The organism is Salana multivorans, from assembly GCF_003751805.1.
Classification (GTDB): domain Bacteria; phylum Actinomycetota; class Actinomycetes; order Actinomycetales; family Beutenbergiaceae; genus Salana; species Salana multivorans.
The window spans coordinates 1,893,044-2,123,729 of sequence record NZ_RKHQ01000001.1 but is presented as its reverse complement, the minus strand read 5'-3'; the positions used below and the strand labels follow the sequence as shown (position 1 = coordinate 2,123,729).

Annotated in this window: 181 protein-coding genes and 4 tRNA genes (2 of these 185 cut by a window edge); 78 read left to right on the top strand and 107 right to left on the bottom strand. The window is 73.3% G+C overall.

Annotated elements, in window-relative coordinates:
- The 3 genes from EDD28_RS09045 to EDD28_RS09035 form a co-directional block, all read left to right on the top strand.
- Positions 1–2,026 carry the 3' portion of a beta-galactosidase gene (locus EDD28_RS09045; RefSeq protein ID WP_123739307.1) on the top strand. Its footprint begins 266 nt before the window's first position, so only the last 2,026 of its 2,292 coding nucleotides appear in the window; the start codon falls outside the window, past its left edge; its stop codon occupies positions 2,024–2,026.
- Positions 2,027–2,057: 31 nt separating this feature from the next.
- Positions 2,058–2,948 (top strand): AraC family transcriptional regulator, encoded by an 891-nt coding sequence (locus EDD28_RS09040; protein ID WP_123739306.1) that lies wholly within the window; start codon positions 2,058–2,060, stop codon positions 2,946–2,948.
- Positions 2,949–3,116: 168 nt separating this feature from the next.
- Complete coding sequence (locus EDD28_RS09035; protein WP_123739305.1) at positions 3,117–6,104, top strand: DUF5107 domain-containing protein; 2,988 nt, start codon at positions 3,117–3,119, stop codon at positions 6,102–6,104.
- Positions 6,105–6,198: 94 nt separating this feature from the next.
- On the opposite strand, the gene EDD28_RS09030 is transcribed toward EDD28_RS09035, so the two are convergent.
- From EDD28_RS09030 to EDD28_RS08985, 10 genes are all read right to left on the bottom strand, one after another.
- Positions 6,199–7,431 (bottom strand): ROK family protein, encoded by a 1,233-nt coding sequence (locus EDD28_RS09030; RefSeq protein ID WP_245967976.1) that lies wholly within the window; start codon positions 7,429–7,431, stop codon positions 6,199–6,201.
- 10 nt (positions 7,432–7,441) lie between these two features.
- Entirely contained in the window at positions 7,442–10,192 is a 2,751-nt protein-coding gene (locus EDD28_RS09025; protein ID WP_123739304.1) for a beta-galactosidase, read from the bottom strand.
- A gap of 54 nt (positions 10,193–10,246) precedes the next feature.
- Positions 10,247–10,966 (bottom strand): YesL family protein, encoded by a 720-nt coding sequence (locus tag EDD28_RS09020; RefSeq protein WP_123739303.1) that lies wholly within the window; start codon positions 10,964–10,966, stop codon positions 10,247–10,249.
- 83 nt (positions 10,967–11,049) lie between these two features.
- Positions 11,050–12,642: an ABC transporter substrate-binding protein gene (locus tag EDD28_RS09015; protein ID WP_123739302.1), complete on the bottom strand. Its 1,593-nt coding sequence runs from the start codon at positions 12,640–12,642 to the stop codon at positions 11,050–11,052.
- A gap of 117 nt (positions 12,643–12,759) precedes the next feature.
- Positions 12,760–13,713, bottom strand: coding sequence for a carbohydrate ABC transporter permease (locus EDD28_RS09010; protein ID WP_123739301.1), 954 nt, complete (start codon positions 13,711–13,713; stop codon positions 12,760–12,762).
- Positions 13,714–13,726: 13 nt separating this feature from the next.
- Positions 13,727–14,605: an ABC transporter permease gene (locus EDD28_RS09005; protein WP_211339153.1), complete on the bottom strand. Its 879-nt coding sequence runs from the start codon at positions 14,603–14,605 to the stop codon at positions 13,727–13,729.
- A 777-nt stretch (positions 14,606–15,382) separates the two neighbouring features.
- Positions 15,383–16,372: a family 43 glycosylhydrolase gene (locus EDD28_RS09000; RefSeq protein ID WP_123739299.1), complete on the bottom strand. Its 990-nt coding sequence runs from the start codon at positions 16,370–16,372 to the stop codon at positions 15,383–15,385.
- A 100-nt stretch (positions 16,373–16,472) separates the two neighbouring features.
- Entirely contained in the window at positions 16,473–18,002 is a 1,530-nt protein-coding gene (locus EDD28_RS08995; protein ID WP_123739298.1) for an alpha-N-arabinofuranosidase, read from the bottom strand.
- A gap of 64 nt (positions 18,003–18,066) precedes the next feature.
- Positions 18,067–19,053: a glycoside hydrolase family 43 protein gene (locus EDD28_RS08990; protein ID WP_123739297.1), complete on the bottom strand. Its 987-nt coding sequence runs from the start codon at positions 19,051–19,053 to the stop codon at positions 18,067–18,069.
- Entirely contained in the window at positions 19,050–20,144 is a 1,095-nt protein-coding gene (locus tag EDD28_RS08985) for a glycoside hydrolase family 43 protein (RefSeq protein WP_123739296.1), read from the bottom strand. Before EDD28_RS08985 ends, EDD28_RS08990 begins: the two co-directional genes overlap by 4 nt.
- Before the next feature lie 134 nt (positions 20,145–20,278).
- Here EDD28_RS08985 and EDD28_RS08980 point away from each other — a divergent pair, with 134 nt between their 5' ends.
- Positions 20,279–21,286, top strand: coding sequence for a LacI family DNA-binding transcriptional regulator (locus tag EDD28_RS08980; protein WP_245967975.1), 1,008 nt, complete (start codon positions 20,279–20,281; stop codon positions 21,284–21,286).
- A gap of 131 nt (positions 21,287–21,417) precedes the next feature.
- Here the strand turns inward: EDD28_RS08980 and EDD28_RS08975 are convergent, their stop codons facing one another.
- A complete protein-coding gene (locus EDD28_RS08975; protein ID WP_123739295.1) occupies positions 21,418–25,566 on the bottom strand; it encodes an Ig-like domain-containing protein in 4,149 nt (1,382 codons plus the stop codon).
- A gap of 48 nt (positions 25,567–25,614) precedes the next feature.
- Positions 25,615–26,688 carry a hypothetical protein gene (locus tag EDD28_RS08970; protein ID WP_148059583.1) on the bottom strand — a complete coding sequence of 358 codons (1,074 nt, stop codon included), beginning with the start codon at positions 26,686–26,688 and terminating at the stop codon, positions 25,615–25,617.
- 315 nt (positions 26,689–27,003) lie between these two features.
- Between EDD28_RS08970 and EDD28_RS08965 the strand changes: the two genes are divergently transcribed.
- Positions 27,004–27,076 (top strand) — tRNA-Lys (locus EDD28_RS08965).
- 38 nt (positions 27,077–27,114) lie between these two features.
- Here EDD28_RS08965 and EDD28_RS08960 read toward each other — a convergent pair.
- Positions 27,115–28,209 carry a phosphotransferase family protein gene (locus EDD28_RS08960; RefSeq protein WP_123739293.1) on the bottom strand — a complete coding sequence of 365 codons (1,095 nt, stop codon included), beginning with the start codon at positions 28,207–28,209 and terminating at the stop codon, positions 27,115–27,117.
- 326 nt (positions 28,210–28,535) lie between these two features.
- Between EDD28_RS08960 and mgtE the strand changes: the two genes are divergently transcribed.
- From mgtE to EDD28_RS08940, 4 genes are read left to right on the top strand one after another with little or no spacing between them, the layout of a single operon-like run.
- Positions 28,536–29,939 carry a magnesium transporter gene (gene mgtE / locus EDD28_RS08955; RefSeq protein WP_211339152.1) on the top strand — a complete coding sequence of 468 codons (1,404 nt, stop codon included), beginning with the start codon at positions 28,536–28,538 and terminating at the stop codon, positions 29,937–29,939.
- A gap of 12 nt (positions 29,940–29,951) precedes the next feature.
- Positions 29,952–30,293 carry a GNAT family N-acetyltransferase gene (locus EDD28_RS08950; protein ID WP_123739292.1) on the top strand — a complete coding sequence of 114 codons (342 nt, stop codon included), beginning with the start codon at positions 29,952–29,954 and terminating at the stop codon, positions 30,291–30,293.
- Positions 30,290–30,652: a GNAT family N-acetyltransferase gene (locus EDD28_RS17695; protein ID WP_211339151.1), complete on the top strand. Its 363-nt coding sequence runs from the start codon at positions 30,290–30,292 to the stop codon at positions 30,650–30,652. Before EDD28_RS08950 ends, EDD28_RS17695 begins: the two co-directional genes overlap by 4 nt.
- A gap of 60 nt (positions 30,653–30,712) precedes the next feature.
- Positions 30,713–30,973 carry a GlsB/YeaQ/YmgE family stress response membrane protein gene (locus tag EDD28_RS08940; protein ID WP_123739291.1) on the top strand — a complete coding sequence of 87 codons (261 nt, stop codon included), beginning with the start codon at positions 30,713–30,715 and terminating at the stop codon, positions 30,971–30,973.
- An 82-nt stretch (positions 30,974–31,055) separates the two neighbouring features.
- Here the strand turns inward: EDD28_RS08940 and EDD28_RS08935 are convergent, their stop codons facing one another.
- The 4 genes from EDD28_RS08935 to msrB form a co-directional block, all read right to left on the bottom strand.
- The gene (locus tag EDD28_RS08935; protein ID WP_148059582.1) at positions 31,056–32,120 is read right to left on the bottom strand and encodes an EamA family transporter; all 1,065 of its coding nucleotides are present in this window, start codon (positions 32,118–32,120) and stop codon (positions 31,056–31,058) included.
- On the bottom strand, positions 32,117–33,037 hold the full coding sequence (locus EDD28_RS08930; RefSeq protein WP_123739289.1) for an AEC family transporter: 921 nt from the start codon (positions 33,035–33,037) through the stop codon (positions 32,117–32,119). Before EDD28_RS08930 ends, EDD28_RS08935 begins: the two co-directional genes overlap by 4 nt.
- Positions 33,038–33,171: 134 nt before the next feature.
- Positions 33,172–34,899, bottom strand: a complete 1,728-nt coding sequence (locus tag EDD28_RS08925; RefSeq protein ID WP_425469968.1) for a DEAD/DEAH box helicase — start codon at positions 34,897–34,899, stop codon at positions 33,172–33,174.
- A 282-nt stretch (positions 34,900–35,181) separates the two neighbouring features.
- Positions 35,182–35,595 carry a peptide-methionine (R)-S-oxide reductase MsrB gene (msrB, locus tag EDD28_RS08920; protein WP_123739288.1) on the bottom strand — a complete coding sequence of 138 codons (414 nt, stop codon included), beginning with the start codon at positions 35,593–35,595 and terminating at the stop codon, positions 35,182–35,184.
- A gap of 87 nt (positions 35,596–35,682) precedes the next feature.
- On the opposite strand from msrB, the gene EDD28_RS08915 reads away from it, so the two are divergent.
- Entirely contained in the window at positions 35,683–36,624 is a 942-nt protein-coding gene (locus tag EDD28_RS08915; protein ID WP_123739287.1) for an NAD(P)-dependent oxidoreductase, read from the top strand.
- A gap of 45 nt (positions 36,625–36,669) precedes the next feature.
- Here EDD28_RS08915 and EDD28_RS08910 read toward each other — a convergent pair whose 3' ends face one another.
- Together EDD28_RS08910 and EDD28_RS08905 are read right to left on the bottom strand one after the other, a co-directional pair.
- Positions 36,670–39,447, bottom strand: coding sequence for a cation-translocating P-type ATPase (locus EDD28_RS08910; RefSeq protein WP_123739286.1), 2,778 nt, complete (start codon positions 39,445–39,447; stop codon positions 36,670–36,672).
- 55 nt (positions 39,448–39,502) lie between these two features.
- The gene (locus EDD28_RS08905; RefSeq protein WP_123739285.1) at positions 39,503–40,600 is read right to left on the bottom strand and encodes an App1 family protein phosphatidate phosphatase; all 1,098 of its coding nucleotides are present in this window, start codon (positions 40,598–40,600) and stop codon (positions 39,503–39,505) included.
- Between the two features lie 146 nt (positions 40,601–40,746).
- On the opposite strand from EDD28_RS08905, the gene galE reads away from it, so the two are divergent.
- On the top strand, positions 40,747–41,724 hold the full coding sequence (gene galE / locus EDD28_RS08900; protein WP_123739284.1) for a UDP-glucose 4-epimerase GalE: 978 nt from the start codon (positions 40,747–40,749) through the stop codon (positions 41,722–41,724).
- Positions 41,725–41,758: 34 nt separating this feature from the next.
- On the opposite strand, the gene EDD28_RS08895 is transcribed toward galE, so the two are convergent.
- The 3 genes from EDD28_RS08895 to EDD28_RS08885 are packed head-to-tail and all read right to left on the bottom strand — an operon-like array spanning position 41,759 to position 43,524.
- On the bottom strand, positions 41,759–42,703 hold the full coding sequence (locus EDD28_RS08895) for a cation diffusion facilitator family transporter (protein WP_123739283.1): 945 nt from the start codon (positions 42,701–42,703) through the stop codon (positions 41,759–41,761).
- On the bottom strand, positions 42,700–43,113 hold the full coding sequence (locus tag EDD28_RS08890; protein WP_211339150.1) for an ArsR/SmtB family transcription factor: 414 nt from the start codon (positions 43,111–43,113) through the stop codon (positions 42,700–42,702). Before EDD28_RS08890 ends, EDD28_RS08895 begins: the two co-directional genes overlap by 4 nt.
- A 51-nt stretch (positions 43,114–43,164) precedes the next feature.
- Positions 43,165–43,524 carry a metallopeptidase family protein gene (locus EDD28_RS08885; RefSeq protein WP_123739282.1) on the bottom strand — a complete coding sequence of 120 codons (360 nt, stop codon included), beginning with the start codon at positions 43,522–43,524 and terminating at the stop codon, positions 43,165–43,167.
- A 114-nt stretch (positions 43,525–43,638) separates the two neighbouring features.
- Between EDD28_RS08885 and EDD28_RS08880 the strand changes: the two genes are divergently transcribed.
- From EDD28_RS08880 to EDD28_RS08870, 3 genes are all read left to right on the top strand, one after another.
- Positions 43,639–43,711 (top strand) — tRNA-Glu (locus tag EDD28_RS08880).
- 51 nt (positions 43,712–43,762) lie between these two features.
- Positions 43,763–43,836, top strand: a tRNA-Asp gene (locus tag EDD28_RS08875).
- A gap of 55 nt (positions 43,837–43,891) precedes the next feature.
- Positions 43,892–43,967: transfer RNA gene (locus EDD28_RS08870), tRNA-Phe, on the top strand.
- A 506-nt stretch (positions 43,968–44,473) separates the two neighbouring features.
- Here EDD28_RS08870 and EDD28_RS08865 read toward each other — a convergent pair.
- Positions 44,474–48,124 carry a DUF5979 domain-containing protein gene (locus tag EDD28_RS08865; RefSeq protein ID WP_123739281.1) on the bottom strand — a complete coding sequence of 1,217 codons (3,651 nt, stop codon included), beginning with the start codon at positions 48,122–48,124 and terminating at the stop codon, positions 44,474–44,476.
- Between the two features lie 351 nt (positions 48,125–48,475).
- Between EDD28_RS08865 and EDD28_RS08860 the strand changes: the two genes are divergently transcribed.
- The 6 genes from EDD28_RS08860 (at position 48,476) to EDD28_RS08835 (ending at position 56,659) form a co-directional block, all read left to right on the top strand.
- A complete protein-coding gene (locus tag EDD28_RS08860) occupies positions 48,476–50,473 on the top strand; it encodes an RCC1 domain-containing protein (RefSeq protein ID WP_170169412.1) in 1,998 nt (665 codons plus the stop codon).
- 982 nt (positions 50,474–51,455) lie between these two features.
- Complete coding sequence (locus tag EDD28_RS08855; RefSeq protein ID WP_170169411.1) at positions 51,456–52,013, top strand: TasA family protein; 558 nt, start codon at positions 51,456–51,458, stop codon at positions 52,011–52,013.
- Positions 52,014–52,036: 23 nt separating this feature from the next.
- Positions 52,037–52,555: a hypothetical protein gene (locus tag EDD28_RS08850; RefSeq protein WP_123739278.1), complete on the top strand. Its 519-nt coding sequence runs from the start codon at positions 52,037–52,039 to the stop codon at positions 52,553–52,555.
- 83 nt (positions 52,556–52,638) lie between these two features.
- On the top strand, positions 52,639–53,781 hold the full coding sequence (locus tag EDD28_RS08845; protein WP_170169410.1) for an RCC1 domain-containing protein: 1,143 nt from the start codon (positions 52,639–52,641) through the stop codon (positions 53,779–53,781).
- Positions 53,775–54,428: a signal peptidase I gene (locus EDD28_RS08840; RefSeq protein WP_123739276.1), complete on the top strand. Its 654-nt coding sequence runs from the start codon at positions 53,775–53,777 to the stop codon at positions 54,426–54,428. Before EDD28_RS08845 ends, EDD28_RS08840 begins: the two co-directional genes overlap by 7 nt.
- Positions 54,429–55,072: 644 nt before the next feature.
- Complete coding sequence (locus EDD28_RS08835) at positions 55,073–56,659, top strand: hypothetical protein (protein ID WP_148059581.1); 1,587 nt, start codon at positions 55,073–55,075, stop codon at positions 56,657–56,659.
- 261 nt (positions 56,660–56,920) lie between these two features.
- On the opposite strand, the gene EDD28_RS08830 is transcribed toward EDD28_RS08835, so the two are convergent.
- Positions 56,921–57,904: an acetylxylan esterase gene (locus tag EDD28_RS08830; protein ID WP_123739274.1), complete on the bottom strand. Its 984-nt coding sequence runs from the start codon at positions 57,902–57,904 to the stop codon at positions 56,921–56,923.
- A gap of 166 nt (positions 57,905–58,070) precedes the next feature.
- Between EDD28_RS08830 and EDD28_RS08825 the strand changes: the two genes are divergently transcribed.
- Positions 58,071–58,958: a glycoside hydrolase family 43 protein gene (locus tag EDD28_RS08825; RefSeq protein ID WP_123739273.1), complete on the top strand. Its 888-nt coding sequence runs from the start codon at positions 58,071–58,073 to the stop codon at positions 58,956–58,958.
- An 87-nt stretch (positions 58,959–59,045) separates the two neighbouring features.
- Positions 59,046–61,202, top strand: a complete 2,157-nt coding sequence (locus EDD28_RS08820) for an alpha-galactosidase (protein ID WP_123739272.1) — start codon at positions 59,046–59,048, stop codon at positions 61,200–61,202.
- A gap of 34 nt (positions 61,203–61,236) precedes the next feature.
- Here EDD28_RS08820 and EDD28_RS08815 read toward each other — a convergent pair whose 3' ends face one another.
- The 5 genes from EDD28_RS08815 to EDD28_RS08795 all read right to left on the bottom strand — a co-directional run bounded on the left by EDD28_RS08815 (position 61,237) and on the right by EDD28_RS08795 (position 67,024).
- Positions 61,237–62,277: a LacI family DNA-binding transcriptional regulator gene (locus tag EDD28_RS08815; protein ID WP_123739271.1), complete on the bottom strand. Its 1,041-nt coding sequence runs from the start codon at positions 62,275–62,277 to the stop codon at positions 61,237–61,239.
- Complete coding sequence (locus tag EDD28_RS08810; protein WP_123740018.1) at positions 62,274–63,176, bottom strand: carbohydrate ABC transporter permease; 903 nt, start codon at positions 63,174–63,176, stop codon at positions 62,274–62,276. The genes EDD28_RS08815 and EDD28_RS08810 overlap by 4 nt, the downstream gene beginning before the upstream one ends.
- Positions 63,173–64,027 carry a carbohydrate ABC transporter permease gene (locus EDD28_RS08805; RefSeq protein ID WP_123739270.1) on the bottom strand — a complete coding sequence of 285 codons (855 nt, stop codon included), beginning with the start codon at positions 64,025–64,027 and terminating at the stop codon, positions 63,173–63,175. Before EDD28_RS08805 ends, EDD28_RS08810 begins: the two co-directional genes overlap by 4 nt.
- A 231-nt stretch (positions 64,028–64,258) precedes the next feature.
- A complete protein-coding gene (locus EDD28_RS08800; RefSeq protein ID WP_123739269.1) occupies positions 64,259–65,638 on the bottom strand; it encodes an extracellular solute-binding protein in 1,380 nt (459 codons plus the stop codon).
- A 351-nt stretch (positions 65,639–65,989) separates the two neighbouring features.
- Positions 65,990–67,024, bottom strand: coding sequence for a LacI family DNA-binding transcriptional regulator (locus tag EDD28_RS08795; RefSeq protein ID WP_148059580.1), 1,035 nt, complete (start codon positions 67,022–67,024; stop codon positions 65,990–65,992).
- A 230-nt stretch (positions 67,025–67,254) separates the two neighbouring features.
- Between EDD28_RS08795 and EDD28_RS08790 the strand changes: the two genes are divergently transcribed.
- The 5 genes from EDD28_RS08790 (at position 67,255) to EDD28_RS08770 (ending at position 77,326) form a co-directional block, all read left to right on the top strand.
- Entirely contained in the window at positions 67,255–69,588 is a 2,334-nt protein-coding gene (locus tag EDD28_RS08790) for a hypothetical protein (protein WP_123739267.1), read from the top strand.
- Positions 69,589–69,873: 285 nt separating this feature from the next.
- Positions 69,874–71,604: a lipase family protein gene (locus EDD28_RS08785; protein ID WP_123739266.1), complete on the top strand. Its 1,731-nt coding sequence runs from the start codon at positions 69,874–69,876 to the stop codon at positions 71,602–71,604.
- A 1,215-nt stretch (positions 71,605–72,819) separates the two neighbouring features.
- A complete protein-coding gene (locus EDD28_RS08780) occupies positions 72,820–73,497 on the top strand; it encodes a response regulator (RefSeq protein ID WP_245967974.1) in 678 nt (225 codons plus the stop codon).
- Complete coding sequence (locus EDD28_RS08775) at positions 73,494–74,672, top strand: sensor histidine kinase (RefSeq protein ID WP_123739264.1); 1,179 nt, start codon at positions 73,494–73,496, stop codon at positions 74,670–74,672. Before EDD28_RS08780 ends, EDD28_RS08775 begins: the two co-directional genes overlap by 4 nt.
- A gap of 455 nt (positions 74,673–75,127) precedes the next feature.
- The gene (locus EDD28_RS08770) at positions 75,128–77,326 is read left to right on the top strand and encodes an RCC1 domain-containing protein (protein WP_170169408.1); all 2,199 of its coding nucleotides are present in this window, start codon (positions 75,128–75,130) and stop codon (positions 77,324–77,326) included.
- A gap of 188 nt (positions 77,327–77,514) precedes the next feature.
- On the opposite strand, the gene EDD28_RS08765 is transcribed toward EDD28_RS08770, so the two are convergent.
- Complete coding sequence (locus EDD28_RS08765; protein ID WP_123739262.1) at positions 77,515–78,027, bottom strand: MarR family winged helix-turn-helix transcriptional regulator; 513 nt, start codon at positions 78,025–78,027, stop codon at positions 77,515–77,517.
- Between the two features lie 39 nt (positions 78,028–78,066).
- Between EDD28_RS08765 and EDD28_RS08760 the strand changes: the two genes are divergently transcribed.
- A complete protein-coding gene (locus EDD28_RS08760) occupies positions 78,067–79,005 on the top strand; it encodes a DMT family transporter (protein ID WP_123739261.1) in 939 nt (312 codons plus the stop codon).
- Here the strand turns inward: EDD28_RS08760 and EDD28_RS08755 are convergent.
- Positions 78,935–80,050: a GNAT family N-acetyltransferase gene (locus EDD28_RS08755; protein ID WP_170169407.1), complete on the bottom strand. Its 1,116-nt coding sequence runs from the start codon at positions 80,048–80,050 to the stop codon at positions 78,935–78,937. The genes EDD28_RS08760 and EDD28_RS08755 overlap by 71 nt on opposite strands.
- 129 nt (positions 80,051–80,179) lie before the next feature.
- Between EDD28_RS08755 and EDD28_RS08750 the strand changes: the two genes are divergently transcribed.
- Both EDD28_RS08750 and EDD28_RS08745 read left to right on the top strand, forming a co-directional pair.
- Complete coding sequence (locus EDD28_RS08750; protein WP_123739259.1) at positions 80,180–80,416, top strand: PLDc N-terminal domain-containing protein; 237 nt, start codon at positions 80,180–80,182, stop codon at positions 80,414–80,416.
- 36 nt (positions 80,417–80,452) lie between these two features.
- Complete coding sequence (locus EDD28_RS08745) at positions 80,453–81,649, top strand: SLC13 family permease (protein ID WP_123739258.1); 1,197 nt, start codon at positions 80,453–80,455, stop codon at positions 81,647–81,649.
- Between the two features lie 46 nt (positions 81,650–81,695).
- On the opposite strand, the gene EDD28_RS08740 is transcribed toward EDD28_RS08745, so the two are convergent.
- Positions 81,696–82,427, bottom strand: coding sequence for a TetR/AcrR family transcriptional regulator (locus EDD28_RS08740; protein WP_123739257.1), 732 nt, complete (start codon positions 82,425–82,427; stop codon positions 81,696–81,698).
- Between the two features lie 138 nt (positions 82,428–82,565).
- On the opposite strand from EDD28_RS08740, the gene EDD28_RS08735 reads away from it, so the two are divergent.
- The 6 genes from EDD28_RS08735 to EDD28_RS08710 all read left to right on the top strand — a co-directional run bounded on the left by EDD28_RS08735 (position 82,566) and on the right by EDD28_RS08710 (position 90,391).
- The gene (locus EDD28_RS08735; protein WP_123739256.1) at positions 82,566–84,278 is read left to right on the top strand and encodes an ABC transporter substrate-binding protein; all 1,713 of its coding nucleotides are present in this window, start codon (positions 82,566–82,568) and stop codon (positions 84,276–84,278) included.
- Between the two features lie 71 nt (positions 84,279–84,349).
- Positions 84,350–85,174 carry an ABC transporter ATP-binding protein gene (locus tag EDD28_RS08730; RefSeq protein WP_123739255.1) on the top strand — a complete coding sequence of 275 codons (825 nt, stop codon included), beginning with the start codon at positions 84,350–84,352 and terminating at the stop codon, positions 85,172–85,174.
- Positions 85,171–85,980, top strand: a complete 810-nt coding sequence (locus EDD28_RS08725) for an ABC transporter ATP-binding protein (RefSeq protein ID WP_123739254.1) — start codon at positions 85,171–85,173, stop codon at positions 85,978–85,980. Before EDD28_RS08730 ends, EDD28_RS08725 begins: the two co-directional genes overlap by 4 nt.
- Positions 85,977–87,053: an ABC transporter permease gene (locus EDD28_RS08720; protein ID WP_123739253.1), complete on the top strand. Its 1,077-nt coding sequence runs from the start codon at positions 85,977–85,979 to the stop codon at positions 87,051–87,053. Before EDD28_RS08725 ends, EDD28_RS08720 begins: the two co-directional genes overlap by 4 nt.
- A 3-nt stretch (positions 87,054–87,056) precedes the next feature.
- Entirely contained in the window at positions 87,057–88,154 is a 1,098-nt protein-coding gene (locus EDD28_RS08715; protein ID WP_123739252.1) for an ABC transporter permease, read from the top strand.
- On the top strand, positions 88,151–90,391 hold the full coding sequence (locus EDD28_RS08710) for an exo-beta-d-1,3/1,6-glucosidase (protein WP_123739251.1): 2,241 nt from the start codon (positions 88,151–88,153) through the stop codon (positions 90,389–90,391). Before EDD28_RS08715 ends, EDD28_RS08710 begins: the two co-directional genes overlap by 4 nt.
- Before the next feature lie 63 nt (positions 90,392–90,454).
- Here the strand turns inward: EDD28_RS08710 and EDD28_RS08705 are convergent, their stop codons facing one another.
- The 7 genes from EDD28_RS08705 to EDD28_RS08675 form a co-directional block, all read right to left on the bottom strand.
- The gene (locus EDD28_RS08705; RefSeq protein ID WP_123739250.1) at positions 90,455–91,852 is read right to left on the bottom strand and encodes a glycoside hydrolase family 30 protein; all 1,398 of its coding nucleotides are present in this window, start codon (positions 91,850–91,852) and stop codon (positions 90,455–90,457) included.
- Between the two features lie 87 nt (positions 91,853–91,939).
- Complete coding sequence (locus EDD28_RS08700) at positions 91,940–92,962, bottom strand: BadF/BadG/BcrA/BcrD ATPase family protein (protein WP_123739249.1); 1,023 nt, start codon at positions 92,960–92,962, stop codon at positions 91,940–91,942.
- Positions 92,959–94,260 (bottom strand): family 4 glycosyl hydrolase, encoded by a 1,302-nt coding sequence (locus EDD28_RS08695; RefSeq protein ID WP_123739248.1) that lies wholly within the window; start codon positions 94,258–94,260, stop codon positions 92,959–92,961. The genes EDD28_RS08700 and EDD28_RS08695 overlap by 4 nt, the downstream gene beginning before the upstream one ends.
- Before the next feature lie 36 nt (positions 94,261–94,296).
- Positions 94,297–95,100 carry a 6-phosphogluconolactonase gene (locus tag EDD28_RS08690; RefSeq protein WP_123739247.1) on the bottom strand — a complete coding sequence of 268 codons (804 nt, stop codon included), beginning with the start codon at positions 95,098–95,100 and terminating at the stop codon, positions 94,297–94,299.
- A gap of 41 nt (positions 95,101–95,141) precedes the next feature.
- Entirely contained in the window at positions 95,142–95,948 is an 807-nt protein-coding gene (locus tag EDD28_RS08685; protein ID WP_123739246.1) for a carbohydrate ABC transporter permease, read from the bottom strand.
- Positions 95,949–95,950: 2 nt separating this feature from the next.
- Entirely contained in the window at positions 95,951–96,895 is a 945-nt protein-coding gene (locus EDD28_RS08680; RefSeq protein ID WP_123739245.1) for a carbohydrate ABC transporter permease, read from the bottom strand.
- A 4-nt stretch (positions 96,896–96,899) separates the two neighbouring features.
- Positions 96,900–98,270: an ABC transporter substrate-binding protein gene (locus EDD28_RS08675; RefSeq protein WP_170169406.1), complete on the bottom strand. Its 1,371-nt coding sequence runs from the start codon at positions 98,268–98,270 to the stop codon at positions 96,900–96,902.
- Between the two features lie 157 nt (positions 98,271–98,427).
- Here EDD28_RS08675 and EDD28_RS08670 point away from each other — a divergent pair, with 157 nt between their 5' ends.
- Together EDD28_RS08670 and EDD28_RS08665 are read left to right on the top strand one after the other, a co-directional pair.
- Positions 98,428–99,147 (top strand): GntR family transcriptional regulator, encoded by a 720-nt coding sequence (locus EDD28_RS08670; protein WP_123739243.1) that lies wholly within the window; start codon positions 98,428–98,430, stop codon positions 99,145–99,147.
- A gap of 321 nt (positions 99,148–99,468) precedes the next feature.
- Positions 99,469–100,878, top strand: a complete 1,410-nt coding sequence (locus EDD28_RS08665; RefSeq protein ID WP_123739242.1) for a helix-turn-helix transcriptional regulator — start codon at positions 99,469–99,471, stop codon at positions 100,876–100,878.
- Here the strand turns inward: EDD28_RS08665 and EDD28_RS08660 are convergent.
- From EDD28_RS08660 to EDD28_RS08650, 3 genes are all read right to left on the bottom strand, one after another.
- Positions 100,872–101,804, bottom strand: coding sequence for a class C sortase (locus EDD28_RS08660; protein WP_123739241.1), 933 nt, complete (start codon positions 101,802–101,804; stop codon positions 100,872–100,874). The genes EDD28_RS08665 and EDD28_RS08660 overlap by 7 nt on opposite strands.
- 164 nt (positions 101,805–101,968) lie before the next feature.
- The gene (locus EDD28_RS08655; RefSeq protein ID WP_123739240.1) at positions 101,969–103,462 is read right to left on the bottom strand and encodes a SpaH/EbpB family LPXTG-anchored major pilin; all 1,494 of its coding nucleotides are present in this window, start codon (positions 103,460–103,462) and stop codon (positions 101,969–101,971) included.
- Between the two features lie 55 nt (positions 103,463–103,517).
- Positions 103,518–107,171, bottom strand: a complete 3,654-nt coding sequence (locus tag EDD28_RS08650) for an SdrD B-like domain-containing protein (RefSeq protein WP_148059579.1) — start codon at positions 107,169–107,171, stop codon at positions 103,518–103,520.
- 613 nt (positions 107,172–107,784) lie between these two features.
- On the opposite strand from EDD28_RS08650, the gene EDD28_RS08645 reads away from it, so the two are divergent.
- Genes EDD28_RS08645 through EDD28_RS08635 form a run of 3 tightly spaced genes read left to right on the top strand, consistent with a single transcriptional unit; the run spans position 107,785 to position 109,885 of the window.
- Positions 107,785–108,324, top strand: coding sequence for a thiamine pyrophosphate-binding protein (locus EDD28_RS08645; RefSeq protein ID WP_123739238.1), 540 nt, complete (start codon positions 107,785–107,787; stop codon positions 108,322–108,324).
- The gene (locus EDD28_RS08640) at positions 108,324–108,890 is read left to right on the top strand and encodes a thiamine pyrophosphate-dependent enzyme (RefSeq protein WP_148059578.1); all 567 of its coding nucleotides are present in this window, start codon (positions 108,324–108,326) and stop codon (positions 108,888–108,890) included. The genes EDD28_RS08645 and EDD28_RS08640 overlap by 1 nt, the downstream gene beginning before the upstream one ends.
- The gene (locus EDD28_RS08635) at positions 108,887–109,885 is read left to right on the top strand and encodes an asparaginase (protein WP_211339148.1); all 999 of its coding nucleotides are present in this window, start codon (positions 108,887–108,889) and stop codon (positions 109,883–109,885) included. The genes EDD28_RS08640 and EDD28_RS08635 overlap by 4 nt, the downstream gene beginning before the upstream one ends.
- A 143-nt stretch (positions 109,886–110,028) precedes the next feature.
- On the opposite strand, the gene EDD28_RS08630 is transcribed toward EDD28_RS08635, so the two are convergent.
- The 6 genes from EDD28_RS08630 to EDD28_RS08605 all read right to left on the bottom strand — a co-directional run bounded on the left by EDD28_RS08630 (position 110,029) and on the right by EDD28_RS08605 (position 116,377).
- On the bottom strand, positions 110,029–110,994 hold the full coding sequence (locus EDD28_RS08630; protein WP_148059577.1) for a hypothetical protein: 966 nt from the start codon (positions 110,992–110,994) through the stop codon (positions 110,029–110,031).
- 243 nt (positions 110,995–111,237) lie between these two features.
- Positions 111,238–112,326 (bottom strand): type 2 isopentenyl-diphosphate Delta-isomerase, encoded by a 1,089-nt coding sequence (gene fni, locus EDD28_RS08625; protein WP_123739234.1) that lies wholly within the window; start codon positions 112,324–112,326, stop codon positions 111,238–111,240.
- Entirely contained in the window at positions 112,323–113,420 is a 1,098-nt protein-coding gene (locus EDD28_RS08620; protein WP_123739233.1) for a phosphomevalonate kinase, read from the bottom strand. Before EDD28_RS08620 ends, fni begins: the two co-directional genes overlap by 4 nt.
- On the bottom strand, positions 113,417–114,430 hold the full coding sequence (gene mvaD, locus EDD28_RS08615) for a diphosphomevalonate decarboxylase (protein ID WP_211339147.1): 1,014 nt from the start codon (positions 114,428–114,430) through the stop codon (positions 113,417–113,419). The genes EDD28_RS08620 and mvaD overlap by 4 nt, the downstream gene beginning before the upstream one ends.
- Positions 114,427–115,425 (bottom strand): mevalonate kinase, encoded by a 999-nt coding sequence (gene mvk / locus EDD28_RS08610; RefSeq protein WP_123739231.1) that lies wholly within the window; start codon positions 115,423–115,425, stop codon positions 114,427–114,429. The genes mvaD and mvk overlap by 4 nt, the downstream gene beginning before the upstream one ends.
- Before the next feature lie 25 nt (positions 115,426–115,450).
- A complete protein-coding gene (locus EDD28_RS08605; protein WP_123739230.1) occupies positions 115,451–116,377 on the bottom strand; it encodes a 5'-3' exonuclease in 927 nt (308 codons plus the stop codon).
- Between the two features lie 60 nt (positions 116,378–116,437).
- Here EDD28_RS08605 and EDD28_RS08600 point away from each other — a divergent pair, with 60 nt between their 5' ends.
- The 3 genes from EDD28_RS08600 to EDD28_RS08590 all read left to right on the top strand — a co-directional run bounded on the left by EDD28_RS08600 (position 116,438) and on the right by EDD28_RS08590 (position 117,521).
- Complete coding sequence (locus tag EDD28_RS08600; protein WP_123739229.1) at positions 116,438–116,851, top strand: phage holin family protein; 414 nt, start codon at positions 116,438–116,440, stop codon at positions 116,849–116,851.
- Positions 116,829–117,206, top strand: a complete 378-nt coding sequence (locus EDD28_RS17690; protein WP_123739228.1) for a DUF3618 domain-containing protein — start codon at positions 116,829–116,831, stop codon at positions 117,204–117,206. Before EDD28_RS08600 ends, EDD28_RS17690 begins: the two co-directional genes overlap by 23 nt.
- Positions 117,207–117,326: 120 nt before the next feature.
- Positions 117,327–117,521, top strand: a complete 195-nt coding sequence (locus tag EDD28_RS08590) for a DUF3073 domain-containing protein (protein ID WP_123740017.1) — start codon at positions 117,327–117,329, stop codon at positions 117,519–117,521.
- Positions 117,522–117,578: 57 nt separating this feature from the next.
- Here EDD28_RS08590 and purM read toward each other — a convergent pair whose 3' ends face one another.
- Both purM and EDD28_RS08580 read right to left on the bottom strand, forming a co-directional pair.
- Positions 117,579–118,688 (bottom strand): phosphoribosylformylglycinamidine cyclo-ligase, encoded by a 1,110-nt coding sequence (gene purM / locus EDD28_RS08585; RefSeq protein WP_123739227.1) that lies wholly within the window; start codon positions 118,686–118,688, stop codon positions 117,579–117,581.
- A gap of 50 nt (positions 118,689–118,738) precedes the next feature.
- Entirely contained in the window at positions 118,739–119,215 is a 477-nt protein-coding gene (locus EDD28_RS08580; protein ID WP_123739226.1) for an SRPBCC family protein, read from the bottom strand.
- A gap of 135 nt (positions 119,216–119,350) precedes the next feature.
- Here EDD28_RS08580 and EDD28_RS08575 point away from each other — a divergent pair, with 135 nt between their 5' ends.
- A complete protein-coding gene (locus EDD28_RS08575; protein ID WP_123739225.1) occupies positions 119,351–119,554 on the top strand; it encodes a hypothetical protein in 204 nt (67 codons plus the stop codon).
- A gap of 11 nt (positions 119,555–119,565) precedes the next feature.
- Here EDD28_RS08575 and EDD28_RS08570 read toward each other — a convergent pair whose 3' ends face one another.
- Entirely contained in the window at positions 119,566–120,291 is a 726-nt protein-coding gene (locus EDD28_RS08570) for a DNA-binding response regulator (protein WP_123739224.1), read from the bottom strand.
- A gap of 132 nt (positions 120,292–120,423) precedes the next feature.
- The gene (locus EDD28_RS08565; RefSeq protein ID WP_170169405.1) at positions 120,424–123,090 is read right to left on the bottom strand and encodes an Ig-like domain-containing protein; all 2,667 of its coding nucleotides are present in this window, start codon (positions 123,088–123,090) and stop codon (positions 120,424–120,426) included.
- A gap of 272 nt (positions 123,091–123,362) precedes the next feature.
- On the opposite strand from EDD28_RS08565, the gene EDD28_RS08560 reads away from it, so the two are divergent.
- On the top strand, positions 123,363–125,756 hold the full coding sequence (locus tag EDD28_RS08560; protein WP_123739222.1) for a sensor histidine kinase: 2,394 nt from the start codon (positions 123,363–123,365) through the stop codon (positions 125,754–125,756).
- A gap of 5 nt (positions 125,757–125,761) precedes the next feature.
- Here the strand turns inward: EDD28_RS08560 and EDD28_RS08555 are convergent, their stop codons facing one another.
- Complete coding sequence (locus EDD28_RS08555; RefSeq protein ID WP_148059576.1) at positions 125,762–126,496, bottom strand: hypothetical protein; 735 nt, start codon at positions 126,494–126,496, stop codon at positions 125,762–125,764.
- Between the two features lie 149 nt (positions 126,497–126,645).
- Here EDD28_RS08555 and purF point away from each other — a divergent pair, with 149 nt between their 5' ends.
- The 10 genes from purF (at position 126,646) to EDD28_RS08505 (ending at position 139,800) form a co-directional block, all read left to right on the top strand.
- Complete coding sequence (purF, locus tag EDD28_RS08550; protein ID WP_123739220.1) at positions 126,646–128,106, top strand: amidophosphoribosyltransferase; 1,461 nt, start codon at positions 126,646–126,648, stop codon at positions 128,104–128,106.
- 45 nt (positions 128,107–128,151) lie between these two features.
- A complete protein-coding gene (locus EDD28_RS08545) occupies positions 128,152–129,243 on the top strand; it encodes a nucleoside hydrolase (RefSeq protein ID WP_123739219.1) in 1,092 nt (363 codons plus the stop codon).
- Between the two features lie 226 nt (positions 129,244–129,469).
- Positions 129,470–131,404: a cellulase family glycosylhydrolase gene (locus EDD28_RS08540; protein WP_211339146.1), complete on the top strand. Its 1,935-nt coding sequence runs from the start codon at positions 129,470–129,472 to the stop codon at positions 131,402–131,404.
- A gap of 94 nt (positions 131,405–131,498) precedes the next feature.
- A complete protein-coding gene (locus tag EDD28_RS08535; protein ID WP_123739217.1) occupies positions 131,499–132,824 on the top strand; it encodes an ABC transporter substrate-binding protein in 1,326 nt (441 codons plus the stop codon).
- Between the two features lie 79 nt (positions 132,825–132,903).
- On the top strand, positions 132,904–133,812 hold the full coding sequence (locus EDD28_RS08530) for a carbohydrate ABC transporter permease (protein WP_123739216.1): 909 nt from the start codon (positions 132,904–132,906) through the stop codon (positions 133,810–133,812).
- 29 nt (positions 133,813–133,841) lie between these two features.
- Positions 133,842–134,684: a carbohydrate ABC transporter permease gene (locus EDD28_RS08525; protein ID WP_123740016.1), complete on the top strand. Its 843-nt coding sequence runs from the start codon at positions 133,842–133,844 to the stop codon at positions 134,682–134,684.
- 2 nt (positions 134,685–134,686) lie between these two features.
- Positions 134,687–136,984, top strand: a complete 2,298-nt coding sequence (locus tag EDD28_RS08520; protein ID WP_211339145.1) for a glycoside hydrolase family 3 N-terminal domain-containing protein — start codon at positions 134,687–134,689, stop codon at positions 136,982–136,984.
- Entirely contained in the window at positions 136,971–138,068 is a 1,098-nt protein-coding gene (locus EDD28_RS08515; protein ID WP_211339144.1) for a LacI family DNA-binding transcriptional regulator, read from the top strand. The genes EDD28_RS08520 and EDD28_RS08515 overlap by 14 nt, the downstream gene beginning before the upstream one ends.
- Before the next feature lie 119 nt (positions 138,069–138,187).
- Complete coding sequence (locus EDD28_RS08510; RefSeq protein ID WP_170169404.1) at positions 138,188–138,679, top strand: RidA family protein; 492 nt, start codon at positions 138,188–138,190, stop codon at positions 138,677–138,679.
- The gene (locus EDD28_RS08505; protein WP_123739213.1) at positions 138,676–139,800 is read left to right on the top strand and encodes a hypothetical protein; all 1,125 of its coding nucleotides are present in this window, start codon (positions 138,676–138,678) and stop codon (positions 139,798–139,800) included. The genes EDD28_RS08510 and EDD28_RS08505 overlap by 4 nt, the downstream gene beginning before the upstream one ends.
- On the opposite strand, the gene EDD28_RS08500 is transcribed toward EDD28_RS08505, so the two are convergent.
- The 6 genes from EDD28_RS08500 to rsgA form a co-directional block, all read right to left on the bottom strand.
- Complete coding sequence (locus EDD28_RS08500) at positions 139,797–141,035, bottom strand: glycoside hydrolase 5 family protein (protein WP_123739212.1); 1,239 nt, start codon at positions 141,033–141,035, stop codon at positions 139,797–139,799. The genes EDD28_RS08505 and EDD28_RS08500 overlap by 4 nt on opposite strands.
- Before the next feature lie 14 nt (positions 141,036–141,049).
- On the bottom strand, positions 141,050–142,345 hold the full coding sequence (locus EDD28_RS08495; RefSeq protein WP_123739211.1) for a metal-dependent hydrolase family protein: 1,296 nt from the start codon (positions 142,343–142,345) through the stop codon (positions 141,050–141,052).
- 197 nt (positions 142,346–142,542) lie between these two features.
- Entirely contained in the window at positions 142,543–144,018 is a 1,476-nt protein-coding gene (locus EDD28_RS08490; protein ID WP_123739210.1) for an RNB domain-containing ribonuclease, read from the bottom strand.
- On the bottom strand, positions 144,015–144,620 hold the full coding sequence (locus tag EDD28_RS08485; protein ID WP_148059575.1) for a heme exporter protein CcmD: 606 nt from the start codon (positions 144,618–144,620) through the stop codon (positions 144,015–144,017). The genes EDD28_RS08490 and EDD28_RS08485 overlap by 4 nt, the downstream gene beginning before the upstream one ends.
- A gap of 81 nt (positions 144,621–144,701) precedes the next feature.
- Positions 144,702–145,091: a sterol carrier family protein gene (locus tag EDD28_RS08480; RefSeq protein WP_123739208.1), complete on the bottom strand. Its 390-nt coding sequence runs from the start codon at positions 145,089–145,091 to the stop codon at positions 144,702–144,704.
- Positions 145,092–145,168: 77 nt separating this feature from the next.
- The gene (gene rsgA / locus EDD28_RS08475) at positions 145,169–146,221 is read right to left on the bottom strand and encodes a ribosome small subunit-dependent GTPase A (RefSeq protein WP_123739207.1); all 1,053 of its coding nucleotides are present in this window, start codon (positions 146,219–146,221) and stop codon (positions 145,169–145,171) included.
- 245 nt (positions 146,222–146,466) lie between these two features.
- Here rsgA and EDD28_RS08470 point away from each other — a divergent pair, with 245 nt between their 5' ends.
- Positions 146,467–146,871: a hypothetical protein gene (locus EDD28_RS08470; RefSeq protein ID WP_123739206.1), complete on the top strand. Its 405-nt coding sequence runs from the start codon at positions 146,467–146,469 to the stop codon at positions 146,869–146,871.
- On the opposite strand, the gene EDD28_RS08465 is transcribed toward EDD28_RS08470, so the two are convergent.
- From EDD28_RS08465 to EDD28_RS08385, 17 genes are all read right to left on the bottom strand, one after another.
- Positions 146,868–148,304, bottom strand: coding sequence for an NAD-dependent malic enzyme (locus EDD28_RS08465; protein WP_123739205.1), 1,437 nt, complete (start codon positions 148,302–148,304; stop codon positions 146,868–146,870). The genes EDD28_RS08470 and EDD28_RS08465 overlap by 4 nt on opposite strands.
- A gap of 18 nt (positions 148,305–148,322) precedes the next feature.
- On the bottom strand, positions 148,323–149,423 hold the full coding sequence (locus tag EDD28_RS08460) for an FHA domain-containing protein (RefSeq protein ID WP_123739204.1): 1,101 nt from the start codon (positions 149,421–149,423) through the stop codon (positions 148,323–148,325).
- 2 nt (positions 149,424–149,425) lie between these two features.
- On the bottom strand, positions 149,426–150,712 hold the full coding sequence (locus EDD28_RS08455) for a VWA domain-containing protein (protein ID WP_123739203.1): 1,287 nt from the start codon (positions 150,710–150,712) through the stop codon (positions 149,426–149,428).
- A complete protein-coding gene (locus EDD28_RS08450) occupies positions 150,693–152,447 on the bottom strand; it encodes a protein phosphatase 2C domain-containing protein (RefSeq protein WP_123739202.1) in 1,755 nt (584 codons plus the stop codon). Before EDD28_RS08450 ends, EDD28_RS08455 begins: the two co-directional genes overlap by 20 nt.
- The gene (locus EDD28_RS08445) at positions 152,444–154,765 is read right to left on the bottom strand and encodes a serine/threonine-protein kinase (protein ID WP_123739201.1); all 2,322 of its coding nucleotides are present in this window, start codon (positions 154,763–154,765) and stop codon (positions 152,444–152,446) included. The genes EDD28_RS08450 and EDD28_RS08445 overlap by 4 nt, the downstream gene beginning before the upstream one ends.
- The gene (locus EDD28_RS08440) at positions 154,762–156,009 is read right to left on the bottom strand and encodes a hypothetical protein (RefSeq protein ID WP_245967973.1); all 1,248 of its coding nucleotides are present in this window, start codon (positions 156,007–156,009) and stop codon (positions 154,762–154,764) included. Before EDD28_RS08440 ends, EDD28_RS08445 begins: the two co-directional genes overlap by 4 nt.
- A complete protein-coding gene (locus EDD28_RS08435; RefSeq protein ID WP_245967972.1) occupies positions 156,006–157,010 on the bottom strand; it encodes a glutamate ABC transporter substrate-binding protein in 1,005 nt (334 codons plus the stop codon). The genes EDD28_RS08440 and EDD28_RS08435 overlap by 4 nt, the downstream gene beginning before the upstream one ends.
- Positions 157,007–158,326 carry a hypothetical protein gene (locus EDD28_RS08430; RefSeq protein ID WP_123739200.1) on the bottom strand — a complete coding sequence of 440 codons (1,320 nt, stop codon included), beginning with the start codon at positions 158,324–158,326 and terminating at the stop codon, positions 157,007–157,009. Before EDD28_RS08430 ends, EDD28_RS08435 begins: the two co-directional genes overlap by 4 nt.
- A complete protein-coding gene (locus EDD28_RS08425; RefSeq protein WP_211339143.1) occupies positions 158,323–160,242 on the bottom strand; it encodes an AAA family ATPase in 1,920 nt (639 codons plus the stop codon). The genes EDD28_RS08430 and EDD28_RS08425 overlap by 4 nt, the downstream gene beginning before the upstream one ends.
- Positions 160,239–160,733: a hypothetical protein gene (locus EDD28_RS08420; protein ID WP_123739199.1), complete on the bottom strand. Its 495-nt coding sequence runs from the start codon at positions 160,731–160,733 to the stop codon at positions 160,239–160,241. Before EDD28_RS08420 ends, EDD28_RS08425 begins: the two co-directional genes overlap by 4 nt.
- Before the next feature lie 34 nt (positions 160,734–160,767).
- Entirely contained in the window at positions 160,768–162,069 is a 1,302-nt protein-coding gene (locus EDD28_RS08415; RefSeq protein WP_123739198.1) for a toxic anion resistance protein, read from the bottom strand.
- A 319-nt stretch (positions 162,070–162,388) separates the two neighbouring features.
- The gene (locus EDD28_RS08410; protein WP_211339142.1) at positions 162,389–163,336 is read right to left on the bottom strand and encodes a siderophore-interacting protein; all 948 of its coding nucleotides are present in this window, start codon (positions 163,334–163,336) and stop codon (positions 162,389–162,391) included.
- Positions 163,333–164,199 carry an ABC transporter ATP-binding protein gene (locus EDD28_RS08405; protein ID WP_123739197.1) on the bottom strand — a complete coding sequence of 289 codons (867 nt, stop codon included), beginning with the start codon at positions 164,197–164,199 and terminating at the stop codon, positions 163,333–163,335. The genes EDD28_RS08410 and EDD28_RS08405 overlap by 4 nt, the downstream gene beginning before the upstream one ends.
- On the bottom strand, positions 164,196–165,221 hold the full coding sequence (locus EDD28_RS08400) for a FecCD family ABC transporter permease (protein WP_123739196.1): 1,026 nt from the start codon (positions 165,219–165,221) through the stop codon (positions 164,196–164,198). The genes EDD28_RS08405 and EDD28_RS08400 overlap by 4 nt, the downstream gene beginning before the upstream one ends.
- Positions 165,218–166,261 (bottom strand): FecCD family ABC transporter permease, encoded by a 1,044-nt coding sequence (locus EDD28_RS08395; RefSeq protein ID WP_123739195.1) that lies wholly within the window; start codon positions 166,259–166,261, stop codon positions 165,218–165,220. Before EDD28_RS08395 ends, EDD28_RS08400 begins: the two co-directional genes overlap by 4 nt.
- A gap of 7 nt (positions 166,262–166,268) precedes the next feature.
- Positions 166,269–167,342, bottom strand: a complete 1,074-nt coding sequence (locus tag EDD28_RS08390) for an ABC transporter substrate-binding protein (RefSeq protein ID WP_123739194.1) — start codon at positions 167,340–167,342, stop codon at positions 166,269–166,271.
- A 381-nt stretch (positions 167,343–167,723) separates the two neighbouring features.
- Positions 167,724–168,563 (bottom strand): helix-turn-helix domain-containing protein, encoded by an 840-nt coding sequence (locus EDD28_RS08385; protein WP_123739193.1) that lies wholly within the window; start codon positions 168,561–168,563, stop codon positions 167,724–167,726.
- A gap of 144 nt (positions 168,564–168,707) precedes the next feature.
- Between EDD28_RS08385 and EDD28_RS08380 the strand changes: the two genes are divergently transcribed.
- Entirely contained in the window at positions 168,708–170,204 is a 1,497-nt protein-coding gene (locus tag EDD28_RS08380; RefSeq protein ID WP_245967971.1) for an MFS transporter, read from the top strand.
- A gap of 42 nt (positions 170,205–170,246) precedes the next feature.
- Here EDD28_RS08380 and EDD28_RS08375 read toward each other — a convergent pair whose 3' ends face one another.
- The 3 genes from EDD28_RS08375 to purL form a co-directional block, all read right to left on the bottom strand.
- Complete coding sequence (locus tag EDD28_RS08375; RefSeq protein WP_123739192.1) at positions 170,247–171,047, bottom strand: sulfite exporter TauE/SafE family protein; 801 nt, start codon at positions 171,045–171,047, stop codon at positions 170,247–170,249.
- 16 nt (positions 171,048–171,063) lie between these two features.
- Positions 171,064–172,389, bottom strand: coding sequence for an NADP-specific glutamate dehydrogenase (gdhA, locus tag EDD28_RS08370; RefSeq protein ID WP_123739191.1), 1,326 nt, complete (start codon positions 172,387–172,389; stop codon positions 171,064–171,066).
- A gap of 133 nt (positions 172,390–172,522) precedes the next feature.
- Positions 172,523–174,829: a phosphoribosylformylglycinamidine synthase subunit PurL gene (purL, locus tag EDD28_RS08365; RefSeq protein WP_123740010.1), complete on the bottom strand. Its 2,307-nt coding sequence runs from the start codon at positions 174,827–174,829 to the stop codon at positions 172,523–172,525.
- Between the two features lie 226 nt (positions 174,830–175,055).
- On the opposite strand from purL, the gene EDD28_RS08360 reads away from it, so the two are divergent.
- Together EDD28_RS08360 and EDD28_RS08355 are read left to right on the top strand one after the other, a co-directional pair.
- Positions 175,056–175,727 carry a hypothetical protein gene (locus EDD28_RS08360; RefSeq protein ID WP_123739190.1) on the top strand — a complete coding sequence of 224 codons (672 nt, stop codon included), beginning with the start codon at positions 175,056–175,058 and terminating at the stop codon, positions 175,725–175,727.
- Positions 175,727–176,362 carry a hypothetical protein gene (locus EDD28_RS08355; RefSeq protein WP_123739189.1) on the top strand — a complete coding sequence of 212 codons (636 nt, stop codon included), beginning with the start codon at positions 175,727–175,729 and terminating at the stop codon, positions 176,360–176,362. Before EDD28_RS08360 ends, EDD28_RS08355 begins: the two co-directional genes overlap by 1 nt.
- A 39-nt stretch (positions 176,363–176,401) precedes the next feature.
- On the opposite strand, the gene EDD28_RS08350 is transcribed toward EDD28_RS08355, so the two are convergent.
- Positions 176,402–177,295: a siderophore-interacting protein gene (locus EDD28_RS08350; protein ID WP_123739188.1), complete on the bottom strand. Its 894-nt coding sequence runs from the start codon at positions 177,293–177,295 to the stop codon at positions 176,402–176,404.
- A gap of 180 nt (positions 177,296–177,475) precedes the next feature.
- Between EDD28_RS08350 and EDD28_RS08345 the strand changes: the two genes are divergently transcribed.
- Positions 177,476–179,581 carry a phosphatase PAP2 family protein gene (locus EDD28_RS08345; protein ID WP_123739187.1) on the top strand — a complete coding sequence of 702 codons (2,106 nt, stop codon included), beginning with the start codon at positions 177,476–177,478 and terminating at the stop codon, positions 179,579–179,581.
- Between the two features lie 116 nt (positions 179,582–179,697).
- Here EDD28_RS08345 and EDD28_RS08340 read toward each other — a convergent pair whose 3' ends face one another.
- Together EDD28_RS08340 and EDD28_RS08335 are read right to left on the bottom strand one after the other, a co-directional pair.
- Positions 179,698–181,800: an acyl-CoA dehydrogenase family protein gene (locus tag EDD28_RS08340; protein WP_123739186.1), complete on the bottom strand. Its 2,103-nt coding sequence runs from the start codon at positions 181,798–181,800 to the stop codon at positions 179,698–179,700.
- A gap of 19 nt (positions 181,801–181,819) precedes the next feature.
- Entirely contained in the window at positions 181,820–182,476 is a 657-nt protein-coding gene (locus tag EDD28_RS08335; protein WP_123739185.1) for a TetR/AcrR family transcriptional regulator, read from the bottom strand.
- A gap of 115 nt (positions 182,477–182,591) precedes the next feature.
- Here EDD28_RS08335 and EDD28_RS08330 point away from each other — a divergent pair, with 115 nt between their 5' ends.
- The 3 genes from EDD28_RS08330 (at position 182,592) to EDD28_RS08320 (ending at position 185,695) form a co-directional block, all read left to right on the top strand.
- Complete coding sequence (locus EDD28_RS08330) at positions 182,592–183,149, top strand: hypothetical protein (RefSeq protein WP_123739184.1); 558 nt, start codon at positions 182,592–182,594, stop codon at positions 183,147–183,149.
- Between the two features lie 62 nt (positions 183,150–183,211).
- Positions 183,212–184,303 (top strand): hydroxymethylglutaryl-CoA reductase, encoded by a 1,092-nt coding sequence (locus tag EDD28_RS08325; RefSeq protein ID WP_123739183.1) that lies wholly within the window; start codon positions 183,212–183,214, stop codon positions 184,301–184,303.
- Between the two features lie 195 nt (positions 184,304–184,498).
- On the top strand, positions 184,499–185,695 hold the full coding sequence (locus tag EDD28_RS08320) for a hydroxymethylglutaryl-CoA synthase (RefSeq protein ID WP_123739182.1): 1,197 nt from the start codon (positions 184,499–184,501) through the stop codon (positions 185,693–185,695).
- A 51-nt stretch (positions 185,696–185,746) separates the two neighbouring features.
- Here the strand turns inward: EDD28_RS08320 and EDD28_RS08315 are convergent, their stop codons facing one another.
- Entirely contained in the window at positions 185,747–187,858 is a 2,112-nt protein-coding gene (locus EDD28_RS08315) for an AAA family ATPase (protein WP_123739181.1), read from the bottom strand.
- 190 nt (positions 187,859–188,048) lie between these two features.
- Here EDD28_RS08315 and EDD28_RS08310 point away from each other — a divergent pair, with 190 nt between their 5' ends.
- Genes EDD28_RS08310 through EDD28_RS08300 form a run of 3 tightly spaced genes read left to right on the top strand, consistent with a single transcriptional unit; the run spans position 188,049 to position 191,960 of the window.
- Positions 188,049–189,386, top strand: coding sequence for an acetyl-CoA C-acetyltransferase (locus EDD28_RS08310; protein WP_123739180.1), 1,338 nt, complete (start codon positions 188,049–188,051; stop codon positions 189,384–189,386).
- A 13-nt stretch (positions 189,387–189,399) separates the two neighbouring features.
- Positions 189,400–190,860, top strand: a complete 1,461-nt coding sequence (locus EDD28_RS08305) for a 3-oxoacyl-ACP reductase (protein WP_123739179.1) — start codon at positions 189,400–189,402, stop codon at positions 190,858–190,860.
- Positions 190,861–190,877: 17 nt separating this feature from the next.
- Complete coding sequence (locus EDD28_RS08300; RefSeq protein ID WP_170169403.1) at positions 190,878–191,960, top strand: MaoC/PaaZ C-terminal domain-containing protein; 1,083 nt, start codon at positions 190,878–190,880, stop codon at positions 191,958–191,960.
- Between the two features lie 72 nt (positions 191,961–192,032).
- Here the strand turns inward: EDD28_RS08300 and EDD28_RS08295 are convergent, their stop codons facing one another.
- From EDD28_RS08295 to purS, 4 genes are all read right to left on the bottom strand, one after another.
- The gene (locus tag EDD28_RS08295) at positions 192,033–192,734 is read right to left on the bottom strand and encodes a hypothetical protein (protein ID WP_123739177.1); all 702 of its coding nucleotides are present in this window, start codon (positions 192,732–192,734) and stop codon (positions 192,033–192,035) included.
- Positions 192,735–193,467: 733 nt separating this feature from the next.
- Positions 193,468–195,267, bottom strand: coding sequence for an AMP-binding protein (locus EDD28_RS08290; protein WP_123739176.1), 1,800 nt, complete (start codon positions 195,265–195,267; stop codon positions 193,468–193,470).
- A 93-nt stretch (positions 195,268–195,360) separates the two neighbouring features.
- Positions 195,361–196,116, bottom strand: a complete 756-nt coding sequence (gene purQ / locus EDD28_RS08285; protein WP_123739175.1) for a phosphoribosylformylglycinamidine synthase subunit PurQ — start codon at positions 196,114–196,116, stop codon at positions 195,361–195,363.
- Positions 196,113–196,367 carry a phosphoribosylformylglycinamidine synthase subunit PurS gene (purS, locus tag EDD28_RS08280; RefSeq protein WP_123739174.1) on the bottom strand — a complete coding sequence of 85 codons (255 nt, stop codon included), beginning with the start codon at positions 196,365–196,367 and terminating at the stop codon, positions 196,113–196,115. The genes purQ and purS overlap by 4 nt, the downstream gene beginning before the upstream one ends.
- 71 nt (positions 196,368–196,438) lie before the next feature.
- Here purS and EDD28_RS17330 point away from each other — a divergent pair, with 71 nt between their 5' ends.
- The gene (locus tag EDD28_RS17330) at positions 196,439–198,061 is read left to right on the top strand and encodes a TNT domain-containing protein (RefSeq protein WP_170169402.1); all 1,623 of its coding nucleotides are present in this window, start codon (positions 196,439–196,441) and stop codon (positions 198,059–198,061) included.
- A gap of 58 nt (positions 198,062–198,119) precedes the next feature.
- Here EDD28_RS17330 and EDD28_RS08270 read toward each other — a convergent pair whose 3' ends face one another.
- Both EDD28_RS08270 and EDD28_RS08265 read right to left on the bottom strand, forming a co-directional pair.
- Complete coding sequence (locus tag EDD28_RS08270; protein ID WP_123739172.1) at positions 198,120–199,052, bottom strand: phosphoribosylaminoimidazolesuccinocarboxamide synthase; 933 nt, start codon at positions 199,050–199,052, stop codon at positions 198,120–198,122.
- A complete protein-coding gene (locus EDD28_RS08265; RefSeq protein WP_211339141.1) occupies positions 199,049–200,644 on the bottom strand; it encodes an MFS transporter in 1,596 nt (531 codons plus the stop codon). Before EDD28_RS08265 ends, EDD28_RS08270 begins: the two co-directional genes overlap by 4 nt.
- Before the next feature lie 270 nt (positions 200,645–200,914).
- Here EDD28_RS08265 and gndA point away from each other — a divergent pair, with 270 nt between their 5' ends.
- Together gndA and EDD28_RS08255 are read left to right on the top strand one after the other, a co-directional pair.
- Entirely contained in the window at positions 200,915–202,360 is a 1,446-nt protein-coding gene (gndA, locus tag EDD28_RS08260; protein ID WP_123739170.1) for an NADP-dependent phosphogluconate dehydrogenase, read from the top strand.
- Positions 202,361–202,369: 9 nt separating this feature from the next.
- Entirely contained in the window at positions 202,370–202,846 is a 477-nt protein-coding gene (locus tag EDD28_RS08255) for an SRPBCC family protein (RefSeq protein WP_123739169.1), read from the top strand.
- A 149-nt stretch (positions 202,847–202,995) separates the two neighbouring features.
- Here the strand turns inward: EDD28_RS08255 and purD are convergent, their stop codons facing one another.
- A complete protein-coding gene (gene purD, locus EDD28_RS08250) occupies positions 202,996–204,276 on the bottom strand; it encodes a phosphoribosylamine--glycine ligase (RefSeq protein WP_123739168.1) in 1,281 nt (426 codons plus the stop codon).
- 52 nt (positions 204,277–204,328) lie between these two features.
- Positions 204,329–204,955 carry a winged helix-turn-helix domain-containing protein gene (locus tag EDD28_RS08245; RefSeq protein WP_123739167.1) on the bottom strand — a complete coding sequence of 209 codons (627 nt, stop codon included), beginning with the start codon at positions 204,953–204,955 and terminating at the stop codon, positions 204,329–204,331.
- Between the two features lie 74 nt (positions 204,956–205,029).
- On the opposite strand from EDD28_RS08245, the gene EDD28_RS08240 reads away from it, so the two are divergent.
- Entirely contained in the window at positions 205,030–206,385 is a 1,356-nt protein-coding gene (locus EDD28_RS08240; RefSeq protein ID WP_123739166.1) for an MFS transporter, read from the top strand.
- Here the strand turns inward: EDD28_RS08240 and EDD28_RS08235 are convergent.
- From EDD28_RS08235 to EDD28_RS08185, 11 genes are all read right to left on the bottom strand, one after another.
- Positions 206,382–208,091, bottom strand: a complete 1,710-nt coding sequence (locus EDD28_RS08235) for a CYTH and CHAD domain-containing protein (RefSeq protein ID WP_123739165.1) — start codon at positions 208,089–208,091, stop codon at positions 206,382–206,384. The two genes, EDD28_RS08240 and EDD28_RS08235, sit on opposite strands and share 4 nt — an antisense overlap.
- Before the next feature lie 156 nt (positions 208,092–208,247).
- A complete protein-coding gene (locus EDD28_RS08230; protein WP_123739164.1) occupies positions 208,248–209,723 on the bottom strand; it encodes an NCS2 family permease in 1,476 nt (491 codons plus the stop codon).
- A 103-nt stretch (positions 209,724–209,826) separates the two neighbouring features.
- Positions 209,827–210,276 carry a VOC family protein gene (locus EDD28_RS08225; RefSeq protein ID WP_123739163.1) on the bottom strand — a complete coding sequence of 150 codons (450 nt, stop codon included), beginning with the start codon at positions 210,274–210,276 and terminating at the stop codon, positions 209,827–209,829.
- 95 nt (positions 210,277–210,371) lie between these two features.
- Entirely contained in the window at positions 210,372–211,478 is a 1,107-nt protein-coding gene (locus tag EDD28_RS08220) for a hypothetical protein (RefSeq protein ID WP_123739162.1), read from the bottom strand.
- Positions 211,460–212,110 carry an ATP-binding cassette domain-containing protein gene (locus tag EDD28_RS08215; protein ID WP_123739161.1) on the bottom strand — a complete coding sequence of 217 codons (651 nt, stop codon included), beginning with the start codon at positions 212,108–212,110 and terminating at the stop codon, positions 211,460–211,462. The genes EDD28_RS08220 and EDD28_RS08215 overlap by 19 nt, the downstream gene beginning before the upstream one ends.
- Positions 212,100–213,146: a hypothetical protein gene (locus tag EDD28_RS08210; protein WP_123739160.1), complete on the bottom strand. Its 1,047-nt coding sequence runs from the start codon at positions 213,144–213,146 to the stop codon at positions 212,100–212,102. The genes EDD28_RS08215 and EDD28_RS08210 overlap by 11 nt, the downstream gene beginning before the upstream one ends.
- A 9-nt stretch (positions 213,147–213,155) precedes the next feature.
- Positions 213,156–213,755 carry a hypothetical protein gene (locus EDD28_RS08205; protein WP_148059571.1) on the bottom strand — a complete coding sequence of 200 codons (600 nt, stop codon included), beginning with the start codon at positions 213,753–213,755 and terminating at the stop codon, positions 213,156–213,158.
- The gene (locus EDD28_RS08200) at positions 213,752–214,090 is read right to left on the bottom strand and encodes a hypothetical protein (RefSeq protein ID WP_148059570.1); all 339 of its coding nucleotides are present in this window, start codon (positions 214,088–214,090) and stop codon (positions 213,752–213,754) included. Before EDD28_RS08200 ends, EDD28_RS08205 begins: the two co-directional genes overlap by 4 nt.
- 292 nt (positions 214,091–214,382) lie before the next feature.
- Positions 214,383–215,669: an adenylosuccinate synthase gene (locus tag EDD28_RS08195; RefSeq protein ID WP_123739157.1), complete on the bottom strand. Its 1,287-nt coding sequence runs from the start codon at positions 215,667–215,669 to the stop codon at positions 214,383–214,385.
- 192 nt (positions 215,670–215,861) lie between these two features.
- Complete coding sequence (fbaA, locus tag EDD28_RS08190; RefSeq protein WP_123739156.1) at positions 215,862–216,881, bottom strand: class II fructose-bisphosphate aldolase; 1,020 nt, start codon at positions 216,879–216,881, stop codon at positions 215,862–215,864.
- A gap of 166 nt (positions 216,882–217,047) precedes the next feature.
- Entirely contained in the window at positions 217,048–217,704 is a 657-nt protein-coding gene (locus EDD28_RS08185; protein WP_123739155.1) for a TrmH family RNA methyltransferase, read from the bottom strand.
- Between the two features lie 170 nt (positions 217,705–217,874).
- On the opposite strand from EDD28_RS08185, the gene EDD28_RS08180 reads away from it, so the two are divergent.
- From EDD28_RS08180 to EDD28_RS08170, 3 genes are all read left to right on the top strand, one after another.
- Positions 217,875–218,603 (top strand): VTT domain-containing protein, encoded by a 729-nt coding sequence (locus EDD28_RS08180; RefSeq protein WP_123739154.1) that lies wholly within the window; start codon positions 217,875–217,877, stop codon positions 218,601–218,603.
- Between the two features lie 65 nt (positions 218,604–218,668).
- Positions 218,669–219,232, top strand: coding sequence for an RNA polymerase sigma factor (locus EDD28_RS08175; protein WP_123739153.1), 564 nt, complete (start codon positions 218,669–218,671; stop codon positions 219,230–219,232).
- 1 nt (position 219,233) lies between these two features.
- Positions 219,234–220,226 (top strand): hypothetical protein, encoded by a 993-nt coding sequence (locus EDD28_RS08170; RefSeq protein ID WP_123739152.1) that lies wholly within the window; start codon positions 219,234–219,236, stop codon positions 220,224–220,226.
- A gap of 41 nt (positions 220,227–220,267) precedes the next feature.
- On the opposite strand, the gene pyrE is transcribed toward EDD28_RS08170, so the two are convergent.
- From pyrE to EDD28_RS08155, 3 genes are all read right to left on the bottom strand, one after another.
- On the bottom strand, positions 220,268–220,837 hold the full coding sequence (gene pyrE, locus EDD28_RS08165; protein ID WP_245967970.1) for an orotate phosphoribosyltransferase: 570 nt from the start codon (positions 220,835–220,837) through the stop codon (positions 220,268–220,270).
- Between the two features lie 157 nt (positions 220,838–220,994).
- Complete coding sequence (locus tag EDD28_RS08160) at positions 220,995–221,750, bottom strand: SDR family NAD(P)-dependent oxidoreductase (RefSeq protein ID WP_123739150.1); 756 nt, start codon at positions 221,748–221,750, stop codon at positions 220,995–220,997.
- Positions 221,747–222,517: an MgtC/SapB family protein gene (locus EDD28_RS08155; RefSeq protein WP_123739149.1), complete on the bottom strand. Its 771-nt coding sequence runs from the start codon at positions 222,515–222,517 to the stop codon at positions 221,747–221,749. Before EDD28_RS08155 ends, EDD28_RS08160 begins: the two co-directional genes overlap by 4 nt.
- Before the next feature lie 223 nt (positions 222,518–222,740).
- Here EDD28_RS08155 and EDD28_RS08150 point away from each other — a divergent pair, with 223 nt between their 5' ends.
- Genes EDD28_RS08150 through EDD28_RS08135 form a run of 4 tightly spaced genes read left to right on the top strand, consistent with a single transcriptional unit; the run spans position 222,741 to position 227,950 of the window.
- Positions 222,741–225,110: a hypothetical protein gene (locus EDD28_RS08150; RefSeq protein ID WP_123739148.1), complete on the top strand. Its 2,370-nt coding sequence runs from the start codon at positions 222,741–222,743 to the stop codon at positions 225,108–225,110.
- Between the two features lie 39 nt (positions 225,111–225,149).
- On the top strand, positions 225,150–225,935 hold the full coding sequence (locus tag EDD28_RS08145; protein ID WP_123739147.1) for an exodeoxyribonuclease III: 786 nt from the start codon (positions 225,150–225,152) through the stop codon (positions 225,933–225,935).
- Positions 225,932–226,912: a septum formation family protein gene (locus EDD28_RS08140; protein WP_123739146.1), complete on the top strand. Its 981-nt coding sequence runs from the start codon at positions 225,932–225,934 to the stop codon at positions 226,910–226,912. The genes EDD28_RS08145 and EDD28_RS08140 overlap by 4 nt, the downstream gene beginning before the upstream one ends.
- 51 nt (positions 226,913–226,963) lie before the next feature.
- Complete coding sequence (locus EDD28_RS08135) at positions 226,964–227,950, top strand: septum formation family protein (protein ID WP_123739145.1); 987 nt, start codon at positions 226,964–226,966, stop codon at positions 227,948–227,950.
- Positions 227,951–227,996: 46 nt separating this feature from the next.
- Here the strand turns inward: EDD28_RS08135 and EDD28_RS08130 are convergent, their stop codons facing one another.
- Positions 227,997–228,890, bottom strand: coding sequence for an LLM class flavin-dependent oxidoreductase (locus EDD28_RS08130; protein WP_123739144.1), 894 nt, complete (start codon positions 228,888–228,890; stop codon positions 227,997–227,999).
- A gap of 9 nt (positions 228,891–228,899) precedes the next feature.
- Positions 228,900–230,686, bottom strand: partial view of a beta-galactosidase gene (locus EDD28_RS08125; RefSeq protein WP_211339140.1) — the 3' portion only. 1,408 nt of this gene lie beyond the right edge of the window; the window shows 1,787 of its 3,195 coding nt (coding positions 1,409–3,195); its start codon lies off the right edge, out of view — the gene reads right to left on this strand; the stop codon is at positions 228,900–228,902.

Sequence of the window (230,686 nt, the reverse complement as noted above, 5' to 3'; positions counted from 1 at the left end):
CGCCGAGGGGCTCGACGTCGTGCTGCGGATCGGGCCGTGGGTCCACGGCGAGATCCGCAACGGCGGCCTGCCGGACTGGGTCCAGGCGGCCCCGGTCCGCCACCGGACGAACGACCCGGCCTACCTCGACCTCGTCCGCACCTGGTTCGGGCAGCTCGCCGGCGCGCTGGACGGACGCGGCACGCCCGCGACCGTCCTGGCGATCCAGCTCGAGAACGAGCTGGACGACCGGCCCGACCACCTCCTCCGGCTCAAGCGCCTCGCGCGCGAGGCCGGGATGAGCTCCCCGATCTGGACCGCGACCGCGTGGGGCGGTGCCCGGCTCCCGCGCGGCGAGGTCCTTCCGCTGTTCGGCGGGTACGCCGACGGGTTCTGGCTCGACGCCGACGAGCCGTGGCACCCGTCCTTCCGCGCCCACTTCTTCTTCTCCCACGTCTGGGACGACCCCGGGATCGGTGCGGACGTGCGGCCGGCGCGGGAGACCGACGCCGACGACGCCACCGACGGCCACGCACCCACCGCCGAGCCCGCCGGCGCCGGTGGAACCGATGCGGCCTTCCCCCCGGCGACCTGCGAGCTCGGCGGCGGCATGGCGACCGCGTACCACCGCCGTCCCTGGCCGTCGGCGCGCGACGTCGCCGCGGTGGCCCACACCAAGATCGGCAACGGCTCGACGTGGCAGGGCTACTACATGTACGCGGGCGGGACGAACCCCGGACCGGACCTGCAGGAGTCGCACGCGTCCGGCTACCCCAACGACCTCGCACCGCTCGGCTACGACTTCCACGCCCCGGTCGCGGCGTCCGGCCGACTGCGCGGCTCGCACGCGCTGCTGCGCCGCCAGCACGCGTTCCTCGGAGCCTTCGCCGACCTGCTCGCGACGATGCCGTCGCACCTCCCGGACGTCCTGCCCGCCGGTGTCGAGGACCGCGCGACCCCGCGCTGGGCCGTCCGCGGCAACGACGAGTCGGGATTCCTCCTGCTCAACGCCCACCAGCCGTACGAGCCGGTCGGCCCGCACGAGGACGCGCGGTTCACCGTCGCGTTCCCCGGTCGGACCGTGACGCTGCCGAGCACCCCCGTCGTGATCCCCCCGGGCACGATGGCGCGGTGGCCCGTCGGGCTCGCGGCCGGCGGCGTCACCGTGGAGTGGGCCACCGCCTCAGTGCTCACGCTCCTGGCCGGACCGGTGCCCGTCCTCGTGCTCGTGGAGGACGAGGGGATCGCCGTCGAGGTGGCGGTCCGCGACGGCGGGACGGTCGGCGTCCGGCCCCTCGTCCCGGGCCGGCGCCCGCACCGGATCGAGACGAGCGGCGGACGCCTCGACGTCCTCGTCGTCCCCGCCGCCGAGGCCGACGACCTCTGGGTCCAGGCGGGCGACGCCCCGGACGCGCGGCGGCTGCTCCTGTCCCCCGACGAGGTCACCTGGGACGTCTCCGGGCTCGTGTCGGCGCGAACCCCTCGCGCGAAGGCCCGCGTCCTCGCCTACGACGTGCCGCGCCGGTCGTTCGAGGACCTGCCCCTCGCCCTCGTCGAAGGTGCGGCGGAGGTGCTGGACCTCCGGCCGGCCATGACCGCCGCCCCGGGGACGGTCCCGTCGTCCTACGGCTCGTCCGGTCGCCGTGCCTCGGCGCCCGACGCGGGGACGGTCGCCGGCCTCGCCGCGACGTTCGTCCTCGACGCGCCGGCCGCCCTCGACGATCCCGACGCCTGCCTGGAGATCGACTGGGCGGGCGACGTCGCGCAGCTCGTCGTCGACGGCGAGGTCGTCGACGACCAGCTCTGGGACGGCTCACCGTGGCTCGTGTCGAGCGTGGACCGGGGCGTCCGCGCGGGTGCCCGGATCGAGCTGCGCCTCCTCCCGCTGTCCCGCGAGGCCCCGGTCCACCTGCCGCCGCCAGCCCGCGCGCGGCTGCGGGACTCGGCCGGTCAGCTCCTCGCGCTCGACGCGGTCCGCCTGTCGCGACGGGCGCTCTGGCGCGAGCGGCGAGCGGCCGCGACGGCGCTCGACCGCCGCGCTCCTTGACCCGGCCCGGGCGGACGGTTTCGATGCAGTCATGGACGAAGCCGTGAACCCGACGGCCGACTACCTGCCCGACGGGTTCGCCGGGCAGCGGATGGTCGTCGTGCCTCGCCCGGTGGTCGGGGCGGCGCTGGCGCGACCCGTGACGAGCCGACTCCTGGTCACGGACGCCGGCTTCTTCCCGCACGCGGCCCGGCACGGCCGGGGACGGTCCAGCGGCTCGCGCGAGCACATCCTCATCGTCTGCGCGGGCGGGTCGGGCTGGTGCCGCACGCCGGATGGACGATTCGAGGTCCAGCGCGGCGACGCGGTGCTGCTGCCCGCCGGCGTGACGCACGAGTACGCCGCGTCGGCCGAGGACCCGTGGACGCTCTGGTGGCTGCACGTCACCGGCGCGGACGCCGCGGAGCTCGCACGGGCCGCCCACGCCGCGGCCGGCGGCCCGCTCTCCCACCTGCGCGACCCGGGCCGCGTCGTCGGCCTCGTCGGACAGGTCCTCGACGGCCTCGACGCCGCCACGGCCGGCGGGCTCGTCCGCGCGTCCGGCGCGGCGTGGAACGCCCTGACCGAGGTGATCGCGACGGGACGCCGCACGCGCGGGTCGACGCTCGGCCCCGTCGAGCGCGCGGTCGAGCACCTGCGCGCGACGACCCCGCGGCGGACGGCCGTCGACGACCTCGCGGCGATGGTGGGGCTCAGCACGTCGCAGCTCGGCGCGCTGTTCCGCGAGCAGGTCGGCGTGCCACCCCTGCGCTACCAGAGCGACCTGCGGATGGCCAGGGCACGCGAGCTCCTCGACGCGACCGACCTGTCCGTCGCGGCCGTGGCGAGCGCGTGCGGCTACGACGACCCGCTCTACTTCTCGCGGCAGTTCACCAGGACGCACGGGGTCTCCCCGACGGCGTACCGGGAGCGGGCCGTCTAGGTCGCCGACGGGCGGCCTCGTCGGGCACGGTTTCGTCCATGGCGCCCGCCGCTCCCGCCATACCCGCCACGCGGCCGCGTTCCTAGAGTCGACCCGACCGGCGGCGCCCACCCGCCGGTCCCCGCGTCCCGAGAGCGCGCGGAGAAGAGCACGGAGAAGAGGTCACCGATGTCCACCGTCGAGCACCCCGCGCCCCCTTCCGCGGACCGGGCGCGGATCGTCCTGCCCGACGCCCCGGCCGACGCCGCCGCACGACTGGCGGCCGGCGCCGCCGTCGCGTGGAGCGAGCCCCTCACCATCCGGACGTACGAGGCCGGGACGCCGAGCGCCTACCCGATGTACCTCGACCAGCGCGTCTACCAGGGGTCGAGCGGACGCGTCTACCCGCTGCCGTTCGTCGAGAGCGTGGCCGACGACGGCGTCGAGCGCCCGTGGCAGGCGATCCACCTCGAGAACGCGTACGTCCGGCTGGTCGTGCTGCCCGAGCTCGGCGGACGCATCCACATCGGGTACGACAAGACGACGGGCTACGACTTCTTCTACCGCAACAACGTCATCAAGCCGGCCCTGGTCGGCCTCGGCGGACCGTGGATCAGCGGCGGCATCGAGCTCAACTGGCCGCAGCACCACCGGCCCGCGACCTACCTGCCCGTCGAGACGACGATCGAGTCGGCCGAGGACGGCTCCGTGACCGTGTGGTGCCACGACCACGATCCGTTCGACCGGATGTCGGCCCAGCACGGCGTCCGCCTGCACCCGGACAGCTCCGTCGTCGAGCTCGTCGTGCGCCTGCACAACCGGACGAGCGAGCGGCAGACGTTCCTGTGGTGGGCGAACGTCGCCGCCGCCGTGAACGACGACTACCAGTCCTTCTTCCCCGAGGACGTCCGCTACGTCGCCGACCACGCGCGCCGCGCGCTGACCGCGTTCCCGAACGCCGACCGCCCCTACTACGGGGTCGACTACGCGGCCCTGGCGGCCGCGACGCCGGGGGCCGACCGGATCGACTGGTACCGCAACGTCCTCGTCCCGACGTCCTACATGATCGTCGACTCCCAGCAGGACTTCTTCGGCGGGTACGACCACGGCGTCGGCGCCGGCTTCGTCCACTGGGCCGAGCGCCGCATCTCGCCCGGGAAGAAGCAGTGGACCTGGGGCAACGCCCCGTTCGGCCACGCGTGGGACGCGCAGCTCACGGACGACGACGGCCCCTACGTCGAGCTGATGGCCGGCGTGTACACGGACAACCAGCCCGACTTCACCTGGCTGCTGCCGGGCGAGACCAAGACCTTCACGCAGTGCTGGTACCCGATCCCCGCGATCGGCCCGGCGCACCAGGCGACCCCCGACGCCGCCGTGAGCGTCGACCGGTCCGTGCCCGGAACGGTCGTGGCGGCGTTCGCCGTCACCGCCCCGCGGGACGGGGCCCGGCTCACGATCCGCCGCGGCGACGAGGTGCTCGCGAGCGCCACGGTCGACGCCGTGCCGGGGGTTCCGGCGACGCTGCGGGCCGACGTCGAGGTCGGGCCAGCGGTGCACGCCGAGCTGCACGACGCGGACGGCAGGCTGCTCGTGGCCTGGGCCCCGACCGAGGTCGAGGACGACGAGCCGTGGGTCGCCTCCGAGCCGCTGCCGCCGGAGGAGGTCGACTCCGTCGAGGAGCTGTACCTCACCGGCGTCCACCTGGCGCAGTACCGCCACCCGACGCGCTCCCCGCTGCCCTACTGGACCGAGGCCCTGCGTCGCGACCCCGGCGAGGTGCGCACGCACCTGGCCCTCGGCGACCGGGACCATCGCGCCGGCCGGTACGAGGACGCGCTCGCGCACGCCCGGGTCGCGCTGGAGCGCCTGACCCGGCGCAACTGGAACCCACAGGACGCCGAGGCGTTCTACCTCGCCGGGCTCGCCCTGGCCCGTCTCGGCCGCGCGACCGAGGCCGAGGCGGCGTTCGGCAAGGCGGGCTGGGACGGCACGTGGGCGCCCGCCGCCGGGCTGGAGCTGGCCCGCTCGCTCGCGGCAACCGGTCGCAACCGGGCGGCGCTGCGGGTGCTCGACTCGATCGACGGCGTGGTCGCGCACGACACCCGACGCGACGCGCTGCGCGCGATCCTCCTGCGCCGGCTCGGGCGCGACGGGGAGGCGGCGTGGGTGATCGCCGACGCGCTCGCCGTCGACCCGCTCGACGCGACGCTGCGGGTGCTCGCCGCCGATGGTGCGCCGGCGTCGCCGACCGGCGCGGGCACGCCGACGGACGCGGGCATCCTGTACGACGTGGCGCTCGACCTGTGGAAGGCGGGTGAGGCGGAGGCGGCGCTGGACCTGCTGGCCGAGGTCGTCGCGGCGCCCGTGACGCCGGCGGGGAGCTGGCGCCCGGTCGCGCACTACACGGCGGCGGCCATCCTCGACGGGCTCGGCAGGGCCGAGGACGCGGCGGCCGAGCGACGGGCCGCGCGCGCGAGCGACCTCACCCGCGCCTTCCCGAGCGGGCTGGACCAGCACGACGTCCTCGTCGCCGCGCTGGCCGCCGAGCCCGACGACGGCGTCGCCGCGCTCCTGCTCGGCATGGCGCTGTACGCCACCCACCGGCGCGAGGAGGCCGCGGTCCTGTGGGAGCGCGCGATCGCGGGCGGGGTCGAGCACCCCGTGCTGCTGCGCAACGCCGGCCTGGCGGCGTACAACGTCACGCGCGAGGACGACCTCGCCTGGCGACGGTACGAGCAGGCCGTGGCGGCCGCGCCCGACGACGCGCGGCTGCGGTACGAGCAGGACCAGCTCGCGAGCCGGCTCGGGCACGCCACCGCCGAGCGACTCGCCCGGCTCGACCCGGTGCGCGGCCTCGTCCTGACCCGCGACGACCTCACCATCGAGTACGTCGGCCTCCTGACGGCGCATGGCCGGGCCGAGGAGGCGATGGAGATCCTCACGACGCGACGGTTCCACCCCTGGGAGGGCGGCGAGGGCCGCACGCTCGCGGCGTGGGACGCGGCTCGGGAGGCGCTCGGGCTGCCGCTGGCCGACCCGCCCGCGAACCTCGGCGAGGCCCGGCCGCGGTTCGTCCCGCCGGTCGCGCGCCACGCGAGCGGGGTGACGGACTACTTCGCGACGTCCCTGCCCGAGCTGCTGCTCTTCACCCGCGGCGAGACCGGCGGCCGCTGACCGCGTACCCGGCGCTCACGCCCCCGACATCCATCCGGGGCCTGTGGACGCAGACGTCCGCGCGAACGACGGGCGGTCCGACGACCGGCCGGCGTCAGAGTCCGGCGGGCACCTTCGACGTCAGCAGCCCGACGTCGACGAGGAACCGCGTCATCGCCTGGACCGCCATCCCGGTCGCCACGAGGTTGCCCCGTCCCGTCGAGACGTGCAGGTGGACGTCGACGGCCGACTCCCCCGGCGCCTGCGCGACGAGGACGTCGCGGGTCAGCGGCACGAGGTAGTCCCCGAGCGCCCACGCGGTCCACCCCGTGAGCGTCACCACCTCCGGGTTGATGATGGCGACGAGGTCGGCGATCGCCGACCCCAGGTAGTAGGAGGTGCGGCGGATCGTCTCGACCACGGCCGGGTCGGCGGAGTCCGCCGCGAGCGACGCCGCGAGCGCCTCGATGAAGTGCTGCTGCAGGTCCGCGTGCGCGAGCGGGTGCTCGGGGTCCACCTCGCGCAGCGTCTCCTGGATGCCGGGAGCCCCGACGTAGGCCTCGACGCAGCCGCGCCGGCCGCACCGGCAGCCCCGGCCGTCGAGCACGAGCAGCGAGTGCCCCCACTCGCCAGCCGAGCTGGTCGCGCCGCGCAGGATCTCGCCCGCGATGACGATGCCCGCGCCGACGCCGGTCCCGAGGTTGAGCGTGACGAACGAGCCGCTCTCGCGCCCCTCGCCGAACCACAGCTCGGCGGCCGCGACCGCCTTGAGCGGGTTCTCGATCACCATGGGCAGGCCGAGGTGGTCGCGCACCCGCGACATCCCGCTCTCGTGCCAGGTCCACTCGGGCACGAGGATCGACGTCGTCGACTCGCGCACCACGAGTCCGGGCAGCGAGACCCCGACGCCGAGCACGCGGTCCCGGGACACCCCGGCGTCCTCGAGCGCCCCGACCACGGCGCGCTCGACACCGTCCGCGACGTACTCGGCCGTGCTCTCGTGCTCGTCGCGGGCCACCTGGGCCGAGCCGACCTCGTCGAGCGCCGCGTCGAACACGATCGCGCGCACGTAGGTCTCGGCGACGTCGACGCCCACCACGTACCCGCGCTCCGCGTTGATGTGGAGGACGGTGGTCGGCCGCCCGACCTTGCCCGTCGTCGTCCGGCCCTCCGTGATGATGCCGGCGGCGATGAGCTCGGCCACGACCGTCGCCACCGTCGCGGAGCTGAGCCCGGTCTGGCGCGTGAGATCGTTGCGCGACGCCTCACGCGCCACGACGAGCGCGGTCATGACGTCGAGACGCGACTCGCTCCGGATGTCGCGCGACGTCAGACGCTGAACGGCCACTGCTACTTCCTCACTCCGGGGTTGACTCGACCCGGACCCCTGCCAGCATCGGTGTGCCGGGTCCGGGCGTGCCGTGCAGCAGCAGCCGGACGCGACCAGTGTTCCACGCGCCCGGCAGCCAGACGCGTCCGGGGTCGCCCCCGGTGAAGACGGGACGGCCCGGGTCCTCCAGCCACACGCGGCCCAGCAGCTCCGGCCGGCCCGGCCGTCCGTCGGGGTCCGCCGGCCCGGCGGACTCCGTGACGACGGCGATGCGGACCTGCGCGCCGTCGAACCGCAGGGACAGGCCGCCGGCCGGCACGTCGAGCTCGACGACCAGCTCCTCACCGGGCGCGAGGACGAGCGGCAGCGTCACGGCGGCGAGCGTCCGCTCGACGACGGCATCGGCCACCCGTGCGAGGTAGGCGACGTCGGGCTCCGGCCGGACGTCCCAGCCGCGCACGGGGTCGAGGCGCAGGAGCTGGGCGGACAGCGCCGTCCCCGGCTGGTGCGGCAGGGTGATCGCGACCTCGCGGCCCCGTCCGGGGGCCAGGTGCAGCCACGGGTTCTGCGCCGTGACGGTGTGCGACTCGCCGTCGAGCGTCACCTCGACCGAGCCGGGCACGCCGCCCAGCAGCAGGGCGTGGTGGTGCTCGCCGTCGACGGGCAGCTCCCGCCGGTAGGTGATCGGTCGCCCGACGCGGGTGCTGCTCCAGCCACCGAGCCCGCGGGTCGGGGCCGGCTCGCCGTTCCACTGCTGGTCGCCGACGACGGTCCACAGCGCCCCGACGTCCGTCGTCCGGGTCACCGACCACACCGCACCGAGCCCGCGGAGCGAGCCGAGGGCGAGGTTCGGCAGCCGCGCGTCGTCGAAGTTCGCGTGCCCCCAGGTCTCGGCCGTGAGCGCGACGCGGTCGGCGCCGGACGCGTCCAGCAGGACGCTCGCGCCGTACGGCGTGAGCGTGAGGTGGCGCCCGTCGCTCCCCTCGTCCTCGGCCTCGGCGCTCGTGAGCGCGACGTCGACGATGTCGCCGGCGCCCTCGACGAGGAGCTGCGTGACGTCGCCCAGGTCGGCCGCGTAGTGGGTGCGACCGCGCCAGACGCCGACCTCCTCCGACCACGGCGTCCCCTCGTGGCGACGCTCGGCCGACAGCGGGCCGGGCGCGCAGACCCGGACCGCGTCGATCGACGCCGCCAGGTCGACCGGCTCGGTCCGGCCGGTCGCGGCGCTGGTCGACGACCCGCCCGGGCCGGGGACGTCGGCCGGGTGGTGGACCACGATCGCCCACGTCGTCGTGCCGACGCTCACGCTCGCCTCGACGGCACGACCGGGCACCGGCGCGTCGAGCTCGACGACCCGCCGCTCGCCGCGGTCGTCGCGCAGGACGACGACGCTGCGGTCGACGGCGGCGAGGGTCAGCCGCGCCGGGGCCGCCGCGTCGTCCTCGGCGTGGCCGGCTGCACCGTCACCGAGGACGCCAGCCGCCACGCCGACGAGGTCGGCGGTGGCCAGCTCGAGCGTGCCGGGCACACCCCAGCGCGCCAGCGGCACGTCCTCGGCCACGAGCAGGCAGGTCCGGGCGGGCAGGGGCACTCGCACGTCGCCGGCGTCGCGGACCAGGCGGACCTCGCCGTCGTCGTCGCCGAGGTTCGGGACCGCGAGCAGCGAGCCGCCGTCCGGCAGGCGCAGGCGGGAGGGCGACGCGCTCGTGGCGACGGCCGTGAGGTACGCGTCGTCCGCGGCCTCGGGCAGCGCGCGGGCGAGCTCGGACCCGAACGTCCGGACCAGCGCGCCGAGCACGCGGGCCTGGTGCAGCTCGGGCCGCTCCTCGCCGACCGGGGAGAGGAAGCCGGCGAAGTCGTAGTCGTGGGACATCAGCCCCGCCGGGTCGCCCCAGTTGCCGACCGACGGCGTGAAGCCCATGTTGTAGCCGGACGCCTGGAGGTACGGCGCGATGAGCCCGACGCCGCTGGCGAGCAGCCGGCGCAGCGTCGCGTGGACGCGGTTCGTCTCCGTGACGAGCAGCGGCAGGTCACGCTCGGCGAGCAGGGCGCGGTAGCGGCGCACCTCCTGCTCGACGTGCGGCGAGCTGTCGTCCGGGTAGAAGTTGCACGCGGGGACCACGCCCTCGGCGTCGCCCGTCGCCCCGTGGAGGTCGCCCTGGCCGGCGCAGGCGATGAGCGGCAGCTCGATCCCGTGCCCGCGCACGAGGTCCCGCAGCGCGGACTGGTAGCCGCGGCGATCGGTCGTGTCGAAGAAGTCGAGCTCGTTCTCGAGCTGGACCGCGACGACGCTGCCGCCCCGGCCGTACTGGCGTGCCGCGAGGATCGGCAGCGCGCGGTCGAACCACGCGGCGACGGCCGCGAGGAAGCGCGGCTCGTCCTGGCGGATCCTCAGGCCGTCGACCGTGCCGAGCCAGGCGGGCAGCGCGCCCCCGTCCCACTCGGAGCAGATGTAGGGGCCGGGTCGGGCGACGACGACGAGACCGGCCTCGTGCGCGAGGTCGAGGAACGCCCCCACGTCACGCCGACCGGTGAAGTCCCACTCCCCCGGGGCCAGCTCGTGGAAGTTCCACGGGAGGTAGACGTCGATCGCCTGGTACCCGGAGGAGCGCACCTGCTCCAGGCGCGAGGCCCACTGCTCGCGCGGGATGCGGAAGTAGAACAGGGACGCGCACAGCAGCACCTCTTCCCTCCCGTCCAGCACGATCCCGGCCGGGCCCACGCTCACTGCTGCGTGCCGGGGCTGCACGGTGGACCGGGACTGCGTGGTGGCCGTCATGTCGACACCTTGGCTTTCTCCGGACGCGTGCGTCCGGGACGTTTCTGGGGGAGGTCAGGTTCCGGGGTCGAGCCGGGTTGCCGGGTCGGCGGCCGTCGTGGCGCCGGGGCCTGGTTCGGGCTGCGGGTCCGCGTCGGGCTCCGCGTCGGCGGGGATGTACCTGTGGAAGATCGCGGACAGGAGGAAGGCGTTGACGAAGGCGATGGCGCCGAACCCGATGACGAGCCAGAGGACGCCGTACCCCGTGAGGTTGGGGTAGAAGATCGTGATGACGACGGGCAGCGTGATGACCGCGAGCATGGCGATCGACGCGAACAGGTGCCGCAGGGAGAGCTTGCGGGCGTTGCGCAGGACCTCCCGCGTCGTCCCCTCGAACTTCGCGAGGTAGGGGAACAGGAAGACGAGCGCGATGACGAACCGGAAGGTCACCAGGTAGACGACCGCGTAGACGGCGAACCGGACGGCGCCCGGGACGTCGAGGTACTCCGCGACCCGGAACCACAGGTAGAGCACGACGCCCATCCCGACGACGAGGCCCCAGATGACGGTCGCCTGCTTGAGGTTGAGCCGCCAGGACCGCAGGTAGTCGCGGGTGACGGACTCGCAGGTGCCGTCGGCGAGCCTCATCGCGGTGAAGTTGAGCGCCGTCAACGACGCGCCGATCGTGACGATCGGGAGCGACGTCACGACGAACACGAGGTTGAGGATCATGACGTCCGCGAACCGACCGAGGAATCGCAGGAGCGGGGAGTCCGCCTCGAAGATGCTGCTCACGGCTACCTAGTGTGGCTTCCTTGTGTCGAGTGACCCGTGGGGGCCCGCCGGCGAGCGGGCCCCCACGGAGTCGAGCGGTCGGATCAGTTGCAGGAGAAGCCCGTGGACTCCGCCCACTCGTCGAGGTTCGCCTGGAGCGACGCCTGCGCGTCCTCGAAGCCGGCGGCCTTGAGCTCGGAGCGCATCTTCTCGATGGTCGCGGCCGGGTCGTCGACCTTGCCGTACTGGAGCTGCGGCAGGTACTGGGCCAGGACGCCCGAGACGGCGGCCAGCGTCGAGTCGATGCTGTTCTTGTCGACGATCAGCGTCTCGTACGGGTAGTCCTTCGCCACGGCGTCGAGCTCGGCGTAGATGTCCCACTTGTCGGGGGCGTCCGTCGTCTTGTCGAGCTCGAACTCGTCCATCCGGCCGGCCCAGAAGTTCGAGCCCAGCGAGTCGGTCGAGGGGTCGTAGCCGTCGGGGTACCCGAGCTTGCCGTCGTCCGTGATGATGTAGTCGGTCCCCTCGATGCCGAAGTTGAGCAGGCGGTAGGCCTCCTCGTCGTTGCGGAGGATGTCGTAGACCTGGAGCGCGAGCTCGGGGTTCTTCGACGCGGCGCTCACGGCCATGGCGCCGTGGGTCTTGATGTCCTTGAAGAAGTTCCCGTTCTCCTGGCCCCAGTGGAACATCTTCGGGTCGGAGCCCGGCTGCTTCGTCTCCATGTTGTAGACGATCTGGCCGATGAACGTCTGCGTGTGGTGCTGGTCGGTGCCGGACAGGCCCGCGTACAGCTCCTCGCGCGTGTCGCCGTCGTAGTTGATGGCGTCCTCGCGCCACACGCCGAGGTCGTTCCACTCCTTCGCCAGGTTCGCGGCCCCGAGCAGGTCGTCACCCTCGTAGAGGTAGGACGTGATGGTGCACTGGTCGGCCTCGGAGGTCTGGAACGGGAAGTAGTTGCCCGCCGTCACCTGGGAGATCGTCTGCAGGTCGGTGTGGCCGGCGATGTAGCCGTCGATCGCGGCGAAGTTCGCGCCGGCGACGTCCCACGGGTACGCCTCGGGCTTGTTGTCCTTGACCCACTGGAAGTACGTCGTGAAGTCCTCGAACGTCGTGATCTCGCCGTCGGCGAAGCCCGCCTCGGCCGCCCAGTCGCCGCGGTAGAAGAACCCGTGGTTGGTGTACTGGGTGTAGTTGTCCTCGGGGATGAAGTAGATCGTGTCGTTCAGCTTGGTGACGTCCCAGTCGCCGTCCTTGTCGACCTGGGCCCAGGTCTTCGGCGCGTTCTCCTGGAGCATCTCCGGGCTCAGCTCGAGGAAGGCGCCCTTCTCGGCGTTCTCCCAGGCGAACAGCCAGTCGGTCGCCGTCGTGATGAGGTCGACCGAGCCGTCGTTGGCGAGCAGCTTGACGTTGTACTGCGTCTGCCAGTCGGCCCACTCGACGTAGTAGAGGTCGAGCGTGGCGCCGACCTCGGCCGAGAGCTTCTCGTTGAGCTGGCCGAGCATCGCCTCGAGGCGGCCGTTGGTCGGCTTGTCGCCGAGCACCAGCATGGTGATCGTCGTGGACTTGCCGTTCCCGCCGTTGCCGCTGTTGCCGCCGTCGGCGTTGTTGTCGCCGGTCGAGCAGGCGGCGAGGCCGGCGGCCGACAGCGCCAGGACGGCGCCGACGGCACCCGCCTTGATGAATGAGGTGTGCTTCATGGTGTGTCCTCAACTCCCTTGTAGTGCACAGGTCGGTGGTTCCCGCACGGGGCGGGTGGTGGTTCGTTGTCGTACGTTGTGGGTTCGGTGTGGCGGGAAGGCCCGGGATCGGCGCCGTCAGCCCTTGACGGCCCCGACCGTGAGGCCGGTGACGAAGTACTTCTGGACGAACGGGTAGAGCAGGATGATCGGCCCGGTGGCGACCACGGCGGTCGCCATCTTGAGCGTGTTGCTGGGTAGCTGGGTGATCGTCACGTTCGCGCCGGCGACCGAGTTCTTCAGGGCGTTGGCGGTGTTGACGACGTTGTAGAGGTAGTACTGCAGCGGCTTGAACTCGACCGCGCTGCCGAGATACAGCGAGGAGAGGTACCACTCGTTCCAGTAGCCGAGCGCGAGGAACAGACCGACGGTCGCGAGGGCCGGCTTGAGCATCGGCAGGACGAGCTGGAGGAAGATGCGGAAGTCGCCGGCGCCGTCGAGCTTGCCCGACTCGACGATCTCGAACGGGACGGACCGCGCGAAGTTCTTCATCAGGATGATGAGCCACGGCGTCATGAGGAGCTGCAGGAACACCGCCATGTAGGTCCCGCCGAGGTGGAGCACCTGCGTCACCCACAGGTAGGTGGGCGCGAGACCGGCGGAGAACAGCGTCGTGAAGTAGATGAAGAACGAGATGTGGTTGCGGTAGGGGAAGTCGCGGCGCTGGAGCGCGAAGCCCGTCATCGCGATGACGAAGAGGCCGATGAGCGTTCCGAAGACGGTCATGAGGATCGTCACGACGTAGGAGCCGATGATCATCCGCGGGAAGCGGAAGATGAACTGGTAGGCCTCGGTCGAGAACTCCTTCGGCCACAGGCCGAAGCCGTCCCGCATGATGGCGGCCTCGCTGGAGAAGGAGGCCGAGATGATCAGGACGAACGGGAGCAGGCAGAACAGCGTGAAGACCGAGACGACGAGGTAGGAGATGCCGCGCAGGACGTAGTCGCTCGCGCCGAGCTTCACCTTGGTCGTCCCCTGCTTCGAGGGGTGCGCGGCCCGCTGGGCCTTCAGGGTTGCGGCAGTGGCAGTCATGATGGGCTCCCGGTCAGAACAGCGCGTAGTCGGGGTTCATGCGGCGGACGATCCAGTTGCACAGCATCACCAGCGCGAAGCCGAAGAGCGACTGGTAGAGGCCGACGGCCGTCGACATCGTGAAGTTGTTCTGCGACATGATCATGCGGTAGACGGAGGTCTCGATGATGTCCGTCGTCGGGAACAGCGCGGCGTTGTTGCCGATGAGGTTCCAGAACAGCCCGAAGTTTCCGCGCATGATCCCGCCGAGCGCGAACAGCAGCAGGATGATGAAGGTCGGCTTGAGGCTCGGCAGGATGATGTAGCGGATGCGCTGCCAGGCGGAGGCGCCGTCGACGGCGGCCGCCTCGAACATCGAGCCGTCGATGCCCATGATCGCGGCGAAGTAGACGATCGACCCGTACCCGGTGCTCTGCCAGAGCTGGAACAGGATGATGATGACCGGCCAGATCCCGGCGATGCTGTAGAACTTGATCGGGTCGCCGCCGGCCTGCTGGAGCAGGGCGTTGATGGCGCCCGTGTCGTAGTTCAGCAGGTTGAAGGCGATGACGCCGATGAGCACGACCGAGATGAAGTACGGCAGGAACATGATGGCCTGGCTGACCTTCTTGAAGTACTTCAGCCGGATCTCGTTCAGCATGATCGCGAGCGCGATCTGGAGGATGTTCCCCAGGACGATGAACGCGACGTTGTACAGGATCGTGTTGCGCGTCAGGAGCCAGAGCTGGCCCGACTTGATGAGGAACTCGAAGTTCTTGAGACCGACGAACGGGCTGCCGAAGATGCCGTCGCGGTAGTTGTAGTTCGTGAAGGCGACGTAGCTGCCGGGGAGCGGACCGTAGCTGAACACCAGGAAGAAGATGATCGCCGGCAGGCACATGATCAGCAGCATGCGCGCCTGGTAGAGCCGACTCCCCAGGCTCCGCCGTCTCGTCGGCGGCCCCTCCAGGTCCGTCATGATGGCCTGTGTCGCCATTCGCACTCCGCCTCTCTGCGGTTGGCGGCGAGGCGTCCCGGGCACCGGCCCCGGCTCCCTCGCCTTGTGGTGAGAGTTACATTAACCCTCAGACGAACTCCTGCCAAGTGTCCCGCATCACAGAATGGTAACGATCACATCACGGGGCCGGGTGGCGATCACGGGGGTTCCGGGGGGATTGCGTGACGTCTGGCACGCTGTGGCGAGTCGGTCTCTCGTGTCCGCGCGCACCACGCTCGCGACGTTACCCGCGAACCCGGGGCGCGGTCGCGTACCGCGGCCGCCCTGGCCACGCTGGAGCCGGGTCATCACCGCAACCCGGTCGCAGTGTGGCCACCACCGTCCCCGTGGCCACCCCGGAGCCGCGTCGTCACGGCAACCCGGCCACAGCGTGGTCACCACCGTCCCCGTGGCCACCTCGGAGCCGCGTCGGCACTGCAACCCGGTCGCACCGTGGCCACCCCGGAACCGCGTCGTCACCCCGGCCCGCGAACCGCCGCCGCGGCCACCGCCCGACCGCATGAGTCCGCGCCCCCGCGCCCACCGTGGCCCCTGGGAGCGCCGAGGCCATGGGAGGACCGGCTCGACCCGGCGACCCAGCTACGAGCGCCACGAGCGCCACGGGGGTAGTCGGCGCCGACCGGCCAAGCGCCGGCTCGCGCCGCGGCCGCACCGAGCTCTCCGGACGGCCGCCTACGACCCCGCGGTGCTGGGCGTGACGACGCCGGTGACCGGGTCGAGCGTCCAGCTCTCGCACCACTCGATCCGGGCCTCCCCGTCGCCGATCGTCATCGGCAGCCACACCGGAGCGGAGTGAGCGAGGTCGTCGCGCCGCCACCGGTCGCCGAGGTAGACGTGGCTCGCCGTCTCCGGCCCCACGATCGACAGCACGACCGAGGTCTGCGAGTCGTAGGTCGCCGACCCGGGCGGGGCGACGTCGCGCCACTCGCTCCACGGCCCCGCGAGCGACGTGGCGGTGGCGTACTGGTTGTCGTTGGTCGACCAGCCCGTGAGGTCGGACCCGACCAGGTAGTACAGTCCGTCGACCTTGACGATCGTCGGCGACTCGTACCCGTGCTCCCCCGCCGGGTGGTCGCCCGGCTTGGCGAGCGTCGTGGAGACCAGCTCCTCGACGGCCAGGTAGTCGGCAGACAGTCGGTACACGTGCAGCCCGTGCTCGCGGTCCTCGCTCAGGAGGTAGCCCGCGCCGTCGTCGTCCACGAACACGCCGATGTCCCGGCTCAGGTTGCCCAGCGGCCGCTCCGAGCGCAGATAGGTGTACGGACCCTCGGGCCGGTCCGCGACGGCCCAGCCCACGCGAGCGTCGGAGTAGTCCGGCGACTCGACGTGGAGCAGCATGACGTAGGTGCCGTCGGACCGCGGGATCACCTTCGGGCGCTCGATGATGCGACCGGGCGCCAGGTCAGGCACGTCCGGGTCGACGGCGAGCGCGTGCCCGCGCCACGTCCAGGTCGCCAGGTCCGGCGAGGAGTAGCAGGCGACGCCGCCGAACGCCGCACCGTTCCGCTTGTCCTCGCCCCACGCCCAGAACAGGCCGTCGGCCAGGCGGACGATCCCGATCCCGTGCAGCTGGGCCATCTCGCCACGATCGTCGACGAACAGCCGGCCCGGCACGACGGTGCCGCGCGGCGCGGTCCCGGGACGGTCATCGAACGTGGTCATAGTCTCCTCCATGGTGTGGGGCGCCGGGTCCTCGCGGACCGGCGACCGGCTCGGCGCCCGCGGTGTCTTCCGCGAGCGCCGAGCCGATCGGCCGGCGGGCTCAGGCCAGGTCGAGCTCGACCGTGGCGTAGGAGTGCGCCGGGATCGTCACCTCGAGACCCGCCGGGTGCGGGCGCACGGCCTCGAGCGCGGCCGGCACGACGGCGTCGGGGGCCTCCGGCGAGTTGTGCGCGGCGAGCTCGGGCGCCGTGAGCACCCGGGCGCGGTGGCCCGTCACCTCGCGGCCGCGCAGGTCGAGGACGACGGTGAGGTCGGCGTCGGCGTCGAGGTTGGACAGCGAGACGAGCGCCGAGCCGTCCTTGGTCGACGCGGACGCCGAGAACAGCGGCACGCGCCGACCGTCCGACTCGGTGTCGCGCACGTCGCCGTGCACGGTGACCCGCAGCGTGTCCGCGTCCTGGTGCCCGACGTTCATCGCGTAGACGTGGTACGTCGGGGTGAGGACGAGCGCCCCGGTGTCGGGGTCGGTGAGGATCATGGCCTGGAGCACGTTGACCGTCTGGGCGATGTTCGCCATGACGACGCGGTCGGCGTGGTCGTGGAAGACGTCGAAGTGGATGCTCGCGACGAGGGCGTCCCGCAGCGTGTTCTGCTGGTACAGGAAGCCGGGGTTCGTCCCGGGCTCGACGTTCCACCACGTGCCCCACTCGTCGACGACGAGGCCGACCTTCTTGTCCGGGTCGTAGGCGTCCATGACCGCGCCGTGGCCCTCGACGAGGGTGCGCACGTGCTGCGCCTTGCGGACGGTGCGGTAGTACTCCTCGGTGGAGAACTGCGTCGCGTCGCCCTTGTCGGCCCAGTCGCCGCTCATCGTGTAGTAGTGCAGCGAGATGCCCTGGTACGGCGCCCCGGGCGCCTGCAGCCGGTCGCCGCCCAGGCGAGCGACCGACTGCATGAGCGTCTCGGTCCAGGCGTAGTCGTCGGCGTTCGCGCCGGCGGCGATCCGGTACGGGTCGTTGTCGTTGTGGTTGCGGACGTACGTGCCGTACTGGCGCGCGAGGTTGGCGAAGAACTCCGCGGTCATGTTGCCGCCGCAGCCCCACGCCTCGTTGCCCAGCCCCCAGAACGGGACACGCCACGGCTCGTCGCGGCCGTTGGCGCGGCGCAGCGTCGCCATCGGGGAGTCGTCGGCGCGGGTGAGGTACTCGATCCACTCGCTCATCTCGCGGACGGTGCCCGAGCCGATGTTGCCGGAGATGTAGGCGTCGGCCCCGAGCATCTCGCACAGGTCCATGAACTCGTGCGTGCCGAAGGAGTTGTCCTCGACGACGTCGCCCCAGTGCGAGTTCACCATCCGGGGCCGGTCGGCGCGCGGGCCGATGCCGTCGCGCCAGTGGTAGTCGTCGGCAAAGCAGCCCCCGGGCCAGCGCAGGTTGGGGATCCGGATCGCCCGCAGCGCCTCGACGACGTCCTGGCGGATGCCGCGGACGTTGGGGACGTCCGAGTCCTCGCCGACGAAGAAGCCGCCGTAGATGCAGCGGCCCAGGTGCTCGGCGAAGTGCCCGTAGACGTGGCGGGAGATCCGCGGTCCGGGCAGGTCGAGGTCGATGACGGCGGTGAGGTCGGCCATGGGAGTCCTTCGGTGTCGCTGGGCTGTGGTGCTGGGTTGGGCTGTGGTGGTGGTCGGTCGGCGGTCAGAGCGCGGCGTCGAGCCTGGCGTGCTCGGCGCGGGTGAGGGGCAGCACGGTGCCGTGCTTGGTGTCGGGCGGGAGGTCGAACGCGGCGTCCGGGACCGGCTCCCACGCGCCCGCGGCGAGGTCCGTCGTCGTGAGCGCGCGGTAGCCCATGGGCCGCAGCCCGTAGGCGTCGACCCACAGGTACCAGCGCGGCTCGTGGTGGTCGCGGAAGATCAGGGGCGCCTCGACGCCTTCGTGGAACACGCTCCCCAGGCGCGCGGCGACCGGGGTGAAGTCGTCGGCGAGGAAGCTCGACCCGGACTCCTGGACGATGCCGCGGCCGCCGCCGTTGTCCTTGGCGAACCGGTGGACGCGGGTCCCCTCGCCCTCGCGCGCCGGGTCCTCGACGTAGACGGTCATGTCGATGACCTCCTCGCCGGGGTCGAGGTACACCCGGGCCGGGGAGAACGTGACGAAGTCGCGCGTGCGGCTGACGAGGATCCGGCTGTGGGACCCGCCGTCGTGGCCCGGGTCGTCGGGGGCGAAGAGCTTCGAGGACCAGTAGACGAGGTACTCCCCCGACGACTCGTCGTGGTGCGCCTCCGGGGCCCAGGCCATCCCGGCCTCCGGCGGAGCGACGGTGACGTACCGCGGCTCGGACCAGGCGAGCAGGTCCGGGGAGTCCCAGACCACCAGGTCGCGGCTGCCGTGCCGGCTCAGCCGCGACCAGTCGATCTCCGGCCCGTCGGCCCAGACCCGCAGGTCGGTCGCGAGGATGTGGAACCCGGTGCCGTCGTGACGGCGGACGAGGTGCGGGTCGCGCACACCCGTCGTCCCCGAGGTCGACTCGAGGATCGCCTCCCCGCCGGCCAGCCGGCGCCACCGCAGCGGGTCGTCGCCGACGCTGAGCGAGAGGTAGATCTTCTCCCGGTGCTCGCGCGCGTCCTCGACGAAGGGGACGAGCAGGTACCCGAAGGGGTCGGTCAGCTCGGCGGAGTGCGTCATGCGAGACGCTCCCGCAGGACGACGCCGTCGGGTGTCAGCCCGACCGCGTGGATCTCGGCCCGAACCCGCGAGGAGTTCATGCCGCGGTGCAGCACGAGCGTGTCGGGGCCGGGATCGGGGTCCGCCGTCTCGCCGCCCTCCGTCTCGCCGCCCGCGAGGTCGCCGGCGTGCCGCCGGAACAGCATGCCGTGCCCGGCGTTGCCGCCGACGAGGACGTCGCCCTGCTCCCACGGCCCGAGGAGCGAGCCGGAGCGGGAGATCGCCTGGGTCTCGACGTACTCGCCGGCCGAGAAGCCGAGGTCGGGCCGGTAGGAGGCCCAGAGCATCCCGAGCGCGCCGTCGGGCAGCCGGACGAGCTGCGGTCCGTCGGTGACGTAGGGGGCGAGCGCCTGCGTCGACGGCACGACGTCCGCGAACCAGGACGCCTCCGAGGCGCGGAACAGGTGGACGGGATCGCCAGCCACGCCGAGGTCCTCGTCCAGCGGGACGGCCTCCATCGTGCCGTCGAGGATCTGCACCCACTCGTGCGCGTAGACGAACCACGGTCGGCCGTGCTCGTCCCGGGTCAGCGTGCCGTCGAGCGCCATGAAGTCGCGCGGGGTGTGCGACGAGGCGGGGTCGAGCAGCTCGAACGGCCCGCGCGGGTCGTCGGCGACGGCGAGCACGGTGCCCCGGCGGCTCGGCGCGAAGTCGTAGCGGTCGACGACGGCCGGTGCGAGCGTGATCCTCGTGCCGCGCTGGCGCACGTCGGGCAGGCGGTCGTCGGGCGCGTGGAGCGTCGCCGCGAGGACGTAGCGCCCGTTCCAGGCGTGGACCTCCGGCGCCCAGGGCGCGCGGGTCGGGTCGGCCCAGCAGTCCTCCGGCACGGTGAGGACCGCGCGCGGGGACCCCCACGTCAGCAGGTCCGGGCTCCACCAGGCGAGCACGCCCGTGCCGGGCGGCGCCCGGTGGTCCGAGCCCGGCGGGACGAACAGCTCCCAGCGCGCCGAGTCGTAGGAGGTGTAGAGCAGGTAGCCGTCCTCGACCGGGAGGATGAAGGGGTCGTGGCAGGGAACCTCGTCGAGGGGATGGGGGTGGCTGGACTCCAGCATGGCTCTCCTGTGACGCCGCGATCGTGTATAACGATAAACTACTCCCGACTGTGGCACGGTGGCCTGGCGGACGTCAAGACCGCGCCGCCCGTCCCCCACGACGGCGGCGATGCGCACGACCGGATGGAGAGCACGTGGCCCTGACGATGAGCGACGTCGCCCGCGCCGCGGGTGTCTCCGTCATGACCGTGTCGAACGTGCTCAACGATCGGCCGCGCGTCGGGGCGGCGACCCGGGAGCGGGTGCTCGCGGTCGTCGCCGAGCTCGGGTACGAGATCGACCTGACGGCCCGGCGGCTGCGCACGGGACGCACGGGGACCGTGGCGCTCGTCGTCCCGCGGTTCGACCACCAGTACTACGCGGAGCTGGCGGCGCTCCTCGCCACCGCGTTCGCCGAGAACGGGCACCACCTCGTCGTGGAGCAGTCGAACGCCAGCCGGGAGAACGAGCTCGCGGCGGTCTCCCCCGCCCGCCTGCGGTTCTACGACGGGATCGTGCTGAGCGCCGTCGGGCTCACCGCCGAGGACGTCACGCACCTGCGGGGAGAGGTGCCGCTCGTCCTGCTCGGGGAGCAGGATCTCCCCGAGGTCGTCGACCACGTCATGATGGCCAACGCCGAGGGGGCTCGGCTGGCCACCGAGCACCTGCTGGAGCGGGGGTCGCGACGGATCGCCGTGCTCGGCGGGGCGCGCGTCGGGGACGTGGCCGGCGGCATCGGCCCGCAGCGCACGGCCGGGTGGCGCGCGGCCCACCGCGCGCGGGGCCTCGAGCCGCCGGAGGAGCTCGTCGCACCGGTGTCCGACCACGGCTCGGGAGGTGCGCGGGGTGCGACGACCGAGCTGTTCCGGCGCTACCCGGACGTCGACGCGGTGTTCGCGGTGACCGATCAGCTCGCCGTCGGGGCTCTCGCCGCGCTCCACGACCTCGGCCGACGCGTTCCGGAGGAGGTCCGGGTCATCGGCTTCGACAACCTCGACCTGCTGGCCCAGGTCCCCCCGGGGCTGTCCACCGTCGACCCGAGCAACGCGTGGATCGTCGAGCAGACCGTCGAGCTGCTCGAGCGTCGCATCGCGGACCCCGCGGCCCCGGCCGTGCTGCGCGAGTCCCCCGTTCGAGTCGTGGCGCGCGGGTCGACGGACTAGCCGCCGTCCCGATCCGGCGTCGTACCGGCACACCCTCCGCGAGCGGCGGAGCCGGGACGACGACGCCGGCGGCACCACCCGCGTGGGTGGCACCGCCGGCGTCGCGCCGAGCGAGCTGGCCGATCAGCGCGTCAGGCCGTGAGCCTCCGGCGCCGCACCGCGAGCACACCGCCGGTGAGCAGCGCGCCGAGCGCGAGCGCCACGAGCAGACCGGCGCTGACGCCCGTCCCCGGCATCGTGCCGCTGCCGGGCGCCGTCCCGCTCGGGGACGCGCTGGCCGACCCGCTCGGCGACGTCGACGTGCCGTCGGAGGGGTCGCCCGACGGGTCACCCGAGGGCTCACCGGACGGATCGCCCGACGGGTCGCCCGACGGGTCGCCGGAGGGGTCACCCGACGGCGTCGGGGTGGGCTCACCGTCGTCGGCGACGACGGCGAACGCGAACGTCCCGCTCACCCCGTCGACCCGCGTGCTCGTCGCCGTGACGACGTAGTCGCCCGGCTGCGCACCCTCGGCGACGTGGACGATCCCGTCGTCGTCGATCGTGACGAGCTCCTCGTCCGCCTGGGGCGCGAGCGCCTCCGGGGCCGCGTCGCCGCCCGTCGTGCCGGACGAACCCGCCGGGGCGACCGACCAGGTGAGCTCGCTCCCCCAGGCGTCGACCTCGGTGTACGGCTCCTGGCCGCGGATGCTCGCCCGGACCGGCAGGTCCGCACCGGGCGCGACCTCGTCGCGATCAGCCGAGAGGCTGACCGAGACCGGCAGGGGGTGCGTGACGACCTCCTGCTGCGGCTTGTGGTCGTCCGGGTTGGTGACCCCGGCGGGCAGCTCGACGGCACCCGGGAACCGGTAGGTCCCCGGCGGGCTGCTCGGGCCGTAGTTGTTCGGGTCGTCGTCCCAGCCGGTGACGGCCAGCTCGGCCGACGTGCCGTCGTCGAGCGTCGCCGTCACGGTCGTCGGCAGGCCGAGCTCACCGCGCGAGAGGCCGACCGGGAGGTCGATGACCGGCAGGTCCTCGAACCCGGTGACGTGCGTGGCGACGACGGTCACGGTGGCGACGATCGGGTTGGCGATCCCGGGCGCCGATCCGACGATCGTGTGCTCGCCCTCGTCCGCGAGCTGCGACGCCTCGATGGTCGGCCAGGTCACCGGGACCTCGCGCGAGTCACCGTTGGAGTAGCGCACCGTCGCGGTCTCCGGGAGGACCGGCACCTCGAGCGGCGCCACCGTCCGGGTGATCGGGTCGATCCCCGAGACGTAGACGTCCGAGAGGAGCAGCGAGGGCGCGAGCGCCGTCGCCGACATCACGAAGTCGTCCGGCATCCCGGCGGGGAGCGTCATCGTCCCGGCCTGGTAGCGGTCGTACGCGGCCGCGGCCCCCAGGTGCGAGAACGAGTCGAACCCGGAGTTGTCCCGGTTGAAGTTCGGGGCGGTGCTCAGCGGGATGACGACCAGGAAGCTCGCCGACTCGGTCCCCTCGGGCAGCGACCTGATGTAGGACGTGACGTCGAGGTCGAGCGCGTAGCCGTTGTCGAAGATCTCCGAGTTGGTGACCAGTCGGCTGGACACCAGCGGGAGCGTGGCGTAGTCCGGCACCGTCGTCACCGGCACGTCCGCGTTCAGCGGGGCGTTGTTCCAGGTGACCGTCCCGGAGGTCCAGGTCGGGTCGTTCGCGTAGACGTCCGCCACGAACTGGGTGTTGCGCACCCGCTCCGCGTCCGTGCCGCCCGCACCGCTCCAGGAGTCGAACCGGGAGACGTACAGCCGCAGCGACGCGTTCTTCACGTCGGCGAGCTCACCGTCGAACTGCGTGGTGTCCACCTCCACGAGGATGCGGCGGTTGAAGCCGACGGACGCCGCGTTCTTGAGCTTCAGCGTGTGGTTGTTGTTGAACGAGAGCCCGAACGGGAACTTGAACATGTCACCGGCGGCCGGGGTGGTGATGCCGCCCCCGGCACCCGGCGCGCTCATCGCCGTCGTCGGGTTGCCCTGCTGGACGTATGCCGCGTCCGTGGAGTCGCTGCGGTTCACGTTCACGCCCGGGCCGAGGTCGCCCTCGACCGTCACGGTGGCGGTGACCGATCCGGTGGGGTTGCCCTGCAGCACACCGCTCACCGAGACCTCGCCCGCCTCCTGGAGATCGCCGAGGGGGATGACGTCCCAGACCACGGGTCGCGTCTCGGTGCGCTCGGTGACGTTCGCGCCGGCGGTCTCGCGGACCGTGACGTCGACCGTCGCCGGGAGCGTCGGGTAGACGCCGGCCGCCGTGGTCACGGCCACCTCGGGCGCGATGACCTCGATGGTGGTCGCGATCTGCGTGGCCTGGTGGGCCCCGACGTCCGCGGCCACACCGGCGACGTTCCCGCCGAAGAAGTCCTCGACGGGGGCGTCGACCCGAGCCAGGGCGTCCGAGATCGTGAGACCGGCCGCCGCGGCGACGCTGTCGGCGTCGATCTGGAACAGCGCGGCGCGCTGGCGCAGCTTCTCCCGGGAGGTGAACTCGGCGATCGAGCCGGTCTCGACGTCGAACGTGGTGCCCGCCTGGGTGGCGAGCTCGGCGACGAGCGAGGGGTCACGGGTGAGCGCGAGCTGCGGGTCGGCGATCACGTTGTCCGACAGCGCCAGCTTGTCCGGCGTCGCACCGCTGGTCACCGAGGCGATCGACGCGGGCCAGATCACGTTGTTCTTGAAGTAGCGCTCGGGGTTGTCCACCATCTTGCGCTCGATCGCGTCGGCGCCGTTCGACGGGTTGGCCGAGAGGAACTTGAAGCTTCCGGCGCCCTCCTTGACGATGATGTTGTTCCAGAAGTGCGCGACGGTGCCGGAGTTGTTGCCGGAGTTGCCCTCCCCGAACAGCGAGGTCGAGATGCCGTCGCCCACGTAGAACGTGTTGTTGTAGATCTGCGGCATCGCGGAGCTCTCGCTGCTGACCCAGTAGTGGAAGATGCTCTGCTCCTTGTAGGTGTAGGAGCCTCCACCACCGTTGTCCGCATCGGTGCCGCGGTTGCCGCCGCCGTCGTTGGCCGAGATGTTGTAGCGAACCGTCGAGTTGCGCTGGTCGCTCATCAGCAGGATGAAGCCGCCCGTGTTGTGGTGGCTATAGTTGTACTGGTAGACGACGTAGTTGCTGGACAGGTCGATGTCGTAGGCCTCGGCGTCGTTGAAGCCGAACTGGATCCCGTACACCTCGTTGTACTGGAACACGCCGTAGTCGTTCGACATCGCCCACATCCCGGCGAAGTTGCGCGCACCGTAGTCAGCGTTGGACGGACGGATCGCGACGTTTCCCTCGACGAGGCCGCCGCCGGACAGCTCGCTCATGACGATGCCGTCGCCGGCCACGTCCTCGAGGTAGTTGTTGCGGATGGTGATGTCCGAGAACGTCTTCTTGAACGAGTTGGAGACCGAGGTGTTCGCATCCGCCTTGGTGCGGATGCCCTCCAGGCCGACGCGCTTGACCACGTTGTTCTCGACCATGACGTCGGTGAACCCGGTCGAGGAGCGCCACTCGCCCGCGGGCAGCAGCACGGTGCCGTCCGGGTCGATCCAGTGCCCGAGGATGATGATGCCGCCGGTGGCCTTGAGCGCGACGCCCGCCTCGGGGCTGACGACCTTCTGGAAGTACTCCGACTGAACGTCGTGGACGTAGTTGTTGGCCACGCGCACCGAGCGGAACGTGCGGTCCTGCTCGTACCCCATGACGAGGATGCCGGCGCGCTGCGCGTCACCCGACTTCTTGTAGCCGTTCGGGTTGGACAGCTCCGGGCTGTTCGTCACCTCGAGGTTCTGGATCTGCCAGAACTCCTGGTTGACGAGCTGGACGGCGCCCGTGATGTAGCGCTTGAAGCTGCCGGTCCCGTACGTCCCGTTGCCGTTGATGACCGGACGCCTGTCCGCCGTGTAGACGGCGCCGTCGTCCGTCTGCTCGTACAGGTCGACGGCGATGACGTTGCCGTCCGTCCCGGACCCCTTCGGGTGCAGCATCTGGTCGTTCCAGGTGCTGTTCGCCTCGAGGAGGATGTGGTCGCCGGGCTCGAACGTCGTGGCGCTGACCTTCTCCAGGCTGCGCCATGCCGTCTCGGGGGACGTGCCGTCGGCGTCGTCGTCGCCGTTCGCCCCGTCGACGTAGTAGGTCGTGCCGGTGGTCGACTCACCGATCGACACGTAGGCGCCCGGGGCTTCCCCGGCCTCGGGGCCCGCCTCGTCGGGTGCCGCGGACGCCGCCGACGCGGCGAGCGCCGTCGTCAGCACCGTCGCGACGAGTATTCTGACCGCTCTCATCTGCTCAGGATTCCTTTCGGTGGTGGGGGGTCGTGGAAGATCTGGGGGCTACCGCGGGGCGGTGAGCTCGCGCTCGAGGATCGGGCGGAGGTCTCGCTCGACGGACAGGGGCTCGGCCGCCGCCACGTCGGCGATGCGCTGCTCCAGCAGGTCGTTGACGTAGGCGTTGCGCGCCATCTGCGGCGCCTGCTCGAGCGTGAGGAGCTCGCCGCCGGCCCGGTCGAGGACCACGACGTACTCCCCGTCCGTCATCCCGGGGACGACGTCGCCCGGCTCGGCCCGCCCCGCGAGCTCGATGACGTGCGCGGCGAACAGGTCCTCCTTGGAGACCTCCTGCGAGTCCAGCGCCAGCTCCGTCACGGTGGCGCCGGGGCTCGCGCCGTCGACGCCGGCGGCCATGGCCGCGAGGTCGGGGTCCGGCGAGATCGCCGTCCGGGCGAGGTCGGCCAGCTCGTCGGCGGTGCCGGCGAAGGCGTCGACGCGCCACAGCGTGAGGGCGACGTGGGTTCCCTTGTAGACGTCGTCGAGCCCGTCGAAGGCGGCGCGCAGCTCGTCCTCGCTCGGCGGGTCGCTCTCCAGGAGCTCGGTGCGCATGCCGTCCCGGAGGTTCTCCACGGCGGAGCGGAGCAGCTCGTAGTCGGTCGCGTCGGCGCTGCCCGTGGCGTCGGCGAGGATCTCGCGGCTGCCGGCCGGATCCTGCGCGCCGAGCTCGTCGGCGAGCGTCCAGGTGGCGCAGTCGAGCGCGAGCTGGTCCACCACGGCGTCCGCGAGCGCGTCGAGCGGGCTGGCGCCGTCGTACGTCTCGCCCCAGAAGTCGGCGCCGTAGGAGTCGATTGCGTGCTCCCGCGCGAAGGCGGCGCCGACCTGGCCGGCGAGCCCCTGCGCGTGGACCATGACGCCGTCGGTGTCGATCGTCAGGTCGCCGCACCGCGCGACGACGGCGCCGTCCCCGGTCGCGGCGACGGCCGCGACCGTCGCGCCGCCCGCGACGACGACGGCGGCGACCGCGCCCCAGAGCAGCACCCGGCGGCGGCCGGGACGGCCGCGGTCCGGGGTGGGGCGGACGGGTTGGGTTGGTCGGGTGGGACGGCCGGGTCTCGACGGCGACGGTGCCTCGCGCACACCTGCTCCTTTGCCAGGTCAAGCGATCTGAACGATCGTGTACGTTCATGAACGAACGCCCGATCGAACTATCTCGCACCCAGTGTTGGTGCACGACTTCGATCATGTCAACCGCCAGGCGGCCAGAACAGGTCACGATTCGGTGACGGTTCGCCTGGTTTTCGATCACAAACGATCACTGAGGGGGTGGGTGGCGGCGGACGCCAGCCCGGCGACGGGGCGACCGCGGGGACGGTGGCAGCGTGACGGCAGCGCGAGGAATGCCTGCCTCGCCGCGGGCGAACTACGCTGGGCGCGTCCTCCCCACCGGGACGAGGGCCTCTAGCTCAACTGGCAGAGCAGCGGACTTTTAATCCGCGGGTTGTGGGTTCGAGTCCCACGGGGCCTACGACGCCCGCGCGCCGACGTTCGCGGGGTAACCTCGCCTCAGGGCCGGGTGCCGGACCCCAAGACGGCGCCCGGCCCGCCATCGTCGACCGGCGCAACCCTCCCCGGGCCCGGCACGCCCGGCCCCTGGCGCCCCGTCCCTCCGGCTCCCGCGGCGGCGAGCTCGTCGAGCCGGTCGAGCGCGGCGTCGAGCAGACCCCGGACGCGGACGCGGTGCTCGGGCACCCACGCGTCGTCGTAGCCGCGGACGTCGACCTCCGCGACGAGGATGAGCGAGAAGTAGAGGCGGTAGAGCGCGAAGCGCGCCGGCCCCGTCGGCGTCGCGAGCTGCTGCGCGAGCACGCCCCCGGCCTCGGTGTCGCCGGCGAGCAGGTCGCCGTCGACGTCGAAGAGCCCGAGCTGGTCGACGCCGATCAGGTCGAGCAGCGGGTCTCCCCACACCGTCCGCTCGGTGTCGATGACGCCGACGATCGCGAGGTCGTCGTCGAGGAAGACGTTGGCCGGCCACAGGTCGGTGTGGACGACCGCCGGTGCGGTCACGACCCGGAGCGCTCCGCGGTGCGCCCGGACCGTCGCGCGGATGCGGTCGACCGGCAGGACGACGCCCACGTCGGTCGCGTCCTGGACGATCGCCTCCACCATCGCCTCGAACGCCGTCGGCCAGTCCTGCGCCCGCAGCCCGGACTCCGCGGCCGGGTAGCCGAACGCCGGCGCCGGCACGCGGTGCAGGTCGGCCATGAACCCGCCGAGCGCCCGCCTGGCCCGGGCCGCGCCCTCCTCGTCCAGGTCGAGCTCGATCCACGGGGTTCCGGGCAGGTGCGCGGTGACGACCACGTCGCCGGCGACGACGTCGTGACCGAAGTCCGTGAGCACCACGGCCGGCACGGGCAGACCGCGGCCGGCGAGGGTCCGGTAGACCTCGACCTCCGTCCGCGCGATCCCCAGCTCGTATCGGCACAGCCGGCGCGGGTCCGTCGCGGTCGCCTTGACGACGACACGGCCGCCGTCGGCGAGCGTGACCCGGTAGGCGGCCGCGAACATCCCGCCGGTCAGCCGCTCGATCCGCTCGGGGACGCCGATCGGTCGCAGGACGGCCGCGATCTGGGTGGGCGTGACGTCGAGCTTGTGGGTCATGGCTCCTGCCGTGGCGTGGGGCGCGTCGCGCGCGGGTCAGCGCGGGGGTCCGTTCGGCGTCGACCGGTCCCCGGGCGAGCGTAGTCCCGCCCGGCGCGAGGCTCTGACAAGATGGGGCGGCGAGCACGGCGGCCACCCGACCGGCCACCCCTCGACGCCGCCCGCACCGGACGGCTCAGCCACGTCCGCACCGCCCCGGTCCGGGCTCGCGCCACCGAGGCCCGCCGAGCACTCGCAGCTGCTCATCGCTCCGCCACGTCCGTCACTCCGCCGGTCGTGGTCCGCGGCCCCGCGGGGCCGACCGATCGATCGTCGAAGGAGTCCCCGTGCCCACGTCTCGCTTCTCCGGCGCGCCCAGCGCCGGCACGGCCCCCGCCCTCTCCCTGCACCAGGCGCTCGCCATCGGGACGCCGAAGGCCGTGAGCCTGTGGCTCGACGTCGTCGACGACCCGATCGAGCGCGCCGACCAGCTCGGCGACCTCACCGAGGCCGAGGCCGTCCGGCTCACCGAGCTGCTCACGGTCCCCGAGGCCGTCGACCTGCTCGACACGCTGGACCTGCACACGGCGGTCGACGCGCTCCGCATCGCTCCGCCCGCGCGCGCCGGCGCCGTCGTCGCCCACCTCGAGACGGACCGCGCGGCCGAGCTGCTGCGCGAGCTCGACGCCGCCGAGTCCGAGCGGATCCTCGGCCGCGTGCCGGCGGACCGGGCGGCCGTGCTGCGCGGCCTGCTGCGCTGGCCGGAGGACTCGGTCGCGGCCCACATGGTGCCGGACGTCATCGCGGTCGACGACTCCGTCACGGCCGGCGAGGCGATCCAGCAGGTGCGCGACCACTCGGCCAAGCTGCGGCAGGACTCCCACATCGGCGCCTACGTCTTCGCCGTCGCCGACGACGGCCGGCTACGCGGCGTCGTGTCGTTCCGCGAGCTCGTGCTGGCGGACGAGGGCACCCTGGTCGACGACCTGTGCACGCACGAGGTCGTCTCGGTCACGGCCCTGACGGACCAGGAGGAGGCCGCCCGGCTCCTCGTCCGGCATCGGCTGCTCGCGCTGCCCGTCGTGGACGACGCCGACCACCTCCTCGGCGTCCTCACCGCGGACGACGCGGCCGACATCGTCGGCGAGGAGACCACCGAGGACGCGGAGCGCCAGGGCGGGTCACAGCCGCTCGACGTGCCGTACCTGCGCGCCTCGCCGTTCCTGCTGTGGCGCAAGCGCATCGTGTGGCTGCTCGTCCTGTTCGTCGCCGAGATGTACACGGGCAACGTCATGAAGGCGTTCGAGGACGAGCTCGACGCGGTCGTCGCGCTGGCGTTCTTCATCCCGCTGCTCATCGGCACGGGCGGCAACACCGGCACGCAGATCACGACGACGCTCATCCGCGCGATGGCCACCGAGAACGTCCGGATGCGCGACGTCGGCCGCGTCGTGGTCAAGGAGCTGTCCGCCGGGTCGTTCGTCGCCATCGCCATGGCGGGAGCCGGGTTCGTCCGGGCGTGGATGCTCGGCGTCGAGGTGCAGGTCATGGTGACGATCGCGCTGTCGCTCGCCGCGATCATCCTGTGGTCCTCGCTCATCGCCTCCGTCATCCCGCTCGTGCTCAAGAAGCTGCGGGTCGACCCGGCCGTCGTGTCGGGACCGATGATCGCGACGCTCGTCGACGGCACCGGCCTGCTCATCTACTTCTGGATCGCGAAGCTGACCCTGCCGGAGCTGGCCGGACTGTAGGAGACTGCTGGCATGGACACGCCAACGGACCGGGACATCGAGGTCACCGAGCGCCCCGAGCGCTACCGCTACGAGATCACGGTCGACGGACAGCTCGCCGGGATCGTCGCCTACGACGTGGTTGACGACGTCACCGTGATGACCCACACGGTGATGCAGGAGGCCTTCGACGGCCAGGGCTTCGCGAGCATCATGGTCGACCGCGCGATCGCCGACGTCGCCGCGCGCGGCGGAGCCGTCGCGGCGACCTGCCCGTTCGTCCGGCACTGGCTGAGCAAGAACCACCAGCACGACGCCGCAGTGGTCGCGCTGCCCGAGGCCATCGCCGGCGCCCGGCTGCTGGAGGAGCTGTGACCGGGGAGCAGCGCGAGCCGCGCGAGCAGCACGACCCGGGCGGGCCGACCGACCCGCAGGGCGAGGCCGAGCCCACCATCGGGGTGGCGTTCGACGCCACGCGCGGGCGGTACGAGATCACGGTCGACGGCATGCTCGCCGGCTTCGCGTCCACCACGCTGGTTGACGGCGTCCACGTGTTCGACCACACGGTCGTCGACCCGGCGTTCCAGGGCCGCGGGCTGGCGGGGATCCTCGTGGACCGGGCGATCGGCGACGTGGTCGGGCGGGGCGGCCGGTTCACAGCGACGTGCTCGTACGTCGTGCGCTGGCTGGAGCGGCACCACCAGTACGACACGGCACTCGTCCCCGGTACTTGACGCGCCGCCGCCTTCGACAGAGGGTGGAGACGCAGGGGCAAAAGAACGAAGGGCACGACCATGGGCTTCATCTCCTTGCTCATCCTTGGCCTGATCGCCGGCGCCATCGCCGGGGCCATCCTCAAGGACCGCGCGCCCGGCGGGTTCTTGGCCACGCTGGTCGTCGGCGTCATCGGCGCCGTGCTCGGCGGGTGGATCGGGAGCGCCATCTCCGGGGAGGGGCTCAAGGGGTTCTTCGACCTCTGGAGCTGGATCCTGGCGATCGGTGGCTCCCTCCTGGTCCTCCTGATCTACGGGGCCATCTCGGGCAGGAAGCGCTGACACCGCGGGCGTCAGCCCGCAGGCGCGACACGACGCCGGGCGGATGGACTCGATCCATCCGCCCGGCGTCGTCCCGTTCCGGCTAGCGCCGGGTCGCGAGCGCGACCGCCGCCGAGATCGCCGCGACGCCGACGAGCTCCGCCGCCGCCGGCACCTGGCGCAGCGAGACGAACCCGACGAGGGTCGCCGTCGCCGGCAGCAGCGCGTTCAGCAGCGCGAACTGCGACGTCGAGAGCCGCTGCATCGACACCTGGTCGAGTGCGTACGGCACGACGGAGGAGAGCACCGCCACGCCGACGACCAGACCGAGCGCCGACCAGGAGCCGATCAGCGGTCCGGCCCCCGGCGCACCCACGACGGCGTAGAGGATCGCCGCGGTGGTCATGCCGAGCGCGAGCGAGGCCATGCCGGTCCGCAGCGGCCCCGGCGTCGGGCGCGAGCGTCCGGCCGCCTCCGCGGCCGCTACCTCCACCACCGCCCCCGCGGCAGCCACGGCACCGACCCCACCACCGTCAGCACCGTCACCGTCGGCACCGTCACCGTCGGCACCGTCACCGGAGCCGGCGTGCTGCGCCGAGGCGCGCGCCGCGATCCGCCGGCCCAGCACCATGTACCCGGCCCACGCGGCCCCGGCCGCGAGCGCGAACAGCACGCCGACGCCGCTGCCGGCCTCGAGCGCCGACCAGTCGATCTCGCCGAAGCTGATCGCCGCGACGCCGCCCGCCGCGAGGAGGGGCGGGACGATGCGCCGCCACGGCGCCGTCCCCGCCCCGGCCGTCACGACGGCGACGGTCACGGGCCCGATGAACTCGACCGCGACGGCGGCCCCGAGCGGCAGGTGGTCGATGGCGACGTAGAACAGCAGGTTCATCGCCCCGAGGAGCACGCCGAACGCCGCGGCCGCGACGAGCCCGCGGCGTGTCCACGGGAGCGACCACGGGCGGGCCAGCAGGAGCAGGACCGCCGCGGCGACGACGAGCCGCGCCCAGCCGACGCTCACCGCGCCGGCGACGGCGAACAGCCCCACCGCGAGCGCGGCCCCGTAGTACATCGAGACGCCGGCCCCGAGGAACAGCGCCGGTGCGGGCACGGCCGCAGCCAGGCGCGCGCCTGCGCCGTCGCGATCCCCGCCGCGCACCCGGCTCATGACAGCACCGCCGCGGCGACGAGCACGACGGGGACCGCGAGGATCGTCGTGACGAGCACCGACTCGCGGGTCACCATGACGCCGCGGTCGTACCGCATCGCGTAGGTGAAGACGTTCTGCGCCGTCGGCAGCGCCGCGATGACGACGACGGCGAGGAGCGCGTGCGCGTCGAGGCCGATCGCGGTGCCGACCACCCAGGCGAGCAGCGGCTGGACGAAGGACTTGAGCACGACGATGAGCGTGAGCTGCGGCCGGACCGCCGACCGCCCGGGCACGGGCGCACCGCGCAGCGAGATCCCGAACGCGAGCAGCATGGCCGGGACGGCCAGACCGGCCAGCGTCTCGAGCGGGGCGAGGACGACCTCCGGCGGCCGCCACTGCGTCGCCGCGCAGACGACTCCGGCGGCCGACGCGAGCACGAGCGGGTTGAGCAGGGGCGCGACGGCGTCGCGCACCCGGATGCCGGAGCTGCGGCGCTCCAGCAGGTCGAGGATCACGAACGACGCCGGGGCGAGGACGACGAGCTGGAACACCATGCTCGGCGCGGCCTCCTGGGCGCCGCCGAGCGCGTAGACCGCGATCGGGATGCCGAGGTTGCCGGCGTTGACGTAGCCGGCGCAGAGCCCGCCGATCACCGTCTCCGCCGCCGGACGCCGCATGACGAACCGCGCGATCAGGACGTAGGTGAGGATCATCGCGCTGGCGAGCGCGTAGGACAGCAGCGAGCGGGCGTCGACGAGCGTGGTGACGCGCGCCTGGCTCAGCGTGACGAACAGCAGCGCCGGCGCGCCGACGAAGAACGCGAGCCGCGACAGGACCGCGTCGGCGCGTTCGCCGAGGATGCCGGTGCGGCCGAGGACGTAGCCGACGAGGATGATCGCGCCGATCAGCGCGAACCCCTCCAGGACCCCGGTCACCGAACGAACCTACCGGTCCGTCGCGCCCCGACGCCGAGGCGGACCCGACGGGCGCGAGTCAGACCTCCGAGAGATCCCGCTCGACACCGTCGGGTCCGCCTCGCGGGGAACGACGTTGGAGGTCCTGGAACCGCTCAGCGGCTGGACATCTGGACGAAGCCGCTGCCGCCGGTGGTCGACGTCGAGTAGACGGCACCGCCGCGCGAGGACGCGCGTCGCTGCGACCGGCCCGGCGTGCGGCCCGTGGTCGACGCGGCGCGCCCCGCGCCGGACGCCGTGCGCCCGGTGCTCGAGGAGCCGCGCCCGCTCGTCGCGGGGCTCTGCGCTGGGGCACCGCCACCGCGCACGCCCTGCCCGCGGGACTCCCCGCGCAGGCCGTCGGCTGCGGAGCGCTGACCGCGCCGGCGACGGCCACCGCCGGCGGCCGGTCGATCGGCCTGGTCGGCCCTCGTCCCGGGCCGACCGTCACGGGCGCCAGCAGACGCACCGGACCGCGCGCCCGACTTCGGCGAACCGGCCTGGGCGGTACCGGCCTTCGCCGCGCCCCTGGCGCCCGACCGGCCGCCCGCCTTGCCGCCGCCCGCCTTGCCGCCGCCGTTGCCGGACGGCTTCTGCGCGGCGCCCGACGGGGCGTCCTGCGGGGCCACGCGCGGCGCGACCTCACCGACGAGTCGGGCGACCGCAGCCGCGTCGGCCGGGCGGACCTTCGCGTCGATCTTGGCGGCGCGGGTGAGCGACGCGACGTCGCCGCGCTGCTCCGGGAGCAGGATGGTGACGACGTCGCCGCCGGCCCCGGCGCGGGCCGTGCGGCCCGAGCGGTGCAAGTAGGCCTTGTGCTCGGCCGGCGGGTCGACGTGCACGACCAGGTCGACGTCGTCGACGTGGATGCCGCGCGCCGCGATGTCGGTCGCGACCATGACGCGCACCTCACCCGAGGAGAACGCCGCAAGGTTGCGCTCGCGCGCCCCCTGGGAGAGGTTGCCGTGCAGGTCGGCCGCGGGGATGCCGGCCGCCGTGAGGCGCCGCGCCATCTGGCGGGCCTGGTGCTTGGTCCGCATGAACAGGAGCCGGCGACCGGTCCCGGAGGCGAGCAGCTCGACCAGCTCGCGCTTCGCCGTCACGTCGGGCACCTCGAACAGGTGGTGCGTCAGCGTGGCGACCGGCGAGCTGGCCGGGTCGACCGAGTGCGTCACGGGCGTGGACAGGAAGCGCTTGACGAGCTTGTCGACGCCCGCGTCGAGCGTCGCCGAGAACAGCATCCGCTGGCCGCCGGCCGGCGTCGCCGCGAGGATGCGCGTCACGCCGGGCAGGAAGCCGAGGTCGGCCATGTGGTCGGCCTCGTCGAGCACGGTGATCTCGACGGCGTCGAGGCTGACGTGGCCCTGGCCCTTGAGGTCCTCGAGCCGGCCGGGGCAGGCGACGACGATGTCGATGCCGGAGCGCAGCGCCGAGACCTGCGGGTTCTGGCCGACGCCGCCGAAGATCGTCGTGACCTGGAGGCCGGCCACGCGGGCGAGCGGCGTGAGGGTCTGCGCGATCTGGGTGGCGAGCTCGCGGGTCGGCGCCAGCACGAGACCGCGCGGACGGCCGGCGGCGGCGCGCTTGGCGCCCGACAGCCGGGTGACGAGCGGCAGGCTGAACGCGAGCGTCTTGCCCGAGCCGGTCCGGCCGCGGCCGAGCACGTCCCGGCCCGCGAGGGCGTCGGGCAGCGTGGCGGCCTGGATGGGGAACGGCTCGGTGATCCCGCGGGCGGCCAGGTCGGCCACGAGCCGGGCGGGGACGCCGAGGGAGTCGAAGGAGGGGGTCGGCGTCGCGGGGCCCGAGGTGCGGGCAGGCTGACGCGCGGAGGTGGAGGTGGTCACATGGATCCGATCGTGTGGGCGCGCGCCGAACGTGCGGCGCTCTCGCGGTGGGTGCCGCGGGGACGCCTGCGCTGGCCCCGGCGCCGGCCGGGGACGAGCCCGGCGGCCGCCCGAACGGGCGCGCCAGGTCACGCTGAGGATCTCGCGGCGACGGCGCCCAGGGAGGGCGCCGACTCGATCATTCTCCCACAGACGGCGGCTCCCGCCCAGGGCGGGCCGCACGTGAGTCCCGTCACGCGGCCTCGGCGGGCGGGTCGCGCCGACGGCTCGGTCGCCGGCCGCTCAGTCGCCGGCGGACTCGGCGGGGGCGAACGCGAGCGACACGGAGTTCATGCAGAACCGGTCGCCGGTCGGCGTCTGCGGAGCGTCGTCGAACACGTGCCCGAGGTGGGAGCCGCAGGTCGCGCAGCGCACCTCGGTGCGCACCATGCCGAGGCTGCGGTCCTCGACGAGCTCGACGGCGTCGGACTCCTTCGGCGCGTAGAAGCTCGGCCAGCCGCAGTGCGACTCGAACTTGGTCTCGGCGCGGAACAGCTCTGCCCCGCAAGCGCGGCAGGAGTAGATGCCCTCGCGGGCCTCGTCCAGCAGCTCGCCCGTCCACGGACGCTCCGTCGCGGCCTCGCGCAGCACGGCGTACTCGTCGGCACCGAGCAGCTCCCGCCACTCGGTGTCGCTCTTCCAGACCTTGTAGTCCATGGTGACTCCCCTTCCTCCGCCTGTCTCAACGTCGCGCCGGCCCCCCGTGTTCCGCACGGCTCGCGCGGTTCACGCCAGACTGTGACCATGAAGATCCTCCTCCCCGACTCGCTGCCGCTCGCGCCGGAGCTTCCCGACGACGTCGAGGTGGTGCGCTACTCCACCGCGTCGCCGATCCCGCCGGAGCACCGCGACGCCGAGGCCATCGTCATCTGGTCGCTCACCTCGGGCTGGTGGCGGGAGAACGCGGGGCTGCTGCCGAACCTCGGCCTGGTCCAGAGCCTCACGGCCGGCGTCGACGCGATCCTCGCCGCCGACTTCCGGCCCGAGGCGCTCGTCGCGTCCGGGGTCGGGCTGCACGACGTCACCGTCGCCGAGCACGCGCTCGCGCTGATCCTGGCGGCCGCCCGCCGGCTCGACGTCGCGGTCCGGGCGGTCGGTGAGCACCGGTGGGCGGCCGAGCTCGCGGACGCCCAGCCCCTCGACAACGCCACCTCCTTCACGCTCGTGCACGGCGCGCGCGTCGTCGTCTGGGGGTTCGGCAGCATCGGCACCCGGCTCGCCGGGCTCCTGCGCGCGCTCGGCGCCCACGTCGTCGGCGTCGCGCGCACCGCGGGCGAGCGCGAGGGGTTCGAGGTCGTGACGACGGACGAGCTGCCGCGCGTCCTCGGCGACGCCGACGTCCTCGTCGCCGTCCTGCCGTCGACGCCGGAGACCGCGAACGCGATCGACGCCGACACGCTCGCCCTGCTCCCGACGAAGGCCTGGGTGGTCAACGTCGGGCGCGGCGCGACGCTGGACCAGGCGGCGCTCGCCGACGCGCTGCGCGCCGGTCGTCTGGCCGGGGCGGCGCTCGACGTCGTCGTCCCCGAGCCGCTGCCGGCCGACGACGAGCTGTGGGACGCGCCCAACCTCATCCTCACGCCGCACTGCGCGGGCGGACGCCCGCTCGGCGCCGACGAGCGGATCGCGGAGAACCTGCGTCGCTGGCGCGCGGGCGAGGAGCTGGTCCAGCAGGTCGCGCGCTGACGCGACGCCGGGCCGGCGGCCGGCGACGAGGACCGGCGCGGCCTCTCAGGCGCCGACGAGGCCCCGGCGCCGGGCGCGAGCCCGCCGCACCCACTTGTCGAGCTCGACGACGACCGGCACCACGAGCGCAAGGCCCAGGCACTGCAACCACTCGTCGCCCGTGAGGGAGACGGTGCCGAGCACGTGCTGCAGGAAGGGCAGCTCGACCGCGGCCACCGTGAGCGCCAGCGGGACGGAGAGCCACCGCACGGCCGTGAGCAGCGGCGGCAGCAGGCCGGAGGCGGGGTCGCGCCGGATCGCGAGGCCGCCGAGCAGCGAGCCCAGCGCGGAGACGGCGAACGCCATCGTGACCGGCACGTTCGGCTCCGACGGGCTCAGCTCGCCGGGGTGCGTCAGCAGCGGGACGAGGGTCGTCGCGAACATGAGCGCGCCGTAGAACAGCCACTGCGCGACGGTGGACCCGCGCGCGATGGTCTTGGCCGGGTCGCGCGGCGGCTTCGACATGATGTCGGCCGGCACCGGGTCGAGCAGGATCACCACGACCGGGAAGATCGTGATGAAGAAGTTGAGGAACAGCACCATCATCGGCGTGAGCGGGACGCCCTGGTTGACGTCGAAGATGCTCGCCACGAGGAACAGCAGCACGAGCGAGAACAGCAGCGACATCTGGAACCGGACGTAGCCGACGATCTTGTCGTAGATGCCGCGGCCGAGCCGGATCGCCTGCACGAGCGTGCCGAAGTTGTCGTCGGTGAGGATCATGTTCCCCGCCTGCTTGGTCACCTCGCTGCCCGAGCCCATGGCGACGCCGATGTCCGCCTGCTTGAGCGCCGCCGCGTCGTTGACGGCGTCACCCGTCATCGCGACGATGGCGCCCTGCTGCTGCATGAGCCGCGCGATCCGCAGCTTGTCCTCGGGGGTCACGCGCCCGAACACGTGCAGGTCCGGCAGCGCGGCCGCGAGCTCCGCGTCCGTCATCGCCTGGATCTCGGCCCCGCTCGCCGCGCCGGGCGCGAGCCCGAGCTGCGCGCCGATCGCCGAGGCCGTGATTGCGTGGTCGCCCGTGATCATCCGGACGTCGATGCCGGCCTCGCGCGCGATCCGCACCGCCTCCGCGGACGAGGGACGCAGCGGGTCGATGATGCCGACGAGGCCGGCGAAGACCAGGTCCTCGACCAGCGTCATCGGATCGGCGAGGACCGCGTCGCGGTGCCCGTCCAGCAGGCGGTAGGCGAAGGCGAGCACCCGAAGGCCCTGCTCGGAGAGCTGGCGGTTCGCCTCGAGGATCGCCTCGCGCTGCTCGGCCATCGGCGCGAGCGAGCCGTCCGCGAGGAGCACCGACGAGCAGCGGGCGAGGACGACGTCCGGGCCGCCCTTGACGACGCCGATCAGCCGGTCCCGCCCGCCCAGCGGCACGTCGTGGAACGTCGCCATGAACTTGTAGGCCGAGTCGAACGGCACCTCGGCCAGGCGCGGGTAGCGGCGCCGGGAGAGCTCGGCGTCCACGCCCATTTTGGCCGCGAGCACGACGAGCGCGGCCTCCGTCGGGTCGCCGACGACGACGCCGTCGTCCGAGACCGTCGCGTCGCTGCACAGGCACAGGCCGTAGGCGAGCGGCGTGAAGTCGGGCTCCGCGGCGCCGGCGGCGTGGCGGATCTCCCCCGTCTTGGCGTAGCCGCCGCCCGAGACCGGGAACCACTCCCCGCGGTAGTAGAGCCGGGAGACCGTCATCTCGTTCATCGTGAGCGTGCCGGTCTTGTCCGAGTTGATCGCGCTCGTCGCGCCGAGCGTCTCGACGTCGGCGAGGTTCTTCACCACCGCGCGGTGCTCGGCGAGCTGGTTCGAGCCGTAGGAGAGCATCCCTTGGACGAACGTCGGAAGGCCCGTGGGGATCGCGGAGATCGCCATGGAGATGCCGAGCAGGATGACCGACGCGAACGGCTGACCCCGCAGCAGGCCGATGACGACGATGACGGCGACGGCTCCCCAGGCGACGAACCCGAGGACGCGGGTGAGGCCGTCGAGCTCGCGCTGGAGCGGCGAGCGGGCCGGCTTGACCGCGGACAGCATCGAGGCGATCCGGCCCATCTCCGTCGTCATGCCGGTCTCTACGACGACCATCGCGCCCGTCCCGCGGGTGACCTGCGTGTTCTGGAAGACGAGGTTGGTCCGGTCGCCGAGCGGCGTCGCCGGGTCGGCCAGCGTCGCCGGGTCCTTGGCGATCGGCGCGCTCTCCCCCGTGAGCGCCGCCTCCTGCGTCTCGAGCGTCGCGCTGCGCAGCAGGCGCCCGTCGGCGGGCACGAGGTCGCCCGCCTCGAGGGTGACCAGGTCGCCCGGGACGAGGTCCGTCGCGGCGATCTCGAGCAGCGTCCCGCCCCGCACGACGCGCGCCCGCGGAACCTGGAGCGAGGCGAGGGCGTCGACGGAGGCCTGCGCCTTGAGCTCCTGCCGCGAGCCGAGCACGACGTTGAGCACGACGAGCGTGCCGACCAGGATGCCGACCGGCACCTGGTCGATGAACAGGCTGATGGCGGCCACCGCGACGAGCATGACGTTCATCGGGTCCGCGAGCTGGCGCAGCGCGACCTGCCACACCGAGGGGGACGGCTCGGCCGCGATCGCGTTCGGGCCGTACCGCTCGAGCCGGGCCGCGGCCTCGGCGGCGGTGAGCCCGATGGCTGCGTCCGAGCCGAGCGCGCGGGCGACGTCCTCGCCGTCCCGCGTGAACCAGGGCCGGTCGGCCGCGGGGCCGGTGCCGGCCCCCGTGCCGCCGCCGGCGTCCGTCCCGGCCCCTGCGCCGGTGCCTGCGGTCTCGGTGCTCACGGACTCCTCCTCGAGTGGTGCGGTGGGGCGGGACGGCTCGTGCCGCCGTCCCGGGTCAGTCGGGTCTGCGCCCGCGCCACGGCCGGGGCAGAGTCTTGACGACGAGCGCGTTCCCGTCGCCGCCCGAGACGTGCCGGACGCCGCGCGGGATGCGGACGCCGCCGAGCCCCGGCGGCGCGAGGCCGGGGAGCACCTCGGCGATCTCGTCGGGGCTCATCGGCAGGCCGGCCGTCAGCACGTGCTCGGGCGGCGTCAGCGTGCGGATCGCGATGAGCGCGACGTCGTCGGGGAACTCGGTGGCGAACTCGGCGTAGATCGCGGGGTCGTGCTGGCCGTCGTCGCCCAGCAGCGTCCAGGTGAGCTCCGGGAACTCGGCCCGCAGCCGGCGCAGCTGGGTGCGCTTGTGCTCGGTCCCGGAGCGGAACCAGCGCTGCGTCGACGGGCCCCAGTCGGTCATCAGCAGCGCCCCGGGCGGGAAGTCGTGGCGACGCAGGAAGTCGCGGATGACGGGCGCGTAGTTCCACGCCCCCGTCGACAGGTAGACGACGAACCCGCGGGTCTCGCGCTGGAGGAAGGTCGACATGCCGGGCACCGGCCGACGCTGCCACTCCTGCATGACGAAGGTGTTCCAGAAGGCCTGGAGCGGGCTGGGCAGCAGCGTGACCATGACGGTGTCGTCGACGTCCGAGACGACGCCGCGCCCGATCGACGGGTCGATGACGTCGACGTGCCCGCGGCCGGGGGCCGCGCCGCCCGGGACCTCGACGCTCACCTCGTGCCGGCCCGGCGCGAGGTCGACGGGCAGGCGCACGTCGACGTAGCCGCCGGGCTCGGTCCGCGTGCGGTGGACGACGTCGCCGATCCGGATGCGCACCGCCAGGTCGGGGGCGGAGACGGAGATGTACCGCCGCCAGCCGCGCGCGCGGCCCTCGGCGCTGCGCCGGTTCGTCGGCGGCATGACGAGGACGCGGGTGATGACGCGGACCCAGCCGGAGCCGGGCGTCGTGGCCGCGCGGCCGTAGGAGTCGAACACCAGGGGCGTCGGACGCCAGCCCTCGCGGGCGAGCCAGAACGCGGCGCGTCGCTCGATCGCGGCCTCGATCGACGCCGCGATCGAGGGCCCGCGCCGGGTCTGCTGCTCCGTCTCACCCACGGACCCCAGCCTGCCGCATGCGCCGTGCGCGTGGCGACCCACCGCCCGCGGACCGGGCGGTCCCGGTGGGGAGCAGGTCGCCCGGAGTAGGTTGGGAGCTGGTCGACCCGTCCCGTCCCACCACGCGCGAGGAGCAGCGAAGCAGCATGAGCGACACCACCACCGGACAGTGCTGGCTGGTCACGGGAGGGGCGGGCTACATCGGCTCCCACGTCGTGCGGGCGTTCCAGGAGGCGGGCATCCGCGTCGTCGTGGTCGACGACCTGTCCTCCGGCCACCGCGAGTACGTGCCGGACGACGTCCCGTTCATCGTCGCGTCGATCCTCGACACGGAGGTCCTGGCGGCCGCGATGCGCGAGCACGGCGTCACCGGCGTCGTCCACCTCGCCGGGTTCAAGTACGCGGGCGAGTCGGTGACGCGACCGCTGCACACCTACACGCAGAACGTGACGGGCACCGTCCACCTGCTCGAGGCGATGCGCGAGGCCGGCGTCGGGGCGATCGTGTTCTCCTCCTCGGCCGCGACGTACGGCACGCCGCACGTCGACCTCGTGACCGAGACGACGCCGACCCGGCCCGAGTCCCCCTACGGGGAGAGCAAGCTCATCGGCGAGTGGCTCATCGCCGACGCCGCCCGCGCGCACGCCCTGCGGCACACGTCGCTGCGCTACTTCAACGTCGTCGGCTCGCTGCCGGGGCTCGCGGACACCTCACCGCACAACCTGTTCCCGCTCGTGGTCAAGGCGCTGGTGGAGGGCCGGACGCCGCGGATCAACGGCGACGACTACGCCACCCCGGACGGGACGTGCGTGCGCGACTACGTCCACGTCGTCGACCTCGCGGCCTCGCACGTCGCGGCGGCTCGGGCGCTCGCCGCCGGTGCCGAGCTCGAGCCGGTCTACAACCTCGGCTCGGGCGACGGGCTGTCCGTCCGGCAGATCATGGACGCGTTCGCTGAGGTCACGGGCATCGACTTCTCCCCCGAGATCGCGCCGCGCCGGCCGGGCGACCCGGACCGGATCGTCGCCGACGGGTCGCTCGCCGCGCGGGACATCGACTGGGCGATGCGACACACCGTCGCCGACATGGTCCGCTCGGCCTGGGAGGCCCGCCCGGCCTCCTGAGTCGTGCGGCCCGTCCCGAGCCGCGCGGCCTCGCTCAGCGGTGGCCGGCGCCCTCGGGGTGGGCGCGGTGGTGCGACACCGGCTCGACCTGGATGGTGGAGTGCTCGACGTCGAAGTGCCCCTCCAGGCACGCCCCGAACGCGTCGAGCAGGCGGCAGAGCCCGGCGGCCGACGCCTCCTCGTCCTCGACCACCACGTGCGCCGACAGGGCGGGGACGCCGGACGTGATCGTCCAGGCGTGCAGGTCGTGGACGGCGACGACGCCGCGCGTCCGCTCCAGGTGCTCCCGGACCACGGCGACCTCGACGTCGAGCGGCGCGCCCTCGAGCAGGACGCGGGCGACGTCGCGCAGCAGCGAGAGCGCCCGCGGCACGATGAGGACGCCGATCGCGAGCGAGGCGACCGCGTCGGCCCGCTCCCAGCCGGTCGTCGCGATGAGGACGGCGGCGACGATGACGGCGAGCGAGCCGAGCAGGTCGCCGAGCACCTCGAGGTAGGCGCCGCGGACGTTGAGGCTCTCCTCCCGGCCGCCCGACAGCAGCCGGAGCGCGACGAGGTTGGCGAGCAGCCCGACGATGCCGACCACGAGCATGATCCCGCTCTCGACCGGCTCCGGCTCCCGCAGCCGGCGGACGCCCTCGATGATGACGCCGAGGCCGACGACGGTGAGGATGACGCCGTTCGTGAGGGCGGCGAGGATCTCGGCGCGCTGCCAGCCGAAGGTCCACCGGTCGGTGGCGGGACGGGCGGCGAGCCAGGTCGCGACGAGCGCGATCGCGAGACCGGCGGAGTCCGAGAGCATGTGGCCGGCGTCCGCGAGCAGGGCGAGCGAGCCGGACCACCACGCGGCGACCAGCTCCGCGACCATGACCGTGAGCGTGATCGACAGGGCCGCGACGAGCCGGCCCCGGTGCCGCTGGCCGGCCGTCGCCGGGCCGCCGACCCCGTGCGCGTGGCCGTGCGCGTGGCCGCCGCTCATCGCTCGGCCGCCGTCCGTCGCCGCTCGGGTCGTCCAGCGCCGTGCGGGCGGTGGGTCGCGTCGTCGTGCGCGTCCGCGTCCTCGGTGTGGTCGTGGACGACGACGCCGAGGCCCTCGTCCAGCAGCTCCTCGGCGCGCGCGAGCAGCGCGAGCGTGGCGCGGGTGGTGAGCCGGTAGAGCGTGGCGCGGCCGTCGGCGCGCGCGGCGACGAGGCCGGCGTCGCGCAGGACGGCGAGGTGGGCCGAGGTGGTGGACTGCGCGAGGCCGACGCAGGCGGTGAGCTCGACGACCCGGGCCTCCCCGTCGGCGAGACAGTGCAGGAGCGTGAGACGAGCCGGGTCGGCGAGCGCACGGAAGACGGCCGCGACGGCGGCGTGGTCGTGCGTCAGGGCCTCATGATTCATCGTCATGCGGCGATGCTATCGCACGACGGCGATTCCGGCGGGCCGCACGAGGCGACGTCAGTCCCAGCCGAGCTCGTGCAGGCGCGCGTCGTCGATCCCGAAGTGGTGGGCGATCTCGTGCACGACGGTGACGGCCACCTCCTCCGCGACGTCCTCGGCGGTCTCGCAGATCGCCAGCGTCGGGAGGCGGAAGATCGTGATCCGGTCCGGGAGGGAGCCGGCGGCCCACCAGCCGTCGCGCTCCGTCAGGGGGACGCCCTCGTAGAGACCGAGGAGGTGGCGCTCCTCGCCGTCGGGCGGCTCGTCGGCCACGAGGACGACGACGTTGTCCATGAGCGCGGTCAGCTCGGGCGGCACGAGGTCGAGGCCGTCGGCGACGCAGCCCTCGAAGTCCTCCTCGCTCATGGTGACCGGCATGGGGCCATTCTCCCCCGCCCTGCCGCACCGGACGCTCAGTTTGTGTTGCGGCCCGTTCGTCACGTATGCTTCCGGAGGTCTTGGGGCGCTGCGGCGTCACGGGCGCTCAACAGGGCCCCCATCGTCTAGCGGCCTAGGACCCCGCCCTTTCACGGCGGTAGCACGGGTTCGAATCCCGTTGGGGGTACGGGTTCGTGCAGTGAAGGCAGTACACGCAGTAACGGTCTCGCACCGTCGAGGCCCCGTAGCGCAGTTGGTTAGCGCGCCGCCCTGTCACGGCGGAGGTCGCGGGTTCAAGTCCCGTCGGGGTCGCTCGAACACCGGCCGGTGGTCATCTCCTGGAGAAGGCCCCGGCCAGTTGTTTCGAGGCTCTGTAGCTCAGTTGGTAGAGCGCACGACTGAAAATCGTGAGGTCACGGGATCGACGCCCGTCGGAGCCACCACGTCGATCGACGCAGAACGAAGCCCCGCCCGATGGCCGACCCGGCCCCGGAGCGGGGCTTCGTCGTTCCAGCACGAAGGAGCGCTGGAGTCGTGGAGCGACGTTGAGGTTGCCCCCGCGCGCCACCGCCGCCGGCGCCACGCACAACGCCCCCTAGCCCGTCGAAGAGGCTTCCGATCGGGGCCTCGAAGAAGTCTGCGAGAGCTGCGACTTCACGCGCCTTCCGGGGCGACGTGCCGTTGAGCTTCCGAAAGACGACAAGCCTGCGACGCGCAGCCTGCTGGACATCCTCGCCGTCCTCTCCTGCGCTGGCAGTCCCGTCGGCGGCCCCGGCGCGCCCCAGCACGCGAGTCGGAGCCATCGCCCCTGACTCCCCTGGTGATGGCCCAGGCGAACCCCGTCCGGGCTACTCCCTTCGTTGAAGGCGGTCGGGAACCGGTTAGTCGTGCCCGCCCGTGACCGAACGGTGTTCGGAGGCGGGGTGGCTCGAAGGTCGAACGGGCACGCTCACAGGCCGAAGCGTCGCCTCGACGCCACCGCGAGAGAACCTGCGACGACGAGCGATCCCCCGAGCAGCCAGATTGCAGGCTGAGACCCTCCGGTGACCGCCAGGCCGTCGTCGGGAGCTCGCGAGCCACCCTCGATCGGCCAGCTCTGACCCGGGCTGGGGACGGCCGAGGGGGTCCCCTCCGTCTCCGGCGCTTCGGGTGTCTCGGGTCCGGGTGTCCCGGGGCCCGGCGTCCCGGGGCCCGCATAGGTGTTCGTCAGAGTGATCTCGATCGGCTCGGCGGGCGTCGTGCGGTCGATCGTGACGACGGACCCCGGCGCGAAGGTTGCCTCCTGCCAGGACCAGCCGTCCTCGGGGAAGTCGCCGGAGCGCTCGGAAAGGTGCTCGCTGAGCTCGCACACGGTGCCCGTGTCGAATGCTGGGCCTCGGGTAGGCGGGGCGTGCGGAGCGACGGTGAGCGTTCCTGTCCCCCACGGCGCGATCACCTCATCGAGGCGATCCGGGTCGAGCCCGACGGCTGGGGTGCCGTTGATGGTGCAGGTGTAGTCGACGGTGAAGGTCAGGTCGGCGGGCAGGCTCGCCCCGGGGGGACCCTCGATCCGCTTGGTGACGGCGAAGACTCCGCGATCGGGCCCCTCCGTCGTGGCGAACACGTTGGTCAGCAGTACCCCGACGGGCTCCGAGACTCCCGAGGTCAGCTCGATCGGCATGGTGCGGTTGAACACGGCGTCGGTCCACTCGAAGTCCGAGTCACGGTCACCGAAGTCACCCGGTCGGTGCTCGAGCTCCTCGGTCAGCGTGCAGACGGTCCCCGGAACGAACCAGGGACCCTGGGCGGTGCGCCCGTCGGCGACCGTCAACGAGCCCGTGCCGTCAGGGGCGAGCAGGACGGTGCCGGAGGAGTCGGTACCCGAGCTGGGCCCGTCGTCGACCTGGCAGTCGAAGCCGACCTCGAACGGTCGTTGCGGGTCGACGATCCCGGCCTCGGGGCCGTTCGTGGCCTTGGTCACCTCGAACGTCACCCGTGGGGGTGCCGGGTCGGGGATGTCGACGTCGAAATAGTTGCGCAGCACGACCTCCACCAGGACGTCCTCGTCGAGCAGGTGCACGGTGCCGGAAGGCAGGAGGTGTCCCTCCCTCCAGTGATGGTCGGGGCCGATGAAGTCGTCGTAGTAGGCGACCAGGTCTTCCTGCAGGTCGCACCGCGTGCCCTGGGCGAACAGGGGGGAGGTCGTGATCTCTCCCACCCGAGCACGCAGGACGCCGGTGCCGTCGGGGGCGAGGATGTCGGTCCCGTCCGGCCCGTACCCGGGCGAGGGCGCCCCGTCCAGGGTGCAGGAGAACGTCACGGCGAAGTCACGCTCGGGGCGTGCGAACCCGGCGTCGTCGCCTCCGGGCCCGACGACCTGCTTGGTCACGGCGAACGCGGCCAGCGGGGTGTCGTTCGCCTCGTAGGTGTTGCGCAGCTCCACCTCGACGACGGTCAGCTCGTCGCCGGGCTCCGGGTCGCCGATGAGGACCGTCGAACCGGGCAGGAACTCGGGAGCCTTCCAGTGCATGTCGGTGTCGAAGTCGTCCGGCTGAGCTGTCAGGTCCTCGCTGAGGTCACAGCTGGTCCCCACGGCGAAGGCCGGGGAGGTCTGCCTCTCTCCGGCGCGGACCTCCAGCCGCCCTCGGCCGTCCGGCGCGACGATGGTGACGCCGTCCTGGGCGTCGAGACCAAGGCTCGGGGCACCGTCGAGGGTGCAGACGTAGTCCACCGGGAAGGTCCTGTCCGTGGCGATGAACCCGCCCGGGCCCTGGACCGACTTCGTGACGGCGAAGACCCCGAGGGGCTCGGGCTCGCGCACGAAGTGGTTGCGGACCGCGATCTCCGCCAGCTCCGCCTTGCCGACGACGATCCGCGACGCGGGAAGGATCTCGACCGCGGACCAGTGGTGACCGTCGTCGAAGTCGCCCGGTTCCGAGGTGAGCCGCTCGACCAGGTCGCAGACGGTGCCAACGGGGAACGAGGGAGACTCGACCCGCTGCCCCGCGCGGATCTCGAGGGTGCCAGAGGCACTACCGGGAAGGACGTCCCCATCGGGACCGAGCCCGTCGACGGGCCGCCCGGCTGAGGTGCACGCGTACTCCACGGCGAACGTGCGTTGCGTCGCCGCGAGACCCGTGTCGTCGCCGTCCGGGCCGATGACCTGCTTGGTGACGGCGAACCTGGCGCGCGAGGTGTTCGTGACGTGCACCCCCACCTGCGGCTGCCCCTCGGGTGGGACGACCACGCGCGCGTCTGGCGGATCGAAGACCGGTGGATCCCACTGGACCCCGTCAACGGGCTGGGGAGTGAACTCGGTGATCTCGCACACCGAGCCGACGGGGAGACCGTCCTGGGTCATGGTCTGCCCGGGACGAATCCTCCACCGCCCAGCAGTGACCTGTCCCGACGGGGTCGCGCAGCTCACGGCGCCCTCGAAGCTGAGCCCAGCAGGCAGCAGCGCCGCGTCGGATGCCAGGTGCTTGGTGACCGATACCTTGCCGGCCGGGTCCTCCTCCTCCGGCTCGTCCTCGCACGACGTGACGCGTGACCAGGGCCAGTGGTAGTTGTGCGTCTCGTTCCCGGTCCCGGCCAGGACGAGATCCCCGCCGAGATAGAGCCGGCCGTTGGTCGAGGCCGTGATCTCGGTGCGCTCGGCGTCCATCGCCAGGATCGAGCCGAGGATCTGACTCGTGCCGGCCAGGTCGAGCGAACGCGCATCGACGAAGTTCCACAGCGTTCGGACCGCGACCCTCGGGAACCGTTGACTGCTCGGATCGTCGGCGCGCACGCCGTCGTCGGAGACGAACACCGGGTTCATCCGGGCCCTCTCGCCCGTCACGTTGACCACCACGGCGGTCTCCTCCGGGATCCCGACCCAGCTCTCCTCGATGGTCGCCTGGCCCAGCACGGCCGCATCGATCGTGAAGACCTGCAGGACGCCGGGCTCCCCGGTTCCAGTGAACGTCAGCCTGTTCCCGCTGACCGTGACCCGGCCGTTGGGGGCCTGGGCTGCGAGCTCGACCGAGAGCTCGCGCAGCTCGCCGGGCAGCGCCGAGTACCCGCTCGTCGCGGCAGCCCCCAACCGGGAGGTCACCGTGCCACCGTTCGTCTCCACCGGCTCCAGGGAGGGCACCAGGTCACCGCCGATCCACACGTCCCCACCACCCGCGACACCGTGCCCGATCTCGATCCTGTTCCCGGGCGTCAGGGTCAGGTCGTCCTCCAGGCTCGCCCCGGTCAACACCATGACCGAGCCGGAGGTCGGGGCGACCTGGGACCCGACTCCGACCCTGCCGAGGTTGAACAGCCCCGGCGGCTGACGGTCAAAGGTCATCGCCCCCTGTACCAGGACGCGACCCTCGGCCTCCGCCGCCGACCGCCCCACCGAGAAGTCGCCCCCCGCGTACACGGCGATGCCGTTGTCCGTGTACTGCGGGGAGTCGTTGTGCAACGGCGGCCACACCCACGTCGGCGGGCAGTCGGCCTCCTCGCTCGCGGGCGTCACGGACGCCCCGACGGCCGCGTTCGCCGTGGGGAGCTCGCAGAGGGTCAGGCCCGCCCCGGCGATCAGGACGACCGCGGCAGCAGCGGACAGGCAGAGGCGCGGGGCAACAGGCACGGATTCTCCTCACGAGACACCCGCGCGCCGTGCGGGATGTCGGTTTCGTCCATCGGACGGCGACGCACGTCCGGAGTAGCCAGCCTCCACGAGAAGGCGTATCGACCGGCTATCTCCATCGGCACTGCCGCGGCCCGCTGGACATTCCACATCGACACTCGTCGGTCCGCACTCGTCCCGACGACCCAAGGTCAGGGTTTCCCCCGCGGGCCATCGCGGGTAGCCACAGGCGCGCAATTCTAGGACGCGCAGTATCGGTAACTTGACGACCGTCAGCGGGGCCAACGCGTCCCACTCGGGTTGCGAAGTAGGGGCGTGGTCGTCGTGGCGTGGTCTGGAGGATCGATGCGCATGTGGTTGCGCGGTTGGCTGGTCGCCGGAACGAGCGTGGCTCTTGCTGCGGGAGGCGCTCCCGCCGGAGCCGTCGTCACGCCGGATCACGGCCCCACGGCCGGCGGGACCGTGATCTCGCTCTCGGTCCCCGGCGGGAGGCTCGTCTCGCTGTCGGCCGGGGAAGAGCACTCGCTGGCTCTGGACGACCTCGGGCGGGTCTACTCCTGGGGGAACGGCAGCCTCGGGCAGCTCGGCAACGGTCAAGCCGACCTACAGGCGACACCGACCGCGATCGAGGCGGTGGGGGTGCTGTCCGGCAGGGGCATCACCCAGATCTCCGCCGGCGCCTACCACTCCCTGGCGCTCGATGACGAAGGCAAGGTCTACGCCTGGGGTCAGGGCGCCTCCGGGCAGCTCGGCAACGGCCAGACCGGGACCGAGCTGAGTCCGGTCGCCGTCGACGCCTCCGGGGTGCTGTCCGGCAAGACCATCACCCAGATCGCCGCCGGGCGCGAGCACTCCCTGGCGCTCGATGACGAGGGAAGGGTCTACGCCTGGGGCCGGGGCGCCTCCGGGCAGCTCGGCAACGGCCAGACCGGGACCGAGCTGAGTCCGGTCGCCGTCGACGCCTCCGGGGCGCTGTCCGGGAAGACCATCACCCAGATCGCCACCGACAGCACCATGTCGATGGCGCTCGACGACGAGGGAAGGGTCTACACCTGGGGCGACCACGAGATGCTCGGTATCGATACCGGGCAGGCCGAGAACGTGCCGATCCCGGTCGCCGTCGACACCTCCGGGGTGCTGTCCGGCAAGACCATCACCCAGATCGCCGCCGGGCGCGGCCACTCGCTCGCGCTCGATGACGAGGGCATGGTCTACGCCTGGGGCTGGGGCGGGCCGGGGCAGCTCGGCACCGGACAGGATGAGAGTCATCGGATCCCGGTCGCCGTCGACACCTCCGGGGTGCTGTCCGGCAAGACCATCACCCAGATCGCCGCCGGCACCTATCACTCCTTGGCCCTGGACGACGCGGGACGGATCTACGGCTGGGGCTGGGGCGGTTCGGGACAGCTCGGTACGGGGCAGGAGGGCGGCTATCTGAGCCCCGTCGCTGTCGACACCTCCGGGGCGATGGCGGGCGCGACCATCACGCAGATCGCCGCGGGGTCCTACCACTCGTTGGCACTGGACGAGGACGAGAGCCGTGCCTACGCCTGGGGTGCCGGGCGGTACGGACGCCTTGGTGACGGACAGGTGCAGAGCCACCCCAGCCCGGTCGCGGTGAACCTGCCCTCGCCAATGCTGATGCAGGTGTTCTTCGGCGACGTGGAGGCGGCGTCCGTGACACCAGTTGCCCCTGGAGCCCTTCAGGTGACGTCGCCCCCTCATCCATCCGGCCTCGTGGACATCCGAGTCCTTGGCAACGGCGCCGAGCTGATCTCCTTCCCCGACGGGTTCGCCTTCGGAACCTCTCCCGCCGTCACACTCCACCCTGCCGACGCCACCGGCGACACCGCCGCGGTCGTGATCCTCACCGCTGCAGCGAACGCTGACGAGGCCCCTGCCGCCTCCTGGCAGCGACTGGAGGACGGCCACTGGGTCACCGTCCTCGACGACGTCTCGGCGACGACGGAGAACCTGACGACGACCACGACTCTCACCACGACCATCCCCGACGCGGACAGCGCGGCAACCTATCGAGCGGTGTTCACCAATCCACTCGGCGAGGCGATCACCGCGACCGCAACCCTGTCGCAGGCCTCGGTGGTCGCTCCGGAACTCGAACCGGCGCCCGAGCCATCGCCGGGCGAGTCGGGCATGCCGGGCGAGTCGGGCGAGTCGGGCGAGTCGGGCGAGTCGGGCGAGTCGGGCGAGTCGGGCGAGGGTCAGGATCTGCCCACGACCGGTGCGAGTCTCCTCTACTGGCTCACGCTGGCCGCCACCGCCCTCGCACTGGGGGCCGGGCTCACCCTGGCCGCGAAGCGCCAGCGAACGGGTACCGAGGCCGACTAGGTCAGCCGACACCGCCACAAGCGGGAGGTTCTGGTGCTGGGAACCGCTACGAGCGTCACCCGGCACCAGGACCGCTGGTCGGCGGCCCGCGATCCACATCGGCGCGGCTCGCCACGAGCCGCAAGCACACCCGTCGAGGCGTTCGCGACGACGCAGAGACGTGAGGCCTCCGGATCGCCCAGCCAGCTCGGCCCAGGCGAGACCTTCCTCTCGAGACCTAGCCGATCGCCCTTCGCTGGCCACGGGGCTCATCGACGAACCCAACAGCCGCGGCTGGTCGAACTGCGGATGCCCTCAGCCCCCGCGGTCATCCCCCGAGCCAAGCATGGCGAGCGCGGCATGAGCTCGGGCCTCCACAAAGCAGGTCTGCGCTCCACGTCCGATGAGGGCGGCACACTCCCCCGCAGGCTGCCCCCCGCAGCCACTGACGGGCCGCGCCAGACGGCAACCACGGAGGACGGTAAGCGACACGACGACCTCCTCTCCTCCGCGAGACACGAGGCTAGACGTGGATGCCCGGGCAGTCCGTCGTCGCACCCCAACCGCCGCTCGGGCGGACCACTCCGGCGCGAACCCGCCCTAGTCGGGTGTCGGACTCCCCGAGGGGCCATACCTTGAGGGTTCCCTGGGTGCCTGGTCGCGGGTAGCGGGTCACGTGTCGGTCAGCGAGGCGGCGGGGCGGCAGCATCGAAGTCGCGAGGGCGTACTGGTGTCCCCCGGCGCTTAGCCCCCTGTCAAGCGCCGCCAGTTCCCCGGCCGCGGAGTTGTCCGGATTCTCCAGCCCTTCGGCCCCCGGCTTTGAGGGAACCCGCCAGCCCGCCCTCGCATCCTGATTGGGTCTTCCGGCAATACCAGATGTCCTCTACGGTGGTTGCGATGCTGGCCGTTGCTCCGTCGGCAGGGGGCTTGTGACATGGGTTTCGTGGAGACGGCCCGGTTGTCGCCTGTGGATTCGTTCGCCCCCAATAGAGGAGTTTCTTCGATGAGTATCTCGATCTCGCCGCGTCTTCGTATTCTCGCGGCCGCTGGTGTTGTTGCGGTGATGGCAGTCGGCGGCTCGATGGCCCTGTTCTCGGATTCCGGCACGGTGCGCACGACTCTGACGGCGGGCACGCTGGACCTGAAGTTCGACGCCGACCAGGACGGTAGCCCCGATCCGTACGTGATCGTGTTCGAGGACGGCGACGTGCTCGCCCCCGGAGTCGAGGTCACTCAGGATCTCGTCGTCTACAACTCGGGTTCAGTCAACGCGGCGCTGGCGCTGGCGATCCCGGTCGTGGACAACGACGCCACTGGCGATGACCTGCTCCAGGACGAGCTCGAGCTGACGATCACCGATGCCGCGACGAGCACGGAGCTGTACTCGGGCCCCCTGACCGAGGCGGCGTTCACCGACTTCGCGATCGGCGCGAACGGCACGACTGCGACCGGGCACACACTCACGCTCGCGATCACCGTCAGCAGTGACGCCCCGGTGGAGATCGCCGGTCAGGAGATCCAGATCGACCTGCCGTTCACCGCGACGCAGACGCTGTCCTGACCGCCGGCACTACCTCCCTCAGCATGGTGAACCGGACCGATGCCGACATCGAGGCCGTCGGGGTGATCGCATCACCCTCGACGATCTCGATCGACGTCCTGCGCCCCGCAGACGTTGTCTCGAGAACGGTTGAGGTCACCAACTCCTCCGGCGTTGACGTCGTGGTGCGCTTCGATCACGTCGAGTCGGGCGAGCTGTTCGAGGTGACCCCGCCCATAGAGATCTCCTACGCATCCTCACCACAACAGGTCCGTGAGTGCGGTCAGCAGACACTGCCCGTCGTCGGCGCGGGCGAGCACGTCACGGTGACGGTGACGGCGCACCTGCCGCGCGAGACGGGAAACGAGGCACAGGGACTGAGCGGGGAGTCGCTCCTGACGTTCGCCGCGACCGAGGTCGCGGCGTGCGCAGGCGCCGCACCGGACGGTGGGCCGCCGCTGGAGACGACCGGCGCCGAGGTCGTATGGGCGATCGCCGCCGCCGCCGCGCTGGTGCTGGCGGGGAGCTGGTTGGGACGGCTCCGGTCTCGGGGTGCACGGTGAAGGGGCCGGCGGCTTCCGAGACGGGCCTGCGTCGCAGGGTCGTGAGTGCGTGCGGGGCGCTGACGGCGCTGCTCCTGTGCCTCGTGCTCTTGCCGATCGACGAGGCCTCCGCCAGGTTCACCGACGCCGGGCAGGTGCGGTCCGTGGTGGGATCGATCCCGGCCCGCCAGGTCGGCCTTGTCGACGTGGCGGCGGGCCGGGACTGGTCCCTGGGGGTCTCCGACGACGGCAAGTTGTTCACCTGGGGGAGCAACGTCCTGGGGCGACTCGGTCGCACGAATGTGTCAGTCAGCGGGATCGACCCCACTCCCGGCCTGGTGGAGTTCCCGGACGATCAGACCGTGGTCTCGGCCTCCGCCGGACTCGACACGGGAATCGCGCTGACCCGGGATGGTGGGGTCTACACCTGGGGCCGTCCCGACATCGTCGGTGGAGGTCCCACACCGCAACGCGTGGAGTTCTTCGACACGATCGACGACGACGTCGTCGGGGTGTCGACCGGTACCTTCTTCTACCTCGCCTGGACCCTGGGCGGAGACCTGTACTCCTGGGGCGATGCCAGCGGCGGACGCCTGGGCCGACCAGGCGACACGAACAGCCCGCCTGCACTCGTCACGGCCCAGGGCATCGACACTCGGTTCGTGAGCAGCGCCGATGCCGGCTTTCTCCAGGGTCTCGCCGTGGTCGAAGGCGAGGTCGTCGTCTGGGGCGGCGAGGTCGACATCTTCGGCGGCATCGACGGGGTCACGATCACCGGGCTCTCCGGCGACACCGTCACCGGCGCGAGCATCGGCACCAACCGCATCCTGTTCTGGTCGAGCTCCGGGCAGCTCTACACAGCTCCCGGTTCCGACTCCGACTCCGGCTACGTCCCGGGACTGAACGGGATCACCGGCGCTGCCGTGAGCGATCCCCTGTCAGCCGCGCCGGGCGCTCTGTCCTTCTTCGCCTGGAACGAAGCAGGGCAGCTGTACGCCTGGGGCAACAACAGCGCTGGCCAGCTCGGACTAGGCGACGTCGGCCCATCGGTCGCAGAACCGACGCTCGTCGCGCTTCCCCCGGATTCATCACCGGCGAAGGTAGCCCCCGGCATTCAGCACACCCTCTACCTCGACCAGTCAAGAAGCTACACGGGTGCTGGCGCCAACAGTCAGGGACAGCTCGGCACCGGGGAGTTCACCTACCGGAGCTCGTTCGGAACACCCACACCAGTCATGGAATGGTGATCGTGGCGCGCCGCACCGGCGCTGACCGGGGCAGACCGCGCCCGGACGAGTCAGCGGCGAACGGCAGCAGGGCCGAGCGACTACACCGAGTGGCCGGATGGCTGCTCAACGCGGCCGCGATCCTCGGAAGTCTGTGCGTGATCGGCGTGATCACGGCCCTAGTCCTCGGGGTGCGTCCCGTAGTGCTGGTCTCCGACTCCATGTCGCCTGCCATGCCCGTCGGCGCCGTCGTCATCACGGCCCCCCGCGACGGAGAAGATCTGCGCACCGGCGACGTCGTCACCGTCCCCATCCCCGGTTCCGCCACGCTCGTCACCCACCGCATCACCTCACTGGAACACCGCGGAGACCGGTGGTATGCAACCCTCAAGGGAGACGCCAACCCCTCACCCGACGCCGACGTCTACGACGTCACCACCCAGGCTCGCATCGTCATCGCGAGCGTCCCGGCCGGCGGCAGAATCCTCACCGCAGCGAGATCCCCCATCATCGTCGTCGGGTCCATCGCGCTCGTCACCCTCGCGCTCCTCCCCACCCGGACGAACCCCCGTCGCACGACACCGCCGCCAGGCACTGCGTCCACGCCCGAGGACGTGGAACCCGGCGCTACCGGCGCAGGCAGATCGGACTGGCGGGATCCCCCGTGATCGCCGACGCGAGGAGTCGGGGTCTCCCCGGCACCGCACAGACCCCTGGAGGATGGGCTCGGCGTGGATCGCGGCACCGACGAAGCGGCCGCGTAGCCTCGTCGCGCGCGGCTGGTGGCCGGCGGCATGCGGGAGCGCCCGCTGGTCCGTTATGAGCAGTTCATCTGTGAGCGGATCGATGGCGGGAGTCTCTCGCCCCAGTGCACTCAAAGACATCTGCGCAAACGCCACGTTTCCTTCGCGGTAGCTCCGAGGCAGGACGCGGCGCGCTGCCGGCGCGCCGCGTCGAGGTCGACCACGGTTGCGCAGACTGAGACTCCTGGCGTGGGACCAAGGTCCCGACCGCGCCCGCGACGCGCGCCGATCGACGCCGACACCACAGGACCGAAACGAAGAACTGAAAACCGTGGGGTCACGGGATCGACGCCCGTCGGAGCCACCACGTCGATCGACGCAGAACGCAGCCCCGCCCGATGGCCGCCCGGTGCCCCCGGAGCGGGGCTTCGTCGTTCCACGGACCGGGAACGGCCGGCCGGTAGGAGCGCGACGACGCGCCCGCGCCCCGCCCCTAGCATGGACGCGACGGCGGCTGGTGCGAGGCCAGCAGCCCACACCCCGCGGCGAGCGGCACGGAGGTACAGGACGTGAAGGCGGATCGATTCAGGCTGGCCGCCATGGTCGGGGCCGGTCTCGCGGCGACCGGGCTGGTCGCCTGCGCAGCAGGCACCGGGGGACCCACGCCGGAAGCCGGCGCTGACGTCTCGGTCGACACGGAGCAAGGCTCCACCACCACCGCGGGAACCCCGACCATCACGTCGGGCACCGACGCGGCGACCTCGGACGGACTCGCTGCACCGAGCAGGATCGACCTGTGTCGGTGGATGGACTGGGAGGCCAACGAGCTGCGGCTGTCCTTCCTGCAGGGCCCACCCGACAACTCCGCTGCCCTGCCCGTGGCCGCCTCGGACGGCTACGTCGAGGGCCACGTCAGCACCGACACGACCCGGCTGTCCTGCACGCTTCCCGTCGACGGCGTCGGCGAGTATGTCGGCCATCAGGCCACCACCGCGGCGACGGTGACGCTCGTGGCCGACCCGGACTTCGCGTTCGCCGCCGACGTCGATCCACCCCGACCGTTCGGATCCGAGGCGCTCGCGTTCGGGACCCATGCCACCGCGACCTCGGTCGAGAACGGCACCTTCACGATCGAGCTGGCGGACGACGTCTACCTCGTCCTGACCCTCCTGCTGGACGGTCGTCACAACGACAGCAACGTCCGCACCCTCGGTGAGCTTGCCGGCACCATGGCCGATGCTTGGGACGCGGGCCGCGTCCCGACGTTCCCAGCCGAACCCACCGACGCCGCCGACGTCGTCGGGATATGCCAGGCCGCGCTCGGGCAGGAGCGTCCCGACGCGGTCCTGCCCATCGACGGTCAGCCGATCCTGTCCGCAACGGGCGAGGAGAGCCGGTACGACGGTGTCAGCACCCCCCGGGTCTCCTGCGGCTACGCCAGCGAGGGAGTCTCGTCGAGCGAGGGGGCGAGCCTCGAGGTGGACCTGTCGTTGGCCCCCTCCCCCTCGGACGCCTCCCTGGCCGGCGGCCAGAGTCACGACGGCTGCGTCGCGAGCGACGGCATCCTCGTCACCTGCCAGCCGGGCTGGGTCCTGTACGCGACGGTCACGGGCCGCTGGCTGGTCCAGACGGAGCTCCGGGACCCGGAGGCCGAGGCCAACCTTCTCACTCAGGACGAGGTGGCGGACGAAGCTCTCCAGCGTGCCGTGGTCGACCTCGGGGATGCTGTCACCGGTCACGTGGGACGCATCGTCCTGACGGACGCACCGGCCCCAGGAACCGACCCGCGGGTCGTGGTCCCCGCCGTGCTGTCCGCCGCGCCGGCCGATGCCGAGTGTGGCAGCGGGATGGCCATCCGAGGCGTGCGGACCGAGCGCGTCACCGCGACGGTGTGCCAGGAGCCGGACGGGGACGCCCCGGCCTCGATCGTCGGGACCCTCGACGGCAACCCCTTCGAGGGCGCCGTCTTCGCTCCCTACCCGACCTGCGCCTTCGTGGTGGTCACGGGCGGCCCCGCTCCCTCGGTGCTCATGTGCATCTCCGACGGCACGGTCGAGATGCTCGTCGAGGGCGACAACGCGGAGTACATCGGCCGTGAATACCTTGACGAGGCCTGGCACCTGGGCGGCGAGGGCCCCGACGTCCAGGGCCCCTGACGCCTCCCCAGGGGGTCGCCCACCACCGCGCCCACCTCGGCGCCCGCCCTCGGCGGCCAGGTCGACGACAGGCGGACGACCGACGCCCCCGACGCGGGGCCGACGTCCCCTCGACTCCGCCGTCGGCCCCCGGTCGGTCTCCGGACGCCCGGATCAGGAGGCGGAGCTGGGAGTCGTGAGGCCATGGGATCGACGCCTGTCGCCCCTGGGCTCGCGGCGGCCCGGGGGCGGCGACAGGGGCACCGCACCGCCACCGGCCCGTCAGCCGCGAAGCGAGTCGGCCCGGGCGTTGAGCCAGCGGACCTGGGCCTCGTCGTGCGCCGCTCCGCCACCCTCGTGCTCGTTGAAGTCGAACCGGGCGATCTCCTTGTCCGTCCCCGCGTAGGCGTTGAACGCGGCGTAGACGGTCGACGGGGGGCAGACGGGGTCCATCATGGCGACCGAGAACAGCGCGGGTGCGGACGCTCTGGCGGCGAAGCTCACGCCGTCGATGTAGGAGAGAGTCCGGAAGACCCGGTCTGCGCTGTCGCGGTGGACCGCAAGGTAGCGCCTGACCTCTCCGTAAGGATCGGTCGACGTGATCGAGACCGCGCGGCGAAGGTGGCACAGGAAGGGAACGTCGATCACGGCGCCGACGAGGCCGTCCACCAGGCCGGCGGCAGCGAGCGCGATCCCCCCGCCCTGACTGCCGCCGGCGACCGCGACCCGGCTGCGATCGACCTGGGGCAGGTCACGGACGACGTCGACCGCGCGGACGGCGTCGGTCAGGACCCGTCGGTAGTAGTAGTCGCGCGGATCCCCGATCCCACGGGTCATGCTTCCGGGCACCGCGGGACCGGAGCCGACCGGGTCGGCGGTGTCGCCGCCGGTTCCCCACGCTGCACCCTGCCCGCGGGTGTCCATCACGAGCGTCACGTAGCCAGCGCTGGGCCAGCGCAGGTGCTCGTGCGGCCGCCCGCGGCCGGCGCCGTACCCCAGGTAGCCGACGACGGCCGGAAGGGGACCTGACGCATGGGTCGGCGTGAGCAACCACGCGTGCACGGGGTCTCCCCCGAACCCGGGGAAGACGACGTCCTCGACATCGACGGTGCGCAGCACCCCGTCGTGCCTCACGCGCTCGACCTCGCCACCGACTGCGCGGGACTCGGCGAGCGTCTCGGACCAGAAGTCGTCGAAGTCCGGCGGCTCCTCGACCTGCGGCCGATAGGTCAGGAGCTCAGGGAGAGGCATGTCGTACAGGGGCATGCCCGGACACTACTCGCTTGCTCACCCGGTTGCGCAAGTAGGTGACGCCCTTCGCGTGCTCGGCGCTCCCCCACATTGTTACCTTGAAGCACGATGTCGAAGTTGAGGATGCGCAACCGGTTGGCTATGGTCGGGCTGCACCCACCGGCAGACCTGGAGGACACCGATGTTCGTACTCTCCTACTTCACGACCGAGGAGGAGTCGCTCCACCTTGCGCTGAGCGAGGACGGCGTCGTCTTCCACCCTGTCGACGACGGGCGCGAGCTGCTGCGCGGCACCGTGAGCACGAGGGCGTTGCGCGACCCGTTCCTCCACCGGACGCCGGACGGCGTCTTCCACCTGCTGGCGACCGACGGCTGGCACTCGCCGGACATCATTCACGCCAGCTCCACCGACCTGGTCGAGTGGTCCGACCAGCACACGCTTCGCTTGATGGACGGCTCCCACGGCACGATCAACACCTGGGCGCCGGAGTGCTTCGTCGACGACGCCGGAGAGATCCGGCTGCTGTGGTCATCGGTTCTCGCCCCGGAGGGGGCCGACGACCCGGAGACGTGGGAGCAGGTGCCCCAGGAGCACCGGATCTGGACCTGTACGACGCGGGACTTCCGCACGACGACCGCGTCACACCCGTTCTTCGACCCGGGTTACTCCGTCATCGACGCCACGGTCTTCCGACTCACCGACCGGTTCCTCATGGCATTCAAGGACGAGCGCGGACCCAACGACCTCGGCGGCACCCACAAGAACATCCGCATGACGACGTTCACCTCCGCCACCGGAGAGCTCTCCGCCCCGTCGGCACCGGTGAGCCCCTCCCCGGTCGAGGGTCCCAGCATCTTCCGACGTCGGCCAGACGAGCTCGTCATGATCGTCGATCACTTCCTCGAGGGGCGCTACTCCGCGGTGTCCAGCCACGACGAGGGACTCACCTGGCAGCCGACCAGCGTCGACATCCCACGGGGCGCTCGTCACGCGAGCGTGCTGTCCGTCCCAGACGCGGCGATCCTCTCGGGGCTGCGTGAGCGCACCACGCTCGTCGGTACCGACTGAGACCGGCACCGGACACTCCCGATCCCTCGGCCCGCCGCGCCACGTCGCGCGGCCAAGGCCCCGAGCCCTCGACCGAAAGCGCCCGCCATGCCCTCCTGCCATCCCGACCTCCACCACCTGCGCCAGGCGGGGGTGTCCGTCGTCGTGGACGCCCGCGACCCATCGAGACTGCCGGCGCTGCTGCACTGGGGTGGTGACCTCGGGACCGACGTCGACCTCACCGAGCTCGCCCTGGCGACCGCTCGCGTGACCGGGAGCTCGCTCGCCGAGACGCACGACCCCGGGTTGCTCGCAGAGCCCAGCACCGGCTGGCTGGGGCAGCCGAGCCTCCTCGGCCACCGGTCGGGGCGGGCTTGGTCGCCCCGGTTCCGGACGGTCGGCATCCTCCGGGAGGAGGTCGAGGGAACGCAGCGTCTCGTCGTCGACGCCGTTGACGACCATGCTGGGCTCGGTCTCCGGACCGAGCTCGAGATGCTCGGGAGCGGGCTCCTGCGGGTCCGTCACGACCTGAGCAACGACGGGGAGGAGGACTACCAGCTCGATGCGCTGGTGGCACACCTGCCGGTGGGAGCGGAGGCGACGGACCTGCTGGACCTGACCGGGCGCCACTGTCTGGACCGGGTGCCGGTGCGAACGCCGTTCACGGTCGGAACCCATCTGCACGACACGCGCCGCGGTCGCACGGGCGCCGACGGCGCCTCGGTCATGGTGGCCGGGGAGACGGGGTTCGGGTTTGGACGCGGCGAGGTGTGGGGAGTCCATCTCGGATGGTCCGGCAACCACCGCGGCTACGCGGAGCACACCTCGACGGGAGAGCGGATCCTCGCGGCGGGAGAGCTGCTGTGGCCCGGTGAGATCGCGCTCGCTCCGGGTGCGCGCTACCGGTCCCCGTGGCTCTACGGCTCGTACGGCGACGCGGGCCTCGACTCGATGTCGTCACGGTTCCACGCCTTCGTCCGTGGCCTTCCCCACATCGCCGACCGCGACCGGCTGATCACGCTCAACAGCTGGGAAGCGCTCGGGTTCGGTCTCAACACGGCATCCCTCGTTGCCCTCGCCGAGGCTGGTGCCGAGGTCGGCGTCGAGCGGTTCGTGGTGGACGACGGCTGGTTCTCCGACCGGCGCGACGACACCAGATCGCTCGGGGACTGGTCGGTCGCCGCGGAGGTCTTCCCCGAGGGGCTCGGGGAGCTGGCCACTCGGGTGCGGGAGCTCGGGATGCAGCTCGGCATCTGGTTCGAGCCCGAGATGATCAACGAGGACTCCGCACTAGCGCGGCACCATCCGGAGTGGATCCTCCAGGTGCCGGGGCGGCTTCCCGAGCGCATCCGGCACCAGCAGGTGCTCGATCTGACGGTTCCGGCCGCATGGGACCACGTCCTCGAGACGATGTCGGCCATCATCGCCACCTACGGGATCGGCTACGTGAAGTGGGACCACAACCGGGACCTGGTCGACGCCGGGCGGTGGCCGGGCCGGGAGGCCGCCACGCACCTCCAGACCAAGGCGTGCTACGAGCTCATGGCGGAGCTGCGTCGCCGTTTCCCCCACCTGGCCCTCGAGTCGTGCGCCTCCGGCGGAGCGCGCATCGACCTCGGGATCGTCGAGCACGTCGACCGCTTCTGGACCTCGGACAACGTCGACCCTCGCGACCGTCAGACGATCCAGCGCTGGACGCAGCTGCTCATGCCTCCGGAGGTCCTCGGGGCCCACGTCGGCGCTCCGGTCGCCGGAGCCTCGCAGCGCACGCACCGACTGCGGTTCAGGGCGGGGACCGCCCTCTTCGGCGACTTCGGCGTCGAGTGGGACATCGCGCAGGCGACGCCGGCCGAGCGCACGGAGCTCGCCGAGTGGATCGCCCTGGCGAAGCGCTTCCGGCCCCTGCTCCGATCGGGCCGGGTCGTCCGCTCCGACCACCCGGACGCCGCGACCTGGGTCAACGGGGTCGTCGCCCCGGACGGCGACCAGGCGCTGTACGCCGTGGTGTCCATGGAGACCACCACGGGCTACACCCCCGGACGCATCCGTCTGCCCGGCCTGGACCGGCGGGCTCGATACCGCCTGAGCGCCGTCGAGCCCGCCGTGGCGCACAACGGCTATCTCCAGCGCCCTGCGTGGATCGAGCACGGCGGGCTGGTGCTGCCCGGCTCCACCCTGGCCACGGTCGGCGTCGAGGCCCCCGTCCTGTGGCCCGACGACATCGCGCTCGTCCTCGCCGAGCGAGTGTCCGGCGAGGCGAGCTAGCCGAGGAGAGTCGCGGCCATCCCCGTCCGCGCCGCTACAGCGCGACGTAGGGCACGCTGGGACCAGCGGGCGTCCCCGTCGAGTAGCCCGGGACGAGCTGGACCGGGCGAAGCTCGACCCCACCACCGCCCGCGGCGAGCAGCAGCTCACCGGCGCGCTCACCCAGCTCGCTCAGCAGGGGGTCGACCGAGGTGAGGAAACGGTCCTGTTCCGCGACCTTGCTCCAGTGGTCGTACCCGACGATGGCCACGTCCTCGGGGACCCGGATGCCGCGCGACATGAGAGCACCGGCGACGCCGATGGCGATGAAGTCGTTCCCGCAGAAGACGGCGTCGATCGCCGACGGGTCGAGGGTGTGCCCCGCGGTCTCACCCCACGACCGTGACCAGTCCCCGTACCGCACCGGCCCGACCAGATCGGCGCCGCCGGCCCCGAGGCCTTCACGCAGACCGCCGAGGCGCTCGGCAACGGCGCGCGAGGAGACGGCACCGGTGACGTGGGCGACTCGACGGCGCCCGAGGCCCAGCAGGTGCTGAGCCGCCAGGATCCCCGCGAGACGATCGTCCGGCAGCAGCATCGAGTCACCGGGGTCGTCGGAGAGCGCGAGGGCGTACACCACCGGGACCGAGAACGCGGGCGTCACCGACGCGCAGGACACGTCGGTCCCGTCCCCGACGACGACGATGCCGTCGACCCGCCGCGCCTGGAGCTTGCGAACGTTCCGAGGGCGCAGTCGCGGATCCCCTCCGTCGTCGTACACGATCACGGCCGTGTCGTGACGGCCGAGCGCCGAGACGACCCCGGTGATCACCGGAACGGCGAAGAGCCCTGCCGCCTTGGTCGTGAGGATGCCGACCGTGAAGCTCTTGCCGAGCGCAAAGTTCTGGGCGAGCAGGTTCGGCCGGTACTCGAGGCGTTCGGCGGCCGCGACGATCCTGCGACGCGCCTCGGCGGAGACCCGGCCGGTCCCGTTGAGCGTCTTCGAGACGGTCGAGATCGAGACACCCGCCACCGCCGCGACGTCTCGCATCGTGACGAGCCCGCGCGACGAGGAGGTCGGCGGGTCGCTCCTCATCCCTTGACCGAGCCGCTCATCGACACGCCCTTGAGGATCTGGCGCTGGAAGACGAGGAAGAGGATGACCGGGATGAGCATGCCGAGGAGCATCCCCGCCATCTGGAGACTGAGCTCGGTCGTCGCCTCCACGCGCGGCAGCGCGACGGAGATCGGCTGCATCGTCGGGTCCTGGAGGACGAGCTTGGGCCACAGGAAGTCCTTCCAGGCTCCGAGGACCGCCATGATCGAGATGACTCCGAGGATCGGCTTGGAGAAGGGGAGCACGATCTGCCAGAACACCCTCACCACGCCGGCGCCGTCGATCTGGGCCGCCTCGATGGTCTCCCTCGGGATGGCGTCGAAGAACCGTCGGACGACCAGGATGTTGAAGGCATTCGCGGCCGAGGGGAGCCACACCGCCCAGAACGTGTTGAGGAGCGAGATGTTCGTCCCCGGGACCCGGACGACGGTGAGGTACAGCGGAACCAGGGCGATGACGCTCGGCACGAAGAGCGTGGCGAGGATCGCGCCGGACAGCACGCCACCCCACCGCGGGCGCAGGATCGACAAGAGGTACGCGCTCGTCGTCGTCACGAGGAGGTTGGCCACGAGGCAGCCGAGCGCGATGATCGCGGTGTTGCCGAGGTACTTGCCGATCTCGATCCGGGTCCACGCGTCGGCCAGGTTGTGCCATTGCACACCGGAGGGGAACCAGGCCAGCGGGTCCGTGATCAGGTCCTGGGTCGTCGACAACCCGGCCATGACCAGCCAGAGGAGCGGCCCCGCCCCGACCACGACCAGACCGACGAGGATGAGGCCCTGGACACCGCGCAGGGTCCGCCGGACCCGCGGCTGCCTCAGGTCGGCGACCGAGATGATGGAGCGCTCGTCGGAGTCGCTGCGGACCTGTCGTCTCATGAGGCGCTCCACTTCCTTGTCGCGATGAGATAGATGACGGAGAGGAGGCCGAGCACGACCGCGAGCATCGCGGAGAGCGCCGTCGCCGCACCGAAGTCGCCGAAGACGAACGCGTAGTTGTAGATCTTCATGAGGAGCGTCAACGTCGCCCCGTTGGGGGCGCCGCCGGCACCTCCGAAGATGAACGGCTCGTTGAAGATCTGGAGCGTGCCGATGAGCTGGAGCAGCAGCAGGACGAGGATGATGCCCCGCATCTGCGGCAGCGTGACGTGCCACAGGCGCCGCCAGATCCCTGAACCGTCGAGCTCGGCCGCCTCGTAGAGCTCGGTCTTCACCGCCGTCAGCGCCGCGAGATAGATGATGACGGTCCCGCCGGCCGTCGCCCAGGTCACCTCGACGACGATGGCGGGCATCGCCGCCGCGTCGGAGTTGAGCCACGGGTAGGGACCGAGACCCACCACACCGAGGATCTGGTTGAAGACGCCGTCCGCCGACGGTGCGTAGAAGAACCGCCAGAGCATGGCGGCGACGACCGGCGGGACGACGACCGGCAGATAGGACAGCACGTTGAACAGACCCCTGGCCCCGCGCAGCTCCGCCATGAAGACCGCGAGGAAGAGCGGGACCGGGAACCCGACGACGAGCGCGAGAAGAGCGAACCAGGCGGTGTTGCCGACGGCCTGGCCGAGCTGGGGATCCTCGAGCACGTAGGAGAAGTTGGCCCAGCCGACCCAGCTCGGGGCATCGACCAGGTTGGTCCGCTGGAACCCCATGACGAGGCCCCGGACGATCGGCCCCCAGGAGAAGAACCCGAACACGAGGACCACCGGCGCCGCAAACGCCAGCGTCATGAGCCCGCCCCTGCGGTACCACCGCACGGCGGCGGCAGCCCTCCGGGCGGGTGGACCACCCCCGACCTCTCGCGCGTCGCCCGGTCGATGGGCGTTCGAGGGCTCGTCGGTTGACTTGCCGAGCTGAGCCCTGCTCGGTCCCGTCGCTGCGATGCGCATGTCGCTCCTGAGGTGGGTCGGCCACGGGCGGTGCGCCGCTCCCCGCCGGGGCCGGCGGGGAGCGGCCTCACCTCACCTGGCGAGCTTGGAGTTGATGGTGTCCTCGGTCTGCGTGAGCAGCTGATCGAGGTCGACGTCCTGCTTGGTCAGCACCGCCTGCAGGACCAGGTCGATCTCCGCATAGGTCTCCTGCGCCTTGGTCCGGGGTTCCGGGACGAGGACCTGGCTGTCGACAGCGGACGTGTAGCCGACCCAGTTCTCGGGGATGACGTTGACGTACGGCGCGATCCACTCCTGGAGCTGGGCGTACGCCTCCTCGCTCACCGGGGAGATCACGGGGAGCCCGACGATCGACCCGTCCTTCGCGGCGGCGGCGGCGTTGGCGACGGCCGTCTCCTCGTCGAAGTACTGCTGGAAGTTCTGGAACTCGATCCACTCGACCGCGGCCTTGAGCTCGGCGGGCGTCGCCTTCGGGTTGAAGATCTTCGCCGCCCCGCCGGTGAGCGTCCTCGACTCGTCCGTCGCCTGGGGGAGCGCCGTGAACCCGAAGTCCTCCGGGGCCATCTGGTAGTTGAGGATCAGCCCGGGATAGTCGAACGGCAGGTTGAGCAGCATCCCGATCTTGCCGGCGCCGAAGTCCTGGATCGCTGGCTGCGCGCTGTAGACGAAAGTCGACCCCATCGAGTCGTCCTCCCAGCGCATCTGGCGAAGGACCTCGAGGTAGCCCGCCATCTCCGGGGTGTTGATGGTCGCGGCGGTGCCGTCGGCGTTCTGGAGCTCTCCCCCGAAGCTCGCGACCGCCGCGGCCGTCATCCAGCCACCGAAGTTGTCCGCCGTGTAGGTCGCGTAGCCGGCGGCCCCCGTCGCGTCGGAGATCGCCGCAGCCGCCTCGCGAACCTGCTCCCAGGTGGTCGGCGGGGCGTCCGGGTCGAGACCCGCGTCCTCGAAGAGCTGACGGTTGTAGGCGAGACCGACCGAGTAGACGTCGACGGGGACGCCGAAGACCCGGCCATCGGCGTCCGTGACGACATCGAGGACCGCCGGGTTGAGCTTCTCGCCGAGACCGGTCTCCTGGAGCACGTCGGTGATGTCGGCGATCTGTCCGGCCGCGATGAGCGACTGGGGCTCGGTGAAGGCGACGTTCATCACCGTCGGCATGGTGCCGCCGGCGAGCATCGCCTGAAAGGTCTGGGCCTCCCACTTCGTCTCGACGGACTCGATCGTCACGTCGGGGTGCTCGTCCTCGAACTGGGCGATGAGCGAGTCCAGCAGGGCGACGGCCTCTTTCTGGTCCGGGCTGGGCCGGTCACCGACCACGATCGTGACCTTCTCCGTGCCCGCGTCGGAGCCGGTCGCCCCGTTCCCCCCGGGGGTGGTCGACCCCGAGCAGGCGGCTAGTGCGAGCGCGAGCGCCGCGAGGGTGGCGACGCCAGCTGGCCGTGTGAGATTCATGCGACTCCTCCTCCCTGCCGACGACAGCGTCCGCAGGATGATCGACAGGTTGCGCAAACGCTCGACCCGCCGAGACTTCTTCTAGTGGCGGGGCCATGATCTACCGGTTGCGCATCGGTTGTCAAACGGTTGCTCAAACGGCGCGGGTTGACTGCGTGCCGCGACGTCCTGTCCGCGATCACGTCGGGCATCGTCGATGGTGTCGCTGCCGGACCACCGGCACGGGACCACCCGGGCCGGTGACGGACGACGGGTGGTCACTGGCGCCCAGGCGGGCGGCAGGCGCGCGCGGACGGACGGACGATCCCGCTCGACCGTCGACCGGTGGCGCGATCACGCGGGTCGGTACGCCTAGATGGGGTAGAAGCGCTCGTCCCGGTCCGCGAGAGCGCCGCTGGACACACCGGGGACCAGGGTCACCTCGGTCGTCTCCACTCCGGCCCGAGGCTCGCCCGTCGCCGCCTCGACCAGACGACCCGCGGCCCGCTGCCCCAGCAGGTCGAGCTGAGGATCGATCGTGGTGAGGAAGGTGTCGAGCAGGCCGAACTTCGCCCAGTTGTCGTACCCGATGACCGCGACGTCGTCCGGGACCCGGATGCCGCGGCGGACAAGGCTCGGCACGAGACCGAGAGCGATGAAGTCGTTCCCGCAGAAGACCGCGTCGATCGTTGCGGGGTCCAGCAGCTCCCCCGCCGCTGTCCCCCACGCTCGCGTCCAGTCGCCGTGCTGGACGGGAGCCGCGAGCTCGAGCCCGTGCTCCTCCAGCCGGCCGACGAACCCCTCGGTGCGCTCCCTGACCGCCCGAGACGAGGCGTTCGCCGTCACGTGAGCGATCCGGGTTCGCCCCATGGCGAGGAGATGCTCGGCCGCGAGCACACCGGCCGCGCGGTCGTCGGGCAGCAGCATCTGGTCCCGCGGATCCTCCGAGACGGCGAAGGCATAGACGACGGGAACCTGCAGGGCGTGGGCGACGCTGTGGAACGAGTGGTCCGTCCCGTCACCGACGACGATCACCCCGTCGACGTGGCGGGCACGCAGCCTCCGCAGGTTCTCGGGCCGCGAGGCGGGGTTGGACTGGTCGTCGTAGACGACCACCGCGATGTCGTGCTGGGACAGCGTCTGCATGATGCCGGTGATCACCGGGGTCGCGAAGGTGCCGGCCGCCTTGTGCGTGAGGATCCCGACGGTCAACGACCGTCCCGTCGCGAAGGACTGGGCCAGCGCGTTCGGATGGAAGTCGAGACGATCGGCCGCCTCCAGGATCCGACGGCGGGTCCCCTCCGCCATTCGCCCCGACCCCTTGAGCGCGCGCGACACGGTGGACACGGAGACCCCGGCAACCGCGGCCACGTCCCGCATGGTCACCTGCTGCTCCACTCGTCCCACCTCTCATCGTTCGGCGTGTCCTGAGAGTAGCCGGAGATCGTCGGCGAGGCAGCGCGGTCGCCCTCCGGCGCCGGGGTCGGCCTGCGCGAACGGTCGTTCAGATCCTCGCTCGGTAGCCTCACGACGCGAGCCCAGCCCTTGACAGTCTTCGCGGAGACTGAGACGCTTGCCGTGACCAACCGGTTGCGCATGACGCGACGAGCTCTAGCAATGACGCATGAGGAGAACTGATGAGACGCACCCTTCGAGGCGCAGCACTCGCGACGCTCGGCCCGGCCGTCCTGGCGGCCGCCATCGCCGGCGGACCACCGAGCCACGCGGCTCCGACCCCGTTCGTCGAGACCGCGCCCGTGCCTGCGGGCGCCCCGGCGGCCACGCTGTTCGCGGCGACCGTCGAAGGGGAACCGGTCGGCCTGTACGCCGACAGCAACGGCTGGGGCGCGGAGGTCGCGTTCGGCCAGTTCGACTTCACCGACACGGTGACGGTCGAGGTCGAGGTCGGGTTCGACTTCCAGGACGTCAGGATCGCCCCCTCCTCGCTCGGCCTCTCGGCCGAGCGCAGCGGTCGGACGGTGACCTTCGAGCTGTCCGGACCGACCAACGTCTCGCTGGTCTTCGACGGCAACCACCAGGGACCGACCCTGCACCTCTTCGGCAACGCGCCGGTCGAGGTGCCCGATCGGGACGACCCAGCGGTGATCTGGGTCGAGCCCGGCTTCTACGACGCCGACGACGACGCCGACCAGATCGTGGTCGGCTCCGGGCAGACGCTCTATCTCTCGCCGGGTGCCTACATCAACGGGCGCGTGGTGATCGACGACGTCGAGGACGTGCACGTGACGGGGCGCGGCGTCGTCGCTCTCGACCACATGCCGGCCGACCATCCGATGATCCCGCTGACCGTGGTCGAGAGCACCAACGTCCTCGTGGACGGGATCATCGTGTCGCGCATGGGCACGGGGTGGTCGAGCACGGTCGACGGTTCATCCGACGTGGAGTTCCGCAACTACAAGGTCGTCAGCCCGCAGTACGCGTCGACCGACGCCCTCGGCCTCATCAACGTGCAGGACATCCGCATCGCCGACTCGTTCCTGCGCTCCGCCGACGACAACATCCCCATCAAGGGGATCGTCCACCCCGGCTACGACCCCGCCCAGGAGCCAGCCCGCGGCACCGCCAACACCGACATCACCATCACCCGGTCCCAGTTCTGGTCCGACGCGAACAACGTCATCACCCTCGGGGCCGAGACCCAGGCGTCCAGCTACGAGCGGATCCACTTCTACGACAACGACGTCCTGTACAGCTACGACGACAGGGACAACCACGGCCAGCTCTCGGAGCGCGCCGTGATGTCGATCGCCTCGTTGAACTCCACCTACTTCCGCGACATCACCTTCGAGAACATCCGCGTGGAGCAGGCCGAACGCCTCATCGCCCTGTCCTTCCAGCCCTCGTTCTGGTTCGGCACGCTCCTGGGCAACCTCACGTGGCCGGGGCACATCTCCGGGATCACCTTCCGCGACATCACCGTCGAGGGCAGCACCGGCAGCAGTGAGATCCGCATGGAGGGATGGGACGAGGGTCGCCGGATCGACGACGTCACCCTCGAGCGAGTGGCGATCGACGGCGTCCAGGTCTGCTCGCCCGACGACCCGCACCTGCGGCTGAACTCCCTCGTCAGCAACGTCCACCTGGTGTGCTCGGCGGGGACCACCACCGTCAACGGGCCGGTCAACGTCCCGCCGCACGAGGACTACGACCCCGACCGATACGAGGCAGCACGGGCCTTCGGGCCGATCCAGGGGCTGCGCGGATGGCACTTCCTCACCGTCGTCCCCGGGGCTGACCCTGTGGAGATGACCTGGAACACCGAGCTCGGTCGGTGGCGGGGACCTCACGACTGGGACGCTGTCTGGGCCGACCCGAGCCGCCTCTATCTGCACCCGGACGGGAACGAGGTCTGGGTCCGGTGGACCGCACCGCGCGACGGCCGGGTCGAGATCACCGGAACCGCTGCGAAGTTCGCGACGCACGAGGGCGACGGTGTGCGCCTGGCCCTCTGGCACGGCACCACGCGCCTGTGGCCGGCGGACTCCGACTGGCACACGCTCGCCTTCGACGACACGACCGGGGTATCGGTCAGCGAGGTGACCTCCGTCTCGGCCGGCGACACGATCACGTTCCGGCTCGACCAGAACGTGACGACAGCGGCCGACTCGACCGTCTGGAACCCGACGGTCGAGTACCTGCCGACGGAACCGACCCCGGAGCCCACGCCCGAGCCCACGCCGGATCCCACGACGGAGCCGACGCCCGATCCCACGACGGAGCCGACCCCGGAGCCGACCTCCGAGCCCACCTCGCGGACCTCAGCCGGGTCCGCGACCTCGGCGCCGACCGCATCGGGCCAAGGAGCGCACCGCGCGGGCGACCTCGCGAGCACGGGGATCGGCGGAGGCCTCGCCTGGGCCACGGCGGCCACGGTCGCTGCCGGCGTCGGAGCGCTGCTCCTGCGTCGCCGGTCGCTCACCATGACCGATCGGGGTGCTTCGGACCGGTAGCAGGCCGAGGGGCCGAGCCGGCCGCCGTGGCGCGGCCGAAGCGTTCGGCCGTCGCCAGCAGGTCGCCGAGCGGTCTCACGTGCGCTCCCGTCCACCACCCGACGCTCCGGGTGGTGGACGGGAGCGGGCGACCCGGTAAGCACGGGCGGAACGGTCACGAGACGTCGCACCGATCGGCAGCCGGCACGACGGACCCTCCCTCGTCGATCACCGACCGAGCACGGCGCCAGCGCGGCGGAGCCGCCTCGCGGCGTCGGCGTCGCCCCCGACACCTAGGCTGACGGAGTGCTCTCGCCCTCAGCCCTGTGGCCTCGCGTCGCGCAGGCCGTCGGCGGCATCATCGGCGCCACGGCGGGCGTGCTCCTCCTGCCTCGTCCGCTGACGACGCTCGAGCTGTCGCCGTGGCTGTTCGCCACCTCGCTGCTCGCCGCCGCCGCACTCGTGCTGCGGACCGACCGGCGCGCCTCGCATCGGTGGCTGGCCGCGCTCGCCCTCCTCGCCGCGGCGGTGGCCGTCGCGGTGGCGGGCGTCCGCATCCTGCCGCTGGTGCCGGTCGCGTTGAGCTGCCTGGCCGCGGTGAACGCCGTGCGGCTGGTGACCCTCGCGGTACGGAGGCACCGGTCCGGCATCACCTGCCTGACGCGTGCCGTGTGGGCGCTGGCCAGCGGAGCGGGAGCCGTTCTGTTCTGGCTGTGGCCCGATGCCACGCTGCTCCTGCTCGCGTGGGCGATCGCCGCCACCCTCGTCGTGGCCGGGCTCCTGCTGGCCTGGCGTGCCGTCCGAGCGAAGCCCCGGGCGGCCCGGCGCGTTCGTCCCGCCCCGCGCCTGATCGGCGCCCTCCTGGTCGCGGCCCTCGCGGTTCCAGGGGCGGCCGTGACGGTCCAGGCGATGTCCGACGTCCCGGCGCCCGATGCGTTCTACTCCTGGACGGGTCCCCTGCCGGAGCAGCCCGGCGTCCTGCTCCGAGTGGCCCCGTACGAGGGCGAAGCTCCAGCGGACGCGCGGGCTCTGCGCATGCTGTACACCACGACGCGCTCGGACGGCTCGATCACGCTGGCCAGTGCCGTCGTGGCCGTGCCGACACAGGACACCGGCTCGGCACGGATCGTGCTCGCCTGGCAGCACGGGACGACGGGCGTGGCCCGGTCCTGCGCGCCGAGCCTGCGACCCGACGCGCTCACGGAGGAGGCGATCCCCGGGATCGCCGGTGCGATCGAACGCGGCTGGGTCGTCGTCGCCACCGACTATCCCGGTCAGGGCACCACCGGGCGCTACCCCTACCTGATCGGCGAGGGGGAGGGACGAGCGACGCTCGACGCGGCGCGCGCTGCCGGTCAGATCGAGGGGGCAGGGAGTCCGGAACGGGTGATGCTGTGGGGTCACTCCCAGGGCGGGCACGCGACGCTGTGGGCGGCGCAGATCGCCCCGGAGTACTCCCCCGAGCTGGACGTCGTCGGGGTCGCGGCGCTCTCCGCCGCCTCGGACCCGCTTGCGCTCGCGCGACGCGTGACCCAGGCCAGCCCCGGCCCGCTGAGCGACGCCGTCACCTCCTACGTCGTCGTGCCCTACTCCGACGAGTACGCCGACGTCGCCCTCACCGACGTCACCCACCCCGCCGGTGTCGTGTTCACCGAGTCCGCGGCATCGCGCTGCGCCACCGATCGCTCCATGCTCGTCACGCTCCTGGTCGGGGTGGGTCTCGGCGACCACGACCGGCTCTACCAGCTCGACCTGGACGCGGGGCCCGTCCACGACCGCCTCGTCCAGAACACCGCCGACGGCCTCGTGCCCGCGCCCCTGTTCCTCGGTCAGGGCACGGACGACGAGGTCGTCCCGATCGAGATCCAGCGCACCCTCACCGCCGCGCTCTGCACCGCCGGCAGAGCGGTGTCCTCGCACGAGTACCCGGGCCGGAGCCACATGGGCGTGATCGCCGAGGACTCACCGCTCGTCCCCGAGCTGCTCGCCTGGGCCGACGAGGTCGTCGCGGACGGCTCGCCGTCCACCTGCCGCTGACCCTCGACGAGGCCGTGCCCCGCCCCGCCCGCGGGCCCGAGCCGTCGCGCCCCGTCCAGAGCACGGTGGACGAGCGTCGGCGACGGTGGCCGTCGGAGTGGCGTCGCGCGGTGCTCGGACCGGTGGCGCTCTCGATCCTGTCCGAAGGCGAGGCCTACGGGTACCTGATCGCGCAGCACCTAGCTCCCCCTGCCGAACGCAGCCATCGACGTCATCAACGACGACGGCGCCGCGTGACCGCCGCCGCCCCGACCCTTCGGGGTTTCCTGCGTGTCCGGTTGCGGGGGCCGCGATCGTCGCTCGTCGACGGGGTCCGACGGCCGAAGGATGGTGGGGACGAGGGCGGGCTGGCACTCCTTCCTCCGGCCCTTCACCCCCCCCCTGCTGAGCATCGGCCCCCCACCCGCTGCGGCCGCGCGAGCGCCGCAGCACTCCGGCGCTCGGTCTCGAGGGGCCGTCAGCCAGCCCGCCCTCGCGTCCGGGAGCCCGGCCGGTCGCCGTGGCCGACGGCCGGCCCACCCCCACCCCGACGGCCGGCCCACCCCCACCCCGACGGGCCGGCACGCGTGCGGCTCGAGGCCCCTCGGCACGGTGATCCGGGCAGCCCGGCACGGCGATCCGGCAACCCGCCCCCCGACGGATCCGACACCCGGGCACCCAGGCGGCGCGTCCTCCCCTCCCTCGGACCGTCAGGCTCCGGGCGGGCGCCGCACCGGCGTCGGAGCACCCGCCCAGCGACGGACGGACCACGTCGCCGCGCACCGGGCGAGCCACCACCGCCGCGCCTCCTCGATGCCCGGCGCCACAGGGTTCCCCTCGGCGTCCACCGCGCGTACCCTGCGAGGATCGCGGCACCGACGAAGCGGCCGCGTAGCCTCGTCGCGCGCGGCTGGTGGCCGGCGGCATGCGGGAGCGCCCGCTGGTCTGTTATGTGAGGGACGTGGTCTGGGGTGTCTGGTGTCCAGCAAGGGGAGATACGCGGAAGCCGCCACGGGGATGCACGCGGCTGCGGCGCTCCCCGTGCGCACCGAGCCCGAGCGCGCTCGGGCCGCGCGCCTGCTCACCCGGCGTCGCACGATCGGGCCACGACGCTAGGACGAGCGCCGGACCGCAGCCATGCCCGCAGGAGCCCGGCGCGCGTCGACGCGTCCGCAGCGCGGAACGCAGCGCGCGGCGCAGCCCGGAACGCAGCCCCGGCCCGGGAGGCGACCGCGCGTGGATGAGACGGCGAGTCAACGCAGCGTCCGGGTGAGCATCGTCGAGGACGAGGTTCTGCTGTGCTCGCTGCTGGCACGCACCCTGGACGCCGACCCGCGGCTGAGGGTGGTGCACACGGCCCGCGGCGTGCAGGAGGCCGCGCTGCTCATCACGCCCGGCAGCACCGACGTCGCGATCCTCGACGTGAACCTGACCGACGGCAACGGCATCAGCCTCGGCGTCCAGCTGCAGCGCGCCGACCCGCGCCTGTCGATCATGCTGCTGTCGGGCGAGGACTTCACCGGGCTCTTCACCGCCGTGCAGCAGGAGGTGAGCCGGCCGTGGAGCTACCTGTCGAAGAAGTCGACCTTCACCCGCGACGTGCTCGTCCGAGCCGTCCACGCCTGCGCCGAGGGCAGGGTGGTCATCGACCCCGACCTGGCGCGGACGGCTCAGCCCCGGCGCGGCTCCCGGGTCTCCGCGCTGACCCCGGCGCAGCTGCGGGTCGTGCGCCTGGTCGCCCAGGGCCTGACCAACCGCCTGATCGCCGAGCGCCTGAAGATCCAGGAGCAGTCGGTCGAGGCCCACCTCGTCGCGGCCTACCGCACGCTCGAGCTCGACTCGACCCGGACGAACCGCCGGGTCGCCGCGGTCCTGGCGTTCCTGGAGCAAACGGGACGGATCGCAGCGCGATGAGCCGCGAGGTGCTCCTCAGCCGGCACGACCGGAACATGCTCGGCTGGATCGCCGCGACGAACATGATGCTCTTCGCCTCCGTCGTGGCGTTCGAGTGGACGGTCTGGCGCGGCCTGCCCGGCGGCGACCCGCTCCCGGAGATGCTCGCCCAGGCGATCGCCGCGTTCGGCGTCACCCTCGTGTGCGGGCTGGCGGTCCTGGCGACCTGGGTCGTCGCCTGGTTCCATCTGCGTCATCGTCGGAGCGCCTTCTGGCTCGTCGCGATCGCCTCCATCCCGCTGGCCGCCCTCCCCCGGGCCTACGCCCTGGCCAATCTCGACGCCACGCCCGTGGGGGTCCCGTCCGCGGCTCTGCTGTGGCTGCTCGGGGTGTTCGGCTACGGCGTCGCCACGGCCACGACCGTCCTGACCGCGTTCCTGCTGGTGCGCAGCCGGGAGGCGGAGGAGCACCGACGCGCGGACCTGGAGCAGGCGGCGCGCACGATCGCGAACACCGAGGCCGAGGAGATGCGCGTGCGGCAGGTGGTCGCCGATGCCCTGCACGGCACGATCCAGAACCGGCTGGTCGTCGTGATCGCGGGCCTCGACCGGACCAGCTCGGACCTGCGCGCGCAGGGGCACCGGGAGTGGTCGGACCTGGTGGACGGGCACGTCGCCGCACTGGAGGAGCTCCGGGACAGGGACGTCCGTCCGCTCAGCCGCAGCCTCTTCCCCGCCGCCGTCGACATCGGGACCTCCGAGGCGATCGAGCTGATGATGAGTCGCCTCCCCGCGTCGATCGAGTACCACCTCGACCTCGACCCCGCCCTGCGAGGGATCGCGGCCACGGCAACCGACCCGCTCTCCCTGCCCGAGCGGCTGGTGGTCCTGTACTCGGTCGAGGAAGCGGTCACCAACGCCCTCAAGCACGGGCGTCCCGACACCATCTGGGTCAGCGCGCGGACCGAGCCTTCCGACCCGCCGAGCGGTGGGCCCCTCGCGCCGATCACGCTGAGGGTGAGCGTCGACGACGACGGGCAGGGGCTCCTCGAGGATCCGCCGCGGCTGCACGGGCTGGCCCGTCACCGCGCACGCCTGCGCGGACGCGGTGGCGACCTGGCTCTCGGGAGAAGCCCCCGGGGCGGCGGTCGTCTCACCTTCCACCTGCCGCTCCGAGACCTCCACGCGGGGGACTGAGCCGAGGGGGTCGAGCCAGGACAGGCACCAGCGACGACGAGAGGAGATGCGACAGGACGGACGTCACGACGCGGGAGGGCACCGAGCCGTCGGCGGAGGGCGAACACCTCACGGCACCGGGGGTGACGCCCCGCCCGTGCCCGACCTGAGGGAGACCAGGCAGAGACGGAGGCGACACCCATCACCGGCGGCGACACCGCGCCGACCACGTGAGGTCATCCAGAGACGCGAGCACCACCTGGACAGAGGATGCCGCTGACGGTCGGCCCACCACGCGCGAGCACAGGGAACCTGGGTTCGCTCCTTCATGGAGGTACCGCACGACGGCAGGAGCCGCCGACACCCAGCCCTACCCTTGTCTAGCGCCGTTCACTGCCCCGTCGCCGCAACGGGCGACGTCGAGGCGCCCCTCTATCCACATGCTGGAGAATCATCGTGAACACTGGAGAACCATCATGAACAGCAACCGAAGACACCTGGTCTCCGGTCGGCGGGCCCTCGGAGCCGCGGCTCTGGTCGTGGCCGTCGGACTCGTCGGCACGAGCGCTGAGGCCGACCCGCGGATCGATCCGGTCTCGGGGCCGACCAGCGGGGGTCAGGAGGTCACCCTCTCGGGGCTCGTGCTCGACGTCACGCGCGACGTCTCCGGCGGCGGGACGCACTCGCTCGCGATCGGCGTCGACGGCACGGTCTACGCCTGGGGCTCGAACGGTCTCGGCCAGCTCGGTGACGCCACGCTGACCGACAGCTCCACGCCGGTCGTCGCCGCGCTCCCGGACGGCGTCCACGCCGTCGACATCTCGGCCGGCGGGACGCACTCGCTCGCGGCCGGCTCGGACGGAGCCGTCTACGCCTGGGGCGACAACACGTTCGCCCAGCTCGGCAACGCCGAGCAGGGACCGGGGACGGAGGAGTCGGCACCGGTTCGCGTCGACCTGCCCGACGGGGTGCGGGCCGAGTCCGTGTCGGCCGGCGCGCGGCACTCCCTCGCCGTCGGCTCCGACGGGGCCGTCTACGCCTGGGGCCTGAACAACGAGGGGCAGCTCGGCGACGGCACGGCGGTCGGCAAGCTCGTTCCCGTCCGCGTCGAGCTGGCCCCGGGAGTCCGGGCCCTCGCCGTCGCCGCCGGGGACGGGCACTCCCTCGCCGTCGGGTCGGACGGCCTCGTCTACGCCTGGGGCGGCAACGGGGCCGGGCAGCTCGGCACCGGGACCACCGACGGGGAGCTCGCCCCGGTGGCGGTCGACCTCGGTCCCGACGTGAGCGCGACGGCCGTCGCCGCCGGGTTCCGCCACTCCCTCGCCGTCGGCTCCGACGGAACCGTCTACTCGTGGGGGGACAACGGAACCGGGGAGCTCGGGATCGGCAGCCTGCCCGAGGACGTGCCGTTCGCCACGACGCCCCAGGCCGTCACGCTGCCGGCCGGGGCGCGGGCGACCTCCGTCTCCGCCGGGTTCGTCCACTCCCTGGCGCGGACCGACGACGGGCGGCTCTACTCCTGGGGCGAGAACTTCGACGGGCAGCTCGGGACCGGCACGCCGCTCCCGCAGACCTCCCCCGCGCTCGTCGACCTGCCCGACGTCGACGTCATCGCCGCGAGCGCCGGCGCCGAGCACTCCCTCGCCGTCGGGGTCGACGGAGCGATCTACGCCTGGGGCAACGGCGAGTCCGGTCGGCTGGGGAACGGCGAGCAGGCCAACCAGCCGCTGCCCGTCGAGGTGGACCAGCTCGTCCTGTCCCTCGTCCCGGCGGTCTACTTCGGGGACGTCGACCACCCCGGCACCGACGTGACGGTGGACGCCTCGGCCGGCACGGTGCGGGCGGTCACCCCGGCGCATCCCGCCGGCACCGTCGACGTGTCCCTGCGTCTCAACGCCGTCACGGGCCTCGGCGACCCGATCGGGTCGTACACGTTCCTTGCCGTCCCCGACCTGGGGGCGGACGGGTCGTCCATCACCGCGACGCCCGCCGAGCTGGTCGCGGACGGCACGTCGACCTCCCGGATCGTCGTCCAGCTCGTCGACACCACCGGCCTGCCGATCACCGGGTCGGGTGAGGTGGTCGACATCAGCGTGATCGACGGGCCGGGGGTCGTCAGCGAGACGACCCCGCTCGACGACGGCACCTTCGAGGCGACCTTCACCGCCGGTATCGACACCGCGGTGACCACCGTCGGCTTCACGGTCGACGGGGTGCGCGCGGACGACACGGCACGGATCAAGGTCACGGCCCCGGAGGTCGGGGTGCACCTCGAGCACGCGACCCGCGAGATCGGCCAGGCCCAGACCGTCACGGGGACCGGCTTCCTCCCGAACGAGACCGTTCGGGTCGTCGGCTCCACGAACGACGGGGCCGTCCTGGTGACGGCCGACGCCGACGGGGCCGTCAGCCACGCCTTCACCGTCCCCGAGGTCGCTCCCGGAACGCGGACGATCACGCTGACCGGCGTGACCTCCGACCGGGAGGGATCGGCCGAGTTCGTCGTCACCCGGTCCGCAGCGTCGCCCAGCCCCAGCCCGACGGACGACGACGGCCGGCCGCTCCCCTCGACCGGCGCGAACCCGATGGCCGTGCTCCTGCCGGCCCTCCTGGCCGCGGCGGTCGGAACCGGCCTGGTCCTCCGCTCGCGCAGGGCACGGCGCACCACGCGCTAGTCGCGGGTCGACCGCCGTCGCCTCGTCGGTCCGGCCGCCCTCCGGGGCGACCGGACCGACGAGGGCCTCGGGAGCACCGCGCGCCGCGCGCTCGTCCAGCACCGCCGTCGCGATCGATCGCCCGTCCACGACCTCCTCCAACCGACGACGCCGACGTCACCGTCGCGCGAAGCGTGGCGCCGGCGGCCTCACGGCGGGGACGAGTCGTCGCTCAGCAGCCGGAGCCAGCGTCGGGTGATCGACTCCATCGCCGCGAGGTCGTCGGCGTCGAGACCGCGCAGCAGTCGGTGCTCGTTCGCGAGATGGGCACTGAAGGCCTCGTCGATCAGCGCTCGGCCCGCACCGGTGAGACGGATCAAGCGGCGCCGGGCGTCCTCGTCCGACGCCCGGCGTTCGACCAGGCCACGGGCCAGGAGCCGGTCGACGCGCTTGGTGAGGCCGCCGGTGGTGACCATCGTGTGGTCGGCGAGCTCGCCGGCGGGAAGCTCGTAGGGCGCTCCACGTCGGCGCAGCGAGGCGAGGAGGTCGAACTCGGCCTCGCTGAGCCCGTGCGCCTCGTACACCGGGGTGAGCCGAGCTGTCAGCTCCAGGGCGAGGCGATGGACGCGGCCGATCACTCCCTGCGGGGACGGGTCGAGGTCGGGCCGTTCCCTGCGCCACTGGTCCTGGATGCGATCGACGCGATCCGGCGAAGCACCCATGTCGCCACTCTATCCACCGGGTCGCGTACTATATCTTCCATGGAAGATAAGTCCTGGCGATGGGTCCTCGTCACCGCGATCGCGCCGATCGCCTGGGGCAGCACCTACTACGTCACCCGCCAGGTGCTGCCAGCGGATGCTCCGCTGTGGGGTGCGGTGATCCGGTGCCTGCCGGCGGGCCTCCTGGTGCTGCTGCTCGTGCGACGCCTGCCGCGGGGGAGCTGGTGGTGGCGCTCGTTCGTGCTCGGCACGCTGACCGTCGGAGGGCTCAACGTCCTGGTCTACGTCACCGCCCAGCTCCTGCCGACCTCGCTCGCCGCGACGCTCATGTCCACCTCCGCGGCGGCGATGCTGCTGCTGAGCTGGCTCGTACTGCGGCAGCGCCCGAGCCTGGTCGCCGTGCTCGGGGCTCTCGTAGGCATCACGGGCGTGGTGGTCATCATGGGCTTCGGCGGCGGACCCGTGAACGGCTGGGGAGTCGTCGCGTCCATCGGCGCCATGCTCTCCTCCTCGCTGGGGTTCGTCCTCACGGCCAGGTGGGGCGCGGACGTCGCGCCGCTCACGATGACCTCGTGGCAGCTCGTCGCCGGCTCGCTCGTCGTGCTCCCGTTCGCCCTGATCGTCGACGGAGCTCCACCCGCCGTCGACGGGCCGGCGCTCGCGGGCTTCGCCTACGTGATCCTGGTGGCCACCGCCCTCGCCTACGCGGCCTGGTTCACCGGCCTCGCCCGACTGCCCGGGTCCGTGGTCGGCGTCATCGGGCTGCTGAACCCGGTCACGGGCGTCGCGCTCGGGGTGTTCCTCGCCGCCGAACCGTTCGGGATCCTCCAGGCGGTGGGACTGCTCCTGGTGATCGCGGGCGTGCTGCTCGGGGTCACGGTCCGGCGGCCTCGCCAGCCGGACGCGGCTAGACCGCCCCGAGCCCCTTCTGCCAGCCCGCCTGGACCGCGACCGTGCGGAAACCCAGCGCCACGTTGATCGCGAGCATGTGCTCGTTCTCCGACGCGTTCTGGGTGTGGATGCGGCGCACGCACGGCCGCTCGCGCACCAGCAGCTCGAGGTTGGCGGCCTTGGCCAGCATCCCCAACCGGTGTCCCCGGTGCTCGCGCAGCACGAGCGTGTCGCGCTGGAACCCGAACTCGATCTCCGGGAACGCCGGGATCTGCAGCTCCGTGTAGGCCACCAGCTCACCGGTCGGCACGTGCTCGACGACGGCGAGCCGCATCTCCTGCCACGAGCGCTCGTAGTCCGCGACGTACTCGGCCACCCGCTCGGCGTCCCACACCTCCTCCTCGACCCTGAGGTCGGCGAGCGGCACGTCCGTGCTCATCCGCGTGTGCAGACGGGCGAGGGCGTCGAGGTGATCCTGGGCCGCCGCCGCGTCGAGATGCAGGACGCGGTAGTCCGCACCGGCGGCCGCGGCCGCGAGCGCCGCGTGACGCCGCGGCTCGTCCGCGTCACGCGGCACGTCGAGCTGGGACGCGCGGGCCACCTGCTCGAGGCGGTACCCGCGACCGAGCAGGAACGCCACCGTTGGATCGTCCGAGGGGACGCGGCCGGCGCCGGTCGGCGCCTCGAGCGTGCCCGGCCCCGGCTCGGGCTCGGGCGCCACCGTGCTCCACCCGATGACGTGGTCGCGGCCCTGCGCGCGCAGCCAGGCCTCCGCCCGCTCCAGCAGGGCGGTCCCGATCCCGGCACCGCGGACCCGCTCGTCGACGACGACGAAGACGTGGCCCGTGCGCAGGTTGTCCCGGAGCGGGATCCGGACCTCGGCCGCTCCCACGACGTCGTCGGCCCCCGGCTCGGCGACGCCGTCGCGGACCGCGACGAGGAGGATGCTGCGCTGCCAGTCGCTGTCCGTGAGGAAGGCGAGGGAGATGGGCAGCGGCGCCCATCGGTCGGAGTGCCCGAGCAGCTCGACCTCGAGGTCGCGGGTGAGCCGGTTGTACCCGGCGTACGCCCAGACGTCGGGGTGGTCGGGCGAGGGCGGAACGGGCGGGGCTTCGAGAACGGTCGTCGTCACGCCATCAGCCTGGCCGCCCACGGCCGCCCGGTCCATCGGATTTCCGCTCGGGGATGCTGGCGCGCTCGCGCGCGGCCGTGCGAGGGTGAGGGGCACCACCACTCGAACGACTCCACCAGGGAGACCGACGTGCCGGAGACCGCGACCTTCCTCGGCCCCTGGTACGACCTCGCCTTCGTCGTCGTCGCCGCGCTCAACCTCACGCTGATCGTCCTCGCGTTCCGCTCGATGCTCCGCGAGGGGCCGGGCCGCCGCGCGGGCGCCGCGCTCCTCGCCTGGTCCCTGGCCGTCCTCGCCGTGCCGATCCTCGGCCCGCTCGCGTCCCTGCTCGCCGGACGGAGCCCCGTCGCGCCGTCCCGGACCTGACGACCGGCAGCACGTCCGCGGGAGTACCGTGACCGCGTGCCCGAGCCTCGACCGGAGACAGGCGGCGCCGCGGGGCACCGGCCGCAGCCCTGGTGGCTCCTTGCCCCCGCCGCGGCGGCCGTCGTCCTCGTCGCCGGCTGGCTCCCGCTGGAGCGCGCCCTCGCGCTGGCCGAGCGCACCGGACCGGTGCTGCTCTTCGTCGCCGCCCTGACGGTCGTCGCGGAGCTGTGCGCCGGGGCCGGCCTGTTCACGGCCGCCGCCGGGATCGCGGCCGACGTCGCCCGCGGACGACGCTGGATCCTCTGGGCGCTCGTGACGCTGCTCGCGGTCGTGTGCACGGCCCTGTTCTCGCTCGACACGACGGCGGTCCTGCTGACCCCGGTCGTGATCGCGCTGGCGCGACGCACGGGGACGTCCCCGCTGCCGTTCGCGCTCGCGGTGCTGGCCCTGGCGAACACCGCGTCGCTCGTCCTCCCGGTCTCCAACCTCACGAACCTGCTGGCCGACCACGAGCTGCGTCGCGCCGGCGCGAGCTACCTCGGGCTGATGTGGGCACCGGCGCTCGCCTCGATCGTCGTCACGATCCTCGTCCTTGCCATCCGGGACCGCCGCTCGCTGCGGGGCGGCTACGAGCCGGCGGAGGCACCGGGCCCGCCGGATCTGCGGCTGCTGCGCATCGTCGGCGTCGTCGTCGCACTCATGGGGATCGCGTTCGTCGTCGGGGTGCCGCCGGCGACGGCGGGCGTCACGGCCGCCCTCGTCCTGCTGGCGGCGACGCTGGTACGCCGCCGTTCGCTGCCCGTCCCCGCGGCCGATCTGGTGCCGTGGCGGATGCTGATCGTGGTCGGCTCGCTCTTCGTCGTCGTCACCGCCGCGGTCGGCGCCGGCGGCATCGCCGCGGCCCTAGCCGGGACGGGCACCGGCCCGCTCGACCTGCTGCGGCTCGCGACGGTGGGCGCGCTCGCCGCCAACGCCGTCAACAACCTGCCGGCGTTCCTCGCGCTGGACCCCGCGACGACGGGCGAGCCCCTGCGGGTGGCCGCCCTCCTCGTCGGCACGGGGGTCGGCCCGCTCGTCACCCCGTGGGGCTCGCTGGCGACCGTGCTGTGGTGGCAGCGCTGCCGCCAGGTCTTCCTGCACGTGCCCGCCGCGACGATCGTCCGGCAGGGCCTGCTCCTCGCCCCGCTGGCCCTGCTCGCCGCGACCGCGGCACTCGTCGTCGCCGTCGGCTAGGCCGAGCAGGGGCGCTCGCGACCTCGCGGGAGCGGCGGGCACCGCCTCAGGCGCGCACGTAGTCCTCGAGGGCCGGTCCCGGCCGCACCACCCCGTTGACGATCGCCCGGATCGCGAACTCGGACGCCTCACCCAGCTCGACGGCCTCGGGGTCGAGCAGCCACTGGAGCTGGAGCCCGTCCATGACCGCGAGGATCGACGCGGCACCGGCGGCGATGCTCGCGCGGTCAGTGACGCCCTCCTGCGCGCAGAGCTCGTCGAACGCCTCCGTCACGTCCCTGCGCAGGATCTCGTAGCGCCGCTGGAAGTAGGAGCGAGCCGGGTGGTCGTCGGTCACCGACTCGCCGGTCAGGACCGTGAAGACCTGGACGATGCCGGGCCGGCGCGCGTTGGCGAACGCCGTCTTGACGAGGTGGAGGAACAGCTCCGGCCCGCCGGGCATGTGGTCCGTCCCGACGTCGGCGAGATCCGCCTGGTCACGGTAGGAGATCACCTCGAGCAGGAGCTTCTGCTTGGACCCGAAGTGGTGCAGCACCCCGGCGTGGGTCATCCCCACCTGCTCGGCGATGTCGGCGAGCGTGCCGTTGGTGTAGCCCTTGTTGCCGAACGTCTCGACCGCCGCCCGCAGGATCCGCTCACGCCTGGCGCGCGTCTCGGGTCGGACGCCGACGCGTCCGGCCGGCCCGCGCGCCCCGGCGGCGGGCGCGGTCGCCGGAGCCCCGGGGGGCGCTGCCGTCTCCTCGGTCGCCACCGGGGCGACCTCGGTCGAGCTCTCCATCACTGCTTCCCTTCGCGGGCACCGTCACTTACTCCATGGTAACCTCGCCGGCAACTTACTTTCTCGATAGTAAGTAGCCGTCGCGTCAGGGTCGCCCGACGGCAGCCGCACCCACCGACCCGCCTGCAAGGAGAAGCAATGAAGCTCAGGAAGTCACTGATCGCGGCCTGCGCGATCACCGCACTCGGCGCCTCGGCACTGGCCGCCTGCTCGTCCGGCGACACGTCGGGCAACGGCGGCGACGGCTCGTCCGGAGGCACCTCGACCGACGGCGGCAGCGGAGCCGCCACGGGCGCCTCCCTCACGATCGCCAAGCCGGACGGGGCCATCACGACCGAGTCGCACAACCCCTACCTCGGCGACTCGTCCGCGTCGAAGTACGGCTACGGCAAGGTCATCTTCGAGACCCTCGCCCTCGTCAACCAGACCGGCGACCTCGGCACGACGCCGTGGCTGGCCGAGTCGGTCGAGTGGAACGACGACTACACGGCCGTCACGGTCGTCCCGCGCTCGGGCGTCCAGTGGAGCGACGGGACGGACTTCACGGCCGACGACATCGTCTTCACGTTCGACCAGTACCTCACCGGCAAGCTCACCGACACGGCGGGCCTGAACTACGAGGGCGCGACCGTCGACGGCGACGCGATCACCCTGACGTTCGCCGACTCGAAGTACACCGCCCAGGCCCGCGTGCTGCACATCCCGATCGTGCCCAAGCACATCTGGGAGAACATCGCCGACCCGAACACCGACCCGCTGACGGACGAGGGCCTGCTCGTCGGCACCGGCCCCTACGTCCTCGACAACTGGTCGACCGAGTCGGTGACGCTCAAGGCCAACGAGAACTACTGGGGCGGCGACCTGGCCGTGCCCGAGCTGCACTACGTCTCCTACGGCGACAACGCGGCGCTCACCACGGCGCTGGTCTCCGGCGAGGCGGACTGGGCGCAGGCGTTCATCCCGCAGATCGAGTCGAGCTACCTGGCCGCCGACGAGGCCAACCACTTCTGGGCCGCGCCGACCGCCGGCGCCGCCACGGTGTTCTTCAACCTGCAGACGAAGCCGTTCGACGACCTCGCCCTGCGTCAGGCCCTGGCGTGGACCATCGACCGCCAGGCCTACGTCGACATCGCTCGCGAGGGCGCGAGCGAGGTGATCTGGAACGAGACCGGCCTCGGCTCGCTGCTGGAGGACGAGATCCAGCCCGAGTTCAAGGGCAAGGACTACTCCGTCGACATCGACAAGGCCCGGCAGATCCTCACCGACGCCGGGTACACCTGGGACGGCAGCGGCAAGCTGCTCGACCCGGAGGGCACGGCCGTGTCCTTCTCGATCTCGGTCCCCGCGGGCTGGAGCGACTGGAACACCGAGCAGGCACTCATCGCCGAGGAGCTGAACGAGGGCCTCGGCATCGAGGTCAAGGTCGACCAGCCCGACTGGGGCGGCTGGGACGCGGCGCGCCAGGAGGGCACCTTCCAGGCGATCATCCACTGGCTCGAGGACACGGGCAACGCCTACGGCCTCTACACCTCCACGATGGACCCCAAGTGGATCGTCGACGACAAGGCCCAGTTCAACTTCGGCCGGTTCGACGACCCGGCGGTGACCGAGGCCCTGCACACCTACGCCAACGCCTCCGACGACGCGGCGCGCACGGCCGCCGTCACGGTGCTGGAGAAGGCGTTCGCCGAGAACGTCCCGGCGATCCCGCTGGGCGCGCACCCGCTGCTCGGCGAGTACAACACGCGCAACTACGTCGGGTGGCCGAGCGCCGACGACCCGTACGCGTCGGCCGACCCGACCCAGCAGTCGATCGTCCAGATCCTGACGAAGCTGCAGCCGGCCGAGTGACGCCTCGGGCCGGGTGGGCTGGCGCGGTCGCGCCAGCCCACCCGGCTCGCCGACCGACGAAGGGCTTCCCCATGTCAGACCCACTGCTGAGCGTGCGCGGCTTCTCCGTCGTGTACGACGTCGACCCGCCCGTGCGGGCCGTCACGGACGTGACCCTCGAGCTCCAGCGCGGCGAGATCCTCGGGCTCGCGGGCGAGAGCGGCTGCGGCAAGACGACCCTCGCCTACGGCGTGCAGCGCCTGCTGAAGGCGCCCGCGGTCATCACCAGCGGCTCCGTCGTCTTCCACGACGCGAGCGGCGAGGACATCGACGTCAACGCCCTCGACCCGGAGCAGATGCGCCGGTTCCGCTGGGACAAGATCTCGATGGTCTTCCAGGGCGCGATGAACGCGCTCAACCCCGTCGCCACCATCGGCGCGCAGCTCGAGGACGTGTTCGAGATCCACCGCCCGTCGCTCACCCGGCGCGAGCGCCGAGCGCGGGTCGCGGAGCTGCTGGAGATCGTCAGGGTCGGCGCGCAGCGCGGCCGGTCCTACCCGCACGAGCTCTCGGGCGGCATGCGCCAGCGCGTCATGATCGCGATGGCCCTCGCGCTGCGACCCCAGCTCATGGTGATGGACGAGCCGACGACGGCGCTCGACGTCCTCGTCCAGCGGGAGATCCTCCGGCAGATCTCCCAGCTGCGCCACGAGTTCGGCTTCTCGGTCGTCTTCATCACTCACGACCTGCCCCTGCTGCTGGAGATCAGCGACCGGATCGCGATCATGCGCGAGGGCGAGATCGTCGAGCTCGACACCGCCGAGAACATCTGGACCGACCCCCGCGACGACTACACGAGGACGCTGCTGTCCTCGTTCCCGCGGCTGACCGGAGACAAGGGGGTGGTGGCACGATGACCGTCCTGGACGTCCGCCACGTCACCAAGATCTACAACGTCCGCGGCGCCGGCCAGATCAAGGCGCTCGACGACGTCAGCTTCACGCTCGAGTCGGGCCGCACGATCGGGCTCGTCGGCCAGTCCGGCAGCGGCAAGTCGACGATCGCGAAGATCCTCACCCAGCTCGAGCGGCCGACGCACGGCGAGGTGCTGCTCGACGGCACGCCGATCCCGCGCCACGGCCGGGGTCTGCGCACCTACCGCCAGCAGCTCCGGATGGTCTTCCAGGACCCGTTCGCCTCGCTCAACCCGTACCACTCGATCCGGCACCACGTCGAGCGTCCGCTCCGCCTGGACCACGTCGTCCCGCGCGAGGAGACCGAGGACGAGGTGCGGCGCCTGCTCGAGCGGGTCCGCCTCGAGCCCGACGCGGTCATCGACCGTCGCCCGCACGAGCTCTCGGGCGGCCAGCGCCAGCGCGTCGCCATCGCCCGCGCCCTCGCGTCGCGGCCCAGGCTCCTCGTCGCCGACGAGCCCGTGTCGATGCTCGACGTGTCCATCCGCCTCGGCGTGCTGAACCTCCTGGCCGACCTGCAGCGCGAGGAGGGCCTCGGCGTCCTCTACATCACCCACGACCTCGCGACCGCCCGGCACTTCAGCGACGAGATCCTCGTGCTCAACCAGGGCCGCGTCGTCGAGCACGGGCCGGCCGACGACGTCATCCTCCATCCCCAGGACCCCTACACCCGGGAGCTGCGCGCAGCGTCCCCCGATCCCGAGAAGCACTTCGCCTCGGCGTCCCGCGACCACGGAGGTGCGCAGTGAGCGTCGTCCAGCCCCAGCTCGGCCCCGAGGTCGAGGCCCGCGAGGTCGGCACGACCGCGACCGCCGTCGTCAAGGGCCGGTCGCGCATCCCGTGGCGCTTCCTCGGCGGTCGCGCCGCCTTCTACCTGTTCACGCTGTGGGCCGCCGTCACCATCAACTTCTTCCTCCCCCGGATGATGAAGGGCGACGCCGTCACCTCCTACCTCTCGCGCAACCGCAACGTCACCCCCGAGGCGGCCGACGCGCTGCGCTCGCTGCTCGGGCTGGACACCGACAAGTCGCTGCTCCAGCAGTACGTCGACTACCTCGGCCTGCTGCTGCGCGGCGACCTCGGGGTGTCGCTGCTGCACGGCCTGCGGCCGGTCACCGAGGTCATCGGGCAGGCGCTCCCGTGGACGGTGGGCCTCGTCGGCTTCGCGACGATCGTGTCGTTCACGATCGGAACGGTCGGCGGAGCCGTCGTCGGCTGGCGGCGCGGGAGCCGGCTGGACGCGCTCATCCCGATCACGACCTTCCTCGGCACGATCCCCTACTTCTGGCTCGGCCTGCTCGCGATCGCGCTGTTCTCGGTCAACCTCGGCTGGTTCCCGATCGGCAAGGCCTACGGCGTCGGGATGAAGCCGGAGTGGTCGCTGGAGTTCATCGGCCAGGTCATCCACCACGGCACGCTGCCGGCCGCGACGATCGTCATCGCCTCGCTCGGCGGCTGGATGCTCGGCATGCGCAACATGATGCTCACCGTGCTCGACGAGGACTACATCACCGTCGCGCAGGCCAAGGGCATGCCCAACCGCCGCGTGCTGTGGCGCTACGCCGCCCGCAACGCCGTGCTGCCGCAGATCCAGAGCTTCGCGCTGTCGATCGGCTTCATCGTCGGCGGGACGATCGTCATGGAGATGGTCTTCAGCTACCCCGGCGTCGGAAAGCTGCTGCTCGACGCGACCAACGCGAAGGACTACGCGCTGATGCAGGGCGTGTTCCTCGTCATCACGCTCTCGGTGCTCGTCGCGAACATCCTCGCCGACGTCGCCTACGCGTTCCTCGACCCGCGCACGCGCCAGACGGAGGCCTGAGCGATGACAGCTCCAGCGAACCAGACCAGTGTTCAGCCCGGGGAGGCCGACGCGACGCACCACCGCGCCCCCCGCTCGTTCGGGGCCGCCCTGGCCTCGTCCTTCGCGATGTTCCGCAACGCCAAGTCGCTCACGGGCCTGGCGATCCTCGGGTTCTTCGTGCTCGTCGCGATCTTCGCCGACGTGCTCGCGCCCTACCCACCGACCAAGGTCGACCCGACCGCGCGGCTCCAGCCGCCGTCGGCCGAGCACCTGCTGGGCACGACGCACATCGGCGAGGACGTCCTGAGCCAGGTCATCCACGGGACGCGCGGCGTCATCGTCGTCGGCTTCCTCGCCGCGATCATCGCGACGATCATCGCGCTGACCGTCGGCGTCGTCGCCGGCTACCTCACCGGGTGGAAGAGCGAGGCGCTGTCGGCGCTGACGAACGTCTTCCTCGTGATCCCCGGCCTCCCGCTCATCATCATCGTCGCCTCGCAGTTCGAGGACCCGCCGATCGTCCTGATCGCGGCCGTCCTCGGGCTCACGGGCTGGGCGTGGGGCGCGCGGGTGCTGCGGGCGCAGACGATGTCGCTGCGCAACCGCGACTTCGTCCAGGCGGCCCGCGCCAACGGGGAGCCGCTGCGCCGGATCATCACGATCGAGATGCTGCCGAACCTCATGGCCCTCATCGCCGCGAGCTTCGTCGGGACGGTGACGGCCGCCATCCTCGGCCTCACCACGCTGTCCTACATCGGCGTCATCCCGGTGACGACGTACAACTGGGGCACGATCCTCAACTGGGCCTCGGCGCAGGGGGCGTTCCGGCAGAACCAGTGGTGGTGGTACCTGCCGCCCGGCCTGTGCATCGCCGCCATCGGCGTCGCGCTCTCGCTCATCAACTTCGGCATCGACGAGTACGTCAACCCGCGGCTGCGCTCGGCCGGCGAGCGGGCGCGTGCCATGAAGAAGAAGGGGCTCGACGTGAACGACCCCGTGACCGCGATCCGCCCCGAGCTGGCCGCGACCGCTGAGGCGACCACCGAGGCCACCACCGACGAGGCCACCGAGGCCACCGCCGACGCGACCACCGCGGGGTCGGGAGGCCCGACACGATGACCGAACCAGCTTTCCGCGACCCGTCCCTGCCCGTCGCCGACCGCGTCGAGGACCTCCTGGCCCGCATGACGCTGGCGGAGAAGGTCGGGCAGATGCTCCAGCTCGACGCGCGCGACGACCTCGCCGACCACGTGCTGCGCCGCCAGGTCGGGTCGATCCTGCACACCTCCCCGGAGCGGCTGCTCGTCGCGAACGAGCTGACGTCCCGGACCCGGCTGCGGATCCCCCTGCTCGTCGGCGAGGACTGCATCCACGGGCACTCGTTCTGGCCCGGCGCGACGATCTACCCGACGCAGCTCGGGATGGCGGCGTCCTGGGACCCGGACCTGCTCGAGCTGGTGGCGCGCGCGACGGCCGTCGAGGTCGCCGCGACCGGCATCCACTGGACGTTCTCCCCCGTCCTGTGCATCGCGCGGGACCTGCGCTGGGGGCGGGTGAGCGAGACGTTCGGCGAGGACCCGCTGCTCATCGGCGAGCTCGCCGCCGCCATGGTGCGCGGCTACCAGGGCGACGGGCTCACCGATCCCACCGCGATCCTCGCGACGGCCAAGCACTTCGCCGGCTACTCCGAGACGCAGGGCGGCCGCGACGCGTCCGAGGCGGACATCTCCCGCCGCAAGCTGCGCTCGTGGTTCCTCCCGCCGTTCGAGCGGGTGGCGCGCGAGGGGTGCCGGACGTTCATGCTCGGCTACCAGAGCATGGACGGGGTGCCGATCACGGTGAACCACTGGCTGCTGTCGGAGGTGCTCCGCGGCGAGTGGGGGTACCGGGGAACCCTCGTCACGGACTGGGACAACGTCGGCCGGATGGTCTGGGAGCAGCAGGTGCAGCCCGACCACGCGCACGCCGCGGCCGCGGCCGTGCGCGCCGGGAACGACCTCGTCATGACGACGCCGCTGTTCTTCGAGGGTGCGCTCGAGGCCGTCGAGCTCGGGCTGCTGGCCGAGGACGCGTTCGACGACGCCGTCCGGCGCATCCTCACGCTCAAGTTCGAGCTCGGGCTGTTCGAGGACCCGCGCCTGCCCGACGCCGAGCGGCAGCGCGCGGTCGTCGGCGCCCCGGCGCACGCCGAGCTCAACCTCGAGGTCGCGCGGCGCTCGCTCGTGCTGCTGGAGAACGACGGGACGCTCCCGCTGCGCACCGACGCCCCCGTCCGGATCGCCGTCGTCGGCCCGCTCGCGGACGACGCCCAGACCCAGCTCGGCGACTGGGCCGGCGGCTCGGGGCAGGCCGGCTGGCTGGACGGCCAGCCGCGGGAGATGATCACGACGGTGCTCGACGGGCTGCGCGACCTCGCGCCGGCCGGGTCGAGCATCGCGTTCGCCCGCGGCGCCGAGATCCTCACGCTCGAGCCCGACCCGGAGGGCACGCACTTCCCGGACGGTCAGCCGCGCCCGCCCGTCGTCGAGCCGGCGGCGGTGGACGACGCGCTCCTCGCCGAGGCGATCGCGGCGGCGGAGGCGTCCGACGTCGTCGTCGCCGTGGTCGGGGACCGGATCGAGGTCGTCGGCGAGGGCCGCTCGACCGCGACGCTGGAGCTGCTCGGCGGGCAGGTCGCGCTCCTCGAGGCGATGGTCGCGACGGGGCGGCCGGTCGTCGTCGTGCTGCTCGCCTCGAAGCCGCACGTGCTGCCGCCGTGCGTGCGGGACGCGGCGGCCGTGGTCTGGGCGGCGAACCCTGGCATGGCCGGCGGGCGTGCGCTCGCGGAGCTGCTGCTCGGTCTCGTCGAGCCGTCCGGCCGGCTGCCGATCTCGTTCGCGCGGCACGCGGGCCAGCAGCCGACGTACTACAACCAGATCCGCGGGCAGCACGGGTCGCGCTACGCCGACCTCACGCAGGCGCCGGCCTGGGCGTTCGGCGAGGGGATCGGGTACACGAGCGTCGAGTACACCGACCTCGCGCTGGAGACCAGCGAGGTCGGGCCGGACGACACCGTGACGGCCGAGGTGACGGTGCGCAACACGGGATCGCGTCCCGCGCACGAGACCGTGCAGGTCTACGTGCACGACGTCGTGACGTCGGTGAGCTGGGCGGTCAAGGAGCTCAAGGCGTTCCGCCGGGTGGTCGTGGCGCCGGGGTCGGCCGAGCGGGTGCGCGTGTCCGTCCCGGTGGCCGAGTGCACGATCGTCGACGCCGACGGCCGCCGCGTCGTGGAGCCCGGCGCGTTCGAGCTGCTCGTCGGCCGCTCGTCGCGCGACGGGGACCTGCTCCGCGCGCGGTTCGACGTCCGCGGGTGAGGCCGAGAGGGCGCGATCGAGGGGGCGCGGCCAGCGCTGACGCCGACCGCGCCCCCTCGAGACCTAGCGCGCGGCCGGCGAGAAGACCAGCGTCGCCGCTGCTCGCGGACCGAGCGAGCTGACGACGCGACCGACGGGGTCGGAGCCCGGCGACGCGTCGACCACCGTCTCCACCTCGACCGGCTCGTCCCCGTCGTTGAGGAGCACGACGACGACCGAGCCGTCCTCGTTGCGAGCCGCGACGCTCCGGACGGGCCCGGCCTCCGAGGAGCCGACGCGCACGGCGCCGGGTCGGATGAACCGGGAGAAGTGGGCGAGACCCCAGTAGTCGAGCGTCAGCTCGTAGGTGCGCTCGCCCTGGTCGACGCGCAGCAGCCCGCGGCACGTGCTGTCGCCGAAGCCCGGGATCGTCGGCCCGTTGTTCTCGTCGAGCGCGAGGTTCCACAGGATCATCGACCGCGAGCCGTGCCGGAGGATGTCGATGCCGTTGCCCATGAGGTAGGAGAAGGCCGGCTCGAACGCCGGTACCCAGCTCCCACCCGAGCCCTCGAAGAAGTGGATCTCCTTGTCCGGGTAGTCCCGCCCGACCCGGGACTGGCTCACCGCACGACCGTCGTACCAGTGCCAGGCGATCCCGTCGAACGCGTCGGCCGCCTCGTCGAGCAGGTCGAACGCGTAGTCCAGGCGGTCCCAGTTGTGGTCGTAGCCCATGATCTTCGTCGTCAGCCCGGCCGCCGCGAACGCGGGGGCGAGGTGCTCGCGGACGAAGTCGATCTGCTCCAGCGCCGTCATGCCCATCCCCGGGTAGTGCTCCGGGACGTAGAGCGGCTCGTTCTGGGGCGAGACCGCCGTGATCGGCACGCCCCGCTCCGCCCACGCCTGGACGAACCGGACGAAGTACTGGGCGTAGGTCGGGTAGAGCTCCGGCAGCAGCTCGCCGCCGACCATCGACCCGGTCGTCTTCATCCAGCCCGGCGCGCTCCACGGCGACGCGAACACCTGCAGCCGGGGGTTCAGCTCCAGGGCCCAGCGCGTCAGCGGCAGGATGCTCTCGAGGTCGTGGTCGATCGAGAAGTGCTCCAGCTCGGGGTCGGTCGTCCCCTCGGGCCGGTCGTCGTAGGAGTAGACCGTGCGGGAGTAGTCGGACGAGCCCATCGGGTTGCGCACGACCGACAGACCGATTCCGCGGGCCGGGCAGAACAGCTCCGTCATCGCTCGTTCCCGCGCGTCCTCGGGCAGCACTCGGTCGACCAGGTAGGCGGACGCATCCGTGAAGGAGGCCCCGAACCCGTCGATGGTCTGGTGGCGGTCGGTCGTGTCGACCAGCACCTGCGTCGCGCCGGCCGTCGGCGTTCGTTCCGTGTCCACCGCACGCTCCACGAAGAGCTCGGCCGGCCCGGTCGAGACGTACTCCTGGATCCTCGCGGTCACCGCCAGCTCGGTGGTCTGCTCGTGCGTCACATCGATCTCCTTCTCTGTCGTCGGCCGCGAGCATCGTCGACGCGGCCGGGTCGGGGGGTGGGGCAGGGAGGGGAGCCGGAGGCCGGCTCAGGTCATCAGGAAGTCGCTCGGGTGGTCGTCCCGCACCCGGAGCAGCAGCTCGGGCCCGACATCGACGCCACCCTCGGCGAGCGCGTCGAGGACGGCCCCCAGGAGCGGGGACCCCCGCGAGGTCGTCACCGACGCCGCGGGGGCGACGCGCGCGAGCTCGGCCGTCAGCGCCTCGCGCATCGCCGGCTGCTCCGACGTCGCCACCGAGCCGTTGAGCAGGACGGGCAGCCGCCCGCTCGCGACGTCCTCGCCGACCCGCCGCGCGCACCACCGCGCATAGCTCACGAGCGCTGCGGCGTGGTCACCGACGATGCGCCGCGCGACCTCGTCCCCCTCGTCCGCCGCGGCCAGGACGAGTCGCGCGGCGCGCCAGAGGTCGGACTCCGGGCGAGCCCCGAACCGTCGGCTGAAGGCGTGCCGCAGCTCCCAGGCGTCCGGGACGTCGTAGAGCCGGCACATGGACTCCGTCAGTGCCGTCGCCGGAGCCAGCCCCATCCAGGCACGGCACACCGCCGCCATGGCGGCGGCTCCCAGACCCGAACCGCCGAGGTGGTCGAACACGAACATCCCCGAGCACTCCTCGCGGCCGTCCCGGGAGCGGGCCGCGATCGCCGGGCCCGTGCCGACCGTGATGGAGACCCCGACGCCCGTGCCGTCGATGAGCCGGAGCGAGGCGTAGCCGTCGTTCTTCATCGAGAACCGGCCGAGACCGGGAAGCCGCTCGCGGACATGCCCGGTCCAGTACTCCTCGTCCTCCGGGTAGTCGACGCCGGCGAGCCGGAAGGCGGCCGAGGAGAGGTCGGCGTCGCGCACCCCGGCCGCCGCCAGCGAGTCGTCGACCGCGCGGAAGACCGCCGTCAGGGCATCCTCGGGGCTCGGGGCGCCGTAGATGTCCCCGCAGCCCGCGCGCCCCCGGCCGAGGACGCGTCCCCCGCCGTCGACGAGGAGCGCCACCGTCTTGGAGTTGCCCGCGTCGACGGCGAGATGGAGCGAGCCGCTCCGGGCCGACGCCGTGCTCACCTGAGCAGCCGCTCGGGCAGGTAGGCGCGGTGGGCGTACGCCATCTCGTCGTAGAGCTCCTCGGCGACCGCGAGCGTCGGTACGAGCGGGTTCGCGACGAGCGCGCGGATGCCGTCGGCCCGCGTGCCTCGCCACGCCGCCTCGGCCGCGAGGTACTGGTACTCCGCAAGCTCCTGCACCAGGCCGCGGACGGCGTGGGGCAGCGGGAGCTGCGGCTCGGGGTGCACTCCCCGCGCGTCGACCGTGCACCACATCTCGACGACGACGTCCGGGTCGAACCCGGGCAGGGCACCACCGACGTTGGGCAGGTTCACCGGCAGGCGGGCACCCGTGTCGTTGTAGTGGGCGCTCATCACGTCGATGGCGAGCTCGAGCTCGTGGATGCCCCCGCGGGAGCGCTCGGGGTCCAGCTCCGGCACCTCCTGCGCCGCCTGCTCCTCGTAGTGCTCCCAGTACCCCGGCAAGGCTGCCAGCAGGTCCTCGGCCCGGGTGGTCCTGCGTCCGCGGAGCTCGCGCAGCATCTCCTCGCCGAAGTAGTAGTGCTCGAAGTAGTCGCTCGGGACCGACCTCATGGCCACCGCGAGCTTGAGCATCCGCCAGGCGTGGGTGTCCAGCGTCGGGTCGTCGCGCCGCGCCTCCCACGCCTCGTCGAGCAGGGGCATGAGGTCGCGGCCCTCGTAGGTGTGCGAGACCGACCAGCAGTTGTGGTTCACGCCGGCCATGACGACATCGGCCTTCTCCGGGTCGAGACCGGCGGCGCGCAGGACGGTGTGGGGGAACGTGATCGGTCCCTCGCACATCGACCAGATCGTGCGGTCGGTGAAGCGGGAGACCGCCTGGGAGACGATGTTCACCGGGTTCGTGTAGTTGAAGATGATCGCTCCCGGGGCGACCTCGTCGAGGTCGCGCACGATGTCCTCGTAGATGTGGATCGAGCGCATCGCCATGAAGAAGCCGCCGGGGCCCTGCGTCTCCTGGCCGATGACACCGTGCTTGAGGGGGATCCGCTCGTCGAGGGCGCGCGCCGCGAAGTCACCGGGCCGGAAGCTCGAGAGGACGGCGTCGCAGTCCGTGAGCGCCGCACGCCGGTCGGTCGTCGAGGTGATGGTGATGTCGAGACCCTTGGCGCGGGCGATGCGGTTGCCGATCGTCTCGACCGCGGCCAGCCGCTCCGGGTTCGTGTCCTGGATGACGACCTCGGAGCCGTCGAACTCCTCCCCGTGGTGCAGGAGCGAGGCGATGGTGCCGGCGCCGCGGGACGAGCCGCCGCCGATGTAGACGAGCTTGATGCGTGCCATGTTCTGGGTGTGCCTTTCGTGGGACGGGGACGGAGGTCAGGACGGGAGGCTGGCCGAGGGCCAGGACGAGGCGGCGGCTCGGTCCGCGTAGATGGTGGCGTCGCGGCACTCGGCGACGATGGTCGCGGGCCAGTCCGGCTCGTACCCGTCCGCCGCGACCAGTCGCCGGAACGCGTCGCGCTTGTGCTCCCCGCAGACCAGCATCGCGACCTCTCGGGAGAGCGAGGCGATGGTGTCGATCCCCACGGTGACCCCGCGCGTCGGCACCATGGAGAGCTCCGTGAACTCCGGGAAGGTCCCCATGTTGTCGCGGCGCGTCGCCTCGCCGAGGCGCACGACGTGGGTCCCGGCCGCGCGCGGCGTCCCCGGCTGGTTGAACGCGATGTGGCCGTCGCTCGCACCCGATGCGAGCAGGAAGAGATCGATGCCGCCGGCCGCGGCGATCCGGTCGTCGTACGCCGCCGGGTCGGCGGGGTCCGGTGCCCAGATCTCCGTGGGTGCCGTCGTCCCGGCCGAGGCGCAGGCGCGCTCGATCGGGGCGAGGATCTCCCGCTGGGCGAACCCGACGCACGAGAACGACCGGTCGACGTCGACCCGGACGGGGTGGTCATCGGCACCCGTCAGGTAGTCGTCCATGAGGACGACGACGACACTCGACAGGTCGGCGCCCGTCCGGGCCGCTCGCGCCAGGCTCTGGTAGACCGGCAGCGCCGAGCGTCCGCTGGGACAGCCGAGCAGGAACGGGCGGTCGCCCGCCTCGTCGAGGCGTCGGAGGACGACGCCGGCGACTGAGGCGCCGACCGCATCGGCGTCGGGCAGCACGACGGGTGTCAGGGACATGGGAGCTCCTTGGGGAGGGACAGGTGTCGGTGCGCCATCGCCTACTCCTTCACTGCCCCGCTGAGCATTCCGGAGATGAATCGACGCTGGAAGACGACGTAGAGGATCAGGACCGGTGCGGCGACGATGATCCCGCCGGCGGCCATGAGGTTGATCTGGGTGACGTAGCGCCCCTGGAACACGCCGAGGGCGACCGTCGCGGTGAGGTTGTCCCCGTGGAGGAAGACGAGGGAGAGGAAGTAGTCGTTCCAGGTCCACATGAAGGTCAGCAGCACGAGCGTGTAGATCGCCGGCTTCACGATCGGGACCGCGATCGAGCGCAGGAGCTGGAGGGGGTTCGCGCCGTCGATCTCGGCGGACTCGAAGACGGAGCGCGGCAGCGTCCGGAACGCCGCCCGCATCCAGAAGACGCCGAACGGGATCCCCATGCCGACGTGGATGAGGATGACCCCGGGAAGGGAGTCGGTCAGCCCGAGCGCCCGGAACTGGTAGTAGAGCGGGACGATGATGGCCTCGAGCGAGACCATCATCCCGAGCAGGACGACGGGGAAGAGCACCCGCTCCCCGACCAGCCCGAGCACGCCGAACGCGTACCCGTTGAGGACCGCGAGGAGCACGGCGAGGACGACGACGGTCGCCGTGATGGCGAAGGAGACCAGCATCGAGCGGGAGAAGCTCGCGTCGTTCCAGGCCGTGACGAAGTTGTCCCAGCGAAGGTCGGTCGAGGGTCGGCCGGCACGGTCGGGGCTGAGCGCGGCCGCGACGAACGTCGCGACCGGCCAGAGGACGACCAGCGCGAGCACGCCGAGGATGGCGTAGCTCCAGATCCTCTCGGCACGTCGTCCCATGATCACTCCCTCTCCGAGATGCGCGTCACGACGACGGCGATGACGAGGCACAGGACCGCCATGACCACGCCGATCGCCGCCGCCTGCCCGACGTCAGGGTTGACGAAGGCCGCCTTGTACAGCGCGATCGCCGGGGTCTGGGTCGCGGTCCCCGGCCCGCCCCTCGTCGTGATCCAGACCAGGTCGAACGTGCGCAGGGCGGCCGTGACGGTCAGGGTGATCGCCACGGCGAGCTGACCCCGCAGCCCCGGCACCGTGACCGAGAAGAACTCTCGGACCGGCCCGGCGCCGTCGACGCGGGCCGCCTCGTACAGCTCGGGCGAGATCGCCGAGACCCCCGAGATGAAGAGCACCATGCAGAAGCCGAACGTGATCCAGGTGCCGATCAGCCCCAGCGCCGGCAGCGCCCAGGTGAAGTCGCCGAGCCAGTTGCGCGTGAGCGCGTCGAGGCCGAGCGCCCGCAGCGTCTCGTTCACCGGCCCCTCCGGCGCGTACATCCGCTTGAACACGAGGGCGATGACGACGCTCGTCAGCACCTGCGGGAGGAAGTAGATCCACCGGAAGACGGCCCCGCCCCTCGACCGCGACCGCGTGATGACGGCTGCCGCGAGCAGGCCGAGGGCGATCGGGATGGCCGAGAAGAAGATCAGCAGGACCAGGACGTGGCCCAGCGTGGCGCTCAGCACCGGGTCGGTGAAGAAGTTCAGGTAGTTCCGCAACCCCACCCAGGTCGAGGAGGCGGACGTCCCGTTCCACGAGTAGAACGAGTACTGGATCGACTGGACAAGGGGCCACAGCACGACGACCGCGTAGACGGCCAGGCCGGGAGCGGCCAGGAGCAGGCCGATGCGTCGCCGCCGTCGCGCGGCGGGGGAGCCGCCGGCCCGTGCCGACGGGTGCGCGGTGGCCCCGTCGGCAAGGGCGGCGGTCGCGGCCGCGTTCGACATCGGTTCAGGACCCCAGCTGGGCGAGGAACGCATCGCGGTCGGCGTCGACCGCCGCGGTGAGGTCCTCGGGCGCCACGCGGCCGGCCAGCATGAGCTGGAGGTTCTGCGAGACGGTGTCAAGCATCGTGGGGCTGGACCAGTCGAAGTAGGGGACGTAGCCGTCGTCGGCGTTGAGCGACGCGGCCGCGGTGATCTCCTCGTTGAGGCTGCGACCGGTGGACGGGGTGTCCAGGTCGTTGTGCAGCATCGGGACCATGCCGAGATCGATGGCCGCCTGCGCGGACTCCTCCGACATCAGGAAGTCGAGGAACGCCGCGGCGACGTCCGGGTGCTCGGTCTTGCTGGCGATCACCATCGCGGCCGGTGCCGCCCCGACGCCGACGGTGCCCGAACCCGACTCCTGCGGGAGCTGGATGTAGCCGAACTCGTCGAGCTGGTCGCCGGTCAGCCCCAGGGTCCCCGTGTAGTCGAACCGGAAGACGCCGTCGCCGTCGAGGAAGCTGGCGAGCGTCGTCTGCGAGTCGAGCCCCTCGAAGTCGGGGCTGAGCCAGCCGTTGTCGGCCCACGTCACCATCGTGGCCGCCGCCTCGGTCAGCTTGGACTGCGCCGCCGTGACGTCGGGGTCACCGTAGATGAAGTCGTTGATGTCCGTCGCGGTGCCGAAGACCGCCTGGAGCGAGAAGAGCATGGCCGTGTTGCCGTCGAGACCGCTGTAGCTGAACGGCACCTCACCGGCCGCGGCGGCCGCGGCGGCGGCCGCCTCCAGCTCCGGGAGCGTCGTCGGGACGTCGAGGCCGAGCGCCTCGAGCTTCCCGACGTTGTAGTACAGGCCCGTGAGGGTCGCGCGCGCCACCGGCGTCGCGAACCACGAGCCCTCGCCGATGGCGGAGAAGTCCGTCGTGAACTGGTTCTGCCGCGCGATCGTGTTCGGGACGGACTCGTTCCATCCGTAGAGCTCGGCGTACGGGTCGAGGTTGAGCACGAGGTTGGCCTCGGCGAGCGTGCCGAGGGACTGCCACCCGTTGTTCGCGGACGCGATGTCCGGCCCGGAGGCGTCCTGCAGCTGCAGGTTGAGCGTCGAGACGAGCTGCGTCCACTCCTCCTGGGTCCGCTTGATCGTCACGTTCGGGTACAGGTCCTCGAACGCCGCGATCCGGTTGTCGATCCACTCGCCCTCGGCCGACTTCCAGAAGTCCGAGAGCTTGAGCGTCACGTCGCCGGCGGCGGCGACGTCCGTCGAGACGTCCGACGGCGCCGTCGACGTCGTCGCGCCGGAGCCACCGCCCCCGGGGGCGCAGGCGGCGAGGCCGAGGACCAGGGCCGCACATGCGACGGTTCCTACGCGGTGGATCGAACGGTTCTTCTGTGCCTTCATCATCACTCCGGTGTGCGCGTTGGGCTGTCCCGACAGGGCGTGTCGAGGCCGACTGACCTGACGGACCAGACGGTAGTCCCAATTAGCCCAGTTAGTCCAGTTTTAGACCAGTAGAGCATCTGGTTAGCCCAAGTCGTGCAACTGGTATGGTTCCGCCATGACGATCTCCGGAGCCGCGGACCGCGCGTACGCCGCCCTCCTCCACGACCTCGACGTCGGCCGGCTCGCCTCCGGATCACGGCTGCCGGGCGAGCGCGACCTCGCGGCACAGCTCGGCGTCAGCCGCGCGACGCTGCGGGTCGCCCTGGGGCGCCTCGAGACCGAGGGCCGCGTGCAGCGATCGGCGCAGCGCGGCTGGTTCGTCCCGCGCCACGTGCTCGGAGAGGCGCCGAGCACGCTGCAGTCGTTCACGGAGATGGCCCGCGCCAGGGGCCTGCGTCCCACGGCGACCGTGCTGCGCCAGGAGGTCCGGCCGGCCACGATGTCGGAGGCGGAGCGCCTGCGCGTCGCGCCGGCGTCCCCGGTCATCCAGATCGACCGGTTGCGCGGGATGGACGGGACCCCCGTCTGCTTCGACGTCGTCGTGCTGCCGGAGCACCGCGCGGCTCCCCTGCTGACGATCGACCTCACCGACGCCTCGCTCTACGAGGTGCTCCAGGACGCCTGCGACATCACGATCCACCGCAGCGCCTACACGCTCATGGCGATGGTCGCCGACGCGGAGATCTCGCGCCTGCTCGACATGTCGCCGAACGCACCCATCCTCGTCGGCGACGAGGTGGCGTTCACCGCCGACGGCACCCCGGTCCTCCTCGGCCACAACCGCTACCGGGGCGACGCCTACCGGTTCGAGGCCGACCTGTTCCGACGGGCCTGATCAGCGCCGGGTCACGGCCGGGACCCGGTCGGGCCGGGCTGGACCGACGGCGTGGCGATGCCCACGCCGGGCGGAGCGCACCGCGGAGGACCGGTCATTGAAGCTTCACCGATCTCCCCTCGCGATCGAGACGCGCTCCTGTAGAATCTGACACGGTCGCGGGGGGCCGATCAGCTAGAGGTGGTCCTCGTGTCGTTCGACTCGCATCTTCTGGATTCTCCCCCTCCCCCGGCAACACCTCGAAGCGACACCGCAGCCGCAACCGGGAGGCCCCGGCAGAGGGACGACTTCCTCGCGTCACTCGCGCGCGCCGCCGTGCGGGTGGTCCAGTCGTCCCTGCGCGGCGGGACCTACCCGTCGATGCGCGACTTCGACACCCTGCGGGCCGCCGACCTCGCGACCCTCGCCGCGCTCGACCACGGCGACCGGCGCCTGGTCTCGGCCGGCGTGATCATGGCGCGGGTCCGCGTCGACGACGCGAACGACGTCGAGGCCGCGCTGGCGATCGCGACCGAGCTGCGGCTCGCCGGTCCCGACCCGCGGGACCTCACCCTCGATCTCGAGACCCGCCTCGCCCTGGAGGCCGCGCTCACCGAGGCCTACCTGGCGGCGGGGGTCCCGGTCGAGGCGGTCATGCACGCGCAGCGCCTGCTGGCCCACCTCCCGACGGTCGCCGCCGACCCGCGCTGGCGCGCTCGCGCCCTCGCCTGCGCCGCCGCCGCCTACGCGCTCGACGGGCAGCCCGACGTGGCGGAGCACTACCTCGGCGAGGTGGCCGCCGTCGGGGCGCTCGAGGGATGGGACCCGGACGAGACGGACTACATGTCGGCGGTCGCCGGGCTGCTCCTGGCCTTCGCCGACATCGACCTCCCCCGGAGCTCGCGGATCACGGCCGCCCTGGCGATCCTCGCCGAGCGCGAGCCGTCGGCGCGCTCGCTCCTGCTGCTGGCCCGGACGGTCGAGGCCGTCAACGCCCACCGGATGGACGACGCGCTCGGCCTCGTCCAGCGCGTCTTCCAGGGATCCATCCAGCCGAGCGGGCCGAGCCTCGTCCGGGGCCTCGCCCACATCATGCACAGCATGCTCCTGATCGCGCGCGGCTCACCCCAGCAGGCGCTCGCGCTGCTCCGCGACACCGCGCCCAGCGCCAACCACCTCATCTGCCCGGGCTACGCGCGCGCGTCGGCCTACCTGCAGATGCGCGAGTACCGCTGCGTCCTCACGGCGACAGCTCCGTGCCTGCGGGTCCGCGCCGAGCACAGCTGGTGGACGTACACCTCGCTGCTGCTGCGTCGCGCCGTCGCGAACCTGCGCCTCGGCCACCACCGGGCTGCGCTCGACGACGCGGTCGAGGCGATGACGATCGCCGGCGGCATCGACCCCGTCGCCGCGCTCTTCCTCATGCCGCCGGAGGACCTGCGAGCCCTCGGCCTGCTCATCGCGCGGCGGCGCCCCCGGCTCATCCCCCAGCTGCGCTACATCCAGACGCGGATGGCCGCGGTGCCGCCGACCCTCCCGCCGATCATCCTGCTGCCCGTGCTGTCGCAGCGGGAGCGGGTGGTCGCGCACCTGCTGCGCGGCACCCTGAGCTACCCGCAGATCGCGCGCGAGCTGAGCGTCTCGACCAGCACCGTGAAGTCCCAGGCCATCGCCATCTTCCGCAAGCTCGGCGTCGCGTCGCGCGAGGAGGCGGTGCTCACCCTCGAGCGCGGCGGCTTCTACGACTACTGAGGCCGGCGGTCGCGGCGCCCGGTGACGGCGGCACCGCGACCGGGGCGACCCGACGACCAGTACCAGGTCCCCGTCGCGGCCACGCCGCCCGCGAGGATCACGAGCCACCACGGGAAGCCGGGGACGTCGGGGCGCCGGCCGGCGTCCGCCAGGTACTCCGCCGGGGTCGGGGACGTGCGCTCACCCGTGACGAGGATGCGGTGGGTGTTGAGGCCGAGGGGGGTGCACGTCACGAGCGTCAGGAGGTCGCGGCCGGGGACCGGCCTGATCTCGGTGGTCTCGTCGGGGTCGATGACGCGGATGTCGTCCACGACGTAGGTCAGGACGTCGCCGAACACCTCGACGACCATCACGTCGCCGAGCTCGATCCGGTCGAGGTTGCTGAACATGGTGGCCGTGGCCAGCCCGCGGTGGCCCGTCAGGACCGAGCGGGTGCCGTCGCCGCCGACGGGGAGTGCGGTGCCCTCGAGGTGGCCGACGCCCCTGAGGAGCGTCGCATCGCTCGTGCCGTGGTAGACGGGCAGGTCGAGCCCGATCGCCGGGACCTTGAGCCTCGCCATCATCCCGGTGGCCGGGTTGACGAGCAGCGACTCGTAGTCGAGCCCGCCCACGCCGTCGGCCGTCCCCTCGGCGACGTTGCTGCCGGCCTCGTACCGCGCGGCACCGTCGAGGGTCTGGTTGTAGGCGCGAGCCGCCGCGAGCTGACGCTGCGCCTCCTCGTACCCGCTCATCGCGTCGGCGCGCGCCTGGTCGACGATCACGTTCGACTGGTTGTGCTGCGCGACCCAGGCCGCGGCGTGCGGGTAGACCAGCGCCCCCAGTCCGGCGAGCGTGAACAGCGCGACGAGGAGGTTGACGAGGCTGAACCGCCACCGCGGCCGCGTCGAACGGTGGGACGGCGCGCGTCCGCGGACCTGCACGGTCATCCGGCCCCTCCTCCGCTCGTCCCTCGTCGTCGTCTGTGTCTCTCGCCCGATCCCGGTCGCCGTCGGCGGCCCCGGTGCAGCGGGGCCCGGGAGGACGGGGAGCACTGGCTCCCCACCCTCCCGGGCGCCCGGTCCGGCCGCGCGGGCGCGCGGCCGGACCGCCGTCAGGACTGCTGACGCGCCTCCCGGCGACGCCGTGCCAGCACGAGGCCCAGCGCCGTCAGGATGAGCGCGGTCCCCCCGATGGTCAGCAGGAGCCGGCCGTTGGACCCGGTGATCGGGAGCCCCGGAAGGTCACCCTCGTCCGCGCCCATCTGCGTGTTGACGAGCGTCGTGGAGGCACCCTCGCCGGACACCGTCAGCAGGGAGCCGGTCGTCTGGCCCTTGTACCCGGCCGGGACGGTCGTCTCGTAGACGCAGTAGGCGCCCTCGGCCAGGACGATCTCGGGGGTGCTCCCGTCGGCCGCCGACACGAACGGCGCGGCGCCCGTGTCGACCGTCGCGAGCGTCGCGTCGGCCTCGGCGGCCGCGACGTCGGCCGGGCACGTGGTCAGCCCGTCCCTGGTGAAGAGCGTGAAGCCGGCGCCGGCCAGCGGCACGGTCGACGCCGCACCCCGGTTCTGCGCCTCCTTGACGACGTGGGCGCCGGAGAAGAAGCTCTCGGGGTCCACGACCTCGACGTCGGAGCCGACACCGTTGATCGTGATGGTCGCCGTGTTGGCGGTCGTGCCGGTCGCCGACGCGTCAGCGGCGATGGTGAGCACCACGGAGCCGCCGACGTTGGCGTCGAGCAGGGCGAGGCCCTGGGGGGAGGCGAACGTCAGCGTCACCAGACCGCCGCTCTCGGTCAGCGTGTAGTCGCCGGGGCTGGCGATGGCGACCTCGTCGCCGTCGGGGTCCAGGAGGACGACCGAGGCCCCCGTGTAGGTGAGCGCGCCGCTGAGCTGGTCCTCGACCTGGAGCTGCGTGTAGCTCTTGGGGGACGGGGGCGTCGTCGTCTCGTCGAGACCGAGGTTGTTGATCGGCACGGTGACGTCGAACGTCACCTTGCCCCCGACGATGGTGCCGTTCTTGGTCGCGCCGGAGCCCGCGAGGACGTTCTTCGGGTAGAGGTGCGGGTGGTAGTTCCAGGCGTCGCCCGTCCCGTTGCCGGGGAACGGGACGGTCACCAGCGTCGGCTGCATCGTGTAGATCGCGTCGGCGGGCGGCGTCGACTCGTACACGACGTACGCCCGGTCGGCGGGCAGAGCCGGGGACGGCGCGGCGCCGTCGGCGTCCGTGAGGACCTCGGCCCCGCACGTGGTCGTCAGCGTGGTCGCCGGCGCCTCGGTCACGACGAGGTCGCCCCCGGCGTCCACCGTCGCGGTGATGTCCTTGAGCCGGTCCCAGTCGGAGGCGACCGAGAGGTCGACGTCGTCGATGACGCAGAACCGGAAGCCGACACCGGCCAGCGCGGTCGCGTCCGACGGAACGGTCAGCTCGGAGCCGTCCGCCTCCCCCAGGTCGCCGCTGAGCGGCTGCTCGAACTTGTGGACGGTGATCGTGCCCGTGCCCCCGCTGCCCGGCGCCGCGAAGGCCGGGAGTGCAACGCCGACTGCGGCGATGCTCAGGAGCGCGGATACGCCCGTGATGGCGGCGATCCTGCTCGTGGTGGTCATGCTGTTCCTCTTCTTTCTCTGGTGAAGCTGGTGCGATCGGTTGGGACGACGCCGGTCAGGACGACGCCGGGGTGCCCCGGCGTCGGGGTGAGCGCCGCGCGAGGAGGAGCCCGGCGGCCGCGGCGAGCCCGACGCCGCCGACGGCGACGAACACCCACGAGCCGAGCCCGCCGGTGAGCGGCAGGCTGGGCATCTCGGCCGGCGCCGCGGCGACGACCCGGAACACCTCGTGCTCCCCCGGGGTCACCACGAGCGCCGCGAGCTGCGCGGCGGTGAGGGTCGTCCAGCAGTCCGCGGTCGCCGTCAGCGGTGCGGTCGCGAACGCGGCGCACGTCGGATCGCTCAGGTCGAGCCGCTCAACGCCGACGAGCGACGTCCCCGCGGGGACGCTCGCCGTGGCGGCGAAGGTGCCCGGCCGCGCGCGGAGCGTCGCCGAGGCGTCGGTCAGGCTGACGTCGTGCTCCGAGCCGGCGTCCGCCGCGAGATCGAGGCCCCAGCCGGTCCCCGGCGAGGCGGAGCCGGCCAGCACGGGGACGATCGTGACCTCGGCGGCTGTGTTGGTGAGCACGCACGAGATCGCGCGCGTCGCCGGGTCCGGCGTGATCGTGCCGGCCACCGGGTCGAAGACGCCGGCCGAGAGCTCACCGCCGTCGCCGTCGGCACAGACCAGGTCGGTCGGCACGTAGGTGCCGGCGTCCGCCGGCGCTCCGGCCACCAGACGCTCCTCGATCGTGTAGACCACGCCGCGCTCGATCCGCTGGGGGCTCCCGCTGATGACGGTCGCGGTGCCGTCCGGGTCGACGGCCGTGATCTCCCACGCGCTCGACGGCGTCGTCGGGGAGGTCGTGCCGTTGGCGATCGCGCCGAGCTCCTTGGTGGCCTCGAGCGTGATCGGGTACTCGGTCCGGACCCGGAGCGTGAGGTCGTTGCGCAGCGACCACAGCGAGCTCGGGACGGTGATCCGGCCCGTGGCGGTGTCGTAGGTCGCCGAGCCGACGACCGCTCCGCCGAGGTCGAGCAGGTCGATCGCTCCGCGCACCTCGACGCCGGCGGGTGCCGAGAACGTCAGACCGGTGGCGCTGGCCGTCGACGTGATCGCGTGCGAGCTGAAGGTGACCGCGGCGCCGTCGGCGGCCACCGTCCCGCTGGAGGCCGTCGCGCTGGGCGCGACGCTGCTCACGTTGCTGATGCCGGTGAACGAGTAGGCCCCGGGCGCGCCCTCGACCTGGACGTGCAGCACGGCGCTCGCCAGCCGCACGCGGTAGTCCTCGACCTCGCCGTCGACGACCCAGTCGCTGGTCCGCGACGCCGCCGACCCCCAGGCCGGGGCGTAGGGTCCGGCCGCGGTCGGGGCGTCGTTGTAGGAGGCGCCGCCGATCGCGTTGCTCGTGCTGGTCGCGCCGACCCGCAGGAAGGCGTCGTTCAGCGTGACCGCCGGGGTCGCCGGGACGGCGACGGTGAGCTGGCCGGGACCCGAGCGCGACGCCGAGGTCGTCGTCGGGAAGGTGTTGGCGTTGCGGTTCGAGAGCCAGGCCCGCACCGTCGCGAGCGCGGCGCGGTCACCCTGGACCGCCGCGTCGAACGTGTAGCTGTTGCCGAGCGCGAAGATCCAGCTCTCGACCGGCAGCCGCTCCGACCCGCGCACGACGGTCACGCCGTCGTCCGTCGCCGCGTGCCCGTTGTCCGTCCGACCATCGGTGTACCAGCCCATCTGGGAGCCGAGCCGGACGGGCGGCTCGTCCCCCGCGTTGCCCACCTGGACGTGCCGGGGACCGTTCTGCGCCGCCTGCGTGTTGAACGTCGTGGCCGAGTTCCCGGCGTCGCCCCACGACCCGGCCGCGCTGATGCCGACGTCGATCGTCGTGACGTCCTGCGCCGTCACGACGTCGTAGCGCGCCGACATCGGCATCTGCGACGGCGAGAGCGTCTGCGAGCCGTCGGTCGCGCCGAGGACCTGACGCGGCTGGTCGACGTAGGAGCCGGAGGCGAGGCGCGTCGGCGCGGTGCCCTCGGCCACGTCGACGCCGTAGCTCTGCGGCTGGACCGTGTTCTGCCCGCACAGCGAGGAGCCGACGACGCCGGTCTGCGCCGCGTTCACCTTCGCGCCGCCGACGCTCAGCTGCGGCTGGACGACGCGCACCGTGTAGCTCGTGGTCCCGGAGGGCGTCGGCATGAGGAACGAGTACTCGCCGCTGGCGTTCGTCCGCTGCTCGCCGCGGACCGTCCCCGAGGCGTCGTACACCTGGACGAGCTGGTCGGCGACGCCGACGTCCCCCGCGTCCCGGACGCCGTTGCGATCGACGTCCTGGAAGATCGTCCCGTTGAGGACCGCGACCGACTCGGCCGAGGCGAGGTCGAAGATGTGGCTGGTGGCCGAGCCGGGCAGCCGCCGGGTCCACCCGGTCATCGGGTCGACCTCCGTCATGCTGAACAGGTCGCCCCAGGCGCCGCCGAGGTAGAGCTTGCCGCCCCAGAACGCCATGCCCCAGATGTCGGCACCGTAGACGGGCGTGTACGTGCTCGTCCCGGCCCTGACCCACAGCGGTGTCACACCGGAGTAGACCCAGCCCCCGCCGGTCCGCGGCTCGACCTTGACGAGCCACTTCGTCGTCTGGTTCGCCCCCGTGCCTGGGTTGGGCGTGCTGTACCCGTCCGAGACGATGTAGAAGCTGCCCTCGCCGTCGATCGCCATGTCGGAGGCGGGCATCGTGCCGCCGAACCGCGCCTGGTCGGCGGCGGTCTTCGGCTGCAGCACCCCGGACTCCGCGTAGTCGCCCGTGACCGGGTCGAAGATCATCAGCCGGAACGTCCCGCCGATCGTCGAGTCCTCACCGCCGGAGAGGTACAGGCGACCGGTCTGCTGGTCGACCTCGCCCCCCGACCAGTACCGGTAGGCCGCCGACGTCGGGAGCGGGACGAACAGGATTCTCTCGGGCTTGGTGTTGGTCGTCAGCGCCCGGTCCGAGTTGTTCAGGACGACCGAGATCGAGATCGCGACGCTGGCCGACGTCGGGTCGGTCGGCCGCGGGATGCTGACCTGGTCGGCCGCGATCGGGTCGTACCCCCAGTCCCAGAAGTAGCTCCGGCCCGTGCGCTCGCCCTGGTGACCGCCGCCGTCCATCGCCATCGTGGAGAGCATCTCGGCGCCGCCGCCCCAGCTCCCGGACCCGGTCAGCCCCGTGATCCCGGGGACGCCGCCGGTGAAGAAGCCGGGGACGTTCGTGACGTCGACCTCGGCGACCGGTGTCGTGCTGTAGCTCGTGAGCGTGCTCGCGTAGAGCTTCGACGGGTCGAGGACGATGTTCGCCGAGCGCTGGGCGCCGATGTAGTCGCCGACGTACGGCGTCGTCGGCGTCGGTCCGAAGTGCTTGTCGAGCGGCACCTGGGCGAGGCACTGACCGGTGCGGGCGGCCGACGATGCTCGCGAGAGCTCCAGCGACGGCAGGGTCGGCGCCTCGGCCGGGCAGGCGGACGGTCCCGTCTGCTCCCCCGGGGTCTCGACGGTGGGAGTCGATGCGGCGTCAGCGGTCGGCGACGCGTCCTCGGCCGGGAGGACCGGGCCGCCGACGTCGGAACCGTGTGTTTCCGCGACGGCGGGAAGGGCGAAAAGCCCACTGCCCGCGAGGAATCCACCGGCCGCGATCAGCAGCACCCAGCGCCGGGGCCGACGGGAGTCGACCCCGGCCCTTCGAGACCTATTCGTCGCCACGCCCGTGACCTTCCCCTGCTTCGCATTGTCGCGTCATTCGCAACACGTTCGCAAAAGCCCGGCACGACGGATCCTCGAGCGGGCACCGAAATGACGCTACCCGTGCGTCCTGGCTGCTGGTGGGCACACGGAGATATTTCCACCCGTTTTTCAACCGGCCGACCCGACAACCTGAGCGATCCCTTGGATTTCAACCCGAGAATCAACCGTTCGTGTGACTCGCAACACTATCCGAGAAATTCGGCCCGTTTTTCGACCGACCCGCTCACCAAATCTTCGCAGGCAGCACATGAGCCGCGCTTACGATGAATATGGAGGCGGCCCCCCTCGCCTCCCATCACCCGGCACGTCGGCTGCTTCTGTTCGCACCCCCCGCGACACGAGCCGGTGACGGGTGGCACTCCGGGTGAACCGGACGTCGGGGCGCCCCAGTCCCCATCTCAGTGGGGCGCCCCGGCACGCGCACCCGCCGACGGCGCGCGTCGCCCCCCGACCACGTCGGGGCGAGCGTCGTCCGATCGCGCGGCGCCGGCCGACCGGCCACGACAGGGCGCACGGCGCCTCGACGCGTCGACGCGTCACGCGCGCCGCGCCGAGGCGGCACGATAGATCCATGACCGTCGTATCCGCCGCGGACGCCGCCGACGCCCCGCCGGGCACCCGCGTGGCCACCGCGACCTGGGAGTCCCTGCGCGCCCACCGGCTCGGCCCCTACCTCGCCACCCCGGACGGCATCCTCGCGCCCCTGCTCGAGCTGCTGGCGGCGCGGGAGGACTACCGCACCGTCTCCCGCGAGGACAACGCGGTCGGCATCGCCGCCGGGATCGGGCTGGCCGGCGGCAGCGCGACGGTCCTCATGCAGAACTCCGGGCTGGGGCTCGCCGTCAACGCGCTGGCGTCGCTCGTCGCGCCCTACCGCATCCCCGTCCTGCTCGTCGTGAGCCAGCGCGGCACCGACGCCGACACCACCGAGGAGAACCTCGCCATGGGGCGGCTCACCGCGCCGGTCCTCGACGGGCTCGGGATCGCCCACGCGACCCTCGACGCGACCGACCTCCCCGGGCACGTCGCCCGCGCCGCCGTCGCCGTCCGCGAGGAGCGCCGGCCCTACGCGCTGCTCGTCCCGCCGGGGCTGTTCGGGTGGCGGCCGTGATGCGCAAGGTCGACGCGGTCGCGGCCGCCGTCGCCGCCCTGCCCGACGCCCCGACCGTCTTCACCACGGGGTTCACCGCGCGGCTCGCGACCGACCGGCCGAACCACCTGCCGCTCACCGGGTCGATGGGCCTGGCGCTGCCGGTCGGCATCGGGATCGCGCGCGGCAGCCGGCGCACGACGCTGGTGCTCGACGGCGACGGCAGCCTGCTGATGAACCCCGCCGGTCTGCTCACGCTCGGGGCCGAGCCCGACCTGCCGGTCCTGCACGTCGTGCTGGACGACGGGGTCTACGCCTCGACCGGGGGCCAGCCGAGCCCGGGCGGCCGCGTCGACCTCGTCGCGCTGGCCGGCGCCGCCGGCGTCCCCGGGCACGTCGCACGCACGCCCGAGGACCTGGCCGAGCTGCTGACCGGCCTCGCGGCCGACGGGCGGGCCGCGTTCGTCCACGCTCCCGTGGCGCCCGACCTCACCCCGCCCGGACCCCGCGTCGGGACGGGGCTGGCGGACGTCGCGGCGCGGTTCACCCGCTGGTGCCGGCAGGACGCGACTACCCTGTCCCGGTGACCCTCCTGCCCTCCGACGTGGTCGAGCTGGCCGTCGTCGAACGCTCCGGTTTCATCGAGTCGCGACACCTCGGGGCCGCGGTGGTCCTCGGTCCGGACGGGTCGGTCGAGCGGGCGCTCGGCAACGTCGACGCCCCCGTCTTCCCGCGCTCCAGCCTCAAGCCGATCCAGGCGGCGGTCTCGGTCGCGCTGGCCGAGACCCTGACCGGGCGCGAGCTCGGCCTCGCCACCGCGTCGCACTCGGGGACGGACGCGCACGTCGCGGTCGTCGAGGGGATGCTCGCCGGCGGCGGCCTGAGCTCGGCCGACCTCGGCTGTCCGCCCGCCGTTCCGGGAGATGCGGCGGCCCGGCGCGCGTTCGTCGTCGCCGGCCACGAGCCCGACCGGATCCACATGAACTGCTCCGGCAAGCACGCGGCCATGCTGCGCGCGTGCGTCGCGCGCGGCTGGCCGACGGCCGGCTACCTCGACCCGGGGCACCAGCTCCAGCTCGCCATCGCCGACCTGCTCGGCGACGTCGCCGGCGAGCCGATCGCCGCCGTCGGGGTGGACGGGTGCGGGGCGCCGCTGTTCGCCGTGTCGCTGCTCGGGCTGGCCCGCGCGGTGCGGTGGGCGACGTCCGAGACGGCGGCGGACGAGGCGGAGCTCGAGCACGCGGCGGAGCATCGCGCCGTCGCGGCGGTCGTGCACGAGGTGCTGGCGCACCCGTGGACGATCCACGGGCCCGGCCAGGAGAACACGATCGTCGCCGAGGAGCTCGGGGTGTTCGCGAAGGGCGGCGCCGAGGGCGTGCTCGTGCTGGCCGTCCCGAACGGGCACGTCGTGGCGCTCAAGGTGCTCGACGGCTCGCCCCGCGCCACCTCCCTCGTCGGCCTGGAGCTGCTCGCCGCCGCCGGCGCGATCGGGCGCGCGGACGCCGACCGCACCGAGGCCCGCCTCGACCTCGCCGTCCTCGGCGGCGGGGAGCCCGTCGGCCGCATCCGCGCCACGGTCTAGCCGGGCTCGCCCTCACCCGTCCGCTCTCCGCGGATCGGACGGGGCGCCACCCGCGTCACCGGCGCATCACCGCGGGTCAGCGCGCTCCAGCCCGTCGCACCGCTGGGTGGCCGATGCGCAGATCCGCGGAGAGCGGACGGGGCTCATCCCTCCCGCGCGCGAGCCCGTCGGCGCGGGGGCGTCCCGGTCGCCCGCCCGCTCGGGCGCATGGCCTGGGCGCGCGCCCACTCGACCTGATCGGCCACCCACGCCGGGGTGCTGCCGTGCGGTGGCAGCGCCCCCTCGCGCACCACGTCGAGCACGTCCCGAACCGCCTCGACGACGATCTCGGGCGTGCAGTCCTCCCAGGCGAACCGGATCGGAACGAGGCCGAGCCGCAGCAGCGCCCGGTCCCGCCGTCGGTCGCCGCGATAGGCCGCCCGGTCCCCGTGATAGGCGAACCCGTCCAGCTCGACGACGATCCGCCCCTCGACGAGCAGGTCGACCTCGCCGACGCCGGGGATCCGAACCCCGGCCGCGACGCGCAGCCCGGCCCGACGCAGCGCCAGCCTGATGACGGTCTCGACCCGGCTCCTCGCGCGGGTGTCGACGTCCACGCGCAGGGCCACGGCCATGCCTCGCGAGCGTCCGGCCACCCGGTCGAGCACCTCCTCGAGCGTCGGCGCTCCGGGGCGGTCGCAGGTGAGGTCGAACAACGCCACGACGTCGTCGTAGGCCAGGCACCGGACTGCCGCCACCAGGGCATCCAGGACCGTGGCGACCGGAACGTCGCCGTCGCGCTCGACCTCGCCGTAGTGCAGCCGGGTGCCGGGGCGATGGGGGTGGCCGCCGCGGCGGCTCGGCACGCAGCAGTGCACCACCGACTCGTCGCCCGGCACGTCGACGCCGTGGTGGCGCAGCGCCGAGACGCAGCACAGCACGGCGTTGAGGAGGACGGCACGCGTGATCGCCGCGGAGGCTCCCGGGACCGCGTAGCAGCCGCGGCCGATGCGGACGAGCTCACCCCTCCCGACGAGGCGCGCCAGGACGTGCCGCTCGGCGCCGATCTCCCGGTACCGCGCCGCGCCGCCCAGCCGCCTCACCCGCGCGAGCGCCTGACGTTGGTTCACGAACATAGTCAAACAATGTCGTATCGCCTCCCGCAAGCGAGCACCCAGCGCCTGTGGACGACCGGGCCGTCCGCTCTCCGCGGACGGACCACGGCCACACCACCTCGGCGCGCTCGCTCGCGGACGAAGCCGCAGGTCAGCGGGATGCCCCGCTGGCTACGCGGGATAGGGCTGGACGCGGATCCGCGGAGAGCGGACACCCTCGGCCGGACGCGAACCGGCCGCCGACCGCCCGAGCGAGGCTCAGACCTGGGACCAGGGGCTGCGGCGCGCGTAGGCGGCCGCGTCGATGCCGCGCAGCTCGGCAACCTCGCGCACCGGCCCGGTGAGCAGCACGTCCGTCGCGCGCAGGTCCGCGACCGTCTGCGCCCCGAGCAGCGCCATGAGGTCCGCGACCTCCTCGAGCCAGGTCCGCACGAGCGCCACCAGCGCGTCGACGCCCTCCTCGACCAGCACCCGCAGGAACGTCCCGGCCACCCCGACGGCGTCGGCCCCGAGCGCGAGCAGCGTGACGACGTCGAGCGCGTGCCGCACCCCGCCGGACGCGAGCAGCCCGATGCCGCCCCGCGCCGCGCCGACGCCGGGCAGGTCGGAGGACTCCAGCAGGCACGTGACCGCCGACTGGCCCCAGCCCGCCAGGTAGCCCCGCTCCCCCGCCGGCCGCCGGGCCGACTCGATCGCGCCGAAGTCCGTCCCGCCGCGGCCGGCCACGTCCACCGCGGCGACGCCGAGGTCGCGCAGCGCCGCGACGCTCCCGCGGGAGAGCCCCGCTCCGACCTCCTTGACGACGACCGGCACCTCGACCGCGTCGACGATCTCGGCGATCGCCTCCGCCCAGTGCCCGAAGGCGCGATCGCCCTCCGGCATCGCGATCTCCTGCGGGGCGTTGACGTGCACCTGGAGCGCGTCGGCCCCGAGCGCCTCGACCAGCCGCGCCGCGTCCGCGCCCGAGACGTTGGCGTTCGTGTTGGCGAGCACGAACCCGTCGGGGTTCTCCTCGCGCAGCACGGTGAACGTCGGCAGCGTCGCGGGCTCGCGCAGCACGATGCCCATCGAGCCGACCGCCACCGGGACGCCGGTCTCGCGCGCCACGATGCCGAGGCCGCGGTTGACCTCGGCGGTCCGCGCGCTGCCGCCGGTCATCCCCGTCACGTAGAGCGGCACCGGCCAGCCCAGCGCCGGCGACGCCAGCGACACGTCCGACGCCGCGCCCCCGGCGAGCGCGTGGTGCACGAACCGCACGTGGTCGGTGTCCCGGACGCTCGTCCCGTCGTGCTGGGCGAGCGCGAGGCGCAGGTGGTCGTCCTTGCGCCGGGCGGTCGGGCTGGTCATGACGTCTCCTCACTCACGGTCGCCGGCGCCGCGATCCGCAGCGCCAGGGGCACGACGCCGACGGCGGCCCACCCGGTCGCGAGATCGGGGTCCTCGGCCGGCCCGCCGACCGCGATCCCGCAGTCCCCGCCGCCGGCGCCCGACCCCTTGGCCGCGTACCCGTGCCGTTCGGCCACCTCGATCAGGGCGGCCAGCTCCGGCGTCTCGATCGCGACGCCGACCAGCTCGCCGAGCCCGCGCAGGAGCCCCCGGGCGCGCCGGACGGCGTCGCGCGCGCGGTCCGCGTCGTCGGCGTCGATCGCGCCGCGCAGGTCCGCCACGACCGCGCGCGACCCGGCGAGGAACTCCGCCGGGACCCCGGCGGCGCGCACGGCGGCGACGAGGTCGGTGGTCGACGCGGGGTCGCCGGTCCAGCCGATCCGCAGGCCGAACGCAGCCGGGACGGGCAGCGCCGTCGCGGCGAGCCCCGGCCAGTCGTCAGCGACCAGCGCGGCGACGCGGTCCGGGGCGCGCGCCTCGCCGGGTCCCGCGTCGGGTCCCGCGTCCCGCGCGGCGACCCAGCCGCGGTCGGGCGAGGAGTAGGCGACCCAGCCGCCGAGGAGCGAGGCCGCGACGTCGCCGCCCGAGGCGCGCGGGTTGACGCGGAGGGTGGCGAGGATCGCGGCCCGCAGCCGCTCGGCCGCGGTGAGCCCAAGGCCGTACCAGGCGTCGAGCGCGCGGACGGCCGCGACGGTGACCGCCCCGGAGGAGCCGAGGCCGTACTTGCGCGCGGGATGGTCGGCGGTCGCGGCGTCCTTGAGCGCCGAGGACGTCGTCATGGCGTAGGGCGCCGCCGTGCGGCCCCGCGCGGCGGCGAGCGCCTCGACGACCGCACGCACCGCGCCGACGTAGCGGCCCTGCTCGACCGGACGCTGCGTCGGCGCCTCGTCCAGCACGAGGGTGACCCGGCGCTCGACGCCGACGAGCACGGCCGGGTACCCCGACTCGACCACGGCGTACTCCCCCGCGACGAACAGCTTCCCCGGCGCGGTCGCGACGACGCGACGCGATCCCCGGACGGCGTCCGGCGCCGCAGCCGGTACCGCCGACGTCACGGCAGCGTCTCCGTGCGCAGCCCCGGTCCGGGACGGGCGAGCAGGACGCGCCGCCGCGCGCCGTCCGGGGCGAGCGCGAGCGCCTCGCCGACCAGCTCGAGGTCGCGGGCCGCGCACAGCACCTTGACGTTGGGCCCGGCGTCCATGGTCGCCCACGCGCCGACGCCGTCCGCCCGGAGCGCGGCGACCGCGTCGAGCACCTCGAGCGAGGCCGGGGCGAGGTAGCGGACGGCGGGGTAGGCGGCGAGCATCGTCGCGTGCATCCGCATGGCGCTGGCCTCGGCGATCTCGCCCAGCACCGTGAGGTCGCCGGCCGCGATCGCGGCCGTGGCCGCGGCGGCGTCCAGCTCCGTGTGCTCGACCCACGCGGGGAAGTACGGCGAGGTCGCGACGGTGCTGGCCATCGCCTCGCGGCTCCCGATCGCCTTCGGCCCGGCATCGAGGACGACGACGGCCATCGCGACGTCGAGGTCCGGTGCCGTCGGCAGGGGCTCGGCGTAGGAGGTCTCGTCGCCGCGGACCGGGTCGTCGAGGTCGCCGGCGTTCCACCGCACGAACCCGCCGAACACCGACCGGGAGGCCGACCCCGAGCCGCGGCGGGCCAGCCGGGAGAGCCCGCGCCGGTCCAGGTCGAGCCCGTAGGCGCCGGCCGCCGCACCCGCGAGCGCCGCGAACGCCGACGCGCTGCTGGCCAACCCGGCCCCCGTCGGCACGTCGTTGCGGGAGACGACGCCGGCGCCCCGGCCGGCCAGCTCCGGCGGGACCTGGGAGCGCACGAGGTCGAGGAAGCGGACCACCTTGGTGCGCGGGGCGCCCTCCAGCCGGACGCCGTCGAGCTCCACCTCGTCCGGGGCGCCCTCGGGCAGGAGCGTCACCGTCGTCGTCGTCCGGAAGGCGTCGAGCGTCAGCGAGACGGAGGACGTCGCGGGCAGCATGAGCGCGCCGTCCCGCTTGCCCCAGTACTTGACCAGCGCGATGTTGGCGTGCGCGACGGCCGAGACGGCGGTCACGACGACGACCCCTCGAGACGGTGCTGCCACGTCGCGACGGCGCCGGCGAGACGCATGGCGGTCGCGACGCGGCGCGCGGCCTCGTCGTCAGCGGCGAGCGCGATGACGCAGCCGCCCTGGCCCCCGCCGGTCAGCTTGGCCCCGTAGGCGCCGGCGCCGACCGCCGCGTCGACGATCCGGTCGAGCTCGGGCGAGGAGACCCCGAGCTCGCGGAGCATGCCCTGCGCCTCGGCCATCTTGGCGCCGAGCTGCTCGGGGCGCCCCTGCGCCAGGTCGAGCGCGCCCTGCTGGGCGAGCGCGCCGAGGCCGGCCATGAGGGCGGGGCCGCGCAGCGGGTGGCGCTCGAGGAACGAGGTGACGCTCGCGACGGCGCGTCGCGTCCGGCCCGCGACGCCGGAGTCGGCGACGACGATGACGGCACGCGTGCGGTGCGGGAGCACCCGCGCGACGCCGGCCTCGAAGATGATCGGCTCAGCGGCGGCGGTGGCGTGGGCGTCGAGACCGCTGGGCGCGCCGTGGGCGACCTTCTCGCCGACGCCGACGAGGTCGAGGTAGAGCTCCTGGCTCAGCTCGGCCCCGGCGAGGTCGGCGAGCGCGCGCACGATCGCCCCGGCAACGGCCGCGGAGGAGCCGAGCCCGCGCGCGTGCGGGACCTCGCCGGTCACGGTCACCTCGACGCCGGACCCCGAGAGACCGAACTCCTCCAGGCAGGCGAGGATGACGGCGCGCGGGGACTCGAGCAGCTCGGGCGCCCCGTCGAGCGGGCCGGAGTAGACGTCGGTGACGATCGTGCTCTCGCCGGGCCGGCGCTCGACGTCGGACGCGGCGGGAGCGGCGGAGCCCTCGACGTCGTCGACGTCGTCGAGGAGGCGCGCGGTGGCGCAGACGCCGAGCCCGTCGATCGGCAGCGCGACGGCGGGAGCCCCGTGGACGACGGCGTGCTCGCCGAACAGGATCACCTTGGCGTGAGCCGAGCCGCGACCTGTTCTGAGCACGCCGCAACGCTACCCTTCGCCGGCGTCAGCCGGCGGTCAGGGCGGCCCGCAGGCGGGTGACGCTCGACCCGAGCCCCCAGCGCGAGGAGAGGGCGGCGAGCGCGGCGGCGTCGCGCGGCTCGCCGGGCAGCTCCGGGTCGGCCTCCGGGAGGTCGGCGTCGCGCAGCACCCGGACCACGCCGGGGGCAACGGCCAGGTACTCCGCGCCCGCCAGCAGCTTCGCGCGCTGGCCGGCGGAGAGGTCGGAGCCGGGGTCGTCGGCGGCCGCCACGACCCCCGCCAGCGTCCCGAACCGGCCGAGCAGCCCGGCGCCCGTCTTCTCCCCGATGCCCGCGACGCCCGGCAGCCCGTCCGACGCGTCGCCGCGCAGCACGGCGAGGTCGGCGTAGGCGTCACCGGAGGCCACGCCGTACCGCTCGGCGAGCCGCGGCTCGTCGATCACGTCGAGGTTGCGCACGCCGCGCGCCGTATAGAGCACGCGCACGCGCGGCGAGACGAGCTGGAACAGGTCGCGGTCGCCCGTGGCGATCTCGACCGTCGTCGTCGCGTCGGCCGCGAGCGCCCGGGTGGTGAGCGTCCCGATGACGTCGTCGGCCTCGCAGCCCGCGGCGCCGACGCGCGCGATCCCCAGCGCAGCGAGCACCTCGACGATGAGGTCGACCTGCGGTCCGAGCTCGGGGGGCGCGTCCTCGCCGCCGTCGGCGGCCACGCGGTGCGCCTTGTACGACGGAAGGGCGGCAACGCGGAACTCCGGGCGCCAGTCGTCGTCCCAGCAGGCGACCAGACCGGAGGGCCGGCGCTCCCGGACCAGGTAGGCGATCATGTCGAGGAACCCGCGCACGGCACCCACCGGGGAGCCGTCCGGAGCGAGGATCTTCCCCCGGTCGCCGAAGAAGGCGCGGTAGTACAGCGACGCCGCGTCGAGCAGCAGCAGGGGACCCCGAGTCGTCATGCGCCAACTCTCCCACCGAGTTCGTGGAAAACTGGTGACAGCAAACGGGAGGATCGACCGATGTCACAGAATCCGCTGCAGCCCACGCTCGGCGAGCTCGTGTCCAGCCTGACCCAGCAGATGAGCGCCCTCGTCCGGGGTGAGATCGACCTCTTCAAGGCCCAGCTCATGGAGAAGGGCCAGAAGTTCGGCATCGCGGGCGGCCTGCTCGCCGGGGCCGCGCTGCTGGCGTTCTTCGGGTTCGGGACGATCATCGCGTGCCTCGTGCTCGCGCTGGCCGAGGTCCTGGCGCCCTGGCTGGCCGCGCTCATCGTCGCCGTCGTGCTGTTCGGCATCGCCGGGGCGCTCGCGTTCGTCGCGAAGAAGCAGATCGACGCCGCGGGCGAGGTCAAGCCGGAGCTCGCCCAGGGCCTCAAGCAGGACATCGCCATCGTCAAGGAGGGCCTCAGCCATGAGCACGACACCGCCGAGTAGCGCCGACGAGCCGGCCGAGGAGAAGGCGCCTCGTCGCTCGATCGCCGAGATCGAGGCCGAGCTCGCCCGCACCCGCGAGGACCTGAGCCGCACGGTCGACGAGCTCGCCGTCCGGATCGACCCGCGCACGCAGGCCAAGGAGGCCGTCGCCCGGACGAAGGAGGCGGCAGCCGAGACCGTCGCGCTGGTCCAGGACGTCGCGGAGGAGAAGGCCGTCGCGGCCCGCGAGCTCGCGACGGAGTTCGCGGACGACGTCAAGGCCGGTCAGCCGCGCGCCCTCGCGATCCTCGCCGGCGCCGCGGCCGCCGTCGCCGGCGTCGTCGTGGCCGCCGTCCTCGCGGGCCGCCGCCGCTGAGACGAATCGCCAGGTCAGCGAATCGCCATGTAACCTGGTACGCGGCACACCGAACAGTTCCCCGGCGCGACTACGGCCACACGATGTCGCGTTGGCACCCGAGTGGAGGGGGTCGAGTCCATGGGACGCGGCCGTCAGAAGGCAAAGCAGACGAAGGTTGCGCGGCAGCTTAAGTACTACACGCCGCCGACCGACTACAAGGCTTTGGAGCGCGAGCTCGGGCACTCCGGCGTCGGCACCGGCGTCGTCGACGACCCCGTGTACGACGAGGACCCCTACGCCGACACCGTGGAGTGGGACGAGGACGAGGACTAGCTCCTCGTCACCCCTCCGGGCCGCCCGCTTCCGGGCCGGCCCGCCGACCGCCGAGCCTCAGCTCGCGCGGTAGCTCCCCTGCATCACGACGGCTCCGCCGCGCACGCCCTTCGTGCCGGTGACGAGCTGGTGGTGCGTCACGTCGTCGGGCACCTCGACGCGCACCCGGCCGAGCTCCCACGCCCCGATGCCGGCGGCCCCCAGGATCGCCACGGCGGCCTCGTACGCCTCCGGCGGCACGATCGCGACCATCCCGACGCCCAGGTTGAGCGTGCCCTCGAGGTCGACCACCTCGGCCCCGGCGCCGCTCGCGAGCAGCGAGAAGACCGGCGGGACGACCCACGACGCCCGCTCGACGTCGGCGACCAGCCCCGGCGGAAGGACGCGCGCGAGGTTCGCGGCGAGACCGCCGCCGGTCACGTGCGTGAACGCGTGCACCTCGACGACCTCGGCCAGGTCGAGGCACGCCCGCGTGTAGAGCCGGGTCGGTTCGAGCAGCTCCTCGCCCAGCGTGCGCCCGAGCTCGTCCACGCGGCGCTCGAGGCCCCAGCCCGTCGTCGCGAGGACGTGGCGGACGAGGGAGTAGCCGTTCGCGTGGATGCCGGAGGACGCCATCGCGACGAGGACGTCGCCGTCGCGCACGCGGTCCGGTCCGAGGACGCGGGAGGCCTCGACCACGCCGGTCGCGGCGCCCGCGACGTCGTACTCCTCGACGTCGAGCAGGCCCGGGTGCTCGGCGGTCTCGCCGCCGACGAGGGCCGTCCCGGTCTCCTCGCAGCCGCGGGCGATCCCGCTGACGATCGCGGCGATGCGCTCGGGCACGACGCGGCCGCACGCGATGTAGTCGGTCATGAAGAGGGGGCGGGCGCCGCAGACCACGATGTCGTCGACGACCATGCCGACGAGGTCGATGCCGATCGTGTCGTGCTTGTCCAGGCGCTGCGCGATGGCGACCTTGGTGCCGACGCCGTCGGTCGAGGTCGCCAGGAGCGGCCGGGAGTAGGTGAGCAGGTCCGAGGCGTCCCAGAGCCCGGCGAACCCGCCGACGCCGCCCAGCACCTGCAGGCCCTGGGTCCGGCCGACCGCCGCCTTCATCAGCTCGACGGCGCGGTCGCCCGCCTCGACGTCGACCCCGGCCTCGCTGTACAGATCGCTCACGGATGCCACGCTACCGTCCGCGGCCCCGGCGGTGGCGGCCTGTCCACGGCCCCGGGGGCTCACGCGCCCGCGCGGACCTCCGCGAGGACGACGGGGTCGGCGCAGCCGCGCGCGAAGCCGGCGATCCGCCGGTCGATCTCGCGCTGCAGGACGCGCGCGCCGATCCGCTCGGCCAGCGGGGCGAGCCAGGCCGGGCGGCAGGCGAAGCTGTACTTCCAGGTCGCCAGCGTCCCGCCGTCGGCGGGCTTGAACCGCCAGCCGCCCGCGAGGTTCGCGAAGAACCAGGGGCCGGTCACCATCCGCATGCCGACGTTCGTCGGCGGCGCGTACGACACGTACTCGCTCACCATGGTCAGCCCCGAGGTGTGCCGGGTGAGCGTCCGCACCCCCCTCGCGGGCGCGACGGCGTCGTCGAGGAACCGCTGGCGACGGACGAACGGGTCCCAGCGCAGCCGCGTCGCGCCGGTCGTCTGGGACACCGCGAACGCGGTCGCCGGGTCGATGGGAACGACGATCGACGATTCCACGACGGGCATCCGCCCACGGTACCCGCGCCGCGCCGAGGGCGCGCCGGGCCACCGGCCGTCGTCAATGCAGGTTGACACCACGACATCGCGCTGTCATCCTAGGTTGACGGGATCCCCGATCCCGACCGCCAGCAGGAGGATGACATGACGCGCACGTCGCTCGGGGCCGCCGACCCCGACCCGCTCCAGGAGCTCCTCGCGATCAGCCGCGAGCGGGCCGACCTGGAGCGCCGCCAGGAGGTGGCCGTCCGCCGCGCCCGCAACACCGGGTACTCCTGGGCCGCGATCGCGATGTTCCTCGGCGTCAGCCGGCAGGCGGCGCACAAGAGGTACGGCCGCGGGACCTGAGCGAGGGCGGCCTACTCCGCGGGCTCCCTGGCGTCCCCGGCCCCCGCGGCGTCCGTCCACACCGACGAGGCCGATCCCGACTCCGGGTCGATCAGCCCCTCCGACCAGGCGATCCGCCCGAAGTCGAGCTTGGACCGCACCGGCACCCCGGCCGCGGCGTACTTCTTCTTCACCCGGTCGAGGTACTGCTTGGCCGTGTCCCGGCCGATGCCCATCGACGTCGCGACCTGCTCGACGGTGAGCCCCGTCGCGTAGAGCACGAGCGCGCGCTCCTCCTGCTGGCTCAGCCGCGGCCGGTCCGGGTCGCCGGCGAGCACGGCCGCCAGCTCCGACGTCATCCACTCCTCGCCGCGCAGCGCGGCGTGCACGCCGGCCAGCACGTCCTCCTCGGGGTCGCGCTTGCCGACGACGACCGTGACGCCGGCGCGCACGATCCGGCGGACCAGCGGCGGCGAGGACATCGCCGTGAGCACGACGATGCGCAGCCCCGCCCGGAGCAGCGCCGCGACCAGGTTCACGTCGACGTTCGGCTGCCGCTCGACGACGAGGTCGAGGACGAGCAGGTGCGGCCGGTGACCCGGTGGCGTCGACCGCACCCACGTCATGAACTCCGGCAGCGACTCGCCGCTGAACACGATCGTGAAGTCGCCACCGCGCAGGAGCAGGTCCTCGGTCCGAAGCCGCTGCAGCCGGTGGTCCTCGACGATGGCGACGCGGCAGGACGCGGCGCGGCCCATCGGCCTCCTCGATGACACGTTCCCTCAACCCCCGAGTCCCTCAACCCCGAGCGACGGCGTTCCCTCGCACGCCCCCGCGCGTCGGATGGGGCGGCGCCCCCTGGGTCGCCGCCCCATCCTCCCGCATCGCGCCTAGGCGGTGCGACGACGGGTCGCGAGCACCAGGGCACCGCCGGCGGCCAGCAGCACGAGCGTGCCGAGCGCCACCATCCCGACGCCGGAGGCGCCCGTGTCGGACAGGTGCCCACCGGAGCTCGCGCTCGGCGACGGCGTCGCCGTGGACGAGGTCGACGGCGTCGGCGTGGGCGTCGGCGTCACGCACGCGGGCGTGGTGAGCTCGGCCGGCTCGCTGTCGACGCCGTCGACCGTCTGGGTCACCGTGTAGCTGGTCCCGCAGGCCAGCTCCGCCCCGTCGAACGACCAGGAGCCGTCCTCCGCCACGCGACCCGTCGCGACCACCGCGCCGTCCCCGTCACGCAGCGTGACGGTCGCGCCCGGCTCACCGGTCCCCCGGACGACGTCCGCGGTGACCTCCTCGACGACCGGGGCCGCCGGCGCCGCCGGGCAGTCCTGCGTCGTGAGCTCCGCCTCGTCGCTCTCGACCCCGTCGACGATCTGGACGACCGTGTACGTGGTGCCGCAGGCCAGGCCGGAAGCCGTCCAGCTCCCCTCCGCGTCGACACTCGCCTCGGTGACGTCCTCGCCGTCGGCGTCGCGCACGACGACGGTCGCCTCGGGCTCGCCCGTCCCGGTCGCCGACGTCGCGGTCGTCCCGGTCACGACGGGCGGCCCCGGGGCGACGGTGACGTCCTGGTCGATGCTCGAGTACTGCGACGTGTTGCCGCTCGCGTCCACCGTCTGCACCCGCAGGTACCCGGTGGTGTGCGCGGTGGGGATGGACACGCGCTGACCCGGCGTCACGTCGGCGATCGCACCGAGGTACTCCTCGGCGTGGTCGTCGGCGGTCCAGTAGACGTGCAGTGTCACGGGCGCGGTGGCCGCCGTGTTGCCGGCCTCGGGCTCGGGCCGGGTCGCCGTGAACGAGCCGGTCGTCCCGTCGAGGCGGACGTCCTCGGCGCGGAACGTCTGCACCTTGTGGTTCACCAGGCCGGTGGTGTTCCAGACGAACCACTGGCGACCGTTCTCGGTCTCGGGGTCGAAGCTGCCCTGGGTGTGCTCGCCGAACGTGTTGCCGGTCACCAGCGTCCTGCCGATCGCGTTGACGACGATCGGGGCGTCGCTCCACCCGTCGAACCCGTCGATCGCGTTGTCGACGATGCTCCAGCCGGTGCTGGTGTCGGCGTTCGCGGCGCTGGACTCCAGCCACACGTACACCGCCCAGTGGTTGTTGAGCGTGCTCGGCAGGTCGACGCCCGCGCGGTCGAGGTGCTGGACGAGCTCGTTGCCCCGCACGACGCTGCCCGCCCCCGGCGCGATGATCGCGATGGAGGAGCGGCTGCCGTCGGCGTGGAAGTCGTGGATCGTGTTGTTCTCGATCACGACGTTCGTCGCGGGGGTCGCCCCCTGGACGCGGATCCCGTCGACTGCCCAGGGCGTGTCGAGGACGTTGTCCGCGACGGTGACGTCCTCGAGCGTTCCCTGCAGGTGGATCGCGGCACCGGCGGGCTCGAGCGTGCGGGTGAAGGTGTTGCCCGAGAGGACCGCGTCGGTGATGGTCGCCCCGACCATGAGGATGCCGCGCGTGAGCTCGGCCTCGTTGTTCGTGAGCTCGAGACCGCTCCAGGTGGCGGCGTTCGAGCCGATGATCCGGGAGAGCGGGGCGGAGGTCGACGCCCCCGTGAACGTGTTGCCGTCGATCACCGTGTCGGTGAAGGTCTGGGCGCCGCCCTCGAAGTAGAACACGTTCCGCTCCGGGCCTGTGCCGCGCAGCACGGTGTTGCCCGAGTAGACCAGGCCCGTCACGTCGACGCTCGGGTTGACGTAGACGGCGTGCGTCGTCGAGCTCTCGTCGCTCGCGCCGAACGTGCTGTCCCGCACGGTGAGACCGTCGACGATCGCGCCGTCCTCGATGTCGAGGTGGCCGTAGGCCGACTCGACGCCGCGGCTCGTCACGTTGTCGACGACGACGTTCGACACCGTCGTCGGGTTGGCGACGGAGCCGTCGATCAGGATCGAGCTCCACCACTGGCTGTGGAAGACGCTGTCCTCGATGGTGACGTCCGACGCCCCGTCGAGCAGCGCGACGCCGACCTCGGAGATGGCGCTGTCGGGGTCCTTGAACTCGATGCCGGAGATCCTCACGCGCGCGCCGTCGATCGCGATGCCGGCCGCTCCCGCCTTGAGATTCGCGAGATTCTCCAGCACGACGTCGTCGGAGTGGACGTAGAAGCCGGCGAAGTCGGCGTCCGTCGTCGTGGTGATCGCGGGAAGGTTCGTGAAGTCGATCGTCACGGGGACCGCGGAGTCGACGAGGTACCGGGCCCCGAGGAGACCCGCGATCTCGTTGCCGACGCCGATGGTGGCGTCGTGCATCGCGCAGACGGTGCTGTTGAACGAGATCTCGTCGAGCCCCTCGGCGAAGACGATCCGGACGCCGTCGGCGTTAGTCGAGGCGTTCGCCGCCTCCAGCGCGGCCTGGAGCGAGCCGGCGATCGCGGTGCCGTCGGGGTTGCAGCGCTCGTTGGTGGTCACCGTGATGACGTCCTCGGCCGCGAACGCGGCCGGGGACGCGGCTCCGGCGATGACCACCGACAGCCCGGCGGCCGCGGCCAGCGAGCGCAGCCGCACCCCCGCCTTCCTCCCGGTCGGTCCCTCGACCCGACGTCTCTCGTCATTCATTGATTGGTCTCCCTCGTCGATATGAGCTCGAAGTGAATGAGAACCGCGAGAAACTGGCAACGACATCGAGAAGAACGGTCGTCTCCCCACCCCTGCCCACAGTCCTGGTTCGAGTAAAGGGGCGCGTCTCGCCGGGCGGCAAACGTCGCGGGGAAAAGGACCCCCGAACGGGGGTCATATCCACTCGCCGGCGTCTTTGCCGGCCCACTCGGCTACTCTTTCTCGCGGATGGCTCAGGGAGCGGGGGCTCGGCTGGAAGCAGGGGTGAGGCGATGTCCCCGTCGACTCCCGACGGCGCGCCGCGCTACCTGGCTCCCCGACTCATCGAGTCCCTGGTGGCGGACGGTCCCGGGTGGGCGTCGGAGTCGCTGCGGCGAACCGTCCGGCGGGTGGCGCTCACGCTCGTCGCCGACTGGCAGGTCGTCATGGTCCTCGCCGCGCTGGCATCGCTGGGGTGGGGGGCGTGGCAGCTCGCGACGGCCTGCGCGGCCCTCGGGGGGTACGCGCTGGTCGCCGGCTACTCGCGTCGCCGGCTCCCGGTCTGGTTCGTCGCGGGGGCGATGGCCGCGCTGAGCGCCTGGGCGCTGGTGGCGGGTGGCCACCCGAGCTCGGTCCTGGTCCTCGCCGCCTGCTGGCAGACCAACTTCGCCAGTCTCACGGCCGGGTTCCTCGAGCTGCGCGGGCGGGCCGTCGCGCAGGTGGTCCTCGCGGCCGTCGCGGTCGCCGCCACCGTCGCGCTCCTGCTCCCGGAGTGGGGGCCGGCGATGCCGATCACCGTCGTCGTGACGCAGATCGCGATCATCGTCGCGCTCCGCTGGGGGCTGCGCTCGGTCCTCGCGCTGACCGCGACCGCCGATGCCGACGTCGCCGCGGCGGAGCGGACGATGGCGCAGGCCGCGGTCACCCGGCGGCTGAGCGCGCAGATCGCCGAGGACGCGGCCGTCCTGCACGACACGGCGATCAACACCCTCGGCGCGATCGCGCGCGGCGGCGCCGCGACCGCCGACGTCGACCAGGTCCGCGAGCAGTGCGCCCACGACGTCGTGCTCCTGGACTCCCTCGTCCGCGAGCGCCGGGACCTCGCCGGGGAGGACCGGACGCTGCGGGACGCGCTCGCGGCCTCGGGCCTGCCCGTCGAGCGCCGCGGGCTCGACGACGCGTCCCTCGACGCCCTCACCCGGCGCCTCGACCGCAGGACGGTCGCCGGCATCGTCGGCGCGGTGCACGAGGCGCGCCGCAACGCGACGAAGCACTCCGGCGCCGCGTCCGTCGTCGTCTCCACCGCCGTCGACGCCGGCCGGCTCACGATCGAGGTCCGCGACGAGGGGGTCGGCTTCGACGGCGACGTCCCCGAGGGGCGCGGGATCGACCGGTCGATCGCGACCCGGGCCCGCGCCGGCGGGTTCACGGCGCGGATCCGCACGGCGCCCGGTGCCGGGACGAGCGTCGAGCTCGGGGTGGCGCTGCGGCCGGAGCCGGACGCCGGGGGCACCGACGACGCGAGCGGCGCGGGCGAGGCGGCCAGCGCCGGGCGGCCGTCGTTCCCGCTGGACGTCGAGATCCTCCTGACGAACCTCAACCACCGGGCCGGGCTGCTGTGGGGGCTAGGGGTCACGGCCGTCGGGGTGGTGCTCACCGTGAACGGGGGGACGCGGCGGCTCGACGTCCTGCTGCCGATGATCGCGATCATGGCGCTCGCCTGGCTCGGCGCGCGGACCTGGGCGCGGCGCTCGCCGACCTGGCTCGGCCGGACGGGACTGATCGTCGCGACCTGCGCGGTGTTCGCCCTGTCCGCCGCCGCGTCGGGGTTCGGCACCGATCACGTCATCGACTGGCAGGCGCTCGCGGCGACGGGCCCGGCGATCCTCCTCCTCTCGACCCGGCCCAGCACCCGGGTCCTGGTGGCCCTGGCGCTCGCCTGGACGGGCGTCGCCGCCGCGATCGCGGCCCTCGTCCTTCCCCACTCGCCGACGGCGTCCGGCAACGTCGCCGTCGCCGCGGCCGTCGGGATCGTGTTCGCGGCGTTCTGGGCTCGGGCGCAGCGCGTCGCGGAGGCGCTGGCGCGGCGCACCGCCGACGTCCGCGGCCGCGCCGCCGAGGCGCAGATCGCCGAGGCCGCGGAGCGGGCGGCCCAGCTCAGCTACCTGCGCTGGGTCGATGCCGGCCTCGAGCCCGCCGTCGCCCTGCTGCGCGCCATCGCCGACGGGCGGAGCAACCCGGTCGACGCCGCGACCCGCCGGGCCTGCGACGAGGAGGAGCGACACCTGCGCCAGCTCCTGCCGATCAGCCCCGAGCTGGTGCACCTCGGCCACCACCTCGTCCCCCTGCTGCGGCTCGCTCGCGACCGGAGCGTCTCGTGCACGCTGCGCCTCGGCGACCGGGACACCGAGGACGAGGCCGTGGCGCTCGCCGTCTCGGGGACGATCAGGACCGTCATCGAGGCGGCCGGGACCGGCGACGTCGTCATGGCGTCGGTGTTCCCCGTCCACGACGGGCTGCAGCTCACGATCACCGGCCCGCCGCGGGCGCTGGTCGCCCTCGACGCGTCCGGTCGCGCGCCGGGGCCGGGCGCAGTCGGGGTCGAGGTCGCCGTCGAGGCGTCCGCCGACCTCGCCGTCGCCCTTGCCGTGTTCCCCGACGTCGGGCGGTCGAGCGCGGGCCCGTGACCGGTCTACGGCTCGGACGAGCTCCCGCTGCCGGCCGCCTCGACGACCGACGTCAACGCGTCCGTCAGCGCCTCGCGGTCGACGACCGGCGGCGCGAAGCCGCCCTCCGGGGCGAGAACCGCGGCCCAGATCGTGTCCGTGTGCAGCATCCAGCAGCCGGCGCTGGACGTGGCCGGCGAGCCGCACGCGATCCCGTCGTCGGCGGTCTCCTCGTCACCGAGCGCGGTGCTGAACACCGCAGCCGCATCCTTCGCCGACGCGTAGGTGAAGGCGACGACGACCAGGAAGTCGGGAAGGTCGCTGCAGTCAGGACCCGGCCCGGCGCCGGTCTGGACGATCATCGACGAGCCGGCGGGTCCGTCCCCCACGCCCGGCCCGGCTGCGTCCGCCGAGGCAAGGGGCGAGCTCGAGTCGATGTAGAAGAACGGCTGATAGGAGAAAGCCTCGTCCGTGGAGGGCGCCGGGATCGGCGCATCCGTCGTCGCCCCGGGGTTCGTCGTCCAGTCGTAGACGTCGATGCCGTAGGCCCAGCCGTCGGCGCACGTCTGCGCAGCGATCGCGTCGAGCGTCGTGCCGTGCAGAAGAGCGAAGCCGTCGAGTGCCGAGGGAACCGTCGTCCCGTTGATCACCGCCGTCGCGGGCTCCGGAGTGCTCGACCCGCACGCCCCCAGGAGTGTCGCGGCCGCGAGCGTGGCGACCACTCGCGTTGCGCGGGTCGTCGTCGGCAGGAAGGTTGGCACGGATCCCCCACGAAGTCATCGGCCGCGAGCGTGGCGACCACGAAGGCATGCTATCGGCCGACGACGAGCGGGGCCGGGCGACGGCGGACGGCGGGCGCGTGACAGAATGGTTCGTCACGCCAGCCCCCATCCTTGGAGCACACCCCGACATGTGCGGCATCGTGGGCGCCGTCTCGAACGAGCCGGTCGCGCAACTCATCTACGACAGCCTCGGCCTCCTCCAGCATCGCGGGCAGGACTCCACCGGGATCGCGACCGCCGAGGGGAGCGTGTTCCACCTCGCCCGGGCCAAGGGCCAGGTCCGCGAGGCCTACCGGACCCGGGACATGCGCAAGCTGCTCGGCACGATGGGCATCGGCCACGTCCGGTACGCGACGGCCGGCAAGGCGAGCGCCGAGGAGGAGAGCCAGCCCTTCTACGTCAACGCGCCGTACGGGATCATGCTCGTCCACAACGGCAACCTGACGAACGTGCGCGAGCTGCGCGGCGACCTGTTCGACGTCGACCGGCGGCACATGAACACGCAGTCCGACACGGAGCTGCTCCTCAACGTGCTCGCGACGGAGCTCCAGGCCGTCATCTCCGGCACGCACCTGGACACCGACCAGATCTTCACGGCGGTGGAGCGGCTGCACGAGCGGGTCGAGGGCTCCTACGCCGTCATCGCGATGATCGCCGGCTACGGCCTGCTCGCGTTCCGCGACCCGAACGGCATCCGCCCGCTCGTCCTCGGTCGCCGCGAGTCGACGCTCACGGGCGCCGACTGGGTCGTCGCGTCCGAGTCGCTCGTCCCCGAGGCGTCCGGGTACGACGTGGTCGGCGACATCGCCCCGGGCGAGGCCGTCTTCATCACGCTCGGCGGCGAGATGATCCGCAAGCAGTGCCACCCGGCGCCCCGGCTCATCCCGTGCTCGTTCGAGTACGTCTACCTCGCGCGCCCCGACTCGACCATGAACGGCATCTCGGTCTACGACGCGCGCCTGCGGCTCGGCGACTCGCTCGCCGCGACGATCGCCAGGTACTCCCCGATGGATGACATCGACGTCGTCATGCCGATCCCCGACTCGGCGCGACCCTCCGCCATGCAGGTCGCCCGGCGGCTCGGGCTGGAGTACCGCGAGGGCTTCTACAAGAACCGGTACGTCGGGCGGACGTTCATCATGCCGGGGCAGGCGGCGCGCAAGAAGTCCGTCCGGCAGAAGCTCAACGCGATGCCGGGCGAGTTCCGCGGGAAGTCGGTGCTCATCGTCGACGACTCGATCGTGCGCGGCACGACCTCGCGCGAGATCGTCGAGATGGCGCGCCAGGCCGGGGCGCGGCGGGTGACCTTCGCGTCGGCGGCCCCGCCCGTCCGGTTCCCCCACGTCTACGGCATCAACATGCCGAGCCGCGCCGAGCTCATCGCCCACGGGCGCACGATCCCGGAGGCGAACGACGTCCTCGGGGCCGACCACCTGGTGTACCAGGAGGTCGAGGACATGAAGAACGCGATCCTGGCGGGGCAGAGCACCGTCACGGACCTCGAGATGAGCTGCTTCGACGGGCGCTACGTCGCCGGTCGCGTCGACGAGGAGTACCTGCGCTGGGTCGAGGAGACGACCGTCTCCTGACCCGGAGCGAAGCCCGAACCCCGTCCCGAGGGAGGAGGACCCACCGTGTCGCCGTCGGTCGAGTCACGCACCGGTGCCCGCCGACCGGACCCTCCCGCGCCGCCCGTCGGCAGCCGCACCTGGACGATCGGGCAGACGCCGTGGCGCGAGCACGAGGAGCATCCCGGCGGGCGCACCAGCGTCGTGCTGGACAACGACTACTCGGGTGACCCCGACGGCCTCTACCAGCTCGCCCACCACCTGCTCTCACCCAGCGTGCGGATCGCGGCCGTCGTCGGGTCGCGGCTGCCGAGAACCGGTCGCCACGCGAGCTCCCCCGACACGGCACGCGACGGCGAGCTTGCCGCACTCGATCTGTTCGCCCGGATGGGCCTGGCGTCGACCGAGCTGATCCACCGGGGCTCACCGGACCCGCTCCCGGCCCCCGGCTCGCCCGCTCCGTCAGCCGCGACGGCCGCGATCATCGGCAGCGCGATGCTGGCGAGCCCGGAGCAGCCGCTGCTCTACCTGGCCGGCGGCGGCCTCACCGATCTCGCAACCGCGCTGCTCGTCGAGCCCCGGATCGCCGAGCGCATCCTCCTGGTCTGGATCGGAGGCGGCGAGCACCCGGGGCAGGCGGCGGCGCCGCCCGGAGCGAGCGGGGTGGAGTGCAACCTCGGCTTCGACGTCCCGGCGGCACAGGTCGTGTTCGACACCCAGCCCCTGCGGATCTGGCAGGTTCCGCGCGACGCCTACCGCCAGTGCCTCGTCTCGGAGACCGAGCTGCGCCGGCGGGTCGGACGCTCCGGGCGGCTCGGCGGCTTCCTCTACGGGATGGTCCGGTCCGCGTACCACCGGGCGCCCGACGTCCGAGAGCCGCTCCCCGAGTCCTACGTCCTCGGAGACTCGCCCCTCGTCCTCCTGAGCGCGCTGCGGTCGGCGTTCGAGCCGGACCCCGCGTCCAGCTCGTGGCACGCGCGACCCACGCCGAGGATCGCTCCCGACGGCTCGTATCTCGACGCGCCGGGCGCACGGGAGATGCGGGTCTACTCCCGTCTCGACACGCGGCTCATGCTCGACGACCTCTACCTCAAGCTCGAGGAGTTCTCGCAGTGGCAGGACGGCCCGGCTCCGAGCGAGGGCCGGAGCACCAGCTGAGCCACCCACGCCTCGCGGTCGGCCGATGGACGCGGCGGGGGCTGACCTCGGGCGCGCTCGCCGGACGTCGACGGGCGGACGACAGCGCCGAGAACCAGCCCGCCCGAGGGACGCCCTTGACGAGGGGGACCGGTCCACCTACGCTAGGTGGACCGGTCTACTCGTGAAGGAGCGAGACGTGATTCAGCGGCAACGGCACGCATTCAGTGCCGACCATCCCCTTCTGGTGGGCGTGAACTTCTGGTCGCGCTCCGGGGGGCCCCGGATGTGGGTCGAGTACGACGCCGACCTCGTCGGCTCGGAGCTCGACCAGATGCGGGACCACGGCATGACCGTGACTCGCTCGTTCCTCTTCTGGCCCGACGCGATGCCCGGAGAGCACCAGCTCGACGAGGACGTCATCGCGCGCTACGAGGACTTCCTCGACGCACACGCCAGGCGCGGCATGTCGACGATCCCGACGTTCATCGTCGGGCACATGTCCGGACAGAACTGGGATCCCTCCTGGCGGGCCGGACGCGACCTGCTCACCGACGTGCGCTTCGTCGCCGCCCAGTCCTGGTTCGCCCGTCGACTCGCCGAGCGCTTCGGGGCCCATCCCGCCGTCGCGGCGTGGCTGGTGAGCAACGAGATGCCGATCTACCTCGACCCCGTCACTCGCGGCGTCGGCTCGGTCGAGGCAGCGGACGTCGCGGCGTGGGCCGAGCTGATCGTCTCCGCCCTGCGCGCGGGGGGCGCCACGCAGCCGGTGTCGCTCGGGGACGGCGCCTGGGGCGTCGAGATCACCGGCGTCGACAACGGCTTCCGGGTGCGCGACCTCGCGGAGACCATCGACTTCGTCGGACCGCACGTGTACCGGATGGAGAAGGACCAGGTCTCCCAGCTCCTGGGCGCCGCCTACGTCTGCGAGCTCCTCGACTTCACCGGCAAACCCATCGTCCTCGAGGAGTTCGGGGCCACCAGCTCCTACGCCTCCGACGAGAACATCGCCCACTACTACCGGCAGTCGCTGCACCACACGCTCCTCGCCGGAGCCAGCGGGTGGCTCGCCTGGAACAACACCGACTACGACCACCTCGGGGATCGCGACCCCTACCGTCACCACCCGCAGGAGATGCACTTCGGCATCGTCGACACGCACGGGGAGCCCAAGCCGGCCGCACGGGAGATGCTGCGCTTCGCCTCGTTCCTCCGCGAGGCGGACGTGGAGCTGGCGGGTCGTCCGGCGACCGACGTCGCGATCGTCGTGCCGGAGATCCTCGACCGTCCGACGCCCTTCGTCCACCCTCGCGACCTCACCGCCGCGGTGGAAGCGACGCGACACTCCTACATCGCGGCACGAGAGGCCGGTCTCGACCCGGTGCTCGTTCGAGAGGGCGACGGCATCCCGGCGGGAGCCAGGCTCTACCTCGTGCCCTCGACGAAGCAGCTCACGGCGCCCTCCTGGCGTCGGCTGCGCGAGCTGGCCGAGGCCGGGGCCGTCGTCTACGCCTCGCACTTCACGGGCGACCACCTGACCCACCGGGCATCGTGGTGGCCGTGGGTCGAGGAGACCTTCGGCGTCCGCCACCACTCGCGCTACGGGCTCGTCGAGTCGCTGCCACCCGGCCCGCTGGCCGCCACGTTCGTCGACGGGCTGGGCGACCTGGTCGCCGGGGACGAGCTCTCGTTCGCCACCGGGGGCAACGACGAGGCCCGCAACCGGCTCCCGCTGACCTCGACCAGCGCACGGGTCCTCGCCGTCGACGGGGAGGGAGCACCCCTCCTCACCGCGAACCCGCTGGGGAGGGGCGCCGCGATCCTGTGCGCAGCCCCCGTCGAGTTCATGGCGGCCCAGCGGCGCGAGGTCAATCCCGAGGACACCTGGCGCCTGTACCGGGCGCTCGCCGTCCTCGCGGACGCCCTTCCCCCGGTGACCTCCGGAGACCCTCGGGTCCTCACCGGTGAGCTCCACCACCCCGACGGACACGCGCTCACCTGGTTCATCAACGTCAGCGCCGACGAGGTCACGGTGCGCCCGACCGTCCGCGACGGCGTCCTGCGGACCGCGACCCCGTTGCACCGCGGGCCCGGCGCACGAGCATCCGGGAGCGAGCACACCCTCACCCTCGCGCCGTTCGAGGTCACCGTCCTGCGGCGCGATGCCGCCACGGGGCACTAGTCACAGGTGCCGGACCCTCCGGCCACCGTCCTCGACCGGGCCGCCGGCCCGGTAGAAGCACCGGCACAACGCCGGTCCATCACAAGGAGACACTATGCACTCACGAACCACGAGGCTCAGCAGCATCGTCGCCGCTGCCGCCGTCGGTGTCCTGACACTGGCGGCCTGCTCGGGAGGCAGCCCCTCCGGGGGCGGGAGCGGCACGGACGGGGGCTCCAGCGGCGGGACGACCGACTCGCTCACCCTCCACACGAGCTGGCTCGACGGCGAGCCGCGCACCGGCCAGCTTCGCAAGGTCCTCGAGGAGTTCACGGCGGAGACCGGGATCACCGTCGAGCTCCTGCAGAACGGGAACGAGCTCAACCAGGTCTACGAGACCGCGGTCCTCGCGGGCGACGAGGCCGACGTCGTGCTCACCAACCTCACCGACAAGCAGCTCGAGTGGGCCAAGAGCGGGGCCGTCGCCCCGGTGAACGACTACATCGAGGCGTGGGGACTGGCCGACGTCATCCCCGAGGACGCCGTCACCGACTGGACCGACGGGGAGGGCAACGTCCGTGGCTTCCCCTACACGGGCTTCTCCTGGCCCGTCTGGTACAACACGGACCTGCTCGACAAGGCCGGCGTGACCGAGATCCCCCGCACGATCGACGAGCTCGTCGCGGCCGCCGACGCCCTGCGGGCGGCAGGCATCCAGCCCCTGACGATCGGCGGCAGCGACTGGTCCGGGCAGAAGATGCTCCTCATGGTCGTCCAGTCGATGATGACCAACGACGAGGCCCGGGAGGTCCTGGTCAACGGCGGCTACTGCGAGAGCCCCAACGCCATGGCCGGGATCGAGCTGTTCGTCGAGCTTCGCGACGCAGGTGTCTTCGCTGACGGCGCCGAGGGCCTGACGGCCGATCTCTCGACGGCTGCGTACCTGGAGGGTCAGGCGGGCATCGGGTTCATCGGGTCGTGGGCCTTCCTCGACGCGACGGACGAGCTCGCGGCGTCGACGACGCTCGGTGGCTTCCCTCTGGCCGACGGCAGCCCGTTCGACAAGCCGACCGCCTTCCGCGGGCTCACCGGCGGCGGCTGGTACGTGAGCCAGAACGGTCTCGACAAGCTCGACGCGGTCGAGAAGCTCGTCACCTACATGTACCGCGAGGACGTGCTCGGGCAGATCATCGACCAGACCGCCGTCATCACGGTGGTGCCCGTGGCGCCCGAGGTCGCGGCCAACGCCGGGAACGAGCTCATGGCGGCCGCCCTGTCGACGCTTCCGGACGAGGTCGACTTCCCCGTCATGCCCGACACCTACGTGCCGGGCGCGGTGGCCGAGCCGATGTACCGCGCCAGCTCCCAGGCGTTCTCCCCGGGAACCGACGCCGCGGCGGTGTGCAAGGCGCTCGACGACGCCTACGCCTCCGTGAGCTGAGCCCCGCCCCGTCCGGAGCCGCCCAGCCGGGCGGCTCCGGACGGACTCCGTCACCCCACCGTCCGCACCAGGAGGAACCATGTCCGCGGAGACGCCGGCACGCCCCCTTCCATCCCGTCACCGCTCCCGCGCGCGTGCCCGCCGGCTGCTCCTCCTGCTGGCGGTACCAGCGCTCCTGTGGTTCGTCGTGTTCATGATCGGGCCGCTGGTGAGCCTGTTCTACTACTCGCTCACCAAGTGGCAGGGCCTGCTCGGCGAGCCCGTGTTCAGCGGGCTCGAGAACTTCGCCCGGATGGTCTCGGACCCCGACGTGCACGTCGCCACCCGCAACTCGCTCCTCCAGCTCGTCATCACGATCCCGATCATGATCGCCATCGCGTTCATGGTGGCCTACTACCTCAACCTCCAGCGGCGCGGTCATCGCCTCGTGCGCGCGGTGCTGTTCACCCCGCTGCTCCTGTCGGCGCCCGTGCTCGCGATGGTCATGCTCGGTGTCTTCTCCCCCAACGGGATGGCCAACTCGATCCTCGCAACCTTCGGCGTCGGCCCGGTGTCCTGGCTGACCACCGCCAGGTTCGCGCTGCCGGTGCTGTGGGCCGTCGGCATCTGGTCCGGGACGGCGGTGAGCTCGATCATGCTGGCCGCGCGGCTGGCCGACATCCCCGGCGAGGTGTACGAGGCTGCGGAGCTCGACGGGTGCGGGCACTGGCGGCGGATGTGGCGGATCGCGTTCCCGATCGCCTTCGAGTACGTCGGCGTCATCGTGATGCTCCAGTACCTGTGGGTGCTGTTCTCCTCCGCGGCACTCGTCCTCCTCCTCACCCGCGGGGGTCCGGGGAACTCGACGATGACGCTGAGCTTCCTCGTCTACGACCTGTCCTTCAACCGGTCACAGGTCGGCTACGGCCAGGCGATCGCGGTGGTGCTCTTCATCGTCGGCGTCGTCGGCATGCTCGCCATCCGTCGGGCCTTCCGGGCCCGGTACTGAACGACCGACTGAGTGATCGGAGCCCCATGATGACGAGCAAGCGACGCCGCTCGGCACTCTCCCTGATCCCCGGGCACATCGGGATCCTGACGCTGGTGGTGACCCTCGTCGGCCCGCTGTACTACGTCCTGGTCTCCTCCGTGAAGACCAACAACCAGATCATCCTCAACCCGTTCGCGATCACGCTGGACCCGCAGATCCAGAACTTCGGTGACGCGATCGCCAACGCCTCGCTCGGCAAGGCCCTGCTGAACTCGGCGTACATCACGCTCGGCGCGGAGCTCCTCACCATCGTCCTGGCGTTGCCGGCCGCCTTCGCGATCGCCCGCACACAGGGACGGCTGAGCGACTGGTTCGAGCGGAGCTTCGCACTCGGCTTCCTGATCCCCGGCTTCGCCGCGCTCGTCCCGACGGCGATGCTCGCGATCCTTCTCGACCTCTTCCACACCCGCGAGTTCCTCGTCCTCTTCCTTCCCGCGACGGCGCTCCCGCTCAGCGTGATCCTGCTGGTGCAGGCCGTACGAGCCGTGCCGCCCGAGCTCGCCGAGAGCGCGGAGATCGACGGCTCAGGACCGCTGCGGATGCTGCTGTCGGTCTACCTCCCCCTCACGGCGCCGACGCTCGCGACCGTCGCCATCCTCAACTTCCTGTCCTTCTGGAACGAGTACTTCTTCACGCTGGTCATCGCCGGGCCGAGCACCGACGTGCGCACGGCCCAGGTCGCGCTGCCGACGCTCACCTCCACGATCAGCACCCAGTACGGGATCCTGTCCGCCGGCATCGTCGTGACGCTGCTGCCGGTCTACGCCGTGTACATCGCGCTGGCCAAGCGCATGGAGAACGCCGTGCTCTCGGGCGCGGTGAAGGGATGACGATGACCGATCCGGCCCGCACCACCCAGGACTCACCCACCGACCGCGTGCGCGAGCTGCTGGCTCGCATGACCACGAGGGAGAAGGTCGGCCAGCTCAACCAGCGCCTCTTCGGCTGGCAGCACGTGCGCCGCACCCGCACCGGCTACGTCCTCTCGGAGGAGCTGCTGGCGCACGCCGAGCACTGGGGAGGCATCGGTGCCGTCTACGGTCTCCACCGTGCTGACGCCTGGTCGGGGCAGTCCTGGTCGAACGGGATCGCGCCGGAGGCGGCAGCCGAGGTGACCCGCCAGCTCCAGGACGCCGTCGCCGCCGTCTCGCGCCTCGCCGTCCCGGCGCTCATCGTCGAGGAAGCACCCCACGGGCACCAGGGACTGGGCGGCACGCTGCTGCCCACCACCATCGGCCAGGCAGCGACGTTCGACCCCGAGTGGGTCGCCGAGCGAGCCGCGGCCGTCGCGGCGGAGCTCGCCTCCGTCGGCGCCCACGTCGCCCTGGTCTCCGGTCTCGACCTGGCCCGCGACCCCCGCTGGGGACGCTCCGAGGAGTGCTTCGGCGAGGACCCTCTGCTGGCGGCCGAGCTCACCGGGGCGACCGTGGCGGCCATGCAGGGGGAGGGTGAGCGCATCGACGCCGCGCACGTCGCCGTCGTGGTCAAGCACCTGGCGGCCCAGGGAGCGGCTGCCGGGGGCCGCAACGCCGCCAGCGCCGTCATCGGGCGTCGAGAGCTCCACGAGATCCACCTTCCCCCCGCACGGTCGGCCGTGCTCGCCGACGCAGCCGGGTTCATGTCGGCCTACAACGACATCGACGGTGTCCCGTGCAGCGCGAACCGCGACCTGCTGACCGGGCTCCTGCGGCAGCAGTGGGGGTCGCGGGGCATCGTCATGTCCGACATGGGTGCGCTCGACCGGCTGGCCGGTCCCGCGGGTGGTCTGGTCGAGGCAGGGGCTCTCGCGCTGAACGCCGGCGTCGACATGAGCATGGGGGACGTCGCCTTCACCCTCCTGGAGGAGGCGCTGGCGCGCGGCCTCGTGAACGAGGCCGCGATCGACCTGGCCTGCGAACGCGTGCTGCGCCTCAAGGACCGGCTCGGCCTGCTCGACGGCACCCGTTCCGTCGAGGCGCCCGCACGGCCACGGTTCCCGGTCCCGCCCGTCGACGCCTCGGCACTCGTGCTGGTGAAGAACGACGGAGCCCTCCCCCTGCCACCCGGGATCGAGCGGGTGGCGGTGATCGGACCCAACTCCCAGGACGTCGGCTGTCTCCTCGGCGACTACGTGCCTCCGCTCCCGGCGGGCGACGGCGTCTCGATCGCCGAGGGGCTCGTCCAGACGCTCGCGGCCGAGGTGCGCTGCGAGCGCGGCAGCATGGTGCGAGGCGAGCTTCCCGGCGGCATCGGGCGCGCCGTCGATCTCGCTCGATGGGCCGAGGTGGTGGTGCTGGCCCTGGGAGGCAGCAGCCGCCGCCGCTACGACGGGGAGTTCGAGGACAACGGCGCCGCCGCCGGAGCCGAGGACCTCGACGTCTCGGGCGGAGAGGGCGCCGACCTCGCGGACGTCCGCCTGCCAGGGGCCCAGCGGGAGCTGGTCGAGGCCGTCGCGGAGGCGGTGGCGGGATCGGGCACACGGATCGTCACCGTCATGGTGACGGGTCGCGCCCAGGGCGCCTCGCCTGCTCTGGAGCTGTCGGACGCGCTGCTCTACGCGTGGTACCCGGGTCCCGACGGCGGCCGCGTCATCGCCGAGACGCTGATCGGGAACGACGAGCCCGCCGGGCGGATGCCGGTCTCGGTCCCGCGTTCCAGCGCCGAGCTCCCGGTTACCTACGACCGGCGGCTGGAGTGGTCTCCGCGCTACCTCACCGGACCTGTCAGCCCGGAGACGCCCTTCGGCGCCGGGCTCGGCTACACGTCATGGACGCTCGGTCCCGTCGAGGGGGTGCCCGCCGCCGCAGGGATCGAGGACGTCGACGCGGGCCGCGTCGGCGTCCGGGTACGCGTCACCAACACCGGCCGACGTGCCGGCAGCCAGGTGGTCCAGCTCTACGGGCGTCTCATGGTGCCGGGTCTTGCCCCACGCACGGCGAGCCTGCTGGGGCACTCGCGCGTCCGGCTGGAGCCTGGCGAGTCCCGCGAGGTCGAGGTGCGGATCGCGCCGTCACCTCCGGCGCTGGCCGCCATCGACGGGCCGGGCCGACTGGCCCTCGTCGCCGGCCTCGACAGCTCCGTCTCGTTCGACGAGGCGGTCGAGATCGATCTCGTCGTCACCGCAGCAGGGGCCGACAGTGCCGCACTATGATCCCGAAGGAACGACGACGAAGGAGTGGGACATCGGTACCGAGGGGTCGCCGCGCCGAGCCACCATTCGAGACGTCGCCGCGCACGCGGGCGTCTCGCGCAGCGCCGTGTCGAAGGTCTTCAATGCCAAGGGTGGCATCTCCCCCGCGACCGAGGCGCGTATCCGGGAGTCGGCGCGCGCCCTGAACTGGGCGCCGAGCGCAAGCGCAGCGGCCCTGGCGTCCGACTCCACCCGGACGGTCGGGCTGGTCATTCGTCGTGGGCCCGACCTCCTGTTCGCCGACCCGCACTTCGCGCTCCTCATCGGCGGGGTCGAGGAGATCCTCGTGCCCGCCGGCTACGGCCTCCAGCTCCACCTGATCGGCGAGGACCGCGAGCTCGAGCGCGGGCTGTACACGCGACTGGCGACCCAGCGACGGGTCGACGGCGTGCTCCTGACCGAGAGCGAGCTCGGCGATCCCCGACACGCCCTGCTCGACGAGCTGGGCCTCCCCTCCGTCATGCTGGGATGGCCCGACCCGGAGGAGGAGCAGCGGTGGAACGTCGTCTCGGCGCACCCGAGCGAACACCGCACCGCCTACCACGAGGCGGCCCGCCATCTGACGGACCTCGGCCACCGAAGGGTCGCGTACGTCTCCGGGCCCGAGCGCCTCGTCCACACCGGCTACCGGCGTCGGGAGTTCGAGCGCGAGCTCACACGCAACGGCGCCGAGCTCGTGACCCGCGTGCACCTGGACTTCTCGGTCGAGCAGGTCGTGGAGGCCTGCCTGTCGATGGTGGACGGACCCCGCCCCCCCACCGCGTTCGCCTTCGCCAACGACTCGATGGCGCTGGCGGCGATCGGCGCCCTCAGCGCGCGTGGGATCCGGGTGCCGCAGGACATCTCCATCATCGGGCACGACAACCTGCCGACGGGCCAGTGGTCCCACCCCGGCCTCACGACCATCGCCCAGGACCTGCGCGGCATGGCACGGCAGGCGGCCATCCTCCTCCTTCGCCAGCTCGGCGACACGTCGCTGGGCGACGAGCCGATGAGCCCGCCCCGGCTCGTCATCCGCGGGACGACCGGACCCGCCTCCAGCTGACCGCGCCTCCGGCCGGTCCCAGCACCTGACCGCCCCGCCCGGCCCCGGACTCCCCCGTCCCGGGGCCGCGAGGCCGGTCTCCGCACCACCCGCCTTCCCCAACCGATCGGGAGCCGATGATGACCAGCACGCCCAACCCCCTCGACCCCGGTCACGAGACGCGCCTGCGGGCACTCGGACTCACGTTCCTGCCCAAGGGGCCGCCGAAGCCGAGCGTCGACGCCTGCGTCGAGGTCGACGGCATGCTCTACGTCTCGGGCCACGGACCGGAGGACGATGCCGGCAACCTCCTGTTCCGCGGGAGGGTCGGCGCCGAGGTCAGCCTCGACGAGGCGGTCGCGGCAGCGCGCGCCACCGGTCTGCAGATCCTGCGGTCGGCTCGCGAGCACCTGGGGTCGCTCGATCGCGTCGTCCGCGTCGTGAAGCTGCTCGCGCTGGTCAACTCGGCGTCCGACTTCCACGAGCAGCCTGCGGTGGTCAACGGATGCTCCGACCTGCTGGTCGAGGTCTTCGGCCCGGCCGGTCGCCACGCCCGGTCGGCCATGGGGACCTCCAACCTCCCGGGCAACCAGCCGGTGGAGATCGAGGCGATCCTCCAGGTGCGTCCGTGACACCGCACCCGTACGAGCTGCTGGGTGTCGAGCGCGTTCTCAACGCAGCCGACACGATCACGTCGCTCGGCGGCGGTCCGCTCGACCCGCGCGTGCTGGCGTCGATGGCGGCGGCCGCCACCGCCTATGTCGACATGACCGACTACCTCGCGCGTGCCGGAGCTCATCTGGCCGAGCGGATCGGTGTGCCCGACGCTCTCGTCACGAACTCGGCGGTCTCGGGCGTCGCACTCGCCGTCGCGGCCGCGATCGCTGGTGACACGCCGGCCGCGGTCGACGCGGCCCCGGCACACCGGACCGACCGCACCGAGGTCGTCGTGCTCTGCGCGCAGCGCAACCCCTACGACCGGGCGGTCGGGATCGGAGGCGGGAGGATCGTCACCGCCGGGTACTCCGACGGCACGACGCGCTGGCAGGTGGAGGCCGAGATCGGTCCCCGCACCGCGGCCCTCCTGTGGTACGCGGGGACACAGTTCGAGCACTACGCCCTAGGGCTCGCCGACATGGTGGCGATCGCGGAGGCCAGCGGGCTGCCCGTCATCGTCGACGCCGCGGCCCAGGTCCCGCCCGTCACCAACCTCCGCCGGTACGTCGACGACGGCGCCGCCGCGGTCGCGTTCAGCGGGGGCAAGGGGCTGCGCGGGCCGCAGGACACCGCGCTGCTGGTCGGCGGCGATCTCGTCGGGGTCGCGCGGGCGCACGCGTTCCCCCACTACGGCATCGGGCGCGGCATGAAGGTGAGCAAGGAGGGCGTCGCAGGGCTCGTCACCGCCGTCGGGCTCGCCCTCGACGCAGACGACGACGCGGACTACGCGGCTCTCCTCGCGCGCTGCCTGGCATGGGGTGACGCGCTCGCGGGGCTCCCGGGCGTCCGCACGTCGACCGTGCCGGACGGGGTGCTCGGTCAGCACACACCGCGGCTGCGCGTCGACCTCGATCCTGGGCTCGGCGACGGTCTCCAGCTCGCAGCGAGGCTGCGCGCCGGCCGGCCGGCCGTCGTCGTGCGGACGGAGGAGACCGTGCCCGGTGCCGTCTTCCTCAATCCCTTCCCGCTGCCACCGGAGGACGACGAGCTCGTCGTCGACGCACTGCGGACGGCGCTGGCAGGGCTGGCGGGCTAGCGCGGCGACTCGACGAGTCGCGTCACGCCGCGCGCGGCGAGCTGGTCGGGCGAGGCCGCGGTCGCGCCGGTCACGAGGGCCGGATAGGTCCCGGACGCGCGCAGCCGGTGCCAGGTCTCGAACGTCGGACCACCGGGGGCGAGAGCCGCCCGGGAGAGCGGAACCCCGTCGTCGTCGACCTCGATCACGACCGCGACGGAGCGCCGAGGGGGCTGGGGCAGATCGTCGGGGAGAGCGGCGACGGCCTCGGCGAGCGCTCGGCCGACAGGCTTCACCGACTGGTCGGGACGCATCAGCCCCAGACCGTACTCGAGCGACTTGAAGTCCGACAGGCCAGGGTCGATGTCGTGCGAGCACCACCAGGTCACCCCGTACAGGTCGCGGGTCGTGAGCGCTGACTCGAGCGAGCCGACGAGGAACGCCGGCATCTCCTCGTCGCTGAGGCAGTTGTCCGGCGCCCCGATCTCCTGCAGCCAGACCGGCCGGGACGGGTCGGCCGAGAAGGCGCGAGCCAGCTGGAGCAGGTACTCGCCGTGGTTGATCGACTCGGGCGACAGTCCGCCGTATCGAGCGGCCGTGCCGTTGAAGATCCACGAGTGGACCGTCGAGACGTTGCCGTGCTCGGTGACGTGCCGCGGGACGAACGGGTGCCCGTCCCGGTACCAGACGTGGTCGTTCGTGCTGTGCGCGAACGTCCCCGGCGTCCCCTCCGGGATCGTGCCGATCGTTCCGGCGAGCCACCCGGTCACCTGGTCGGGGTCGGCACCCATGTAGTCGGGGTTGGGCGGTGCGACGAACTGGTTGCACTCGTTGCCCAGCGTCAGACCGCCGAAGCCGGGCAGGGGTGCGAGGCGATCGAGCAGGACCCGGACGAGCTCGCCCTGCGCCGCGATCGCGTCGGGGTCGGTGAACATGTTGCCGCGGTGCCAGTTGACCAGCCACGCCGGGACGAAGTCGAACCCGGACATGTGCCCCTGGATGACGTCGACGTACACGGTCAGGCCCGCGGCCGCGCCGATCTCGACGACGGTCGCCACGTCGTCGACGGCCTGGCGACGGATGAGCGTGCGGTTCGGCTGGAGAACCGGCCAGAGGGGGAACACCCGCACGTGATCCAGCCCGAGGTCTGCGATCGCGGCGAAGTCCCGGCGGACGACCTCGGGGTCGAGGTCGATCCACTGGAACATCCAGTCGCGGCTCGGGGTGTAGTTGACCCCGATGCGTGGTCGTGGCATGGGTCGGGTCCTCGTTATCGACGGGAGCCGTGCGGCTCGGGCGTTGGCAGGGGGATGGCGCGCCAGTCGGGGACCGGCTCCGGGAGGTGCTCGCGGCCGGCCGCGACGACGAGCTCGAGCGCGTCGAGTGCGGCGAGGTCCTCCCGGGGGTCGCCGTCGACGGCGATGAGGTCGGCCGCAAGACCGGCGGCCAGACGGCCGGTCACGGCGCCGAGGCCGAGCGCCCGCGCGGCGATCCAGGTGGCCGAGTCGAGCACGGCGGTCCTCGGCATGCCGAGCCAGTGCATGACCTCGAGCGCGCCGACGAAGGCATGGTGCGGGACGTCGTTCACGCCGGCGTCGGTCGAGGCGAGGACCGTGAGGCCCGCGCGGTACATCTCCCCTACCCGCGGGACGAAGTCGCCGTCGCGCGACTCGGTGACCGCGCGGTTGCGGAAGTGCGCCGTCGGCGCGACCGCGACCCCCTGCGCCCGGATCCGCTCGCCCAGCACGGGGTCCCACCTGACCTCGCCGTCGGGATGCAGGAAGGAGCAGTGCTCCAGCTCGTCGACACCAGCATCGAGCGCCTGCGCGATGCCGGAGACACCGTGGACGTGAGCCGTGACGGGGACGCCGAGCCGGTGCGCCTCGGCGACCACGGCCTGAAGCTCGTCGTCGTGGAGCTGTGGCTCGCGTGGCCCGAAGCCGCGGGTCATGTAGCCGCCCGTCACCATGACCTTGACGAGGTCGACACCGCGCTTGCGGTGGTCGCGCACCCGGGCACGCAACGCCTGCGGACCGTCGGCCTCCCCGCCGAGGAACCAGCAGTGGCCGCCCGTCGGTGTCAGCGGGGCGCCCGCGGCCAGGATGCGTGGCCCCGGCGCATCACCCGCGGCGATCGCGTCCCGGACGAGCACGTCGAGGAAACCCCTCGCCCCTAGGTCACGGGCCGTCGTGACGCCGACGTTGAGCAGGTCTCGCGCGCTCCGGAGCATCAGGACGGTGAGCTGGGCATCGCTCGATGCGGCCATCCGTCCCACGGGGTCGGGACCGCCGTCGAAACCGAGGTGGACGTGCGCGTCGATGAGGCCGGGCATGAGCGTCGCAGGTCCCAGGTCGACCACACGGGTCTCGCCGTCGAGCCCGGACGCGATCGTCGACCACGGCGCCACCTCGGCGATGTGGCCGTCGATCACGACGACGGCGCCGTCGTCCATGGCGTCCCACTCGGGGCCGCCGATCAGGACGGTGCCGCCCCGATAGACCGTCGGGCGGCCGGGTGAGGCTGCGCGGCGACGATGCCCAGCGGGGCGGTGATGAGCCGAGTTCATGAGTGACGCCTTCGTGGTGGACCGGTCTACCACCGTAGTCCGCTCCGTCGTCACCGTCAAGGAGGGTCAGGTCGCCTCGACGTCCCCCGGCAGCGCTGGTGGGTGGGCACGGTGGCCGACCCGCCAGCGGCGCACCATCGTGGCGAGACGCGCCGATCACGATCGAGGACCAGTCCGTTCACGGTCCGCGTCTCGGGTCAGTCGAGACGGAGCTCCACCTCGCGCCGGGCGACGTCGACCGACGCGACGCTCACCCGGACGCGCGACCCCGGGCGCAGCAGCTCGCGCGGCCCCGAGACCTTGAGCCGCAGCGCTGGCTGAGAGACGAGCACCGTCGCCCGCACGGGCGTGTCCCCGTTCTTGGGGCGGGTGGTCTCGACCACGACGGCGTCGTAGGTCCGGCCGACCCGGGGCGCGAGGATGAGCGCCTCGAGCAGGTCGACGGCCGAGCGGTCGTAGGCGTTGGCGCGCTGGGTCGCCGCCGCCATCTCGTCGGGAAGCGCGTCGAGCGCCGCCACCACCCAGGACGGCACCGGCGTCCCCGCGCACCGCGCGAGCGCGATCTCGGTCCCGTACCGGTCCACGAGCCGGCGCAGCGGCGCCGTGACGTGCGCGTACTCCCCGGCAATGGCGCTGTGGCTGGCGCCGACGGGGACGCCCGGCCCGGTCGCCGGCGTGCCGAACGGCCGGTACCCCGCGCCCCGGAACAGTCGCGTCGCCTCCGTCGCGAACGCCGCGGCGGCGGGCGAGCGGACGTCGAGGCCCCGCGCGAAGACGCCGTACGGCATCGACCGCGGCCAGTCGAGCCCGAGCCCGCGGGCCACCCGGCGCAGCGCGGTCACGTCGCGGTCCTGCGCCGGGTCGAGCGTGCGCCACAGGCCGATCCCCGCGTCGCGCTGGAGCTGCGCGGCGGCCATCCCGGTCGCGAGCGAGAGCTGCGCGTTGTGCTCCTCGACCGGCAGCGGCGCCCGGTAGGCGAGCCGGTAGCGCTGACCGTCCTCGGTGACCGACACCTCCTGCTCCGGCACGTCGATGGTCGCGCCGCCGCGGCCGATCTGGAGGTCGAGCCGCAGCGCGCCCAGCTCGGGCAGGAGCGTCAGCACGGGGTCGGCCGTGCCGTCGTCGATCGCCGTCTGGACCGACGGGTAGTCGAGCTGCTCGTGCGAGCGCACCAGGGCGCGGGCGACGCTCGCGGCGACCAGGACGCCGTCCGGGTCGAAGGAGAGGTCCCACACGGCGGCGCGGCGGTCGACGCCCGGCAGCAGGCTCGCGGCGTCCTCGCTCAGCACCGGCGGGTGCAGGCCGAACCGTCCGTCCGGGCCGTAGTAGGTCAGGCCGCGGCGATGGGTCTCGACGTCGAGCGCACCACCCGGCGTGACGTAGGAGGCGACGTCGGCGATCGCGTACCGCAGCCGGTAGCCGTCCCCGTCGCGGGCCAGGTGGAACGCCTGGTCGAGGTCGGTCGAGCCGGGCGGGTCGAGGGTGACGAACGGGACGTCGCGCAGGTCGGCCCGCTCGAGGTCGTCGACGACGGGACGCTGCGCCGCCTCCTCGGCCTCCGCGAGGGCGGCCGGGTCGTAGCTCTCGGGGACGCCCAGCTCGGTCCGCAGCGCGGCGAGCAGCGGCGCGGCGTCGGCGGTGGCGGCACCCGCGCGGGCGGCCCGGCGGCTCATCGGGCGGAGTCCGCCTTCTCGGAGTCGGTCCCAGCGGACTCCCCGGCTGCGGTCCCGGCCGGCTGCTCGGCGGTGCCGGCCTCGGCCGCGTCGCTCGCCTCGGTGCCCTCCCGCCGGCGGCGACGCCGACGCGCGGACACGTCGGGGACGGCGGGCCAGTCCGTCGCGGGCAGGCCGGCGGCCTCGCGCGCGGCGAGCATGCGCCGTACGCTGCGCCGATCGAGCGCGACGGCGATCCCGTAGGCCGCGAGCACGAAGAACGCGGACAGGACGAGGAAGAGCAGCAGGAACATGCCGCCGGCGTCGAGGGCGCGACCGACCAGCTCCTCGGGCGGGAGGAAGACGTCCCGGACGAAGCTCGCGACGCCGGCGATCAGCGCCGCGAGGAACAGGGCGGCGAACACGAACGCCCCGAAGCGAGGGGCCCGACGGACGTAGGCCGGGTTCGCCTCCGCGGCGATCCGGACGTCCTCGCCGACCTCGATGGGCTCCGGAGCGGCGGTCTCGGTGTCGACCTCGTCGGCGGTGGTCGCCTCGGGGATCACGGGCTGGGCCTCCGGTCCGGGGCCGGGCTCCGCGGCCGGCTCCACGTCGTCAGTCACCGGATCACCGTACCCGTCCGGCCGTGGCCCCGGCGCGGGTCAGCCGGCCTCGGCTCGCCGGCCCGAACCCGGCGTCCTCCCTCAGCGCGGACGCGGCACCCGGAGGAAGGGCAGCGCGTCGGACAGGTCGGCGCGGATGCCCGAGGCCTGGACGCCGCCGTCGTCGATGGGGTTCCCGACGACCTCGGCCCACGCCGTGCGGCCGGTCGCGAGCGCGAGGAAGGTGTGCGGGCGGCACTCGATGACGTTGGGCGGCGTGCCGCGGGTGTGCCGGGGGCCGCCGAACGCCTGGACCGCGCCCGCGGGCGGGACGCGCACCTCGACGCTGTGGCCGGGGTGGAGCGCCTCGAGCTCCTCCAGGGCGTACCGGGTCGCGGTAAGCAGCACCGTCCGCGGGGTCGCGACGCCGAGCTCCGCCCAGGCGGCGAGGGCGGCGTCGCCGTCGGCGGGGTCGATGCGTCGTCGTGCCACCCGGTCATTCTGCCCCGGCCCCGACGACCCGGCGCAACGCAGGTGGCCCGGCGCAGGCGGGGCGACCGAGGGCGACGTCAGGGTCGGCCGCCCCGGCCCGTCACGCGGTGGTAGGTGCGGATGTCCCGCTCACGCTGACGGACCGATCGGCGGAAGTCGAGCTGCGCCGCCCGGTCCCCGGCCCGGCGCGCCTGGTGCGCGACCTCGCGCTGCTGCGTGCGCCAGGACGCGAGCCGGCGCTCGTCGAGCCGGCCGTCCTCGATCGCCGCGGCGATGGCGCACCCCGGCTCGCCCGCGTGCGCGCAGTCGCCGAACCGGCACTGTGCCGCGAGCTCGGCGACCTCGGGGAACGTCTCGTCGACGGCGTCGGCGTCCGCCACGAGCCCCACCGCGCGCAGGCCCGGCGTGTCGATCAGCCAGCACTCCCCCGCCGGCACCAGCTCGCGGTGCGTCGTCGTGTGCCGACCCCGGCCGTCGCTCTCGCGTCGCTGTCCGGTCGCCATGACGTCGCCGCCGGCCAGCGCGTTGACGAGCGTCGACTTGCCCGCGCCCGACGGCCCGACGACGACCAGCGTCGTCCCGGGCTCCAGCACGGCGCGCACGGCGTCGAGCCCCTCCCCCGTCGCCGCGGACACGGCGTGCGCGCCGACCCCGGGCGCGACCCGCGCGACGTCGTCGAGCCACTGCGGCGCGTCCGTCACCAGGTCGGCCTTGGTCAGCACGACCACGGGTGTGGCGCCCGAGCGCCACGCGAGCGTGACGAGACGCTCGATGCGGCCCAGCTTCGGCTCCGGGTCGAGGTGCTCGACGACGAGGACGACGTCGACGTTGGCCGCGAGGACCTGGGTGCCGGCGGTCCGGTCGACCGAGTCGCGCACGAGCTCGCTGCGCCGAGGGGCGAGGAGGAACCGGTCGGGGTCGGCGTCGGTCGGGGCGGGGACGACGGCGTCGCCGACCGCGGGCGCGACCGGCTCGCCGACGACCGCGTCGAGCACCCCGCCCGGGCGCAGCCGGACGACCGGCCCGGCAGCCGGGCCGGTCCGCGGCGCGCCCGTCTCGGGATCGGCGGCGACGAGCCGGACGCAGGTCCGGTCGACGCGGGCGACCCGCCAGGCAGGAGAGGAGGTCATGCCCCGAGACTCGGCCATCGAGGAGCGTCGAGTCCACGGAAATACCGGCCTCGCCACGATCGGCGCGTGCTCTCGGCACCGCCGCGGTCGCCGGGCCGACGCTCGTTCGCCGGCCTTCTCGCGGTGCTCGGCCTGGTCGCGACCGCCTGCTCCGTCAGGACGACGAGCACGGGGGCTCCCGCCACACGCTCGACGACACGATCGCCGGCCTCGCGGCCGACGGCTCGCGCGTCCTCGTCGTCCAGGTGGTCGACCGACGCAACGACGAGGTCGTCACCGAGCCCGACGGAACCGAGACGTCGCAGACGACGACGTCCGACGTGACCGTCCTCGAGGTGCTCGCACCGGCGTCGCTCGGCACGACGATCGAGGCACCCGAGGCCGTCGCCATCGCGCAGCCGGAGCCGGGCGAGCTGATCCAGGTGGTGCAGATGGGCTGGATCGAGATGGCGGAGGCACCGGCGCCGCTGCTCGCGTCGGGTGAGACCTACCTGGTGTTCCTGAGCGCGCCGAGCGACCGGCACGGCGCGTGGTGGGTCACCGGCGCGAACGCCGGCATCTTCCGGCCGGACGGCGACGTGTTCGTCCAGGTCGCCGAGGACACCGGCGACTCCTTCCGCGCCACGATCACGCGCGAGGACCTTCGCTAGCGCGCGCCCGGGCCGTCGGCGCCGACCGCCGGCGCACCGGCCTCCCGCTCCAGCCGCTCGGCGACCTCGCGGACGGCGCGGGCGACGACCTCGTGCACGTCGGGGTGGAAGACGCTCGGGATGACGTAGGTCGCGTTGAGCTCCTCGGGCGTCACGACGGCCGCGAGCGCGCGCGACGCCGCGAGCAGCATCTCGTCGGTGACGCGGCTGGAGTGCGCGTCGAGCAGCCCGCGGAACACCCCGGGGAACGCGAGCACGTTGTTGCACTGGTTCGCGAAGTCCGACCGCCCGGACGCCACGACGGCGGCGTGCTGGGCCGCCAGGGCCGGGTCGATCTCGGGGGTCGGGTTGGCCATGGCGAACACGATCGGGTCGGGCGCCATGCGCTGGATGTCCTCGACGGTGAGGATGTCGGGGGCCGAGACGCCGATGAAGACGTCGGCGCCGACGATCGCGTCCGAGAGCGTCCCGCGCAGCCCGCGGCGGTTGGTGCTGCGCGCGATCCAGTCGAGCGAGGGGTGCAGGCCCGGGCGGCCCTCGTAGATGACGCCCTCGACGTCGACGACCGTCACGTGCTCGACGCCGGCCGCCAGCATCATCCGCAGGACCGCCGACCCGGCGGCGCCCGCACCGGACAGGACGACGCGGACGTCGGCCATCCGCTTGCCGACGACCGTGAGCGCGTTGGTCAGGGCGGCCGTGGCGACGATCCCGGTGCCGTGCTGGTCGTCGTGGAACACGGGGATGTCGAGCTCCTCGCGCAGCCGCGCCTCGATCTCGTAGCACCGCGGCGCCGAGATGTCCTCGAGGTTGATCCCGGCGAACACCGGCGCGACCGCCTTGACCACGCGGATGATCTCCTCGGTGTCCTGCGTGTCGAGGCAGAGCGGGAACGCGTCGATGTCGGCGAACCGCTTGAACAGTGCGGCCTTGCCCTCCATCACGGGGAGCGCGCCGTACGGGCCGATGTTGCCGAGCCCGAGGACGGCCGAGCCGTCCGAGACGACCGCGACCGTGTTGCGCTTGATCGTGAGCCGCCGCGCGTCCTCGGGGTGCTCGGCCACCTGCTTGCTGACGCGGGCGACGCCGGGGGTGTAGACGAGCGAGAGGTCGTCCCGGTGCCGGATCGGCACCCGCGACTCGATCGTCAGCTTTCCGCCGAGGTGCGCGAGGAACACGCGGTCGGACACCCGGCGGATGACGACGCCGTCGACCGTGCGGAGCACCTCGACGATCCGCTCCGCGTCGACCTCGCCGCCCGTGGCGATCGTGAGGTCGATCTGGAGCACGTCGGACTCCGACGCTGAGACGTCGACGGCGGTGACGAGCCCGCCCTGGTCCTCGACGGCGGTGGTGAGGGTCGAGACGGCGCTCGGGCGCGGCGGCAGCTCGAGCCGGACGGTGATCGAGTAGCTGACGCTGGGCGTGCTCACCGGCCTACCCTCCCACCGTCAGGCCTCGCCGGGGAAGGCCTCACGCACGACGAGCCGCGTCCAGCCACCCAGGTAGACGCGCGTGCCCTCCTCGAGCTCGACCCGCTCGCCGACCTGGATCGGCGTCGTCGGGATCGGGCTGCCGACCGGGCTCACGTACGTCCCGTTGGCCGAGCCGAGGTCCTCGATCCACCAGCGCAGCCCGTCCGTCGAGAGCTGCGCGTGCCGCCGGGAGACCCCGGCGTCCGTCCCGCAGTCGACGTCCGGCTCGATGCCCCGCGAGCGCGAGGGCCGGCCGACCAGGACGCTCGTGCGCCGCAGCGGCACCACGACGGGCGCGGCGGCCGACGGCATCGCGTCCTCGGGCCGCTGCTCCGCGTACCAGTCCGGGTCGACCCAGACCTCCGCGACCCACGTCCGGGCGGGCTCGGCGGTGCGCGCGGCGAGCGCGCCCGCGACGGCCGCCGACGAGGCGCCGCCGTCCCCGGCACCCGGCTCCGCGGCCTCCGCTGCGCCCTCAGGCTCGGCGCCCTCGGCGTTCTCCGTGCCCTCGGGGTCGGCGCCCGCACCCTCGGCGGCCTCGGACTCGGCCTCGCCCTCGGCGTTCTCCGCTCCCTCAGGCTCCGCGCCCTCGGACTCGGCGGCCGCCTGCGCGGCGTCGTCGCCAGTGTCGAACCCATCGCCCTCGGCGGCCGGCTCGGCCGTCGCCTCCTGCTCCGGCTCCCCGTCCCCGGCCTCGGCCTCGGCAGCCTCGGCCGATCCCTCGGCGGTTCCGGGCTCGGCCTCCGCACCGGCCCCCGCACCACCGGCCGGGTTCGCCGCCGCCCCCTCGGGCGCGACGAGCGGTGCGGCCGCCGTCCCCGTCGTGAAGTCGTACCCGCAGTTCTCGCAGAACAGCGCACCGGGCGCGGCCGGCGTGCCGCACGTCGGGCACTCGACGGAGACCGGCTCGGCGGCGGCGCCGTTCAGCCCGCTCAGGTCGAGCGCGCCCCCGGTGCCGTAGCCGACGGCGCCGGCCCCCGACGCGCCCGAGCCACCGGCCGCGGCGCCGATGGGCTCGCCGCAGGTGTCGCAGTAGTCGTCGGCCTGGGAGAGGTGTCCCTGTGGACAGGTCGCCATGGTCACTTCCTCACTCGCGTCGTCTTGGTGGATGCGGTGTCCAGCGCCATCTCGTCGAGACGGGAGGTGTCGGTCCGCAGCCGGACGGTGCCGCGCTCGGCGTCGTCGATCTCGACGACGCGCCGCAGGCGGGCCGTCGCCTCGTCGTTCCCGGTCTCCTGGGCGAGCTGCGCGGCGCGACCGAGCTTGATCGTCGCGGTCCGCTCGTCACCGGCCGCCTTGGCGGCGAGGCCCTCCTGGATCGCCGTGGCGAGCTCCGTCTGCCCCGTGTAGTGCGCGACGGCCGGGCTGATCCGCGCCGTGAGCGACGGGTCGTTCGACCACATGGCCTTGACCAGGCCGGAGGTCTGCGCCTGCCCGCCCGCGACGATCTGCACCCGGGCCACGAGCTGCTCCGAGCCGAGCGGGCGGGACGGGACGCGGATCGCGACGTGGTACTCGCGCTCCTCGTCGCCCCAGGCCCCGGTCGGGTAGTCGCCGGTGAGCGGGTTGACGACGGTGCGCCGGTTCGTCAGGTCCTCGATCGTCGGGGCGACCTGGCGCACGAACAGGAGCTGCGCGCCCTGCGGCGTCCACACCCGCAGCGCCGCGTCGGCGATCCCGCGCGCCATGGACGAGCGGATGAGCTGCTCGAAGTCGGCCGCGATGCCGGACGGGTCGGCGATGAGGCCGACGGAGCCGAGCATGGCCGTCGCGATCTCGCGGACCTCGCTCACGACCCACCGGTCGCCGACCCCACGGGCGTCGCACTGGAAGCTGCCCTGGACGGCGCGGATCGCGCGCTGGAGGTTGCCCTCCGGCTCGGACTCGTTCTTGCCGTCCGTCAGGAGGATCGCGTGCTTGCGGATGCCCGGCGGCAGCGTCGCGAACGTCTGGTTGGCGAGCATGAGCCACGAGCTCATCGCGGTCCCGCCCGACGCCTGGACGCGGGAGATCGCCCGCTTGGCCTCGTCCCGCGCCCGCGGCTCCATCCGGACCATCGCGACCGGCGCGTTCGGGTACGGGAACACGCGCTCGGCCACGTGCGACCCGGCGATGATCGCGAAGTAGGTCCCGTCGACGATCTGGTCGACCGCGACGCTGGCCGCGTGCTTGGCCGCCTCGAGGTTGCGACCGGTCATCGAGCCGGAGTTGTCGAAGATGATGATCTCGGCGGCCTCGCCGACGGGCACGCCGCCGGCCGCACCCGCACCGGCCCCGGTCGCCCGGACCTGCACGATGGCGTGCACGTCGGTGGCGCCCTCGGGCAGGTACTCGTTCGAGAAGACCTCAGCGCTGAACGTCGCCATCGGTGTCCTTTCCGTCTGGGTCGGTGGTGGTCACGGGGTCAGCCGTCGGAGCAGGGTTCCGCGGCGACGCCGGCTCGGCCGAACCGGCCGGCTCGGCCGAACCGGCCGGTTCGGTCGAACCAGCCGGTTCGACCGGCCGCGCGGGCTCGGCCACCGCGCCGGACGCCGGGGCCGACGTGGTCGGTGCGGTCGATGTCGCCGGTTCTAGGCTATCGACTCGCGCGAGCGCCACCGAGATGTTGTCCCGGCCGCCCTGGGCGCGCGCCCAGTCGACGAGCCCGAGGGCGATCGCCTCGAGCCCGGCGCCCCGCTCCTCGCGCGTGCGCGCCACCAGCTCGGCCAGCTCGGCCGCGTCGGAGCAGTAGTTCCACAGCCCGTCACTGCACACGAGCAGGAGTCCGGCGCCCTCGGGGTGGATCCAGGCCACCTCGGGTCCGTCGCCGGGGGCGTCGTGGCCGATCCAGCGGGTGATGGCGTGCGCGTTGGGCGCCGCCATCGCCTCGGCCTCGCTCATCCCCTCGGCGATCATCTCGGCCGCCCACGAGTGGTCGACGGTGAGCGGCTTCGGCGCGCCGTCGTCGGGCAACCAGTAGGCGCGCGAGTCGCCGACCCAGCCGGTCACGATCGTGCCGGGCTCGGCGGCGCACGCGACGAACGTGCAGCTCGGGGCGTCGTCGGCCGGGAGGTCGGGCGGCGTCGTGGCGAGCACGGCCTGGACCGCGGCCGCGTGGGCCGCCTGGACCGCTGCCGCGAGCAGGCCGCGACGCGGGGCGCGCGGGTCGCCGTCGACGATCGTGCGCCACATCGCGCCCGACGCCGCCTGCGCGGCCGCGAGGCTCGCGACGTCCGAGTGCGGCGCGGTCGTCACGCCGTCGCACACGACGACGACGCCCGTGCCGGCCGGCGCTGCGCCCCCGCCGGAGGCGACGGCGAGCGAGAGGGCGTCCTCGTTGCGCCGGTGGACGAGCCCGAGGTCGCTGACGCCCGCGAGCCAGGCGGCCGGCCGCTCACCGAACCGGTCGCGGCTCGAGACCTCGCGCTCGCCGCACTCGAGGCAGTAGCCGTCGGGGGCGATCGTGCCCTGGCAGTACGAGCAGACCCGGATCGCCGGGGCGACGGCCGGGACGCTCCGCGTCGTGGCGTAGGCCGACGCGGCGAAGCCGGAGCTCAGCGGCGTGCCGTAGGGCTCCGGGCTGCCGAAGTCGTCGGACGGGAGCGCGGTGTCCTCGTCGGCCGCGGGGTCGCCGTCGCCGTCACCGGCCGGGTCGGTGCCGGTCTCGGCGGTGTCGCCGGACGCGGGGGCCGCGGGGTCGTCGAGCTGGCCGACGGGGGGCGCGGGAACCGACAGCGTCGGCTCGTCGTCGGCCGCCGTCGGGTCGGACGCGGACGCGGCGTGGGCGCCGGGCCGCGACGATCCGCCGCCGGCGCCCGTCAGGGCGGCGCCGCACTCCTCGCAGTAGACCGCCGAGCGCAGCGCCGTCACGCCGCACGTCGGGCACGCGACCGGCACGTCGGGCTCCGTCTCCCCGGTCGACGACGCCTCGGCCGACGTCTCCTCGACGTCCAGTCCGTCGGCCGACGGGCCTGTCGGCTCCGCCTCGACCGGCGCCGCGGGACCGGGCTCCGTCAGCTCGCTCGGCTCCATCTGCTCCGTCCCCTCCTGGGCCCCGACCGGGTCGACGGACCCGGTCGGCGTCGGCTCGGCGGCCGGGCCGGCCGTCGTGTCGTGTGTCATGTGAGTGTCCTCGGTCGAACGGCATTGGCGCGGTCGACGAGGTCGATCCGCTCATCGGCGGTCTCCGCGAGTCGCGCCCGCTCGCGGTAGGCCTTCTCCAGCGCGAGCCGGAGCGGACCCTCCTTGATCTCCACCCCCGCGAGCCGGACGCCGGTCGACACCGACGCCCCGCCGCCGGAGAGCCGCAGCGCCGCCTCGTACGCCGCGATCTCCAGCTCGGCCCGCAGCGTCGGCGAGAGCGGGACGCCGTCGATGCTGCCGAGCGCGTCCTGGAGGTGGTCGTAGTCCCGGGCCGTGCTGACGAGCACCCCGGCCCGGCGGGCCCGCGCGACGGGGTAGGAGCCGCGCGTGCGCGGGACCATGTCGAGCGCCGCGAGCGTGCCGGCGACGTCGCGCCGCCTCGCCCGGATCCGGGCCAGGCCGAACGCCGACGCGGCCGTGTACGTCGCGTCGGTCCCCCCGCACACGAGGTAGAGCTGCTCGGCGACGTCGAGCTCGTCGCTCTGCTCGCACGCGACGGCGAGCGCCAGCTTCGGCGCGAGCTCGCCCGGGACCTGGCCGTAGACCGCGTTCAGCGACGCGCGCGCCCGGACCGGGTCGCCGGCCGCGAGCTCGTGCAGGCCCTGCAGCCACAGCGCGCGCCACTCCCACGGGTCCTCGGTGAGCAGCGCGGCCGCCCCGGCCTCGGCCTGGTTCGCCAGCCCCGCCTCGACGGCGGCGTAGACGCGCGCGAGCTTGACCTCGCGGGTCACCTGCGTCGCGCCGGCGAGCGCCTGGACGCGGCCGACCGGGTCGGTGATCCCCGCGAGCCACGCGGCCATCGGGTCGCTCGGGTCGACGCGCAGGCGCGGCAGCTCGTCCCAGCGCAGCGGGACGTCGGGGGCGTCGTTCGTCGGGTTCTCGAAGTACGGCGAGATGGTGGACGGGAGCGGCCGCGTCGTCGTCGGCTTCGCCGCGACCTCCTCGCGCAGGACGCCGAGCATCTGCGTGCGCAGCTCGTCGACGCTCGCGAACCGGTCCGACGGGTCGGGCGCGCAGGCCTTGAGCAGCAGCCGGTAGAACGAGTCGTGCTCGGCGAACAGCGGGGTGTCCGACACCGGCGGCAGCGACGCGACGTACGTCGTCGTGTTGCCCCGGAAGTCGAGCACGAGCGTCGCGAGCGTGCGGCCGATCGTGTAGATGTCGGAGGCGACGCTCGGTCCCTCCGTCGGCACCTCCGGCGCCTGGTAGCCGACCGTGCCGAAGATCGCCGAGGTCTCGTCGGTGATCCGGCGCACGCCGCCGAGGTCGATGAGCTTGAGCGAGTCGCCCTGCTGGATGACGTTGTCCGGCTTGAAGTCGCAGTAGAGCAGACCGCGCTCGTGCAGGTAGCCGAAGGCGGGCAGGATCTCGATGAGGTAGGCGAGCGCCTGGTCGACCGGCAGCGGGTCGATCCGCCCGCCCGCCCGCGCCTGGCGGTCCTTGAGGATCTCCTTGAGCGACTTCCCGCCGACGTACTCCATGACGGTGTACCCGGCGGCGTCCTCGCCGGTCCCGGACATGACGAAGTTGTAGATCTCGACGATGAGCGGGTGCTCGACCTCGGCGAGGAACTCGCGCTCGGCGATCGCCGCCTCGTAGGCGTCCTTGTCACCGGAGTTCAGCAGGCCCTTGAGCACGACGAACCGGCCGGAGACGTTGAGGTCGCGCGCCAGGTAGACCCAGCCCAGACCGCCGTGCGCGATCGCGCCGACCACCTCGTACTGACCGCCGAGCACGTCGCCGGGCGAGAGCGCCGGGTCGAAGTCGAACCGGGCGCCGCACTTGGGGCAGAAGCCCTTGGTGCGCCCGGGGACGCCGTCGCGCGAGCGCCCGACCGGCGAGCCGCAGCCCGGGCAGACCCGCTTGCCCTCGGCCACCTCGGGGTTGGGCAGGACGGCGTCGAGCGGGTTCTCGACGGGGGTCGGGGGGACCTCGGTGAGGCCGGCCCCGATCCGGTGGGCGCGCAGCCGCGTCGAGGTGGTGCCGGCCCGACGCGTGGCGCGCGAGCCGGTGCGGGCCGACCCGATCGCCGCGCTGGCCAGCCGCGAGGAGGACGTGCGGGTCGAGACCCGCGAGGAGGCCGGGCTCACGACGGCGCCGCCGAGCGCGGCCCCGGCCGCGTGCGCGCCACCGGCCGCCGCGCCCGGCAGCGGCAGGTTGGCGCCGGCCGCGGCCCCGGCCGCTCCCCCGGCGCCGGACGTGCCGGCCGGTGTCCCGCAGACGTTGCAGTAGCCGTCCTCGATCACGCCGGAGCACCCGGGCTGAGTGCACCTGGCGGCGGTGGGCGGGGCGGTCATCGGCGTCCTCCGGTCGTCGGCGTCCTGCGGTGGGGGAGCTCGTCGGCGAGCTGGTCGTAGAGGTCGACGAGGTCGACGGCGAGCGGAAGGTCGCACGGCGTCGCGGACACGGCGTCGTTCGCCTCCTCGCGGGCGGCGCGCACGGTCGGTGAGGCGTCGCGACCGTTGGCGGCCGCCCGGTTGGTCGCCTGGGTGAGCCGGTAGCGCAGCGAGGCCCGCGTGCGCAGCGGCACGGTGTAGGCGTCCTCGACCTGGTCCATGGCGCGAGCCACCTGCTCCAGCCGGGTGAGGTAGGCCGCGAGGTCCTCCTCGCCCTGCGGAACCTCACCGAGGCGCGAGACGTCCGGGACCGCGAGCAGCGGGGGCGCGGCGATCTCGGCGCGGCAGCGGGTCACCAGGTCGGCGAGCGTGACGCGTCGGGCGGCCAGCCGCGCGACCAGCGACGTCGCCCGCGCGTGGTCCCGCTCGGCCTCGTGCGCGCGGGCGGAGGCGACGATGGCGTCGCGCTCGGCGCGCATCGACGCGGTCTCGAGCTCGGCCAGCGGGCCGGTGACGTCCGCGCCCCGCGCCGCGTCGGCGCTCACCCGCGCCCACGCGGCGCGCAGGCGCTCGACCTCCTCCAGCACGGCGTCGTCCCGCGTGCTCGGCGTCTTGCGCGCGTTCGCCACGAGGTCCCCCGCCCGCACCAGGGCCGCGCGGATCGCGCGCAGGCGGGCCATGAGGTCGGCGTGGTCGGCGTCGAACGCGAGGCGCGTGCGGAGCTGGCGGATGAGCGCGTCGGCCAGCGTCGTCGCCTCGGCGAGGGAGACCTGGCTCGTCGCCGCCGTCGGGTCGCCCGGGACCTGGGCGCCGTCGAGGCGGCCCCAGATGACGCGGGACATCCGCTCGCGGGTCATCGAGTCGGCGCGGCCGGAGTCCCACAGCGCGCGCAGCTCCTCGGCCTTGCCGCGGACCGTCTCCCACATCGACATCGCGAGCACGACGTCGTTCGTGATCGCCGCGGCCTTGGCCGGGTCGGTCGTCGCGCCGGACGCCTTCGCCGCCGCGCGGTCGAGCCGGTCGAGCTCCGCGCGCCGGTCGTTCAGCCAGCGGTCGAGCCCGGCCTGGTAGTCGAGCAGGTCGGCGGCGCCGATCGACTCACCGAGCCGTCCCGGCGGGACGGGGGCGGCGACGCCGGTCGTCCCAGGTGCCGGCGTCCCGGCGCTCGTCCCGGGCGCCTGGCCGGTGGCCCCCTCGACGGTCACGGGATCCTCCCGTACTCCGGGACCGGCGCGGCGACGTCCGGGCCGAGCGCCGGCGCGAGCCAGCGGTCGTAGGACGCCTGCCAGCGCCCGTCGGCCACGCGCTCGGCGAGCACCGCGTTGACGAACCGCGCGAGGTCGACCCGGTCGGACCCGACGCCGACGCCGTAGGGCTCGGAGCTGATCGCGTCGCCGACGACGCGGGTGTGCGGGTCCTGGGCAGCGAAGCCAGCGAGGATCGTGTCGTCACCCGTGATGGCGTCGACCCGGCCCTGCTGGAACAGCGCGAGGCAGGCCGAGTGGGTCGGCGCGGGAACGGCCTCGGCGCCGTAGTCGGCGAGCCGGTCGAGCGTCGTGGTGCCGGCCGGGGCGCACACGCGCTGCCCGTCGAGGTCCTCCAGCCGCGTGACGTCGGACGTGTCGGCGACGAGCAGCTTCTGCCCCGCCTCGAAGTAGCTGGCCGAGAAGCCGATCTGCTCCCAGCGCGCGCACGTCATGGTGAAGGCGCGGACCACGACGTCGACGTCGCCGGACTCGAGCACCCCGACCCGGTCGCCGGACGTGATGACGCGGTAGGTCACGTGGTCCGGGTCGCCGAAGATCGCGGTCGACAGGTCGCGCACCACGTCGATGTCGAACCCCTCGAGGTCGCCCGTGAACGGGTTGCGCGCGCCGAGCAGGAGCGTGTCGGCCGACACGCCGGCCACGATCGTGCCGCTCGCGCGGATCTCCTCGACGTCGGCGAGGGTCGACAGCTCGGAGCTCGTCCCGCCGGGCTCGTAGGACACGGTCGCGTCGTCGCACATGACGACGGGCGGCGTCGTCCCCGGCTCGGTCGTGGTCTCCACCGGCTCGGACGGGCTCTCCCGGCCGAGGTCGTCGAGGCCGGTCGGCCCGCCGCACGCGGCGAGCGCCAGCGAGGCCAGGGCGGCGACGGCGGTGAGCGCCGCCGCGAGCGGACGGGGGCCGCCGACGCGGCGACGGACTGGCTGCGTGCGTGTCACTGGTACTCCTGCAGTCGAGCGTTCAGGCCGCGCGCGGAGAGCCACGCGCACAGCACCCCGGCGACGGCGAGCAGCCAGGCGGCGATGACGCCGGCCGATCCCGCGGTGCGCAGCTGCGAGGTGGTCGAGGACGAGAGGTCCGCCAGGACGGTCCCGGCGTCGTCCGCGAAGGACTGGTAGAGCGCCGAGGGCGACTCGTCGTCCCGGCTCGTCGCGAGCGCGACGGCCGCGTCCCAGTCCCCGGCGTCGTCGAGCTCGCGGATCTGCGCGTGGCCGTCCACCCAGTCGGTGAGGGAGCCCCGCAGGCCGGAGAAGACGTACCCGCCGGGCGCGCTGCTCCCGCGGTCGAGGTGACTGCGCGCCGAGGCGATCGTGTCCTGGAAGGACGTCTCGAACGCGGCTCCGCTGCCCCGCCGGATCAGCGTGAACGCCTCGTCCGACCGAGCCTGCGCAGCGTCCGAGAGCGCCTGGCCGAGCGCTAGCGACTGCACGTAGGTCGAGCTGCGCACGCGGTCCGCCTGCGCGCCCGAGCCCTGCAGCGTCCCGACCGAGAAGATCCCCGCCAGCACGACCACGGCGGTCCCGACGACGAACGGCACGTTGAACCGGCGCCGGGTCACGCGGGAGAGCCACACCTGGATGGCGAGGAGCGCGCCGAGCGGGACGAGGAGCACGAGCGTGAGCCACACCATCCCGCGCGCCTCGTTGAAGTTGCCGGCAGCCGCGGTGGTCGTGGCGACGACGGCGTCGTCGACGACCGGGAGCACCTGCTCGCCCAGCAGCGTCGTCGCCTGGTCGAGGTACGCGGCACCGACCGGGAAGCCCTGGCGGTTCGCCGCGCGCGCCTGCTCGATCAGCCCGGCGTAGGTCGCGACCTCGGCCGACGTCCTCGCCAGGGCGCTGCCGTCGGCGACGTCGGCGTCACCCGTGCTGGCCGCCAGCGCCGTCGCCCCCGCCTGGAAGCTCTCGTCGGCCGCCAGGCGCAGGTCGGACGGCTCGAGCCCGCCGACGAGGAAGGCGTTCGTCGTGGTGGCGTTCGCCAGCGTCAGGTTCGTCTGGACCTCGAGCAGCGTGATCGCCTGCTCGGTCCGCGCCGCCGCACCGCCGAGGAGGGCCGCCTGGCGCAGGCCGAGCCAGAGCCCGAAGCCGCCGATGAGCAGCGAGCAGACGATGGACGCCGCGATCGCGAGGCGGAGCTTGTCAGGCGTTCGCCAGCGCCGCGCCGGGGCCGGCTGCTGCGGTCCCGGCTGCTGCGGTCCCGGCCGCTGTGGCTGCGGCCGCTGGCGCGCGGTCGGGAAGGCCGAGGTGGTCGTCATGACCCCTCCTCCTCGGTCGTCGGCGCGATGGCCGGGGTGTCGTCGGTCGCGTCCTCGGCGGCCGTCGCGTCCTCGGCCGCGACGGAGCCGGTCGGGGCGTCGGCGGCGACGTCGGTGGCCGCGTCGTCGTCGGTGGCCGCGTCGGCGGCGGTGGTCGCGTCGTCGTCAGCGTTCTCGGCGGACGAAGGATCCTCGGTGCCGAGGAAGCCGGTCCCGGCGAGCAGCTCGCGGTCGGCGGGCTCGGCCGCGAGGGCGTCGAGGACCGCGCGGGCGTCGCCGAACCGGGCGCCGAGCTCGTCGGCCTGCGCGCGGGCGTGGCGCTCGGCCGTCCCGGGCCCGGGGTCGACGAGGTCCTCCGGCAGCAGGAGGCGCAGGTCGTCCAGCGTCGGCTCCGGGACGTCCTTGAGCCGCCAGGCGTGCCGCGCGATCGCGTCGTCGAGCAGGTTGCGCACGAAGCGGGCGTTGCCGAACCCGGCGTGCCGCGGCTGTGCCGCCGTGATCTCGGCGACGCGCTCGAGCGCCTGCGGCGTCGGGTCGAAGTCCGCCCCCTTCGCCATGAGCGCGAAGATCTCGCGCAGCTCGACGTCGGTGTAGTCCTCGAACTGGATGGTCGTGGAGAACCGCGACTCCAGACCGGGGTTGGCCGCGATGAACTCGGCCATCGGCCCGGGGTAGCCGGCGACGATGACGACGAGGTCGGCGCGGTGGTCCTCCATGTCCTTGACGAGCGTGTTGACGGCCTCCTGGCCGTAGGAGTCGGGGCCGGTCCCCGTGGTCGACTGCGTCAGCGCGTACGCCTCGTCGATGAACAGCACACCGCCGACCGCCGACGCCACGACCTCCGACGTCTTCTGCGCGGTCTGGCCGAGGAAGCCCGCGACGAGCTCGGACCGGTCGACCTCGACGAGGTGCCCCTTGGAGAGCAGCCCGATCGCCTTGTAGAGCTGGGAGACGAGGCGGGCGACCGTCGTCTTGCCCGTGCCCGGGTTGCCGATGAAGACGAGGTGGCGGGTGAGCGTCGGCTTGGTCAGACCGGCCTCGGTGCGCAGCCGCTCGATCCGCAGCAGCTCGACCTGACGGCGGACCTCGGTCTTCGCCCGGTCGAGGCCGACGAGGTCGTCGAGCCGCTCGAACAGCTCCGCGACGGTCGGCTCGGGCTCCTGCGCCTCGGCCGCCTGCGCCGCCTCGGCGGCGGTCTCCTCCGCGGCCTGGCCGGCCTGGGCCGGCTGGCCGCCCGGCGTCGGCTGACCGGTCAGCGCCGGCTGGCCGGCTCCGGCGGGCAGCGCGCCGGCGCCCGGGGCACCTGGCGTCATGCCCTGGAGCGCCCGGAGGATGGACTCGACGTCGGGCACCGCCGTGAGCGGCGTGAGCCGCCCGGCGTCGGGCAGCTCGGGGAAGGCGGAGCTGGTTCGGCCGACCGGCGACGACACGAGGCCGTCGAGCCCCGGCGCGAGCACCGGCGCCGACGTCCCGGGCACGGCGGACGTCCCGGACGCCACCGGCGGCAGCCCGCGCTGGGCGGAGGCCGCCTCGAACGCCGCCGAGACCGTCTGCGGGCCACCGGCGCCGAGCGTGACCGCGGCGATCGCGACCCCTCCGAGGGCGTCGGCGTAGGCGTCCGCCGCCTCGGGCGAGCCGGCCGTCCGGAGCACCTGGAGCAGGTCGGTCGGGCCGCTGCGCCAGCGGCGCGCGGCCGAGGCGGCGGCGAAGAACGTCGCCGTCCCCTTGTTGCCCGTCTCCGCGAGCCAGGCGGCCGGGGCACCGGGGCTGGCCTCGGCGACGGCGGCCGCCAGGCCGGCCCCCTCGGCCCGGACGGCCGCGGCGTCGAGCCCGCCCGCGACACCCGAGCTCACGAGCTGCGCGAGCGCGGCGGCGAGCGAGGTGCCGGGGCCGGCCGGCGGGGTCGGTGAGGTCATTCGAGGCTTCCCTTCCCGAACTTCTCGGCGAGGAAGTCGCCGTGCGCGATCAGTGCGTCGGCGTCCTGGCGCGAGATGGCGTCGGAGATCCGGCCGAGCGTGGTGGTGAGCAGGTCGAGCTGGTCGCACAGGAGCATGAGCGACGTCTTGCCGTCGGCGACCACGCGCCGGTCGGCGAAGTCGCGCGGCAGGCGCAGGTAGGCGTCGACGGCCTCGGGCAGGTAGCTCGTGGCCGTCGCCACGACCGTGTGCGCCTCCAGGCTCGCCACCCCCATGCGGTCGAGCCGCGGGACCATCTCGGCCACCCGCGTCCCGATGCGGTGGACGCGCGCCGTCACGACGGCCGGCGCGCGTCCCGCGATCCGCTGCTCCACCGCCTCGACGGCGGCGAAGATCTCGGCCGACGTCGGCGGCGGGGGTGGCGGCGCGGACTCCGCGAAGCGCTCGGGCCGGCCCTGCCGGCGGCCGAGGATGGAGTCGAGCCAGCTCACCCGCGTGTCCTCCCGATGCTCAGGTGCGATGCGCTCAGGCGCGACCGAGGTCGAGCGAGCCGCCGGTCACCGCGAGGTTCTCCGGGCTCTCGGCGCGACGGGCCCGGTCGACGTACTCGGCCGCCTTGGTCGTCTCGGTCTGGAGCACCCCGATCGTCTTGGCCATCGAGTCGAGCGCCTGCGTCTTGAACGTGGCGATCGAGTCGAGCGTGGCGTAGATGTTCTCGAACGCGGCCTGGAGCTGCGGCAGCCCCACCGTGGCGGAGGCGGCCTGCTGCTGGATCTGCGCCGAGTTGTCGCGCAGCATCTTCGACGTCGTCTCGATGAGCGTCGAGGTCGTCTGGTTGAGCGCCGTGATCTGGTCGAGGACCAGCTTCTGGTTGCTCAGCGCCTGCGCGACGACGACGGCGGTGCGCAGCGCCGAGACCGTCGTCGTGGTGGCCCGGTCGACGCCCTTGATGAGCTCGATGTTGTTCTTGATGATGATGTCGATCGCGAGGTAGCCCTGGATCGACACCGCGAGCTGCGTCAGCAGGTCCTGGTGCTTCTGGCGGACGTAGAACAGCACGTCCTCCTTGAGCGCCTGCGCGCGCTCCGGGTCGCTGGCCTCGAGCTCGGCGACGGTCGCGGAGAGCTGCACGTCGAGACGCTCGGCGACGTAGATGTACTGGTTGAGCCGCGTCATGGTCTCCCACAGGTGACGCTTCTCGAGGTTGAGGGCCGCGTTGTCCTTGCGCAGGGAGTCCTGGCCGGAGTACAGCGCGCGGATGATCGCGTCGAGGTGCTTCTGGGTGCTCTCGTACTGGCGGAAGTAGTCCTCGATCGAGCTGCCGAACGGCAGGATGCCCAGCAGCTTGCGGCCGAAGCTCTTCTCGCCCGGGTCGAGCTCCTCGACCGCGCGACGCAGGTCGAGCAGACCCTTGGACACCTTGGAGCTCTCGGAGATGCCGCCCTCGCGGATCTCGCGCACGGGCGCGTCCAGCAGCCGGTTGGAGACCGTGGCGGCGGCGCGGATGTCGGCGTCGCCCATCGTGCGGACGTCGTCGGCCTTCGCGGCGAACTCGGGCGAGCGCGTGGTCGACGCTGCGAGCTGGTCGAGGTAGGCGGACACCTTCGCGTCGAGCGTCGGCATCACGGCCGGGTCCACGCGCGGGGCCATCGCCGGCGCGGCCGTCGCCGCGACCGGGGCGAGCGGCCCGGGGGCCTCCAGCACGAGGAGCCCGGAGTCGGCGGCCGGGGGCGCGAGCGCGGCCGGGGCTGCTGCGGCAGCTCCGGCGGTCGGCGCGCTCGTGGCGGGAGCTGGCGTCGTCGGGGTGGCGTCGGGCTCGGTGGTCATCGCGGTCCTTCGTCGGCTTGGCGGGGGCGGTCGAGCGCACCCGGCACGGTGGTGGCGCGCGATCGTCACACTACGCCAGCCGACCGACACCGCGGTCGACCTTGCAGCATAGTGGGCACAAGACCCACCCGTGGGACGACGCCCGAGCGCCCGGGGTCCGGGGCATCCCCGACCCCCAAGCCCCGACGCCTCCGTCCCCCTCCCCAGCTCCGATAGCGGGGTGACTTGGATCGTGAATCGCGACCGGAGTCACCCCAGTATCGGAGGCTGGTGGTTGGGGGGCTGGCTGGTGGAGTGAGGCAGGGGGCGGGCAGTCCGGTCAGTTCTCCGGCCGGCCGAGCTTCCAGTACCCCATGAACGCCACGCGCGACCGGTCGATGCCGAGGTCCCGCACGAGGTGACGGCGCAGACCCGTGATGACGCCGGCCTCCCCCGCCAGCCACGCGTAACCGCCGTCGGCCGGCCCGGACGGCACCTCCCACAGCAGCTCGGTGCCGGGGTTGAGCAGGCCGGGCTCCTCGGCCGGACCAGCGCCGGGCCGACCGTCCCCGACCGGCGCGAGGTGGTCCGCCGCCCACGCCCTGACGGCGGGGGTGAGCCGGGAGCCGACGACGCCGCCCGCGCCGCCGCCCGCGCCGCCGCCGGGGCCGTCCTCCCGCGCCAGCCAGTGCACATCGACGCCGGCGGGCCGGCGCACGGCGAGGGCGTCGGCGGCGGTCGGGACCTCGAGGAAGACGGCGCCCCGCGCGTCGGCCGGCAGGCTCTCCAGGATCCGGCAGGCCGCGGGCACCGCGGTCTCGTCGCCGGCGACGAGCAGCGTCGTCGCCGCGCCGGGGTGCCACTCGCTGCCGCCGACCGGGAGGCGGCTGCTGCCGTCCGGTCCGACGACGAGCAGGCGGTCGCCCACCTCGGCCCGGGCGATCCACCGCGAGGCAGGCCCGGTGTCGCCGTGCGCGACGACGTCGACGACGAGCCGCCCGGCCGCGACCCCCCGGATCGTGTAGGTGCGCATCGGGTTGCGCTCGGTCGCGTCGAGCCGGCGCCAGACGGAGTACCAGTCGGCGCCGTCCGGGAGGGTGCTCACGCGCGAGCCCGGCAGCGGGACGATGAGCTTGATCCGCTGGTCCGGCCCGCCGGGCGCGAGGTCGCGCAGCTCCTCGCCCGCGAACGTGACGCGGACGAAGCTCGGCGACAGCCGCTCCAGCGACTCGACGACGGCGGGGAACACGCGGGACGGCGCACCGGCCGTCGGGGTGGGGCGGGTCACGAGGGCTCCGGGGTGTCGGTGGGGTCGAGCTGGCCGCCGACGACCGCGTCCGGCGCGGCGTCGGCGAACGTGTGGTGGCGGCCGATCGGCAGCATGAGCGGCTTGCCGGAGACCGGGTCGGGGACGATCCGGCTCGCCATGCCGAACACGGCGCGCACCGTGTCGACCGTGAGCACGTCCTGCGGCGGGCCGGCCGCGTAGATGCGCCCGTCGGCGATCGCGACGAGGTGGTCCGCGTAGCGCGCGGCCAGGTTGAGGTCGTGCAGCACCATGACGATCGTGGTGCCGCGCGTGCGGTTGAGGTCGGTGAGCAGGTCCAGCACCTCGACCTGGTGGCAGACGTCGAGGAAGGTCGTCGGCTCGTCGAGGAGCAGCAGGTCGGTGCGCTGCGCGAGCGCCATCGCGATCCACACCCGCTGCCGCTGTCCGCCCGAGAGCTCGTCGACCGCGCGGTCGGCGAGCTCGACCGTGTCGGTGGCCTCGAGCGCGGCGGCGACGGCCTCGTCGTCCTCCCGCGACCAGCGCGAGAACAGGCCCTGGTGCGGGTGCCGGCCGCGACCGACGAGGTCGCCGACCGTGATGCCGTCCGGCGCGATGGGCGACTGCGGCAGGAGGCCGAGGACGCGCGCGAGCCGCTTGGCCGGCATCCGATGCACCAGCGCGCCGTCGAGCAGCACCTGCCCGGAGCTCGGCGTCAGGAGCCGGGACATCGCGCGTAGCAGCGTCGACTTCCCGCAGGCGTTCGCGCCGACGATCGCGGTGATCGCGCCTGGCGGGACGGCGAGGTCGAGCCCGTCGATGACGGTGCGCTCCCCGTAGCCGACGGCGAGCGCCTCGGCCGTGAGCGTGTGCGATGCGGTCACAGCGACCCTCCCGCGCGGTTGGTGCGGACGATGAGGTAGAGGAGGTAGGGCGCGCCGAGCACCCCGGTGACGACGCCGACCGGGAACCGGGTGCCGAACGCCCACTGGCCCAGCAGGTCCCCGACGACGACGAGCAGCGCCCCGACCAGCCCGGCCGGGACGAGCAGCGACCCGTGCGGACCGACGACCCTCGCGGCGATGGGTCCGGCCAGGAACGCGACGAACGCGATCGGGCCGGCGGCGGCCGTCCCGAAGGCGATGAGACCGACCGCGGCGACGATGAGCAGGACGCGGGTGCGCTCGACCCGCACGCCCAGCGCGGCCGCGGTGTCGTCGCCGAGGCGGAGCGCGTCGAGGTTGCGCGACTGCGACAGCAGCACCGGTCCGAGCACCACGAGCGCGACGACGACGATCCGCGCGTCGGCCCACGTCGTCCCGTTGAGGCTGCCGGACAGCCAGCGCATGGCGAGCTGCAGGTCCCACTCTCCCGCGCGGGAGAGCACGTAGGCCGTGAACGCGTCGAGCATGGCGGCCACGCCGATGCCGACGAGGATGAGCCGGGTGCCGAGCACCCCGCTGCGGAACGACAGGACGTAGACGAGCAGCGCGACGCCGAGCCCCGCGGCGATCGCGAACGCCGAGACCTGGGAGTCGGTCAGCCGCAGCACGATGATCGCGAAGGAGGCGGCGGCCCCGGCCCCCGAGGTGATGCCGATGATGTCGGGGCTGGCGAGCGGGTTGCGCAGCATCGTCTGGAAGGTCACGCCGCCGAGCCCGAAGCAGAACCCCACGACGACCGCGACGATCGCCCGGGGCAGCCGCAGTCGCCCGACCGTGAACGAGGCGCCCGCGACGTCCTCGCCGAGGACGACCCGGACGACCTGGTCGATCGGGTAGAACGTGTGGCCGATCATGAGCGAGACGACGAAGGCGGCCGCGATGACGACGGCGACGACCGCGACGATGACGCGGCGCCGGCGGCCTCGCTGGACGCGGTCGCGGGCGACGGCGACGGCCGTCACAGCTCACGCACCTTCTGCCGGCGGACCAGCCAGATGAAGAACGGGGCGCCGACGAAGGCCGTCACGATGCCGACGTCGAGCTCGCTCGGGCGCACGACGAGCCGACCGACGACGTCGGACAGGGTCAGCAGCGCCGCCCCGCCGAGCACCGAGAACGGCAGCAGCCAGCGGTGGTCGGGGCCGACCAGCAGGCGGCACACGTGCGGGACGACGAGGCCGACGAACCCGATCGGCCCGGCGACCGCGGTGGCGGCGCCGGCCAGCACGACCGCGCCGAGCGCGGCACCGAGCCGGGCGAGGACGACGTTCTCGCCGAGACCGGCGGCGAGCTCGTCGCCGAGCGCGAGGGAGTTGAGCGACCGTGCGGCGAGCAGGCTGATCGCCGTCCCCGCGACGAGGAAGGGCAGCACCTGGCCGATCGCGGCGAAGGAGGCGCCGCCGACCCCGCCGATCTGCCACGAGCGCAGGACGCCGGCGATGTCGTTGCGGCCCAGCACGACGGCGGTGATGAACGACGCCAGCGCGGCCGAGGTCGCCGCCCCCGCGAGCGCGAGCTTGAGCGGCGTCGCTCCCCCGCGACCGAGCGAGCCGACCGCGTAGACGACGACGGCCGTGACGCTCGCCCCGACGATCGCCGTCCAGATGTAGTCCGTGTACGTCCACAGGCCGAACCACGCGACGCCGATCGCGACCGCGAGCGCCGCCCCCGTGTTGACGCCGAGGATGCCCGGGTCGGCGAGCGGGTTGCGGGTGACGCCCTGCATGACGGCGCCCGACAGACCGAGCGCCGCGCCGACCAGCAGCGCCAGCACCGTGCGCGGGATCCGCTTGGTGACGGCCGCCTCGTCGAACGTGCCGGCGTTGCCCGCGAGCGCCGACGCGATCGGCCCCCAGTCGACGTCCCGCGCCCCCAGCGCGATCGAGGCCAGCGCGATCACGACGACGAGGGCGACCAGGCCGAGGAGCCAGAGCAGGCGCAGGCGTCTCGGGCGCAGCACGCGTGCTGCGCCCGAGACGGGTGGGTCGACGAGGGTGGTCACGGACCGGCTACGGCTGCGACTTCTCGGCGGCCGTCACGAGCTGCGAGACGTACCAGTCCAGGAGGTACGGGAGCTGCAGCGGCGTGGGGTTGGCCGCCGTCGCCTCCGCGGTCGAGCCGTCGAGCAGGACGACCGCGTCGTTCGCGATCGCGGGCATGAGGCCCAGCAGCGGGTCGGCCTTGAGGGAGTCGATCATCGCCTGGTCGCCGTAGGTGACGATGACGTCGACGTCGTCGAACACGTCGGCGTTCTCGGCGCTGATGGAGCCGGCGAACGGGTTCGTCGGGTCGGGCTCGAACGAGGCGATGCTCTCCGGGGTCTGCATCCCCAGGTCGGCGAAGTACGCGACGCGGGTGTCGGCCGGCGTGTAGAAGTTGACGACGCTGAGGTCGGAGACGTCGACGTGGGTGAGGAACATGACGGAGCTGTCCGCGAGCACCGGGTTGGCCGCCGCGGCGTCGGCGATCAGGCCGTCCAGCTCCTCGATGAGGTCGTCGCCCTCGGCGGCCATGCCCATCCCGGCCGAGTTGAGCCGGATCATGTCGCGCCACGACGTGGTCCACGGCGTCTCGGGGAACGCGACCGTCGGGGCGATCTCCGAGAGCGTGTCGTAGTCCTCCTGCGTGAGGCCGGAGTAGGCGGCGAGGATGACGTCGGGGTCGGTGTCGGCGACCGCCTCGAAGTCGATGCCGTCGCTCTCGTCGAACAGCACCGGCGTCTCGGCACCGAGCTCGTCGAGCGCGTCCTTGACCCAGGGGAGCAGGCCGTCGCCGTCCTCGTCGGCGAAGTTGGCCGCGGCCATGCCGACCGGCACGACGCCGAGCGAGAGCGGCACCTCGTGGTTCGCCCAGTTGACGGTGGCGACCCGCTCGGGCTTCTCGGTGAGGGTCGTGGTGCCGAACGCGTGGTCGATCTCGATCGGGTACTCGCCGTCGGCCGACGCGCCGGCGTCGCCGCTCGCGGTGGTCCCGGCGTCCGCCGGGGTCTCGGCCGACGAGCCGTCGTCGTTCGTCGAGGCGCAGGCCGTGAGGCCGAGCGCTGCGGCCGCGACGATCGCGGCCAGGGCGCGGGTGACGCGCATGGGTGTTCTCCATTCATCGCTGAGGGTGCAGCCTCGTGGCGCAGGCGGGTCGCCCGCGCGGGGCGGGACCCGGTCATCGGGCGAGGGCACGATGAACGTTAGGTGAGGCTTGCCTACCCAATGTAGGCAGTCCGAGCGCGGCTCGCAATCGCGTGAACACGACAGGGAACGCGCGGATCGGACACCCGCCGTGGGTCCGACACGGGATGCCCGGACGCGTGGCCGCCGACGGGCGAGCCGGCGACCGCGCGCGGCGGCAGGTCGCGACGGCCGGATCGCGGCAGGACGGCCGGAGCGCGACGGCGAGGCAGGCGGCGGCCGGGGCGCGGCAGCCGGGTCGCGACGGAGACCGGCGACCGCGTCCGCCGCGGCGGACCGGGGTCAGCCGGCGCCAGGCCCGACCGGCGCGCCCGCGCCGGGCCCGACCCGCGCGGCGCCCGCGCCGGCCGGACGCGGACGGAACGACGTCGGTGTCGCCCCCGTCACCCGGCGGAACGCGGCGCCGAAGGCGCTGACCGAGGCGTACCCGAGCTCGTCGGCGACGTCGGCGAGGTCCTCCCCGCGGGCGAGCAGGGCGATCGCGCGGTGCGTCCGCACCGCGGAGAGCCAGGCCGAGTACCCCTGGCCGGTCTCGGCGCGGAAGGCCCGGCTGAGCGTGCGCGTGCTGACCCCGAGCTCGCGCGCCCACACCTCGAGCGTCCGCGGGTCGCCGGGGTCGGCGCGCACGGCGTCGACGATCGGCCGCAGGAGCTGCGCGCTCGGCACGTGCACGATGAGCTCGCGGTCGGCCGGACGCAGGACGTCGAGCACCATCGCCTCGGTCACGCCGCGCGAGCCGTCCGACAACCCCTCCTCGCCCAGCCGCTGCAGCAGCAGCCGCAGCAGCGGCGTGATCGTGACCGCCACCGGCCCGTCCGAGATCGACGCGACCGCGCGCACGCCGAAGTGCGAGGTGCGGTACCAGGTCCCGGCCGGCGCCAGCCCCGTGTGCACGATGCCGGCCGGCACCCACAGGCCGAGCAGCGGCGTGATCGTCCACGTCCGCGGCCCGACCGTGACCGACGAGGCGCCGCGCTCGTTCCAGAGCAGCTCGTGGGTCGGGTGGGAGTGCTCGGACCAGCGGGTGTCGGTGTCGACCAGCTCGTCGAACCCCGCGATGACGAACGGAACCTCGACGGCGTCGGCGGCGAAGGTCGGGAGCTGACGGTGGTCGAGCGGCACGGGGACCTCGCGGAGCAGCGGGTGGGACGAGACGGACGGGACGGGGCGCGGCGCGCGGCCGGAGCCGGGCGACGCGCGGGCCGCGCGCTCGTGAGCCTAGCGCCGCCCCGGCTTGCCGTCGGTGCCCGGTGATAGGAATGAGCAGTGCCCGTTCCCGCCGATCCCGACTCCCCCCGCGACGCCACCGACGCGCGGCCACCGCGCGACGCCCGCTGGCCGGCGTTCGCCGTGTGCCTCGGCGCGGGCTTCATGACGCTGCTCGACGTCACGATCGTCAACGTCGCCCTGCCGTCGATCGAGCACTCGCTCGGCGCGGGACCGAACGAGCTGCAGTGGATCCTCGCCGGCTACACCCTCGCGTTCGGCCTCGCGCTCGTCCCCTCGGGCCGGCTCGGCGACGTCTTCGGTCGCCGCACGCTGTTCCTCGTCGGCCTCGCGGCGTTCGCGCTGACGTCGGCCGCCTGCGGGCTCGCCCTCACGGGCACCGCGCTCGCCGCGACCCGGTTCGCCCAGGGGCTCGCGGCCGGCGTGCTCAACCCGCAGATCATCGGCTTCATCCAGGACCTGTTCACGGGACCGGCCCGCGGACGCGCCTTCGGCTGGTTCGGCGCGACGGTCGGCGTCGCGACCGCGATCGGCCCGCTCGCCGGTGGCGCCCTGCTCGCGCTGTTCGGGACGCAGGAGGGCTGGCGCTCGGTGTTCCTCGTCAACGTCCCGATCGGGCTCGTCCTGTTCCCGTTCGCGTGGCGGCTGCTGCCGCGCAGCGCGCGGGACCGCGGCGGACGGGCGCGGCTCGACGTCGTCGGCTCGATCCTCCTCGCGGCCGGCGTCGTCGCGATCATGTGGCCGTTCGTGACGTCGGGCGGGGAGGGCGGCGGCTCGGCGTCCCCGGCCGCGACGCCCGCGTGGTGGACGATCGGCGTCGGCGTCGCGCTGCTGGTGACGCTGTGGTGGTGGGAGCGCCGCGTCGAGCGGACGGGCGGCCTGCCGCTCCTGCCGGCGGCCCTGCTGCGGATGCGGTCGTTCGCGTTCGGTGTCGCGGTCTCGACGCTGTACTTCCTCGCGTTCACCGGCGTCTGGCTGTCCTCGACGCTCTACCTGCAGACCGGGATGGGCCTGACGCCGCTCCAGGCGGGACTCGTGCTGACGCCGTTCTCGATCTCCGGTGCGATCGCCGCGTGGTTCGGCGGACGGCTCATCTCCCGGTTCGGCCGCCCGCTCGTCGTCGTGGGGATCGCGGTCTCGGCCGCCGCGCTGCTCGCCGTCATGCTCGTGGTCCGCGCGAGCACGGACCTGAGCGCCGTCTGGCTCGTCGCCGGCATCCTCACGGTCGCCGGGCTGGGCAACGGGCTGGTCATCTCGCCGAACCAGACGCTCACGCTCGCCCAGGTGCCGGTCGGCGACGCCGGGACGGCGGCCGGTGCGCTCCAGACGATGCAGCGCATCGGGGCCGCGGTCGGCGTCAGCGCGAACGCCGCGGCGTTCTTCGCCGTGCTCGGCGCTGACCCCGGCACCGCCGACTACGCGCGGGCCTTCTCGGTGTCGCTCACGATCGTCGTCGCGATCCTCGTCCTCGCGCTCGTCGTCGCGATCGCCGACTGGCGTCGCCGCGAGCACGCCGGCGTCGCGCACGCCGTCTGACCGGGCCGACCACCGGCCTACCGCCCTCGACGACGGGCGGCCTCAGCCGCGCCGCGCCCGCCGGGCGCGGAGCGCCTCGGCCACCGTCTTCCAGATGAGGAAGAGCAGGAAGGCGACGAACAGCAGGTTGGCGACGCGGGGCTCGAGCAGCCGCGCGACCCAGGACCCGAGCGTCACCGTCAGGCACGCCCCGAGCCCCACGAGCAGGCCGCCGCGCCAGTCGACGAACCCGCGACGCAGGTTCGCGACCGTCCCGGAGACGGCCGTCGGGATCATCATGAGCAGCGAGGTGCCCTTGGCCAGCAGGTCGGAGTAGCCGAACAGCAGGATCATCGCCGGCACGACGATGACGCCGCCGCCGACGCCGAGCAGCCCCGACAGGATGCCGGTCACGAGTCCCACGGCCACGAGGCCCGCGATCAGCCCCGGCCCGACCTCGATCGAGCCGTCCCGGAGCGGGACGGTGAGGAAGAGCTGCACGGCCACGACGACGAGGAACGCGACGAACGCCCAGCGCAGCACCTGCTGGGACAGCCGCGCGAGCAGCCACGCGCCGATCTGGGCGCCGACGACCGTCCCGGCCGCGAGGATCGCCGCGGTCAGGACGCTCACGTGGCCGTCGAGGCCGTAGGTGAGCGTCCCGACGAGCGACGTCGGCACGATGGCGAGCAGCGACGTCCCCGCCGCCCGTCGCCGGTCGAACCCGGCGAAGGCGACGAGCGCGGGGACGATGACCGTCCCGCCGCCGACCCCGAACAGGCCGGACAGCAGCCCGGCCGCGAGCCCGATCAGCACGAACGTGAGCCAGGCTCGCGGCCTCGCCGGGGCGGCGGGGTCGGTCACACCGTCGGACAACGTGTCAGATCACGCCCTGGGCGATCATGGCGTCGGCGACCTTGGTGAAGCCGGCGACGTTCGCGCCGAGCACGTAGTTGCCCGGGGCGTCGTAGGCGTCGGCGGTCTCGAGGCAGGCGTGGTGGATGCCGACCATGACGTCCGTCAGCCGCGCGACCGTGTACTCGAACGTCCAGGAGTCGCGGCTGGCGTTCTGCTGCATCTCCAGCGCCGACGTCGCCACGCCGCCCGCGTTCGCTGCCTTGCCCGGGCCGAACAGCACGCCGGCCTCGCGGAAGACCTCGACGGCCCCCGGCGTGCACGGCATGTTGGCGCCCTCGGCGACGGCGAGGACGCCGTTCGTCACGAGGCGGCGCGCGTTCTCCTCGTCGAGCTCGTTCTGCGTGGCGCACGGGAGCGCGACCTCGCACGGCACGTCCCAGATCGAGCCGGTGCCGAGCGCCGAGCTGGGACGACGCTCGACGTAGTCGGCGACGCGGCCGCGGCTGCGCTCCTTGATGTCCTTGAGCAGCTCGAGGTCGACACCGGCCTCGTCGACCACGTAGCCGGAGGAGTCGGAGAACGCGACGACGTGCGCGCCGAGCTCCTGGGCCTTCTCGATCGCGTAGATCGCGACGTTGCCGGAGCCCGACACCACGACGCGGCGCCCGTCGAAGCCCTCGCCCCGCGTGCGGAGCATCTCCTGGGCGAAGATGACGGCGCCGTAGCCCGTCGCCTCGGTCCGGGCGCGCGAGCCGCCCCAGGACAGGCCCTTGCCCGTGAGCGCGCCGGACTCGTAGGAGTTCGTGACGCGGCGGTACTGGCCGAACAGGTAGCCGATCTCGCGCCCGCCGACGCCGATGTCACCGGCCGGGACGTCGGTGTACTCGCCGATGTGGTTGGCCAGCTCCGTCATGAACGACTGGCAGAACCGCATGACCTCGGCGTCCGAGCGGCCGTGCGGGTTGAAGTCCGCGCCGCCCTTGCCGCCGCCGATCGGCATGCCGGTGAGCGCGTTCTTGAAGATCTGCTCGAACCCGAGGAACTTCACGATGCCGAGGTTGACGGACGGGTGGAACCGCAGGCCGCCCTTGTACGGGCCGAGGGCCGAGTTGTACTGGACGCGGAAGCCGCGGTTGACGTGGACGCGGCCGGCGTCGTCGACCCACGGCACGCGGAAGATGATCTGGCGCTCGGGCTCGCACAGACGCTCGATGACCTCGACGTACTCGGGGCGGCGGGCCACGGCCGGTCCGAGCGAGTCGAACACCTCCCGCACGGCCTGGTGGAACTCCGGCTCACCGGGGTTGCGGAGGAGGACGGTGCTGAGCACCGGTTCGAGGCTCGTCATGACTGAGCTTCCTTCTTGAGAGGTGGGGCCGGGGAGGATCGTACGCGATCGCCCCGACCGGCTTCGGGGGTCGCCTGTGCGGCGTCGTCCCCCGGATCTCGGTGGACGACGGTCGCGGTCGCGCGCGCTGGGCTCAGCCGAAGTACGACGGGAGCGTGGCCGCGGACGCGGCGGCGAGCGGGTCGAGCGGGAGCTCGACGGGGCCCTGGGGGGTGTCGAGGGCGAGGGTGCCGTCCTCGGCGGTCTCACCGAGGCGGAGCAGGGGGAAGCCGCGCGCGGAGCAGAGGTCGGCCAGGGCCACCTCGGCCTCTCGCGGCACGGCGACGAGGGCGCGGGCGCCGGACTCGGCGAACAGCGCCGAGGTCAGGTCGACGCCGTCGCGCGCCATGAGCTGGGTGAGGTCGACGCGCGCGCCGACGCCGTAGCGCAGGCAGGCGTCGACCAGGGCGATCGCGAGGCCGCCCTTGGACAGGTCGTGCGCGGCGAGCGCCACGTCGTCGCGCGAGGCGTTGACGAGGATCGCGGCGAGCGCGCGCTCGGCCGCGAGGTCGACCCGCGGCGGCACGCCGCCGAGGTGACGGTGCACGACGCGGGCCCACTCCGAGCCCGAGAGCTCCTCGCGGGTCGTGCCGAGGAGGTACACGGCGAGGCCCGCCTCGCGCCAGCCCGACGGCGTCGCGCGGGCGACGTCGTCGAGGACGCCGAGCACGCCGACGACCGGCGTCGGGTTGATCGAGGAGTCGATCCGGCCGGGCTCGCCGGTGCCGTTGTAGAGGGAGACGTTGCCGCCGGTCACGGGCACGCCGAGCTCGCGGCACGCGTCGGCCAGGCCGGTGATCGCCTGGACGAGCTGCCACATCGAGTCGGGGTCCTCGGGGCTGCCGAAGTTGAGGCAGTCGGTGACGGCGAGCGGCCGCGCGCCGACCGTCGCGACGTTGCGGTACGCCTCGGCGAGCGCGTGCTGCGCGCCGGCGTACGGGTCGAGCTTGGCGAACCGGCCGTTGGCGTCCGTCGCGATGGCGACGCCGAGCCCGGTGGTCTCGTCGACGCGGACGACGCCGGCGTCGTCGGGCATCGCGAGGGCCGTGTTGCCCTGGACGTAGTGGTCGTACTGCGAGGTGATCCACGACGTCGATGCGAGGTTCTCGCTCGCGACCAGCGCGCGGACCTGCGCGACGACGGCCTCGAGGGTCTCCGGACGCGGGAGGGCCTCGCCGGCGTCGGCGTTGAGCCCGTCCTGCCAGGCGGGACGCGCGTAGGGGCGGTCGTAGACCGGGCCCTCGTGCGCGACGGTGCGCGGGTCGACATCGACGATGCGGTGGCCGAAGTGGTCGATCGTCAGTCGCCCGGAGTCGGTGACCTCACCGATGACGGCGGTCTCGACGTCCCACTTGCCGGTCACCGCGAGGAACGCCTCGAGGTTCTCGGGCCGGACGACGGCCATCATCCGCTCCTGCGACTCGGACATGAGGATCTCGCCGGCCGTGAGCGTCGGGTCGCGCAGCAGGACCTTCTCCAGGTCGACGTGCATCCCGCCGTCGCCGTTGCTCGCGAGCTCGCTCGTCGCGCACGAGATCCCGGCAGCGCCGAGGTCCTGGATGCCCTCGACGAGACCCGCCGCGAACAGCTCGAGGCAGCACTCGATGAGGACCTTCTCCATGAACGGGTCGCCGACCTGGACGCTGGGCCGCTTGGCCGGCATGCCGCCCTCGAACGTCTCGCTCGCGAGGATCGACGCGCCGCCGATGCCGTCGCCGCCGGTCCGGGCACCGAACAGCACCACCCGGTTCCCGACGCCGGACGCGTTGGCGAGGTGGATGTCCTCGTGCCGGAGCACACCGAGGCAGAGCGCGTTGACGAGCGGGTTGCCCTGGTAGCAGGGGTCGAACTCGGTCTCGCCGCCGATGTTCGGCAGCCCGAGGCAGTTGCCGTAGCCGCCGACCCCGCCGACGACCCCGTGCACGACGCGGGCCGTGTCCGGGTGGTCGACCGCGCCGAACCGGAGCTGGTCCATGACGGCGACGGGCCGCGCGCCCATCGAGATGATGTCGCGGACGATGCCGCCGACGCCGGTCGCCGCACCCTGGTAGGGCTCGACGTAGCTGGGGTGGTTGTGCGACTCGACCTTGAACGTGACGGCCCAGCCGTCGCCGATGTCGACGACGCCGGCGTTCTCGCCGATGCCGACCAGGAGGTGCTCCTTCATGGCCGGCGTGGTCTTCTCGCCGAACTGGCGCAGGTGGTTCTTGCTCGACTTGTAGGAGCAGTGCTCGCTCCACATGACCGAGTACATGGCCAGCTCGGCCGCGGTCGGGCGGCGCCCGAGGAGCTCGACGATGCGCGCGTACTCGTCGTCCTTGAGGCCGAGGTCGCGGAACGGGAGGTCGCGCTCCGGCGTCGCGGCGGCGTTCTCGACCGTGTCGGGGAGCTCGGCTGGCATGGCGGGCGTCGCGTCGGTCACGGGCGGCAGCCTATCGCCGATGCCCGGGCCGGCGACGAGGCGTCCACGGGTGGGGCACGGCTGGCGGCGGCGACCCGGCGGCAACCGACGTCGACCGCCGGGCGGCGGACCCGACCGACTGAGACGTGGGTCACGCGACGGTGACGCGCGCGGACGGCGTGAGGTACGTTCATCCGTTCGCAACCCCGACGCCAAGGAGAACCACATGTCGATCCGGCACCTGACCGCCCGTACGACCACGACCACCCGCGCGCTCGCCGTCCTCGGCGCCTCCGCGCTCGCCCTCACGCTCGCCGCCTGCTCGGGCGACGCGAAGCCCCCGGCGACCTCGGACACCGAGACCCCGGCCGAGGAGACCTCGCAGGAGGCGACCCCGGAGGAGACCCCGTCCGCCGAGGAGACCACGCAGGCCGAGGCGCCCGCCGACGGCGACCTGGCGTCGTGCCTCATCGGCAACTGGGAGCTGGACCTGGAGAGCGTCAAGGCGCAGCTCGAGGCGCTCGGCGAGGGCATGACCGTCAACGCGTTCGACGCCAACGGCCACTCCTACGTCACGATCGACGCGACCACCTGGACGAGCGAGGTCGACAGCACCTCGAGCATCTCGATGGAGGCCGGCGGCCAGACGATGGACATGGAGACCGTCTCGAAGGGCTCCTACACCTCGGAGTACACGCTCGCGGGCGACCAGCTCACGCAGACCAGCGTCGTGTCGGCCGAGGGCTCCTCGACCACGACCGTCGCCGGCCAGGAGCAGGTCATCGACATGGCCGACGCGGCCGAGGCGAGCCTCAACGTGCCGGGCACCGTCACCTGCGACGACTCGACGATGACCTTCTCGGTCAGCGGCATGACCCAGACGTTCGCCCGTCGCTGATGACCCAGCCCCGCGTCGCGCCGCGCCGGGTCCTGCGCGCGACGACGTCGCTCGGTGCCGTGGCACTCGCCCTCACGCTCTCCGCGTGCTCGGGCGGGGCCGCGGCGCCGGGCGGCTCGGGGTCGACGGGCGAGCCCGCCGGGTCGGGTGACCCGGGGGCCGCCGCGTCGGACGTCTCGCTCGCCGACTGCCTCACCGGCGACTGGACGATGGACCTCGCCGCCGCGCGGCTGGCCGCGCTCGCGGCAGGCGACTCGACGCTGATCGACATCGACCTCACGGGCGACGCCGTCGTCACGGTCGACGCGACCACCTGGACGAACGAGGTCGACCTGACCTCGAGCGTCGTCGTCGAGTCGAAGGGCGGACGGGTCGACGTCACGTCCGTGACGACCGGGACCTACGCGACCCGGTACACGCTCGACGGGGACCGGTTGACGCAGACCGACCTGGTCTCCGCCGATGGCACCGTCACGACGACGATCGACGGGCGGGATCGGTCCGGCGACTTCACCGCTTACGCGGCGCAGGGCGTCGGGGCCGTGTGGACCGTGACCTGCACCGGCGACTCGATGACTCTCGCGCCGGTCGGCCAGGAGGAGCTGACGACGGGCGGGGTCTTCACCCGTCGCTGACGCCGCCGCGTCGCCCGCGGTCCGCTCTCCCGCCCCAGCTCAGCCGCCGGTCGCCGCGAGCTCGGTCGCCTCGACCTGGGCGTTCCACTCGCGCTTGCTCTCGCGCCACTGCTCGTCGTCGACGCCCCGGCGCCAGTACCCCGAGATCGACAGCCGCTCGCGCGGGACGCCCCGCTCGAACCGGAGGTGGGAGCGCAGCTCCTTGACCCAGCCCGCCTCCCCGTGGACGAACGCGTGGACGTCCAGGCCCGACGCCGCGGTCGCGCCCTCGTCGTCATCCCCGCTCCCCGGCAGGCGCAGCGACCGCACGACGGCGACGATCTCCTCCCCCGGCGGCAGCGACGAGCAGGCCGCGTGCACCCAGCGGACGGTCGCGCTCGCGAGGGTCGGCAGCTCGATCTCGTCGGCCGCGTCCTCCACCTCGACGACGACGTCGGCGCTGGCCCCGCTCGGCAGTCGCTCGAGCGCGACGGCGATGGCCGGCAGGGCCGAGGCGTCGCCGACGAGCAGGTGGTGGTCGGCGTCCAGGTCCGGGGAGTAGGCCCCGCCGGGGCCGCGAAGCTGGACGAGGCTGCCCTCGCCGAACGGCTCGACGTCCCGCGCCCACGGCCCGGCGATGCCCTCGTCGCCGTGGACGACGAAGTCGAGCGTCAGGTGCACGCCGTCGAACGACCGGATGGTGTAGGTCCGCATCACGGGCCACTGCTCGGGCGGCAGCGTCTCGCGCAGCTCGGCCGCGTCGTACGGCCACGGGAGGGTGACGCCGCGCGGCGGCAGCACGACCTTGACGTAGGCGTCGGCGAACTCGTTCCCCGGCAGCTCCGACAGCGGGCCGCCACCGGGCGCGGCGAGGACGAGCCGCACGAGGTGCGGGCTGACCCAGGACTTCTCGACGACCTGGGCCTCGGTCGTGCGCACGTTCTTCGGGGGCATGAGCCGTCCTCCTCGCGATGTTGTTAGGTCATCCTAACCCGGGCTCGGCACGCGAGACCGATGGGGTCGCGGCCGCACATACGTCCATATGTCGTGACATATGTCTCCGTGATCGTTAGGGTCGATCGGGACGTCGGCGGGACGACACGACGTCCCGCCCCAGTGACCCGAAGGAGAGTCATGGCAGCAGCGCCCCTACGACCCACCCCGTCCCGGCCACCGGGGAGAGGCACGAGCCCGGCTCGACGTCCCCGCACCGCGGCCCTGTCGACCCTGTCGGCCGCGGGCGTCCTCGCGCTCGCGGGGCAGCTCCTCACCCCCGCGGCGTCGGCCGGCCCGGACGACGCGATCGCCCCGCGGCCCGGCCCCTACGGCTACTTCGTCGACGCCTACAGCGGCAACGTCGAGGAGAACACGACGGTCGAGACCAGCCCGGCGATCGGCGTGCTCGCCGGGATGCTGGAGGTGTGGCAGCCGGGCGCGGCATGGGACGACGGCACGGTGCTCGATGCGGGGGTGCACGAGGCCAACCTCGACCGCAACGCGGCGATCGCCGCGGCGCGGACACCGGCGGAGGAGGACTACGCCTACGTCATCGACCGTCGCCACCAGAGCTACTCCGCGCTCGACGGCCTCGGCCCCTACGCCCCGGCGTTCCGCGTCGCCATGAACGCCGGGACGACCATCCCCGACGAGGTGCCGGCGGACGCCGCCACCGTCGTCCACAACGACACCGGCAACGAGAACGGCGTCTGGGCCGACACCGGCCCCGACACGGAGCTCGGCAGCGTGACCGAGCTGGTCAACACCGTGCGGGGCTGGTACACGACCAGCAACAACGCCAAGAACTTCTACCAGTACCCGCGGCCCTTCCGGTGGGCCGGCACCGAGGACGTCGTCATCTGGAGCCTCGAGCCCCGCCGGTCGCCGAACCCGGCGACGGACGGGGGCTTCCCCAGCGGCCACACGAACGCCGCCTACCTCGCCTCGCTCGCGCTCGCCCACGCCGTGCCGCAGCAGTACGACGACCTCGTCGAGAACGCCGCGGGGATGGGGCACAGCCGCATCGTCGCCGGCTTCCACTCCTCGCTCGACGTCGTCGGCGGCCGGGTGCTCGGGACGGCGACCGCCGCGGCCGTCCTCGCCAACCCGGCGTACGAGGGCATCCGGGCGACGGCCCTCGCCGACGCCCAGCAGCTCCTCGCCGCCTCCCCCGTCGTCGAGTCGATCGACCTCTCCCCCGCCGCCCAGGCGGAGTACCGGGACCGGGCGCAGGCGTACCGCGCCTCGACGGTCGAGGGCTTCGAGCAGCTCGGCGACCCGACGCTCCCCGCCGTCGTGCCCAAGGGCGCCGAGGCGCTGCTGGAGACCCGCTTCCCCTACCTCGACGCCGGCCAGCTCCGCTGGCTCCTGCGCTCGACCGCCATCGAGTCGGGCTACCCGCTCCTCGACGACCCGGAGGGCTGGGGTCGGCTCGACCTGTTCGCCGCGGCCAACGGCTACGGGGCGTTCGACTCCGACGTCGCCGTGACGCTCGACGGCGAGGAGGACGTGTGGCGCAACGACGTCTCCGGTCCCGGCTCGCTCACCCTGGGCGGCACCGGCAGCCTCGCCCTGACCGGGGCGAACGACTACCGCGGGGGCACCGTGCTCGACGGCGGCCGGCTGCTCGCGGCATCGCCGGCGGCGCTCGGCGCGGGCACCGTCGAGGTGTCGGCCGGCGAGCTGGTCGACGCGACCGACGGCACCGTCCTCGTCGGGGGTGACTACCGGCAGGCGGCGGACGGCGCCCTCACCCTCACGGTCGAGGACGCGCCGGCGCTCGCCGTCACCGGCGCCGCCGACCTGGGCGGAGCGCTGCGGGTCGAGCTGCCCGAGGGCACGACGCTCGAGGAGCCGATCACGCTCGTGGAGTACGGATCGCTCGCTGCCGGGGCGGCGTTCGCGTCGTTCGAGGTGACGGGACTGGCCGGCGAGGACGCCGAGCTGGTCTACGGCGAGCACGCTCTCGTCCTGCGGGCGGCGCAGGACGCCGGGACACCGAGCCCGACGCCCACCTCGCCGTCGCCCACCGCGCCGGGATCTCCCGAGCCCAGCTCGCCGTCCACGCCGACGCCTAGCGCCACCCCGGGCACGACGGCTGCCGCGTCGACGCCGGCCGGCGCGTCCGGCCGGCTCTCGGACACGGGCGCACCCGTCGGAGGCGTGGTCGTCCTGACGCTGGTGCTCCTGACGCTGGGGTCTGGCGCGCTCGCACACGTCCGCCGTCGGAACGCCGGGGCGTGACGCCGACGACGTGACCCGGGTCGGTCGACGACGGCCGGGGTCGGGCCACGATGCGCGGCCCGACCCCGGCCGTCCCGGCTGCGCGCACCCACGCCCGCATCCCGCGGGCGAACGGGTCAGCCGGCGCGCTTGAGCAGGTCCTTCTCCGAGACGGGCGCGTCCCCGCTCTCGCGCAGGGCCGCGTGGTAGGCCATCGCCTCGGCCTGTCGCTCGCTCTCCGCCGGCGTCGCGATGTCCGCGCGGAGCTGGGCGTCGCCGTAGCCGAACACCTCGACGAGCTGGAGCGCGTACGGGCGCAGCCGGAGGAGGAGCCGCTCGATGTAGGACGTCACCGTGCGTGCCCGCTGCGCCGAGAGCCGACCGTTGACGACGTACCAGGCGAGGTGGGACTCGATGAGGTGGAGGCCGAACAGGTCGCGCAGCCAGGTCAGGACGCGGCGGCCGTCGGGGTCGGTGACCGAGTCGAGCGCCTCGGTGAACGCCTCCCACTGCATGAGCTCGCCGTGCGCGCGGGCCGCCTCGACCAGCTCGGCCTGGTTCGCGTCGAACGCGGCGGCCTTCTCCTCCGGCGAGCCCTTGAGCGACGGCCGCAGCCGGAGCGCGATCTCCTCGATCATCGTCTCGACGCGGTCCTCGAGCAGCTCCCGCTGGACGGCGGGGTCGCGCAGCTCGCTCGCGGAGCGCGCCTTGGAGCCCCAGTCGCGCACCGACTGCGACGCGCGGCGCAGCGGCGTCCGGTAGAGCGCCATGTCCCCGGCCCGCTTGGCGACCCAGCGCGCCTGCCCGGCCACGTCCATCGTCGCGGTCTCCCGGCCGTAGTCCGTGAGCAGCCGCTTGCCGACGAGCTGGAGCAGGACGGTGTTGTCGCCCTCGAACGTGACGTAGACGTCCAGGTCCGCGCGGAGCCCGACGATCCGGTTGGCCGCCATGTACCCCGCCCCGCCGCACGCCTCGCGACACGTCTGCAGCGTCTCGAGCGCGTGCCAGGTGGCGAGCGGCTTGGCCGCCGCCGCGAGCGTCTCGAGGTCCTCGCGGTCGGCGTCGGTGTCCCGCTCGCCGGCAAAGACGCCGTGGAAGCGTTCGAGCAGGTCGTTGTGGAGGAGCTGGACGGCGTACGTCCTCGCCAGGAGCGGGAGCAGCCGGCGGCGGTGCGTCCCGTAGTCCATCAGGACGGTCTCGACGCCGTCGGCACCCGGGAACTGGCGGCGCTGCTCGGCGTACCGGACCGCGATGGCGAGCCCCATCTTGGACGCGACCGCCGACGCCCCACCGAGCGAGACGCGACCCTGGACCAGCGTCGAGAGCATCGTGAAGAACCGGCGGCCGGGCGAGGCGATCGGCGAGGAGTACGTCCCGTCCGGGTCGACCCGGCCGTACCGGTCGAGCAGGTTCGTTCGCGGCACGCGGACGTGGTCGAACGCGAGGCGACCGTTGTCGATCCCGTTGAGGCCGCCCTTGTAGCCGTCGTCCTCGCTGCGGACGCCGGGCAGCATCGGGTACGCGCCGCGCTCGTCCGGCTCACGGGAGGTGTCCCGCAGCGGCACGTAGAACGCGTGCACGCCGTGGTTGACGCCACCCGTGACGAGCTGCGCGAACACGACGGCCGCGACGCCGTGCAGCGCCGCGTTGCCGAGGTACTCCTTCCACGCCCCGCGGAACGGGGTGTGGATGACGAACTCCTCGGCGTCCGGGTCGTAGGTGGCGGTCGTACCGATCGATGCGACGTCGCTGCCGTGGCCGATCTCGGTCATCGCGAAGGCCCCGGGCACCTCCAGCGACATGATGCCGGGCAGGAGCTCGTCGTGGTTGTGCTGGGTGCCGAGGTGGAGCACCGCCGCGCCGAACAGGCCCCACTGGACGCCGGCCTTGATCTGCAGGCTCGGGTCGGCGACGAGCAGCTCCTCGAACGCCGCGATGTTGCCGCCCGGGTTGTCGCCACCCCCGAGCCGGGTCGGGAAGGCGCGCTGCACCTCGCCGCGGGACGCGAGGTCGGCGAGGCAGGCGAGCACGCGGGCGCGGTGCTCGGGCATCGGCAGTCCGGGGATGCCGACGAGGCCGGGTTCCGCGGCGACGTCGCGCGTGTGCCGGCGCAGGTCGCGCCAGCGACCGTCGAGCGCGTCGGAGATCTGGGCGCGTGCCCGCGAGCTGAGGGCGACGGCGTCGGACGGGACCGGCTCGCTCGTCGACGTCGGGCGGGCCGACCTGGGTGCGGTGGTCATCGTTGACTCCTTCGGCGGTTCAGGAGGGTGCGGCGGACGGGAGCTGCGAGGTGCCGTGGCAGAGCCAGTCGGCGATGGCGTCGGCGAAGGACGTGAGGTCGACCGGGCGACGGGCGAGCACGAGGTCGGCCGCGCCGCGGACGAAGCCGATGACGCCCGCGGCCCAGACGGGCGCGAGGTCGACCGGGCGGCCGGTGGCGGCGAGCACGTCCGCGAGGCTGGGGACGAGGAGCGTCGCCGCGTCGTGGGCGAGCACGCGCATCGGCGCCTCGTCGTCGCCGGCCTCGATCGCGGCGCCGCCCGTGACGAAGACGTAGACGGACGGCGAGGCCGCGACCATCTCGAGGTAGACCGCGACCATCGCCCGCAGGGCGCCCTCGGGAGTCGCAGCCTCGCGGGAGGCCTCGGCGAGCGCGGTGCCGAGGTCGTGCAGCACGGCCTCCCCGACGGCTCGCTGGAGACCGGCGCGGTCGCTGAAGTAGCGGTAGACGATGGACTTGGACGTGCCGATCGCCGCCGCGATGTCGTCCATCGACAGGTCCGGGCCGCCGTGGTGGACGGCACGGCGAGCGGCGAGCGTCAGCTCGGTGCGGCGGGCGGCGCGGTGGCTGTCCCACCGGCGCGCGCGGCCGTCGGCCGAGGTCTCGGTGGGTGCATCGACGTCGACGCGACTCATGAAACTCAGAGTATCAGGTACTTTCCGCCCTCACTCCGCCGGGCGGCCCGTCGCGGCGGCGGGGGCCCGGGCGGCAGGACCGGGGCGGGTCGGGGCCACCTGGCAGACTGTCGCGATGGCCGACTACTCCTCGTACCCCGCCCAGCCGCTGCCGCAGTCGCCGTCACCGTTCCAGGCGCCGCAGCCGACCTCGCCGCGCGCCGCCTACCTCGAGGCGGCCGCCAGGCGGTGCCTCCTGTGGGGGATCGCCCTCGCCGCGTTCGGCGGCGTGCTCGTCTTCCTCGGCCAGCTCATCCTCTCGACGATGATGAACTCCTGGGGCTCCTTCGCCTACGAGGCGTACTCGTGGATCAGCTGGATGCTCAACGTCGTCCAGTCCGTGTCGCTGTCGATCGGGTCGGTTCTCATCGCCGGCGCGATCATCCTGCGCGTCATCACGCGCTCCCAGGCGTACTCCGACGAGGTCACCGCCGCGCCCCAGGCGCCCGCGGGCGTCGCCGGCCCGACGCCGCGACCGGCGCCGATGCCCGGGCACGACCCGTACCAGGCGCCGACCCCGCACGCCCAGCCGGGGCAGCACGCCCAGCCCGGGCAGCAGGCACAGGCGCAGGGTCAGGCGCCCGGTCAGGCGCCCGGGCCGGGCGACCCGAGCCCCTGGGCTCGCCCCCAGTGACCCGCGGCGGGCGGCGCCGTCGACGCCGACCGCGTCGCCAGGTCGTTCGATAGGTTGACGGCGTGAGCACCTCCCCCGACGCGACCGCGCCGAGCCAGAGCCCGTCGTCCACCCCCATCCCGCTCAAGTGGGTCGGGCCGCTGCGCATCACGGCCGCGGCGGCCGACGGGTTCGCCGGCACCGAGGAGCTGAGCGTCCCGCTCGCCACCTACGAGACGCCGCTGTGGCCGTCGGTCGGACGCGGCGGCCGCGTCTCGATGCTGACCGACGGCGGGATCCGCGCCGTCGTCGTCGACGAGCGGATGTCGCGCTCGATCCTGCTCGAGGCCGACGACGCCGCGACGGCCCTCGCGGCGTGGCGGCGGATCGAGGCGGCGCGCGAGGAGCTGCAGGAGGTCGTGTCGACGACGAGCCGGTTCGCCCGCCTGATCGACCTGCACGTCCAGATCGTCGGCGACATGCTGTTCGTCCGGTTCGAGCTGACGACCGGCGACGCCTCCGGCCACAACATGGTGACGCTGGCCGCCGACCGGCTGATGGACCACCTCCTGCGCACGGTCCCCGGCGTCCGGTACGGCTCGATCTCCGGCAACTACTGCACGGACAAGAAGCCGTCGGCGGTCAACGGGATCCTCGGACGCGGGAAGAACGTCGTCACCGAGATCACGATCCCGCAGGCGGTCGTCGAGAAGCGGCTGCGCACGAGCGCCGAGCGCGTCGAGCGGCTCAACCTCGGCAAGAACCTGATCGGAGGGATCGTCGCCGGCTCGCTGCGCAGCGCGAACGCGCACTACGCGAACATGCTGCTCGGCTTCTACCTCGCGACGGGGCAGGACGCGGCGAACATCGTCGAGGGGTCGCAGGGCATCACACGCGCCGAGAACCGCGACGGCGACCTCTACTTCTCCTGCACGCTGCCGCACCTCATCGTCGGCAGCGTCGGCAACGGGAAGGGGCTGCCGGCCGTCGAGGAGGCGCTCACCCGGCTCGGCTGCCGCGAGGAGCGCGAGCCGGGCGTCAACGGTCGCCGGCTCGCCGTGCTGGCCGCGGCCTCGGTGCTGTGCGGGGAGCTGTCGCTGCTCGCGGCACAGACCAACCCGGGCGAGCTCATGCGCTCGCACGTCGCGATCGAGCGCGGCGGCAAGGGCGCCTGAGACGCCGCCGCGACACGGCCCGCGCGGCGGCTCCACGGACCGGCGCGGGACGTGGAGATGCCGTGCAGAACCCAGCTCCGGGACCACCGGGGTCGAGCGATGCCCCCGAGTGGGGCCATAATCGTCGGTGGACCACGCCCGCGGAACCTGGCCACGGGTCTTCGTGGGGCAGCCACGCGTGAGGAGCCTCGAGGTATGTCGCAGTCTGAGTCGGTCGTGCCGCGCATCGGTATCCACGACCTCGCACTCGCGACCTCGCACTACGCCCTGCCCCTGACCGCCCTCGCCGACCACCACGGCATCGACCCGGCGAAGTTCACGGTCGGCATCGGGCAGGACGTCATGAGCGTGCTCGGCCCGGACGAGGACATCGTGACGATGGCCGCCGAGGCCACGAGCCGGATCATCGAGCGCAACGGCACCGATGGCATCCGCACGCTCCTGTTCGCCACCGAGTCGGGCATCGACCAGAGCAAGTCGGCGGGCGTCTACGTCCACCAGCTCGTCGGGCTGCCGCAGCAGGTGCGCGTCGTCGAGCTCAAACAGGCCTGCTACTCGGCCACGGCCGCGCTGCAGTTCGCCGTCGGGCTCATCGCCCGCGACCCGTCGCAGAAGGTGCTCGTCGTCGCCAGCGACGTCGCCCGCTACGACCTCGGCTCCTCCGGCGAGTCGACGCAGGGCGCCGCCGCCGCCGCGATGCTCGTCCAGGCCGACCCCGCGCTCCTCACCGTCGAGAACCCCGCGGGCGTGTTCACCGAGGACGTCATGGACTTCTGGCGGCCCAACTACCGCTCGACGGCGCTCGTCGACGGCAAGGGCTCGATCCGCGCCTACCTCAACGCCATCGGCGGCGCGTGGGAGGACTACCGCGCGCAGGGCGGGGCGTCGCTGGAGGACTTCGCCGCGATCTGCTACCACCAGCCGTTCACGAAGATGGCCTCGAAGGCGCACCGGCACCTCGCCGTCCTCTCGGGTGCCAACCCGACGCCGGACGAGGTGGCCGCCTACCTCGCGGACACCATGCGGTACAACCGCGTCATCGGGAACTCCTACACGGCGTCGGTGTACGTCGCGCTCGCGTCGCTGCTCGACCACCACGAGGGCGACCTCACGGGCGCCCGCGTCGGCCTCGCGTCCTACGGCTCGGGCTCGGTCGCGGAGTTCTTCGGCGGCGTCGTCCAGCCCGGCTACCGCGAGCACCTCCGCGTCGCCGAGCACACCGCGATGATCGACTCCCGCGTGATGCTCGACCACACGGCGTACGAGGTGCTGCACAAGACGACGCTCCCCGAGGACGGCCGCGAGTACCTCACGGCCCGGGAGACGGCGCGGCCGTACCGGTTCGCCGGCCTCGGCGACCACCAGCGCCGCTACGAGCGCACGCTCGGCTGAGCCCCGACGCTCGCGACATCGCGACCGTCGTCGTCCGGCGACGCAGGGCAGCTACAGGTAGAGCCCCGGCCCCGTCGTCGAGGCCTTGACCGTCCCGGCCGCCGGGATGTCCTGCGGCAGCAGCGTCCGGATGTCCGCCGGGCTCGGTGACGGCAGCGCCACCACCCGCATCGCCTGGAGCGCCGTCGCCTCCTCGAAGACGTTGCGCATGAACCGGCCGTTGCCGAAGTTCACCGGTCGCGGCGACGGCATGAGCTGGCGCACCGCGTGGTCGACGCCCCACATGAGCTCGAACCCGGCCTCGGCCGCGATGAGCTGGAAGATCTGCCACAGCTCGTCGTCGCCGTAGTCGGCGAACGAGAGCGTCGCCGGGAACCGCGAGGCGACGCCCGGGTTGGAGTCGACGAACGTGCGCATCTCCGCCGGGTACCCCGCCGCGACCACGACGAGGTCCTGACGCATGTCCTCCATGCCCTTGATGAGCGTCGCCATGGCCTCGTGGCCGAAGTCGCGGAAGGAGTCCCGGGGGACGAGCGAGTAGGCCTCGTCGATGAACAGCACGCCGCCCTCGGCCCGCTCGAGCACCGCGCGCACCTTGGGCGCGGTCTGACCGATGTACTCCCCGACGAGGTCCGCGCGGCCGACCTCGACGAGGTGCCCGCGGCTGAGCAGGCCCTGCTGGGTGTAGATCCGGGCCAGGATGCGCGCGACGGTGGTCTTGGCGGTGCCGGGGTTGCCCGTGAAGATCAGGTGCCGCGAGCGCCCCGTGTCGGGCATCCCGGCCTGGCGCCGCAGCACCTCCGCCTTCGCCTCGGCGAGCAGCCGCGTCACCTGCTGCTTGATCGGCGCGAGGCCGATGAGCTTCTCCAGGTCGCCGAGCGGGTCGCCGATCTCCAGCTCCTCCACGACGCCGGAGAACCCCGCGCCGTCCTCGTCCTCGCGCACCCGGACGCGGCCGGCCTCGTCGGCACCGCCCGCGGCGCCGCCGCCCCCGGCGGACCCCAGGTCGTCGGCGTCGCCGGTCGCGGCGGCCACCGACGCCGCGGCGGCGGCCGCCGCGCGCCGGGCGGCGAGCTCCTCGGCGAACCGGTTCCGCCCGCGTCGCGGCGTGTAGATCTCCTCGAGGTCCTCGAGGAACGTGATGAGCGGGATGCTCGCCGGCGCCATCGGCCCGACGGGCGGGTCGGGCAGGGAGCCGGCCTGGGCGGAGGCGAGGCTCGCGAGGTTGACGAGGTTGCGGGCGAGCTCGAGGTCGCCCGCCTGGAGCGCCCGGGCGACGACGGAGCGCAGCCGGGCGCGCGCCGCGTCGACGTCGCCCTTGCCGGGGATCGCCTCGTACTCGCGCGCCACCGCGTCGGCCGCCTCGGACCCGATGGCGGTCGACAGCAGCGGCGGGACGGGGCGGTCCGTCGCCTTGAGCCCGTCGGCGATGAAGCGCGGGACGGAGAACGGCCCGTGCAGCGGCGAGACGGGGGCCACCGCGACCACGGCCTCGAGCCCGTGGTACGCCCAGGCGAGGAGGTCGACGGCCCCGGAGAGCTCGGGCAGGACGGAGTAGACGTCGTCGCCGAGCTCGTTGCGCCAGACGAACGCGATGTCCGAGCTGCGACCGGTCGCGTGGATCTCCAGCAGCCGGTCGTCGTCCCGGATCCGGTCCCAGACGCCGAGCAGCACGTCGGCGCGCTCCCGGTGCAGCGGGCTCGTCCGCAGCGCGCGGAGCATCTCGAGGTGGAGCTCGACCGCGGTCTCCCGGTCCCACCCCTCGTCGGCCGCCCGGACGAGGAGCTTGTACGGCCAGGTCGGCGCGACGCTGTAGTACCGCTGGATCGGCAGGGGCGCGCTCAGCACGTCCTTGACGAGGTAGCGCTCCTGGACCTGCCAGGGGAACCGCGAGTACGGCCCGGCGAAGATCGGGACGGGCCCGGCGAGATAGGCCGAGTGCTCCCAGAGGATCGACGCGACGCGGGAGGTCCCGTCGGGGTAATGGGTGTTCCCGGTCGTCGTCCCGACGCCCGGGAGCTCACGCATGATGTGCTCGACGGCGGCGTCGAGCTCGTCGATCCACCCGTCCGGGATCACCCACGGGACCCCGGGGCCGACGACGTCGAGGTAGGTCGCGCCGCTCAGCAGCGGGGCGTAGGCCTCGGGGAGCTCGATCGGCACGGCGGTCCTCCAGGTGCCTCGGGGGCGCGGCTCGCGCTGGTGCGCGGGGTGCGCAGGTGACCGTGCCAGCCTAGAGGCCGCGATAGCCGGTACTCTGAGTATCAGGATCTGCGCCGGCGCCGTTCTCGTCGCGCTGCTTCCCCGGGGGTCACGTACCCTCGCTGCACCCGCTCTCGCCCGGAGGCCCAGCATGACCGACACCGCGACACCCAGCCCGAGCATCCCCGCCCGACCGGACGGACAGGCCGTCGTGGTCGGCGGCAACCGCATCCCGTTCGCCAAGGCCGGCGGTCACTACGCGGGCGCGACGAGCCTCGACATGCTGACGACGACGATCGACGGCCTCGTCGCACGGTTCGGCCTCGCCGGCGAGCGGCTGGGCGAGGTCCGCGCCGGCGCCGTCCTCAACCACTCCAAGGACTTCAACCTCGCCCGCGAGGCGGTGCTCGGCTCGGCGCTCGACCCGACGACGCCGGCCGTCACGCTCCAGCGCGCCTGCGCCACGAGCCTCGAGGCGGCCTGGGACGTGGCGAACAAGATCACGCTCGGCCAGCTCGACGTCGCGGTCGCCGCCGGCGTCGACTCCACCTCCGACGCGCCGATCGTCGTGGGCGAGCGGCTGCGGAAGGTGCTCCTCAAGCTGAACCGGGCGAAGACGCCGATGGACCGGGTCCGGCTGCTCGGCCAGCTCCGCCCCGCCGACCTCGCCCCCGTCGCTCCGAACGTCAACGAGCCGCGCACGGGCCTGAGCATGGGCGAGCACCAGGCGCTCACCAACCTCGCCTGGGGCGTGACGCGCGAGGGCCAGGACGAGGTCGCCCTCGCGTCGCACCGCAACCTCGCCGCGGCGTGGGAGGACGGGCTGTTCGACACGCTCGTCACCCCCTACCGCGGCCTCACCCGCGACGCGGCCCTGCGCCCGGACACGACGGCCGAGGCCCTCGCCGGGCTGCGCACCGTGTTCGGCAACGACCAGTCGAACCCGACGATGACGGCCGGCAACTCGACCCCGCTGTCGGACGGGGCGGCGGCCGTGCTCGTCGCCTCGCCGGCGTGGGCCGCGGCCAACGGCCACACGCCGCTCGCCCGGATCGTCGACGCCGAGGCCGCGGCCGTCGACTTCGTCCGCGGCGAGGAGGGCCTGCTCATGGGCGGCGCCTACGCGGTGCCCCGGCTGCTGGCCCGCCAGGGGCTGGCGCTGGAGGACATCGACCTGGTGGAGATCCACGAGGCGTTCGCCGGCGTCGTCGTCGCGACGCTCGCGGCCTGGGCGTCGGAGGAGTTCGCGCAGCAGCAGCTCGGCCTGCCGGCCCTCGGGACGCTCGACCCGGCGCGGCTCAACGTCGCCGGCTCCTCCCTCGCCGCTGGTCACCCGTTCGGCGCGACGGGCGCGCGCATCCTCGCGACGCTCGCGACGCTGCTGCACCGCCGTCGCCTCGCCGATCCCTCGCGGGAGCGGCCGTTCCGCGGCGTCATCTCCGTCTGCGCCGCTGGCGGTCAGGCCGTCGCGATGCTGCTCGAGGCGTGAGGAGGAGCCCGCGATGGTGACGATCCCTGCCCCGCTGCGCGGAGTGCAGCGACAGATCGCGAGCACGCTGACCAAGGCGCTCGGCCTCACCGAGCCGGTGCAGCTGCGGCGCACCGACCCGGACTCGGTCGACGTCCCGCTCGTCGCCGGCCCGGTGCTCGTCGTCGGCGACGCCGCACCCGGCGAGGGTGGCGGCGACGGCTCGGGCGAGGTGGCCGGCGTCGTCTCGACGCTGCGCTCGTGGGGGTGCGACGTGCGGGAGTGGTCGCCGGAGACGGGCGCGCCGAGCGAGCAGCGCTGGGGCGCCGTCGTCGTCGTGCTGACCGGCCTGACCGCGCCCGACCAGGCCGCGGCGCCCGTCCTCGCGCTCGGCTCGGTCCTGCGCGACCTCGCGCGCTGCGCGCGCGTCGTCGTCATCTCCCGCCTGCCGTCCGACGCGACCCGCGCCCGGGTCGACGGGACCGACGACGCCTCGCGACGGGACGACCGGGCCGGCGACGGCGAGGTCTCCCCCGCCGAGGCCGCCGCCCGGGCCGGCGTCGAGGGGCTCGTCCGCTCGCTCGGCAAGGAGCTGCGGGCGGGCGCGACGGCGAACGGGATCCAGCTCGCCGACGGGGTCGACGTCCTGGCCCCGGCCGCGGTCGGGACGCTGCGGTTCCTGCTGTCGGCGCGGTCGGCGTTCGTCGACGGGCAGCTCGTGCCCGTGACGGGCGACGGCGAGGCTCCCGCCGACTGGGCGCGGCCGCTCGCGGGGAAGGTCGCCGTCGTGACGGGCGCCGCCCGCGGGATCGGCGCCGAGACGGTCCGCGTCCTGGTCCGCGACGGCGCCCTCGTCCTCGGCGTCGACGTCCCGGCGGCGGGCGAGGCGCTCGCTCGGACGATGAACGCGGTCGGCGGTGTCGCCCTCCAGCTCGACATCACCGCCCCGGACGCCGCGGAGCGCATCCTCGAGGCGATCGGGCGCGGGCCGTTCCGCGGGCGGCTCGACGTCCTCGTCCACAACGCCGGCATCCTGCGCGACAAGCTGCTCGCGAACATGACGCCGGCCCAGTGGGAGTCGGTCGTCGCCGTCAACCTGGCGGCCCAGCTCGCGATCACGGCCGGTCTGGCCGAGGCCGCCCCCGGTCTCGTCCAGGTCTCGCTGGCCTCGACGAGCGGCATCGCCGGCAACCGCGGGCAGACGAACTACGGCTTCTCCAAGGCCGGCGTCATCGGCGCGACGCAGGCCTGGGCGGTCCTGCTCGGCGAGGGCGGCGGGCGGGCGAACGCCGTCGCCCCCGGCTTCATCGAGACCGAGATGACGGCGTCCATCCCGGCCGTCCAGCGCGAGATCTCCCGGCGCGTCTCCTCGCTCGGTCAGGGCGGCAAGCCCGTGGACGTCGGCGAGGCCGTCGCCTTCCTCGCCTCGCCCCAGGCCGGCGGGATCAACGGACAGGTGCTGCGCGTGTGCGGCCAGAACCTCGTGGGACGGTGACGGAGGCGATGGAACCGATGGACGACGCGACGCACGAGCCCGAGGACGTCGGACGCCACGGCGAGGAGCACGGCGACGCGCCCTGGATCGACGACCTCCTGGAGGAGGACGCCGCCTCGCGCGCGGCGCACCCCGAGGCGACGGTCGACCGCGGGGCGCCCGAGCGCGTCGAACGCCTCGACGCCGTCCCCGAGCCCGGCCGCGTGTACGCCGCGGCGCTCGCCCGGTCCGGCCGGCTCATGCTCGGCGCGAGCGCCGGGACGCAGGACCCGGCCCGGGCGCACGTCCCGGACGTCGCGCTCGAGGTCGCCGGCATCCGCCTCGACCAGGAGCGTCTCGACGCCTACCGCGCGCTCGTCGGCGACCGCGCCGCCGAGTCGACCCCGCCCGGCTTCGTCCACGTGAGCCTGTTCGGGCTCCAGCTCGCCCTCATGACGCGTCCAGACTTCCCGCTCCCGATGCTCGGGATGGTCCACGTCGCCAACCGGGTCGAGCAGCTGCGCGCCGTCACCTGCGCCGACGAGCTGACCGCCCGGACCTGGGCGCGCGCGCTCGCGCTCCGCCCGATCGGCGACGGCGAGCACGTCGGGACGCAGGTCGAGCTCGTGACGGAGGTCCGCACCGCGGGCGCCGTCGCCTGGCAGGGCGTCTCGACCTACCTGGCCAAGGGGGTCGCACTGCCGCGGCTGCCGATCCTCGCCCGCGATCCCCGCGAGCCCTTCGCGCCGCCGGTCCCGACCGGCGGCTGGACGACGGACCGCGTCCGGAGCAAGGAGTACGCCCGGGTCTCGGGTGACCGGAACCCGATCCACACCTCGTCGCTCGCGGCGCGGGCGTTCGGGTTCCCGCGCGTCATCGCGCACGGGATGGACACCGCGGCCCGCGCGCTCGCGGCGCTCGGACCGGTCCGCGGGGAGGCGTTCACGTGGCGGGTCGACTTCGCCGCGCCGGTGCTCGTACCCGGTCGCGTCGCGCTGCGCGTCGAGCGGGTCGACGACCTGGAGACGACGCCGGACAGCCGTCGGCCGGGCTGGGCGATGCGCGCCTGGGAGCCAACGAAGGGGCGGCTCAACCTCGACGGCTCGCTCGCCCTCGCCTGACCGCTCCGACATCGGGGTGACCTCGATCGCGATACGCGACCGGAGTCACCCCGACGTCGGAGGCCGTGGGCGTCAGCCGGCGACGATCCCGCGCAGCGCCAGCAGCTCGACCTCGTCGTCGTGGTGCACGCTGCCGTGCTCGATCACCCCGATCGACTCCTCCACCACCCGCTCCCCGAGCACGGAGTCCAGGAAGATGAACGTGACCTGGCCGGCCACGTCGTCGGGCACGGCGTCGAACGCGTCGTGCGTCACGTACACGTCGACCTTGCCGTCCGCCCGGCGACGGGCCCGCACGCGCGCGCCCGCGAAGTCGATCGTGTGCGGGGGCGCCTCGGCGTCGGTGGACCCGATCTGGATCTCGAAGCTCGTGGGGTCGGGCACGGGCTGGCGGCGGTTGTCGTAGGTGACCTGCGGGTCGGCCGGAGCCCCGGCGAGCCAGCGGTCGGCGAGCTCCTGCTTGGCGGGGTCGCCGCCCGGGGTGAACGCGAGGGCGAGCAGCTTCTCCCGTCCGGGTCCCATCTCGAAGGCCAGGCCGATCGCGTCGGCGTGCGCGGCGATCTCCCGCACGAGGTCGTTGCGCTCGGCGACGCGGGTCTCGCGCGCGTCGTCACCCGCCGCGTCGCCCGCGTCGTCCGCGGGGACCAGCGTCGCGAGCGCCCGCGCCCGGCCGTCCTCCGACCACCAGGTCCAGAACCGGTCGACGGCGGCTCCCCGGCGATCGGACATGACCTGCTCGCGCTTGCGCGTCTTCCAGCTCTCGAAGAACCCCATGGGCGGCCACGCTACCGTCGGCCCGTCCCACGATGCGAGACGGTGAGCGGGAGTTATCCACCAGTTTCGTCCACAGGCCTGTGCGTGAGGCACATCACAGCAGGTCGCCCTGTGGACGAGCGTGGGGACGCGCTGTGGACGCGAAACTGCTCGCCAGAACCTGTTGCGCCGCCCCCGGAACCCGGGCAGTCTCAAGGCACTCGGAACACCGAGGGAGAAGGACCGGGAGACCGGGACGGACCCCGAGGCCCGGGTCGGTCGGAGTCGGAGGCACGCAGCGGTTCGCCGCAGCGAGGCACCCGGCACCGGACGGACGACCGGCAGGTCGTCGGACCACGTGGGAGACCACACGGTGCCCGACCAGGCACCGGGGACGACAAGACACCGATCGTCGGACCACTGGGAGAACCCGGCTGGTGCGATCCTCACGGAACGCCCCTGGGAGCGACCAGACGTCATGTGGTCGCATGGCAACCCGGCAGTCGTCGCCGCGGTCCTCGGACAGCAGCGGTCGACGGTGCGGCAAGGCCCTCGGGCTCGGCCGCCCGAACCGGACCACCACCCCCGGGTGGCGGACCAGGAGATGCCGGATGGTCACACACGAAGGGCCCCTCGACACGCTACGTCGAGGGGCCCTTCGGCTGTTCTCAGGATGGCACCGGGACGCGGCCCGCCCCGGGAACGACACGCGTGCCCCGGGTAGATCGCCGGGGTCTGCGGCGCGCCGCCGGGTTCAGCTCGCCGTCGCGTCCGTCGTCGCCCGCGCCGGGTCGCCGGCACCGCCGGCGCCGTCCGCATCGGCACGACCGGCGTCATCGGCCGTCCCGGCGAGCAGGCCCTCCTTCACGCTGCGCCGCAGCACCTTCCCGATGAGCGAGCGCGGCAGCTCGCTCACGACGTGCAGCTCCTTCGGCAGCGCGTACCCCGTGAGGTGCTGCGCCGCCCACGCGCGCAGGTCGGCGAGCGAGATCTCGGGCACGGTCCCGTCGAGCACGACGGCGGCCACCACCTTCTCGCCGATGTCCCCGGCCGGCATCCCGACGACGGCGACGTCGGCGACCCCCGGCATCTCCCGCAGGTGGTCCTCGACCTGCGACGGGTAGACCTTGAACCCGCCCGTCACGATCATCTCCTTGATCCGGTCGACGAGCGTGACGAACCCGGTCTCGTCGCGCACCACGATGTCGCCGGTCCGCAGCCACCCGTCCTCCAGGAGCTGCGCCGCGCTCTCCTCCGGCCGGTTCCAGTAGCCGCGGAACACCTGCGGACCGCGGACGAGCAGCTCGCCGCGGGTGCCGTCCGACACGTCGTCGAGCGTCTCGGGATCGACGACGCGGATCTGCGTCGAGGGGAACGGCAGCCCGAGCGACCCGGGCCGCCGCGCCGGCGAGACGGGGTTGCCGAGCGCGACGGGACCGGTCTCCGTCATGCCGTAGCCCTCGATCGCATACCCGCCGGTCGCGCTCTCCCACTCCCGCGCGGTCTGGGCCGGGAGCGGCATCGCGCCGGAGAACGCGAACGAGAAGGACGTGAGGTCGACGCCCTTGGCGGCCGCCACCCGGACCGTGCGCTCCAGCATCGGCGGCACCGCCGGGAAGAACGTCGCGGGCCGGCGCCGCTGCGACGCGACGATGGCCTCGGGGTCGAACCGGGGGAACGGGACGAGCGTCGAGGCCGTGCGGATGCCGAGCACGAGCAGCGTCTGCAGCCCGAACGCGTGGAAGAACGGCAGCGCTCCGACCATGGTCTGCTCGCCGCGGCCCATCCGCGTCCACTCCTCGCACTGGACGGCGTTCGCGAGGAGGTTGCGGTGGGTGAGGACGGCGCCCTTCGGGGTGCCGGTCGTCCCGCCGGTGTACTGCAGGATCGCGACGTCGTCGGCCCCGGGGAACGGGTGGCTCTCGGGCAGCTCCGGCGCCTCCAGCACGCTCTCCCAGCGCACCGCCGCGCGCGGGACGGGGCCGCGCATCGTGGCGCGGGCGCGACGGGCAGCGCGGAGCGGGAGCGAGAGCATGAGGCGCGAGGACCGCGGCAGATCGGCCGTCAGGTCGACCGCGACGACGGTGCGCAGCGCGCTGCCCTCGCGCGCCGCGAGCGCGGCCGGGACGCTCGGCTCCCAGGCGATCGCCACGAGCGCGCCCGAGTCCGCGAGCTGGTGGGCGAGCTGGCTCGCCGGGTAGGTCGGGTTGTGCTCGACGACGACGGCCCCCACCCGCAGCGCCGCGTAGAACGCGACGACGTGGGAGGTGCAGTTCGGCATGACGATGGCGACCCGGTCACCGGCCCGCACGCCGAGGTCGAGCAGTCCCTGCGCGGCGCGGAGCACCCGGCGCTCGAGGTCGCGGTACGTCGTGGTCCGGCGCAGGAAGTCGACGGCCACGCGACGCGGCCAGGTGCGCGCGCTGGCGTGGAGCTGCTCCGGCACCGACTCGGCGGGGACGATGACCTCGCGCGGCGCCCAGGCCTCGACGGGCTGCGCGTCGCTCTCGTTCGGGGAAGCCGGCAGGACGCCGTCGGACGGGGGAAACCTCATGCTCCGACCGTAACCTACGGATGCGTAGGTTACGGTGTCGAACCGGCCGCGGTCAGGACCTTCACAGGGTCCGCCCGCGATGCGCGCGGAGCGTCAGGCGCGCGCGAGCACCGAGGCGATGGCGGAGGTGAAGAACGTCAGCCCGTCGGTGCCCTGCCGTGGACCGGCTGCGGCGTCCGGCCCGAAACCGGGCTCGATCGCGTGCTCCGGGTGCGGCATGAGCCCCACGACGTTGCCGCGCTCGTTCGTGATCCCGGCGATGTCCCGGCGGGAGCCGTTCGGGTTGACGCCGACGTACCGGAACGCGACGAGCCCCTCGCCCTCGAGCCGGTCGAGCGTCGCCTCGTCGGCGACGTACTGGCCGTCCTGGTTCTTCAGCGGGACGACGATCTCCTGGCCCCTGCGGTACTCGTGGGTCCAGGCCGTGTCGGCGTTCTCGACGCGGAGCTTCTGGTCGCGGCAGATGAAGTGCAGGTGGTCGTTCTTCACCATCGACCCGGGCAGCAGGTGCGCCTCGGTCAGCATCTGGAAGCCGTTGCAGATCCCGAGGACGGGCATGCCGCGGTTCGCCGCGTCGACGATCTCGGACATGACCGGCGCGAACCGCGCGATCGCACCGGCGCGCAGGTAGTCGCCGTAGGAGAACCCGCCGGGCAGGACGACGGCGTCGACGCCCTTGAGGTCGTGGTCGGCGTGCCAGAGCGGGACGGCCACGCCACCGGCCCGGCGCACGGCGCGGGCGGCGTCGCGGTCGTCGAGCGTCCCCGGGAAGGTGACGACGCCGATCCGGGCCCCGTTCGCGTCGGGGGTCGCGGCGGTGCCGGCCGCCTCGGCGACGGGGGCGGTCACTCGGACTCCTCGGCCTCGACGCGCACCACGTCCTCGATGACCGGGTTGGACAGGACGGTCTCGGCCGCGCGGCGGACGTCGGCGAGGACCTCCGGCGTCACCGGCCCGTCGACGGTGAGCTCGAACCGCTTGCCCTGACGGACACCGGTGATCCCGGAGAACCCCAGTCGCGGGAGCGCGCCGTTGACGGCCTTCCCCTGCGGGTCAAGGATCTCGGGCTTGGGCATGACCTCGACGACGATGCGCGGCATGGTTCGCTTTCGACTTGTCGGTGGGAACGAGGCGATCCTACCGGTCGGTGGTCGATGCCAAGATGGAGCCCATGAGCCTCACGCCCGAGCAGCCGGAGACGCCGCACGCGCCCGAGGGGTCGAGCACGCCCCCGCCGCCCCCCGCGTTCCCGCCGGCACCGCCCGCGCCCGGGACGCCCGAGGTCCCGACGGTCCCCGGCGCGCCGACGCCGCCGGCCGCGCCCGAGGTTCCGGCCGCGCCCGAGGTTCCGACGCCGCCCGCGCCCCCGGTGCCGCCCGCGCCGGCCGTTCCGCCCGCGCCGGTCGCGCCGCCGGTTCCGGTGGAGCCGCCGCTGCCCGGCGAGCCGCCGGCTCCCGCCGAGGACGAGGACGAGGACGCGGGGCGCGCGGAGGAGACGGAGGTCTCGGAGCAGGAGCCGGTCGCCGAGGTCGAGCCGGAGGCCGTCGACCCGGAGCCGGAGCACTCGTCCGGGGCCGAGCAGGAGCCGACCGCCGAGGCCGAGGCGCACCCGGAGCCGGAGCCGACCCCCGAGCCCACCAGCACGCGGCTGTCCTGGACGCCGCCCGTCGACCCGCTGCTCCTGGAGGCTGCGGCCGCCCTGCGCGCCGCCGCCGCCCTGGCCGAGCAGACACCCGACCGCACCTGGTCCGGCTGGGAGACCGCGCACCTGGAGTGGTCGCAGGCCGGGACGCAGCACTCCGGTCGGACGTACCTCACGACGCCCGAGGGCGTCGTCCGGCTCGAGGTCCCGGACGCGGCGGTGACCGCCCTCGCCCGGCTGCGCGCGGCCAAGGCCGACCCCACCGCCGGCGCGTGGCTCGCCGCCTACCTCACCGTGACGCCGGGCTCCGACGACGTCACGGCCACGTTCGAGTGGGAGCGGCGCCCGTACTGGAACGCGCCGGGCCTGCGCATGGTGCCGGCCGCGGGCGAGCCGCTCCCCGCCACGCCGATGCCGACCGACGAGCAGTGGCTCGCCGACCTGCGCAGCTACCCGCGCAGCGCCGAGCTGGTCCCGGACTGGCTGCGCAACTCCACGGCGACGCCCGGTGCCGCCGCGGCCGCGCTGCGTCGCCGGCTCGACGACGTCGGCTACCCCGGGGAGGCCGTCCTGCTGCCGAGCGAGTCGCCGTCGGCGTCGCTGCTCGAGGGCGCGATGGAGGTCCGCGCGGTCGGCAGCCGGTTCGAGGTCGGCGTGCGCGACTACGGCGTCTTCGAGTCCTTCCACTCGGCCGCGACCGAGCGCGAGGCCTGCGACTGGCTGTGGAGCTACCTCTCGGCGCCCGTCCCGGCCGCAACGCCCGTGCCGCGGCACGACCTCGACACCCGCTCCGCGTCCTACCGCCCGAGCTACGCCCAGCTCTACGGGCAGCTCCAGGCGGGCGGCGGCGCGATCCTCACGACGCTGCCGGCGGGCGTCGCGCTCGACCGGATCGGCGCCCTCGACGGGGTCTTCCTGTTCCCGTGGGCCACGCCGATCGAGATGCGGGCGCTCCCGCCGGTCGCCGGTCAGCAGCACGTGCGGCTCTTCCAGCTCCTGACGACGCGGCCGCTGACCGTCGAGGCGGAGATCGTCCAGCCGTGGTTCGGCCAGCCGGGCGGCTCGCTCCGGTTCCGGCTCGCCCAGGACGGCGAGGGCGTCCGCCAGCTCGTCCAGTCCGGTGCCCTGCTCCAGGTGACCGTCGGCCCCTGACGACGGCTGGCCAGCTACCCGGCGGCCGCCGGTCCCCGTCTGCCCGCCGGTTGCCCGGCTACAGCCAGTCGCGGCCGGTGAGCCGCTCGTACGCCTCGACGTAGCGGGCTCGGGTCAGCTCGACCACCTCGGCCGGCAGCGCCGGCGGCGGCTCGTCCGACGCGCGGTCCCAGCCCGACGCCGCCGACGTCAGCCAGTCGCGCACGTACTGCTTGTCGAAGCTCGCCTGGGACTGCCCCGGACGCCACGTCGCGGCGTCCCAGAACCGCGAGGAGTCCGGCGTCAGCACCTCGTCGCCGAGCACGATCCGCGCCGCCGCGCCGCGGTCCTCGCCGTCGACGCTCGGCAGCGAGCCGAACTCGAGCTTGGTGTCGGCGAGCACGATCCCGCGCTCGGCCGCGATCTCCTCGGCCGCCTCGTAGACGGCGAGCGTCGTCGTCCGCAGCGCGGCGGCGACCGACTCCCCCACGACGGCCGCGACCTGCTCGAAGGTGACGTTCTCGTCGTGCTCCCCGACCGCGGCCTTGGCCGCCGGCGTGTAGATCGGACGCGGCAGCGGCGACCCGTCGACCAGCCCGTCCGGCAGCCGCAGCCCGCAGACCGTCCCGTCCGCGCGGTACTCGGCCAGGCCGGAACCCGTGAGGTACCCGCGCGCCACGCACTCGACGGGGTACATGTCCAGCCGGCGACAGATCATCGCGCGGCCCTCGACCGAGGACGGCACGGCGAGCGAGACCAGGTGGTTCGGCACGACGTCCGCGAGCCGCTCGAACCACCACACCGACAGCGCCGTGAGGATCGCGCCCTTGTCCGGGATCGACGTGGCGAGCACGTGGTCGTACGCGGAGATCCGGTCGCTCGCGACGACGAGGACGACGTCGTCGCCCCACTCGGGGTTCGCCTCGGGGACGTAGAGGTCGCGGACCTTGCCGGCGGCGACGTGCCGCCAGCCCGGGATCGTCGCGGGCAGGGCCGTCGGCTGTTCGCTCACGTCGCCAGTGTGGCAGAGCCGCCGACGCCCCCACCATCGGCCGCGGCCTCGGACGTGGCACCGGCCAGCGCCGTGCGCCGACCGATCAGGAACGTCGCGACGCCGACCGCGAGCGCCAGCGCGAAGCACGACGCGTACGCCACCGCGCCCGCCTCGACGCCGCCGACCGTGACCGCGAGCACGCCCATGACCGCCGTGATCGACGAGGCCCCGACGGCGTCGCTGATGGACAGCGCCGCCGACGCCGCGCCCTGCTCCCTGACCGGCGCGTAGGCGAGCACGAGCATGGTGATCCGCGGCATCGCGAGGCCCATCCCCGACCCGCCGACGAACCAGCCGACGAGCGCGCCCCACACGCCGAACCCGGCCAGGACGCTGACGAGCTGGATGCCGACGGCGAACGCCACGATGCTCGACCCGATGACGACGAGCCGCGGCGACGGCGCCCGCAGCCCGAGCCGGGCCTGGATCGCCGAGCCGATCGACCACGAGATCGCGCCGGCCGTGAGCACGAGCCCGGCGCGCGATGGCGTGAGGTCGTGCTCGCGCTGGAGCATGAGCGGCAGGTAGATCTCGGTGCCGAAGTAGGTCGCGGCGAGCGTGCCGCGCACGAGGATGGTCGCGGGCAGCCCGCGGGCGGCGAGCAGCGTCCCCGGCGGAAGGAGCTGCCGCAGGGCGAGGACCACGAGGACCAGGACCGCGGCCACGCCGGCCCACACGATCGGACCGTCGATCACCTCGACCAGGCTGCCGACCGCGACGACTCCGATCGCGACGACCGTCGCCAGCGCCAGCGCCACGGGCGTGGCCAGCACGCGGGCGCCGCGCCGCGGGGCGCCGGGGACGCCGTCCACCGTCGCAGCGGCATCCACCGCGAGGACGCCGGCCGCGTCGTCGATCCGGGTCGGGTCGGCGCTCGCGTCGCCACCCGTGTCGACGGCGCGGGACGCCGCGCGCAGCGAGCGCAGCGCCGGGACGAGGAGGGCGAGCGCCGGGATCTCCACGAGCGCGACGCCGAGGAACACCCAGTGCCAGCTCGCGTGCTCGGTGATGACGCCCGCGAGGTACGGGCCGACCATCGACGGCACGACCCAGGCCGCGGAGAAGAGCCCGAAGATGCGCGGCTGCAGGAATGCCGGGTACAGGCGCGCGATGAGGACGTAGAGCGTCACGGTGATGGCGCCGCCGCCGAGCCCCTGGAGGAACCGGCCGACGACGAGGATCGGCATCGAGCCGGCCGTCCCGGCCACGACGAGTCCGACGAGGAAGACGACGACGCCGCCGACGAGCGGCCCGGCGGGTCCGGAGCGGTCGGACCACCGGCCGGCCGCGACCATCGCGATGACCGAGGCGGCGAGCGTCGAGGAGAAGGCGACGGCGTAGAGCTCCTGGCCGTCGAGGTCGGCCGCGACGATCGGCATGACGGTCGTGACGGCCATCGCCTCGAACGCCGCGAGGAGCACGAGGACGAGCGACCCGATCGTCGTCCAGCGCAGGTCGGGTCCCCACAGCGACGTGGGTGAGGAGGGGGAGGACGGCGAGCCGAAGGGCGAGGGCTGCGTCGTCTCGTAGGGGGCGGGGGCGTCGGTCACGGGGAACCTCAGGCGTGCGGCGCCGCGGGCCCGGTGGGGCCTTCGGGTCGGCGCGGGAGACCCGGGACCACCGGGGCCGCACGGGCGGCGTCGCGGGTCCGGAGGGGCCGTGCGCGAACGCGGGACGTGGGTCGACCGAGCGGTCGCATCCATGGTCGCACACTCCGGGCGCGCGTCCCCGGTCCGCGTCCGGCATCGTGGCGAGCGCCACCCGCACCGCATGGCGGACGCCGCGCCCACGGGCTGGACGCGGCAGGGCAGAATGGGGCCATGACTGAGCCTGTCGCTGATATCGGTGTCGTCGGACTTGCGGTGATGGGGTCGAACCTGGCCCGCAACCTCGCCCGGAACGGCAACAAGGTCGCCATCTTCAACCGCTCGCCGGAGAAGACCGAGCACCTCGTGGTCGAGCACCCGGAGGCCGAGTTCGTCCCGACCTTCACCTACGAGGAGTTCGCGGCGTCGCTCGCGCGCCCGCGCACGGCCATCATCATGGTGAAGGCCGGCGCCGGGACGGACGCGGTCATCGACGAGCTGGTCCGCGTCTTCGAGCCGGGCGACATCATCGTCGACGGCGGGAACGCGCACTTCCCGGATACGATCCGCCGCGAGAAGGCGGTCCGCGAGACCGGCATCAACTTCGTCGGCGCCGGCATCTCCGGCGGCGAGGAGGGCGCGCTCAACGGCCCGTCGATCATGCCCGGCGGCTCGGACGAGGCGTGGGTGACGCTCGGCCCGATCCTGCGCTCGATCGCGGCGATCGCCGAGGGCGAGCCCTGCGTGACGCACATCGGCCACGACGGCGCCGGCCACTTCGTCAAGATGGTCCACAACGGCATCGAGTACGCCGACATGCAGCTCATCGCCGAGGCGTACGACCTGATCCGTCGCGGCACCGGCAAGACCCCGGCCCAGATCGCCGACGTCTTCGCCGAGTGGAACACGGGCGAGCTCGAGTCCTACCTCGTCGAGATCACGGCCGAGGTGCTGCGCCAGAACGACGCCGCGACGGGCGAGGCACTCGTCGACGTCATCCTGGACGAGGCCGGCGCCAAGGGCACCGGCGCGTGGACCGTGCAGACGGCGCTCGACCTCGGCGTCCCCGCGTCGGGCATCGCGGAGGCCGTGTTCGCGCGGTCGCTGTCCTCCCAGCGCGGTCAGCGCGACGCGGCGGTCGGTCTGCCCGGTCCGGCCCCGGCCGAGCACGAGGGCTTCGCGCACGACGCGGAGACCTTCGTCGAGCAGGTCCGGCTGGCGCTGTACGCCTCGAAGATCGTCGCCTACTCGCAGGGCTTCGACATCATCCGCGCGGGCGCCGCCGCCTACGACTGGGCGATCGACCTGGGCGCCGTCTCCAAGATCTGGCGCGGCGGGTGCATCATCCGCGCCCAGTTCCTCAACCGGATCGCGGACGCGTACGCGGCGCAGCCCGACCTGCCGCTGCTGCTCGCCGCGCCGTACTTCGCCGAGGCGCTCGGTCGCGCGCAGGACGCGTGGCGCGAGGTCGTGACGGTCGCGGCCGCCTCGGGCATCCCGGCACCGGCCTTCGCGTCCTCGCTCGCCTACTACGACGGCCTGCGCGCCGACCGCCTGCCGGCCGCCCTCGTCCAGGGCCAGCGCGACTTCTTCGGCGCGCACACGTACCGGCGGGTCGACCGCCCGGGCGTGTTCCACACCGAGTGGTCGGGCGACCGGTCGGAGACGCAGGAGTCCTAGCCCGCGACCATGCGCTACCGCCTCGAGGACTCGATCCGGATCGGCCGCCCGGCGGCCGAGGTCTTCGCGATCGTCAGCGACGTCACGCGAACCGGTGAGTGGAGCCCGCAGTGCTACGCGTGCGAGTGGGCGGGGCCGGACCGCACGGTCGGCGCCACCTTCGTCGGCCACAACCGCACACCCGAGCGGACGTGGACGACGACGTCGCGGGTGGTCGCGAACGAGGCCGACGTCGAGTTCGGCTGGGCGGTCACCTCGAGCGACGTGCGCTGGGGCTACCGGCTCGCCACCCTCGACGACGGCGCGACGCTGCTCACCGAGTACACGGAGTTCGGGGCGAGGGCCGAGGCCGTCTTCGCCGAGCGGTTCGGGGACGACGCGGAGCACCAGGCGCGGGTCCGGCTGACGGCGGCGGCCGAGGGCATCCCCGTGACGCTGCGCCGGATCAGGGAGATCGCGGAGTTGGCTCCCGTCCCGGGCGCCTGACCACCGGAGCACCCGTCCGCTGTCCGCGGACCCGCGGGCACCTCATCACGCCGTGGCCGGCCCGCGAGCGGCATCACCGCAGGTCAGGACCGTCTCCGTCACCTGGGACGCGATCGCCCACCGCACCGATCCGCACAGAGCGGACGGGTCTAGCCCGGGACCTCGACCTCGCCGTGCTCGGCGGCCAGCGCGATGTCGCGCCGGACGCGGGCGTCGGCCAGGCCGATCCGCTCGACGCCGGCGTAGGCGGCACCGCGGGCCCGCGCGAGCGTCGCGCCCGCGCCCACCACCGAGAGCACCCGGCCGCCCGAGCTCACGAGCTCCCCGTCGGCGTCCCGGGCGGTGCCGGCGTGCAGGACCCACACGTCGTCGAGCTCCTCGGCGGCCTCGACACCGGTGATCGTCCCGCCCGTGACGGCGCCCTCGGGGTAGCCCGGCGCCGCGACGACGACCGTGACGGCGGAGCCCGCGTCCCAGGTGAGCTCGACCTGGTCGAGCCGGCCGGTCGCCGCGGCGAGCAGCGCGTCGTCGAGCGGGGAGCGCAGCCGCGCGAGCACGACCTGCGTCTCGGGGTCGCCGAACCGCGCGTTGAACTCGATGACCCGCAGGCCGCGCGACGTGAGCGCGAGCCCGCAGTAGAGCAGCCCGACGAACGGGGCGCCGCGGCGCGCCAGCTCCTCGATCGTCGGCTGCGCGACCCGGGCCACGACCTCGTCGACGAGACCGTCGGGGGCCCAGTCGAGCGGGGAGTACGCGCCCATGCCACCCGTGTTGGGGCCGGTGTCGCCCTCGCCGATCCGCTTGAAGTCCTGCGCCGGCTCCAGCGGCACGACGCTCGTCCCGTCGGAGAGGCAGAACAGCGAGACCTCGGGACCGTCGAGGAACTCCTCGACCACCACGGCCCGCGCCTCGTCGTCGGTCTTCGCCAGGCACGCCGCCGCGTGGGCGAGGGCCTCGGCCCGGTCCGACGTCACCACGACGCCCTTGCCCGCGGCCAGCCCGTCGTCCTTGATGACGTAGGGGGCGCCGAACGCATCGACCGCCGCCTCGACCTCGGCGAGCGTCGTGCACACGTGGGCCATCGCGGTCGGGACGCCGGCCGCAGCCATGACGTCCTTCGCGAACGCCTTCGACCCCTCGAGCCGGGCGGCGGCCGCGTCGGGGCCGAACACGGGGATCCCGGCCGCGCGCACCGCGTCGGCGACGCCGGCCACCAGCGGGGCCTCCGGGCCGACGACGACGAGGTCGGCGCCCACCTCCCGCGCGAGCGCGGTGACGGCGGCGGGGTCGGTGGCCTCGACCGCGCGGTTCTCCCCGAGCGCGGCGGTGCCGGGGTTGCCGGGTGCGACGACGAGGTCGGCACCCGCCTGCGCGAGCGAGCGGGCCAGGGCGTGCTCTCGGGCACCGGAGCCGATAAGGAGGATCTTCACGGACCACGAGCCTACTGGCGCGGCGACGGGACGCCGCCGCGCGGGGTCGAGGTCAGCGCGCGGGGGGCTCGACCTCGACGAGCGGGACGACGTCGAGGTAGATCCGCGTCCGGACCGCGTCGGGCGGGGCGGTCCGTCCCCGGGCGACGCGGATCCTGGCCTGGACCAGCTCCTGCAGCTGCGCCGACAGCTCCTCGATCTCCGCCGGCGTGAGCTCGACCGTCGCACCCGACAGCAGGCCGACCTGCTCGCGCATCGGGTCGCTCGAGTTGGCCCAGGCCGTCAGGGCGGTCGCCCGCTCGGCGATCACCTGGTGCAGGACGGCCATCGCCGCCGGCTTGGTCGACGGATCGGCGAGGAGCTGCGGGTCGGTCATGTCGAACCCGACGGACCGCCACCAGCGCTCGCGCCCGCCGGTGCGCCGCGGGTCGTCCTCGACGAAGCCGTGCCGCTCGAGCTGACGCAGGTGGTAGCTCGTCTGGCCGCTGCTCTCCCCCAGCGCGCGGGCGAGGCCGCTCGCCGTCGCCGACCCGCGCCGGCCGAGCTCCGAGTACAGCGCCATCCGCAGGGGGTGCGCGAACGCCTTGAGCGCCTCCGGCCCGACCGAGAGGTGCCGTCGCTGCTGCGCGTCCGCGCCGGGCTCGACGGGCTCGTCGGACTCGTGCTTGCCATCCGTCATATGCAGAGATACCTTTGCATAGATTCCTTTGCAGAGGTTCCTCTGCACGACGACTCTACGGAAGGACGGCGCCGATGTCCGCCACCCACGCCGCGCGCGGCAGCGACGCCCCCGCGACCACCTCACCCCCGCCGTCACCCCGCCTCCCGCTCGGCCGCCCGTTCGCCGCGCAGCTCACCTCGACGGGGCTGGCCAACCTGGGGGACGGCCTGCTCGGCACGCTCGTGCCGCTGCTCGCCCTCGGGCTCACGTCGTCCCCGGCCCAGATCTCGCTCCTGTCGGCCGCGACCTGGCTGCCCTGGCTCCTGTTCGGGCTCGCGGCCGGCGTCCTGATCGACCGGATCGATCGTCGCCAGGCCCAGATCACCGCCCTGGTGATCCGCGCGGGCCTGCTCGCCGGCGGCGCGGTGCTCGGCGGGCTCGGCCTGCTCAGCATGCAGCTGCTCGTCGCGCTCACCCTGGCGTACGGGATCACGGAGGTGGTCGCCGACCTCGGCGCGACGTCGATCGTGCCGGACCTCGTCCCCCGCGACCGCCTCTCCACCGCGAACGGCCGGATCGTCGCCGTGCAGCAGGTCGCCAACGGGTTCCTCGGCGCCCCGCTGGCCGGCGCGCTCGTCGTGGTCGGCGCGGGCGTCGGGCTCGGGTCGGCGGCAGCGCTCGCGGCGCTCGCCGCGCTCGTCCTCCTCGTCGGCCTGCGCGGCAGCTACCGCCACGCCCCGGCGCGCGAGGACTCGCCCGCCCGCCCCGCCCGCCCGACGCGCCGCAGCCCGCTCGCCCGCCCGCTGGCCGAGGTCCGCGAGGGCCTCTCCTTTCTCGTGCACCACCCGGTCGTGCGGCCGATGGTCATCACCTCCTCGGTGCTCAACTTCGCCAGCACGGGCTACTTCGCGGTGTTCATCCTCTGGGTGGTCGGCGCGACGTCGCACGTGGGGCTGACCGAGGCGCAGTTCCCGCTGCTCATGCTGGGGTTCGCCGCCGGCGCCGTCGGTGGCTCGTTCCTGGCCCCGACGGTGCGGAACCGGTTCGGCGAGCTGCCGACGATCGTCGCGTCGCTCACGCTCAACAGCCTGCTGCTGCTCGCGCTGATCCCGGTCGCCGACGGGGTGCTGCTCGCCGCCGTCCTCGCGCTCGTCGGGGTGCTCAACTCGATCGGCAACGTCGTCTCGATGGCGCTGCGGCAGCGGATCGTGCCCGGCGAGCTGCTCGGCCGCGTCGGCGGAGCCTCCCGCACGCTCGCGTACGGGCTGATGCCGCTGGGCGCGATCGCCGGCGGGCTGGTGGCCGAGCGGTGGGGCCTCGTCGCGACCTTCGTCGGCGCCGGCGTGATCTCGTTCGCCGCCTGCGTCTACCTCGCGCTCACCGTGCGCCCGTCGATGATCGACGACGCGGAGCGCTCGCTCGGGACGGGGCGTCCGGCGGACGGCTAGAGCTCCTCGAGCACGCGGCGCAGCCTCGGACGGGAGTCGAGGAACGCCTCCTGCAGCTCCAGCTCGCGGGCCGCCTCGACGCCGTCCAGCCGCCCGAGCAGGTACGGGGTCAGCCGGTCGAGCCCGTCGCCCGACAGGGCGATCTCCCGCAGCATCCCGCGCGCGACGTGCGCGTCGTGGACGTCGCCCAGGACCGCCGTCGCCTTCTTGAGCCGGGCGGCCGCGCGCTCCGCCGGCCGCCACCCGACGAGCGCGAGCGCGTCGGCCGCGTACCGCGCGCGCTTGGCGCCGATCCTCGCTCGGTGCCAGGCGTGCGGGTCCCGCCCGGCCCGCAGCAGCTTCACCCGGCGGCGAGCGCGTCGGGCGGCCGCGGCGACGAGCGGGGCGAGCGCGCGACGGGCGCGCTCCTCCGACCGGTCCGCACGGACGCCGGGCTCTCCCGCCGCGGCGACGAGCGCGTCGACCAGGGCGAGGTAGCGCTCGGAGCGGAGGTCCTCGACGGCGCGCCGGTGCGCCGCGACGAACCGCGGCTCCAGCGCGGCCACGACGGCGGCGCGCGCCAGCTCGGTGTCGCTCACGCTCTCGACGCCGGCCTCGCCATCGGGCTCGGCGACGCCCGCGTCGCCGGGGGCGCCCGCGACCGGGTCGTCGGCCAGCCGCGCGGCGTCGGCGTGCAGCAGCTCGACCTGGACCTCGATGTCCCGGACCTCTCCGAACGCCCCGGCGATCCACGCCAGCTCCCGGCGCAGGTCGCGCGCCCACTCCTCGTCGAGCACGGGCGCGAAGGTCCGCAGCACGCTGCGCAGCGTCCGCGCGGCGACCCGCAGGTCGTGCACCCCGGTCTCCTCGCCGCGCCGCACGCGCACGTCGGCGTCCAGCAGCTCGGTCACCTGGCGCGCGACGACGACGCGCAGGAGCTCGGCGACCGTCGGCTTGCGCGGGACCTCCGGCACCGTCACGTCGGCCGACCCGCGGGCCAGCCCGCCGAGGGCCTGGGCGCCCTTGCTGCGCGGGCTCGGCGTCGCACCGACGTCCCGGAGCAACCGCCGCAGCGCGCGCACGACCTCCTTGGCGCGCGGGTGCGGACGACCGTCGGCGTCGAGGACGAGCTCCACCTCGATCTCGCGGAACACCTCCCCCTGGTGCAGCTCGCCGTCCGGGCCGATCCGGGTCGTGACCACGCCGTCGTCCGACACGAGCGCCACCGCGACGGCCTCGGCCGCACCGTCACCGGCCGCGTCGCCCGCCCCGAGCCCCGGCGCGACGAGCTCCCAGAGCCGGCGCCGGGTCTGCACGCCGGCGAGGGGGACGACGGGGACGCCGCGGGTCAGCGCCGCCACGACGTCGAGCAGCTCGGCCGGCGGCTGACCGACCTCGCCCGCCGCGAGCGGGACGTGCAGCTCGACGCGGCGGTCGAGGCCCGACCGCGCGGACCGGGACCCGAGCTTGAGGTGCCACCCCTCGTCCTCGCCGCCGGTCCGCCGGCGCAGCGTGATCCCCCAGCGGGCGAGCCGGGCGTCCGGGGTGTCGTGGTAGATCGCGTGGAGCGCGACGACGCCGCGTCGCCGCACCTCGATGCCGGGCAGGTCGAGCGGCGGCAGCGGCGTGCCGGGGGCCAGGCGGAGCTTGAGCTCGCGCTCGACCGACTCGGCTGGGCGACGGCCCGAGCGCTCGCGCCGGGTCTGCTCGGCTTCGGCACGGGGCATCGGGGCGCTCCTTCGCTGGCTCACGGGCTGTCGGGCGGGACGGCGAACCGTGGAAGTCCAAGGCTACGCGTCGAGGTCCGGCCGGGGACGCGGAACGGGGAGGCCCGGACGCCCGTCGGCGGTCGAGCCTCCCCGTTCGCGAGGAGTCGTGCTGGCTCAGCCGAGCAGTGCCTGGAGCGGGCCGCGGATGAAGTAGAGGACGAACAGCACGGAGGCGATCCACATGAGCGGGTGCACCTGGCGGGCCTTGCCGACGAAGATCTTGATGAGCACGAACACGACGAACCCGGCGCCGAGGCCCGTGGTGATCGAGTACGTGAACGGCATGAGGACGATGACGAGGAAGGCGGGGATCGAGATCTCCAGCTTCGTCCAGTCGATGCCGGTGATCTGCGTCATCATGAGGAAACCGACGAGGACGAGCGCCGGCGTCGCGGCCTCGAACGGCACGACGTTGACGATCGGCGAGAGGAACGTCGCGAGCAGGAACGCCGTCCCGGTCACGACGGACGCGAGACCGGTGCGCGCGCCCTCGCCGACACCGGCGGCCGACTCGATGTAAGCGGTGTTGGAGGACACCGAGCCCACGCCGCCGGCGATGGCGCCGACGGAGTCGACGACGAGGATCTCGCGGGTGCGGGGCGGGTTGCCGCCCTCGTCGAGCAGGTTCGCCTCGGCGCCGACGGCGACCATCGTCCCCATCGTGTCGAAGAAGTCGGCGAGCAGGAGCGTGAAGACGAGGAGGACGACGGCGATGATGCCGATCTTCTCGATCGAGCCGAACAGCGAGAACTGGCCGATGAGGGAGAAGTCGGGCAGCGCGACCGGCGAGCCGGGCCAGGTCGGGGTGTTGAGGGCCCAGCCCGTGCCGTCCTGCGCCCCGCCGACGTGCGCGATCGCCTCGACGAGGAACGCGAAGACCGTCGCACCGGCGATCGAGATGAGCAGGGCGCCGCGGACGTTGCGGATCCACAGGATGATCGCCGTGACGAGCCCGACGACGAACACGAGCAGCGGCCAGGACGCGATGGAGCCGTTGATGCCCAGCTCGACCGGGGTGGCCAGCGACGCCGGGATGCGCACCAGGCCGGAGTCGAACAGGCCGATGAAGGTGATGAACAGACCGATCCCGACGCTGATCGCGACCTTGAGCTCCGCGGGGACCGCGTTGAACACGGCCTCCCGGAACCCGGTGACGACGAGCAGCAGGATGATGATGCCCTCGAGGACGACGATGCCCATCGCGTCGGCCCAGGTCATGTCCGGCAGCATCGCGATCGAGAACGCGACGACGGCGTTGAGGCCGAGGCCCGTCGCCATCGCGATCGGGAAGCGGGCGACGACGCCCATGAGGATCGACATGATGCCGGCGATGAGCGCGGTCGCGGCGGCGACCTTCGCGACCGACGACAGCTCGTCCCCGCCGAGGAACTGCCCGGAGCCGTCGGCGACGGTCCCGATGATGAGCGGGTTGAGCACGATGATGTAGCTCATCGCGAAGAAGGTGACGAGCCCGCCGCGGATCTCGCGGCCGATCGTCGACCCACGCTGGGTGATCGAGAAGTAGCGGTCGAGGAAGCCGGCGAAGCCCGCCGCGGGAGTCGTGGGCGCAGGAGGCGCAGACGTAGCCATGACCTACATCGTGGCGAAGGTTTGTTTCTCCCGCATCACCGGTCCACCCCTCGTCGCACGGCGCCGACCGTGTCAGATGCCGGCGCGGCTGGACCGGGGCCCCTCACCCGTCGGGGCGGCCGGCTCTCAGGTCCTCCGCGAGCATCACGAGGATGCCGCTGGGGCCACGCAGGTAGGTGAGCCGGTAGACGTCCTCGTACGTCGCGACGCCGCGGAGCGGGTGGCAGCCGTGGCGCGCGGCGACCGCGAGCGCCGCGTCGAGGTCGTCGACGGCGAGGGCGACGCGGTGCATCCCGATCTCGTTCGGCAGCGTCGGCTCGGTCTCGATCGCGTCGGGGTGCAGGTACTCGAACAGCTCGATGCGGCCGTGGCCGTCCGGGGTGCTCAGGAGCGCGATCCGGGCGTGGTTCCCGTCGAGGCCGACCGCGGTGTCGGCCCACTCGCCGCTGACCGTGTCCCGCCCGACGAGCGTGAGCCCGAGGTCGGTGAAGAACGCGATCGTGGCGTCGAGGTCGCGGACGGCGATGCCGACGTTCTCGAGTCTGATGGCCATGCGCCGGATGCTACCGACGCCCGTCCGCCCGCGAGCGGGCCGCGCACCGGAGGGTCGACGGGCGCGGGGCCGCCGGAGGTGCCCCGCGACCCGGCCTAGATCTCGCGGATCGCGAAGAAGGTCCTCCGGCCCGCCACCATCCCACCGAGCAGCACGAGCAGCAGCACCCAGCACCCCACGCCCGCGACGAGCGCACAGCAGCTCAGATAGGTCGCCGCGATGTCGACGGCTCCGGTGAGCACCAGCAGCGGAAGCCAGGCCGACGAGACGACGCCCAGACCGATCACGAGACCCCGGAGCGCTCGCGCGCCGAGGTAGGCGGCGCGATCGAGCGGTCCGAATCCGAGAATCCGAAGGAGCGCGAGCTCGGGGCGCGCCACCCGGACGACCAAGCCGGCCTGCAGGAGGCCGAGGGCGAGCATGAGGGCTCGCAGTCCCCACGCGTCCAGCACCACCAGCGCCCCGTCGACAGACTCCTCCGGTGAGGCGGACCGCACGGTCGTGACGTCGACGCTGCTCCCGGCCAGACGCTGGCCGAGCAGGTCGAGGAGGTCACCTCGCCACCCCTCGCGCGCCTGGATCCAGCACTCGTCGGAAGGCCCCGACACCGCCGTCGGGATGAGGATCCATCGCTCCATCGTGTCGGTCGTGGCAGCGAAGGAGTACGCACCGACGACGTTCACCGGACCGATGCCTCGCAGCGACAACTCACCCGAGCCGACGCCGAGCACCTCGACGACGCTGCTCCCCACGAGGACCGCCGGCGCGTCGGCCGACGGTTCCCCGCGCACCTCGACCCGAGAGGAGGCGAGGACGGTGACCAGCTGGGTATCGACCTCGGCGACCTGGAGCGACGTGCCCGGAGCCTGCTCGACCTGGTAGATCCCGAGTCGACGGACCGACCCGGTCTCCATGACGACGCTCCAGCCACGGACCTCCTGGCACAGGGCTGCGTCGACACCGCCGCTCCCGTCGGCACCGCTCAGCACGACGAGGTTGCCGCCGGAGTCGAGCGATGCCAGGTACTCGTGATGGAGAGTCGCCCGCACCTGCCACAGCACGAGTGCGCCCAGGACCAGGAGCGATGCCGTTCCCCAGACGGCGAGCTGGCGCGACCAGCTCTTCCCGGCCGCGCCGAGCCGAAACGGTTCGCCGAGCCGTGCGAGGACGTCCCGGGAGAGCCTCAGCCGACGACTCGGCACGATCCACCTCGAACCTCGATGCGGGACGAGGCGAGCTCCAGGACGGCCGCATCGTGCGAGGCGACGACGACGGCCGCCCCCGCCTCGACGGCCAGACCGATCGCCTCGAGGACGACGGCGGCTGCGCTCGCGTCCAGGTTCGCGGTCGGCTCGTCGGCAAGGAGGACGTCGGCGTCGCTGGCGAGCGCCCGCGCGATCGCGACCCGCTGCATCTGTCCACCGGAGACGGCCGTGACGGGGCGCCGCTCGAGCCCGAGCAGACCGACCGCAGCGATCGCGGACTCAGCGCGAGCGTAGGAGCCGGCAACGGATCCCGATCGCGCCAGAGGCCCCAGAGCCACGTTCTCGACCACGGTGAGGGACGGCACGAGGTTGGCGGCCTGGGTCACCCACGCGAACCGGGGAGCGGACTCGCCCGCGTGCCGGGGATGCCAGCCGACTCGCCCTCGGGTCGGCTGGACCAGGCGGCCGATCAGCGCCAGAAGAGTCGATTTTCCGGAGCCGGACGGGCCGTACAGGCACGTCGCGACCCCGTACCGGACGTCGAAGGTGGCCCTGTCCACGACGGCGTCGAGCCCGCGTCCGTACTCGAACCCGACATCCTCGAGGGCAACGGCAAGCTCAGCATCCACGCGGCAACCCGTCGACGGAGACGTTGCCGACGATCGCGTCGCCCTCTACCAGCTCACCGACGACGTGCTGCAGCCCGGGCGTTCCACTCAGCACCTCGACCGGAACGCTCTCCAGGTGAGCGCGCACGGCAGCCTCGTCGTTCGGGTCGAGCCCGGGCGGGACACGGAGGACACAGGTGCGGCCGTCGCTGCTGCGGACCACGGACGACGTGGCGACGGTGAGGACGGGCTGCTCCGGTCGCACGACGAGCTCAGCGGAGAACGTGGTCCCGTCCGGAGGCACCTCCGCATCGACGTTCGACAGCTCCTCACCGGTGAGGCGTCCGTCAGCGGGAACGGCCAGCTCGGTTCCCGAGATCCGCACCGTGGCATCACGCGGCGACTCCGCGCCCAGGACGAGCGCCAGGACCGGAGTGGTGGTCTGCCCAATGACCTGTCCCGGCTCTGCCGGCACACCCAGCATCACGTTGAGCTCGAGCCGGGCTGGTCGCGGACCGAGCCAGATCACCCATCCGGGATCGAACACACCGGGCTCGGGCGGCACCCACCCCTGCTGCAGGGCATAGGCGTCGACGGCCTGGGCGAACGCGTCCGGGTTGGCGGCTGCGGTCGTGTCGGTGAGCACGCCGGCGGCGACCAGGACCTCCGCCACCGCCTGGATCTCCGGTTCGGGACTCTCGAGCGAGACAGGACCCGACAGGGGTCGGTCGGCGACGAGCGCGCGAACGACGCCGCCGCCGACCGTCATGATGACCTCACCGCTCCCGGCGGGGTCCCCCGAGGAAGCCACCCGCTCGACGACACCGGACGGTCCGCCGTACAGCAGCGCCGTCGGTGAGCCTCGCTCGACACCCAGCTCGACCCGTTCCACCAGCTCGGACCTGGCCGCGGGTATCGGGACCAGGATGATCGCCGCGACCTCGCGCTCGGCCCATGGCCGGGCGGGCTGGGGCACCAGAATCCACGCGAGCGACACGACAAGGGGAACGATGAGCAGTCCGACGACCGCGGCGACCGCACGCGACTCGCTCGACATCTGTATGCCCTACGGCGTCATGAGGAAGAACTGGTAGAACTCGTCCAGGCACTCGTCGACCGGCGACGGCCCGGCCACCTGCGCGTTGTCCTCGGCGTCCTGGATGAGTGCCTCGGCGATCTGGTCGTCGGAGGCGTTGTTCGACAGGTCGAGCCCCGCGTCGTTGAGGCAGGCGATGACCTCCGGGCGCATGGCCTCCTTCTCGTCGCGATCCAGCACCAGCGTCTGCGCCCAGAACATCGAGACCAGGCCGGCGTTGTCGTTCCAGCAGCTGTCGGTGATCTCCAGGAAGCGTCGGTCCGCAGCCTCGGGATCGCTCTCGCCGGTGTAGTCCACCTCGATCTCGTAACCGAGCAAGCCCTGCGTCAGCTCGATCGGGCCGGGCTCGTAGCCCGCCTCGACAACACAGTCACGTGCAGAGATCACCGCCTGCTCGTACTCGGCGTAGGTCAGCTCGCCGTCCTCCAGGAGCACCCGCTGGTTCTCCGGAGCGTTCTCCAGGTACCAGTCGAGGTCGTCGGCCCCGGCCGGATCGCCGTTGGCAGCGCACGCAGCGGTGGTAACGAGGGCCACCGCCGCGAGCGAGGCGCGAAGGACACGAGCACTCATCCGTAGATCCAGTGGCACTGTTCCGTCTTCGAGCGTCCGTCGATGTAGAGCTGCGCGCAGGCCTGACCGTCGCGTGCCGCCTGCCGCCGGAACCCGGACTCCCGGTGCGCCGAGTTGCCCCAGTTGCACTGCGAGTGGTGAGCGCCCTTGGATCTGCTGTACACGCTTCCACCGCTCTTAAAGGTGAAGTCGATCCGCCACAGGCAAATCGGGCCGGAGGCGAACTGGGCAGTGTTCGCCCAGGTGTAGGTGATGAGCTTCCCCTTGCCCTTGATCTCGTGGTAGAGCGTTCCTCCCGGGATCCCGACCGACTGGCCCTTGACGTTGACCGTCAACCCACCCCAGCTCGACACTCCCGAGGCATCGGCGTTCGCCGCCGTCACCCCGCCAACCACCAGCACAAGCATCATCGCCAGCGCTCCGACACCCCGACGCACTCCGCGGATCATCTGAAAGCTCCCTTGCTCACCGCCCTTGATACATAAAAGTAGCAGTGGGCCGGTTTGTGAGCAAGGGTGATGGACGGGGGCGGAGCGAGTAGAAACGAGGCGATACCCGGCGCACCGCGCACCGGAGGGTCGACGGGCGCGGCGCCGCCGGAGGTGCCCCGCGACCCGGCCGCCGACGTCAGCCGAGGATCGGGTGGCGGACGATCGTGGCCTCGCGCTGCGGGCCGACGCCGATCGAGGAGATGCGCGTGCCCGAGATGTCCTCGAGGTGCTCGACGTAGGACCGCGCGTTCGCGGGCAGCTCCTCGAACGTGCGCGCGCCGGAGATGTCCTCCCACCAGCCGGGCAGGTACTCGTAGACCGGGACGGCGTGGTGGAACGCGCTCTGGTCGGCCGGCATCTCGTCGTAGCGGACGCCGTCGACGTCGTACGCGACGCACACCGGGACCTTCTCCAGGCCGGTGAGCACGTCGAGCTTGGTCAGCACGAGGTCGGTCAGCCCGTTGATCCGCGAGGCGTACCGCGCGATGACGGCGTCGTACCAGCCGCAGCGGCGCGGCCGGCCCGTCGTGACGCCGAACTCCCCGCCGGTCTTGCGCAGGAACTCGCCCATGTCGTCGTGCAGCTCGGTCGGGAACGGGCCCTCGCCGACGCGGGTCGTGTACGCCTTGATGACGCCGACCACGGAGTCGATCCGCGTCGGGCCGATGCCCGAGCCGGTGCACGCGCCGGCCGCCGTCGCCGAGGAGGACGTCACGAACGGGTAGGTGCCGTGGTCGACGTCGAGCATCGTCGCCTGACCCGCCTCGAACAGGAGGGTCTGCCCGGCGTCGAGCGCCTGGTTGAGCACGAGCGAGCAGTCCGCCACCATCGGCGCGAGCCGGTCGGCGAACGCGAGCAGCGCGTCCATCGTCTCCTCGACTGTGACGGCGCGGCGGTTGTAGACCTTGAGCAGGATCTGGTTCTTCAGGTCGAGGGCGCCCTCGACCTTCTCGCGCAGGATCTTCTCGTCGTAGAGGTCCTGGACCCGGATCCCGACGCGGTTCATCTTGTCCGCGTAGGTCGGCCCGATGCCGCGGCCGGTGGTCCCGATCTGGCGCTTGCCGAGGAACCGCTCCGTGACCTTGTCCAGCGTCCGGTTGTACGGCGGGATGACGTGCGCGTTGGCCGAGACGAGGAGCTTGGAGGTGTCGACGCCGCGGGCCTCGAGATGGTCGAGCTCGGAGAACAGGACCTCGATGTCGATGACGACGCCGTTGCCGATCACGGGCGTGACACCCGGCGAGAGGATGCCCGACGGCAGCAGGTGCAGCGCGTACTTCTCGTCGCCGATGACGACGGTGTGGCCCGCGTTGTTGCCGCCGTTGAACTTCACGACGTAGTCGACCTGGGCGCCGAGCTGGTCGGTTGCCTTGCCCTTGCCCTCGTCGCCCCACTGGGCTCCGACGACGACCACTGCTGGCATCTGGATCAACTCCTGGATCGGGTGCGTTGCCGCGCCCATCCTCCCAGACCCCGGTGGCTCGGTGCGCCAGGGGGTCCAACCCCAGCCGGCTCGCCGACCTCGCGAACGCAGCGACGCCCCCGGTTCCGGCCACGAAGGCGGGAACCGGGGGCGTCGGCGCGACGCGCGCGTCGCGTCAGCCGCGGGGGCTGGTCACATCTTGTGGCCGGCGGAGCGGAGCTGCTGGCAGGCCTCCACCACGCGGGCGGCCATGCCGGCCTCGGCCAGCTTGCCCCAGGCGCGCGGGTCGTAGGCCTTCTTGTTGCCCACCTCGCCGTCGATCTTGAGGACGCCGTCGTACTGCGTGAACATGTGGCCGACGACGGGGCGCGTGAACGCGTACTGCGTGTCCGTGTCGATGTTCATCTTGATGACGCCGAAGTCGACGGCGGCGGAGATCTCCTCGGCCGTCGAGCCGGAGCCGCCGTGGAAGACGAGGTCGAACGGCTTGTCCTTGCCGAGCTTGCCGCCGACGACGTCCTGGATCTCCTTGAGGATGGCCGGACGCAGCTTGACGGCGCCCGGCTTGTAGACGCCGTGCACGTTGCCGAACGTGAGAGCCGTGAGGTAGCGGCCCTTCTCGCCGGAGCCGAGGACCTCGACCGTGCGCAGGCCGTCCTCGGGGGTCGTGTAGAGCTTCTCGTTGATCTCGGCCTCGTGGCCGTCCTCCTCGCCGCCGACGACGCCGACCTCGATCTCGAGGATCGTGCGGGCCGCCTGGGAGAGCTCGAGGAGCTCCGACGCGATGCTGAGGTTCTCCTCGAGCGGGACGTCCGAGCCGTCGTACATGTGCGACTGGAACGTCGGCAGACCGCCGGCCTTGACCTGCTCCGCCTCGAGCTGGAGGAGCGGGCGGACCCAGGAGTCGATGTTCTTCTTGACGCAGTGGTCGGTGTGCAGCGCGATGGTGACGCCGTAGCCCTTGGCGACCTCGGTCGCGTAGGCGGCCAGGGCGATCGAGCCGAGGACGCGGTCCTTGACCGTCGAGCCCGCCGCGTACTCGGCGCCGCCGACGGAGACCTGGATGATGCCGTCCGACTCCGCCTCGGCGAAGCCCTGGATGGCGGCGGTCACGGTCTGCGAGGACGTGATGTTGATGGCGGGGTAGGCGAACGAGCCGGCCTTGGCCCGGTCGATCATCTCGGCGTACTGCTCGGGGGTTGCGATGGGCATGGGGCTCCTTCGTCTCGGATGTCTCGGTGGGAACCTGTCGGCCCAAGTCTGGCACGCCCGGCCCCGCGCGCGGCAGGGACGTCCGTCCCGCGGCCGGCGGCCCCGGCGAGTGGCGCCGACGCACGGTCCGGGGCCGACGTCCGGCCCGGTCCTCGGGTCCCCGCGATCATCCTCCCTCGGCGCTGCGGTCGAGCGGCGGGACCGAGAGGTGCGCACCCGCCCACGCGTACATCGCGATGGCGCCGGCGGCCCCGGCATTCATCGACCGGGTCGATCCGTACTGCGTGATGTGCCGGACCTGCGCGCACTCCGCGAGCATCGCCTCGCTCAGCCCCGGCCCCTCCGAGCCGAGGACGAGGACGCAGTCCCGCGGCAGCCCCGTCGTCTCCAGCGGCGTCGATCCGGGCACGTTGTCGATCCCCACGACGACGACGCCGGCCGCCCGCGCCCAGGCCGCCAGGTCGGCCGGCTCGGGGTGGTGGTGCACGTGGAGGTAGCGGTCCGTCACCATCGCACCGCGCCGGTTCCACCGACGACGGCCGACGACGTGCACGCCCGCGACGTTGAACGCGTTCGCGGTGCGGACGATCGAGCCGATGTTGAAGTCGTGCTCCAGGTTCTCGATCGCGACGTGCAGCGGGGCGCGCCGACGGTCGAGATCGGCGACGACCGCCTCGACCGTCCAGTACCGGTACCGGTCGAGGACGTTGCGGCGGTCGCCGGCGGCGAGCAGCTCCGGGTCCAGCCGCGGGTCGTCCGGCCAGTCGTCGGGACCGCCGGGCCACGGCCCGACCCCAACCGCGCGCTCCGCCTCGTCACTCACGCGACCATCCTGCCGCGAGCCGGCGACGCAGCATCGACCGGCGCCGGCCGGGCGTCGGCCGGGAACCGGCCGCGTCGACCACCCGGGCAAACGCAAGGGTCCTGTGAAGACCCGGCCGCCGTGCGGCGCAGGCCCTCGGCACCGCCCGCCCCGGCCGCTACCGTTGGCCGGTGCCCTTCCTCGACTCCTTCTCCGTCCTCGCGGACGCCGCCGGACAGACGATCGCGCTCGGACCGGACTGGCTCGACGCCAACACGCTCATCGAGCGGTTCGGCGACGCCGCGCTCATCGGGATCGTCGCGGTCATCTTCATCGAGACGGGGCTGCTCTTCCCGTTCCTGCCGGGTGACTCGCTGCTGTTCACGGCCGGCGCGCTCGTGGCGCAGGACCAGCTCACCATCAGCCTCCCGCTGCTGCTCGTCATGCTGTTCGCCGCGGCCTTCCTCGGGGACCAGCTCGCGTACTTCATCGGGCGGCAGTTCGGCGCGCGGCTGTTCCGCAACCCGAACGCGAGGATCCTCAAGCCCAAGTACATCGAGCAGGCCCACGACTACTTCGAGCGCTACGGCGGCCGCACGATCGTGCTGGCCCGGTTCGTGCCGATCGTGCGGACCTACGCGCCCGTCGCGGCCGGGATGAGCCGGATGAACTACCGGCACTTCGTCTCCTACAACGTGATCGGCGCGCTCGTCTGGGCGGTCGGGGTGACGCTGCTCGGCTACGCGCTGGGCAACCTCACGTTCGTCAAGGAGAACATCGAGGCGCTGCTCGTCGTCATCGTCGCGATCTCGGTGCTGCCGATGGTGTTCGAGATCTGGCGCGCCCGCCGCAAGGCCGCCCGGGAGCCCGCCGAGACGGCGCTCGAGATCGCGACGGGCGAGGACCCCGAGAAGGTCTGACCCCTCCCCCGACCGACCGGGCAACGGGGACGTAAGGGACGGCGTCCTTCGGACACTCCTGTGGTGTGAGCACCGACGCCGAGCGCCTCAACGCCCTGTGGGACGCCTATGCGCACCGGGTCCAGGCCTACGCGATGCGGCACGTCGACCCCGACACCGCGGCCGAGGTCGTCTCCGAGACCTTCCTCATCGCCTGGCGCCGCCTCGCCGACGTGCCCGGGGAGCCGATGCCGTGGCTCCTCGTCGTCGCCCGCAACACGATCCGCAACGCCTACCGCTCGCGCTACCGGGCGCGGGCACTGGCCGACGAGCTCGCCCGGATCGCCGATGTCCTGCCACCGGTGGCCGAGGCGGCCGAGGACGTGGCGCTCGAGCGCGATGCGCTCCTGCGAGGTCTCGCGGCGCTCACCCCGCGGGAGCGCGAGGCCCTGCTGCTCACGTCGTGGGACGGGCTCGCCGCCGCCGATGCCGCCCGCGTCGCAGGCTGCTCCGTGAGCGCGTTCCAGGTGCGTCTGCACCGCGCCCGTCGGCGGCTGCGCGCCGCCCTGCACCCCGACGACGACGCCGACGGCCGTTCCCGCCGAGCCGACCCTCGTGCTCACGCCGTCATTGCCTGGGAGGGAGACTGACATGGGGATCGAGCACCACGACTGGATGGACCCGAGTCGGAGCGCCGACGTCCTGCGTCGACACGCACCCGACCGACCCGACGACGCGCGGCTGGTCGAGGCGCGGGCGGGACTCGACGCCGCGATCGGGCACGGGACGGGACCGGGCGCGGGCGTGACAGGTGCCGCGGCCCGTGCGCGGCGGGCCCGGGCGCTGCGCCTCATGATGCCGGTCGCGGCCGCCGTCGTCCTCGGCGTCGTGTTCGTCCTGTGGCCGAGCCCGTCCGCACCCTCGGCCTTCGCCGACTGGTCCCCGAGCCCCGGGCCGGGCGACGTCGGGGCGGAGACCACGCTCGTGCTGCAGTGCCAGGAGCGCGCGACCACGGCGCAGCTCACGCTCGCGGCCGCCCGGGCCGAGGCGGAGGCGAAGGCGCGATCCCGCCTCGCCGCGCAGCTCGACGAGGTCCGGGGGCAGGAGGCGGCGACGGAGGAGACGGGGCCGGAGGAGACGGCGACGGCCGACGGGCTCGACGACGTGCTCGACCCGGTCGTCGTCGACTCGCGCGGGTCGTGGACCTACGTCGTGCTGGGCGGCGGGTCGGCCTCCGACGGGACCGCGTTCCAGGTCGAGTGCCTGCTGGACTCCTCGGGCGCCGGGGACGGCAGCCTCGTCGCCGTGATGGAGTGGACCGCCGACTCGCGAATGGTCGACGGGGACGACGCCGTCGACCCCTTCGGCGGGTACAGCTACAGCGTCACCGACGGTGTCGGGTGGACGGCCGTCACGGGAGGTGTGCCCGAGGGGACCTCAGGCGTCGTCCTCCACCTGACCGACGGCACCACCGTCGAGGCGACCGTCTCCGACCCGCCGCCACGGGCGGCGGACAGCCCGGGCGGCGCGCTCGATCGGCCCTACGCCGCGTGGTGGCCGACGACGACCGCTGGCCCGTTCCCCGAGACCATCGAGCTGCGCGCCAGCGACGGCAGGGTGTCCGAGCACGCGGTGGAGCCCTGAGCTGGCCGCGCGCCCGGGCGTGAGGCGTCCCGAGGACGGCGTCAGTCGGTGGCGGGCAGGCCGAGATCCTCGGTGTCGAGGATCCAGAAGTACGGCAGGCCGGTCTCGGCGACGGCCTCGCGGGCACCCGTGTCGCGGTCGACGACCACGGCGCACGCCACGACCTCCGCACCGGCCTCGCGCAGCGCCTCGACGGCGGTGAGGATCGAGCCGCCGGTGGTCGAGGTGTCGTCGAGCGCGACGACCTTGCGGCCCACGACGTCCGGGCCCTCCACCTGCCGGCCCATGCCGTGGGTCTTGGCGGCCTTGCGGACGACGAACGCGTCGAGCTCCAGCCCCCGGGACGCCGCGGCGTGCAGCATCGCGGCGGCGACCGGGTCGGCACCCATCGTGAGCCCGCCGACGGCGTCGATCTCGCCCGGGCCGAAGCCGTTCTCCTCGAGCTTGTCCAGCAGCAGGTGCCCGATGAGCGGCGCGGCCTCGTGGTGCAGCGTCGCGCGGCGCATGTCGACGTAGTAGTCGGCCTCCCGCCCGGAGGCGAGGGTGACGCGGCCGTGCACGACGGCGAGATCGGAGACGAGGTCGGCCAGGCGCTGCTTCGGGGTGCTCACGATCGCCCAGCGTAGTTGCCGCCCCGGGGCGTCCGCTCCGCGCGGATCGGCCCACCCCGCCCGCGCCCGCCCGGCGGCCTCCAGCCCTGCGACCTGCGACGACGCGCACGACGGGGCCGAGGCGGCGCGTCCGATCCGCAGAGAGCGGACGGGGGCGTCAGAACGAGCGGCTGATCCGCCGGACCACGCCGCGCGGCAGGTGCCGCAGCAGCCACGACGCCGCGCGGTAGCGCAGCGATGGCGTCACCTCGACGCGCCCGGCCCGCGCCGCCGCGAGCGTGTCGGCGACGACGTCCGAGGCCGAGAGCCACGCCCAGCGGGGGAAGCCGGACGCCCGCCAGCCCGCCCGGTCGTGGAACTCGGTCCGGGTGAGGCCGGGGTTGACCACCGTCGCGGTGACGCCGGTCCCCCGCAGCGAACGGCCGAGACCCTCGGTGAACGTGCGGACCCAGGCCTTGTGCGCCGAGTAGGTCCCGGATGCCATGAGCCCGGCCACCGACCCCACCGTGATGATCGTCCCCCGGCCGCGCGGCACCATCTCCTCGACGGCCGCCCGCGCCAGGACGAGCACGGACGTCACCATGACCGCGAGCGCCGCCTCCTCCACCCCGGGCGCGGTCCGGTGGAACGTCGCCCCGAGGCCGTACCCGGCGTTGAGGACGAGGACGTCGACCGGCGCGGGACTGCCCGCATGCACCCGTTCGACGACGAGCGCGAGCTGGTCCGGGTCGGCCAGGTCGGCCGGCAGGACCTCGACCTGGACGCGCGCGGCGGCGCGAAGCTGCTCCGCCAGCGTCTCGAGCCGGTCGACGGAACGAGCGACGAGGACGAGGTCGTGGCCGGACTCGGCGAGCTGCCAGGCGAACTCGGTGCCGAGCCCGGCGCTCGCTCCCGTGATGAGTGCGGTGGTCATCGTCCCATCGTGCTGGACGAACCCCACGAACCCCAGTCGGGCAGGTCGGTCGGCGGGTCGGCCGGGGCGTCGACCGGCTGGCTCCCGTCGAGCCGGCGTCCCGCGAGGAGGTCGCACGTCCGGGCGAAGGCGTCGAGGCCGTCGGGCGGGACGTACCGGGCGAGCGGGAGGCCGTGCAGCAGGTTGACGCTGAGGTACCGCTCGGGGCCGCCGGTGCGCAGCGCGAACCGGAACGTGCGCCAGAACCGTCCCTTCACCTCCGTCGACTCCACGGCGGCCGACCGGGCGAGCGCGACGCAGCTCCACGGCGTCGCGAAGAAGGGCCGGTCCGGGTCGCGCCACATGGCGAGGCCGGCCGGTGTCGCCGTGATCGCGATCGCGACGCGCGGCGACGGACCGTCGACCCCGAGGACGTCGAGGAGCCGACGGCGATCGACGTGCGCTCCGACCAGCACGACCTCCGGCTGGGCACGGCGGATCGAGCGCACCAGCCAGGTGAGCCGCGCCGAGCTCAGCCAGAGCGCGATGCCGACGATGACGAGCACGACGACGAACGTCGCGAGCAGCATCGCGGGGAACGCGAGCCTGCTCTCGATCCCGCCCCGCGCGGTCAGCGTCACCAGGCCCGCGAGGATCGCGACGAGGACGAGCGTCGGCCCACCGATCACGCGGAGCGTTCGCGTTCCCGAGCGGTGCCACTCGCGCTCCCATCGCCCCGGGTCGACCTGCCCGCGGTCCGAGGAGGTCTCGACCGTCGCTTTACCCATGCTTGAAGGATCAGGGACGTTGCCGGGCTGGTCAAGCGGCGCGTCACCGGTGGTTCCCGAGCGCGAGCCTGCCCGTTCGGGCAGGGGGCGGAGCCCGACCGGACGCGGCGAAGGGGCGAGGTCGACGCACTCCCGCCTGCGAGGCTCCGCCCATGGCGCTTCCAGCGAGCGCGCCGGCGATCCGCCCCGACCGCGACGGACATCGCGGCCGAGGGAGGGAGCCGTGACGCCCCAGACCGCGGAGACGGAGACGATCGAGACGACCGCTCGACGCCCGTCCGGGCCCGACCGCGCGTCCGGGGCCGGTCTCGCGTCCGGGCCTGACCTCGCGGCCGGGGTGACCGTGGCGGGAGCTCGCCCCGCGTCGCCGCGGCTGTCCGCCGCCTCGCACGCCCGGGTGCACGCGCTGCAGCGCCTGGCCGGCAACCGGGCCGTCGCGGCGAGCCTGCAGCGCGACGCCCCGTCCCAGCCGCTCGACGAGCGGGAGCCGGAGACGTCGGACGCGACCGACGCCGCGGTCTCGATGCCGGGACCGGCCGCCTCGTTCGACCCGGGCATGTCCCTCGACCCCGGCGCCGCGAGCGCGTCCGGCGGAACCCCGACCGACCCGGCGACGTCCACCGGCCCGGCGTCGTCCTCCGCGGCGTCGGAGGGTCCGGCGACGTCCGGCGACCCGGGCGCCGGGCCCGTCGCGTCCGTCGAGCCGGTCACGCTCCCCGCACCGGAGCCGGTCCCGGCCGCCCCCGTCGTCCCGGAGCCGACGGCGAGCGGACCGGAGGAGCTCGGGCTCGTCCCGGCCGACGCCGGCCCGGCCGCGGGCGTCCCCCTCGACGGTCCCGCCGCCACGCTCGACGGCGGTGGCGGCGACGGTGGCGGGAGCGGCGGCGGAGGCGGCGGGAACGGGGGCGCGGGCGGCACCGGGGGGACCGGCGGCGGTCCGGCAACGGTGTCGCCGCCGTTCGACTTCACGGGCTGGGTCGTCGACAACGGCAACTACATCCGCACGCCGCTCGAGTTCGGCCGGGCCGTCCCGGGTCTCGGGCTGTACGGCGGGCTGGCGGCCGACGCCCTCCAGTTCGCCCAGGACGTCAGGGCCACGCCGGGGGCGATGACCGAGCACCCGATCTTCTCGGTGTTCCTCATGGTCCGCAACGGCATCAACATGCTCAACGGTGCGGTCGGCCACGTCGTCTACATCAACGAGCTCGTCCAGGACGGTCTCGCCGTCTCCGTCATCGGCGCCGAGTTCATCCCGGTCTCGGCGTCGGCGCACGGGGTCTTCGCGCTCGCCAAGGCCTACTTCTCGACGGTGCTCACGTTCCTCGACACCGGGCTCATGGTCGGAGCCGCCTACAACGCCGATCACAACCCGGACCAGCAGGAGGCCTGGGCCTCCCTCGCCGACGGCTACGCCGCCAACTCGATGGGCTCCGCCGTCTCGATGGTGCTCGACATCATCGCGCTGGCGTCGGCCGGCGTCTCCCAGACGGGCATCGTCAGCGCGAACCGGGGTGCCCTCGCGATACTCGCGCGGATGGCCAAGAACTGGGGCAAGACGCTGTTCGACTGGGCGCAGCAGATGTTCAACGTCTGGGGCGGCGACCTGCTCACGGAGCGCCGCACGTCCGGCCAGGCGGCGGGCCCCAGCGTCCAGCAGGAGGCCGACCCGCTCCAGCGCCTGTCGGCCGGGGACCTCGGCGACGTGGCCCTCGCACCCGCGATGCTGGCGCAGGCCGCGAACCTGCGCGCGACCTCGGCCGCCGGCCGGGTGGCGTGGGCGGGGATCGACGCGGAGCTGGCCGCGGTGAGCGAGGCGTCGGCCCAGTCGCTCGCCTCCATGGACCGTGTCTCGGCCGAGCTCTTCGACGGGAAGTCGAGCTTCGAGGTGCTGCGCGGGGCGTCGGACACCGCGCTGGCGGCCATGGAGGAGCGGATCGCAGCGCTGCAGCAGTTCCAGCAGGCCGCGCGCGACGGCCGGACGAACGCGGACGCGGTCCAGGCGGGATCGGCGGAGATCCTCACGGCCATCGACGGTCTCACCGTCCCGACCGTCGAGATCCCCCGCGCCGAGCTGGGCGACGGCGCGCTGGCCGACCTCGCCGAGGGCGTCCTCAACACGGGCGCCGGCGTCGCCGGCTACGCCCTCGAGGCGATGGTGGCGCGCGTGCGGGCCGCGACCGACACGGCCAAGGGGGCCGTGCGCGCCCCGGTCGAGTCGGTCCGTGACAACGCCGCCGAGATCGGCGAGTTCCTCGCGCTCGCGGCGGAGATGACCGAGGGGCAGGTCGCCCAGGTCCAGGAGTTCGTCAGCGGCTTCCGCGCGGCCATGGCCCAGACCACCGGCTACGAGAGCGCGATGGACACGATCATCGCGCAGGTGGCCGAGCTGACGGGTCTGCCGGCGTTCCGCATCCAGGACGTCCGCGACGCCTGGAACGGCATCCCCGGGGTGCTCGACGACGTCGACCGGCTCGCCGACCGGCTGGAGCAGCGCGCGGCGGCGACGCTGGCGGGGACGCCCGACGCCGCGGGCGGAGACCACCGGATGTCGTCGGCGGCGCCCGCCGACCCGGGCGAGGACGCTCAGGGCTGAGACCCGCCGGTGTCGGTGGTCGCGGATACGGTTGGTGTCATGCGGATCGCCACGTGGAACGTCAACTCCATCCGAGCGCGCGTCGATCGGGTCACCTCCTGGCTCGAGCGCAACGACGTCGACGTCCTCGCCATGCAGGAGACGAAGTGCAAGGACGCCCAGTTCCCGCACCTGCCGTTCGAGGCGATCGGGTACGAGGTCGCGCACACGGGCCTGAGCCAGTGGAACGGGGTCGCCGTGGTGTCCCGCGTGGGGATCGAGGACGTCGAGACGGCCTTCGAGGCTCAGCCCGGCTGGGGTGAGCAGCTCGCGACCGAGGCGCGGGCGCTCGGGGCGACGTGCGGGGGCGTGCGCGTCTGGTCGCTCTACGTGCCGAACGGGCGGACCATCGTCGACCCGCACTACGCCTACAAGCTCGAGTGGCTCGCCGCGCTGCGCGCGAGCGCCGCGAGCTGGATCGCGTCGGGCACCCCGACGATGCTGCTCGGCGACTGGAACATCGCCCCGCTCGACGAGGACGTGTGGGACCGCGAGTTCTTCGAGGGCAGCACCCACGTCACGGCGCCGGAGCGGGAGGCCCTCGCCGCGATCGAGGCCACCGGCTTCACGGAGCTCACGCGCAGCTACACCCCCGGTGAGTACACCTACTGGGACTACACCCAGCTCCGCTTCCCCAAGCGCCAGGGCATGCGGATCGACCTCGCGCTCGGCTCGCCCGAGGTCACGGCGCGGGTCACCGGCGCGCGGATCGACCGCGAGGAGCGCAAGGGCAAGGGCGCGAGCGATCACGCCCCCGTCGTCGTCGAGCTGGCGGATCCCGCATGAGCCGGCACGCGGGGGGCGAGGACGGCGGGCTGCCGGAGATCCCGAAGGCGCCGGACGCGTCGCCGGAGGAGGCCGCGCGCCGACGACGCAGCCCCTACTCGGCGCGCACCGAGCGGGCGGCGCCCGCGCCGGCCGGTCCGGGTCAGGGTGGGCCGCCCGGCGTCGCCAGCCCGACAGCCGAGCCGTGGGCACCGCCACCCGGCGTCGCCGGCCCGACGGCGGAACCGTGGGCACCGCCGCCCGGCCAGCAGGCCTGGGGGGTGCCCGGTGCCGCGGGAACCCCGCCGGCGTCGATCGCGTCGGCGCCGTCCGCCTCGTCGGAGGCGGGGTCGACGACGCTGGCCGCCGGCGCCGGTCTCGCCATCCCCGCGATCGAGCGAGCGCCGCTCGACGCCGTGAGCGTCGCGGCGGTCGCGACGGGCGCGATCGGGCTCGGGCCGGTCGCCGTCGTGCTCGGTGCGCTCGGCCTGCGTCGCACCACCCGGCAGTGGCGACGCAGCCCGGCGATCGCCGGCGTCGGGCTGGGGCTCGGCATCCTCGGGACGCTCGGCTGGGTCGGGCTGGGGGTCGCCGCTGGCCTCGGGGCGTTCTCCGGCCCCGACCTCACGGCCACCCCGGGGGACGTCGCGGCACCCCGCACGGTCCACGCGAGCGCGCTCGCGGCCGGCAACTGCGTCGAGACCGTGCCACCGCAGCAGGAGGTCGGCGAGCTCCACCTGGTCCCCTGCGCGGAGCCGCACCTCGCCCAGGTCCTCGCCGTCACCGACTACCCGTCCGACACCTACCCCGGGCAGGACCCGGCGCTCGAGACGGCCACCGAGTGGTGCTCCGGCATCCTGGCCGAGCACGGCTTCGCCGCCGACTCCTTCCTCGCGTGGCCGATCGTCCCGACGCCCGCGGCCTGGGACGAGGGCGTCCGGGCGATGTCCTGCTCGGCGCGCTCCACGCTCGGCCAGATCACCGGGGACCTCTCCTGACGGCGTCGCGCGGCGCGCACCGTCGCGGCAAGTGCCGGTAGGTTGCTGCGCATGAGCACGCCCTCCGGCCACGACCCCCAGCCGCCGACCGAGCCAGCCGGCGGCGGCTACGGCGTCGTGCCCTCCGGGAGCTACGGGATCGACCCGTCGCAGCAGCCACCGGCGCAGCCCCAGCCGCCGGCGACGCCGCCGCAGTACCAGCCGGCGGCGGCACCGCACCAGCCCGCGGCCCCGTCGGCGCAGCCCTACCAGCCGGCCGGCCCGGCGGCCCAGCCGCCTGCGCCCCAGCCGCAGTACGCCTCCGGCTACGCAGCCGCACCCCCACCCGGCCAGACGCCGACCGGGACCTACGCCCCGCCGGGGGCCGGCTACGGCCAGCCGCCGGACGGTCCCGGCGAGCAGCCGCCGCGCACGGGCCCCAACCCCGGCACGACGATCGGCTGGATCGGCTTCGGGCTCGCCTTCGTCGTCGGGTTCATCGGGATCGTCCTCGGCGCCATGTCCGTCACGCGCTCGCGCCGCGCCGGCGCGTCCATCCGGATCGGCGTCGTGGCGATCGTCGTCGGGGTGCTGCAGGTGCTCACGGTCATCGTCGTCGTGCTCGCGAACCTCATCGTCCAGCTCGGCGGCGGCCCGACCCGGGTCAACCCCGGCGACGTCTCCCAGGAGCAGACCGTCCCCGTCGCCGACCTCGTGCCCGGCATGTGCCTCGACACCACCAGCATCACCGACGCCGACATCCTCGTGGTGCCGTGCGCTCAGCCGCACGACGGAGAGGTGATCGCGCAGCTCACCCGCACGGGCACGGCCTACCCCGGCGACGACACGCTCTACGACGACGCCATCGACGAGTGCTACGGCCCGGTCTCGTCCGCGCTCCCGCCGACCGCGAACACGCAGAACCTCTACGTCGACGCGTTCGTGCCGACGCAGGAGGAGTGGGACGCCGGCAGCCGGATGCTGTCCTGCCTCCTCGTGTCGGACGGCACCATGACCGGCAGCGCGACGGCCGGGGACCTCGTCGCCCCGATCGGCTGACCCGCCGACCCCGACGCCCGACCCGACCCAGCCCGACCCGAGGGCATCAGAGCGGCGCGATCTCCGCGCCGAGCGCCGCGATCTCCTCGTAGGCGTCCTCGTCCATCGCGAACCTGGTGCCCGCGATCGGGGCGTGCACGACGATCTCCGTGATCCCCAGCGCGGCGTAGGCCGAGACGGCGTCGAGGAACGGCTCGACCGCGTGCACGGCGTCGGCGGTGAACCCGGTCAGCAGGATCCGGTCCAGCGAGGCCGGGTCGCGCCCCACCTCGACGCACGCCGCGTCCAGTCGCGCGGTCTGCGCGGCGATCGCGGCACGCGTCTCCTCGACCGTGCCGTCCCGTCCGATCCGGTCGTCGCCGACCGTGACCCACGCCTGTCCGTACCGGGCCGCGAGCCGCATCCCGCGCGGCCCGCCACCGGCGATGGCGAACGGCACGCGCGGCCGCTGCACGCAGCGCGGCAGCACCCGCGCCTCGACCGCCGAGTACCACTCGCCGGTCAGGGTCGAGACGTCGTGCGTCAGCAGGTGGTCGAGCTGCTCGACCAGCTCGGCGAACCGGTCGGCCCGTCGCCGCGGCGTCAGGGGCGGCGCCCCGAGGATCGCCGCGTCGTACTCCTCGGTCCCGGCGCCCAGACCGAGCGTCACCCGCCCGTCGGACAGCCCGTCGAGCGTGACGACGTCCTTCGCCAGCATCACCGGGTGGTGGAAGTTCGGGGTCGAGACGAGCGTGCCCAGCCGGATCCTCGACGTGACCGCGGCCGCCGTCGCGAGCGTGAGCCAGGCGTCCCCCCACGGACCGTCCCGGAACGACTCCTGCCAGTTGAGGTGGTCGTAGGTGTACGCGGCGTGGAACCCGAGGCCCTCGGCGCGCCGCCACGCGTCCCGCGTCGCGGCCGGGCCCGTGGCGACGGGGAGGATGCAGGTCGACAGGAGCATGCGACCAGCCTACGGACGGCCGGCGTCGAGGGTCCCGTAGACGTCGGCCGACCACGACGGGGCGGCCTCCGGCGTCACGGGCACACCGCCGCGGACGACGCCCAGCGTCGTCAGCTCGACCTCCTCGAGGCCGTTCCCGGCACCCCCGTCGCTCGTGACCGCGATCGCCAGGGTGTTCGCGCCCCGCGGGTCGAGGATCCCGTTCGGCAGCACGAACGTGTGCTGCGGGCCGACGTCGGCGACGTACTGGCCGACGTTCCAGCCGTTGACGAAGACGAGGGCGCGGTAGCGCGCGTCGCCGGCCGGGACGCTCGGGTCGCCGATCGTGAGGCCGAGCGAGACGTCGTGGTCGGCTGGCAGGTCGAGGTCGAGGGTCGTGCGGTACCACGTCGTCCCCGGTGCGACGTCGCTCCCCCCGGCCGGCACCGACCCCGTCGACCAGTCCGCGTCCGGGTAGCCGGGCAGGTGGAACCCGTGCCGCTCGCCGAAGCTCCCGCCCGCGTTCATGACGCCGCGGACCGGGTCGAGGATCTGCTCTCCGCCCGCGGTGCCCTGGACGCGCCACGCGACGCGCGGGACGAGCACCCCCGTGAGGTCGACGGAGACGAGGCCGCGCGGCTCCTTGAACATGTCGTCGGCCGGGATGTCCTGGTTGTGGCCGTTGTTGCGGACCATGACGGACAGCACGTGCTCCCCGGCGCCGAGACCCGGCGGCATCTCGAACGTCACGGAGGACGTCGTCTCCGGCGTCGGCTGCCCCGACGGCACGACGTCCTGCCCCAGGTAGACCCCGTCGACCCAGGCCTGGAGGAGCCCGGCTCCCCCGCCGCCGTACGTCAGGGTGACCGAGTCGAGGCCGCCGACGAACCGTCCGCGGTACCAGACGTCGCCCTGGTGGAAGCCGTGCTCATCCGCGTCGAGCACGGGCCGCCCGACGGCGTCGGTGCCGACCACCGCCCAGTCGGAGTCGTCGAACCCCGGCTCGCTCTCCGGCGACCCGGGGGCGACGCGCCAGACGGCGGTCGACAGGTCCGGCAGGTCGACCGCGTCGGGACCGGGGAGCCGGTCGACGGCGACGAGGCTGCCGCCCGGCCACGAACCAGCGCCGTCCGACGCGTCCGCCGGCCCGACCGCGACGGGCGCCGGCCCGACCGCGACGGGCGTCCCGTTCCACGTCACCTCGACGACGTCGTCGTCCGCCCAGACCCGCAGCTCGGTCTCCGTCGCGGTGTCCCCGGTCAGGTCGAGCCGCGCCCCGCCCGCGGCGACCACCGTCGCGTCGGCCCCGCGCACCAGCTCGGGCCCGGCCACGAGCACCGCACCGGCGTCCGTGTCCTCGCGCCAGAAGCCGGCCGCCGTGGCGTCGTCCGCGATGAGCAGGAGGAGCGGCGCGCGCCCGCCGCCTCGCAGGAGCACCTCGGTCAGCCCGTCGTGCGGGTAGTCCAGCCGCAGGTCGCCGCGGGCGGCGTCCCACGTCGCGGTGGCCTCGCCGGCCAGGACGGTGACCGTCGGCTCGCTCGCGTACCGCAGCACCGTCTCACCGTCCTCGCCCGCGCGACCGTGCAGCAGCGCGACGTCCCGTCCGTCGGCCCCCTCGCCGTGGCGCAGGTGCGTCGTGAGCTGCGACGTCGAGTAGACGAGCCGCTGCCGCTCGAGGTCGTAGGCGGCGAGGAGGAGCTTGGCGTCCTGCCCCGCCAGCCGGAGGGTGCCCGACTGCGGGACCAGGTAGTCGCCGTCGTCGGTCTCCACGGGGAAGGTGAACGCCGTGTCGGCGACGGAGCTGGACGGCTCGTGCG

Coding starts and splice junctions, on each gene's coding strand:
- EDD28_RS08510 (WP_170169404.1), top strand. CDS start 138,188: ATGACCAGCACGCCCAACCCCCTCGACCCCGGTCACGAGACGCGCCTG.
- EDD28_RS08725 (WP_123739254.1), top strand. CDS start 85,171: ATGACCGTCCTGGACGTCCGCCACGTCACCAAGATCTACAACGTCCGC.
- EDD28_RS09000 (WP_123739299.1), bottom strand. CDS start 16,372: ATGACCACGTTCGATGACCGTCCCGGGACCGCGCCGCGCGGCACCGTC.
- EDD28_RS08760 (WP_123739261.1), top strand. CDS start 78,067: ATGGAAGATAAGTCCTGGCGATGGGTCCTCGTCACCGCGATCGCGCCG.
- EDD28_RS08240 (WP_123739166.1), top strand. CDS start 205,030: ATGTCCGCCACCCACGCCGCGCGCGGCAGCGACGCCCCCGCGACCACC.
- EDD28_RS08490 (WP_123739210.1), bottom strand. CDS start 144,018: ATGAGCCGCCGGGCCGCCCGCGCGGGTGCCGCCACCGCCGACGCCGCG.
- EDD28_RS08225 (WP_123739163.1), bottom strand. CDS start 210,276: ATGGCCATCAGACTCGAGAACGTCGGCATCGCCGTCCGCGACCTCGAC.
- EDD28_RS08680 (WP_123739245.1), bottom strand. CDS start 96,895: ATGTCGAACGCGGCCGCGACCGCCGCCCTTGCCGACGGGGCCACCGCG.
- EDD28_RS08390 (WP_123739194.1), bottom strand. CDS start 167,342: ATGCGCGTCACCCGCGCCCTGGCCGCGATCGTCGCGGCCGCAGCGCTC.
- rsgA (WP_123739207.1), bottom strand. CDS start 146,221: ATGACCTCCTCTCCTGCCTGGCGGGTCGCCCGCGTCGACCGGACCTGC.
- EDD28_RS08820 (WP_123739272.1), top strand. CDS start 59,046: ATGCCCTCCTGCCATCCCGACCTCCACCACCTGCGCCAGGCGGGGGTG.
- EDD28_RS08815 (WP_123739271.1), bottom strand. CDS start 62,277: ATGAGGAGCGACCCGCCGACCTCCTCGTCGCGCGGGCTCGTCACGATG.
- EDD28_RS08565 (WP_170169405.1), bottom strand. CDS start 123,090: ATGAATGACGAGAGACGTCGGGTCGAGGGACCGACCGGGAGGAAGGCG.
- purS (WP_123739174.1), bottom strand. CDS start 196,367: ATGCCGCGCATCGTCGTCGAGGTCATGCCCAAGCCCGAGATCCTTGAC.
- EDD28_RS08735 (WP_123739256.1), top strand. CDS start 82,566: ATGAAGCTCAGGAAGTCACTGATCGCGGCCTGCGCGATCACCGCACTC.
- EDD28_RS08855 (WP_170169411.1), top strand. CDS start 51,456: ATGAGTATCTCGATCTCGCCGCGTCTTCGTATTCTCGCGGCCGCTGGT.
- EDD28_RS08590 (WP_123740017.1), top strand. CDS start 117,327: ATGGGACGCGGCCGTCAGAAGGCAAAGCAGACGAAGGTTGCGCGGCAG.
- EDD28_RS08790 (WP_123739267.1), top strand. CDS start 67,255: ATGAGACGCACCCTTCGAGGCGCAGCACTCGCGACGCTCGGCCCGGCC.
- EDD28_RS09035 (WP_123739305.1), top strand. CDS start 3,117: ATGTCCACCGTCGAGCACCCCGCGCCCCCTTCCGCGGACCGGGCGCGG.
- EDD28_RS08710 (WP_123739251.1), top strand. CDS start 88,151: ATGACCGAACCAGCTTTCCGCGACCCGTCCCTGCCCGTCGCCGACCGC.
- EDD28_RS08670 (WP_123739243.1), top strand. CDS start 98,428: ATGACGATCTCCGGAGCCGCGGACCGCGCGTACGCCGCCCTCCTCCAC.
- EDD28_RS08915 (WP_123739287.1), top strand. CDS start 35,683: ATGAAGATCCTCCTCCCCGACTCGCTGCCGCTCGCGCCGGAGCTTCCC.
- EDD28_RS08355 (WP_123739189.1), top strand. CDS start 175,727: ATGACCCAGCCCCGCGTCGCGCCGCGCCGGGTCCTGCGCGCGACGACG.
- EDD28_RS08775 (WP_123739264.1), top strand. CDS start 73,494: ATGAGCCGCGAGGTGCTCCTCAGCCGGCACGACCGGAACATGCTCGGC.
- EDD28_RS08935 (WP_148059582.1), bottom strand. CDS start 32,120: ATGAGCCGGGTGCGCGGCGGGGATCGCGACGGCGCAGGCGCGCGCCTG.
- EDD28_RS08235 (WP_123739165.1), bottom strand. CDS start 208,091: ATGCCCCGTGCCGAAGCCGAGCAGACCCGGCGCGAGCGCTCGGGCCGT.
- msrB (WP_123739288.1), bottom strand. CDS start 35,595: ATGGACTACAAGGTCTGGAAGAGCGACACCGAGTGGCGGGAGCTGCTC.
- EDD28_RS08740 (WP_123739257.1), bottom strand. CDS start 82,427: ATGGAGAGCTCGACCGAGGTCGCCCCGGTGGCGACCGAGGAGACGGCA.
- galE (WP_123739284.1), top strand. CDS start 40,747: ATGAGCGACACCACCACCGGACAGTGCTGGCTGGTCACGGGAGGGGCG.
- EDD28_RS08525 (WP_123740016.1), top strand. CDS start 133,842: ATGACGAGCAAGCGACGCCGCTCGGCACTCTCCCTGATCCCCGGGCAC.
- EDD28_RS08840 (WP_123739276.1), top strand. CDS start 53,775: ATGGTGATCGTGGCGCGCCGCACCGGCGCTGACCGGGGCAGACCGCGC.
- EDD28_RS08500 (WP_123739212.1), bottom strand. CDS start 141,035: ATGCCACGACCACGCATCGGGGTCAACTACACCCCGAGCCGCGACTGG.
- EDD28_RS08360 (WP_123739190.1), top strand. CDS start 175,056: ATGTCGATCCGGCACCTGACCGCCCGTACGACCACGACCACCCGCGCG.
- EDD28_RS08460 (WP_123739204.1), bottom strand. CDS start 149,423: ATGGCGACCTGTCCACAGGGACACCTCTCCCAGGCCGACGACTACTGC.
- EDD28_RS08330 (WP_123739184.1), top strand. CDS start 182,592: ATGGCCGACTACTCCTCGTACCCCGCCCAGCCGCTGCCGCAGTCGCCG.
- EDD28_RS08295 (WP_123739177.1), bottom strand. CDS start 192,734: ATGGGGTTCTTCGAGAGCTGGAAGACGCGCAAGCGCGAGCAGGTCATG.
- EDD28_RS08335 (WP_123739185.1), bottom strand. CDS start 182,476: ATGAGTCGCGTCGACGTCGATGCACCCACCGAGACCTCGGCCGACGGC.
- EDD28_RS08575 (WP_123739225.1), top strand. CDS start 119,351: ATGACGCGCACGTCGCTCGGGGCCGCCGACCCCGACCCGCTCCAGGAG.
- EDD28_RS08675 (WP_170169406.1), bottom strand. CDS start 98,270: ATGAAGGCACAGAAGAACCGTTCGATCCACCGCGTAGGAACCGTCGCA.
- EDD28_RS08345 (WP_123739187.1), top strand. CDS start 177,476: ATGGCAGCAGCGCCCCTACGACCCACCCCGTCCCGGCCACCGGGGAGA.
- EDD28_RS17330 (WP_170169402.1), top strand. CDS start 196,439: ATGAGCCTCACGCCCGAGCAGCCGGAGACGCCGCACGCGCCCGAGGGG.
- EDD28_RS08530 (WP_123739216.1), top strand. CDS start 132,904: ATGTCCGCGGAGACGCCGGCACGCCCCCTTCCATCCCGTCACCGCTCC.
- EDD28_RS08850 (WP_123739278.1), top strand. CDS start 52,037: ATGGTGAACCGGACCGATGCCGACATCGAGGCCGTCGGGGTGATCGCA.
- EDD28_RS08800 (WP_123739269.1), bottom strand. CDS start 65,638: ATGAATCTCACACGGCCAGCTGGCGTCGCCACCCTCGCGGCGCTCGCG.
- EDD28_RS08860 (WP_170169412.1), top strand. CDS start 48,476: ATGTGGTTGCGCGGTTGGCTGGTCGCCGGAACGAGCGTGGCTCTTGCT.
- EDD28_RS08940 (WP_123739291.1), top strand. CDS start 30,713: ATGGGCTTCATCTCCTTGCTCATCCTTGGCCTGATCGCCGGCGCCATC.
- EDD28_RS09015 (WP_123739302.1), bottom strand. CDS start 12,642: ATGAAGCACACCTCATTCATCAAGGCGGGTGCCGTCGGCGCCGTCCTG.
- EDD28_RS08450 (WP_123739202.1), bottom strand. CDS start 152,447: ATGACACACGACACGACGGCCGGCCCGGCCGCCGAGCCGACGCCGACC.
- EDD28_RS08415 (WP_123739198.1), bottom strand. CDS start 162,069: ATGACCACCGAGCCCGACGCCACCCCGACGACGCCAGCTCCCGCCACG.
- EDD28_RS08730 (WP_123739255.1), top strand. CDS start 84,350: ATGTCAGACCCACTGCTGAGCGTGCGCGGCTTCTCCGTCGTGTACGAC.
- EDD28_RS08975 (WP_123739295.1), bottom strand. CDS start 25,566: ATGAGAGCGGTCAGAATACTCGTCGCGACGGTGCTGACGACGGCGCTC.
- EDD28_RS08885 (WP_123739282.1), bottom strand. CDS start 43,524: ATGCCGGTCACCATGAGCGAGGAGGACTTCGAGGGCTGCGTCGCCGAC.
- EDD28_RS08660 (WP_123739241.1), bottom strand. CDS start 101,804: ATGACCGTGCAGGTCCGCGGACGCGCGCCGTCCCACCGTTCGACGCGG.
- EDD28_RS08320 (WP_123739182.1), top strand. CDS start 184,499: ATGTCGCAGTCTGAGTCGGTCGTGCCGCGCATCGGTATCCACGACCTC.
- EDD28_RS08155 (WP_123739149.1), bottom strand. CDS start 222,517: ATGGGTAAAGCGACGGTCGAGACCTCCTCGGACCGCGGGCAGGTCGAC.
- EDD28_RS08145 (WP_123739147.1), top strand. CDS start 225,150: ATGCGGATCGCCACGTGGAACGTCAACTCCATCCGAGCGCGCGTCGAT.
- EDD28_RS08640 (WP_148059578.1), top strand. CDS start 108,324: ATGCGCAAGGTCGACGCGGTCGCGGCCGCCGTCGCCGCCCTGCCCGAC.
- EDD28_RS09005 (WP_211339153.1), bottom strand. CDS start 14,605: ATGCTGCTGATCATGTGCCTGCCGGCGATCATCTTCTTCCTGGTGTTC.
- EDD28_RS08205 (WP_148059571.1), bottom strand. CDS start 213,755: ATGAGTGCTCGTGTCCTTCGCGCCTCGCTCGCGGCGGTGGCCCTCGTT.
- EDD28_RS08130 (WP_123739144.1), bottom strand. CDS start 228,890: ATGCTCCTGTCGACCTGCATCCTCCCCGTCGCCACGGGCCCGGCCGCG.
- EDD28_RS08600 (WP_123739229.1), top strand. CDS start 116,438: ATGTCACAGAATCCGCTGCAGCCCACGCTCGGCGAGCTCGTGTCCAGC.
- EDD28_RS08685 (WP_123739246.1), bottom strand. CDS start 95,948: ATGGGACGACGTGCCGAGAGGATCTGGAGCTACGCCATCCTCGGCGTG.
- EDD28_RS08495 (WP_123739211.1), bottom strand. CDS start 142,345: ATGAACTCGGCTCATCACCGCCCCGCTGGGCATCGTCGCCGCGCAGCC.
- EDD28_RS08825 (WP_123739273.1), top strand. CDS start 58,071: ATGTTCGTACTCTCCTACTTCACGACCGAGGAGGAGTCGCTCCACCTT.
- EDD28_RS08245 (WP_123739167.1), bottom strand. CDS start 204,955: ATGACGGATGGCAAGCACGAGTCCGACGAGCCCGTCGAGCCCGGCGCG.
- purL (WP_123740010.1), bottom strand. CDS start 174,829: ATGCCAGCCGAGCTCCCCGACACGGTCGAGAACGCCGCCGCGACGCCG.
- EDD28_RS08310 (WP_123739180.1), top strand. CDS start 188,049: ATGACCGACACCGCGACACCCAGCCCGAGCATCCCCGCCCGACCGGAC.
- EDD28_RS09010 (WP_123739301.1), bottom strand. CDS start 13,713: ATGACTGCCACTGCCGCAACCCTGAAGGCCCAGCGGGCCGCGCACCCC.
- EDD28_RS08350 (WP_123739188.1), bottom strand. CDS start 177,295: ATGCCCCCGAAGAACGTGCGCACGACCGAGGCCCAGGTCGTCGAGAAG.
- EDD28_RS08560 (WP_123739222.1), top strand. CDS start 123,363: ATGTCCCCGTCGACTCCCGACGGCGCGCCGCGCTACCTGGCTCCCCGA.
- fbaA (WP_123739156.1), bottom strand. CDS start 216,881: ATGCCCATCGCAACCCCCGAGCAGTACGCCGAGATGATCGACCGGGCC.
- EDD28_RS08655 (WP_123739240.1), bottom strand. CDS start 103,462: ATGACCACCACGAGCAGGATCGCCGCCATCACGGGCGTATCCGCGCTC.
- EDD28_RS08255 (WP_123739169.1), top strand. CDS start 202,370: ATGCGCTACCGCCTCGAGGACTCGATCCGGATCGGCCGCCCGGCGGCC.
- EDD28_RS08830 (WP_123739274.1), bottom strand. CDS start 57,904: ATGCCCCTGTACGACATGCCTCTCCCTGAGCTCCTGACCTATCGGCCG.
- EDD28_RS08985 (WP_123739296.1), bottom strand. CDS start 20,144: ATGCTGGAGTCCAGCCACCCCCATCCCCTCGACGAGGTTCCCTGCCAC.
- EDD28_RS08340 (WP_123739186.1), bottom strand. CDS start 181,800: ATGACCACCGCACCCAGGTCGGCCCGCCCGACGTCGACGAGCGAGCCG.
- gdhA (WP_123739191.1), bottom strand. CDS start 172,389: ATGACGAGCCTCGAACCGGTGCTCAGCACCGTCCTCCTCCGCAACCCC.
- EDD28_RS08810 (WP_123740018.1), bottom strand. CDS start 63,176: ATGAGACGACAGGTCCGCAGCGACTCCGACGAGCGCTCCATCATCTCG.
- EDD28_RS08210 (WP_123739160.1), bottom strand. CDS start 213,146: ATGTCGAGCGAGTCGCGTGCGGTCGCCGCGGTCGTCGGACTGCTCATC.
- EDD28_RS08195 (WP_123739157.1), bottom strand. CDS start 215,669: ATGCCAGCAGTGGTCGTCGTCGGAGCCCAGTGGGGCGACGAGGGCAAG.
- EDD28_RS08520 (WP_211339145.1), top strand. CDS start 134,687: ATGACCGATCCGGCCCGCACCACCCAGGACTCACCCACCGACCGCGTG.
- EDD28_RS08605 (WP_123739230.1), bottom strand. CDS start 116,377: ATGACGACTCGGGGTCCCCTGCTGCTGCTCGACGCGGCGTCGCTGTAC.
- EDD28_RS08580 (WP_123739226.1), bottom strand. CDS start 119,215: ATGCCCGTCGTGGAATCGTCGATCGTCGTTCCCATCGACCCGGCGACC.
- EDD28_RS08895 (WP_123739283.1), bottom strand. CDS start 42,703: ATGAGCGGCGGCCACGCGCACGGCCACGCGCACGGGGTCGGCGGCCCG.
- EDD28_RS08570 (WP_123739224.1), bottom strand. CDS start 120,291: ATGGGCCGCGCCGCGTCCTGCCGCGTCGCCATCGTCGAGGACCACCGG.
- EDD28_RS08430 (WP_123739200.1), bottom strand. CDS start 158,326: ATGACGACCACCTCGGCCTTCCCGACCGCGCGCCAGCGGCCGCAGCCA.
- EDD28_RS08300 (WP_170169403.1), top strand. CDS start 190,878: ATGGACGACGCGACGCACGAGCCCGAGGACGTCGGACGCCACGGCGAG.
- EDD28_RS08170 (WP_123739152.1), top strand. CDS start 219,234: ATGGGGATCGAGCACCACGACTGGATGGACCCGAGTCGGAGCGCCGAC.
- EDD28_RS08160 (WP_123739150.1), bottom strand. CDS start 221,750: ATGACCACCGCACTCATCACGGGAGCGAGCGCCGGGCTCGGCACCGAG.
- EDD28_RS08645 (WP_123739238.1), top strand. CDS start 107,785: ATGACCGTCGTATCCGCCGCGGACGCCGCCGACGCCCCGCCGGGCACC.
- EDD28_RS08765 (WP_123739262.1), bottom strand. CDS start 78,027: ATGGGTGCTTCGCCGGATCGCGTCGATCGCATCCAGGACCAGTGGCGC.
- EDD28_RS17690 (WP_123739228.1), top strand. CDS start 116,829: ATGAGCACGACACCGCCGAGTAGCGCCGACGAGCCGGCCGAGGAGAAG.
- EDD28_RS08305 (WP_123739179.1), top strand. CDS start 189,400: ATGGTGACGATCCCTGCCCCGCTGCGCGGAGTGCAGCGACAGATCGCG.
- EDD28_RS08990 (WP_123739297.1), bottom strand. CDS start 19,053: ATGACGCACTCCGCCGAGCTGACCGACCCCTTCGGGTACCTGCTCGTC.
- EDD28_RS08135 (WP_123739145.1), top strand. CDS start 226,964: ATGAGCACGCCCTCCGGCCACGACCCCCAGCCGCCGACCGAGCCAGCC.
- EDD28_RS08960 (WP_123739293.1), bottom strand. CDS start 28,209: ATGACCCACAAGCTCGACGTCACGCCCACCCAGATCGCGGCCGTCCTG.
- EDD28_RS08290 (WP_123739176.1), bottom strand. CDS start 195,267: ATGAGGTTTCCCCCGTCCGACGGCGTCCTGCCGGCTTCCCCGAACGAG.
- EDD28_RS08890 (WP_211339150.1), bottom strand. CDS start 43,113: ATGACGATGAATCATGAGGCCCTGACGCACGACCACGCCGCCGTCGCG.
- EDD28_RS08995 (WP_123739298.1), bottom strand. CDS start 18,002: ATGGCCGACCTCACCGCCGTCATCGACCTCGACCTGCCCGGACCGCGG.
- EDD28_RS08950 (WP_123739292.1), top strand. CDS start 29,952: ATGGACACGCCAACGGACCGGGACATCGAGGTCACCGAGCGCCCCGAG.
- EDD28_RS08140 (WP_123739146.1), top strand. CDS start 225,932: ATGAGCCGGCACGCGGGGGGCGAGGACGGCGGGCTGCCGGAGATCCCG.
- EDD28_RS08445 (WP_123739201.1), bottom strand. CDS start 154,765: ATGACCGCCCCGCCCACCGCCGCCAGGTGCACTCAGCCCGGGTGCTCC.
- EDD28_RS08695 (WP_123739248.1), bottom strand. CDS start 94,260: ATGGCACGCATCAAGCTCGTCTACATCGGCGGCGGCTCGTCCCGCGGC.
- gndA (WP_123739170.1), top strand. CDS start 200,915: ATGACTGAGCCTGTCGCTGATATCGGTGTCGTCGGACTTGCGGTGATG.
- EDD28_RS08230 (WP_123739164.1), bottom strand. CDS start 209,723: ATGGCTACGTCTGCGCCTCCTGCGCCCACGACTCCCGCGGCGGGCTTC.
- EDD28_RS08715 (WP_123739252.1), top strand. CDS start 87,057: ATGACAGCTCCAGCGAACCAGACCAGTGTTCAGCCCGGGGAGGCCGAC.
- EDD28_RS08770 (WP_170169408.1), top strand. CDS start 75,128: ATGAACAGCAACCGAAGACACCTGGTCTCCGGTCGGCGGGCCCTCGGA.
- EDD28_RS08455 (WP_123739203.1), bottom strand. CDS start 150,712: ATGGCGACGTTCAGCGCTGAGGTCTTCTCGAACGAGTACCTGCCCGAG.
- EDD28_RS09025 (WP_123739304.1), bottom strand. CDS start 10,192: ATGACGGCCACCACGCAGTCCCGGTCCACCGTGCAGCCCCGGCACGCA.
- EDD28_RS08535 (WP_123739217.1), top strand. CDS start 131,499: ATGCACTCACGAACCACGAGGCTCAGCAGCATCGTCGCCGCTGCCGCC.
- EDD28_RS08425 (WP_211339143.1), bottom strand. CDS start 160,242: ATGACCTCACCGACCCCGCCGGCCGGCCCCGGCACCTCGCTCGCCGCC.
- EDD28_RS08805 (WP_123739270.1), bottom strand. CDS start 64,027: ATGACGCTGGCGTTTGCGGCGCCGGTGGTCCTCGTGTTCGGGTTCTTC.
- purF (WP_123739220.1), top strand. CDS start 126,646: ATGTGCGGCATCGTGGGCGCCGTCTCGAACGAGCCGGTCGCGCAACTC.
- EDD28_RS08690 (WP_123739247.1), bottom strand. CDS start 95,100: ATGTCCCTGACACCCGTCGTGCTGCCCGACGCCGATGCGGTCGGCGCC.
- fni (WP_123739234.1), bottom strand. CDS start 112,326: ATGACCAGCCCGACCGCCCGGCGCAAGGACGACCACCTGCGCCTCGCG.
- EDD28_RS09040 (WP_123739306.1), top strand. CDS start 2,058: ATGGACGAAGCCGTGAACCCGACGGCCGACTACCTGCCCGACGGGTTC.